Consider the following 228989-nt stretch of genomic DNA (forward strand, 5'->3'; position numbering starts at 1 on the left):
CAGCAAAACTATCATAATGATGGAGACACGATGGAGTTATTTCTGCAACAGGTCCTCAACGGACTGACGTTGGGCGGGGTGTATTGCCTGGTGGCGTTGGGGCTGACACTGGTCTACGGCATTCTGCAAGTGCCCAATTTCGCCCACGGCGCGTTTTATATGGCCGGTGCTTATGCATCGTTCTTCCTGATGGAGCGGCTGGGATTCAACTATTGGCTGGCGATGGCAGGCGCGGCCGCTGCGGTGGCGCTGATCTCGGTGCTGTCGGAACGGCTGGTGTTTCACCCGCTGCGCAAAGCGCCCTATTTGCACCACATGATCGCCTCGATCGGCATCCTGCTGTTTCTGGAAGCCGGCGTGCAGGCGATCTGGGGCGCGGACTTCCATCGCATGAGCAGCCCCTATCCGCAGATTCTCAGCTTTGGCGATGTCACGCTGCCGGCCCAGCGCTTGATGATTATTGTGGCCGCTTTCCTGCTGGTGGCGCTGTTGCAGCTGTTCCTGAAGAAGACCATCACCGGCGCCACCATCGTCGCCATGGCGCAGAACCGCGACGGCGCGGCATTGGTCGGCATCGATGCCAACCGCGTTGCGATGCTGACCTTTGCCATCGCCGGCGCACTGGCCGGGATGGCGGCGGTACTGTATGCGCCGATCAACCTGGTCTACAGCGGTATGGGCCATCTGGTGATTACCAAGGCGTTCGTGATTATCGTTTTGGGCGGCATGGGCAGCGTGCCGGGCGCGATTGCGGGCGGGCTGATTATCGGCTTTGCGGAATCGTTCGGCGCCTTCTATATCTCCACCGATTACAAGGACATCATTGCCTTCGCGCTGCTGGTGCTGATTCTGTCGCTGCGTCCGCAGGGTCTGTTCCAGAAAGGAGCGCACTAGCATGCGCAATACCGCACGCCTGGGCTGGAGCGCCCTGCTGCTGTTTGGCCTGGCCTTCCCCTTCATTGCCGGCAACGACTACCACCTGACCGTGATGTCGACCGCCTATATCTACGCCATCGCCACCGTTGGGCTCAACCTGATCACTGGCTACACCGGCCAGTTCAACCTGGCGCACAGCGGTTTCATGGCGGTCGGCGCTTACACGGTCGGCATTCTGACGGTCGATTACCAGATGCCGTTCTGGGCCGCGTTTGCGCTGTCAGGGCTGGTGGCGGCCGGCATCGGCTTCTTTGTCGGGCTGGTGTCGCTGCGATTGAAGACGCACTTCTTCTCGATCTTCACGCTGTGCGTGGGCTACATCATGTACTTGCTGATTGAGAAATGGGAGAGCCTGACGCATGGCACGGCTGGCATCGTCGGCATTCCGGCGCCGGAATCGATTGCGGGCCTGGACTTCTCCGAGCCGCGCACGCAGTACTATCTGGTGCTGCTGTTCCTGGTCATCAGCATGTGGCTCATGCATCGCATCGTGCATTCGCTGCTGGGGCATACCTTTATGGCGATCCGCAACAGCGATGAACTGGCGCAGGCGCTGGGCATCAACCTGATGCGCAACAAGCTGCTGGCCTTTATGCTGTCGGTGTTCTTCGCCGGACTGGCGGGCGGATTGTATGCCGGCTATGTGCGCTTTCTTGGCCCTGATCTGGGCCGCGTCGAGCATACCTTCGACATGACCATGTATATGCTGGTCGGCGGTATCGGCACGCTGGCGGGACCGCTGCTCGGCGCCATCACCGTACCGTGGGTGACGCAGCAACTGCAATTCCTGCAGGACTATCGCTTCGTGGTGTTCGGGCCGTTGCTGGTGCTACTGGTGATCTTCCTGCCGCACGGCATAGTCGGCACCTGGATCGCGCGCCGCAAGCGCAAGGCCGCACAACATGCCACGGCGGCGCTGCGCGTAGTGGCCAGCAAGGAGGTGCGCCGTGCTTGAGATGACTTCGATCAGCAAACGCTTTGGCGGCCTGGTGGCCGTCAACGATGTCAGTGTACGTTTTGAGCGTGGCACCATCAACGCCATCATCGGTCCAAATGGCGCTGGCAAGACCACTTTCTTCAACCTGGCCAGCGGCGCACTGCCGCCGACCTCGGGCCGCATCGTTCTGGATGGCGATGACCTCACTGGCCTGCGCGCCGATCAGGTGGCGCGCCGCGGCATCGCCCGCACCTTTCAAAGCACCACGCTGTTCGACAACGCCAGCGTGCTGGATAACCTGATCGTCGGCCATCGCCTGCGCACGCGCTCCAATTTGATCGATGTGCTGCTCGGCACACGCCGCCTGCGCGACGAGGAAGCAGCCAGCCGTGCCAAAGCGCGCGGGGCGCTGGACTTTGTCGGCCTGTCGCATCTGGAAGCGCGGCTGGCCGGTGATATCTCGCAGGAGCAACGCAAGCGCGTGGCCTTCGCACTGGCCCTGGCCACCGATCCCAAGCTGCTGTTGCTGGACGAACCGGCCGGCGGCGTCAATCCGGAAGAAACCGAAGGCCTGGCCGACCTGGTGCGCAAGATGAAGGCCATGGGCCTCACGGTCTGCCTGATCGAACACAAGATGGACATGATCATGAACCTGGCCGACAAGATCCTGGTGCTCAACTACGGCGAAAAAATCGCCGAGGGCACGCCGGCCGAAGTGCGCGCCAATCCGGTGGTGATCGAAGCCTATCTCGGGAGCGAACATGCTGAAGCTTGAAAAGGTATCGCTGGCTTATGGCGGCTTCCAGGCGCTACATGCGGTCGACATTCATGCCGCCGAGGGCGAACTGGTGGTGCTGCTGGGCGCGAACGGCGCTGGCAAGAGTTCAATCTTCCACACCATCAGCGGCCTGCGCCGCGCCAAGGGTGGCAGCATCCGCTTCGGCGACCGCGAGCTGGTCGGCCGCAAGCCTGCACAGATCGTCGCCGACGGCCTAGTGCATTGCCCGGAAGGACGGCAGCTGTTCCCCGGCATGTCGGTGCTGAAGAATCTGATGCTCGGCGCTTATGTGCATCGGCGCGATCCGCGCGGCAGCCAGCGCCTGCTTGAGGAAGTGTTCGGCCTGTTCCCGATCCTGCACGAGAAGAAGGATTGCCCGGCTGGCTCGCTGTCCGGCGGCCAGCAGCAGATGGTGGCTATCGGCCGCGCGCTGATGGGACGGCCGAAAGCGCTGCTGCTGGATGAGCCGTCGCTCGGCCTGGCGCCGCTGGTGGTCAGGCAGATGTTCGAGATCATCGCACGCATCAACAAGGCCGGCACCACGGTGCTGCTGGCGGAACAGAATGCCTACGCGGCGCTGAACATTGCGCACCGTGCCTACGTCATTGAGCAGGGAAAGATCGTACTGGAAGGAAGTCGGGAAGAACTGCTCGGCAACGAGCAAGTGCGTAAAGCCTATATCGGCGCTTAGTTGTATACCTATAAATAAGCTATAAATAAGGAGACAAACCATGCAAAAACGCTTCAATGCCGCCGCGCTCGCGCTGACTTTTGCTGTCAGCGGCGCCTACGCGCAGGAAACGATCAAGATCGGCTATTCAGGCCCGCTGAGCGGCGGCGCTGCGTTGTACGGCAAGAATGTCCTGAGCGGGATGCAAATGGCCGCCGAGGAAATCAACGCCAAGCCGGTCGAGATCGCTGGCAAGCGCTACAAGGTGGAAGTGGTTGCGCTGGATGATAAATACAATCCGAGCGAAACCGGCATCAACTTGCAGCGGCTGGTGCAGCAGCACAAAACGGCGGTGGTGCTGGTGCCGCATTCGGGCGGCGTGTTTGCGGCGCAGGCGGCCAATGAAAAGTTGAAGGTCTTGCTGCTGGCGTACACCAGCCTGCCTCAGGCGACCGAGCGCGGCAACAAGCTGACCGTGCGCATCCCCCCCGACTTCACGACTTATATTTCACCATTCGTCAAAACTGCGATGAGCAAGTACGGCAAGAACGTCGCGCTGGCACAGGCGGATCATGATTATGCCAAGGCCTGGTCGGCAGCGTTCAAGCCGGCCTGGGAAGCGGCTGGCGGCAAGGTGGTTGCCGATAATCCGATGTCATATAACAAGGCGGCGGATTTTTACAGTGGCGTCAGCCGCGTGATTCAGGCCAAGCCGGATGTGCTGTTCATTGGTGGCGCGTCGGAGCCGACTGCGCTGGTGGCCAAGCAGGCGCGCGAACTGGGCTTCAAGGGCGCCTTCATCGTGCTGGATCAGGCCAAGCTGGATGAGATGGCCAAAGTCACCGGCGGCTATGGGGCGCTGGAGGGCGCGGTCGGCGTGATGCCAATGAGCGGCGACGACCGTCCGGATGCCGCCGCCTTCACCGCCCGCTACCGCAAGGCCAATGAAGGACGCGACCCAAGCAGCGAAGTGGCGCTGAATTATTCGGCGGTGCACGCGACCATCGCGGCAATGAAGCTGGCCGGCACGACCAGCGACGCCACAGCGATTCGCGGGCAGATGGATAAAGCGTATCGTTCGCTGCCAGGCCAGTACAATCCGGCCAGCGTTGAGGGGCTGGACGCGAATGGCGGCGCCATCGTCAACGCCATCGTCGCGTCAGTGGAAAACGGCAAGCTGAAAGGCCAACTGCTGCGCGCAGCGGGTTCAGCCCAGTAAGCCCGCCCCGCCGTCATTCCCGCGAAAGCGGGAATGACGGCGGCGGTCGTGGCTAGATACCCTTGAACGCCACTGTCAGCATATGCTGCACAATATCTTCATCACTCATCTTGCTGAACTTCGCCAGGAACTCCACCGCCGGATCGCAAGTGCGGGCGTAATAGCTGAACAGGATCACATCACTCGGCAATTCCTTATTCAACAATCCCTCCTTCTGCCCCTGTTTCACCAGCGCCTCCAGTTGCCGGTTCAGCTTCATGACCCGCAGCATATACTTCACATTGCGCATCAACATGTCCCGCACATGCGGACTGGTCGACGGCAGAAACGGCAATCCACCGCGCAAGCGCACCCGTAGCGCCCACTCCAGCAGCGCCGATAGCTTCTGCACCGGCCCCAGCGCCGCATCCATCGCGGCAACCTGCTCAATCGCACCATCCAGCAGGCGGATCATCGCCTCGCCCACCAGTTCCTCCTTGGACTTGAAATGCTTGTACAAGCTTGGTTTGGAGATGCCAACCGCGCCAGCCACATCGTCCATGGTCATCAAGTCGTAACCCTTGCTGCTAAGCACGGTCGTCGTGGCGTCAAGAATCGCGCTCTCACGCAACTTGAACGCCTGATCCTTGAAGCTAAATTTCGAAAGAATACTCATTGATAAGTTTTGCTACTAATCAGTAGCGTTTCTGATTTGTTGGTAGTAATATTAGCATATCGGTAGCCTAACAGTTCCAAATCTATGCACAAACGCAAACGTATTGCCGTCATTGGCGCAGGCATTTCCGGCCTGGCAGCTGCCTACTTCCTGCAACGCCGCCACGACGTGGTGGTGTTTGAAGCCGGCAGCTACCTCGGCGGCCACGCCAATACCGTCGACATCCAGGTTGAAGGCAAGCCGTGTGCGGTGGATACCGGTTTTCTGGTCTACAACGAAAAAACCTATCCGAACCTGATCGCGCTGCTGGATGAACTGGGCGTGGAGAGCATCGCCAGCGATATGTCGTTTGGCGTGTCGATGGACGACGGCGCGCTGGAATGGGCTGGTACCAATCTCGACACCGTGTTCGCGCAACGCCGCCGCATCGCCTCGCCAGCCTTCCTTGGCATGCTGCGCGATATCCTGCATTTTAATCGCCGTGCCGAGGATTTTCTCGTGCAAAGCCAGGCCGATGGCGCCACGCTGGGCCAACTGCTCGCGCGCCACGGCTACGGCCGCATGTTCCGTGATGCCTATCTGCTGCCGATGGCGGCCGCCATCTGGTCCAGCTCGCCCAAGGACATACTGGGATTTCCTGCCGCGACCTTCCTGCGTTTCTGCCTGAATCACGCGCTGCTGCAAGTCAACGACCGGCCGCAGTGGCGCACCGTGCGCGGCGGCTCGCGCAACTACGTGCAAGCCATCGCCGCAACGCTGGCCGATTATCGGCTGAATACACCGGTGCGCTCGCTGCGCCGCGAGCATGGCAAGGTGCTGGTCGACACCGGCAAGCAAATTGAACAGTTCGACGACGTGGTGCTGGCCACCCACGCACCGGCCACGCTGGCGATGCTGGCCGACGCCAGCGTCGATGAGCGCACCATCCTCGGCGCGGTGCGCTACCAGCCCAACACCGCTTGGCTGCATACCGATGCGCGGCTGATGCCGCAACGGCGCAAGGTCTGGTCGGCGTGGAATTATTTATCGGCCAAACAGGCGGATGGCAGCCGGCCGGTATGCGTCAGCTACTGGTTGAACCAGCTGCAAAGCCTGCCATTCGACACGCCGGTGGTAGTGACGCTGAATCCGCCCTCACCGCCTGCGGCCGACAAGGTACTGGCGCGCTTCGAATATGACCATCCCATCATGGATCAGCCAGCAATCAACGCCCAGCAGGCCCTGGCGACGATACAGGGCAAGGGCGGCCTGTGGTACGCAGGCGCCTGGACTGGTTACGGCTTCCATGAAGACGGGCTCAAATCCGCCTTGCGCATCGCCGCCGCCTTCAACGCCGCGCCTGCATGGACTACGCTGCCATGAAACAAACGGCGCCAGCCCAACTGGTACACGCACGCGTGATGCATGCGCGGCTGAGGCCTTCATTGCACCGCTTCGTCTACCCGGTGTTCTATGTGCGCGTGAATCTGGCGCGGCTGGACGCTTGCCAGTCGGCCTGGTTCGGCATCGACCGCCGCCGCGCACTGTCCATCCGCACGCGCGACTATGGGCCGCGCGATGGTTCCAGTCTGGAGCAATGGATGCGCGCCTTGCTGGCATCGCACGGCATTCAGGCCGACGGCGAAATCTGGCTGCAGACCTTCCCGCGCGTGTTCGGCTACGTGTTTAATCCGGTGAGCTTCTGGCATTGCCATGACAGTCATGGCCGGCTGCGTGCCGTGCTGGCCGAGGTCAATAACACCTTTGGCGAAACGCACTGCTATTTGCTGCAACTGAGCGAAGGCGGCCACGGCGCCTGCCTCAAGCAGATGCATGTGTCGCCTTTTTGCGAGACCAGCGGCAGTTATCGCTTCCGCTTCCGGCTGCAAGACGCCCGGCAGCACGCGTCCATCGATTATCACGATCCGCAAGGCTTGCTGATCCGTACCACGCTATCTGGCCAGGCCCTGCCCATGAGCAATGCGACGGCAGCCGCCGCTTTACTGCGCTATCCGCTGCTCGGCCTCGGCATCGTTTTCCGCATTCACTGGCAGGCGTTGCGCCTGTGGTTGAAGGGTGTGCCCTTCTTCCGCAAGCCGCCGCGTTCCATTACTCACATCACCATCCATGAGGAGCCGCTCCAATGAGCCAAACGCTGTCGACCACTACACAGGCCGCCCCCGCCGCCGCGCGGGTGTTCCTGAATCTGCTGGGCCGCATTGGCATCGGCCATCTGGAACTGATCACGCCCGACCATACGCGCATGGTGTTTGGCAATGCGCATGCTGGTCCTGGCGCGACGCTTGAGGTGCACGATTGGCGCGCTTGCGGCCGTATTCTGCGTTCGGGGGATATCGGCCTAGCCGAAGCCTGGGCGGCTGGATGGGTCAGCAGCCCAGATCTCGTGGCCTTGCTGCGGCTGGCGATCCGCAACGAGGCGGCATTGGAGCCAGCGGTGTTTGGCGGCGTGCTGGCACGCTGCTGGTATCGCCTGCGTCATTGGTTGCGGCCGAATACGCGCAGTGGCAGCCGTCGCAATATTCACAGTCACTACGATATCGGCAATGCGTTTTATCGCTTGTGGCTGGACCCCAGCTGGACCTACTCCGCCGCCATCTTTGACGGTAACTACCAACAGCCGCTGGAACTGGCGCAGCACCGCAAGTATCAACGCATCATCGATACGCTTGGTCTGTGCGCGGGCGACCGTGTGCTGGAGATTGGCTGCGGCTGGGGTGGATTTGCCGAGCAGGCAGCGCGTCAAGGCATTCATGTGCATGGGCTCACGATTTCGCCATCGCAGCTGGAGATTGCCCGCCAGCGCATCGATGCCGCCGGACTGGGCGAACTTGCACAACTGGAGTTGCGCGATTATCGCGATGTCGACGGCACTTACGATGCCGTGGTGTCGATTGAGATGTTCGAAGCGGTTGGCGAGCGCTATTGGACGGAATACTTCGATACCGTGGCGGCGCGACTGAAACCGGGCGGCCAGGCGCTGGTGCAGTCGATCACGATCGATGAGCGTCATTTTGAGCGCTATCGCAGCACGGCGGACTTCATTCAGGAATACATCTTCCCCGGCGGGATGCTGCCTAGTGTAGACCGCTTCGAACGTGGTGCAGCGCGTGCCGGGCTGCGTTCGACGGAGCATTACGCCTTCGGCCGCGATTACGCTGAAACCTTGCGCCGCTGGCGGACGGCGTATCACGCAACCGCTGCGCAATCCAGCGCGCTTGGGTTGGACACGCATTTCATGCGGATCTGGGATATGTATTTTGCCTACTGCGAAGCAGCGTTTGATGAGGGGCGCACCGATGTTGTCCAGTTCCATCTGCACAAATCCTGAGCGCCGCCGCCTGCTCCGCGCCGCGACGCTGCTGGCCAGCCTGGGTGTGGGCATGGCAGCAGGCTCCTGCACGGCCGCAGGTGCGGGCCTGGCCACTGATGCCGCAGGCACCGATTGGCGCGCGCTGGTGCCGCAGGCGCAGGCCCTCGGCGGTGGCGACCTGACGTGGTTCGGCCTGCGCATTTACCGCGCGACCTTGTGGTCTGCCAGCCGGCCGTTCGATTCAACGCAGCCGTTTGCCTTGCAGCTTCATTACTATCGCTCCATTAGCCGCGAGCGACTGGTTGACACCAGCATGGACGAGATCCGCCGGCTCAACCGCGCGCCGCTACCTGCCGCCACGCGGTCGCGCTGGGAAGCGCTGTTAAGCTCGGCGTTCGTGGATGTCAGCGAGGGGGATGAGCTGATTGGCGTCTACCTGCCAGGCAGAGGCATGCGCTTATACAACCGCCAGCGTCTGCTCGCGGAGCTGGACGATCAGGTGCTGGCACGGGCTTTCTTCGATATCTGGCTGAATCCAGAGAGCCGCGATCAGAAACTGCGGCAGCGTTTAATGGGAACGCAGCCATGAGCAATGCCGCTTACGGACTGCTCGGTGCACCGTTAGCGATGGCGGCGCTGCCCTTATTTGTGCAGTTGCCGGCCTACTACGCGACGCATCTGGGCATGGCGCTGGGGCCTTTGGGGGTAGTGCTGTTCGTCGCGCGGGCAATCGACATGCTGCAAGATCCGCTGCTGGGCCATCTGCTTGACCGCACGCCGGCGCGGCATCGCCGCTGGATGACGCTGGGCGCTGGCGTGCTGGTACTGGCGTTTGCCGCACTTTGGCTGCCGCCTTCAACGGAATCCGGCGTCGGGCTAGGCATATGGCTCGCGTTAATGCTGGTGGTCGCATACGGCGCGCACAGCGTGGTCAACATCGCCTATCTGGCCTGGGGCGCACGGATGCCTGCAGTGCTGGCTGCCGCCGCGTGGCGCGAAGGACTCGGGCTAGCGGGCATGATCGTCGCCAGCCTGGTGCCAGCCGCCATTTTGGCAGGAGATCCGGCGCAGGTCCGCACGCGTCTCGCGGTCTACAGCATGATCTATGTATTACTGATGCTAGCAGCAATTCGCGCGCTGCTCCGCAGAGCGCCACCACCGCAGTCGCCTGCCCCGGCGACAGCGGGCGCGAACGAGGCGGCGGGAGCGCTGGCGATCAGCGGTGCCGATGGGGGATGGCGGGACACTTGGCGCGAGTTGGCGCGGAACAGGAAATTGCGGGCACTGTTGTTGCCTTATTTTTTGAACGCGCTGTCGGTGGCGATTCCGGCCACGCTGGCATTGTTCTTCATTGCCGACCAACTGGGCGCGCCGCAGTTGTCGGGCGCCTTCCTGGCCTGCTACTTCGGCGCGGCGGCTTGCGGTTTGCCGGCTTGGGCTGCGTTGGCGCGCAGATATGGGCCGCTGCGTTGCTGGCAGCTTGGCATGCTGCTGTCGGTGGCGGGATTTTGCGGTGCTGCGCTACTTGGCCACGGCGACTTGCTGCCTTACGCGGCAGTTTGCATCGCCGCGGGAGTCGCGCTGGGCGCTGATCTGGCACTGCCGCCCGTGCTGCTCGGCCAAGCGCTCGGTGAACGGCTTGGCGCCGGCTTCGGCCTGTTCACATTGCTGGGCAAGCTGTCGCTGGCGATTGCCGGACTCTCGCTACCGCTGCTCTCCTGGCTCGACTACCAACCCGGCCAAGGCGGTGGCCAAAGCCTGGTGCTGGCCTACGCCGTCCTGCCCTGCCTCATCAAACTACTGGCCATGGCGGCACTGCGCCGCTGCATCTCCCACTGGAGCACCACATGAAACGCATCATCACCGCCCTGCTGGCGATGCTCCTTGCCGCATGCGCCGGGCCGGACATCCAGCAATACAAGACAGCCACACCGCAACTCGACCCGGCCGAATACTTCACCGGCACCACCGACGCCTGGGGCATGTTCCAGAAACGCAGCGGCGAAGTCACCAAACGCTTCCACGTCGAAATCACCGGCACCCAGCAGGAAGGCGTGCTGACGCTGGACGAACGCTTCCGCTACGACGACGGCACGACAGAGCAACGCATCTGGCGCCTGACCCGCGATGGCGAAGGGCGCTGGCGCGGCACCGCCGGCGATGTCAAAGGCACAGCGCTAGGCGAAACCGCCGGCAACGCCCTGCGCTGGCAATACACATTGCTGCTGCCGGTCGACGGCACCACCTACGAAATGCAATTCGACGACTGGATGTTCCTGATCGACCGCTGCACCATGATCAACCGCGCCAGCATGCGCAAATTCGGCATCGAGCTGGGCCAAGTCACACTGACCTTCCGGAGGCGCGCATGTTCCCCTTGAACCCTCCCATCCACGACTGGGCCGGCCAGCGAGTCTGGGTCATCGGCGCATCCAGCGGCATCGGCGCTGCACTGGCGGTGGAAGCACTGCAAGCCGGCGCGCGCGTGGCGCTGTCCGCGCGCCGCGCCGAGCGCCTGCAAGCCGTCGCCGACGACCACCCGCACGCGCTGATCGCGCCATTCGACATCCTCGACAAGCAAGCCTGGAGCGAGCGCCACGACCACATCTGCCAGCACTTCGGCGGCGTCGATCTGATTGTCTTCTGCGCAGCCGACTACCACCCGGAGCGGGCTTGGGATATCGAGCCCGATCGCGCCGCGCACACGCTCGAAACCAACCTTGGCAGCGTCTACACCGGCCTTGCCACCGTGCTGCCGGCGATGCTGGCGCGCGGCAGCGGCGGCATCGCCATCGTCGCCAGCGTGGCCGGCTACTTCGGCCTGCCCAACGCCAGCGTCTATGGACCGAGCAAGGCCGCGCTCATCAACCTGGCCGAACTGCTCTACGTCGACCTGCGCCCACGCGGCCTCAGCGTCTACCTGATCAATCCCGGCTTTGTACAAACGCCACTGACGGCCAAGAACGAATTCGCCATGCCGGCGCTGCAAACACCGCAGGCGGCGGCGCGCGCCATCCGCAACGGCATCGCCTCGGGACGTTTCGAAATCCACTTCCCGCGCCGCTTCACACTGGCGCTCAAACTGGTGCGCTGGCTGCCCTACCGGCTGCGCTTCCCATTGATATCCCGGTTGGTAAGCACATGAGCAGCACACTCGAACCATTGCTGGCCTGGTACGCCAGCCTGACGCCCTACAGCGTCGCGCGCGCCGGCGAGTTCTACGCCGCCGGCGCGCAATTCCGCGATCCCTTCAACGATGTGCGCGGCGTGCCCGCAATAGAAGCCGTGCTGCGGCATATGTTCGCGCACAGCGACAACCCGCATTTCATCATCGGTGAACGCATCGTGCAGCACCAGCAGGCGTTCGTGACCTGGACCTTTGTCTGCACGTTACGCGGCAAAGTGTATGGGGTAGTCGGCGGCACGCACTTCCGCTTCGGTGCAGATGGCCTGGTGACGCTGCACCGGGATTACTGGGACGCCGCCGAAGAACTGCTGCAAAAGCTGCCGGTGGTCGGCGCACCGATCCGCTGGCTGCGCCGTCGCTTTGCCGTGAAGCTGAATTAACCCCAGCGGTTGGCAACCCACCAGCCGCCAGTGGCGGCCAGCGTCGTCATGAACGCGCCCCAGGCGATATCCACGACCGACAATCCCAGCGGCCACACCTTCAGAATCGCATAGTTGGTCAGATCATAGGTGCTGTAAGCGACCAGTCCCAACACCGCGCCGTGCAAGGCGGCGGTCTGCCAGCTGACTTCACGCAAGCCAGGACCAACAGCAAGAAACGCCACACCGGCCGCGTAAAGAAAATAGAACAAGGCCGCCGCAACAAAGCGCGGCTGCGCCAGCATCAAGTCGCCCAGCGCTGTCTTGTAGGCCGAAGCCATGTACAAACCTATCCACAAAGCGTCCAGCACCAGCAGCGACAACAGCACGCCGCCGTAAGCAAATAGCCACTGCTGCGCACTAAGTGCCTGAACCGGAGCGGAACTCAGCATGGAAATATCCTCGACGTGTATGGATGAATTGAACAAGCTTGATAATAGCCCAAATTATTTGTCCTCTTCCGTTTGGCAGTGCACATAGCAAAACCTTTGCCCTCCTGCAGCATTTCCGAGGATGCTTTACAATCGATCAGAAGTTACAAGCAGCGAGAAAAAAAATGACCGATCATCCTCAATACAGCGCTGAGGAAAAACGCAAACGCGTGTTTGCGATTATCAGCGCCTCCTCCGGCAATCTGGTGGAATGGTTCGACTTCTACGTCTACTCCTTCGCCTCGATTTACTTTGCCAGCCAATTTTTCCCCAGCGGGAACGCCACGGCGGAATTCCTCAAGTCCGCCGCCGTGTTTGCGGTGGGTTTCCTGATGCGTCCTGTCGGCGGCTGGCTATTCGGCCGCATCGCCGACCGTGTCGGCCGCAAGAAATCCATGCTGATCTCCGTGCTGATGATGTGCGCCGGCTCACTGGCGATTGCCGTGCTGCCGACCTACGCCAGCATCGGCGTGGCGGCGCCATTGCTGCTGCTGGTTATCCGCATGTTCCAAGGCCTGTCAGTCGGTGGCGAATACGGCACCACCGCAACCTATATGAGCGAGGTGGCGCTGCGCGGGCAGCGCGGCTTCTTCTCTTCCTTCCAGTACGTGACGCTGATTGGCGGCCAACTGCTGGCAGTGCTGACCATCGTCATCCTGGAGCAATTCCTGACCGAGCCGGAACTGAAAGCCTGGGGCTGGCGCATTCCTTTCGTGATCGGCGCCATTGCCGCGCTGGTGTCGCTGCTACTGCGCCGCACGCTGCATGAAACCAGCAAGGCCGCAGACATGCAGAACAAGGATGCGGGCACGCTGGCCGGCATCTTCAAAAATCACCGCGCCGCCTTCATCACCGTGATCGGCTACACCGCCGGCGGCTCGCTGATCTTCTACACCTTCACCACCTATATGCAGAAATACCTGGTCAACAGTGCCGGCATGCCGGCCAAGACCGCCAGCGTGGTGATGACCGGCTCGCTGTTCCTGTACATGTGCATGCAGCCTTTGTTCGGCATGCTGGCCGACCGTATCGGCCGCCGCCGTTCGATGATGCTGTTTGGCGCATTGGGTGCGATTGCCACCTATCCGATCCTGGCCATCCTGCGCGGTAACGATAATCCCTACTTCGCCTTTGTGCTGATTACCGTGGCGATGGCCATCGTCAGCCTGTACACCTCGATTGGCGGCCTGGTGAAGGCCGAGATGTTTCCGCCCGAAGTACGCGCGCTGGGTGTCGGCTTCTCCTACGCGATCGCCAATGCCATCTTCGGCGGCTCGGCGGAATTCGTCGGCCTGGCGTTCAAGAACATCGGGCATGAGAACTGGTTCTTTATCTATGTCTCACTGATGATGGTGGTCGCCTTCCTGTTCAGCACGCGCCTGCCGAAAACGCCTTCTTATCTGCACACCGACCACTGATGCGCCATCGATACCTGCTGCTGCCGGCCATGCTGATGCTGGCGGCGTCCACGCACGCCGAAGAAACGCGTTTTTCGGTGACGCTGCAAAACGATATCTTCGCCGGCAGCGACGGTGGCGGCTACACTAACGGTATCGCGCTCGCGAGTATGCGCAGCGCGTCGCCGGGCGAAACATCGATCGCGCCGCAATGGCTGCTGGCGCCAGTCACGTCCTGGTTCGGCCTTGGCCCGGCCACGTTGACCTTGTCGTCGTTGAACCAGATGATGATGACGCCTGCCGACCTCACCCGCAAAATTCCCGATCCCGCCGATTCGCCTTACATGGGCGCGCTGTGGTACCGCTCGGCGCAGGTGTCGGTGCAGGACGATATTGCCGATATGCTGGCTTTTAACCTCGGTATCATCGGCCCCGCATCGGGCGCACGGCAAACGCAAACCTTCATCCATAGCATCACCGGCTCCGACAAGCCGCAAGGCTGGGACTATCAGGTGCACAAACGCACCCTGCTCGGCATCGAGCGCTATCGCGCCATCCGCGTCACGCCCGAAGGCGACACGGCCGACAGGCCCGGCACCGATTTCATCGCACTGGGTGGCGCATCGCTCGGCAACTGGCAATCCTCGGCCGGCGTCACATTGATGCTGCGCTACGGCACTGGCTTGAAGCAAAGCTATCCGACCGTGATGCGGCTCGCGATGCGCAGCGGCGATCCGGGCGTGATCGGGCGCGGCTGGTTTGCCTATACCGGCCTGCATGCCGACCGCATGTTCTCGCAGATGGGTATCGGCAGCAACCAGCCGGTACAAGGCAGCACCGCCAAGCTGCGCGAGACGCAGGTGGTCGGATTGGTGGGATTCGCTTACGGCTGGGGCGACTCCGCGCTGTCCTTTTCGGCGCAGAACAGCAGCTCGCTGACCACCGTCACCGGCCGGCGCAAGGCCTACGGCTCGATCACCTATACCCGATTGCTTCCGTGATAAGATAGCCGCGCTCTCCCGTCCAGCCATATAGCCACGTACCAGGGAAGGCAGTTTCCATTGTTCCTACTGTGGCTGGAATGGCTGTGATCACGCACTATTACCGAGAGTTGTTGAATTTCTGCCTGCGCAAAGTCAGGGACCCGCACGCCGCCGCCGATCTGGCGCAGGAAAGCTATGTGCGCGTGCTGACCATGGAGCGCGCCGGCCAGCAGGTGCTGGAACCGCGCGCGCTGCTGAAGAAAGTGGCGCTGCACCTCAAAATCGATATGGACCGTCGTGCCGACATTCGCCGCCACGACGATATCGATGCGCTGGGCGAGGCAGAGACGCCTGCCGCGCCGGCACACCTGCAACCAGAACAGGCGTATGCGTCTTCGCAGGCGGCAGAAGCCTATATAAAAGCCATCGAACAACTGCCCGAGCGCTGCCGAGAGGCGTACAGCATGTATGTGTTTGACGATTTATCGAACAGGGAAATCGCCGAGCGCATGGGTATTTCTTTGAGCATGGTCAACCAGTATATCGGCCGTGGCAAGCTGGCGTGCGCCGCCTGCCGCACGGCCATGGAAGCAAGCCAATGAAGCAAGCCGCAGACCAGATCGCCATGCGTGAAGCCGACGCCTTCCTGCGCGCGCAATCGCCTGTAGATCTCGCCGCCGTGGAATGGCATACCCGCGCCGAGCAGGGTCTGAGCAACGAGGAAGATGCACAATTCCAGCAATGGCTGGCGGCCGACCCTGCACATGCGGCAGCGTTTGAACACCTCAACGCCAGCCTGCGCGACGTGCGCGCCCTGCCAGTCGAACGCATCGCCCATCTGCGCCGTGCGGCGCCATCACGCCAGCGCGTGCGGCAGGGATGGCGCGAACGCCTGTCCGCCAGAATGGCGCTGCGCCCGGCCGCGCTGGCGTTTGCCTGCGTCGCGCTACTGGCGGTTGGCGCCGGATGGAAACTGTGGCAGGCCATGCCCGCATTCAGCGCAAGCTACGCCTCGGAGCGCGGCCAGCGCCGCGACATCACCCTACCGGACGGCAGCCAGCTGACGCTGGACACCAGTACCCGCGTGGAGGTGGCGCTTTACCGCGACCGGCGCGAAGTGCGGCTGTCGCACGGCCAGGCCATGTTCAGCGTCGCGCACGACACCGCCAAGCCATTCAGCGTGCTGGCTGGCACGGCGCGCGTGACCGTGCTGGGCACGCGCTTCTCGGTGCGCTGCAACGCTTGCCAACAAGGCGCTACCGACGTCAATGTCGAAGTCGAGCAAGGCCACGTCCACGTCGCCGCCCCGCCCCGCGTGGCCGAGCTGCGCGCCGGCCAGGCAGTCCAGGTGTACGCTGCCGGAGGCCTGGGCGCGGTCGCATCGATCAACCCGGCCAGCATCGCGCCATGGCGCAAAGGCCTGATACGCTTCACCAGCACGCCGTTGGCCGAGGCGCTGCGGGAATTTGAGCGCTACGCGCCGGTCAAGCTGCTGATCCGCGACCCGGAGATAGCGGCCATGCCGATCGGCGGCAGCTACCAGGTGCTGCATCCGGCAGCGTTCGTGCAGGTGCTGCCGCACATCATGCCGGTACAGCTGATCCAGCGCCCGGACGGCCTGACCGAAGTGGTCCGAAAAAACTAATCACCGGGGGTGTACATTTTTCCGGCTGGTGCGTCTTAGATGATAGTGAGACTTTTTTAACTACCATTCAGGATCAGCACCCGATGCGTCACCCACTTTCTCTTGCCGTCGCGCTGGCCTTTGCCAGCCCCGCCCTGGTTCATGCCCAAAGCGCCGACAGCGCCATTACCTTTGCCATCGCCGCACAGCCGCTAGGCGCGGCGCTGAATGAATTATCGACTGCCACCGGGATTCCGCTAGCATTCTCGCCCGCCCTGGTCGCTGGCAAGATGGCGCCGGCGATCAGCGGTGTGCTGAGCACGCGCCAGGCGTTGGCGCAACTGCTGGCCGGCAGCGGCCTGACAGCGCAGCAGGAAGGCGGGACCATCATCATCCGCGCGGCTGCCCCACGCGCGGCGGAAACCACATTGCCATTGGTGAGCGTGGCGGCCGACGCCATTCCCGGCGAGCTGCCGCAGGCCTATGCAGGCGGCCAGGTCGCGCGCGGCAGCCGGCTTGGGATGCTGGGCAACCGCGACGTCAACGACGCGCCGTTCAGCGTCACCAGCTACACCTCGGAGCTGATCGCCAACCAGCAGGCGATTACCGTGGCCGACGTGATGGCCAACGATCCTTCGGTGCGCACCGTATCCTACGGGCTGACCAATGCGGCCGGCGCGGGCGACTCCTTCATGATACGCGGCTTCTACGTGCAAAACTCGGTCATGTTCGACGGTATCTACGGGATTGCGCCATCGCGCACCCTGCCGGTCGAAACCGCCGAACGCATCGAAGTGCTGAAAGGACCAAATGCCCTGCTGAACGGCATGGCCCCCTACGACGCATCGGGCGGCGCGATCAACATGGCGCCCAAGCGCGCCGATGACAAACCGCTGACGCGCCTCACGGCCAACTATGCGTCGGAAGGCGTGTTTGGCGGCCATCTGGACGTGGGCCGCCGCTTCGGCGAGCAGCATGAATGGGGCCTGCGTTTCAATGGCGTCTACCGCAACGGCAAGACCGCAACGGACGGCCAGAAGGTCGACATGCAAGCGGCCACGGTCGCCATCGACTATCGCGGCGAGCGCCTGCGCGCCTCGCTCGATGCCGGTCACCAGCGCCTGGACAACCAGGCGCCGCTGGGCGCGGGTGGCCTGGGCATCGCCGACGGCCTGTCCATTCCAGCTGCTCCTGATCCGCGCCGGCAAACCGCGCAGGACTGGGAGTTCGCCGACACCAAAAGCGACTACGCGCTGCTCAAGGCGGAATACGACATCGCACCGGCGTTGACGGTGTATGGCGCGGCGGGCGGCAGCAACAACCGCTTCGCCTATCTGTCCACCGATATCTTCGTCATAGACGCGGCAGGCAACGCCCAGGCGACTGTTTACTTTTGGCCCAACTACGACCGTCACCGCAGCGCACAAGCCGGCCTGCGAGGCAGCTTTCACAGCGGCGGCCTGAAACACCAGTGGAACCTCAACGCCTCGTCGCTGACACGCACCAATGGTTATTCGGCTGATTACTATGGCATCGCCAGCTTCGACACCAATATCTACCACCCGGTGTTTGTGCCCGCGCCGTCGCTGGCCGGCATCTCCTACACGCCACCGAAGACCGACAAGCTGGAACTCACCTCCTACGCGGTCGCCGACACCATTTCCACGGCCGGCGAACGCATCGCGGTCACGCTGGGCGCGCGTCATCAGCAGGTGAAGAATACCGCTTACAACACCAGCACCGGCCGAGGCGCAACCGTCTACGACCAGAGCGCCACCACGCCAATGCTGGCGGTGCTGTTCAAGCCGCAGACCGGGCTTGCACTCTATGGTAACTATATCGAAGGCCTGAGCCAGGGCGATACGGCGCCTATCGGCACCACCAACGCCGGCCAGGTGTTCGCGCCCAAAGAGACGAAACAGTATGAACTGGGCGCCAAATATGACTTCGGCCGTTTCAGCACCGCCGCCGCGCTGTTCCAGATCACCCGGCCAAGCGGGCTGGCAATATCCAACGGCGATGGCAGCGCCACCTACAAGGTCGATGGCGAACAACGCAACCGTGGCGTGGAACTGACTTTCTTTGGCGAACTTGCGCCAGGCGTGCGCGCATTGGGCGGCGTGGTCTACACCGACGCGCGCCTGACGCATACCGACCGCGGCCTGTACGACGACAACTTCGCGCCCAACGTCGCGCGCCGCCAGCTGAACATCGGCGCCGAGTACGATGTCGCCGCCCTTGCAGGGCTAACGCTGACGGCGCGCATGATCGCCACCAGCGCCCAGGTGGTCGATCCGGACAACACGCGCAGCATCCCCGGCACGACCCGCTGGGACGCCGGCGCGCGCTATGCCAGCACGGCCTGGGGCCGGCCGCTGATGTTGCGTGCCAGCATCACCAACCTGTTCGCGCGGGATTACTGGGCCAGCGGCTCCGGAGCATGGCTGTACCAGGGCCAGCCGCGCAGCGTGGCGCTATCGGCCACACTGGACTTTTAATCCAAGGCGTTTCCAATAAAGCAATATCGCTACGGTACACGCCGGTTCCTGTTGCGGTTACATCGTGTTCATTGCACAATGTTGGGATGAGCAACGCCGCCCGCCTCCGCCATGCAGTCCTGCTGGCCTGCACATTGGCCGCCGGGACCGCCGGCGCGGCCGGTGCTGGCGAGGCGTCGGCGCCGCAATCGTATGCGCCCGATTACTTCCGGCAGTTCCAGGCCAGCAGCGCCATGGACATGGCGACGCGGCTGCCGGGCTTTGTCTTTGACGGCGGTAATCCGTCGCGCGGCGCGGCCGGCAATGTGCTCATCAACGGCAAGCGCCCCACTTCCAAGACCGACTCGCTGAACGACGTGCTGGGCCGCATTCCGGCCGCTGCGGTCGAGCGCATCGACGTGATCAATGGCGGCGCCGGCGGCATCGACATGCAGGGCCATGCCACGGTGGCGAACTTCATCATCAAGCCGATAGACCTGGTGTCCTCTTCGCTGACCGTCTCCAATTTTGTGATGGCGGACGGCGGCTGGCAGCCTGCGCTGGACGGCAACTACAATCTGAAGCGCGGCGACAAGAGCATCAATCTGACGCTGGGCTGGCGCCGCTCGCCGGACACGGGCCAGGGACTCGGACAGCGCAACACGCAATATGCCGACCGCGAGCAGCCGGCGGAACTGTCGCTGGCCGGTTCCGGCATGACGGAGAATAAAAGCGTCAAGCTGAACTACGCACAAGAACTGCTGGACGGCGAAATCAGCTGGAATGGCGCCTACAATCCGTGGATCTACCAGTCGCAGTCGCGGCAGGAGGCGCAAACCATGGCGCTCGCCACCAACGACAACAGCGGCCGCACGGTGGAACAAGGCCTGGCCTACACCCGCGATTTGTGGCCTGGGGCCAGCATGGACCTGAAGGCGCTGTACCGGACCTCGGAATTCATCGGCGACTCGGCCTATGCCGCCGACGGCACGATTTCCCACTCCATCACCGAAAACGCCGCCAGCGAACAGATTCTGGCAGGCCAGTTGACCTGGCAGGCACTCGACGGCGTGGTGCTCCGTGGCGGCGTGGAGCGCGTCGTCAATGCCAACGACAGCGCCAGCAGCTGGCAGGCCAATGCGCAGGCGCCGGTGCAACCGGGCATGGGCGCGTGGGTACAGGAATCGCGCGTCGAAGGCCAGCTCTCTTCCGCATGGCAGGTCGACAGCTCGCTCAGCGCCGAAGCCGGCGTCAAGCTTGCCCACTCCAGCCTGAGCACCAGTGCCAGCCAGGGCGATGCGAAAGCCTACAACTATCCCAAGCCGCGCCTGCGACTGGCCTTGTCGCCGCTACCGGCGCTGCAATTGCGGCTGCGGCTGGAACGCGAAATCAGTCAGCTGAATTTCGGTGACAACGCCGCTTATTTCGGCATGGCCGACAAGACGCTGCGCGCCGACTATCCGGACCTGGTGCCGGCCAAGACCTGGCTATGCGAAGGCGCGCTGGAATACCGTTTCTGGGACCGTGGCGCGGCCATCCTCAGCTACACCCAGGCGCATATCAGCGATGCGATCGACCGCATGCCGATCCGCACCGCCTCGTCCACCTACGACGCCGCCGGCAATATCGGCGACGCCAGCGCCGACAGCGTCACCGGCATGCTGAACCTGCCGACCGATAACTGGGCGCTGCCGCAAGGCTTGCTCAAGCTGTCCACGACCTGGCGTTCATCGACGGTCACCGATCCCACCACGCAGACCGCGCGTCGCCTGTCGGGCGAGCAGCCGCTGTCGTGGCGGGTCGAATTTTCGCAGGACTTGCCGCAGCAACGCACGGTCTGGGGCTTTTCGGTCGATAACGGCTGGAGCAACGACAGCTGGCAGGTGGCCGAACGCGACACCAGCAGCGGCAGCGGTTGGGCACGCGCCTACGTCAACTACCGTCCAGCGTCGAATATGATGGTGACGCTGGAGCTGAACAACCTCGCCAGCCGCAGCATCACCTACGATCGCCTGCACTACGCCGGCGGCGACCGCTACGCCAGCAATGTCGACTTCTTCGAGCACAACATCACGCGTACCCAGCCCTACGCCATGCTCAAGCTGCGCCGCGACTGGTAAGTCAGAGATCGCCCTCGACCTTCAGCACGGCCTTGAGCGCCGCCACCACCATCGCGTGATCTTCCGGGCCGGGCAAGCCAGTGACGGTAATGGTGCCGATACGTCCTTGGCCTTTGACGAGCAGCGGGAATGAACCGCCGTGGGCGGCGTAGTCGCGCATGTCGAGTCCCGGCAGCGCTTCAAAATTGCCGCCGCTGTTTTTTACCTCGTTGTGCGTGTAGAACGAGCTGTGGCCGGTGCGGTTGACCAGATTGCTCTTGCGGCGTATCCAGTTGGCGTGGTCGGCGGTCATGCCTTCCATGCCGAAGTAGAACAGCATCAGGCCATCGCGGGTGACATTAACCGCCACCTTTTTGTTTGCGGTGCGCGCCAGTTCGACCACCTTGTTACCGAGCGCCAGCGCGGTGTCGGAGTTGAAGCTATCAAATTGCAGCACTTGCTCCTGCCGCGCCAGCGACGCCAGGTCAACCGTCTGCGCTTGCGCCAGGCTGGACAAGCATCCCACTAACAGTAACAGCCTGCAGGTTTTGATCACACGCGCTCCGTTTCTTATTGTGCCAGCAAATGCGGGCCGATTTCCTTGACTGATTTTACGCCAGTCAGCACCATATTGGTCCTGATATCCTTCTCCAGGATAGCCAGCAGTTTTTCGACGCCCGCCTGGCCGCCTACCGCCAGCGCGTAGACAAAGGCGCGGCCCAGCAGCACGCCGTCCGCGCCCAATGCCAGCAGGCGGAAGATATCGGTGCCGGTGCGTGCGCCGCCGTCGGCAAAGATGGTGAGCTTATCTTTCACCGCTTCGGCAATCGCCGGCAGCGCACGCGCGGTCGAGAGCGCACCATCCAGCTGGCGGCCGCCGTGATTGGACACCACGATGCCGTCGGCGCCGAACGCCAGCGCATCGCGCGCATCGTCCGCTTCGAGGATGCCCTTGATAACCATGGGCCCCTGCCATTCATCGCGTATCCACTGCAAGTCCTTCCAGCTGATGGCGGGATCGAAGTTGGCGCCCAGCCAGCCGATGTAGTCTTCCAGTTCGGTCGGGCTGCCGCGATAGGCGGAGATATTCCCGAGATCATGCGGACGGCCGAACAGGCCCACATCCCAAGCCCAGCGCGGATGGGTCAAGGCTTGCAGCATGCGCCGCTGCGCACCGTATGGCCCGCTCATGCCGCTGTGCGCATCGCGGTAGCGCGCGCCCGGCACCGGCATATCGACCGTGAATACCAGCGTGGTGGCGCCCAGCGCCCTGGCGCGTTGCAGGACGTCGCGCATAAAGCCACGATCCTTCAGCACATACAGCTGGAACCAGATAGGACGTTCGACGGCCTGCGTCACCTCCGCCAGCGGACAGACCGACACCGTCGACTGAATGAAGGGAATGCCGCGCCTGGTGGCCGCGCGCGCCGCCTGTACTTCGCCACGGCGGGCATACATGCCGGCCAGGCCCACCGGCGCCAACGCTATCGGCAACTCCTGACGCTGGCCAAACCATTCCGCCGACAGGTCCAGCTGCTCGGAACCTTGCAGCACCCGCTGGCGCAGCCGGACTTGCTGCAAGTCGTCCACGTTGGCGCGCAAGGTCTGCTCCGCGCCCGCGCCGCCATCAAGGTAGTGAAACAGGAACGGCGGTAGCTTGCGGCGCGCGGCTTCACGGAAATCGGTTGCGGAAGAAATGATCATTATCGAATGACATCGAAAACAGATAGACGCCTAGTCTATCACCGCGCTGGCGAATCGTTGAACATCCGGCCATACAATCAAATAATTGCGCAGTCCGCGCAGTTATGGACACGCATTGAGCGCCCAGTTGGGCGGCTGGCCGATGAAGGCCCGCAGCGCATCGAGGAATACGGTCACGCGCGCCGGCGGCTGCCTCAGCGCCCGCAAGGCGTGGATGCCAGTGCAAGCGCGCGGCTGCGCCGACCATTCGGGAAACAACTGCACCAGATGGCCGGCCTTGATGTCCGGTCCCACCACCCAGTCCGGCAAATAGGCGATCCCCATGCCCTCCTGCGCCGCCAGGCGCATCGCCTCGAAGTCATCACAGGCGAAGACGGCCTGGCAGCTGTTGGCGCGCGCAGGATGGCCCAGCACGTCGGTCCAGCACAGCAGGTCGGCGCCGTGCAGCTTGTCGATCAGCTGGTGCGAGAGCAGGCCGGCAAACGTGGCCGGTGTGCCGGCCTGCGCCAGATAGGCAGGGCTGGCGCACAACACGCGTGTCTGCGTGGCGATACGGCTGGCGATCAGCGTGCTGTCGGCCATGTCGCCTATGCGGATGACCAGGTCAAGCCGCTCGACCACCGGGTCGGCCAGCCGCTCGGTAAGATCCAGCTCCAGCCGCAAATCGGGATACTCGCGCACCAGCGCCGCCATCACCGGCAACACATAGCGCTTGCCGAAGGTCGGAAAACACGCTACCCGCAAAACGCCGGTCACGGCGCCCTTCATCGACGCCAGCTCGTGCTGGGCGTCGGTCAAGGCATCGAGAATCTGGCGGGCGCGCACCAGCAGGGCTTCGCCAGCATCGGTCAGCGTCAGCAGCCGCGTGGAGCGCAGGAACAGCGGTGTGTCCAGATGCTCTTCCAGTGTATCGATCTGACGGCCGATGGACGATGGGGTGCGGCCGCGCCGCCGGCCTGCGCCGGAAAAACTGCCCTCGCGCGCCACATCGACAAACACGCCCAAGAACTCCGCAAATTTTTCTGACTGCATCTGTGCATTCCTCGCATAGCCGTTGTTGGTGGAAACCGTCTTATCAGCGACGCCCTGCGGTTTTAAGCTTCTTCCATGCTAACAAACCCACCCGAGGAAAAACACTATGCCTAAGTATATCTATGACCCTCTGTACCTGTTCATCAACGGCGCCTGGCTGGAAGCCGGCGAGCGTGACACGGCGGCAGTCATCAATCCGGCCGATGGCGCCATTCTGGGCCGCTTGCCACTGGCCTCCGCCGCCGACCTGGACCTGGCCCTGAATACCGCCCGCGACAGCTTTCAGCTCTGGCGCCATACCGTGCCTGCGGAACGCGCCCGCATCCTGCGCAACGCCGCCACACTGATGCGCGACCGCGCCGAACACATCGCCACGCTGATGACGCTGGAAGAAGGCAAACCACTGACCGAAAGCCGCGATGAAGTGCTGCGTGCCGCCGACTACTTCGAATGGTTCGCCGAAGAGGCGCGCCGCATCGACGGCCGCGTCGTCCCTGCCAATCGGCCAGGGGTGCAGCAATTGGTCAAGAAGCAGGCGATCGGCCCGGTAGCGGCCTTCACGCCATGGAACTTCCCTGCGATTACACCGGCCCGCAAACTGTCGGCGGCACTGGCGGCCGGCTGCAGCGTGATCCTGAAACCAGGGGAAGAAAGCCCGGCCACCGCCCTGGCGCTGGCGCGCTGCCTGGATGACGCAGGCCTGCCGAAAGGCGTGCTGCAAATCGTTTTCGGTGTGCCGGACATGGTGTCGGCGCAGTTGATCGCCTCGCCGGTGATACGCAAGGTGGCTTTTACTGGCTCAATACCGGTGGGCCGCCTGCTGTCGGAGCGCGCTGCGGCCGGCGTCAAGCCGATCACGCTGGAACTGGGCGGTCACGGCCCGGTGCTGGTGTTTGAGGACGCCGATATCGAAGCGGCTGCCACCGGCGGCGCAGCCAACCGCTTCCGCGGCACCGGCCAGATTTGCATCTCATCGACGCGCTTCCTGATACAGCGCGGCGCCTACGACCGCTTCGTCGAACGCTTTGTCGAGGCGACCAAAAAACTGGTGGTGGGTAACGGCCTGGCGCCGGACACGCAAGTCGGCCCACTGGCCAACCCACGCCAACTGGCCAAGATGGAATCGCTGGTGGAGGACGCGATCGAACAAGGCGCCACGCTGCTGGCAGGCGGCAAGCGCATGGCCGGACCCGGCTACTTTTTCGAGCCGACAGTGCTGGCCAAGGTGCCGATGGGCGCCCGCATCATGCACGAAGAACCATTCGGCCCGATTGCCGTACTGCGCCCGTTCGACACAATGGCAGACGGCCTGGCCGAAGCCAACCGCCTGCCCTACGCCTTGTCCGCCTACGCGTTCACGCGCGACGCCCGCACCGCGCTGGACGTCGGCGATGGCCTGGAGGCCGGCATGATCGGCATCAACCAGTACCGCATCATCGCCACCGAACTGCCATTCGGCGGTATGAAGGAGAGCGGCCACGGCTCCGAAGGCGGCGCCGAGGGCATCGCCCACTACCTGACCAACAAATTCATCAGCCAGATCTAAAGGAGAGTCCCATGAAAGCCATTGATTTCACCAGCCCACGCGCTGCCGCCCGCCCTTTCACCCCAAAACTGAGCGAGTTCGTCGAGCAGCCGCTGTATTCGCAGGTATGGACCGATCCGGACCTGTCGCCGCGCGACCGCAGCTTGATCACCATCGCCTGTCTGGTAGCGCTGAACCACCCGAACGAGTTGCCGGCGCACCTGCGGCGGGGATTGGAGAATGGCCTGACCAAGACGGAACTCAGCGCGGTGATTACCCATCTGGCGTTCTATGCCGGCTTCCCGGCTGCCATCACGGCGTCGGCGTATGCCAACGCCACCTTCAGCGAAGAAGCCGGCGCCTGAGTTGCACAAAAGACGCGTAGCGGTCCATCACCATCAGGCAGTTACCACGCTGCCTGATCGTTGCTACGCTAAAAAAGATCACTTCAGAGAGGGGCGCCGCTTCGCAGCCAGGCTGACTTCACTCTCATCACATTTTAAGGACGCATCATGAAAGCCATCACCTTTGACCAATTTGGCGCCGCCGACGTACTGAAAATCGGTGACGTCGCGGAGCCTGTACTGCGCCCCGACGACCTGCTGGTGCGTACGCGCGCCGCCGGTGTCAACCGCGCCGATCTGACGCACCGCAAAGGCGGCTACGGCTGGCCGGATTTCGGCGACTCCACCATCATGGGCCTGGAAATCGCAGGCGACGTCATCGCCATCGGCGACAACGTGCAAGGCTTTGCGGTCGGAGACCGCGTGATGGGCATCGTCGGCGGCGGTGCTTACGCCGAGGTGTCGCGTATCGACTACCGCATGGCGATGCCAATTCCGGAGGGGCTCGATTACATCCAGGCGGCAGCGATCACTGAAGTTTTCGTCACCGCGCACGAGGCGCTGATCCATCTCGGCAGGCTGCAAGCCGGTGAAACAGTGCTGATCCACGCCGGCGCCGGTGGTGTCGGCGGCGCGGCGGTGCAACTGGCGCGTGCAATGGGCGCCACTGTCATCACTACCGCGCAACAGCCAGCCCATGCGCTGGTGCAGCGTATGGGCGCCCACCACGCCATCGATTATGTTGACGAGGATTTTGCCGAAGTGGTGGCGCGGCTGACAGAGAATCGCGGCGTCGACGTGATCCTCGACTTCATCGGCGCGCCCTATTTCGAACGCAACGTCAATTCGCTGGCCTTCGGCGGCCGCCTGGTGCAGATCGGCATCATGGGCGGCATCGAAAACGCAAAGATTCCGCTGGACCGCCTGCTGTACCGCCACCTGCAAATCATCGGTACGGTAATGAAGTCGCGTCCACAGGAAGTGAAGCACGCCATGTCGCGCCGCTTCAAGGAACGCTGGCTGGGTCATTTCGTCAAGGATGGCCTGACGCCGGTGATCGATAGCGTCTTCCCGCTGGCTGAAGCCGGCGCCGCGCAAAAGCGCATGGAGGACGGCCTGAATGTTGGAAAAATTGTTCTCACCATGTAAGGAGAAATATCATGACTGTCATTCGTACCGATCTGGTTTTATCGCAATCCGCTTTCAGCCACATCATCGATGTGCCGTTTGAAAAAGTCGACATTGCCAAATGGTTGTTCACGCTGCCGGACGCCGAATACCAGCGCTGTGCTCCGCCCGACCACATCGCCGCCGGCGCCACTTATACCGACGACGGCCGCCGCATGTCGATCAACGTCGAGATGATCGGCTCTGGCCTGGTGGTACAGCACTACGTCGGCGAAATCACGGAAGCCGCACATTGCCGCATGGTGTCGACCTCCGATGTATTCACGCCGAACGGCCGCACCAAGGTGCAGGTGATCTGGGACTTGAGCGTCAGAAAGCTGGACGATCAGCGCTGCGAATACACCAATGGCGTGATTTCACATCCGACCGAGGAGTTCCTGGCGTTCATCAAGGAAAACGGCGTGACGTGGGAAAAAGCTGCTGCCGACCGCCAGTCTGCCTCCGGTGATCATAATCGCCGCGAAACGCCGCTGTTCGCCGAAAGCATCGCCCGCGCCGCCCGCCGCGACAAACCATAAGGCGGGTGCCATCGACACGGCGTAGCAGCTCATCGGGCGCGGTCGTCCTGGCGGCAGGCGCTGGAGAAAATGCGCTCGACGATGGAACGCGGCACGTTGCGGAACAGCAGATAGGCGGCAGCGCTACGCTGGCCGTAGGTCTGGGCCCACTCCAGTCCCTGGCGCACAATCGAAGCCTGGCGCGCATCGGAGCGGGGAGTTATTTTTGTATCCATTCCCCACTATCTCACATTAGCCCAATCGCCATCGTGCGCTGACGTACACTGCGGAGCCATAAAAAAACCCCACCAGGCTGCTATCAACCTGGTGGGGCCTGGGCCGGCGCGATGGGCCGGCCGGTATTACACCTGAACCGTATCCGCCACGGTACGGAACTCTTCGATCTGGTCGAAGTTCATGTAGCGGTAGATGTCGGCAGCGTTCTTGTCGATCACGCCGATATGCGACATGTACTCTTCCTTGGTCGGGATGCGGCCCAGTGCCGAGCACACCGCCGCCAGCTCTGCGGAACCCAGGTAGACATTGGTCTCCAGGCCCAGACGGTTGGGGAAGTTACGGGTCGAAGTCGACATCACGGTGGCGCCCTTGCGGATCTGCGCCTGGTTACCCATGCACAGCGAGCAGCCCGGCATTTCCATGCGCGCGCCGGTGCGGCCCAGCGTGCCGTAGTGGCCTTCGGCGGTCAGCTGTTGCGCATCCATCTTGGTCGGTGGTGCGATCCACAGCCGAACCGGGATATCCGATTTGCCTTCCAGGACTTTCGATGCGGCGCGGAAGTGACCGATGTTGGTCATGCACGAACCAACAAACACGTCGTCGATCTTCGCGCCGGCCACGTCGGCCAGGGTCTTCACATCATCCGGATCGTTCGGGCAGGCGACGATAGGCTCATGGATGTCAGCCAGGTCGATTTCGATGACGGCAGCGTATTCGGCATCGGCATCCGGCGACAGCAGTTGCGGATCGGCCAGCCATGCTTCCATCGACTTGATACGGCGCTCCAGCGTGCGCTTGTCCAGGTAGCCATTGGCGATCATCCACTTCATCAGCGTGATGTTCGAGGTCATGTACTCGATGATCGGCGCTTTATCCAGGTGCACGGTGCAACCGGCGGCCGAACGTTCTGCCGAAGCGTCGGACAGTTCGAATGCTTGCTCAACCTTCAGGTCTGGCAGGCCTTCGATTTCCAGGATGCGGCCGGAGAAGATGTTCTTCTTGCCTTTTTTGTCCACGGTCAGCAGGCCCTGCTGGATCGCGTATAGCGGAATCGCGTTGACCAGATCGCGCAGGGTCACGCCTGGCTGCATCGTGCCTTTGAAGCGCACCAGCACCGATTCCGGCATATCCAGCGGCATCACGCCAGTGGCGGCGGCAAACGCCACCAGGCCCGAACCTGCCGGGAACGAGATACCGATCGGGAAACGGGTGTGCGAGTCGCCGCCGGTGCCGACGGTGTCCGGCATCAGCAGGCGGTTCAGCCACGAGTGGATCACGCCATCGCCCGGACGCAGCGCAACGCCGCCACGGTTTTCGATGAAGGTTGGCAGTTCGCGGTGCATCTTCACGTCCACCACTTTCGGATAGGCGGCGGTGTGGCAGAACGATTGCATCACCAGGTCAGCCGAGAAGCCCAGGCAAGCCAGGTCTTTCAGCTCGTCGCGGGTCATTGGGCCGGTGGTGTCCTGGGAGCCGACGGTGGTCATCTTCGGTTCGCAGTAGGTGCCTGGGCGAATGCCCTTGCCTTCTGGCAGACCGCAAGCACGGCCAACCATTTTCTGCGCCAGCGAGTAGCCCTTGCCGGTGTCGACCGGGTTTTGCGGCAGGCGGAACAGTTCCGATGCCGGCAGGCCCAGCGCTTCACGCGCCTTGGCAGTCAGGCCACGGCCGATGATCAGAGGAATACGGCCACCGGCACGCACTTCGTCAAACAGCACGTCCGACTTGACCTTGAATTCAGCGATGACGGCGCCGTTTTTCAGCGCCTTGCCATCGTAGGGACGCAGCTCGATCACGTCGCCCATTTCCATTTGCGTCACATCCAGCTCGATCGGCAGTGCGCCAGCGTCTTCCATGGTGTTGTAGAAGATCGGGGCGATCTTGGTACCCAGGCACACGCCGCCGAAACGCTTGTTCGGGATGAATGGAATGTCTTCGCCGGTGAACCACAGCACCGAGTTGGTGGCCGATTTACGCGAGGAGCCGGTGCCGACCACGTCGCCAACGTAGGCGACCAGATTGCCCTTGGCCTTCAGTGCTTCCAGCTGTTTCAGCGGGCCGACCTTGCCTGGCTCTTCCGGATTGATGCCTGGACGTGGATTTTTCAGCATCGCCAGCGCGTGCATCGGGATGTCCGGACGGGTGGTCGCGTCCGGTGCAGGCGACAGATCGTCGGTGTTGGTTTCGCCGGAGACCTTGAACACAGTCAGGGTCAGGCTTTCCGGTACGGCAGGACGCGAGGTGAACCACTCGGCGTCGGCCCACGATTGCAGCACGCCCTGAGCACGCACACTACCCTTGTCGGCCAGTTCCTTGACATCATGGAAGTAGTCGAACATCAGCAGGGTTTTCTTCAGGCCCTCGGCAGCCACGTCGCCAACAACGGCGTCGTCCAGCAGATCGATCATCGGCTTGATGTTGAAGCCGCCCAGCATGGTGCCCAGCAGCTTGGTTGCCAGTTCGCGCGATACCAGCGGCGAGCTTTCGCTGCCTTTGGCGACGGCGGTCAGGAAGGCCGACTTGACCTTGGCGGCATCATCAACGCCGGCTGGTACGCGGTTGGTGATCAGGTCGACCAGGAATTCTTCCTCGCCCGCTGGCGGGTTAATCAGGAGTTCAACAAGGTCGGCGGTCTGGGCTGCGGACAGCGGCAGCGGAGGGATACCAAGGGATGCACGTTCGGCAACGTGGGCGCGGTAAGCAGCTAGCATGAGAGTTCTCGTCAGGGTTAATTGCAGGGCAGGCAATGATGATCGTCAACCGCCTGTACTGGGTACTATTGTACACCAACAACTCTTATATAAGACATATAATAGGAGACGCAAGGTTTTTCTGCCACAAAGCCATTTACAAAGTTTTGCTCGAATTTGCTTGACCACTTACCTACCAGAAGGTAGGCTACCATCCATGAGCAAACTATCGACTACCTACGACGACATTCTGGCGTGCGCCCGCAAGCTGATTGCGAGCGGCGGCTATAACGGCTTCAGCTATGCCGATATTGCTGAGGTAGTTGGTGTCCGTAAAGCAAGCATACACCATCATTTCCCCAGCAAGGTCGATCTGGTGAAGGCTTTGCTGGTGCAGTACCGGCGCGAGGCAGAAGCAGGCGTCGGTAATATGCAACAGAGTATTCCCGAGCCGTTTGCGCAGCTGGACGCTTACATCGCCTATTGGAAAGCCTGCCTCGGCGACGCCAGCGCGCCCTTCTGCGTCTGCGCGCTGCTGGCAAGCGAAATGCCGATACTGCCGGAGGAAGTGGCGCTGGAAGTGCGCGCCTATTTCCGCTTTCTGTCAGGGTGGCTGAGTTCGGTGCTGAGCCAAGGCGCCCAGCAAGGTGCGATCGCGCTGCGCGACACGGCCCAGGTCGAGGCCGAAGCCTTCATGGCGACGGTACACGGCGCGATGCTGTCGGCGCGGGCTTATGGCGATGCTGGCATTTTCAGCACCATCATGATGCCGCAACTGGAGCGATTAACCCCATCAAGCTGAGCGATGAGTTCGGCGTTTTTTTAACCATATTCCCTACCAACTAGTAGGATGGAGATTGCAATGAAACAAACTAAGCTCAACACCAATGAACAATGGCTGAAAACCTATTACTATGCGCGCGCCGCCGTGTCGGGCGCGTGGATGCTGGCGGCCTTCAGCGTCGCCCAGCATTCGGCCGCCATCGCCGCCGCGCTGCTGGTGTTCTACCCGCTGTGGGACGCGCTCGCCAACCTGGTGGACGGCATGCGCAGCGGCGGCGTGATGCGCAACCGCACACAATTGCTGAACACTGTCGCCAGCCTGTTGGTGGCGGTGGCAATCTGGATCGCGCTGCCGGACATGCATCAGGTGCTGGCCGTGTTCGGCGTGTGGGCCATCCTGTCCGGACTGCTCCAGCTCGGCACGGCGCTGCGCCGCTGGAAACTGCATGGCGCGCAATGGGCGATGGTGCTGAGCGGCGGCCAGTCGGCGCTGGCCGGCAGCTTCTTCATTATCCAGGCCCAGGCGGCAGCCATGCCAACCATCGCCACCGTGGCCGGCTATGCGGGATTCGGCGCGTTCTACTTCCTGGTGTCGGCGCTGTCGCTGAGCATCAGCGGCTGGCGCCGCAAGAGCGCGTGACGCTCGCCCTACTCCACCATCACCCAGCGCTGATACTCCACGAACAGCGCAAAGCCGTCATCGAACTGTAGCAGTTCGATGATCTCGGCCAGCAGTTGCACCAGCAGCGACAGCGTAGCGGCGATGCTGATCAGCATCGCCTCATCTACCATGTCCAGTTCAAACGGCATATCGTCTAACCGCGTCATATCGCAACTCTCTTGTTGATCTGGCAGTCAGGATAAGCGCGGCGGGCCACGGCAACAATGCTAAACTTAGTCAAATGATTTAGCGATCTTGCCACCATGCCCGTTTTAAAAGAATTTCCCCGCCTGGACCTGCCCTTGCCTGCGGACTGGATCGACCCCGATACGGTGCCCCGGCCCGTCGTCACCGTCGGCATCAACGCCGAAAAGACGGGCAGCCTTGAGATAGAGCCGCACTCGCATATCAAGGCGCAGTTTTTCCTGTGCCTGCGTGGCGTGCTGACCTGCGAATCAGCCGGCGGCTTCTGGCTTGTGCCGCCGCAGAGCGCGTTGTGGATACCTGCGGATACAGAGCACGCGCTCAAGATGGAGGGCGTGGTGGAAGGCTATACAGCCTTCATCGATGCGGACGCCCTGCCCATGCTTCCTGAGACGTGCAGCGCCTACTCCGCTTCGCAACTGATGCGGGAGTTGATGCGGCGGTCGGCGAGCTTTCCGGCGCTGTATCCGGAGGGCGGGTTCGAGTCGCGGCTAATTGCCTTGCTGCTGGAAGAGATACAGCGCACACCGCGCGCCGACCTGCATCTGCCGATACCAAGCGACAAGCGGGCCCGCAGGATTGTCGACATGATGCTCGCCAATCCCGGCCAACGCGGTACCATCACCAGCTGGGCCAAGCTTGCAGGCCTCAGCGAACGCACGCTGTCACGCCTCATTGCCGAACAAACCGGCATGAGCTTCGGCCGATGGCGGCAGCAGATCACCATCATCCTCGCGGTGCAGCGGCTGGGCGCTGGCGCGTCGATCCAGCAAGTCGCGGCGGAGCTCGGTTACGAAAGCGCCAGCAGCTTCGTCACCATGTTCCGCAAGGCCGTGGGTGTCCCGCCCGGCCGCTACATGCACGGACGCAGCGTGGACTGATTAGTTTTATGAATGGAGTATGAACATCATTCATTGTACTAATCGGCAGCCATCCTCTACGCTTCAGCCTTTCTTTATGAGGGCGATATGGAAGCAGCCAAGGAAATTCATCAGATCACGCTGGAACAGACCAACGGCGATTACGCCGTATGCCGGCTGGCGCCCGATGCCGCACTACCGGCATGGGCCGACGGCGGCGGCTTCGTGACCATCAGCCGTTCAGCGCATGAGCTGTCCGTCGTCTGCCTGACCGAACGCGTGCCAGCCGATACCCAGCAAGAAAGCGGCTGGACCTGTTTGCGCTTTGTCGGCCCGTTCGCCTTTGGCGCGACCGGCATTGTGCTATCGGTAGTACGGCCGCTGTCGGAAGGTGGGCTTGGTGTGTTTGTAGTCTCGACTTTCGATGGCGATCATTTGCTGCTCAAGACCAGCGACATGGCCAAAGCGGCCGCGCTGCTGGAACGCGCCGGCCATGTGCTTGTAAAGACGCCTTGATCTCAGGACTTGGCTGCCGCCAGCGCCTGGGCGATCCAGCTATCAAATAGCTGCTGGTGGAACTTGATCCAGCCTGCCGCATGGCGGGCGATATCGGCCTGGGTGTTTTCGCCATCGCGCATGCGTTCGTTTTGCGCATTGATGTCGGCGATCGGCAGACGCATCACTTCAAACAGCTTGACCGCTGCCGGATTTTTCTCGGCCCAGGCGCGGTTCACCACGATGCGCGTGGTGTTGACGGCAAAACCGTAATCGCTGCCGTCGGCCAGGCGGGTGTTGGCTTGGTCCGGCGTGGACGAGAACGGCACTTGCAGCCATACCACGTCCTTGCCCGGCACCAGCACCCCGCTCACCCAGTACGGCGTCCAGGTGTAGTACAGGATCGATTCGCCGCGCTTGTAGCGGCTGATGGTGTCGGCCATCAGCGCGGAGTAGCTGCCCTGCACATGCTGCACCGTTGCGCGCAGCTTGTAGGCATCCATATGGTTTTCGATCATCGCCTCGCAGCCCCAGCCCGGATTGCAGCCAGTCAGGTCGGCCTTGCCGTCGCCATCGTGGTCGAACAGCTTGGCCAGGCCTGGATCACGCAATTGCTCTACATTGGTGATGTTGTATTTATCCGCCGTGGCCTTGTCAATCAGATAGCCCTGTGCGGCGGGGCCGGCGTATTCGCCGGTGCGCAGCAGCTTGGCGTCGCCGCCCGCGTTCTCGTAATAGCTTTGGTGCAGCGGGTCCCAGTGCACCGCCAGGAAGGTCGCATCGCCATTCGCGATGGCGATGTGCGCAGTCGGATATTCCACTTCCTTGACCGGCTCAGGCTCATAGCCCAGTTTCTCCAGCGCGCGCTCGACCAGCATGGTCTGGAAGGTTTCCTCGGCGAGCGAGCTTTGCAGCGCCTGCACCTTGATGCCCTTGCCGGGCAGGCTGGCATCCGGCGTTTGCGCCATCGCCACACCGGTGGTCAGGGCCAGCGCAGCGAGCGCCAGTGCGGAAATCCAGTGCCATTTGCGTTGCGTTTTATACGTCTTTTTAAATTGTTCAATACGTTGCATCGTCATCCTTTCTTTTTTATTGTGCGGTAGCGGTCTTGGCGGGAGCAGCCGCTTCAGAGCGGACTGCACTGCCTCGCACCAGGCGCAGCAACAGGCCTGCCGGGCCGGTTTGATACCAGTGGCGGGCGCCGCGGCGTGGCTGGCCCATGGCTTGCGTCAGGCGATCCAGCGCGATGGCCAGCAGCACGATACCCAAGCCACCGACCGTTGCCAGGCCCATGTCCAGGCGGCCAATACCGCGCAGCACCATCTGGCCCAGGCCACCCACCGCGATCATCGAAGCGATCACCACCATCGACAGCGACAGCATCAGCGACTGATTGATACCGGCCATAATCGACGGCATGGCCAGCGGCAGCTGCACGCGGGTCAGCAACTGCCAGGGCGAAGCGCCGTAGGCGCGCGCTGCTTCGATCAGGTCCGGACGCACCTGGCGGATACCCAGGTTGGTCAGGCGTACCAGCGGCGGCAAGGCAAAGATGATGGTCACAATCACGCCTGGCGCATTACCGATACCAAACAGCATCACCACCGGCACCAGATACACAAAGGCTGGCGTGGTTTGCATCGCGTCCAGCAGCGGGCGCAGGATGTTTTGCGCGCGGTCATTGCTGGCCAGGACAATCCCCAGCGGCAGGCCTATCAGCAGGCAGAAGGCCAGCGAGGTCAGCACCAGCGACAGCGTGACCATCGCCTCCGGCCACACGCCCAGCATCGACACCACCAGCAGCGCCACCACGGTGCCGATCGCCAGCGCGCGGCTGGTAAACTGCCACGCCAGCAGGCCGATGATGGCGATCATCGACAGCGACGGCACCGACGTCAGCACCTCGCCCACTCCGTTCAGCGTGGCGTCGATCGGCGCACGCACCGCCTGGAAGAACGGACGGAAGTGCTCCACCACCCAGCCCAGGCCCTGATTGATCCAGGACTCCAGCGGCAAGGCGCCGTCGAAAATTTGCGTCAGCTTGTGCAGGCCGTCGGCGTGTTCTGGCGCGGCTGCCGGCTTGGCGGCGTCCAGCCAGGCAGTATCAGTTGGCGGCGTTGGCAGCCATGGGTTGATCGGAGCTGCTTGCTCAACGACCGGTTCGATTGCGGTAACGTCATTCGGATTCATGCGTGTCCTTTCTGTGCGTGTTGCTCGGCGATCGGTGGTGTAGTCGGGTCCAGGAACTTCAGCAGCGTGGTACGGCTGATAGCGCCGTGGAAGCTGCCGTCATTCGCCACCACCGGCACGGCATAAGGCAGTTGCGCCACCTGGCCGAACAGGCCGGAAACCGGCTCATCCGCGTTAATCGATTGCACCTCGGGCAAGAAGGCGTGTGCCAGGCCCAGCGGACCTGCGTGGCCGTCCAGCGCGTCGCGCAGCGAGTCGGCCGACACCATGCCGAGGAATTTACGTTTCGGATCAACCACGTAGGCGTAGCTGCGATCCTGGTCTTCCAGCATGGTCAAGGCAGCGCGCGCACCACGGGCCGGCGATTCCGACACCACGATCTGACTCTTGCGGGCGATGTCGCTGGCCTTGAACACGGCCGCAGCATCCACGCCGCGCACGAAGCTACGCACATAATCGTTGGCCGGCTTGCGCAGGATTTCCTCCGGCGTGCCCACCTGCACCACATGGCCATCTTTCATGATGGCGATACGGTCGCCAATGCGCATGGCTTCATCCAGATCGTGCGAAATGAACACGATGGTGCGGCGTTTGATCTGTTGCAGGCGCAGGATTTCCGATTGCATTTCCGTGCGCATGATCGGGTCCAGCGCGGAGAAAGCCTCATCCATCAGCAGGATCGAGGGATCGCACGCCAGCGCACGCGCCAGGCCGACACGCTGCTGCATACCGCCGGACAATTCATCAGGATAGCTGCCGGCGTAAGCCGCCAGGCCGACCTGCTCCAAGGCCTGCTTCGCCAGCGCATGGCGCTCGGCTTTCGGCATGCCGGCCAGCTCCATGCCAAAGGCAGTGTTGTCGAGCACAGTCAACTGCGGCAGCAGCGCGAACGACTGGAACACCATGCTGATGTCCTTGCGGCGCAGCGCACGCAACTGCGCGTCCGGTAGCGTGTTGATGTCGTTGCCATCGATCAGAATGCGGCCGTCAGTCGGCTCGATCAGGCGGTTCAGCATGCGCACCAGAGTCGACTTGCCCGAACCGGACAGGCCCATGATGACGAACACTTCGCCGGCTTCAATGGTAAAGGTGGCGTCGAACACACCGATCGTGCATTCGGTCTTGGCGAGAATGTCTTGCTTGCTGGCGCCTTGGCGGACCAGCGCCAGCGCTTCTTCGGGCTGATCGCCGAATACTTTGAAGACATGGTCGATGATGATTTGTTTAGCCACGTTGTGGTTCTCCTTCGGTTAGACGAATGGAATGACACCCTGCTGGCCGTAGGCTGGCGATGGGAATCAGCGAACCTTGAGCCGTCGGCGATACCACGGCGCAGAGGCGCGCGCAGGCAACGGATCAAGGAGAGACACGGGGGAACCGACGAGCATGCGCCGGTAAGCCGGGGTGTCATGTGCGTGCTTTTGTGCGTGCTGAAGGAGGCTGGGCTACAGGACTTTCAGCCACGCTCAAGGGTGTGGGCGCAAGGCCCGGTGCAGAGATTACTGCGATATCTGTTGTAAATTGACGTCAATTATAATTCAAAAATACAACAAAGTCCAGTGGCTTTCCGAATTGAAATGTGCTAGCAATGTTAAGTGGTGCACAGACCGCCGAACGAAAAGACTGTTGCTCACGCACCGGCAAGCTCTTTCACGCAGCTTTGCCATTGACGTTTGAAGTCGGCGTCCCTGGGAAACACGGGGGTTACCAGCACCTTCGTCGTCGCTCCACCGTCGCCCACCTCAAGCATCAGATCGGCGCGTTGCGTTAGCGCGTCCAACACTGCGGTGACCGCGCCTTGCGGCAATTCCTTACGCCCGCCTGTGGGCAATTGAATACTCAGCAGCGGCGCGCTGTCCGGCACCAGCAGCCGGACCGTCCGGGCGTTCTCCGAACGGGCGCCCGCTGGCGTTTCCAGGTGAACGCTGCTCGGGCCATGTCCTTCCCGCTGCGCGATGATCAATAAGCGCGAACGAACGCCCGGCTGCAATTCGATCGGCGTCTCATAGCGGCACCAAGCCCATCCATGGTCGCCAGCCAGGAAGCTCACCCCGGGAGCCGGCGCGGCCGCGAACACAGGCGGCATCAATGTCAGCATGGCCATCAACATGACCGATTTCATTCCAGCCTGTGTCATTTCATCACTTTCAAAAATTACGAGGGCAGCTCCATCGCTTGCGTTGCACTTCATATTATCAAAAAATACTCCTTCCGAAATGCAGCCGCGCCAAATGGCGGCGCTAGTGCCCGGTAGAGAATGGGAAATTGCTGAAAGTGTCGCGCCAAGCGCTAAAATGAGCGCTGTTTTTTAATGAAGTAAAACTGATGAACCACAAAAAAGATGGCGCTCGCCCCCCTATCTTGTTCGCCGCAGCCGCGCTGGCGCTGATGCTTCATGCTGATATGTCATTCGCGCAGTCACCCGGCTCGGCCGAAGTCAGGCTGGAGACGCTTACGGTGCAGCGCGGCGACCTGCTGCAAACCGTCGACGCAACCGGGAAATTGCAATTCCACCGGTTTGCCGATGTGAATGCCCAAGTTGCTGGTCAGATAAAGGAGGTGCTGTATGCCGTCGGGGATGCCGTGCAGGATGGCCAGCTGGTGATGGAAATTTCACCCGCAATCCGCGCTCACCAGATGGAAGGCAACCGGGCTCAAATGGCACGGCTGCGCGCAGAACTGGCGGACCAACAGGCGCAGACCGACTTCGCCGAATTGCAGTTCAAGCGCCAGACCCAGCTCAAGGCCCAAAATGCCACCCGAGAAGAAAGCTTCGAGTCCAGCCGCATGAATTTGTCTTCGGCGCGCGCCCGAATGGACTCCATCAACGCGCAGGTCCGGCAATTGGAGGCAACGCTGAAATTCGATGAAGAAAGCAGCCTGCATAAACAAGTTCTGGCGCCGCTGTCAGGCACCGTGGTGGCAGTAAATGCGCGCGCCGGGCAAACGGTGGGCGTCGGCCAGGCGGGCTTGCCGCTGATGCGGATAGCGGATCTGTCGCAAATGACGGTCCAGGCACGTGTGGCGGAAGCAGATGTGACCCGCCTGAAGCGCGGCATGACGGCAAACTTCCAGACGCCCGGCTATCCCGGCCGCACCTGGTCCGGCAAACTGCGTCAGGTGATTCCCGTCCCCGCTGACGGGACAGGCGAGCAAGGCAAGCAAACCTTTTACAATGTTCTGTTCGAGGTCGCCAATCCGGAACAGGAACTCATGAGCGGCATGTCGACACAGGTGCAGTTCATCGTCGCGCAGGCCAGGGATGCGGTGCTGTTGCCAGCTGACTTGCTGGGCCAGCGCGACGCGGCGGGAACGTATCAGGTCCAGGTGGTGAACCGTGACCGGCAGATCGTGGCACGCAAATTGAAAATCGGCTTGCGCACTGCACAGCAGGTACAAGTGCTGTCCGGCCTGGCGGCGGGAGAGCAAGTACTGGTGGGTCCCGCGCCAGCGTCGGCGCTTCAGCCCCAGCAAGCCGAGCCGGTGGGAGCTCCATGAACCGGCGCATGAGAGGATGGACGGGATGCGTGGCCGGCGTGTTGCTGGCCGCGTGCTCGCACACCAAGCCCGTCATGGAACCGGCGCCGGCGATCGAATTGCCTGCGGGCTGGTCGCAGGCGGGGACGGCGGGCAGCCAGGCATGGCCGGACAGCCACTGGTGGCAACGCTTCGGCAGCGACGAGCTGAGCCAGCTGGTGCGCGAAGGCCAGGACAGCAATCTGGAACTGGCCGCAGCGATGTCGCGGGTGCGCCAGGCGGCCGCGCAGGCGCGGATCGCCGGCGTCGCCCTGCTGCCATCGGTCGACGCATCCGCCGGCGCCAGCCGGGATTTGCCGCTCGGCGGCAATCACAACGCCAATGTTTCGGCCAGCGGCGTGGTGCAGGTGTCGTACGAGCTCGATTTCTGGGGCAAGAACGCTGCCAGCGCCGCCGCAGCCGAGGCTGCGCTCAGGGCCAATTTCTACGATCGTCAAACCGTGGCCCTGACCGTGACCAGCGGCATTGTGTCGACTTATCTGCAACTGCTGTCGCTGCACGACCGTCTCGACGTGGCGCGCGAGAATGCCAAGACTGCGGAGCGTGTACTGTTGCTGGTTGAAGCCCAAAGCAGCGTCGGGGCCGCCACCTCGGTCGATCTGGCGCGTCAGCGCTCCGCTGTCGCCAGCCAGCGCGCCACTATTCCTGCCTTGCAGCAGCAAGAGCGCGAGGCGCAATCCGCGCTGGCGATCTTGCTCGGCCGGTCGCCGCAAACCTTCAGGATCAGCGATAGCGGACTCGACGCCATCCACCTGCCCGAAGTAACGGCCGGCATGCCGTCCGAACTGCTGTCGCGGCGTCCCGATATCAGCCGTTCGGAAGCAATCCTGGCAGCGGCCAGCGCGAACGTGGAAGCGGCGCGCGCAGCACTGTTCCCCAGCATTCGCCTGACCGGATCGACAGGCGCGCAGAGCAGTGCCCTGATGTCGCTGCTCAATGCCCAAAATTTGTTCGCCAATGTCGGCGCCTCGCTGGTGGCGCCGATTTTCGATGGCGGACGTTTGCGGACCGAACGTGACCTTGCCATCGAGCAGAAACAGGAGCTGGTGCAGACCTACCGCTCAACCGTCCTCGCGGCCTTGGCGGAGGTGGACACCGTGCTCGGCCAAATCAGCAGCCTTGACGAGCAGCGCCGCTTAAAAGAGGTAGAGCTGGAACAGTCACGCCTGGCATTCAATTTGTCGGAGATCCGCTACAAGGAAGGCGCGGAAGACTTGATGACCGTGCTGGATACCCAGCGCAGCCTGTCGGACGTGCAAAATGAACTGGGAATGCTGAAACTCAAACGCCTGCAGGCCACGGTATCGCTATACAAAGCGCTTGGTGGTGGCTGGCAGGCTGGCTGAGCGCGGCGTTGCGCAGCAAGAAGGCGGGCAGCACCATGTCTGCTGCCCTTTTTCAGTCAACGTCTTGGCTTATCACTCCCACTCAATGGTCGCAGGTGGCTTGCCGGAAATATCGTAAACGACACGGTTGATGCCGCGCACTTCGTTGATGATGCGGTTCGACACTTTACCCAGCAGCGCATGCGGCAGGTGCGCCCAGTGAGCGGTCATGAAGTCCTGCGTCTGCACGGCGCGCAGCGCCACCACGTATTCGTAGGTGCGGCCATCGCCCATCACGCCCACCGATTTCACCGGCAGGAACACGGCAAACGCCTGCGAGGTCGCGTCGTACCAGTTCTGCGGCGCAGCGTCCTGGTCGAAACCAGGCACGATGGTCGCCTCGTACGGCGTGTTGCGCAGTTCTTCGATGAAGATCGCGTCGGCCTGGCGCAGCAGGTCGGCGTATTCCTTCTTGACTTCGCCCAGAATGCGCACGCCCAGGCCAGGGCCCGGGAACGGATGACGGTAGACCATGTCATGCGGCAGGCCCAGCGCCACGCCCAGCTTGCGCACTTCGTCCTTGAACAGTTCGCGCAGCGGTTCCAGCAGCGACAGCTTCATGTGCTCCGGCAGGCCGCCAACATTGTGGTGCGACTTGATGGTCTGGCCTTTTTTGCCCTTGCCTGCCGACTCGATCACGTCCGGATAGATGGTGCCTTGCGCCAGCCACTTGGCGTTGACCAGCTTGCCCGATTCCTTGTCGAACACTTCGACAAATTCGCGGCCGATGATCTTGCGCTTTTGTTCTGGATCGCTAACGCCGGCCAGGTGGCCCATGAACTGGTCTTCCGCATCCACGCGGATGACTTTCACGCCCAGGTTGTTGGCGAACATATCCATGACCATCTTGCCTTCGTTCAGGCGCAGCAGGCCGTGATCGACGAACACGCAGGTCAGCTGGTCGCCAATGGCGCGATGGATCAGCGCAGCCGCCACCGACGAATCCACGCCGCCCGACAGGCCCAGGATCACTTCATCGGTGCCTACTTGCGCGCGGATTTTCTCGACTGCTTCCGAGATGTAGTCCGGCATATTCCAGTCCGATTTGCAGCCGCAGATTTCGTGCACGAAGCGGCTCAGCATGACCTTGCCCTGCACCGTATGGGTGACTTCCGGGTGCCATTGCACGCCGTAGAACGATTTCTCTTCGTTGGCCATGGCGGCGATCGGGCACGATGGCGTGTCGCCCATCAGCACGAAGCCTGGCGGCATGTCCAGCACCTTGTCGCCGTGGCTCATCCAGACCTTTTGCATGCCGTGGCCTTCGTCGGTAACGAAGTCGACAATGCCGTCCAGCAGCTTGGTGTGATTGCGCGCGCGCACTTCGGCGTAACCGAATTCACGCACTTTACCGTTCTCGACCTTGCCGCCCAGCTGTGCGGCCATGGTTTGCATGCCGTAGCAGATGCCCAGCACCGGCACGCCCAGTTCGAACACAGCGTCCGGCGCGCGCGGCGCGTCGCCTTCCAGCGTGGAACTGTGGCTGCCCGACAGGATCACGCCGGCGGCGCCGTAGCTGCGCACGAATTCGTCGCTGACGTCATACGGATACACTTCCGAGAACACGCCGGAATCGCGCACGCGGCGGGCGATCAGCTGGGTCACTTGGGAGCCGAAATCGAGAATGAGGATTTTAGAGTGCATGGAGTTTGAACCAGTTTGAATATAGAAAAACGCCGGCGTGGGCCGCCGGCGTTTGCAAGGTGCTTAGTCGCCGGAACGGTAGTTCGGCGCTTCCTTGGTGATTTGAACGTCGTGGACGTGCGATTCGCGCATGCCGGCCGAGGTGATCTCGACGAACTCGGCTTTGTTGCGCAGTTCTTCGATGGTGGCGCAGCCGCAGTAACCCATCGATTGGCGCACGCCGCCGACCAATTGGAAGATAATCGCCAGCACCGAGCCTTTGTAGGCAACGCGGCCTTCGATACCTTCCGGCACGAACTTGTCCTGCTTCATGGCCGCGTCCTGGAAGTAGCGGTCGGCCGAACCATCCGACATCGCGCCCAGCGAGCCCATGCCGCGATACGATTTGTACGAGCGGCCCTGATACAGGATCACTTCGCCTGGCGCTTCTTCAGTACCGGCAAACATCGAACCCATCATCACGGTCGAGGCGCCAGCTGCCAGCGCTTTCGAGATGTCGCCGGAGAAGCGAATGCCGCCGTCAGCGATACATGGCACGCCGGTGCCCTCCAGTGCTTCCGCCACATTCGAGATGGCGGTGATTTGCGGCACGCCCACGCCCGCCACGATACGGGTGGTGCAGATCGAGCCTGGGCCGATACCGACCTTGACCGCGTCCGCGCCATATTCCACCAGTGCTTTGGCGGCGGCTGCGGTGGCGATATTGCCGCCGATGACGTCCACGTGCGGGTACTTGGTCTTGATCCACTTTACGCGGTCCAGAATGCCTTGCGAGTGACCGTGGGCGGTGTCGACCACCAGCACGTCCACGCCAGCGGCGACCAGCAGGTCGATACGCTCTTCATCCTTGGCGCCAACGCCGACAGCAGCGCCGACCAGCAGCTTGCCCTGCGAGTCTTTCGACGCCAGTGGGTGCTCGGTGGATTTCTGGATGTCTTTGACGGTGATCAGACCCTTGAGTTCAAACGCTTCATTGACCACCAGCACGCGCTCCAGGCGGTGCTTGTTCATCAGGCGCTTGGCTTCGGTGGTGTCGGCGTCTTCGTTGACGTACACCAGCTTTTCGCGCGGGGTCATCTTGGCGCGTACTTCGGCGTCCAGCTCTTGCTCGAAACGCAGGTCGCGGTTGGTGATGATGCCGACGACTTCCTTGCCTTCAACCACAGGGAAACCGGAAATGCCATATTGCTCGGTCAACTGGATGACGTCGCGGATCTTCATGGTTGGCGGAATGGTGATCGGATCACGCAGCACGCCGGCCTCGAAGCGCTTGACGCGCGCCACTTCACGCGCCTGATCTTTCGGATTCAGGTTCTTGTGAATAATACCGATACCGCCCTCTTGCGCCATGGCGATTGCCAGGCGCGCCTCGGTGACCGTATCCATCGCTGCCGACAGCAGAGGAATGTTCAGGCTGATATTGCGAGTCAGACGGGTTTTGAGGGACGTATCCGCAGGAAGAACGTTGGAGTACGCTGGGACGAGCAGCACGTCATCGAATGTGAGTGCTTTTTGAAGTAGACGCATAGCATTTCCTATAGGCGCAAAGCGGCATTATACAGGAACAACAAAATTTTGTCTTGGACTTCCTCAGACCACGCCCGGCACAGGAGGAAAGCTAATATCTTCATCGTGTTTTTTTGTCTGGGTTTGTCAACCGTGTCAACAATTCCGCCACTTATTTCGCAAACTCAATGTGTACATAACGCCGATCGCTGTGCACTGCCGGACCTGTGTATTCGGGTATCTAGCAAGCGCTCGCGCTCAAACCCTTAACCACCCCGTATCAACGAGGTTTCGAGGCATGGCTAGGCGCCCCTTTAGCGAAGGGCGGAGACTTTGATTGCGAAGGTAATAGTTTCGTTCTATCATCATTGGCACCGTTCACCACTGGAGATGTAACGATGACCGAGTCGCAAAATCGACCGATACCTGAAGAGATGAAGGTTGCGCTTAACGAATGGGACCGCAAGGCGGCCAGGCTTAGCCGGCTGTATGCGCTGCTGGGCGCGCTGAGTGTTTCCTGCTCGTTGTTTGTCGCGACCTTTGTCGGCACGGATGAGGCGCTGACAGGATCGATACGCGTCGTGGCGTTTGTCGGCACGGCCTCACTGGCATGGATCGGCACCTTCAACATGGGCGGCAAAGCGCATGCATTGCGTAGCGCCTGGCGCATCCTGAATGCCGCGTGCATTCGATACAAGTACGAAGCTTCTTACACCTTCGAAGAACTGCATGCACAGTACGTCGCTGGCGAATCCCTGCTAGGCGTCATCACGATCCCCGAGCCTTCTCCCAAGCATTAACAAGCGCTCAGCATATCCGGCACGCGCCGCGCTCGACGCCGGCGCGGCCAGCAGCGCCCTTCCTTCCAGTCAATTCCTCACGCTCCCCATAGCGATTCCTCTTCGATAACTCTGTTATCAGTCTGAATTTAAATACTACCAATCAACAATTCCCATTGGCAATTGTTAAATATTGCTGCGCGGAATTGGTGTTGTTTTCTCGCCAATTTAAGAAAATTGTTATTGTTGCATCGCCTAACGGCAATCAACAGTCCGGCGGCTGATCTGCCGGTCACTATAACTTTATGTATTTAGGGGTTCTACAATGAAACAACTGAAGCTTATCGCTGCTGCTGCCCTGCTCTCCGCAACCGCTTTCTCCGCCAGCGCTGCCGATCAGGAAATCCTGATCGCACCTGACATCACCTTCGATTTCAAAGGTGTTGCCACCACCACCGACAGCCTGCTGTCGGGAAATACCGACGTACTGACCTTTACCGGCCTGAGCGCTGGCTGGTACCAGGTTGAACTGTCGGTCAGCGGCAACTATGTCAATCTGACTTCCGCGTCGATTAACGGCCAAACGCCATTCTCGCTGGTGAATGGCAGCAAAACCACCTCGGCGCTGTTTGAAATCACCTCGGCCTCGCCATTCAAACTGACCCTGAATGGTAGCGTGCTCAATTCGGACCTGGCCAAATACTCCGGTCACATCACCGTTTCGGCCGTACCTGAGCCTGCCACCTACGGCATGCTGCTGGGCGGTCTGGGCCTGATGGGCTTCGTCGCACGTCGTCGCAAGCAACAGCAGCAGTAATGTAGTCCGGCGCTCCAGTTGACAGTCGCCACGAATAGTGGCGAAATCTATGCAAGCGTTACTGGAGCGCCACCTCATGACCATCCGTGTAGGACTTACCCTCGCCGCCGCCCTGCTGGCAATTTCGCCGCTGGCGACCGCACAATATATCTGGATCGATGACAAGGGCTTCAAGCAACTGTCGGATCGCCCACCGCCACCCAGCGTTGCGGAAAACCGCATATTGAAATCGCCGGGCAAGCCTGTGTTTAACCCCTACGCGCCCGCCGAATCCGAGCCGGCCGCGATCAAGGCGCCGCCCACCATCGCAGAGCGCAACGCCGATTTCAACAAGCGCCAGGCAGCCACTGCCGAGGCCGCCCGCAGCGCCGCCAGCGAGGCGCAACACACAATTGACAAAGCCGCCAATTGTGACGCTGCCCGCAAGAACCAACTGGCGCTGGATCAGGGCTTAAGGCTGAGCACTTTCGATCAAAATGGCGAGCGCGGCTATATGAATGACGCCCAGCGCGAAGATTTGCGTAAAAACACGCAAAAAGTGTTGGTTGATTGCAAATAGAGGATGATACTTTGGGCGTAGCTGCCGTATGATATCGCTATCAATATCATTCCAGTCTCATCAATGACGAAGACTCAAGCGGGCAAGAGCCGCGCCAGTGGGCGCATCACCCTGGCGATGGTGGCCGAGAAAGCCGGCGTGGCCACCATGACCGCCTCCCGCGCCATCACCCAGCCGGAGATGGTATCGCAGGCGCTGCGTGACCGGGTGGACCAGGCTGTGGCCGAACTCGGCTATGTGCCCAACCGCGCCGCCCGCGCGCTGGCCTCGTCGCAGTCCAAGGTAATCGCGGTACTGGTGCCCTCGCTATCGAACGCGGTGTTCACCGAAGTGCTGGCCGGCATCCAGGACGCGCTGGACGCCGATGACTACCAGATCCTGATCGGCAATACCCGCTATTCCGACAAGGAAGAAGAAAAGCTGATCGCCACCTATCTGCAATCGGCCCCGGACGGCATGCTGCTGTCCGGCCTCACCCACAGCCCGCGCGTGCAGCAGATTCTGACCACCTCGCGCGTGCCGGTGGTGTCGATGATGGACATGTCCACCGATCCGGACCAATTGACTGTCGGCTTCTCGCAATTCCAGGCCGGCCACGCGATGACCCGCTACCTGCTCGACAAGGGCCACAAGCGCATCGGCTTCATCGGCGCGCAACTGGACGAGCGTACGCTGCGCCGCGCCGAAGGCTACCGCAAGGCGATGCAGGAAGCCGGCCTTGCCGATCCCAAGCTGGAAGTGATGGTCGGCGAGCCGTCCACCATCGCCCTCGGCGCAGAACTGGTGGGCCGCATGCTGGCGCAGGCGCCGGACTGCGACGCCATTTTCTGCTGCAACGATGACCTGGCCCACGGCGCCATCTATCAATGCCAGCGGCGCGGCATCGCGGTGCCGTCGCAGCTGGCCATCTGCGGCTTTAACGACCTGCCTGCCTCCGCCTGGATGAATCCCTCCCTGACCACCATCGGCACGCCGCGCTACCGCATCGGCTATGAAGCGGCTACCTTGCTGCGTTCGGTGATCAAGGGCGAAGCCCCGGCCAGCAAACAGATCGACCTCGGCTTCACGCTGATGGCGCGTGAGAGCGCCTAGGCCGGAAATACCACTGCTGCGTCGCAGCATCGATAGTTCTTTACAAATTTTTCAATCCGTCTAAACTCGCGCAAACTGTTAGCGCTATCATTGCTCTTGAAAACATATGCAAAAGAACACACAAACTCGTTGGGTCGTCATGGGTGTCAGCGGCTGCGGCAAAAGTTCGATCGGATTGCAATTGGCGGGCGCGCTGCAAGTGCCCTTCCTCGAAGGCGACACGTATCACTCCTACGCCAATGTGGCCAAGATGACTGCCGGCGTGCCGCTGACCGACGCCGACCGCGCTGACTGGCTGCTGGCGCTGCACAAGGAAATCCGCGACGCGCGCCTTAAGCAAACCGGGCTGGTACTGTCCTGCTCATCGCTGAAACGCCGCTACCGCGACCTGCTGCGCAGCGCCGATCCCGAGCTGCGTTTTGCCCACCTGGCCGGCCCGCGCGAACTGATCGCCGAACGCATGGCGGCACGCAAGGAGCACTATATGCCGACCACGCTGCTCGACAGCCAGCTGGCCACGCTGGAACCGCTGCAGGACGATGAAGCCGGCCTGGTGCTGGATATCGCCGAGCCGCCGGCCCAGCTGGTGCAGCAGATATTGAGAACATGAATTAAGACATGATAGTTACCGCTATCAGCAACCGGCTCTCCCCGGAACATCAGCAAGTTCCGTTCAGGCAGTGATACGCTGCCTGCTTTTACATGTAAGACGATCAAGGCGACCGTGAACAAACAACTGACCTGGCGCGAGAAAATCAGCTACGGCATTGCCGATATGGGCTTCAATTTTTATTGGACCAATGTCGCCACCTTCCTGCTGATTTACTACACCGACGTATTCGGCATTTCCGCCGCAGCCGCCGCCTCGATGATGTTCACGATCAAGATCATCAACGCCTTCACCGACCCGATGATCGGCGCCGCCGCCGACCGCACCGTCACCCGCTGGGGCAAATTCCGCCCTTACCTGATCTGGGTGCCGCTGCCGCTGGCCTGCGCCGCCTTTCTCACCTACACCACGCCGGACCTGTCGGAAGACGGCAAGATCATCTGGGCCTATGGCACTTACCTGGCGATGATGGTGTGCTACACCTGCATCAATATTCCCTACAACGCTTTGTCCGGCGTGCTGTCCTCCGATCCGCAGGAACGCTCCACCGTCAATGGCCTGCGCTTCATTTTTGCCTTCGCCGGCGGCACGCTGGTGACGGCCGCCACGCCGGGACTGGTCCAATGGCTTGGCGGCGGCAACGACGAGCTGGGCTGGCAGCTGACCATGCTGACCTGGAGCGTGTTTGCCTCGGTGCTGTTTGTGTTCACTTTCCTCAACACCCGCGAACGTGTCGCGCCGCCGGCTGAGCAAAAGACCAACGTCTGGCAGGACATCCGCGACCTGTCGCAAAACCGCCCGTGGGTGGCGCTGTTCTTCCTGGCGCTGATCATCATGATCACCATCACGCTGCGCACCAGCAGCGCTGCCTATTACTTCAAATACGTGGTCGAACGTCCCGACCTGATGGCCGGCTTTGTGCCGGCGTACATGATGGCCGCCGCCGCCGGCGCCTCGCTGACGCCGCTGATGACGCGCTTCGTCGACAAGAAAAAGCTGATGATGATATTGATGGCCATCACCGCCATCCTGTCGTCGGCCTTCTTCTTCGTGCCCAAGAATCAGATCTGGCTGATGTTCACGCTGCAGATCAGCATGGGCCTGGTGCTGGGCCCCAAGTCGCCATTGGCCTTCTCCATGTATGCCGACACCGCCGACTACAACGAATGGCGCACCGGCCGCCGCGCCACGGCAATGACCTTCGCCGCCGCCACCTTCTCGCAAAAGCTCGGCACCGCAGTCGCGGTCGCGGTGATCGGCGCCATCTTCACCAAGCTCGGTTATGTCGCCAACGCCGCGCAGACCGCAGGCTCGCAAGCGGGCATCGTTTGGCTGATGTCGTTTATCCCGGCCGTGTTCGCACTGCTCGCGGTGGCCGTGATGTTCATGTACAACCTCGATAACAACAAGCTGCTACAGATTCAAAAAGATCTGGAAGCGCGCAAATCCTGATGGAGATTTCTATGCTACGCCCGACCCACAACGGTGACCGCTACGAACTGACCAGCCCTACGGCCATGCCGCAGGCAGCGGGCTTCCTGTGGAATCAGAAGATGATGATACAGATCACCTGCCGCGGCTACGCCACCGCGCAGTACATGCAGCCGGAACCAGCCAAGTACGCGTATGCACCCAACCTGGAGGCCAAGACCTTCATGCAGCCGGAGCAGAACTACTACGCGCACCATCCCGGCCGCTTCTTCTACATCAAGGACGAGGAGACTGGCGAGATCTTTTCCGCACCATACGAGCCGGCGCGCGCCAAGGTGGAGCGCTTCGCCTTCTCGGTCGGCAAGAGCAATATCGCATGGACAGTCGAGCACCTGGACGTGCGCGTCGAGCTGACGCTCGGCCTGCCAACTGCCGATGTGGTGGAGCTGTGGTCGCTGCGCTTGACCAATCTGTCCGGCCGTGCGCGCAAGATCAGCGTCTATCCTTACTTCCCGATCGGCTATATGTCGTGGATGAACCAGTCCGGCGAATACCGCGCGGACCTGGGCGGCGTGGTGGCCAGCAGCGTCACGCCGTATCAAAAAGTGGCCGACTACTTCAAGCAGAAAGACTTCAAGGACAAGACCTACTTCCTGTGCGAACACGCGCCGGATGCGTGGGAGGTGCGCCAGTCCGCATTTGAAGGCGAAGGCGGCTTGCAGCATCCCTCAGCGATTCAGGCCGAACAACTGGGCGGCAGCGATGCGCGCTACGAAACCCCGACCGCTGCCGTGCAATACCGCCTGGCGCTGGCCGCTGGCGAGGCGCGCGACTACCGCTTCATTTTCGGCCCCGCATTCGATGATGCGGAAATCCGCGCCATGCGTACAAAATACCTGAGCGCGGCCGCCTTCGACAGCGCCGCACAGGAATACGCAGCCTACGTCGCCAGCGGCGATGGCTGCCTGCGCATCGAAACGCCGGACGCGGACCTGGATAACTTCGTCAACAACTGGCTGCCGCGCCAGGTGTTTTACCACGGCGACGTGAATCGCCTCAGCACCGACCCGCAGACGCGCAACTACCTGCAAGACAATATGGGCATGAGCTTCATCAAGCCCGGCGTGATGCGCGCCGCTTTCCTGCACGCGCTGTCGCAACAGGAAGCCAGCGGCGCCATGCCCGACGGTATCCTGCTGGCGGAAGGCGCGGAGCTCAAATACATCAACCAGGTGCCGCACACCGATCATTGCGTATGGCTGCCGGTCGCGCTTAAAGTCTACCTCGACGAAACCGGCGACTACGACATCCTCAACGAAGACGTGATCGGCAAGGAGAGCGGCGTCGCGCTCACCGTCTCCGAGCGCGTCAGCAGCGCCATGGACTGGCTGCTGCAGGCGCGCGACAAGCGTGGCCTGAGCTATATCGCGCAAGGCGACTGGTGCGACCCGATGAATATGGTCGGCTACAAGGGCCGTGGTGTCTCTGGCTGGCTGACCGTGGCCACCGCCTATGCGCTCAACCTGTGGGCCGAGATTTGCGAAACCACCGGCGCCAGTTCCTCGCTGGCGGAAAGCGCCAGGCACTTCCGCGCCGGTGCGCATGCCGTCAACCGCGCCGCCAACGAACACCTGTGGGATGGCGACTGGTTCGCGCGCGGCATCACCGACGACAACGTCACCTTTGGCATCCGCAAGGACAAGGAAGGCCGCATCTGGCTCAATCCGCAGGCCTGGGCGATCCTCAGCGGCGCCGCCAATGCCGGCCAGCGCGCATCGATGCTGGCCCAAGTCGATGAGCACCTGGTCACGCCATACGGCGTGCAGATGTTCGCGCCGCCGTTCAGCGCCATGCGCGACGACGTCGGACGCGTGACGCAGAAGCACCCTGGCTCGGCGGAGAACGGCGCGGTCTACAACCACGCCGCCGTGTTCTACATCTACAGCCTGTACACCGCCGGCGAAAGCGAGCGCGCCTACGACCTGCTGCGCCGCATGCTGCCCGGCCCGAGCGAGCAGGACTACCTGCAACGCGGCCAGCTGCCGGTGTTCATCCCGAATTACTATCGCGGTGCCTGGCGCGAGTACCCGCGCACCGCCGGCCGTTCCAGCCAGCTGTTCAACACCGGCACGGTGTCGTGGGTCTATCTGTGCTTTGTTGAAGGCCTGTGCGGCCTGAAAGGTACGGCCGATGGCCTGTCCATCAATCCGCAGCTGCCTGCACACTGGGACGGCATCAAAGTCGCGCGCAAGTTCCGTCATGCCAGTTTCGATGTATCGATAGAGCGCGCTGACGTCGAGCAGGTGCAAGTCTGGGACGGGGACAAGCGTTTGACTGAAAACGTTTTCACCGGTATCGTTGCAGGCGGAGCATATGCGCTGAAGGTTCTGATTCCGCGCTGAAGATCAACTTAAAATTATAAGGACACTGTAATCGTATGAAAAAGCGTCTCTGGCTGTCTCTGGCACTGGTTTATCCCTTCATGTTAACCGGCGCCGTACACGCCGCAGACGCAGACCGCCCCTGGCTGGACGCGAAGCAGTCGCCCGACGCGCGCGCCGACCAGCTGGTGAAAGCGATGACGCTGGATGAAAAAATCCAGACCGTGTTCGCCTACTTCTCGACCGAATTCACGCCGAAGAAGCATGAGCAGCCGAAGGAAGGCCGCCCTGATTCGGCCGGCTACGTGCCGGGCATCGAGCGCCTCGGCCTGCCGCCGCAATGGCAAACCGACGCCGGTGTCGGCGTCGCCACCCAGGCGGTGTCGAAAAAACCGTACCAGCGCACTTCCCTGCCGGCCGGTATCGCCACCGCCGCCACCTGGAACACCAAGCTGGCCTTCGCGGGCGGCGCGATGATCGGCGCCGAGGCGCGTGCTTCGGGCTTCAACGTGCAGCTGGCCGGCGGGGTCAACCTGCAACGCGAGCCGCGCAATGGCCGCAACTTCGAATATGGCGGCGAAGATCCGCTGCTGGCCGGCATCATGGTCGGCGAGCAGATCCGCGGCATCCAGTCCAACCACATCATTTCCACCGTCAAGCACTACGCTTTCAACGACCAGGAAACCAACCGCAATCACGTCAACGTCATTATCGACGACAAGAACGGCCGCATGTCGGACCTGCTGGCGCTGCAATTCGCCATCGAGCGTGGCGATCCGGGCTCGGTGATGTGCGCGTATAACCGCGTCAACGGCGACTATGCCTGCGAACACGAATACCTGCTGAACGAGGTGCTGAAGAAGGACTGGAAGTACACCGGCTACGTCATGTCCGACTGGGGCGCGACCCACTCGACCATTCCGGCTGCGCTGCGCGGCCTGGACCAGCAGTCCGGCTACCCGTTCGACAAATCGGATTACTTCAACGGCCCGCTGAAGGAAGCGGTGGTCAACCGCCACGTACCGCAATCGCGCCTGGATGATATGGTCAAGCGCATCACCCGCACCATGTTCGCACATGGCCTGGTCGAGCATCCGGTGTCCAAGCCGAAGTCCGACGACGCTGGCATCGACTTTGTCGCCCACGGCAAAATCAGCCAGGCCGATGCCGAAGAAGCCATCGTCCTGCTGAAGAACGATAACAGCCTGCTGCCACTGGCGGCCAATGTGCGCAGCGTCGCCGTGATCGGCGGCCATGCGGACAAGGGCGTGCTGTCGGGCGGCGGTTCGGCCCAGGTCTATCCGATCGGCCTGTCGCCGGTACCGAACGAAGGCCCGGCCCACTTCCCTGGCCCGATCGTGTTCCACCGCTCGTCGCCGATGGGCGAACTGGCCAGGCTGACCAAGGCCAAGCTGACCTACCACGACGGCAAGGATGTCGCCGCCGCCGCCAAGCTGGCAGCGGGCAGCGATGTGGTCATCGTCTTCGCCAACCAGTGGATGGCCGAGAGCTTCGACGCAGACGACCTGTCGCTGCCGCACAAGCAGGACGATCTGATCGCCGCCATCGCCAAGGCCAATCCGAAAACCGTGGTGGTGCTGCAAACCGGTAACCCGGTTGTTATGCCATGGCTGGACAAGGTTGGCGCGGTGCTGGAAGCCTGGTATCCGGGTACCAACGGCGGCGCGGCGATTGCGCGCGTGCTGAATGGCGATGTGAATCCATCCGGCCGCCTGCCAGCGACCTTCCCGGCCTCGCTGGACCAGCTGCCGCGTCCCAAGCTCGATGGCGACGGCAAGACCAAGGATGAGAACATCATCGAAAAGGTCACCACCAACTACAACATCGAAGGCGCTGCGGTCGGCTACAAATGGTTTGACCTGAAAGGCCTGAAGCCGCTGTTCCCATTCGGTTACGGCCTGTCGTACAGCAGCTTCTCGTATGAAGGCCTGAGCGCCAAACCGGCTGGCAATGGCATCGAAGTCAGCTTCAACATTCAGAACACCGGCAAACGCGATGGCAAGACGGTTGGCCAGGTGTATGTGTCGCCATTGGCCGGCGGCTGGGAAGCGCCGAAACGCCTGGCTGGCTGGGACAAGCTGGACCTGAAAGCCGGCGCCAGCGGCAAGGCCACGGTGAAGGTCGATCCGCGCCTGCTGGGCGTCTACGATAGCGCCAGCAAGACCTGGAAAATCGCCGCCGGTGAATACCTGGTGACGCTGGCCGATTCGGCCGGCGCCAAGCCAGCCGCCAGCGTCAAGGTCACGCTGGACGCCAAGACCGTGGACGTGAACGGTAAATAAGCAGCAAGCCAGCCTGCTTTAATCGACGGCCGACAAGGCCGTCATCAACGGCGCCTGCCCATTGCGGAAGGTGCGCTTGACGGTGGCGTCGTCAAAGTAGCGCGCATAAATCGCGCGCACGCTTTGTTCCGACGTCATCGCCTTTAATGCGGCAGCGTAGCGCTGGTGCAGCTGCGGCGATATGGTCTGCTTCGACAAGTAAATGCCGGTGAAGCGCGGGGCCGATTCCGGCAGCGGCACGATCGTCATCCGCAACTTGCTGTCCTTCAGATATTTACCGTAGATCGGCGGCGTGGCCAGCGTGCCAGCCGCGCGGCCCAGCGCCAGCTTGCCGAACACGGTTTCAAAATCATTCACCACTTCCAGCCGGCCATGCGAGGCCAGCGTCGCCAGTTGCGTCTCGATGCCAGCGTCGTAGGCGACACCGCGCGTGACGTTGAGACGGCCTTCACCGCGCGCCACGTAGTCGGCCAGGCTGGTGTACTGGCGGCCATCCTGCTGCGTCAGCAGCAAATCGTATTGCAGATAGGCGTAAGGCAGGTAACGGGCGTAGGCATCGCGTTCGGGCGTGCGCATCGAGCCCATGGTCATATCGATGCGGCCCGCTTCCAGTTCGATGAACAAGCGCTGGCGCGGATACCATTGGAACGCGAACTTGCAACCGGTGCGGCGCGCCATTTCATGGGCCACATCGATGGCGATGCCGGCTATCCGGCCCTGCTCGCGGTAGGAGGTATAGCCCAGGTCGCTGACGCCGACGCGTGTGACTACCGGACAGTCCGCGCCCGCGCGCGCCGCTGGACTCCAACAGCTCAAACTGGCAATCAGCAGCAAGTATTTGCGTCTCATCATGAACTCTTATCTGTTGGTAATGATGAGTTTATCTTAGGCTGCCGCGCAGGTGTGAGAAAGCGATGTTTCTGCAAAGCTTGCTTGCAATGATGCATAACCTGCGCGGCAGCTTACGGTACACTGGGCGGCATGCGGCTGACTCCCAATAAGCAAGCTGAACTGCACCGCGCCTTGCAGGATGCGATGGATGATCACGCCCTGCTGGCTGCCATGCCCGACCTGCAACCGCTGGCCGGTACACCTCCCCTGCCGGTCACGCTGATCGAAGACGAGGCACTGCATGTGGTGCGGCACAAGGATAGCGGCTGCGTGCAGTTGGTCTTTCCGGGTGAGAGTGTATCCGCACCGGCCGCGCTGTCTCCGGCGCCGGCTGCCTGGAACTGGATCGTACAAGCCTCGCTGCGCGCCGGCGAGCGCATGACCCAAGCGATGATCAACAAGATCGAAGCGCACAACAAGCCGGAACAGCTGCTGGCCTTGAACCGTGGACACGGCATGCCAGCAATGCCCGAAGACCTGGCTGCCGCGCGCGGCCGCAAAGTGCTATTGCTGGTGCATGGCGTATTCAGCTCGATCGAAGGCGGCTTCGGCGATTTGGACTTACAGCCCTTGCTGGAGCGCTATCAGGGACGCGTGTTCGGCTACGACCATTGGACCATCGCCAAAACGCCGCAACAGAACGCGCTGAACCTGCTACAGCGCCTGCCGGCCGACGCCGGCTGGGAAGTCGATATCCTGTGCCACAGCCGTGGCGGACTGCTGGTGCGCTCGCTGCTGACCGAGGGTATGGCCGATATCGCGCGGGCTCGCGCAGGACGCATCGCCAAAGTGGGCAAAGTGATGTTTGTGGCGGCCGCCAACCAGGGTTCGCCGCTGGCCTCGCCCGACGACATCAAGCAATTCCTCAACGTGGCGGCCATGCTGGCCTCCTTCAGCGGCGGCATGGCGCTGGACCTGGTGATCGGGCTGGCGCGGATGGTGGTGTCGCTGGGCTTCGGCCGTCCCAGCGTGCAGGCGCTGGCGACCGGCTCAGCGCTGATCGCGCAGCTGGACCGCTCCGGCTCGCTGCTCAATGCCGGCAACAGCTACTACGCCCGCGCCAACTACGCCTATGGCGACTCGCTGCTGGAACGCAGCGGCGCCCTGCTGAGCCACGCGCTGCTGGAAGGCGCAAACGACCTGGTCATCCCCTACGGCAACGTCCTGCTGCCGCAAGCCACGCCGGACGCCAGCCGCCTACTCAATTTCGGCAGCGCCGAACACAAACAAAACGAGGTCTGGCACACCGAATTTTTCCAGCATCCCGCTACCAGGGAATTCCTGCTCAACAATCTCGGTTAGCTGGCTTGGGGCGCCGCAGCACACGCCTTGCGTGAACGATGCAGTAGGCGCTGAAGGCCAGCACGAATATCGCCATCAGCCAAAAAAGAAAGTCATGCCATTTCAGGCCTTCGCGCACGATCGCTGCCCGTTCCGGCGCAGCCGGATCGTAGAAAATCCGGATGCTGGTGCCAGCCGGCCGAGCGGCCAGCCAGGCGGCGACCCTCGCCTTGTCGAGGTGGCAGCCCTGGTCTGAAATGATCGACGATGTCAGCTCGCGGCTTTTGTAGCTGCGGCCATCCACCAGATAAGCATAGCGGATACGGCCGCACCAGCTGTGGCTTCTTCCGCTTCGCTGGTACATATCGGTAGACACCACGCGCGCCTCCCCGGCCACCCAGTGATAGGCGCGCAGCTTGGGGACGCTATCCAAGGCAGCGATGCCAAGAATAAACAAGCCAAGTAGCAAGCTCAGCCAGCTGCTCAGCAAGGTTTCATGGGGCGCCTTGCCGATTTCTTCCAGCAGCTTCTCTTGCCACTTGAATTTCAATGTTCTGGCTCGACAGCCTGATCGGCCGGCGCGGGGGCCTTGCGGCGGCGCCGGGCGTTTTTCGGATCGGCGATCAGCGGACGGTAGAGTTCGACGCGGTCGTGGGCGCGCAAGATGGTGTCCAATGGTTTCTTCTTGGCGTAGATGCCGGTTTGCAGCTGGCTCAGATCCAGTCCCGGCAACTCGGTCAGCACGCCGCTCAGCGCAATGGCCTGCTCCAGCGTGGTGCCGGCTGGCACCTGCAGCTCACGCAGGAATTGCACTGCGTCGCTCGCATAGCACACCTGGATCGAAAAAGTCTCAGCCGCCATACACGGTTTCCGCCCGCTTGCAGAAGGAATCGACCATGCTGTTGGCAATCATGCCGAACACCGGGCCGATCAGCTTATCCAGCAGGCCGCTGGAAAATTCGTAGTGCAGGTCCAGCTCGATCTTGCAGGCGTCCTCGCGCAGCGGTTTAAAGGTCCACACGCCGTCCAGGCACTTGAAAGGACCGTCCACCAGCTTCATCTTGATCGACGTGGGCGCGGTGTTTTCATTCGACGTGGTAAAGCTTTGCTTGACGCCATGGTAGTTGATGCCAACGCTGGCCACCACCGTATTGCCGTTGCGCTCCCGGATCTCGACGCCACCGCACCACGGCAGAAATTTGGGATAGTCCTCGATCGCCGCCACCAGATCGAACATTTGCTGGGCGCTGTAACCGAGGAAAACTGATTTGTGCACTACTGCCATTGTCTAACCATTTGCTATGATGTTGAATTATTCGCGTCTGAAGGCGCGCAGCAGTAGTTTAACCGATACCACCACATGACCATAGCCGATAACAAAAAAGCCTTTTTTGACTATTTCATCGAAGACCGCTACGAAGCCGGCATCGTGCTCGAAGGCTGGGAAGTCAAGGCCATCCGCGACAACAAGGTGCAGATCAAGGAAGCCTACGTCACCATCAAGGGCGACGAGCTGTTCCTGTTCGGCGCCCACATCAGCGCGCTGCCGACCGCCTCCACCCACATCACGCCCGACATGGTGCGCACCCGCAAGCTGCTGCTGCACCGCGAGCAGATCGACAAGCTGATCAGCAAGGTCACGCGCGCCGGCTACACCCTGGTGCCGCTCAACCTGCACTTCAAGGGCGGTCGCGTGAAATGCGAGATCGGTCTGGCCAAAGGCAAGAAAATGCACGATAAGCGTGCCACCGAGAAAGATCGCGACGGCAAACGCGAAGTCGCGCAGGCGATGAAAGTTCACAAGCGCTAAATCTGTTGCGCACGCTGTACAAAACCCGGCCCCACGCCGGGTTTTTTATTGCGCGGAGAATTTCTAATTAGAAACATCCATGCTAAACTTGGCGGAGAGTGATTTCACATTCACGGACATCGTGTGCCTGTGATTTGGACAATTTTGACGACGAGGCAATCATGGCGCTGAAAACTGCAATGGCTCTGGTGGCTGGCATCTTGCTGGCGGGCTGCGCTTCGCGCTACACGCCAACGCCGCTGGCGGCCAACTTCCCCACCACCAAGCAGGCCAAGCTGCAAGCGGCGCATCACTGGGGCGTCATTTCCGACAATATCTCACGGCGGGTAGCGCTGGAGCTCCGCAAGAGCCCACCCCGCCCGGTGTATATCGCTGAGCCGAAAGACCCGAGCCCATTCCAGCGCGCGCTGGCGGCGCAGCTGACCACCTCGCTGGTCAACGACGGCTATGTAGTGTCGCGCAACGCGGCCGGCTCGCTGAAAGTCGAGCTGGACGTGCAGACCCTGACCTTCAGCGCCGACCGCCCGCAATACCGTTATTACGGCGAAAAAACCGTGCTGGCGGGCGGTATCGTCGTGCTAAGCGCGCTTGACGCCGGCTTTGCTTTCAATGCGGGCACGGCGCTCGCCGCCGTTGATGGCCATCAATGGCTGAATTCACAGTTTGCGCCTGGCGAGACGCCGAAGACCGAAATCATCGTCACCGTTTCCGTGTCCGACCAGTACCGCTATCTGGCGCGCAACACCTCGGCCTATTATGTGGCGGACACCGATCGCGTGCTGTATGGCATCATCGATCCCCAGCCCGAAGAACCTAAAATTACCCGTACCTTCCAGGTACGCGGAGATATCTGATGCACATGAAATCCCTGGCCCGCGTCTCCCTGCTGGCGCTGCCGCTGCTGCTGTCGGCCTGCTCGTCGACGCCGAAGAATGACGAAGGCAATTACGCCACCATTTCGCCCAACCAGTTCATCAACGCCAACTACAAGGCGGCCGATGTGCTGCTGTCGCAGCTGAATGGCAAGCTGCGCCAGGACAAGCCGCTGATCGTCGCCACGGTGGTGAATATCGATGCGCTGGAACAGACCACGACGCTGGGCCGGCTGATATCGGAGCAGCTGTCGACGCGCATGGCGCAAGGCGGCCTGAGCATGCTGGAAATGAAGTTGCGCAACAGCGTCTACCTGAAGCGCAACCAGGGCGAACTGATGCTGACACGTGAAATCGGCGAAGTGGCCACCACCCACAATGCGCAGGCGATTGTGGTCGGCTCCTACGCCGAAACCAGTGACATGGTGTTCATCAACATCAAGGTGATCCAGCCGAACACCAACTTCGTGCTGGCTGGCCACGACTACGTGCTGGCCAAGGAAGCCATCGTCCGCTCGATGCTGCAGCGGAATTAATTACACCAACAGCGGCAGCACATCGACTGCGGACGCTTCCACCTTCAAGCCGATCAAGTCATCCGCCCGGGTTTTGCCCAGGTTGATGGCAGCGATCGGCTTGTTCGTCTGCGCCGCCAGCTTGGCGAAGCGATAGCCGGAAAACACCATCAGCGATGAGCCGACCACCAGTACGGCGTCGGCCTCATCGGCCAGTTGCAGCGCATCGGCGGTGCGCTGGGCCGGGATATTATCGCCAAAGAAAATCACGTCCGGCTGCAAGGTTCCGCCGCAGACGCTGCAATAAGGCAGATGAAAATCCTGGAACTCGTCCAGCTCGACCTCCGCATCACCATCCGGCCGCGCTTCTGGCACCACCTCGCCCACCGGCCCGCCAGGCACCAGCGATGGATTCGCCTCCAGCAGCCAGTTCTGGATCCCGATACGCGGATGCACCATGCGGCAATCCAGGCACAACACACCATGAATATTGCCATGCAGCTCAATCAGCTTACGGCTACCCGCGCGCTGATGCAAGCCATCGACGTTCTGCGTAATGATGGCGTGAATGCGCCCCGCCGCCTCCAGCTCGGCCAGCGCACGATGGCCGGCATTGGGCGCCGCCCCGGCCAAAGTCGGATACCCGGCCATACTGCGCGCCCAATACCGCCGCCGCACTGCCTCCGACTTACGGAAATCCGGTCCCTGGATAGGATTGCGGCCACGCCGCACGCCATCCTTGTCACGGTAATCAGGAATGCCGGAAGCCGTACTCAGGCCAGCGCCGGTAAGCACCAGCACCCGCTGGTGCTGATGCAAAAACGTAAGCAGATGATCGGTTTGCTGATTCAGGTTCATCCCCGAATGTTACAGCAATCCGGGATCAGAGGCGGGAGCGGAGGTCTTCGACGGCGGCCAGCCAGTCCTTGTAATGTTCGCTTTCTTCCCAGAGCTGACGCAGTTCGCTGTCGGCGGAGAGGATGCGTTCCAGCGCGCGGACGGCTTTGTCGGCCAGGTCGGCGCGGTGTTTGGCTTTGGGCTTGCGCGCGGCGACCCATTCGTCAACCGGGGCGCTGTCTTGCGTGGACGGGCCGCCTTTGCCTTGCAGGCGCGCCAGTACTTCAATGGCCACCAGGGCTTCGGCGGCGAATGGCGCGTCCAGTTCGCCCGCCGCGTCCAAGGCGGTGTTGAGCGTGTCCTCCACCGCGTCCAGATTGCTGGTTTCGTGCAGGTCCTGTGCCCAGTCCTGCGCGTAGTCGTTGCCGAACGCGTCTACCGCCCACGTGCCCATAGTCTTACTCCTTGATGATTTTGCTTTGCGTCTTGACGACCTGCAGCGCGGTCGCGATCAGGCCGCTCATATCGCCCAGATTGGCCGGTATGATAATCGAATTATTGGTCTTGGCCAGTTGGCCGAAGGCGTTGACGTACTGCTCCGCCACTTTCAGGTTCATGGCTTCGTCGCCGCCCGGTTCGCGCAGCGCCGAGCCGACCTGGCGCAAGGCGCTGGCGTTCGCTTCCGCCAGCGCGACGATCGCCGCCGCCTGGCCTTGCGCGCGGTTGATCGCGGCCTGCTTGTCGCCCTCGGAACGGGCGATCTGCGCTTCACGCTCGCCACTGGCGATATTGATCTGCTCCTGCTTGCGGCCTTCCGAAGCGGCGATCAGCGCACGCTTTTCACGCTCGGCGGTGATCTGCGCCTGCATCGCGTGCAGGATTTCTTTCGGCGGCGTCAGATCCTTGATTTCGTAGCGCAGCACTTTCACGCCCCAGTTGGAGGCCGACTCGTCAATCGCGTTGACGATGGTGGTGTTGATGTGCTCGCGCTCTTCAAACGTTTTATCCAGCTCCATGCGGCCGATCACCGAACGCAGCGTGGTCTGCGCCAGCTGGGTGATCGCGGCGATGTAGTTCGACGAGCCATACGATGCGCGCATCGCGTCCGTCACCTGGAAGTACAGGATGCCGTCCACCTGCAACTGGGTGTTGTCGCGGGTGATGCAGACCTGCGGCGGCACGTCCAGCGGGATTTCTTTGAGCACATGCTTGTAGGCGATGCGGTCGACAAACGGGATCACGATATTGAGGCCCGGCCCCAGCGTCGCGTGGTATTTTCCCAGCCGCTCCACCACCCATGCATGCTGCTGCGGCACCACGTTGATCGTCTTGAAGACGAACACCAGCGCCAAGATAAACAGGATGAAGGTGACGTTACCGATACTGATGTCCATGTAGTTCTCCGTAGTTGATTTTATGCCGCCACAATCAGGCGGCTGCCGCGTACTTCGCGGATGGTGTAGGCGCCCGGCGCGGCGATAGCCCCCGGTGTCACGCCAATGTCCAATTCGACGTCCCACAGCGCGCCGCGATACATCACGCGCGCCACGTTATCCTGCCATGCCGGCACATGCACGGTCTGGCCAATGTCGAGATTGACGTTGGGATCGCGCTCGGCCTGCACGCGCTCCTGCGCGCGGCCATAGCGGCTGCGGCGCAGCGCCACGGTGGCGGCAACGCCAACCACGGCCGCCACCAGCAGCTGCAGCGCCGGCCCAAAGCCCAGCAGCGCCGCAGCACCGCCAGCCGCCAGGCCGATCGCGATCATCAATAAATAGAAGGTACCGACGAACAGCTCCAGTATCACCGTCGCGCCAGCCGCGGCCAGCCAATAGCTCCAGTCAGTCATCATCGTCTCCTGTCGAAAAACAAAAACCCCCGCATCCCATCATGGGATGCGAGGGTTCATTTATACCACGTTAGTCTGCGTCAATTACTTTTGCAGACTGGCGAGCTTTTGCCAGGTATCGATCACCGAGTCAGGATTCAGCGACATCGACTCGATGCCCTGCTCCATCAGCCACGCCGCGAAGTCCGGGTGGTCCGAAGGGCCCTGGCCGCAGATGCCGATGTACTTGCCCTGCTTGCGGCAAGCCTGGATCGCCTGCGACAGCAGTGCTTTCACAGCGTCATCACGCTCGTCGAAGTCGGCCGCCAGCAGTGCCATGCCGGAATCGCGGTCCAGGCCCAGGGTCAGCTGGGTCAGGTCGTTGGAACCGATCGAGAAGCCGTCGAAGTGCTCCAGGAAGCGCTCCGCCAGGATGGCATTGGATGGCACTTCGCACATCATGATCAGGCGCAGGCCATTCTCGCCGCGCACCAGGCCGTTTTTGCCCAGCAGGTTCACGACCTTCTCGGCCTGGCCCAGCGTACGCACGAACGGCACCATGATTTCGACGTTGGTCAGGCCCATGTCGTTACGCACGCGCTTCATCGCTGCGCATTCCATTTCGAATGCGCCGGCGAAGTCGTCGGCCAGGTAACGGGCGGCGCCACGGAAGCCCAGCATCGGATTTTCTTCATCCGGCTCGTAGCGCGAACCGCCGATCAGCTTCTTGTACTCGTTGGACTTGAAGTCCGACAGGCGCACGATCACTGGTTTCGGCCAGAACGCGGCAGCGATGGTGGCGATGCCTTCGGCCAGCTTGTCGACGTAGAACGCGCGTGGCGATGCGTGGCCGCGCGCCACCGACTCGACCGCCTTCTTCAGGTCCGCGTCGATGTTCGGATATTCCAGGATCGCTTTCGGGTGCACACCAATATTGTTATTGATGATGAACTCCAGGCGCGCCAGGCCCACGCCGCCATTCGGCACGGCCTGGAAGTCGAACGCCAGCTGCGGGTTACCCACGTTCAGCATGATCTTGGTCGGCAGCTTCGGCAGCTCGCCGCGCGAGACTTCCGAGATTTCGGTTTCCAGCAGGCCGTCGTAGATTTTGCCTTCGTCGCCTTCGGCGCAGGACACGGTCACGAAAGTGCCATCCTTCAGCACATCGGTCGCATCACCGCAGCCAACCACCGCCGGCACACCCAGCTCACGCGCGATAATCGCAGCGTGGCAGGTACGGCCACCACGGTTGGTGACGATGGCGGAGGCGCGCTTCATCACCGGTTCCCAGTTAGGATCGGTCATATCGGCCACCAGCACGTCGCCAGGCTGCACACGTTCCATTTCCGATGGGTCGTGGATCACGCGCACCGGACCGGCGCCGATCTTCTGGCCAATCGCACGGCCCGAAGCCAGCACGGTGCCGCTCGATTTCAGCTTGAAGCGCTGCTGCACGTCGGTGGCCTTCTGCTGCGACTTCACGGTTTCAGGACGCGCCTGCAGGATGTACAGCTTGCCGTCGCGGCCATCCTTGCCCCACTCGATGTCCATCGGACGGCCGTAGTGGTTTTCGATGATCACGGCGTACTTGGCCAGCTCCACCACTTCTTCGTCGTTCAGCGAGTAGCGGTTGCGCAGTTCCACCGGCACGTCCACAGTCTTGACCGAGCGGCCAGCCTTGGCTTCGCTGGTGAATTCCATCTTCAGCAGCTTGGAGCCGATGTTGCGGCGGATGACAGGCGATTTGCCTTTTTCCAGCATCGGTTTGTGGACGTAGAATTCGTCCGGATTCACCGCGCCCTGCACCACCGTCTCGCCCAGGCCATAGCTGGAGGTGACGAACACCACATCCTTGAAGCCGGACTCGGTATCAATGGTGAACATGACGCCGGCGGAGCCCAGGTCGGAACGCACCATGCGCTGCACGCCAGCCGACAGCGCCACTTCAGCGTGGGTGAAGCCTTTGTGCACGCGGTAGGAAATTGCGCGGTCGTTGTACAGCGAGGCGAACACGTGCTTCATCGCATCCAGCACGTTGTCGATGCCGACCACGTTCAGGAAGGTCTCTTGCTGGCCGGCGAACGAAGCGTCCGGCAAGTCTTCGGCGGTAGCCGACGAGCGCACGGCGAACGACATTTCGGTCGACGAATCGGCCACCAGTTTTTCGTAGAAGGTATGAATCTCCGCTTCCAGGCGTGGCTGGAATGGCGTGTCGATGATCCACTGACGGATCTCCGCGCCGGCTTGCGCCAGCGAGCGCACATCGTCGATGTTCAGATCGGCGAGGCGGTCAGCGATACGGTCGGCCAGCGATTTGCCGCCGTCGACGCTGTGCGACAGGAAGTCGCGGAATGCCTGCGCGGTGGTGGCAAAGCCGCCAGGCACGCGCACGCCGGCGCCTGCCAGCTGGCTGATCATCTCGCCGAGCGAGGCGTTCTTGCCGCCGACAGACTCCACATCCGTCATTCGTAAATTTTCAAACGAGGCAACGTAGACTGCTTCGTTGTTTTGCTCCTTCAATGCTGCGTTGGACATAAAAACACCTTTTTGATGATAGAAATCTTTCCGGCGGTGCGCAGACCCATGTTCTTGCTTATTCTGGTGGTCGTGCCGCACAATGCATCCTGTTGGCGCACATTCTACAGCCTGTGGCGCGAATTGACGATTCACAATAGGATACTTGCACTAAACATGACACAAGAACAACGCCCACCCTTGCCGTCCGCAGCGCGCACCGTATTTTTTGTTTCCGACGGCACCGGCATCACCGCTGAAACCTTCGGCCATTCGGTGCTGACCCAGTTCGAATTGCGCTTCCGCCAGGTGCGGCTGCCGTTCATCGATACCCTGGACAAGGCCTACGATGCGGTACGCAAGATCAATGAGGCGTTTGCCACCGACGGCCATCGCCCGATCATCTTTTCGACGCTGGTGCATACCGAGCTGTCTGATGTCATACGGCAATGCAAAGGCATGTATATGGACATGTTCCAGACCTTTGTTGCCCCGCTGGAACAAGAGTTGGGTGTGAAATCGACCCACACCATCGGCCGCTCGCACAATATCGTCGACAGTGAGGAATACAAGAACCGCATCGAGGCGATCAACTTCTCGCTGGCGCATGATGACGGCCAGTCGCACAAGAATCTGGCGTCGGCGGATGTCATTCTGGTGGGCGTGTCGCGCTCGGGCAAGACGCCAACCAGCTTGTACCTGGCGATGCAGTATGGGATCAAGGCGGCCAACTATCCGCTGATACCGGATGACTTCGAGCGCGGCCGGCTGCCGTCGTCGCTATATGAGTTCAAGTCCAAGATTTTTGGCTTGACGATTACGCCGGAGCGCTTGACCGAGATCCGTAACGAACGACGCGCGGGGAGCAAATACGCGTCGCTGGAGAATTGCCGTTACGAGGTCAACGAAGCGGAAGCGATGATGAAGCGCGAAGGCATACGCTGGCTGTCGTCGACCACCAAGTCGATTGAAGAAATCTCCACCACCATCCTGCAAGAGATCAAGCCGGACCGGCGCGAGTACTAAGGCTCACACGCGCGGCGGGTCGGTCTCGCGCGCGTGGACGCGGTGCTGGGCCAGCACGGAGGTGAAGCAGGCCAGTCCCTCTGCCACGTCGGCTGGCGTCACAATGATCACGCCCGGATCGGGCAGACCTTGCGGCAGCCGGCGTGGAATTTTGGCCGCCTTCAGCAACTCCACCGCCCCGCCCAGCGCCAGTATCGGCTTGCCATGCCGGTACTGTAGCTTGATGAACTCTATCGCCAGGGCACCCGCTCCCTGAATCGCGATAGCGCCATCCCACAGCACCGACGGCGCGCTCTCATAGCTGTCCGCCACGTCCAGTACGGCGCCATCGGCCGCTGCCGCCTGCCCGATGCGCGCGCCGATCAGGCATGGCACGGCGCCAGCCTCCTCCAGCGACGCGAACAGCTGCCCAATCAGCGCACCATCCGCACCCGGCGCCACCATCAGCGCCACACGGCGCGTGCGTATGCCAAGCTGCCCCGGCCGCGCAAACAGCGACAGTGACGGCGAGGGCATGTAGTCATACGGCGGCCGGTCGCTTGCCGGCGGCAACGGCGGCGGCACTTGCATGCCCAGCCCCTCGGCCACGGAGGCGACCAGCCGCGCATCGATATTTGCCAGCAGCGACAGGGTGCGACTGCGCACCGCCGGCGTGCGCACCCGGCTGAGTTCAAAGCGGAACGCCTGAATGATGTGATGCTGCTCGATCGCGCTCTGGCTCATCCAGAACAACTTTGCCTGCGCATAATGATCGGCAAACAGTTCCGGCTTGCCGCGCACCTCCCTGCCCTGCGACACTTCCGGCACGCTGACAAAACCGCGCGCACCGGCCTGGAACGGACAGCCGCCAGCCAGCGAATTCGGCTCGTAACTGACACGGCCGCGGTTGATCTGCTGCCGGTGAAAGCCGTCGCGCTGGTTGTTATGGATCTGCGCCAGCGGCGTATTGATCGGAATCTCATGGAAGTTGGGCCCGCCCAGTCGCGTGAGCTGCGTATCGATATACGAATGCAGGCGCCCTTGCAGCAGCGGATCGTTGGTGAAGTCGATGCCCGGCACCACATGCGCCGCGCAGAACGCCACCTGCTCGGTTTCGCTGAAGAAGTTATGCGGATTCCGGTCCAGGACCAGCTTGCCGATGGTACGCACCGCCACCATTTCCTCGGGTACGATTTTGGTCGGATCGAGAATATCGAAAGGAAAACGCCCAGCCTCCTCTTCGGTAAAGATTTGCAGGCCCAGCTCCCACGCGGGAAACTCGCCGGCCTCAATCGCTTCCCACAAATCACGGCGATGATAATCCGGGTCGGCGCCGGCCAGCCGCACTGCCTCGTCCCATACCAGCGCATGCGTGCCAGCCAGCGGCGACCAGTGGAACTTGCAGAACACCGACGCGCCTTCCGCGTTCACCAGCCGGAAGGTGTGCACGCCAAAGCCCTGCATCATGCGGTAGCTGCGCGGAATGGCGCGGTCCGAGGTATGCCACAGCAGCATGTGGGCGATTTCGGGACTGAGCGAGGCAAAATCCCAGAAAGTGTCATGCGCGCTGGCAGCCTGCGGTATGCCGTTATTCGGTTCAGGCTTGACCGCATGAATCAGGTCCGGGAACTTCATCGCATCCTGAATGAAGAACACCGGGATGTTGTTACCGACCAGGTCCCAGTTACCCTCTTCCGTGTAGAACTTGACCGCAAATCCGCGCACATCGCGCACGGTATCGGCCGAGCCGCGCTCACCGGCCACGGTCGAGAATCGCACAAACACCGGCGTGCGCTTGCCCACCGCCGCAAACGGCGCGGCGCGGGTAATGTCGCTGAGGTCCTGATAGCTCTCGAAATAGCCATGTGCGGCCGAACCACGCGCATGCACCACCCGCTCGGGTATGCGCTCATGATCGAAATGGGTGATTTTCTCGCGCAGGATAAAGTCTTCCATCAGCGTCGGCCCGCGCAGGCCGGCCTTCAGCGAGTTCTGATTGTCCGCCACCGGCACGCCCTGGTTGGTGCTCAGTTCATGGCAGACGGTGTCCGGCGGCGCCTGCGTCTCGCCAGCATGCGGCGTGTAGGCCGCTTCGCCATACTCCAGCGGCTTGGTGGCATTGAATGGCATGCCGGCGGCCAGCTGGTCGGCGCCGGTATTCGTGCATTTCCCCATATCGACCTCCTGTATTGGATGGAGGTCGAGTGTGCAGCGCCGGTCAGCAGGCGTGTTTGATCGATGTCAGAAGAAATGCTGCCAGTCGGCCAGCCACGTGGGGAATTCTTCGACCGGCATCGGCTTGGCGATGTAATAGCCTTGCGCATAAGTGCAGCCCAGGCCTTGCAGGAAATCCCAATCCTGCTTGGTTTCGACGCCAACCGCCACCGACTTACGATCCAGGCTGCGGGCCAGGCTGAGGCAGGAACGCAGCACAGTGCCGAGCGCCGAGCGCTTGGAGGCGCCATCGACAAAGCTGCGGTCGATCTTGAGTTCCGAGAACGGGATGCGCGCCAGCAGTTGCAGGTTGCTGCGGCCGGTGCCGTAGTCGTCGATGGCCAGGCCGAAGCCCGCCATCCGCAGCCGCAGCAGGCATTCAAGGAAATGCGGCTCGGTGCTGAGCACCGCTGATTCGGTCATTTCAAAGGTGATGTAGTCGGCCATGATGCGGTGCCGCGCGATACAGGCCGCGATCTGCTCCATGAACTGCGGATGCGCCAGCGTGCTCTGGTCGACATTGATCGAGACGGAAATCGGCACGCCCTGGTCATGCAGGCTGCGGCAGGCGGCCACCGACTTTTCAATCATGGTCCAGTCGAGGAAGTCTACGCGTTTGGCGGCTTCCAGCGCCGGCATGAAGGATGCCGGCCCCAGCACGCCATGCAGTGGATGACGCCAGCGCGCAAACATCTCCAGGCCTTTGACCTGGCCGCTTTCAAGTTCGATTTTCGGCTGGAAGAAGGGATCGAACTCGCGGTTCTGCAAGCCCTTGCCCACTTCGTCAAATGACAGCGCAAGAGCGGCCTCGCGCGCACCTTGGGCCGCGCCGGGCGGCAGGTAGTTCTGGATCAGCGCCACCAGCCGGCCGCCGATGACCGGCTTGCCGATCGCGCCCAGCACATTGACGCCGTAGGCTGCCGCCATCGTCTCCGCTGAGAACAGCACTGCATTGGATTGTGCACCGACGATGATCAGGCCCGCCTTGCAGCGGGCTTCGCCCAGCCGGCGTATCAGCTCCAGCGCGTCCATGCCCGGCAAGGCCAGGTCGATGATGGCAATGTCCACCGCTGGCGTGATGCCGGCGCTGAAGTGGCGCAGCGCGGTGTGGCCGTCGGGCGCCTGGGTGATATGGCCGACGCCTGTATGCACCAGGATGTCGGCCAGCGCACGCCGTTGTACCTGATCCCCTTCGGCTACCAGAAAGTGCAACTGCGCGATGTCCATGACCGCCTCCAGTGTGTGCTTTAGCTCTGATGCTGCTGATTTTGCCTCAGTTGTTCAAAAAAGCATACTGCCGCGCAGGCGGCGACATTCAGCGACTCCACTTGTCCCATGTGCGGAATGACCACCTTGTGGGTCGCTTGCGACAGCAGATCGTCCGCCACGCCCTGGCCTTCGTGGCCAAAGATCCAGGCCACCGGCTGGCGCAGGTCGATTTCGTACAGCTTTTGAGCAGCATAGCCGCTGGTGGCCAGTGTCGGCACGCGCGCCGCGCGCACCAGTTCCACCAGGTCGACATTCTCAAAAATATCCAGCACAAAGTGCGCGCCCATGGCGGCGCGCAGCACTTTCGGCGACCAGCAGAACGCCGTGCCGCCGCTGCAATATACTTGCTTGATGCCAGCTGCCGCCGCGCTGCGCAGGATGGAGCCGACATTGCCGGGATCCTGCACGCCGTCCAGCAGCACCGCAGAGACACTGACAGGCACCGTGACCGCAGGTTCCGGCGTGTCGATCAAGAACATCACACCGACGCCATGCTCGACCTGGCTGACGCCGTTGTACAGCGCATCCGGCAGGGCCAGCACATGCGCACGCTGCGCTTCCAGCCGGCCGACGATCTCCATCACTTCCGCGTTATGCAGCGCGCTTTCGCTGACCACGCACTGCTCCGGCATGCCGCGCAGCTGAAGGTAGGACTGGCACAGGTGCACGCCGTCCAGCAGCGTGCGGCCGGCCTTGCGGCGCGCCTGCTGGCTGCCGGCCAGCTTGACCAGTTCCTTGTATTGCGCGTTGTCGCGCGAGCTGATGGTCTTCACAGATTCACCTCCAGCAGTGCGCGCACCGGCGCAAACGAGCGGCGATGCACCGGCGATGGCCCGTGCTCACGCAGCCGCTCCAAGTGCAGCGCGGTGCCGTAGCCTTTGTGCTGGTCGAAGCAGTATTGCGGGTATTGGGCATGCAGCGTCACCAGCGCGGCGTCGCGTGCGGTCTTGGCCAGGATCGAGGCGGCCGAGATGGCGTCGACCTTGTCGTCGCCGCCGACAATGGCGATGCTCTGAATCTTCATCACCGGGCAGCGGTTGCCATCGATCAGCGCCAGCGTCGGCACGGTGCTCAGCGCTTCCACGGCGCGGCGCATTGCCAGCATCGAGGCTTGCAGGATGTTCAGCTTGTCGATTTCCTCTTCGGACGCCTCGGCGATGGCCCAGGCCAGCGCCTGCGCCTTGATCAGCGGCGCCAGCAGGTCGCGCCTGGCTTCGGTCAGCTTTTTTGAATCGCGCAAGCCTTCAATCGGACGGCTGGCGTCGAGGATGACGGCGGCCGCGAACACCGGGCCAGCCAGCGGCCCGCGCCCGGCTTCGTCCACGCCGCAGATGATTTCATCCGGCGATGCAGGCAGGTCGTCAAATAAGCTCAGGTTTTGGTTTTTCACGTTAGTTACTCTTCATTCCGTCGTTCCCGCGCAGGCGGGAACGACATTCAGGCGCCGATAACGCGCAGCACGGCGGCTGCGCTCTCCGCCGCGCTATCGCGCAGCAGGCTGTGATGCATGTCGGTGAAACGCTGGACCAGGCGCTGACGATGCAATGCGTCGCTCAGCTGCTTCCACATCGCTTCGGCCAGCGCTTCCGGGCTGGCTGCGTGTTGCAGCAGCTCGGGCACCAGGAATTCGCGTGCCAGGATATTCGGCAAACCGATCCACGGCTGGTAGCCGAAGTGGCGCAGTATCTGCCACTCCAGTTCCATCATCTTGTAGGCGATGACCATCGGCTTCTTGAACAGCGCTACTTCCAGCGACGCCGTGCCCGAAGCCACCATCACCGCGCTGGCCGCCGCGATCGCGGTGTGCGACTGGCCGTCCAGCAGTTGCAGCTGCACGTCCTGCAAGCCGGCTTGCGCGATCAGCTGCTGGAAGTAAGCGCGCTGGCGTTCGCCGGCCATCGGCACCACGAAACGCAGCGAACGGTCGCGGGCTTGCAGCAGCCTTGCCGCCTGTACGAAAGCCACCGTGTTGTACTTGATCTCCGAGATGCGGCTGCCCGGCATGATGGTGACCACGTTCGCATCCTCCGGCAAGCCGAGCTGACGCTTGGCCGCGCCTTCATCGGGCGCCAGCGGAATCAGCTCGGCCAGCGGATGGCCGACATAGCTGACCGGCACGCCGGCCTTCTGGTAAATCTCTTGCTCGAACGGGAACACTACCAGCATGTGCGACACCGCGCGCTGGATTTTCTTGATGCGGCCACCGCGCCAGGCCCAGATCTGCGGGCCGATATAATGCATGGTGGGGATGCCGGCCGCCTTCAGCTGCTCCTCCAGGCCCAGGTTGAAGCCGGGGAAGTCGGCGCCGATGAAGACCGAGGGACGCTCGGCCAGCAACTGGTCGCGCAGCGCGTTCTGAATGCCTTTCAGTTCGCGGTAGCGCATCAGCACCGGCAGCAGGCCGCGCACGGTCAGCTGGTCCATCGGCCAGTGCGATTCGAAGCCCTGCGCCATCATCTGCGGACCGCCGATGCCATGCAGGCGCGCCTCCGGCAGGTGCGGACGCAGGCCGGAAAGCAAACGAGCCGCCAGCATATCGCCGGACGGCTCGCCTGCCACCAGGGCCAGGGACAGCGGCCTGCCGGCCGCAGTGCCCCGCCCCGCCCGGCCTGCAGCTTGCGCGGCAGGCGGGGCGGCGTGTGGCGTCAGGTCAGCGGACAATGCCACGGCTTGCGGTATCGAGGAAGTCGCGCATGGCGCGCATGTGCAGCGCCACGTCGGCCGGCACCGCAGCCTCTTCGGCGACCAGCGCTGCCTTGGCTTCTTCCAGCGTCAGGCCGGAGCGGTAGATGATCTTGTACGCGGCGCGGATGCCGTTGATCTGCTCGCGGCTAAAGCCCCGGCGTTTCAGGCCTTCGATATTGACGCCATGCGCGGCAGCCGGATTACCGTTCAACAGCACAAACGGCGGCACGTCCTGCGTCAGCGAAGTGCTCATGCCGACAAACGCGTGCGCGCCGATCTTGCAGAACTGGTGCACATTGGCGAAGCCGCTCATAATCACGTAGTCGCCGATTTCAACGTGGCCGGCGATCTGCGCGTTGTTCGAGAAGATCGTGTTGCTGCCCACCACGCAGTCATGCGCCAGGTGGACGTAGGCCGAAATCCAGTTGTCGTTGCCCAGCGAAGTCACGCCCTTGTCCTGCACGGTGCCGGTGTTAAAGGTGCAGAACTCGCGGATGGTGTTGCGGTCGCCGATGGTCAGACGGGTCGGCTCGCCGTTCCACTTCTTGTCCTGCGGCGCGGCGCCGATCGACGAGAACTGGAAGAACTTGTTGTCGCTGCCGATGGTCGTGTGGCCTTCGATGACCACATGCGGGCCCACCACCGTGCCGGAGCCGATGCTCACGTTCGGGCCAATCACCGAATACGGGCCGATCTCCACGCTGTCGTGCAGCTCGGCCTTGCTGTCGACGATGGCGCTGGCGTGTATCTTGGCCATGATTACTGGCCTGCTGGCTGCGAAGCGTCAGCGGTGCTGCGGATGGTGCACATCAGTTCCGCCTCCACCGCGACCTGGCCGTCGACCGAGCCGACCGCCTTGTATTTCCAGATGCCGCGCGCGACGCGCAGGATCTCGATGTCCATCTTCAGCTGGTCGCCAGGACCGACCGGGCGCTTGAAGCGCGCGCCGTCGATGCCGACAAAGTACACCACCGAATTCTCGTCAGGCTTGATGCCCATGGTCTTGAACGACAGCAGCGCCGCCGTCTGCGCCATCGCTTCGATCATCAGCACGCCGGGCATGACTGGTTTGTGCGGGAAGTGGCCATTGAAGAATTCCTCGTTGACGGTCACGTTCTTGATGGCGGTGATGGACTTGTTTTCTTCGTACGAGAGCACGCGGTCCACCAGCAGCAGCGGATAGCGGTGCGGCAGGTAGGACTTGATCTCGCAGATGTCCATGGTCTTAGGGGTTTCAGCCTGGGTAGTGGTCATGATTCGTATTCTCAGTTTTGCTCAGTTTTGGTCTTGATAATTTTTTCCAGCGCGCGGATTTTATCGCGCATGGATGACAGATTGCGCACGATGACAGCCGATTTTTCCCACTCGGCGTTCTTCGCCAGCGGATAGAAACCGGTGTACTGGCCTGGCTCCAGGATAGAACGCGACACCATCGAGCCGGAGCCCACATGCACCTTGTCGACGATGCTCAGGTGGCCCAGCACCATCGCCGCGCCGCCAAAGGTGCAGTATTTGCCTATCCTGGCGCTGCCGGCCACGCCGACGCAGCCGGCCATGGCCGTGTGCGCGCCGATATGGCAGTTGTGGCCGATCTGGATCTGGTTATCCAGCTTCACGCCGTCTTCGATGATCGTATCCGCCAACGCGCCACGGTCGATAGTGGTGTTGGCGCCGATGTCCACATCGTCGCCGATCATCACCCGCCCGGTTTGCGGAATCTTGATATAGACGCCGCCCTCGTTGGCAAAGCCGAAACCGTCAGTGCCGATCACCGCGCCGGAGTGGATGATGCCGCGCTGGCCGATCTGGCAGTAGGCATGGAAGGTGACGTTGGCGAACAGCTGCGTGGCGTCGCCAATCACCGCCTCGCGGCCAATGAAGCAGCCGGCACCGATGACGGCGTGCTCGCCGATCACCGCACCGTCTTCAATCACCACCCGCGCGGCGATATGCGCCGAAGCGGCCACCTGCGCGGTCTGCGCCACCACGGCGGTCGGATGCACGCCAGCCGCCGGCACAATCGCCGTCAGCGAGGCGAAATACTGCGCCGCACGGGCGAAGTACACATACGGATTGGCGACGACGATGCGCGCACCGGTATACGCGGCGGCGATAAAAGCGTCATCGGCGGCCGACACGATGAGTGCCGCCGCCTGGCTCTGCTGCGCTTGTGCGCGCAGCTTGCTATTGCTGAGAAAGCTGATGTGCGAAACGCCGGCCTCCGCCAGTGGCGCGATCCCGGTGACTTCCAGGTTCGCGTCGCCCACCAGCTGTCCGCCCAAGCGTTCGACCAATGCTCCTAGTCGAGTGCCCATCGGGTGATCCAATCTTTGAGGTTGTTACTTGTCTTTGTCCAGCGCAGCCAGTACTTTGTCGGTGATGTCGATGCGCGGGCTGGCCCAGACGGCGTCCTGCAACACGATATCAAAGCCCTCTACATTGGCCAGCTGCTTGATGATCTTGGTGGCTTTTTCGGAAATCGCCTGGCGCTCCTCGTTGGTGCGCTGGCTCAGATCTTCGCGGAACTCGCGCTGGCGGCGCTGATATTCCTTGTCCAGCTCAAACACGTCACGCTGACGCTTGACACGGTCGGCCTCGCCCAGCGCCGGCACATCTTTCTCCAGTTTCTCCGACGCCGTTTTCAGGCGCAGCCCCATCTCGTTCATCGCCTTTTCGCGGCTCTTGAACTCTTCCTGCAGCTTCTCGCCAGCCAGCTTGGCCAGCTTGGATTCATTGTAGATGCGCTCCGGGCTGATCCACGCGATGCGCGAGGCCGAGGTCTGAGCCTGCACCGGCGCCAATGAACACCAGCCCAATGCAAGCACGGCAAGATATTTGGTCATGGTTGCGGATGCAGTCTTCAACTTATTTCTCCGAGGCAAAATTAATACTCTCTTTAACAAATGCGGCCTTAGAAGCCGGTGCCCATCTGGAACTGGAAGCGTTCCAGGCGGTCGCCGTATTTGGCGTTCAAAGGCTTAGCATAACTCAACTTGAGCGGACCAACCGGCGAAATCCAGCTGATGCCCAGACCCGAAGAATAGCGCAATTGCGAGAAGCGCATCTTTTCAGCTTCCTGATACACCTGGCCGCCGTCGAGGAAGGCGAACCAGCGCAGGCTGCGGTCCTGGCCGGAACCTGGGAATGGCATCTGCAGTTCGGCATTGCCGATCAGGCGCGAAGCGCCGCCCAGCGCATCGCCGTAGCGGGTGTCGACCGCGCCCAGCGACGAGCTGTAATAGCCGCGCACCGAGCCGATACCGCCGGCGTAGAAGTTCTTGAACACCGGGTAGCTGCTGTTGCCGAGGCCGCGGCCGTAGTCGATCTCGCCCTTCAACGCCAGCGTCACTTTGGAGAACAGCGGCTTGTACCACTGCTGCTCGTAGACGGCGCGGTAGTATTTCTGTTCGCCGATCACGTCCAGCTCCAGGTTGGCGCGCTGATAGCGGCCGATGGTTGGCGTGGTGGCCGAGTCGCGGCTGTCTCGCGCCCATGCCACGGTCAGCGGCACGGCGGTGGCGTTGGCCGTGCCGACGCCGCTGGCGATGCCGGTGATCGAACGCACGTAATCCTGGAAGCGGGTCGGCGAGGTTTCGTCGGTGGTGATCTTGGAACGTTCCAGACCGACGCCAAAGAATACGGTGTCGACTTCCGAGAACGGCACACCCCAGCTGACGCGGCCGCCCTGCTGTTTAATCGTGTACATACCGATGTTGACCGCCGGCGGTTTGGTGGTGCGCAGATACAGCTCGTAGCCGCGCGACACGCCGTCGTCGGTGTAGTAAGGGTCGGTCTGCGAGAACGAAATCGTGCGGCTGTACTTGGAGGTGTTCAGCTCCAGGCCGACGGTGGTGCCCGAGCCGGCGAAGTTGGCCTGCTGGATCGCCGCCTGGAACGAGAATTTCTCCGATTGCGAGAACGCGCCGCCGATCTGGAAGTTGCCGGTCGGGCGTTCGGTCACGGTCAGGTTGACGTCCACCTGGTCGGAAGTGCCCTGCGCTTCCGGCGTATCGACGGTCACGTCCTTGAAGTAGCCGAGGCGGTCGACGCGGTCGCGCGACAGCTTGATCTTGTTGGCGTCGTACCAGGACGATTCGAACTGGCGGAATTCGCGGCGTATGACTTCGTCGCGGGTCGAGGTATTGCCGGCGATATTCATGTGGCGCACGTAAGCGCGCTTGCCCGGATCGATGAAGAAGGTGAACGACACTTCGCGCTTCTCGACATCGATGTCCGGCGCGGCGTTGACGTTGGCGAACGCGTAGCCGAAGGTGCCCAGGCGGTCCGAAATCAGCTTGTTGGTGGCGGTCAGCAGCTCGCCCGAATAGGTCGCGCCTTTGCGCAGCAGCACCAGCTGGCGCAGTTCGTCTTCACGGCCGAAGGTCTCGCCTTCGAACTTGATGTTGTTGACCTTGTACTGCTCACCCTCGGTGATGTTGATGGTGATGTAGATATCCTTCTTGTCCGGCGTGATCGACACCTGGGTGGAGTCGATATTCATACTGATGTAGCCGCGGTTCAGATAGAAGGACTTGAGCGACTCGATGTCGCCGGTCAGCTTGGTCTTGGAATACTGGTTGGCCTTGGTGTACCAGCTGAACCAGCCGCCGGTGTTCAGCGCCAGGTTTTCCTTCAGCTCCTTGTCGGAGAACACCTTGTTGCCGACGATGTTGATTTCCTTGATCTTGGCGATCTCACCCTCGTCCACCACGAAATTGATGTTGACGCGGTTGCGCTCCAGCGGCGTGACGGTGGTTTCAACCTTGACGCCATACAGGCCGCGCGACAGGTATTGACGCTTCAGTTCCTGTTCGGCGCGGTCAACCGAGGCCTTGTCGAAAATCTTGGCTTCGCCGACGCCGATGTCTTTCAGCGCCTTGACCAGCATATCTTTTTCAAATTCCTTGGTGCCGGTGAAGTCCACCTTGGCGATGGCCGGACGTTCCTCGACCAGCACCACCAGCACCTGGCCGTCTTTTTCCAGCTTGACGTCCTTGAAGAAACCGGTCGCGTACAGCGCCTTGATGGCGGTGACCGACTTATCGTCGTTGAAGGTTTCGCCGACACGCACCGGCAGATAGCTGAATACCGTACCGGCTTCCGTACGCTGAATCCCCTCGACGCGGATGTCTTTGATGACGAAGGGATCGATGGCCATGGCGCTGCCGCTGCAGAGTGCCAGGACGGCGGCGCCAATCAGGCTGCGGCGCAAGGAAGTTGAAGTAATACGGTCAGAATATAATTTCATCGGGTTCAATGGCTCAATCAACGAGAACTACACATTACAGCTACAGCAGCCGGACAACGTCGTTAAACACCGCTAACAGCATCAGCGTCAGTAACAAACCAATGCCCAGGCGCTGCGCAATTTCACCAACGCGCTCTGGCACAGAACGCCCAGTTAAAACTTCCAGCGAATAATACAGCAAATGCCCCCCGTCTAGAACGGGAATTGGCAGCAAATTCATCACCCCAAGACTGATGCTGATGAAGGCAATGAAGCTCAAATAGTGCGCCGCGCCCATCCGCGCGGTCTGGCCGGCGTAGTCGGCAATCGTGATCGGCCCGGTGACATTCTTCAGCGAGGCTTCGCCAGTCAGCATTTTGCCTATCATTTTCAGCGTCATGGCACAAGTATCCCAGACCTTGTCCAGCGCCTTGCCGACCGCCGCCACCGGGGAAGATGGCACCTTGATCATATCCGGGCGCTGCGCGACGTAAGCGCCGATCTTACCGACTGTTACAGTTCCTTTGCTGCTTTTTGCCTGTTCCGCCTGCGGCACCACGCTGACGGTCAGCGGCTGGCCCAATCGCTGCAAAGTCACCAGCACGGTTTTGCCGGCAGCGCCGCGAATAATATCGATGAAGGCGATGCCGTCCGCCACCTGCACGCCATCGACGGAGGTCAACAGATCGCCCGCCTGCAAGCCGGCGCGTTCGGCCGGGCTGCCTGCCACCACCTGCTCGATCACCGGCGCCGGACGCGCCACGCCGATGCCCAGCAGGCCAGGCACGTCGCCGTCCAGGTCCAGCCCTTCCAGCGCCGCTGCCGGTACGGTGGCGGACACGCGGCCCTGCCCCGGACGTTCGACCGCCAGGCGGATCTCATGCTTGTCGATGGCCGACTGAATAAACTGCCAGCGCAGCTCCGACCAGACCTGCACCGGCTGCTCATTGATGGCGCTGACCACGTCGCCGCTGCGCAGGCCGGCCTGCCAGGCTGGCGCCTCGGTTTGTACGCTGATCTTGCTGCTTGGTTCTTCCACGCCGTGCATATACAGGCCGGCGAACAGCAGGATCGCCAGCAGGAAGTTGGCCAGCGGGCCGGCCGCCACGATGGCAATGCGCTTCCAGACGTTCTGGCGGGTGAATTCGCGTTTCAGGTCAGATTCCGGCAGGCCGGCCAGCTCGCCTTCGCGGGCGTCCAGCATCTTGACGTAGCCGCCCAGCGGCAGCGCGGAAATCGCCCATTCGGTCTGGTCCTTGCCGAAACGGCGCGACCACAGCACCGTGCCCATGCCGACCGAAAAACGCAGCACCTTGACCCCGCACCAGCGCGCCACCAGGTAGTGGCCCAGCTCGTGAAAAACGATCAGCGGGCCAAGGCAGAAGACAAACGCCAGCACGGTTTGCAGGAAGCTCATTTGCGCAGCCCGGCGATACAGGTTTCAGCGGCGGCACGGGCCGCGGCGTCCTGCGCCAGCACCGCTTCGATGCTATGCGCGTCGCCGTGCGGCAGCGTCTCCACCACGTGGGCGATCACCCGGTCGATCTGGCGGAAGCCGATCTTCAGGTCGAGGAAGGCTTGCACCGCCACTTCGTTGGCGGCGTTCAGCAGCGCCGGCGCGGTGCCGCCCGCGCGCAGCGCCTCAAAGGCCAGCGCCAGGCATGGGAAACGGTCGAAGTCAGGCTTCTGGAATTGCAGCGTGGCGATCTGCGTCAGGTCCAGCTGGGCCACGCCGGAAGCGATGCGCTCCGGGTAGGCCAGCGCGTGGGCGATCGGGGTGCGCATGTCCGGGTTGCCCAGCTGCGCCAGCACCGAGCCGTCGACATAGGACACCATCGAATGGATCACCGACTGCGGATGGATCAGCACTTCGATCTGCTCGGCTGGCGCGCCGAACAGCCAGTGCGCCTCGATCACTTCCAGGCCCTTGTTCATCATGGTGGCCGAGTCGACCGAAATCTTGCGCCCCATCGACCAGTTCGGGTGTTTGCACGCCTGGTCCGGCGTCACCGCGTCCAGCGTCGCGACATCGCGCGCCAGGAATGGGCCGCCAGAAGCGGTCAGCAGAATCTTGGCCACGCCGGCGGCGCTGTCGCGCACGGCCGGCAGCTTGCCGCCGAACTGCGGCATCGACTGGAAGATGGCGTTATGTTCGCTGTCAATAGGCAGCAGCACCGCGCCGGATTCGTGCACGGCGTCCATGAACAGCTGGCCGGACATCACCAGCGCTTCCTTGTTCGCCAGCAGGATTTTCTTGCCGGCGCGCGCTGCGGCCAGTGTCGGCGCCAGGCCGGCCGCGCCAACGATGGCGGCCATCACGCTGTCGACTTCGGCTGCGCTGGCAATGCTGCACAGCGCCTGTTCGCCCCACTCCACTTCGGTGTTGACGCCCGCTGCGCGCAAAAGTGCAGCCAACTGGGCGGCGGCGGCGGCAGTGCCGACCACGGCGCGCGCCGGACGGAACTGCACGCATTGCGCGGCCAGTTCTTCGACGCGGCTATGCGCCGACAGCGCGTAGACGGCATAACGCTGCGGATGGCGGGCGATCACGTCCAGCGTGGACACGCCGATCGAACCGGTGGCGCCTAATACGGTAATACGTTGCATGGGTATTCTTTCAGATCCAGGACGAGACCAGCGCCGCCATCGGCAGCACCGGGATCAGCGCGTCCACGCGGTCCAGCACGCCGCCGTGGCCAGGCAGCAGATTGCTGCTGTCCTTGATGCCGGCACGGCGCTTGAGCGCGGATTCAAACAGGTCGCCGATGACCGAAAACATCACCAGCACCAGCAGCACCAGCAAGGCCAGGCCCCAGCCGAAGCGGGCCTGCAGCTTGTAGGCGAAGGTGTCCTGCAGCCATGGCGCGGCGCCGCCGGCCAGCATCACTGAGATGACGGCCAGCACCAGCACGGCAAGCGCACCGCCAATCGCGCCTTCCCACGATTTGCCCGGCGAAATGGTCGGCGCCAGCTTGCGCTTGCCGAAGGCCTTGCCGGAGAAGTAGGCGCCGATATCGGCGACCCACACCAGCACCATCACCGACAGCAGGTACAGCGGCGATTTCAGGTACAGGCCGACCAGCGCGAAGAAGGCGACAAACACGGCAAAGCAGAAAGTGATGGCCAGCGACCAGTTGGCGGCGCCGCCCATTTGCGGCAAGCCCAGCCCCAGCGTTGGCGCGTAACGGATCAGCCACAGCAAGGCGGCCACGCCGTACAGCGCGTTGACCGCGCCCGGCTTGGCCGAGTACATCAGCGCGACAAACAGCGCGCCGCCGACAAAGCCGGCCACCCGCGCCCTGCCTTCGCCGAGGCCGAACAGGCGTGCGCCCTCCCACACGGCGGCAGCGACAAACAGCGTCACCACCAGGGCAAACGCAGGGAAATAGTTGAAGAACAGGACCGGCAGCAGCACCGCCAGCAATACCAGCGCGGTAATAATCCTCGTTTTCAGCATCAGTTTGTCTTTTCAGCCAGTTGCGCGCCGGTACGGCCAAAACGCCGCTCGCGGTGCTGGTAGGAGGCGATCGCCTCATCGAGACACTCGGCGGAAAAGTCCGGCCAGTAAGTGTCTGTGAAGAACAGCTCGGTATAAGCGAGCTGCCATAACAGGAAATTGGAGATGCGCTGCTCGCCGCCGGTGCGGATGAACAGGTCGGGCTCGGGCGCGTAGGCCATGGCCAGGTGCGGCGCCAGCTGCTCTTCGCTGAAGTCGCTTGCGCCCGGATGGGCTTTGACCATTTGCGCCACGGCTTGCATGATGTCCCAGCGGCCGCCGTAGTTGGCGCAGATGGTGACGGTCATGCGGGTGTTGGCGGCGGTCTTGCGCTCGGCGGAAGCGATCATGTTCTGCAGCTTCTCGTCGAAGCGGCTGAGGTCGCCCACCACCTTGAGGCGGATATTGTTGGCGTGCAGCTTTGAGACTTCGCGTTCCAGCGCCGTGACGAACAGGCGCATCAGCAGCGACACTTCCTCTTCCGGGCGGCGCCAGTTTTCGGAACTGAAGGCAAACAGGGTCAGGTATTCGACGCCGCGGCGGGCGCAGGACTCGACCACGGTGCGCACGGCTTCCACGCCCTTGACGTGGCCACCCACGCGCGGCAGGAAACGCTTGGTCGCCCAGCGGCCATTGCCGTCCATGATGATGGCCACGTGGCGCGGCACGGCAGGCGCGTCTGGAACCTCGGTAGTCGAACTCGTATATTTCATGAAAACGTCGGTGCCAAAGTGCAAAGTATTGCAGGTGTGAGACAAAAAGACAAGACGAGCTCCGTAGAAGCGTCATTCCCGCGAAAGCGGGAATCCATCAGCCGCGTGCACGCACGCTCAGCATGGATTCCCGCCGGCGCGGGAATGACGAACTTCTGGCGGCGCTTAAACCGTCAGAATTTCTTTTTCTTTCTCACCAACCATCTTATCGATGTCAACGATGAACTTGTCGGTCAGCTTCTGGATGTCGTCGGTGCCGCGGCGCTCGTCGTCTTCCGAGATGGCTTTATCCTTGACCAGCTTTTTCAAGCCTTCGTTGGCGTCGCGACGGATGTTACGGACCGCAACCTTGGCATCTTCCGCCTCGCCCTTGGCCAGTTTGACCATTTCCTTGCGGCGTTCTTCGGTCAGCGGCGGGGTCGGCACGCGGATCACGTCGCCCTGCGCAGCCGGGTTCAGGCCCAGGTCGGCGTCGCGGATGGCTTTCTCGATGGCGCCAGCCATCTTTTTCTCGAATGGCTGGACGCCGATGGTGCGGGCGTCGACCAGGGTCAGGTTGGCCACCTGGTTGATCGGGGTTGGATTACCGTAGTAATCCACGGTGACGTGGTCGAGGATGCCGGTGTGGGCGCGGCCGGTACGCACTTTGGCCAGATCGCCACGCAGGGTTTCCAGCGATTTGGTCATGCGGTCTTGCGCACTCTTTTTAACGTCAGCTACGGACATTGCTGCTCTCCTGTATATCTGAAATATCTAATTAAACGTGAACCAGTGTACCTTCATCCTCACCCATGATGACACGCATCAGCGCGCCTGGCTTGGTGATGGAGAACACCTTGATCGGCAGTTTCTGGTCGCGGCACAGCGCAAACGCGGTGGCGTCCATGACCTGCAAATGCTTGGCGATCGCTTCGTCGAAGCTGATCGAGCTGTACAGCGTGGCGTTCGGGTCCTTCTTCGGGTCGGCAGTATACACGCCGTCGACCTTGGTGGCCTTCAGCACGATTTCCGCGCTCACTTCCGAGCCGCGCAGCGCTGCTGCGGTGTCGGTGGTGAAGAACGGGTTGCCGGTGCCGGCCGCGAACACCACGACCTTGCCTTCTTCCAGGTATTGCAGCGCTTTCGGGCGCACATACGGCTCGACCACCTGCTCGATGCCGATCGCCGACATCACGCGCGCGGTGATGCCGGCATGGCGCATGGCATCAGCCAGGGCCAGCGCGTTCATCACGGTGGCCAGCATGCCCATGTAGTCGGCGGTGGCGCGGTCCATGCCTTGAGCGCCGGGCGCAACGCCACGGAAGATATTGCCGCCGCCAATGACGATCGCCAGTTCCACGCCCAGTTTCGCGACCTCGGCCACATCGGCCACCGTCCGTTCGATCGTGGCGCGATTGATGCCATATGGATCATCGCCCATCAGGGCTTCGCCGGACAATTTGAGGAGGACGCGCTTGTAGGCTGGTTTGGACATGAGACGGGGCTCCTATTGAGGGGGTTGTTCGGGGTTATGCTGCGGCGCCTATGATACCTTGCCCGGCGCCGCGTTCTGCTGCGGGCTTAAAAAAACGGGCCTCTCGGCCCGTTTTCTGTATTACGCTCCTTTGGAAGCGGCCACTTGAGCGGCCACTTCTGCTGCGAAGTCGTCTACCTTCTTCTCGATGCCCTCGCCGACCACGTACATCACGAACGATTTTACGGTGGTTGCTTTTTCTTTCAGCATCTGCTCGATCGATTGCTTGTCGTTTTTCACGAAAGCCTGGTTCAGCAGCGATACTTCTTTCAGGTACTTCTGTACCGAGCCTTCCAGACGCTTGGCGACGATGTCGGCAGGCTGAGCTGGTTTGCCAGCGGCAACAGCAGCAGCTGCATCTTCGTCAGCTTTCAGCTGAGCAACCGAGCGCTCTTTTTCGATCAGTTCGGCAGGAACCTGGTCAGCCGACAGCGACACTGGCTTCATTGCAGCGATGTGCATCGCCACGTCTTTACCGACTTGTTCGTCAGCGCCGTCGAATTCAACGATCACGCCGATACGGGTGCCGTGCAGGTACGACGCCAGCTTGGCGCTGGATTCGAAACGCTGGAAGCGGCGGATCGACATGTTTTCGCCGATTTTACCGATCAGGGCTGCACGGACTTCGTCCAGGGTTTTGCCTTCGTCGCCAGCTGGCAGGGCCAGCAGGGCAGCTACGTCGGCCGGGTTTTTCTCAGCGACCAGACGGGCTGCGGTGTTGGCCAGGTTCAGGAAATCGTCGTTTTTCGCAACGAAGTCGGTTTCCGAGTTCACTTCGACCAGGGCGCCAACGCCGCCGGCGATGTAAGCAGCGACCACGCCTTCAGCGGTGATGCGGCTTGCTGCTTTACCAGCTTTGCCGCCCAGCTTGACGCGCAGGATCTCTTCCGCACGTGCCATGTCGCCATCGGCTTCGGTCAGTGCTTTTTTGCATTCCATCATAGGCGCGTCGGTTTTCGCGCGCAGTTCGCCTACCATTGCTGCGGTAATAGCTGCCATGTGTTTCTCCTGTAATTCGGTATTCGGGGGTGGTTAGTTAAAAAAAAGGGGGAGCTGTTGGCCACCCCTTTTCTCATTACAGCCTGCCAGGAACGATTAAGCCTGTTCGCTGACTTCGACGAATTCGTCGCCGGCTGCTGCTTTAACCAGCTCAACAACTTCTGCGCCAGCTGCCGAACGGCCTTCCAGGATCGCATCTGCTACGCCGCGGGCGTACAGGGTGATGGCTTTCGACGAGTCGTCGTTGCCTGGAATGACGTACTGCACGCCTTCTGGCGAGTGGTTGGTATCGACCACGCCGATCACTGGGATGCCCAGTTTAGCGGCTTCGGTGATGGCGCCTTTATGGTAGCCAACGTCGACAACGAAGATAGCGTCAGGAACGCCGCCCATGTCTTTGATGCCGCCGATCGATTTTTGCAGCTTGACGATTTCGCGTTGGAACATCAGCGCTTCTTTTTTCGACATCTTCTCAGCCGAACCATCGGCCACAGCGGCTTCCATGTCTTTCAGGCGCTTGATCGAGGTTTTGATGGTTTTGAAGTTGGTCAGCATGCCGCCCAGCCAACGCTGGTCAACATAAGGAACGCCTGCGCGCTGGGCTTCTGCAGCGATGATATCGCGAGCTTGACGCTTGGTGCCCACCATCAGGATGGTGCCACGGGAAGCGGCTACTTGCTTAACATGCTTCATCGCTTCTTGATACATACCCATCGTCTTTTCCAGATTGATGATATGGATCTTGTTGCGGTGACCGAAGATGAACGGTGCCATCTTTGGGTTCCAGAAACGGGTTTGGTGACCGAAGTGGACACCGGCTTCCAGCATTTCGCGCATAGTTACGGACATAATATACTCCAGGGTTAGTTCTGGAATCCGATCAGTCACCCAAGCTCAGCCTGGGCACCCTTGTCAACCGGATTCGCGTGTTTAAATTAACGAAAATAACAACATTGCTCAAATCAAATCCAAGCAACCCGAGATTCTACCCTAAAAACAGCGACTTGCGCAAGTTTCCAAGCGCAAAAACAGGGTATTCACCGGCGCCGCGCCACAGCAGCGGACACAGGATAAAATTAATCCCAGGTAATTGATGCGGAGATACAGAAAATACAATATCATTGCGGACATAACAATTCCTTCCTATCAACCAAAGTTTCGCAACGCCTAATCCCTGCATAGCGAGCATACAGCCTGAAAGATCGCCTATGCCGTTACTCCTCGCCGTTACGCTGGCCGCCGCAGTGCAGCCAGTCTGCTCGTGGGACAATCCCGGACACAATCCTTACACTGGCGCCACCGCCGCCGCCATCGACCACTACACCGACATTCCCGAGAAAGTGCGCCTCACCCTCAAGCGCCGGCTCGAAGAGGGCCAGGCGGACGACCAGGTCAGCATCACCCGTCACGGCATCAGCGGCAAGCACCAGTACGACCCGGCCATCCGTGACATGCACTTCGGCAAGTCTTCGCTCTGCGCCAGCGTCACCCGCAGCAAATGGACGGAAAGCCGCAGCGAACCTGGCGCCGTGTATTGCGTCGACCAGCACTGCATTCTGGTGCCGCGCATTTGCGGCAACGTCAGCCGCATCAGCCGCAGCGGCAACGCCGCTGCGGCCGCCTCCGAGCAAGACGCCACCCATGCATCGGCAGAGCTGTTCGACGCCACCGCCGAACAGCAGTTCGCCGCATTCAGCGAGGTCGATCTGGGCCTGGACGACGCGCCGCTGCGCGACGACCTCTCGACCGCCTTCATGTCGCCGGAAGGCATCGAAGGCGCAATGCGCCGTGCCGCCGCCGAGCGCCGCTACCAGGCAATGACCGGCCTGCTGGGCGAGCTGTCGGCCGAAGAACTACTGGCCGCGATGGGCCAGGACGCCGATTCGCTGGCGCGCCGCCAGAGGCTGTCTGGTGGCGGCGGCATCAGCCTGCCAATCAGCGACGCGCCAGCCGCGCCGGTGCCGGAAGCCGACACCTGGGCCATGCTGGCCGCCGGCCTCGGCCTGGTCGGCTGGCAGGCACGCCGCCGCGCCCGCAAGGCTGCAGCGCAAGCCGCCCGCTAAGCCATCCCCGACGACGCCGCACGCGACCAGCCCGGCGTCGTTTATAATTTCGACATATTGCGCGCCCCGCGCCACCGCTGCCTGCGGCTGGCGCGGCGCACGCCCACCGCCTATTCCCAAGTTTTTAGCTGATTGCGATCCAATATGTCTATTTCCATCAAAACCGCCGAAGATATCGAAGGCATGCGCATTGCCGGCCGCCTCGGTTCCGAAGTGCTGGACTACATCACCCCCTTCGTCAAGCCGGGCGTCACCACCGGCGAGCTGGATCGCCTGTGCCACGAATACATGGTCAACGTGCAAGGCACCGTGCCGGCGCCGCTGAACTACTGCCCGCCAGGCTACACGCCCTACCCTAAAGCCATCTGCACCTCGGTCAACGACGTGATCTGCCACGGCATTCCGGGCGACAAGGTGCTGAAGAACGGCGACGTGGTCAACCTCGACATCACCGTCATCAAGGACGGCTACCACGGCGACAACAGCCGCATGTTCTTCATCGGCGAACCGTCGATCCTGGCCAAGCGCCTGTCGGACATCACCTATGAATGCATGTGGCTGGGCATCCAGCAAGTGAAACCGGGCGCCACGCTGGGCGACATCGGCCACGCCATCCAGCAGCATGCGGAAAAAGCCGGCTATAGCGTGGTGCGCGAATTCTGCGGCCACGGCATCGGCAAGGTCTTCCATGAAGAGCCGCAAGTGCTGCACTACGGTAAGCCAGGCACCGGCGTCAAGCTGGAAGCCGGCATGATCTTCACCATCGAGCCGATGATCAACGCCGGCCGCCGCGAAATCCGCGAGATGAACGATGGCTGGACCATCAAAACCAAGGACCGCAGCCTGTCGGCGCAGTGGGAACACATGCTGCTGGTGACCGACACCGGCTACGAAGTGCTGACGCTGTCGGCCGGCAGCCCACCGCCGCCCGCCTTCATCAGCGGCGCCGCTGTCAAGGCAGCGTAATCCCGTGAACGCGGCCGTGATGAAGAACCAACTACGCGAACAGCTCAAGCGCCAGCTGAAGGCCGACCGCCAGGTCGTCATTGCCGCCTTCAAGGAGGACAACAAGCCGGAAAAACTGCTGCGCAGCCTGCGCCAGAGCGTGGACGCGGTGCTGACCACGGCCTGGCACGCGGCCGGCCTGCCGGAAGACACGGCGCTGATCGGCGTCGGCGGCTACGGCCGCGGCGAGCTCTTCCCCTATTCCGACATCGACCTGCTGATCCTGCTGGCACAAGCGCCCGACGCCGCCACCACCGAAAAGCTGGAAGAACTGGTACAGCTGCTGTGGGACCTGGGCCTGGAGATCGGCCACAGCATCCGCACCGTGGACGAGTGCCTGAGCGAATCAGCGGCCGACATCACGGTGCAAACCAGCCTGCTGGAAGCACGCATCATCTGCGGCGACGAGCAGCTGTTTGCCGAACTGCAGGCGCGCTACGACGCCGCCATGGACCCGCGCGCCTTCTTCCACGCCAAGGTGCTGGAGATGAAGCAGCGCCACGCCAAATACGAAGACACCGCCTTCAGCCTGGAACCGAACTGCAAGGAAAGCCCGGGCGGCCTGCGCGACCTGCAGGTGATCCTGTGGCTGGTGAAAGCCGCCGGCCTGGCCAACTCGTGGCGTACGCTGGCCACCAGCGGCCTGATCACCCAGACCGAGGCGCGCCAGCTGATGGAAAAGGAACGCGCCTTCAAGGACATCCGCGTGCGCCTGCACCTGCACGCCGGCCGCCGCGAAGACCGGCTGGTGTTCGACGTGCAGACCGCCATCGCCGAGTCGCTGGGCCTGACCGCCACCGGCAGCGGCGTGCACATGCGCCGCGCCAGCGAATACCTGATGCAGCGCTACTACTGGGCCGCCAAGACCGTCACCCAGCTCAACACCATCCTGCTGCAAAATATCGAAGAACGGCTGTTCCCGCAGGACGGCGTGGCGGTGCCGATCAACGCCCGCTTCAATGACCTGAATGGCCTGATCGATATCGCCGACGACGATACCTTCGAGCAGAATCCGTCGGCCATGCTGGAAATTTTCCTGCTGATGACCGAGCGCCCGTCGATCAAGGGCATGACCGCGCGCGCCACCCGCGCGCTGTGGCACGAGCGCTTCCAGATCGACGCCGCCTTCCGCGCCGACCCGGCCAACCGTTCGCTGTTCCTGCAGATCATGCAGGCGCCGCGCGGCATTCTGCATGCGCTGCGCCGCATGAATGATCTGTCGATTCTGGGCCGCTACCTGCCCAACTTCCGCAAGATCGTCGGCCAGATGCAGCACGACCTGTTCCACGTCTACACGGTGGACCAGCACATCCTGATGGTGGTGCGCAATATGCGCCGCTTCACCATGGCCGAACATGCGCATGAATACCCGTTCTGCAGCCAGCTGATGGCCAACTTCCGCCGGCCGTGGGTGCTGTTCCTGGCCGCGCTGTTTCACGACATCGCCAAGGGCCGTGGCGGCGACCACTCCAAGCTGGGCATGGCCGACGCCGAGCAATTCTGCCGCGAGCACGGCATGAGCGACGAGGACACCGAGCTGGTGGTGTTCCTGGTCGAGAACCACCTGACCATGTCGCAGGTCGCGCAAAAGCAGGACTTGTCCGATCCGGACGTGATCCAGGCCTTCGCCAAAGTGGCCGGCGACGAACGCCACCTGACCGGCCTGTACCTGCTGACCGTGGCCGACATTCGCGGCACCAGCCCCAAGGTATGGAACGCATGGAAAGCCAAGCTGCTGGAAGACCTGTACAAAATCACGCTGCGGGTGCTGGGCGGCGAGCCGCACAGCGCCGACAACGAACTGCGCAACCGCCAGCAGGAAGCGCTGGCCACGCTGCGCCTGTACGGCCTGGCGCCGGACGCGCACGAAGCCTTCTGGAAGCAGCTGGACGTGGCCTACTTCCTGCGCCACGACGCTTCCGACATCGCCTGGCAGACGCGCGCCCTGTACGAACGCTTCGACAGCGAGCAGGCAGTAGTCAAGTGCCGCCTGGCGCCGATCGGCGAAGGCTTGCAGATCGCCGTCTACATCAAGGACCAGCCAGACCTGTTCGCGCGCATTTGCAGCTATTTCGACCGCAAGAATTTCTCCATCCTCGACGCCAAGATCCATACCACGCGCCATGGCTACGCGCTGGATACCTTCATGGTCACCGAGCAGAATTTCGCCAAGAACTACCGCGACATCATCAACCTGATCGAGCATGAGCTGTGCGCGCTGCTGACCAATCCGGAGCCGCTGCCGGCGCCGGGCAAGGGCCGGCTGTCGCGCCTGTCGCGCACCTTCCCGATCCAGCCGACGGTGGACTTGCGGCCGGACGAGCGCGGCCAGTACTACCTGCTGTCGGTGGCGGCCAACGACCGTACCGGCCTGCTGTACTCGATCGCCAATGTCCTGACCAAATACAAGATCAACCTGCACACGGCCAAGGTCATGACCCTGGGCGAGCGCGTGGAAGACGTCTTCCTGATCGATGGCGCAGTGCTGAGCAACGCCCGCAACCAGATCCTGCTGGAAACCGACCTGCTGGACGCCATCAAGGTTTAACCCGTTTTAAAGAGCATCACTATGTCTGAAGAATTACTCCGCCTGTCCAAACGCATGTCCGAACTGGGCTTGTGCTCGCGCCGCGAGGCTGATGAATGGATTGCGCGCGGCTGGGTCCGCGTTGACGGCCAGGTCGTGTCCGAACTGGGCACCAAGATTTACCCGAGCCAGAAAGTCACGGTCGAACGCCAGGCGGCTGCCGAGCAGTCCAAGCGCGTGACCGTGCTGATCAACAAGCCGATGGGCTATGTGTCCGGCCAGGCCGAGGACGGCTACCAGCCGGCGGTGGCGCTGATCAAGCCGGAAAACCGCTGGGCCGACGATCCCTCGCCGGAACAGTTCCACCCGACGCAGCTGCGCTCGCTGGTGCCGGCCGGGCGGCTGGACATCGACTCGGTCGGCCTGCTGGTGCTGACCCAGGACGGCCGCGTCGCCAAGCACCTGATCGGCGAAACCACCGACGTCGACAAGGAATACCTGGTGCGGGTCGAATACACCAAGCCGGGCAAGCTGCCCGACAGCGACCTGAAGAAACTCAATCACGGCTTGTGGATGGATGGCAAGCCACTGCTGCCGGCCAAGGTCCGCTGGCAAAACGACGACCAGCTCAGCTTCACGCTGCGCGAAGGCAAAAAGCGCCAGATCCGCCGCATGTGCGACATGGTGGGCTTGAAAGTTGTCGGTTTGAAACGAGTCCGCATCGGCAAAGTGAAACTGGGTGACCTCCCGGTCGGCCAATGGCGTTATTTGCGCCCCGACGAGCGCTTTTGAACCACAAGATACTAAAATTTCTTGCCATTTTGCAAGCCAAGATCATGAATCCGCTGTAAACTGCGCAGATCGACCTCGCATTGTGGAAGTCATTATCAAAGAGATATGCCGTCGTGAACGATCCTATACCAAATGAATTTCGCCGCGGGCCTCCCACCCTAAAAGACGCTGTGGAGCCAATCGCTGCGGGTTCGAAGCCCCACGACATGACCGATGAGCATGACATCGGTGATGCCCTGACAGCGCTTGCCGAAAGCGGCGAGCCGGTGTCTATCTATCCTTCCAGCGCCACCAATGTGGTGATGGCCAGGCTGAAATCGGTCGATCCGGAAAATCCCTACTTTGTGCTGGAACTGAACGAAGGTGAATTCCTGCCGCCAGGCGACGCCACCTTTGTCGCCTGGCTGCGTTCGGCCAAGATCCAGTTCACGCTGAGCTCCCCGGACTGGGCGTCCAAGCCGGATGAGCCGACGCTGCTTCCGCTGGAATTCCCGCTGAAGTGCATGGTGCTGAACCGCCGCGCCTCGGCACGCCTGGAAACCCCGCTGGGCGTGTACTACATGGCGTCCTTCGTCCTTAATGGCAAGCCGTACGAGCTGCAACTGTACGACTTTTCCGCCGGCGGCGTCGGCATGCGCGCCGCGCCGCGCGACGCGGTCGGCCTGCACGTCGGCCGCAAGCTGCAGCGCGTGCGGCTGGAGCTGGGCCCGGATTCGGTGATGATCGCCGACCTGGAAGTGCGCCTGTCGCGCACCTTCCGGTCCTTCCTGCTGGGCGAGCAGGTGCAGATCGGCTGCCAGTTCATCAACCTGTCGCCGCTCATGCAGGATGAACTGGCGCGCATGCTGAATCAGCTTAACAGCAGCAAATACCGCTAAGCTCAGCCGCGCGCCGGCGGCGCCATGCCATGTCATGCCATAATCGGCACATGAGCAAAGAACAAGAACTCCGCCGCTCCAAGCAGCTGGCGCTGGCCCTGCTGGCGGCAGCCGCAACGCTGTTCGTCATCACCTCGCTGCTGCCGCGCGGCTTCTGGGTCGATGGATTGCGCGCCATCTCGGAGGCGGCCATGGTGGGCGCGCTGGCCGACTGGTTTGCGGTGGTGGCGCTGTTCCGCAAAGTGCCCATCCCGTTTATCTCGCGCCACACCGCCATCATCCCGAATAATAAGCACCGCATCGCCGACAACCTGGCCGGCTTTGTCGACGAAAAATTCCTCAAGCCGGAATCATTGGCGGCAGTCATCCTCAAAACCGATCCCTCGACCCATGTCGCCGAATGGCTGCAGCAGCCGGCCAATCGCAGCTATCTGGCCGCACATCTGCTCAGGCTACTGCCGGAAATTCTCGCCACCATCGATGATGCGCGCATCCAGCAGCTGCTGCGCGATGCGCTCAACACCGCCATCGGCAAGCTGGATCTGTCACGCTCACTGGGCACGCTGCTGGCCGGGCTGACCAGGGATGGACGCCATCAGGAACTGCTGGACGACGGCATGGTAGCGCTGATTGGCCTGGTCAACCGCCCTGCCACGCGCGAGCTGATCGCCACGCAGATTGCGGCATGGCTGAAGCGCGAACACGCCACCATGGAGCTGATGCTGCCGACCGAATGGATCAGCGAAAGCGGCGCCTCGATGATCGCCAAGGCACTGCAAAATCTGATGGAGGACATCGCCGCCGACCGCGAACACAAGCTGCGCATCAAGTTCGACGGCGTGGTGCAGCGTTTCCTGCTGCGGCTGGAATCCGATCCGGCCTTTGCGGCCAAAGGCGAAGACTTCAAGCGCTACCTGCGCGACGGCGACACCTTCAACCATTACATCAGCGGCTTGTGGGGCAGCGTACGCGACTGGATCAAGGCCGATATCGCCCGTGGCGATTCACGCCTGAACGACGGCGTGATGCAGGCCGCCGGCTGGCTCAGCGAGGAACTGCTGCGGCATCCGGCCATGCGCGCCTCGCTGAACCAGCACCTGGCCGGCATGGCGCGCACGCTGGCGCCGGCCTTTTCCAGCTTCTTCACGCGGCATATCAGCGATACCGTCAAAGCCTGGGATAACCAGGACCTGTCGCGCCAGATCGAACTGAATATCGGCAAAGACCTGCAATTCATCCGCGTCAACGGCACACTGGTCGGCGGCATGATCGGGCTGTTGCTGTACATCGTTGCCCAGATCATGCAATGGGCAGGAAGTTATCTTCATCCTTGACTATCATGTTAGGATGGCTCGATGAAATTCTGGCCCATCCTGCTTATCTCGACGCTGTGCGCCGGCGCACAGGCGGCCGATATTCCCGTCACGATTTACGCCGACGCCGGCTATCCGCCCTATTCCTACGAGAAGAACGGCAAGCCGGCCGGCCTGTATTACGAGATCGTCAGCGCCGCTTTCAAGCGCATGCATGGCTACAAAATCGAGGTGCAGACCGTACCCTGGAAGCGCGGCATGGCGCTGCTGCGCACCGGCACCGGCTTCGCGCTGTATCCGCCATACATGAACACCAGGGACGAGCCGTGGACCTGGCCTTACTCGCTGCCGCTGTACGATGAGCGCGTGGTGGCGGTATGCCGCAAGGAGGTACTGGCGGCCAAGCCACGCAAGCGCTGGCCGGAAGACTTTTACGGCCTCACCATCGGCAACAACGCCGGTTTCATCGTCGGCGGGGAAGCGTTCGACCAGGCGGTGCGCGCCGGCCATCTGCGGCTGGAAGAAGCCAAGGACAGTGAAACCAATATCATCAAGCTGGGACTGGGGCGGATTGATTGCTACATCAACGACCGCGTGTCCATCCAGTGGACCCGCAACCAGCTCAAGGCGGCAGGCAAGTACGATGAAGGCGGCGCGCACGCGGTGCTGGCCGAAGCGGCGGTCATCGCGGTCAAGCAGGGCTATCTGGGCTACACCAACCGCGACAACGGCAAGTACGCTTACAAATCAGACTTTGTCCGGCAATTCGATAGCGCCATCGCGCATATGCGCAGCGTCGGCGAGATCGACGCCATCGTCCACAACTTCTTCAAGAACCACTGACCACGCGTAGCACCAGCGCCAGTGCCACTCCTTGCAGCGTGACGTAATGCCACACCAGCGCGCAGTTATCCAGCGTGGCACGGTTGACGGCGCTGAGCCGGCCGCGCCATGAGCGCAGCCACAGGTAAAGCGCCAGTATGGCCAGCAGCACTGCGTGCAGTCCCTGGTAGGCCAGCATCGCCGCCACGGTCGCGCCCCAGGCGCTCGCCACCGGGTCAAGCCCCGCCGTCAGCTGGCTGCCGATATCCATGCTCACAGCCGCCAGCATGCACACCAGCGCCGCCGTCAGCGCCAGCCGCTGCCAGCCATCGGCCGTGCGCCGCCGCGCGCATTCGATCAGCAGCGAACCCGCCGCCAGCGCGGCACACACCGCCCAGCTCCACCACAGTGGCGGCAGGCTGCTGCCGGGCGGCGGGCAAATTTCCAGCCGCATCGCCGTGTGGATGTGGGCGAACGCAAACGACGCGAACACGGTTGCATCCACCACCAGCATGATTACCGTCGCCCACAGCGAGTGCGAACGCAAGCCATGCGCGCCCACCGGCAGCACCACATCGTCCGCCACCCGCGCCTCGCGCTGCAGGGGCAAGCTGTCCGATTGCCACATCCACGCCAGCACCGCAGCCACAGCGATCACGCCGCATGCCCATGCGGCCAGCGTCAGCTTCACCGTCAGCAGCAGGAAGAAACCGGCCGTGCCCAGCGCTGCAGCGAACGGCCACCAGCTGTCGCCCGGCAGCACCTGCACATACAAAGGCTTCGCTTGCAGCACACTGGTGACGATGCTCTCGCGCCGGCCGGTCGCAGTGCCTGGCAGCCAGTGCGCGCCGGCCTCCACCTGCTGCGGCAAGTCTGGATCATCCCACAGCGGCTCGCGCGAGCGCACGTCCGGGATGCTGCGGGTGGCGTAGTCCTCGGCCGGTATCCATTCGAGCGTGGACGCCTGCCATGGATTACCATGCGCGCGCCTGGGCTTGCGCAGCGTACGCGCCATATCCACCATGAACAGCAGAATGCCCAGCGCCAGAATGAAGGCGCCGATGCTGGAGGCGAGGTTCAGTCCATCCCAGCCCATTTCGCTGGAATAGCTGTAGACGCGGCGCGGCATGCCCAGCAAGCCGCTGATATGCATGGGGAAGAACGTCAGGTTCATGCCGGTGAACATCAACCCGAACACCCAGCGCGCCAGGCGCTCGGACATACGATTTCCGTTCACCAGTGGCAGCCAGTAATACAGCGCGCCGAACATCGGGAACACCAGGCCGCCGATCAGCACGTAGTGCAGGTGGGCGACGATGAAATAGCTGTCGTGCGCCTGCCAGTCGAACGGCAGCACCGCCACCATCACGCCGGTCAGCCCGCCCAGCACGAAGATGAACAGGAAGCCCAGTACGAACAGCATCGGTGCATTGAGCCGCGCCTGCCCGCGCCACAGTGTTGCCAGCCAGGCGAATACCTGCAACGCGGTCGGCACCGCGACGATCATGCTGGCCGCCGACACCAGCGTCGAGGTCCACAGGCTAAGTCCGGCCGTGAACATATGATGGGCCCACAGCGCAAAGCTGATTACGCCCACCGCGCCGAGCGCGATCACCACCGGCCGGTGGCCGACCAGCGGCGCGCCCACCAGCGACGGCAGCATCATCGACACCATGCCAGCCGCCGGCAGGAAGATGATGTATACCTCCGGATGTCCGAAGAACCAGAACAGGTGCTGCCACAGCACCGGATCGCCGCCGCGCGCGGGGATGAAGAACGGCCAATCGTAGGCGCGCTCCAGTTCCAGCAACGCGGTGCCGGCGATAATCGCCGGGAAGGCGAACACGATCATCAGCGCGATCACCAGCATGGCCCAGGCGTAGACCGGCATACGAGCCAGCGTCATGCCCGGCGCGCGGGTGAACAGGATGCCGACGATCAGTTCGATCGCACCGGCGATGGCCGAGATTTCAATGAAGCCTATGCCGAGCAGCCAGAAGTCGGCATTGATGCCGGGTGAATGCTCCTTGCCGGTCAGCGGCGGATACATAAACCAGCCGCCATCCGGCGCCAGTCCGGCGAACAGGCTGACGAAGAATCCCAGGCCGCCCGCAGCGTAAGCCCAATAAGCGTAGGCGGACAGGCGCGGGAACGGCAGGTCGCGTGCGCCCAGCATGGCCGGCAGCAGAAACACTGAAATCGCCTCTACCACCGGAATCGCAAACAGGAACATCATCACCGTGCCATGCATGGTGAATACCTGGTTGTACAAGCCGGGACTGAGCAGCGTGCTGTCCGGGACCGCCAGCTGCGCGCGTATCATCAGCCCCAGCACGCCAGCCAGCACGAAAAACAGCAGCGCGGTGCCGATATACAATTGGCCGATGGTGGCGTTGTTGACGGTGGTGAGGAAGCGCAGCCCACGCGGCGTGCGCCAGACGCGCTCCAGTTCCTCGCGCTCGCCGTCGGGACGCGGCAGACTGCTCGGCAGGCGTTTGCCCGGTGTACTCATTTAAGCTGCTCCAGATAGCCGGCCAGCGCCTGCAAGGTTTCGCCGTCCATATCCGCGCTGGCGGGCATGCGCACGCCCGGCTTGAAGCCGTGCGGATTGGCAATCCAGGCAGCCAGCGCACCAGCGTCATTGCGCAGCGTCCCCGCACCGATATACAGCCGGCTGCCAATATGCGTCAAATCCGGCCCCAGCGCGCCCTCGCCGCCAGCCCAGGCGCGCGCCGCGCCGTCCTGGTCTGCGCCGCGCACGGTGTGGCAGGCGCTGCAGCGTTGCTGCGCAAACGCCTTGCGTCCCGCATCGAAGCGCGCGTCCGCCGTGGTGCGCGCCGGCGCGGCTTGTGCGGCCAGCCAGGCGTCGAACGCTTGCTGGCTCTGCGCCACCACATGCAGCGCCATGCGCGCGTGCTGCTCGCCGCAGTATTCAGCACACTGCGCGCGATACACGCCGGCGCGGTCGGCGCGTATCGTCATGCCATGCAAGCGGCCCGGCACCATGTCCACCTTGCCGGCCAACGCGGGCGCCCAGAAACTATGGATTACATCAGCGCTGCTCAGCCCAAGGTATACCGGCTGCCCAGCCGGCAGGCGAATCTCGTTGGCCAGCACAATATCCGGCCCACCAGCAGGGTCGGTATAACGCACCTCCCACCACCACAGCCGCGCGATCACCGCAATCTTCACCGCATGCTGCGACGACGGCATGCTCAGTTGCGTGCTGCGCAGTGTGGAAAACGCCAGCAGCGCAGACAACACCAGCAGCGGCAACACCACACCGCCACCCCACAGCCACCAGCGTATATGCACCACGCGGCGCTTGCGCAAGCCCAGCACGCACAACGCCATCACCCCGACAAACACCACTGCCGCGCCACCGGTCAGCACCCACGCCAGCTGCGCGATAATCTCCGCATCCGGACCTGCCGGGTGCAATGCCGATTGCTGCGCATACGTCATGGCAGCGAATACAGGTAAGCCGCCATATGGCGCGCATCGTCTTCCGACACACCCATGGCGGGCATGGTGGTCCCCGGCTTCAGCGCGGGAGGATCGATCAGCCAGTGGCGCAACAGGTCCGGCGTATTCGGCAGACTGCCTGCGATGTAGCTGCGCTGCCCGAAACTGTCCAGCGGCGGACCAAGCTGGCCACGCGCCGCCGCCACGCCCGCGATCTGATGACAAGCGCCGCACTGATACTGTGCCAGCAGCACCCTGCCCCGCGCAACGCTGCCGCCTTCCACGCGCGCGGGCGCGGGGCCGCCGCTGTCACAAGCAGCCAGCCATGCCAGCGGAAGGAGTAGGAGGATGCGCACGATTGGGAACCTGCTGAAGCCTGTCGTCCCGATATACTATAAGAATCACAATATTCTTGTCTTTTCAACAGGACGCAGTGAATGAGCATCGCGCGCCGCCGATTCCTAATCGCCACCATCATCGCCACGCTCGCGGTGCTGGCGTCACTCGCCGCTATGGGCGGCGCGCTGGTGCTGTATGGCGGCTTTTACAACGCCGGCGCTACGCGCTCGCACTTCCAATGGGTACACAGTCTGCTGGAAATCGCGCTGCACCGCTCGGTGCGCCAGCACGCGCGCGACATCACGCCGCCGGCTGAACTCAACAACAGTATGCTGGCGTTACGCGGCGCAGGACTGTATCGCGACAACTGCGTGGTCTGCCACGGCGCACCGGGTGTGGCGCAAGGCGACATCGGCAAAAGCATGCAGCCCATCCCCGGCCCGCTAGCAGATGCCGCCCGCCGCTGGCAGCCGAACGAGCTATACTGGATCACCCGTCACGGCATCAAAATGAGCGGCATGCCGGCATGGCAGTACCACCTGGCCGACCAGGACATCTGGGCGCTGGTGGCCTTCCTGACGGTGATGCCGGCGCTATCGCCACCGGCTTATGAGGCGCTGATCGCGCGGGCCGGCCATCCGCAGCGCGCAGCACGCCCGGCCCACGCGCTACCGGACGCGGAACGCGGCCGCCTGGCGCTGACCCAGTACGCCTGCAATGCCTGCCACCAGATCGATGGCGTCACCGGCCCCGCTACCATGGTCGGGCCACCGTTGGCCAAGCTGGCGAAACGCCAGTACATCGCCGGCCACCTGCCCAATAGCGCCGATAATCTCGCGCGCTGGATACAGGAGCCGCAACGCTACCAGCCGCAGAGCGCCATGCCGGCGATGGGCGTGAGCGAATCGGACGCGCGCGACATCGCCGCCTACCTGCTCCAACCTTGATTAACGCTTGCTAAGTTCCGCCAGCGCGCGCTCCAGCACCGGATCGCGTCCGGCGCGCAGCGCGACCACCGTCTGCCGCACCTCGATCGATGGCGTGACGCCAATGCCGACAAACTCGCGTCCATCCGGGAAGGTGTCGCGCTTGGCGCAGACGCGCGCCGCGCCACCGCCAGGCAAGGTAAAGTTGATCGCCTGTCCGGTACTGCCGCCGGTGGCCTCGCCTATCGTCAGCCCGCGCTGCATGATGGTGAAACTGAGGACGAAATCCTCGCCGGCCGAATAGGTCTGAGCCCCGGTCAGCACTGCCACCGGACCGTCATACACCTGCTCGCGCGTCAGCGCATATTGCCAGTCCGGCATGCGCTGCCAGTTCACCATGCTGCCGCTGGACGCGCGCATATAGCTGTCGGCGCCGCGCACGTAGCTGGTGGCGCCAATCAGCGGCTTGCGCGTCAGGTAACTCAGAATCTTGTAGCCGATGTCGCCATTGCCGCCGCCATTACGGCGCATATCGATCACCAGCGCGCGCGCTTTCAGGATCTGCGGCAGCGCAGCGTCGAATGCTTTGATACCGCTATCGTCGGTAAAGTGCTCGATGCGGATGTAGGCCACGCCGTTGTCCAGCATCCTGAACTCAGGCGCCTCCGGCCAGTGGTAGCCGGCGCTGCGGTCGATTTTCTCTTCGCGCTCTTTGCCATTGGCGGCGCGCAGGCGCAATGTCAGCGGTTCTTTCGCGGCGCCACGCAGCAAGCCGACCGTGTACGTCTGGAAGTCGCGGTCCTGTGGCGCACCGGCGCTGACCAGCGGCATGACGCGCAGCCGGGCATAATCGTGCACCGCCACGCCGTCGATGGCCAGCAGTTCGTCACCGACGCGCACGCGGCCGCGCAACGCCGCATCATCGACATGCGCCACCAATACGCGGCCTTCCACCAGCGCCGTGCGCAGTGGCGGCACCGCTTCAAATTCCGCATTCAACTCGCCCGGCGCCCAGATATTGGTGTGGCCGTCCTTCAGCAGCGGCGCCAGCTCACGCAGGACGGCGTAGTAGTCGCGGGTGGTCTGCGCCGCCATCACCTTCGGCAGATAATCCATATACACCTGATTCAAGTCCAGCTCCGGCACCTTGTCGAAGTAGACGAAGCTGTGGCGCGCCTCGGCCCAGAACTGCGTCAGCCCTGCGATGCGTTCCTCGACCGTCAACTTCTCCTTGTAGGACTGGTCGCTGGCCGGGCCTTTCCACAAGCGCTGCGGCACTTCCGACGCGGCCAGCACCGCTTGAAAGCGCGGTTCGTTGCGCAAGGCGTCAAAGTCGCTGTCATTGCGCAGCATCTGCGCGGCGGCCGGCAGCCAGAACACCATGCGCGCCTGATCCAGCGCATCCAGCGCCTGCTCCTTGCGCCGCTGGCGGCTGTAAAGCGCTGCCAGCGGCAGCAGCGTGTTGTAGCTTTCCTGGCGCAGCGCCGGATTACCACTGGCCTGCTCCACCTCCCTCAGTAAACGCAGCGCCTCTTCCAGCAGTTCCGTCGCGTTCTGCACGTCGGCGCTGGCTGCTTGCCGGCGCAAATCACGCGCTTGCGCCACCACATCACTGCCCGGCGGCGGCGCGGCGTGGGACAGAGGCGCGATCGCCGCCAACAACATCAAAGCGGACAAACGGCGCATGGCTTCCTTGCATAAAAAATAATGCGCCGCATTTTAATACAGGAGGCGCAGTCGTGGCACAATAACGGCTTGTTTTTTTGGAAGACCATCATGACTATCTTTGCCGCCCCCGTGTTCGACGCCACCGTCATCTATGATGGCCACGAACTATTCAAGGGACAAGGCGCAGCCAAAGGCTGGGCCGAAAAACTGGCCAAGGAACTGGAGTGCGACATCGGCGTCGAAAAAATCGGCACCGGCTGGGTGTTAACCGGCAGCGTCGACGGCGAAGCCTGCAAGTGGAGCATTGTCGGCCAGCGCCTGAAGCGCATGGACTAAACACTTCGTACGCTGGCGCACATCATGGCCTGGTGAGGCCGGGTACGATGCCTTGTAATCTGCCCATGTACTCTGCCCTCCAAGGAACACGATGAAGCGCGAAGACATCCCGGACGCCAGCCTGGCGCCAGTCGCCGCCAAGCTGGCGGGCCTGCGCTACGTTCACGACGACCAGCCAGGCATCACCCGCCAGCAGCGCGGCAAGCAGTTCCGTTATCTCGACAGCGACGGCAAGGCCGTCACCGGCGAGGACACGCTGGCGCGCATCAAAGCGCTGGTGATCCCGCCGGCATGGACCGATGTGTGGATCTGCAAGCATCCGCTCGGCCATCTGCAGTGCACCGGGCGCGATGCGCGCGGACGCAAGCAATACCGCTACCACGCCCGCTGGCGCAGCCACCGCGACGAAGCCAAGTACGAGCGCATGCTCAGCTTCGGCAAAGCGCTGCCGGCCATCCGCAAAGCCGTCGATGAAGCGCTGCGCAAGCCCGGCCTGCCGCGCGAGAAAGTGCTGGCCACCATTGTGCATCTGCTGGAAGCGACACTGATGCGTATCGGGAATGAGGAATACGCACGCGAGAACAAATCCTTCGGCCTGACCACGCTGCGCGACCGCCATGTGCGGCTCGACGGCGGCAAAGTGCAATTCAAGTTCCGCGGCAAGAGCGGCGTGCATCACGCGGTCGAGGTGCACGACCGGCGCCTGGCGCGCATCATCGCGCGCATCCGCGACCTGCCAGGGCAGGAGCTATTCCAGTACGAGGACGACGACGGCAGTCCGCACGCCATCGACTCATCCGACGTCAACGATTACCTGCAATCGATCACCGGCGCGGACTATACCGCCAAGGACTTCCGCACCTGGGCCGGCACCGTGCTGGCCGCCGTCGCGCTGTTGGAGTACGAGAAGTACGACTCGGAAGCGCAGGCCAAGAAAAACATCGTGCAGGCAATCGAGTCGGTCGCCAAGAAGCTCGGCAACACGCCGACGATCTGCCGCAAATGCTATGTGCATCCGGCAGTGATCGAATCCTACCTGGACGGCACCATGCTTGATACGCTGCGCCGCCGCGCGCGCCAGGAACTCAAGGAAGACCTGCACGCCCTGCGTCCCGAGGAAGCCGCCGTACTCGCCCTGCTGCAGCGCCGATTGGAGTAGAATCGACGGATTTTCCAGCTTGCTGCGCCGTCACGACCATGCCTTCAGCCCTGCCCTTCATGATCCGCAAAGAGTGCCCGCCCGGCGCGTGCGAGTGCCGGCAGCTTGAGCTATTGGCAGCGTGGGAGCACGACCAGCAGATTGATATCCGCGTGCTGCAGTTGACCCGTGAAGAGGAAAAAGCGCTGATTGCCCGCATCGAAACAGTCGACAGTTACGCGGCGCTGGGCCGCATCGAGCAGCGGATGCGGGAACTGCTGGGCATCCGGCTGAGCATTACCCCCAGCGCCAACGGCGTACGCACCGTCATGGGCCTGCAGATCAAGCTGGCGGAGCAACCGGGCCTGTGCCGGCGCACGCGGGAAAACATTCCTGCCGCGATCCGCCGCTGCCTGGGCCGGCACCCTGAAATCATCTACGCATTGCTGAATGCGCGCGACCTGCTGGGCGCCGAAGACAATTAGTCAGTATGGAATTCGCTGGCCGACGCAAACAGGTCCCAGACAGCCAGGAACATCGCGGCCACCACCGGGCCGATGACAAAGCCATTCAGGCCGAACAGCGCCATGCCGCCCACGGTTGACAGCAGCACCACGTAGTCTGGCATCTTGGTGTCCTGGCCAACCAGTACCGGGCGCAGAAAATTGTCCACCAGTCCGATCACGAACACGCCGAACACCGCCAGGCTGACGCCTTGCCATACCGCACCGGTGGCCAGAAAATATACGGCCACCGGCGCCCAGACGATGGCCGCGCCAATTGCCGGCAGCAGCGACAGGAAGGCCATCAGCACGCCCCACAATATCGGCGCACGCACGTCCAGGAACCAGAAGGCCAGACCGCCCAGCGCCCCTTGCACAATCGCGACCAGGATGTTGCCTTTGACCGTGGCGCGTATCACCGTGGTGAAGTTCTGGAACAGGCGCTGCTTGTATTTGCGGCTCAGCGGCACCGCCTCGCGGATACGCTTGGCCAGCTTGTCGCCATCGCGCAGCAGGAAGAACAGCAGATACAGCAAGATGCACAGGCTGGTCAGGAAATCAAAGGTGTACAGGCCGGCGTTGATGGCGCGCTTGGCCACCTCCTGGCTGACTTGCGAAGCGCCCTCGGTCAGCTTGTCCTGCAAGTACGAGAGACTGGTTAAATGGAAGCGGTCCAGCAGCGACACCAGCCAGTTCGGCAGCGCCGCCATGATCTTGTTGAAGAAGCCGGCCACGCTGATCTCGCCGGAACGCACCAGTTCCACCAGCGAGGCCGCCTGGTTGATGATCGACACCGAGACCAGAGTGAGCGGGAGGATGACCATCACCACAATCAGCAGTAGCGTCAGTATCGACGCCAGGGCGGCACGGTTACGGGTGCGCTGCAACAGCCAGCGGTAGACCGGCGCAAATACAATCGCCAGTATCACGCCCCAAAAAATCGCACCGCCATAAGGCACCAGTATCCATGCAAAGCCTATCGTGACCAGGGCCAGCAGGAGCAGGAATACTTTTTGTTGGAACGAGTATGGGGGCATAGTCAATCGTCGTCGTTGGGATCGAGGCCGGGGAACATCACCTCGGTGAAGCCGAATTTGGAAAAGTCCTTGATGCGCATCGGGTACAGTTTGCCAAGCAAATGGTCCACCTCATGCTGCACCACGCGGGCGTGGAAGCCGTCCACCTCGCGCAGGATCGGCTGCTGATGTTCATCCACGCCCGCGTAGCGCAGCTTGACGTAACGCGGCACGCTACCGCGCAGGCCAGGCACAGACAGGCAGCCTTCGAAGCCTTCTTCCATCTCGTCGGATAACGGCGTCAGCACGGGATTGATCAACACTGTTTCCGGCACCTGCGGCGCATCCGGATAACGCGGATTCTGTTTGAAACCAAAGATCACCAGTTGCAGGTTGACGCCGATTTGCGGCGCTGCCAGCCCGGCGCCATTGGCCGCGTGCATGGTGTCGAACATATCGGCGATCAGCTGCTTCATGGCGGGTGTGTCGAACTCGGTCACCGGCTCGGCGACGCGCAGCAAGCGTGGATCGCCCATCTTCAGGATTTCACGAACCGTCATTGCGTTCTCTCCTTGATATCACACAGGAACTGCCAGAAATCCTCGCCCGTCTCCTGGTGCTTGAGGCCCATGGCGGTGGTGGCCTTCAGGTAGCCCAGCTTGGAACCGCAATCATAGCGCGTGCCGTCATAGCGGTAGGCAAGCACGCGTTCATCCTTCATCAGCGCCGCAATGCCGTCGGTCAGCTGGATCTCGCCGCCCGCACCTTTGCCGATGTTTTCCAGGTAGCTGAAGATGCGGCCAGACAGCACATAGCGCCCCACCACGGCCAGCGTCGACGGTGCCACATCCGGCGCCGGCTTTTCGACGATGCCATGCACCAGCTCCAGCTTGGGCTGGTAGTTGCTGGAGCTGACAATACCATACTGGCGCGTCGACTCGCGCGGCACTTCCTGCACCGCCAGGATGTTGGAGCGCTCATAGGCATACAGTTCGGTCATCTGCGCCAGCACAGGCTTGACATTGTCGGCAGTGTCCATAAAGTCATCCGCCAGCAGCACGGCAAACGGTTCGTCGCCAACCACCGGACGCGCGCACAGTATCGCGTGGCCCAGACCCAGCGGCGCGTGCTGGCGGATGTAGATGCAGTTGATATGCTTGGGAATGACGTTCTGCACCAGTTCCAGCAGCTGCTGCTTGTTGGCCGCCTCCAGTTCCGCCTCCAGCTCATAGGCGGTGTCGAAATGGTCTTCAATGGCGCGCTTGTTGCGGCCGGTGATGAACACCATCTCGGTGATGCCGGCGGCCACCGCCTCTTCCACCGCATACTGGATCAGCGGCTTGTCGACGATGGGCAGCATCTCTTTCGGTTGCGCCTTGGTGGCAGGGAGGAAGCGGCTGCCCAAACCGGCAACCGGGAACACTGCTTTTTTAATTCTTGACATGGTTATTCTTGTGCGAGTAATGCCAGCAAGCCGGCTTCATCCAGGATGGCGACTTCAAGCTCTTGCGCCTTGGCCAGCTTGCTGCCAGCGTCTGCGCCGGCAACCAGATAGTGTGTTTTCTTCGATACCGAGCCGGACACTTTACCACCCTTCGCCTCGATCAGCGCACCCGCCTGGTCACGGCCCATGGTCGGCAGCGTGCCGGTCAGCACAAAGGTCTTGCCGGTCAGGTGGCCTTCAGCGGCGACGCTCTGCGGCAGCTGCGCCAGCAAGTCTTCGCGCAGCCGATGCAGGGCTTTTACCTGCTCGCGATTGCCTGGCTGGGCCATCCAGTTTTCCAGCGACTCCGTCACCGTGGCAGGCAAACCGAATACATTGAATACCTGGAGATAAGCCAGCGCTTCCAGCGTCACGCCTTGCTCCACCAGCTGCTTGCTGCGTGGCTCGGTCAGTTTGGGAATCGCCAGCGCGGCCAGCAGCTGCGCCGGGTCGAGCTTTTCGCGCAGCTTGGCGCTCGGCGCATGCTCGCCTTTTGGCGCCACGCCGGCGGCCAGCAGTGCATCAATGGCTTCCTGGTTCTTCGGTTCGGCAAAGAAATCGGCAATCGATTCGGCCACCGTGCCGCCGATATCCGGCAGCACGCGCAGCAGCGCAGCCGGCACGCGGCGCACCAGCTCGAAGCGGCCCAGCCACTCGGCCAGCGTCTTGGCGGTGGATTCTCCGACGTGGCGGATGCCCAGCGCGAACAGCAGCCGCTCCAGCGGCGGGTTCTTGCTGGCGGCAATCGCTTCCAGCAAATTGTCCGCCCACTTAGTGGCGATTTTCCCTTGTGCGACCGTCTCCGGCGTTGTGCCGTCACGTTCATCGGCCAGGCGCTTCATCTCCAGCAGGTCATCCAGCTTGAGCGAATACAAGTCCGCCACGCGCTGCACCTTGCCATGTTCGACCAGGTTGTCGATATAGCGGTCGCCCAGGCCTTCGATGTCCATCATGCGGCGGCCGGCGAAGTGACGTATCGCTTCCTTGCGCTGTGCAGAACAGAACAAGCCGCCCGAGCAGCGCGCAATCGCCTCGCCCTCTTCGCGCACCACATGCGAGCCGCACACCGGGCACTCCTTCGGCAGCTCGTAGGCCACCGTCGATTCAGGACGGCGCTCCAGCACCACCGCCAGCACTTCCGGAATCACGTCGCCGGCGCGGCGCACAATCACCGTATCGCCGACGCGCACATCCTTGCGGCGCACTTCGTCTTCGTTGTGCAGCGTGGCATTGGTGACATTGACGCCGCCGACAAACACCGACGCCAGGCGCGCTACCGGGGTGATCGCGCCAGTGCGGCCGACCTGCACCTCAATCGCCTGCACCACCGTCAACGCTTCTTCGGCCGGGAATTTGTGCGCCAGCGCGAAACGCGGTGCGCGCGAAACAAAGCCCAGCGTGCGCTGGTCTTCAAGGCGGTTGGCCTTGTACACCACACCGTCGATTTCGTAAGGCATGCCTGGGCGGGCGTCGCCGATTTGCTTGTAGTACGCCATCAGGCCGTCGTAGCCGCGCACCACCGAGGCTTCCTTCGCCACCGGCAGACCAAGCTGGCGATACCAGTCCAGCAGCCCGGAATGCGAGGACGGCATGTCGGCGCCTTCCAGCGCACCAACGCCGTAGGCAAAGAAGCTCAGCTTGCGCGACGCGGTGATGCGCGAATCCAGCTGGCGCAAGCTGCCCGCCGCCGCATTGCGCGGGTTGACGAACTCCTTCTGGCCTGCCTCGCGCTGGCGCGCGTTCATCGCTTCGAAATCCTTCTTGAACATCAGCACCTCGCCGCGTACATCAAGGATGGCGGGCGGATTGTCTGTCTTGAGGCGCAGCGGAATGCTGCGGATGGTACGGATATTGGCGGTGACATCCTCGCCGGTGTAGCCGTCGCCGCGCGTGGCGGCTTCGGTCAGCACGCCGTGAATGTAGCGCAGATTGATCGCCAGGCCGTCGTATTTGACTTCGGCCGCGTATTCGACCAGCGCTGCCGTATCCAGGCCTTCGCGCACGCGGCGGTCGAAGTTCTCGATATCCTCGTCGGTGAAGCCGTTATTCAGCGACAGCATCGGCACCGTGTGAGTGACCTGCTCGAACTGCGGCAGCGGCGCCGCGCCGACGCGCTTGGTCGGCGAGTCCGGCAGCGCCAGCTCGGGATGTAATTCTTCGAGCTTTTGCAGCGCGATAAACAGCTTGTCGTACTCCGCGTCCGGAATGGTCGGCGCGTCTTCCACATGATAGGCGTGCAAATGCCGGTTCAGCTCCGCGCTGAGTTGCTCGATGCGCGTTTTAAAATCTACTTCTGACATGAACTGGCTTTCTTAGCTGAACAGGCGCAGTGCACGGGTGGAGCCTGCCGGGATGTCAGCGTCGTTCATCTCGGCGTAGAAGTCCTGCACCTGGCCAGCGATTTCGGTCAGCGCGCCATCCGACAGCGGCTGGTTGTAATCGTCGACGATGGTGCCGTCCAGGCGTGCCATCAGGCTGCGGGCACAAGCGACCATGGCGCCGAAACCGTCACGCGCCGGCGCCACGCATGGCACGTCCAGCAGCAGCGTCAGGCGCGCGGTGGTTTCTTCGGCCGGTGTGACATTGGTCGACAGCGAGAACAGGAAACCGCCCTCGCCGTCCGGCATCACGAAGCGGCCGTCCGGACGCAGGTCGAAGCCCTGCTTCTCCAGTGCGCTGATCAGCGTGTTGATCGCCCATGGCGCACCATTCGTTTGCAGGTTGACGCCCAGCTGCGCGTCGTGTCCGGCGACGAAGCGGTGCAGATTGCGGGCTTCGGCCATCACTTCAATCATGTCGGGAATCGCCGGTTCGGCGCCGATTTCGTCGGCCATGGCGCGCAGGCGCGTCACCAGTTCCGAATATTCCAGTTCGTTCAGCGCGGTGCTGCGGCTGGCCAGCTGCACGCCGCCTTGCAGCTCGGTATAGACGCCGCCGTGGGCGATCGGTTCCCAGTCGCCGCTGACGGCCTTGCCGATGTAGTGCACCGGCTTGTTGCCGACCATGCGCAGCGTTTGCAGCACCGGCAGCAGCTTGTCGCCGCGCGCCGGGGCCTCCAGCGCCAGCGGCAGCAGGCAGTCGATCAGCGGATCGACCAGCGCCGTAGCCTGCTCGGCAGCCGCCGCCGAAGCAGCGTTGGCGCGCGCGGCCAATTCGTCTTCGCTGGCCGGACTGCCAGTGCCGTCGTCGGTGGTAAATTCCGCCGCGACCGCGCCCAATGCCGCAGCAGCAGCCGAAGCTTCGCCGCCTGCGATTCCAGGTGCGGCGCTGTCCAGCGAGAAGCTGGGCTCCTGGCGAACGTGTGGAGCATGAGGCGCGTGCGCAGCATCAGCGCCCGGCGCCAGTTGCGGCTCGTCGCCGGTGCGCATCAGCACATCGTCGTGGTCGGTCGAGAAAGCACGTTCGACGCTTTTCTTGGCCTTGTATTCCTGGATTTTGTTGTACGTGAAAACACCGGCGACAAACACGCCGGCGGCTGCGATTAAGCTAATTTGGAGATCTGTCATGCTGCTTGTGCCTCGGAAGCGAAGTTTGCGGCGGATTCCATATCCACCGCCACGATGCGCGATACACCCTGCTCTTGCATCGTCACACCGATCAGTTGATTGGCCATCTCCATCGCAATCTTGTTGTGCGAGATGAAGAGGAATTGTGTGTGTTCGGACATGCGCTTGACCATACGGCAGAAGCGCTCGGTATTGGCGTCGTCCAGCGGCGCGTCCACCTCGTCCAGCAGGCAGAATGGCGCGGGATTCAGCCGGAACATGGAGAACACCAGCGCGGTGGCGGTCAGCGCTTTCTCGCCACCGGACAGCAGGTGGATGGTGGCGTTCTTCTTGCCCGGCGGCTGGGCCATGACCTGCACACCGGAGTCCAGAATTTCGTCGCCGGTCATGATCAGCTTGGCCTGGCCACCGCCGAACAGGATCGGGAACAGCTCGGAGAAGTGGCCATTGACGCGGTCGAACGTATCTTGCAGCAGATCGCGGGTTTCCTTGTCGATCTTGGTGATGGCGTCTTCCAGTGTGGTGATCGCCTCCATCAGATCCGCGTTCTGCGCATCGAGGAAGTTCTTGCGTTCGGAGGCGGTGGCCAGTTCGTCCAGCGCCGCCAGGTTGACCGCGCCCAGCATCGATATGGCGTTGGTCAAACGCGTCACCTCGCCTTGCAGATAGGACGCTTTCATGTCCGGATGCAGCTTCTCGGCCAGCGCCGCCTCGTCGGCCTGCACTTCGGCCAACTGCGCGGCAAACTGTTCCTGGTTCAGGCGCGCGGCCTGTTCCTTCAGCTGCATTTCCATGATCTTGTCACGCTGCGGTTGCAACGCGCGCTCGGTCGACATGCGGCCTTCTTCGAACAGGCGCAGTTGCTGCGCGATCTGATCGAGTTCGTGGCGCGCGTCCGACAACGCTTTTTCCTGTTCGGTGCGGCGATCCAGCAGCGCCTGCAAGCCGTCGTTGGCGCTGCCCTGGTCCAGGCCCTCCAGCTCCATGCGGCCGGACTCCAGGCTTTCCGTCACTTGGGCCACCTGCGCCGTCGCCGTGGCGACATTGCGGCGCAATTCCTCGATCTTGCTGCGCTGGGTCTTTTCCGCGAACTGCACTTCCTGCGCCGCACGCTCCAGGTCGCGCAAGGCTTCGCGGGCGTCGGCAAGGCGCTGTTCTTTTTGCAGAAAGTCGGTCTGGCCATCCTCGTGCGTGCCTTGCAGCTCGCCGAGTTCCATGTCCAGCTGCTCGAACTTCTCTTCTGACTCCAGCTTGATCTGGGTTTGTTCTTCTTCCTGCGCGGTGATCTCGGCCAGGTCGGTTTCGATCTGCGTGCTGCGCTGGTTGAAGCGGGCTTCGATCTCGGACAGCTTGACCACTTCCAGTTGCAGCGTATGCACCGATTGCTGCAGGCTTTGCAGCTTGGCGCGGTATTCGGTCAGACGGCGCGTGAGATCCGACACGGCGGCGTCGGCGCGCACCGAGCGCGATCGCGCTTCGTCGGCCAGCATCTGCTGCGCGCGCAGCTGCTTGGTGATGTTGTCGATTTCCTGCTGGCGTCCGAGCATGCCGTCCTGCTCGGAGTCGGCGGCGTAAAAACGCACACTACCCTGCGTCACAATGTGGCCCTGGCGGGTGACGATGCTGCCGCCTGCCGGTAGCTTGACGCGGTCGGCAAACGCCTGGGTGGTGTCGTCGGCGATGTAGACGTTGTGCAGCCAGTCCTGCAACAGGCCGCGCAGGCCCGGATCGTTGATCTTCAGCAGATCCAGGAAAGGCTTCAGGCCGGCCACCTCGGTAGTCACCGGCGGCACGGCGGTGGATGGCGCATACAGCGCCAGCTTGGCCGGCGGCGCATCGTTGAAAAAGGCCTTGGCCCATTCGATATTCGACATCTGCAAGGCCGAGGTACGCTCGCGCAGCAGCGATTCCAGCGCCGGCTCCCAGCCTGCTTCGATGTTCAGTTTCTGCCACAGGCGCGGCAGCGACTCCAGCTCGTGCTTTTGCAGCCACGGCGTGACCTTGCCCTGCGTCTGCACGCGTTCCTGCAACTGGCGCAGCGCATTGAGACGCGCTTCCAGCTGCGCGTTGGCGGCGGTTTCGGCGTTGACCTGCTGCTGGGCTTCCTGGCGCTCCTGCTCCAGCTTGGGCTGCTGCTCCAGCGCCTCTTCCAGCACGAAGTTCTGCTCTTCCAGCGCCTGCTGCTTTTCTTCCAATTGCAAGCGCAGATTGGACAGGTGCGCGCTGTCCGGCAGGCTCAAGCCGCTTTTCTCCTGTTGCAGGCGCTCGCGCCGCACCGCCAGGCCGTTGAGGATGTTGTTGGCGTTGCGCTGGTGCGCCGATTCCAGCTCCAGCTGCTGCTGCGCCTGCATGATGCGCGAACGCGATTCGGTGCTGCGGGTCTGCGCTTCCTTCCAGGCCTGTTCCAGCATCGGCAGCGATTCGGCCTTTTGCTCGGCCATCATCTGCGCTTCCTCGACCTTGGCGCCCAGTTCTTCCAGCGAGAATTCCGCTTCTTCGATCTGTTCGCCGGCCTCGCTGGCCTGGCGCTGCCATTGATCGCGCTGCGCCGTCAATGCGGCCAGCTGCGCTTGCAGGCGGCCGCGCGATTCGACCACGAATTTGATCTGCGCTTCCAGGCTGCCGATTTCGGCATTGGTCTGGTACAGCGCGCCCTGCGCCGAATGCAGGCGGTCGCCGGCGGCAAAGTGCGACTGGCGCATCTGCTCCAGCGACAGCTCGACATTGCGCAGCTTGGCGGTTTGCTCTTCCAGATCGTTTTGCGCCTGCTCGACTTCGCGGAAGTATTTTTTCTGCTCGTTCTCGGCTTCGATCTTGCGCAGCAGCCAAAGCAGTTTTTGCTTCTCTTCCTGGTCGGCTTGCAACTGGTGGAACTTGGTTGCCACGGCGGCCTGGCCCTCCAGCTTTTCCAGGTTGGTGTTCAGTTCGCGCAGGATGTCTTCGACGCGCAGCAGGTTTTCGCGCGTGTCGTGCAGGCGGTTTTCGGTTTCCCGGCGGCGCTCCTTGTACTTGGAGACGCCGGCCGCCTCTTCCAGAAACACCCGCAGCTCTTCGGGGCGCGACTCGATAATCCGCGAGATCATGCCCTGGCCGATGATTGCGTAAGCGCGCGGACCAAGGCCGGTGCCGAGGAAAATATCCTGGATGTCGCGGCGCCGCACCGGCTGGCCGTTGATGTAGTAAGTGGAAGTGCCGTCGCGCGTCAGCGTGCGCTTGACGGCGATCTCGGCATACTGGCCCCACTGCCCGGCGGCCTTGCCGGCATGGTTGTCAAACACCAGCTCCACCGATGAGCGCCCGGCCGGCTTGCGGTGGGTGGAACCATTGAAAATCACGTCCTGCATGGACTCGCCGCGCAGCTCGGAAGCCTTGGATTCGCCCAGCACCCAGCGCACGGCGTCGATGATGTTCGACTTGCCGCAGCCGTTGGGACCCACCACGCCAACCAACTGACCCGGCACCTGGAAATTGGTGGGATCAACGAAAGACTTAAATCCCGACAATTTGATGGAGGATAGACGCACGTTGTTATCTAGGTGTTTGGGCTGGAAAATTCCACAATAATACCATTTTGTGCATCATATCAGGCCAAAAAGGCATTGCGCTACACCATTGCTCAACGCACCTGCGGACGCGGCTTATGCCAGTTGGCGCGGGTGTAGGGATGGTCGTGTCCGGCCAGGTAAAGCGCAGCCTTGGTGATCCACATTTCGGCCGGGATGGGCTTGAGCTGCGGCGCCACCAGCAGCACCGGCACGCACAGCGCCACCAGCACACGGCTCAGCGCCAGGTGGCGCTCCTCGTTGGCGCACCAGATGAAGCCGGCAGCCACGGCCAGGCCCAGCAGGCAGCCGGTCCAGGCTTCGGACGGCGAATGCGCCTCGACATAGATGCGCGACAGCGCGATCAGCACGGCCAGCAGCACACCGGCGGTACTGCCCAGCATCTGCGCCCATGGCGGCGACGAGCGCGTCGCCAGGAAACCGGCCACCGGATACACCGCCGCGGCGCGCATCGCATGGCCGCTGAAGCCGCCAAAGTCCACCGAGGCGACGCCTATGCCCCAGCCGATGAAGAGCATCTTGGTCAGCACCACCAGCGCCATGCCGCCGCCGAACAGCAGCACCCAGGCGCGCGTCAGCCGCCATGATTTGCCGGCCACCAGCCACACCACGATGGCGACGCTGATTGGTCCTGTCACCGCCAGACTGCCCACCACACTTAACCAGTGCCACCAGAACATCACGCTCTTCCTATTTCATCATATGGCAACATTTTAGCCTTCATTGCAGCGCAACAAAAGTGAGGTTCACCTTAAACCACACGAAAAGTCCAAGGTTCTCTCCTACAAGCCACTGGGAAGGACGCCGATACCGGTCCGAAGCGCGAGCACGCATCATGGCCTCACCGGAAACGCCTCAGCTACCACCATAGCCGGGACGAGTCTGGCGAGTACGTTCTTTTCACTTTTACAAAGGAATCAAAATGAACTCGAATCAAAAAGGCAGCAGCAACCAGGGCTCGAAACAAGGTTCCAGCCAAGGCAGCGGCAAGCAATCGGGCAGCGCAGGCTCGTCCAGCGGTTCGCGTGGCGCCAATCAAACCGGCACCCAGGGCGGCAGCCATGAGCAACATGTCGAAGCTGGCCGTCAAAGCCACAAAAACGACAAACAGTCCGGCAACCGCTAAGTAGGCAATCAGCGGTTCGTGCGGCGCCGCGCGCGCCGCATGCCGGCATCATCAGATATTGGCCACACGCTGGCCTTCGGGCGGCACAAAATCCTCCACCCCATTGATCAGCTTTACTTTCAGCGCTTCGGCCGCCGTCAGGTGCAGGTCGGAATACTCGTGCGTGCGCCAATGCTCGTCAGTCAATTCGACATGCTTGCGCAGGATCTGCTCGGTACGGGCGTCGTCTGCCTGCAGGCCTTCAACGATGATGCGCAATGCGTCCGGACGGGCGCCATGCGGCGCGCTGGCGTGCGACTTGTGCACCATGAAGCGCGCAGTGTCGCTGGCATAGCGCTCGGCGCCGGCCAGGAACAGGATCACCGCGATCGACGCCACCGCGCCGGCGTTGTAGGTGACGATCTTGATCGGCAGCTTGCTCAGGTAGTTGTACAGGCAGATGCCGTCGCTGACGTAGCCGCCATTGGACTGAATCAGGATGTGGGCGGTGGTGATGCGGTCTTCGGTCATATCGGCGACCGCATCGAACACGCGGCGCACCATATCGCTGTTGACATCCCCGGACAAGGTGAACCACGCGTGCCCGTCGTAATTGGTTTGGTCTTGGCGCATTTCTGGGCTCTCAAAATAATGTGATTTATTCTAGCAAATTGTTGCTTTTTCAGCTTCCCTGCCGTTCATTCGTGCGCGGCCGGGCAAGATTGACATTCAAGCCCTTCTGACATATATTTCCGAGTCTTGATCGGGAGAGGGCAAACTCGCGTTGCCGCCGAAGGGGCACTACCCAAAAACTCTCAGGCAAAAGGACCGGTCAAGGGGCCTCGCAGCTGTCACAGCGCAGGCTCAAACTCTGGAGAGAGGTTGCGGACGCAACCCACCGAAGGGGCGTGCGGAACCTGCTTCCGCTATCTCTCAGGTACCAAGGACAGAGGGGCGCAGCATGATGGAATCATTCATTTGACTCCCTGATTTTCTGTTAACCGCCTCTTTTCGTTCGGACCGTACCATGACGCTCAAAGCTACCCCCCTCAATAACGCACACCGCGCAGCCGGCGCCCGCATGGTCGATTTCGGCGGCTGGGACATGCCGGTCAACTACGGTTCGCAAATCGAAGAACACAACGCCGTGCGCACCGACGTCGGCATGTTCGACGTGGCGCATATGTGCGTGGTCGACATCAAGGGCGACAATGCGCGCGCCTTCCTGCGCAGCCTGCTGGCCAACAACGTCGACAAGCTGCAAGTATCGGGCAAGGCACTGTACTCCTGCATGCTGAATCCAGAAGGCACGGTCATCGACGACCTGATCGTCTACTTCATCAACGAAAGCTGGTTCCGCCTGGTGGTCAACGCCGGCACCGCCGAGAAGGACGTGGCGTGGATGCAGCAGCAGAACACCGCCGGCAACCACGGCCTGGCTATCACCCAGCGCCGCGATGGTGACAACGCCATGGCGCTGATCGCCGTGCAAGGCCCGAACGCCCGCACCAAGGTATGGGAAGTAATCCCGGAATCGCAACAAGCCACCGCCGAGATGAAGCCATTCAACGTGGCCTTCGCGCAAAGCGCCGCGTTTGGCGAGGCGATGATCGCCCGCACCGGCTATACCGGCGAAGACGGCTTTGAGATCGGCGTCGCCGCTGATCAAGCTGAAAAGCTGTGGAACGCGCTGGCCGCCGCTGGCGTCAAGCCGGCAGGCCTGGGCGCGCGCGATACGCTGCGCCTGGAAGCTGGCATGAACCTGTACGGCCAGGACATGGACGACACCGTCAACCCGCTGGACGCCGGCCTGGCATGGACCATCGATCTGGTGTCCGAGCGCGATTTCATCGGCAAGTCGGCGCTGCAAGCCAAGGGCCAAAACGCGCAATTCGTCGGTCTTATCCTGCGTGAAAAAGGCGGCGTGCTGCGCGCGCACCAGAAAGTCATCGTGGCCGGCACCGAAGCCACCGGCGAAATCACCAGCGGCACTTTCAGCCCGACCATGCAGCAGGCGATCGCGCTGGCGCGCGTGCCGAACGGCGTCAACATCGGCGACACCGTGCATGTGGAAATCCGCGACAAGAAACTGGCCGCGTCTGTGGTTAAATTGCCGTTCGTCCGCAACGGCAAAATCCTGGCCGTCTGAATTTAATACCCTCACCCTCTGGAGCATTACAACATGAACATTCCTGCAGACCTGAAGTACACCGAATCCCACGAGTGGGTACGCGCTGAAGCCGACGGCACCGTCACTGTAGGCATTACCGAATACGCACAGGATGCGCTGGGCGATATCGTTTTCGTTGAACTGCCAAAAGTCGGCACCAGCTACACCGCCGGCGACGACGCCGCCGTGGTGGAATCGGTGAAAGCCGCTTCCGACATCTACGCACCGGTATCGGGCGAAGTGGTGGCGGTCAATGACGACGTGGTCAACGCGCCTGAGTCGATCAACAGCGACGCTTACGCTGCCTGGCTGTTCAAGATCAAGCCAGCCGACGCCGCAGCCATCAACGGCCTGCTGGACGCTGCGGCCTACGCCAAAAATACCGGCGCCTGATTCCCGCCGCTCCCGCCCAGGCGGGAGCCGACAGAACGCCAGCTCAGCATGGGTTCCGGCTTGCGCCGGAACGACAGTCTTTCTCTCTCTGCCCTCGCCCACATCATGACCCGCACCAGCCTGACCCAACTCGAAGCACGCGACGCTTTCATCGCCCGTCACATCGGCCCGGATGCCGCCGAACAGCAGGACATGCTGTCGGTACTCGGCTACGCCACGCGCGCCGCCCTGATCGACGCCATCGTACCCGCCAACATCCGCAACAAGGCCGCCCTGCCGCTGGGCGCCTACACCCAGCCAATGCCGGAAAACGAAGCGCTGAACAAGCTGAAAAAAATCGCCTCAAAAAACAAGGTGCTGAAGTCGCTGATCGGCCAGGGCTACTACAACACGCTGACGCCGAACGTCGTCCTGCGCAACATCTTTGAAAACCCGGCCTGGTACACCGCCTATACGCCTTACCAGCCAGAGATTTCGCAAGGTCGCCTGGAAGCCATCCTGAACTTCCAGCAGACCATCACCGACCTGACCGGCATGGGCATCGCCAACGCGTCGATGCTGGACGAAGGCACGGCCGCTGCCGAAGCGATGACGCTGATCCAGCGCGTCAGCAAATCCAAATCGAATGTGTTCTACGTGGCCGACGACGTGCTGCCGCAAACGCTGGAAGTGGTGCAGACCCGCGCCAAGCCGCTGGACATCGAAGTCAAAACCTTCCACCCGGCCGGACTGGCAAGCGTGGGCGAATGCTTCGGCGTGCTGCTGCAATACCCAGGCGTTAACGGTAACGTGCGCGATTACAAGGCCGACGTGGAAGCCATCAAGGCCAAGGGTGCGATGGTAGTCGCCGCCGCAGATCTGCTGGCGCTTACCGTGCTGACGCCACCAGGCGAATGGGGCGCCGACGTGGTGGTCGGTAACTCGCAGCGCTTCGGCGTACCGCTGGGCTTCGGCGGCCCGCACGCCGGCTACATGGCCACCCGTGACGAATTCAAACGCTCGATGCCAGGCCGCCTGGTTGGCGTGACCATCGACGCGCAGGGCAACAAGGCTTACCGCCTGGCCCTGCAAACCCGCGAGCAGCACATCCGCCGCGAAAAAGCCACGTCCAACATCTGCACCGCGCAGGTACTGCTGGCAGTGATGGCGTCGATGTACGCCGTCTACCACGGCCCGCAAGGCCTGCAGCAGATCGCCAAGCGCGTGCACCGCCTGACCGGCGTGCTGGCGTCGAATCTGAAAACGCTGGGCTACACCGTCACCAACGACACCTGGTTCGACACCCTGACCGTCGCCGTCAACAACGCTGAACAGCTGCACGCCTCGGCCCACTCGCACGGCGTCAACCTGCGCGTGATCGACGCCACCCACGTCGGCGTATCGCTGGACGAAACCACCACCCGCGAAGACATTGCGCTGCTGTGGACCGTGTTCTCGCATCCGGTCGGCGGCCCGGCCCACGGCCCGGACTTCGACAGCGTGGAAGCCGCCGTTGGACGCGCCTTCCCCGAAGCGCTGGCGCGTACCTCGGCCTACCTGAGCCACCCGGTATTCAACCGCTATCACTCGGAAACCGAGATGCTGCGCTACCTGCGTTCGCTGGCCGACAAAGACCTGGCGCTGGACCGCACCATGATTCCGCTGGGCTCGTGCACCATGAAGCTGAACGCCACCAGCGAAATGATCCCTGTGACCTGGCCTGAATTCTCGACCATCCACCCGTTCGCGCCGGATGCACAGACCATCGGCTATCGCGAGATGATCGCCTCGCTGGAAGAAATGCTGTGCGCGGTGACCGGCTACGCCGCCATCTCGCTGCAGCCTAACGCCGGCTCGCAAGGCGAATACGCCGGCCTGCTGGTGATCCAGGCTTACCACCAGTCGCGTGGCGAAGGCCACCGCAACATCTGCCTGATTCCATCGTCGGCGCACGGCACCAATCCGGCATCGGCATCGATGGTCGGCATGCAGGTGGTGGTGACCGCCTGCGACGCCAACGGCAACGTCGACCTGGCCGACCTCAAAGCCAAGGCCGAGCAGCACTCGAACAACCTGGCCTGCGTGATGGTCACCTACCCGTCGACCCACGGCGTGTTTGAAGAAGGCATCCGCGAGCTGTGCGAGATCATCCACAGCCACGGCGGCCAGGTCTACGTGGACGGTGCCAACATGAATGCACTGGTGGGCGTGGCCGCACCGGGCGCGTTCGGCGGCGACGTGTCGCACCTGAACCTGCACAAAACCTTCTGCATCCCGCACGGCGGTGGCGGCCCAGGCGTCGGCCCGATCGGCGTCGGCGCGCACCTGGCCAAGTTCCTGCCTAACCAGCGCTCCAACGGCTATATCCGCGACAATGCCGGCATCGGTTCGGTGTCGGCCGCGCCATACGGCTCGGCGTCGATCCTGCCGATTTCGTGGATGTACATCGCCATGATGGGTGCGGAAGGCCTGACCGCCGCGACCGAAACCGCGATCCTCAACGCCAACTACATCGCGCGCCGCCTGTCGCCCCACTTCCCGGTGCTGTATGCAGGCCACGACGGCCTGGTGGCGCACGAGTGCATCATCGACCTGCGTCCGCTGCAGGACGCCACCGGCATCAGCAACGAAGACGTGGCCAAGCGCCTGATGGACTTCGGCTTCCACGCGCCGACCATGTCCTTCCCGGTGCCGGGCACGCTGATGATCGAGCCGACCGAATCGGAATCGAAAGCCGAAATGGACCGCTTCATCGACGCCATGATCGCCATCCGTGGCGAAATCGCCAAGGTGGAAAGCGGCGAATTCGACAAGCTGGACAACCCGCTGAAATTCGCGCCGCACACCGCCGAGGTGCTGACCGCCGATGTGTGGGAGCGCAAGTATTCGCGCGAAGTTGCAGCCTATCCGGTGCCGTCGCTGCGCAAGCAGAAATACTGGCCACCGGTCGGCCGCGCCGACAACGTCTACGGCGACCGCAACCTGTTCTGCGGCTGCGCGCCGATCAGCGACTACGAGTAAGCTAGTCCGCCTTCAACAATCCCGGCCGCGCGCCGGGATTTTTTTTGCTTGCATTCCTTACACCTGTCAGATATTCTTTACACATGAAATCAAAACATCTCACAGGCGATCAGCTGCTGGCGGCATTGGCGGCGCTGTCCAACCCGCACCGTTTGCGGGTGGTGGCGGCGCTGGCTTCCGGCGGACGCAATTATGTGAGCCAGCTGGCGCGTGACTTGAATATCAGCCGGCCCTTGCTGCATCTGCATTTGCAGAAGCTGGAGGAAGCCGGCCTGGTAAGCAGCCAGATGGAATTGTCGGAAGACGGCAAGGCGTTGAATTTTTTTGAAACCACGCCTTTCGCCATCGATCTGACACCCGCCATGATCGCGGCGGCAACGGCAACCCTGACACACAACCCTGAAAAATAGAGGCGCATATGTCTGAACCGGTTTACCTGACTACCCTGGCCATCTTATTCGGCACCATTTTCATGATCTTCCTGATACGCTCGCAGACCATCATCAAGAAGGCGCAGCTGCAAGCCGACGGCGAAGAGTCTTACCGCCTGATCGCCGAACGCGCCGTCGCCGCGCAGGAAGAAACGGCCGCCGCCCTGGCCGACCTGAAAACCCGCATCATCGCCATCGAAAAAGTATTGAAAGAAGTCGAATAACACTCACCGGGAGCATCGCCATGCCACACGTATCGCTGTTTCGCCTGTATTCGCTGAGAGCCGTCTATCTGATCATTGCGCTGGGACTGGCGCTGGCCGTGTGGCCGGGTGTGATCCACCACGCCGAACCATGGGGAATGGCCCAGGGCGTGGTGAAATGCATGCTGACCGCCTTCAGCCTGCTGTGCATCGTCGGCATCCGCTACCCATTGCAGATGCTGCCGGTGCTGCTGTGGGAAATGACGTGGAAGTCGCTATGGCTGCTGCTGGTCGCCCTGCCCGCGTGGCGCAGCGGCCAGATGGACGACGCCATCATCACCACCGCCTTCGAATGCTCGGTTGCCATCATCATCCCGCTGGCCATGCCGTGGCGCTATGTATTTGACCACTACATCCGGAAAACCGGAGACCGCTGGCGCACAGCATCCGCCCAGATGCTGTAATCTACGCGGACCAACCACGGGAGCGACCTTGAAAGCATCGTCACGCGCTGTACTGATATCCGCCTTGCTGTTTCCGGGCCTCGGCCACCTGGCGCTGCGGCCCCGGCGCGTTGCGCGCGGCATGCTGTTCCTGGTGCCGGCTGCGGTGGCCGTGCTGTACCTGCTCAGCACCATCCTGCAACTGACCAATCAGCTGCTGGATGAAATCAACAATGGCAGGCTGGCGCTGGATCCGGTGGTAGTGCTGGAGCGCGTCCATGCCTCGGGCGCCGACAACTTCGCCACCAACCTGGCGTCAGCGGTGGTGCTGCTGTGCTGGGTCAGTGCGGTGGTCGATGTGCTGTGGCTTAGCCGGCCTGCCAAGCTATCCTGATTGTAATGCTGACAGCGAGCAATTCGCTGCCACACGCTGTTACAATCCGCCGCAAACTATCCCCCTGCCTGTTTCCCACATGATGCTGCTAAATACCCTGAACCGGTCGCACCGCGCGATCGGTGCGGGCCTGCTGGCCTGCGCTTCCCTGCCCGCCCATGCCGGCCGTCCGATGACAGTGGACGATGCGGCCATCGTATCGCCTGGCCAATGCCAGCTGGAGAGCTACGTCCAGCGCGCCGGCGAGGTGCGGGAATTCTGGGCGACCCCGGCCTGCAACGTCGGCGGCGACTGGGAACTGGCGCTCGGCGGCGCCGTGGTGGAGGAAGGCGCCACCCACACCCACCTGGGCCGGCTGCAAGCCAAGACAGTGTTCAAGCCGCTTGAAGCGGACGGCTGGGGCGCGGGCCTGGTGCTGGCCAACCAGTTCAGCAGCGGGCGCGGGCTGGATGGCGATCTGTCGGTCAACGTGCCGCTCAGCTTTTCGCTGCGCGGCGACAGCGTACTGCTGCACCTCAACGCCGGCGCGATCCGCAGCCAGACGCGGCGCGTTACCGATCCCAGCTGGGGCATCGGCGCTGAGTTCAAGCTGGACGAGCGCAACTCGCTGACGGCGGAAAGCTTTGGACAGCGCCGCAGCCATGGGCGCTTGCAGCTCGGTTTCGCCCACGCGCTGATCCCGGATCGGGTGCAGATCGACGCCACGCTCGGCAAGCGGCTGGTGTCGATCGGCCTGGTGCTGCAAACGCCTTAAACCGCCAGCCGCCCCGCCGGCAGCACCGGCGGCAGCGCCAGCAGCTTGCGCCAGCGGCGGTACAGCTCCAGCAAACTCAGCACGGCAACCGCTCCGCCGAGCCAGAACCACGGCACCTCAAATCGCGCGCTGACTACCGACAGCAATACATTGCAAACGATCGCATACAGCACAAGCAATGTGCTCCACGAGGGACTGCTCACGGTTGCCATGACAAGATAATTGCGCAGCATCATGCAGGCCAGCGGCAGTATCAGTGTCGCCAGCATAAAAGTCACGCCGCGCAAGCCGGCCGCCCCGTGCACCAGCCAGTCGATGCCGGCCACACTCGCCAGCGTTGCCAGCCACACCGTGAAGAAGCCGCGCAGCATCGCGCCACCCAGCAGGCGGTTGATGCTGGCCTGCGCCGGGGCGCCGGCGCTGAGGAAAAATATCTCTTGCTCAGTTCGATAGCGTTGCGCGCCGTCCACCACGCTGGTGATATACATCAGCGCAGCCATCAGTATTGACCACTGCGCTATGATGCCCATCAACGCAAAGACACCGGGTTTGACGTGGCCATCGGCAAGCGCCAGTACGGCCAGCGCAATCAATGTATTGCCCGCTACGGAAGTGACATAGCCTGCCGGATGGGCGCCCGGCCCGAGCGCGTATATCATCATGCGTTGCGGCGTCCCGCCATTGCGGCTGTCCGCGCGCAGCTCCGCCTGGTAACGGCTGCTGCGCATGGCCTGCCACCATGCCCCCAAGCGCGTGAGCGGTACAAGCTGGCTTGGTGAACGCACCGCATCCTTGTTGCGCAAATGGCGTTTGAACCAGGCCCAGTGCGCATCGCCTCCCTGCGGGAATACCGTGCGCAATCCCCAGGCGCCCAGCGCCAGCAACAGCAGGCTGCCGAGTGCGGCGACAGCGGGCTCGCCCAAGCCATGATGCAGGGCTAGCGCAATCTTATCCGGCGAGTCGGTCTGGGTAAGGGGCAGGAAGATCGCGGCCGGGGAAAATGCCAGCCAGCCGTGGCGTGTGGTGAACAGAATATAGACGTTCATCATGCCGCCTACCAGCAAGGCATAGCCCCCATGGCCAAACAACAGCGCCGCCGACAGGCCGAGCAGCAGCGAGCTGGCGATGCACAACGCAGCGGTCAGCCTGATCAAACGCACGCGCAGCTGCGGCACCAGGCTGGCGTACTCTGGCCGGTTCTGCGCAATCGCCCCCTTCAGGAAGGCGCTACACCACATCTGCCCGTTGGCCCACAGGAACAAGGCCAACAGGCCCTTCCCCGCCAGCGGCTTGCCGAAGCACAGCGCCACAGCCACAATCAGCAATGCACCGGCCAGCAGTATGATGCTGACGCGCTTGAGCGTGCGGTAAGCGGCTTGGTCCCGCACCAGCTGCAACAGCAGTTGCCGGTATGCCGGCCAGCCGGTCGCGCTCATTTCGCCACCTCGAAGAACAGGTCTTCCAGGCTGAGGTTTCTGCCCTCCAGTAGCTCATCCAGTGCGCCTTGCAGCACGATTTTGCCGCCTTGCAGGAAGGCCACGTCCAGCGCCACCCGCTCCAGGTCGGACAGAATGTGGGTAGAGAAGATCACGGTGGTATCGCGTTCGATGACGCCGCCGATCAGCTCTTGCAGAAAATCGCGGCGGCCGATCGGGTCCAGGCTGGCGACCGGCTCGTCCAGCACCAGCAGCTTGGGATCATGGGCCAGCGCACGGATGATGGACAGGCGCTGCTTCTGGCCGCCGGAGAGCTTGACGATCTGTTTGTGCGCGGCCTCGCCATTAAAGCCCCAGCGCTGCATCAGGCCATCCACCTTGGCCTGATTCCAGCGCGGATACAGCGCCTTGAAATAGTCCAGGAGTTGCAAGGGAGTCAACCATTCAAAGATCTCGGACTTTTGCGGCACATAGCCGATGTCCGCCCGCACTGCATCGTTCAGCGCCAACGCTGGATGGCCAAATAGCGTGCTGCCGCCAGAGTCCGCTTCGCGCAAACCCAGCAGGCATTCCAGCAGCGTCGACTTGCCGGCGCCATTACGGCCAAGCAACCCGATCACCTTGCCCGGTTGAATAGTCCAATTAACTCCCTGCAACACCTGCTGTTTATCAAAGGCTTTATACAGGTTATTGATTTCAACGACTGACTTCATTTGGTTTCTCCAAGAATTTTGGTGAACAGCGCAATAACAGTTTCAGTGTCCAGTTCCAGCTGGCGCGCTTCGGCAGCGGCGCGTTCCAGTGTCGGGATTAAAAGATGTTCGCGGCCCGGAGATTTATTTCCTTTGGCGACCAGCATGCCCACTCCACGGGCGCGGCTTAATAAGCCCTCGGTTTCCAGCATGTTATATGCCTTGGAAACCGTCATCGGATTAACGGCCAAGGTCACAGCGACATCCCGCACCGACGGTAAAACATCGCCCGGTTTTAAAACACCGGCCGCAACCAGCCGCCGGACTTGCTCGATCAATTGCCGGTAAATGGGATCGGACGAGCCGGTGCTTATCGAGAACAGAGTGGAAGTGTGGCTAACCATGGTACTCGTATTTGTGTATTAGTTGATTAATACAGTATGTGAAAATTTTCATGATGTCAAGCGCTGTGTTGGCTGCACGCCAGCACTTGGCCTGATCGCGCCAATTACTGGCGTGCCCTGAGGGCGTTTGCGTGCGGCGGCGCACGGCCGCCCTGGGCTTTACGTGGCTATACTAAGGCCATGCGTATCGCCACCTTCAACGTCAATGGCATCGGCGCCCGCCTGCCCGCACTGCTGCAATGGCTGGAAGACACCCAGCCGGATGTGGTCTGCCTGCAAGAATTAAAAGCGCCACAAGAAAAATTCCCGGTCGATGCTATTCAGGCAGCAGGATATCAAGCTATTTGGCACGGGCAGAAAAGCTGGAATGGCGTCGCCATATTGGCGCGCGGACAGCTGCCAATAGAAACCGGCCGTGGCCTGCCGGACGATCCCGATAACAGTCAAAGCCGCTATATCGAAGCGGTAGTCGACGGCATATTGATTGGGGGTTTATATCTTCCGAATGGCAATCCCGCGCCAGGACCAAAATTTGATTACAAACTTAAATGGTTTGAGCAGCTGATTATTCATGCTGAAAAATTATTGGATAGCCCGGCTATATTGGCGGGTGATTTTAACGTCATGCCGACCGAGCTGGATGTATATAAACCGGAGCGCTGGCTGGACGACGCCTTATTCCGACCGGAAGTCCGCGACGCCTATCATCGCCTGCTGGCGCAAGGCTGGACCGACGCGCTGCGCAGCATGCATCCGGGCGAGAAAATCTACACCTTCTGGGATTACTTCCGCAACGCTTACGGCCGCGACGCCGGGCTGCGGATTGACCACCTGCTGCTCAGTCCATCGCTGGCGCCCGCGCTGAAAAACGCGCAAGTCGACCGCGATGTGCGCGGCCGCGAAAAGCCCAGCGACCACGCGCCGGTCTGGGTCGAGCTGGATATCAAAAGGATAAGCTGATGGAACAAAAATGGCCCCAGCAACTCTGGCTGGTACGGCACGGCCAAAGCGCCGGCAATGTCGCGCGCGAGGCGGCGGAAGCCGGAAAACAATTCCTGATTGACATCGCCGATCGCGATGTCGACGTGCCCCTGTCAGAACTGGGCCAGCGCCAGGCCGAGGCCATGAGCAGCTGGTTTCACGCGCTAGGGCCGGAAGGCCAGCCGACGGTGGTGCTGCATTCGCCCTATGTACGGGCGCGCGACACCGCCCAAGCCGTGCTGCAGCAACTGAACCGCGAGCAACTCACCGCCATCGCCTCCGACGAGCGCCTGCGCGAGAAAGAATTCGGCATCCTCGACCGATTGACGCCGCTGGGCATCCACGACAAATATCCGGAGCTGGCGGAACAGCGGGCCCACGTCGGCAAATTCTATTTCCGGCCGCCGGGCGGCGAAAGCTGGTGCGACGTCATCCTGCGGCTGCGCAGCGTCATCGACACCATCACCCGCGAATACCGGGGCGAACGGGTGCTGATCGTCGCCCACCAGGTGATTGTGAACTGCTTCCGCTACCTGCTGGAGCGGCTGGACGAAGACGCCATCCTGGCCATCGACCGCGCCGGCGACGTGCCCAATTGCGGCATCACCGAATACCGCTTCGATCCGGAGGCCGGCAAGCACGGCAAACTGGTGCTGTTGCAAGCCAACTTCGTCGCGCCATTGGAACAGACCGGCACCCCGGTCACGCACGAAAAAGACCAGCCTGCGGCGGCCAAATCATGAGCGAAGACATTACCGCCCGCCTGCTGCGCGACTGGCCACTGCCGATGCCGCAAGCCGAGGCGGACAAAGAGGCACGCGGCTATGTGCTGATCATCGCCGGATCAACCGAAATGCCCGGCGCGGTCCTGCTGGCCGCCACCGCAGCCCTGCGTGCCGGCGCGGGCAAACTGGTCATCGCCACAGCGTCCAGCGTCGCGCCACAAGTCGGCGTGGCTGTCCCCGAAGCCAGAGTGATCGGCCTGGCGGAAACGCCAGACGGCGGCCTGCTGGCCGACAATGCCGACCGCCTGCACCAAGCCTGCCAGCAAGCGAGCGCGGTCCTGATTGGGCCCGGCATGCAAGACCAAGCAGCCTGCTGCAAGCTGGTCCGTGCCATGCTACCGCACTGTGCCGACAAGCCATTAATACTGGACGCCGCCGGCATGAGCATCGCCAGCCGCGATGCCGACTGCGGCCCGGACGGCCCATTCCGCTTCCATACACCGGTAATGCTGACACCGCATGCAGGCGAACTCGCCAGCCTGACCGGCGCCGACAAGAACGACATCCGCTCCCAGCCCGACGCCGCCGCCCGACTGGCCGCCCAGCGCTGGCAAGCGACAGTCGTACTAAAAGGCGCGCTAACAATCATCGCCGACGCAAACACCCAGCAATGGCGCCACGAAGGCGGCAACACCGGCCTGGCGATATCGGGCTCGGGCGACGTACTGGCGGGCATCATCACCGGCCTGGCCGCGCGTGGCGCAACACTGGAACAAGCGGCCGCCTGGGGCGTAGCGCTACACGCAATGGCTGGCGAACAGCTGGCCCTCAAACATGGCCCGCTAGGCTACCTGGCCCGCGAAATCAGCAACGAAATCCCGGCCCTGCTGCGCACCCTCTCCACCAATTAATCCGGGGAATTTAGAGCTTGGCGGAGTGTTCGCGGGTGGCGTGGAATTGCAGCTTCGGCCAGCGCTCCTGCGTCAAACGCAGATTGACGCTCGACGTGGCCAGATAGGCCAGGTTGCCGGCGGCGTCGTAGGCGACGTTGTGGCCCAGCTGATCCTCAAAGTCCGACAACGCTTTTTTGTCGTCGCTGGATACCCAGCGCGCGCTGCTGATGCTGGTGCTTTCGAATACCGCGTCGACGCCGTATTCGTTCATCAGTCGGCTGGCGACCACTTCAAACTGCAGCACGCCGACCGCGCCCAGTACCAGCTCGCCGCCCTGCACCGGTTTGAAGACCTGCACCGCGCCCTCTTCACCCAGCTGTTGCAGGCCTTTATGCAGCTGCTTGATCTTCAGCGGGTTGCGGATGCGTACCTGGCGGAAGAAGTCCGGCGCGAAGAACGGGATGCCGGTAAAGGTCAGCAGTTCGCCTTCGGAGAACGAATCGCCGATCTGCATATTGCCGTGGTTAGGCAGGCCGATGATGTCGCCGGCGTACGCCTCTTCCACCTGCTCGCGGGTCGACGCCATGAACGTCACCACCGACGATACCTTGACCTCGCGCCCCAGGCGCAAGTGCTTGACCTTCATGCCGCGCTCGAAACGCCCCGAGCAGACGCGCAGGAAGGCGATGCGGTCACGGTGCGCCGGGTCCATATTCGCCTGGATCTTGAACACGAAACCGGTGAACGGTTCTTCTTTCGGATCGACCGCGCGCACGGTGGCGTCACGCTCGCGCGGCGCCGGCGCCCAGTCGACCAGCGCCGACAGGATCTCGCGCACGCCGAAGTTGTTGATCGCCGAACCGAAGAACACCGGCGTCTGCACGCCCGCCAGGAATTGCGCCAGATCGAAGGGGTGCGATGCGCCGCTGACCAGCTCCACTTCCATGCGCAGCTGATCCATCTCCAGCGGGAACATTTCCTGCAAACGCGGATTGTCGATGCCTTCGATCAGCTCGAACGCGCCGTCAGCCTTCTCTTCACCAGCCTTGAACAGCATGATGGTGTCGTTCAGCAGGTGGTACACACCGCGGAAGTTCTTGCCCATGCCGATCGGCCAGGTCACCGGCGCGCACTGGATTTTCAGCACCGATTCCAGCTCGTCCAGCAGTTCCAGTGGATCGCGGGTTTCGCGGTCCATCTTGTTCATGAAAGTGACGATCGGCGTATTGCGCATGCGGCACACGTCCAGCAGCTTGATGGTCTGCGCCTCCACACCCTTGGCGGCGTCGATCACCATCAGCGCCGAGTCGACCGCCGTCAGCACGCGGTAGGTATCTTCCGAGAAGTCCTGGTGGCCCGGCGTATCCAGCAGGTTGACCACGTGGTCGCGGAATTCAAACTGCATCACCGACGAGGCCACCGAAATGCCGCGCTGCTTCTCGATTTCCATCCAGTCGGAAGTCGCATGGCGGCCCGATTTACGCGCCTTGACCGTACCGGCCATCTGGATCGCGCCCGAGAACAGCAGCAGCTTTTCGGTCAGCGTGGTTTTACCCGCATCCGGGTGGGAGATGATGCCGAAGGTGCGGCGGCGCTGGACTTCACGCGCGATCAGGGCCGGCGTCTTGGCGCTGGTTGACTCGCCTGCGGCGTCGTTATTCTCGGGGATTGTGTTTTCGGTATCGTTGACCATGTGTGCGCGATCTGAGGCGGTTCTGCAAACCCTCGATTATACCGCCTCTTCCCCCACGCCAGAACTCTTTATTATTGCCCTTTGATGCGCCGCCAGCCCACCCGGTGCGCCTCGGCCGTGTCCAGCTCCTTGGCGGCGCTGGTGGCATTCGTGCCGTCGGCAAAGGTGGTGATCAGTTTCAGCTGCCCGCTCGGCAGCCGCACGATGATGAAGCCCACCGCCGCCGAGGTGTTCGACAAGGTCGCTCCGGCGGGATCGCCATTGACGCCCTGCCCGCTGCACACGTCCAGCTGGTACAGATTGCTGGTACCGCCCACCGAGCAGGCCGATGAGGACGACGGTATATTGGTGATCACATTCGCAACCCCGCTGACGATTTGCGGATCGAGATTCATGCGCTCGCCCAGATTCAGGTTCCAGTTCAGATACCAGCCGTCCTTTTGCGCCAGGTCGACCTGATTATTGGTGACCGCATAGGTCACCGAGTTGCTGGACGAGCCTTTCACGCTCAGCACCTGCTGCACCATATTCGACGTGGGCAGGCTGCCCAGCGCCGTGCCGCCATCTTTCAGCGCGTACAGGCTCTGTACGTCGGTGTTGGAGGTATCCGGCACATCCAGCAGACGCCCGCTGCCGAACAGCACCACCCGCGTCGCGGAGATCCGCGTGCTGGTGACCCCGTTGGCGTTGGTGCTGGTGACCGGCACGCCACACAAGGTCACGTCCGGCCGCGTGGTGATCGGCCTGGCGGCGCCCGCCGTGCCCATGCGCAGCACGGTGATCGGGCCGGTTTCGCTGCTCAGGTCGAAGCGCCACATCTGCCCCAGCACATCGCCGCCATAGATGTAGGTGACGGTCGGATCAGCCAGCGGGTCATTGCTGATGGCGGTGATCTTGGCCAGGCCGGACGGCGTGCCGGCGTCGCCGGAGGTGGTGGCCTTGGCCAGCACTTCGCCGGTCGCCACGTCCACCACAAACAGCGTGCCCACGCCGGAGCCGCCGGACACGCCGTCGGTGCCGGTCACGTTGTTATAGCCCGAGGTCAGGAACACCACCCACCTGCCACGCCATTTGCCGAATTGCGGATTGCCGAAGGTCAGGCCCAGGTCCGCATCATGATGCTGCGGGCATACCACCGGGTCGGCGCACAGTTCCCACAGCACCTTGGGATCGTCCGGCTGCGTGACATCCAGGGCATAGTAGCCGCGCCCGCCCGCGTTCAGACCGGCCACCAGCACGGTGCGCCAGGCGCCACCGATCTGCACGTCCGCCACTTCCGGCGAACCGTCAACGCTGAATTGGTGATTGGTGCCGTAAGTGATGCTGGCCAGCGCCGCCATCTTGTTCATGACGATGCGCGGCACATAGGCCCACCGCTCGGCGCCGGTCTTGCCATTGAAGGCATGCAGCATGCCGTCGTTGGCGCCGACAAACACCGTGCCCACCCGGCCCGCATAGTCGGTCTTGTACTGGGTGTAAGACTGGTCCGGATAACTGTTGTGCGGCTCGCGCACATAGGCCGGCTTGGACGAGGCGATGTCGCCGATGACGATCGGCACCGCATTGCCGTTGGCGTCGGTGGTCGTGGTATAGGCGCGGAAGATATTGTCGTCGGCATAGGTCTGCACGCCGCGCAGCCAGTTGACCAGGTGCGCGCCATTGTTGGCGATGGCCTTGTCCGCAGCCGACAGCAATGTGCATTGCGACAGGATGCTGCACTTGCTGGCAAACCAGCTCTTGGTGGTGGCGTCCATCAGCGCGTCGGTGAACAGGAAATCGACCGGGTCCGAGCCTGGCACCTGGTCGGGCTTCATCATCTTGATTTTGCGTGTCGCCAGCGCGCTGCCGACGGTGGTATTGGTGCTCCAGTCGGGCTGCGCGATAACCTGGCCGGTGCTGGTATCGATCTTGCGGTCGGTCAGCTCGCCGTACCAGTGCACGGTGGTGAAGGTGGCGGAGAAGATGTCGTTATCGGTCAGCGTGATATTCGGTGTCGAAGTCGCTGCCGCCGCCGCTGCACCGGTGCGCACCTGCATGTTCGACAGCGCTTCGCGCAGGCCGTTGACCACGTCTTTCGGGTCCTGCGCGCTGAAGTATTTGCCATGGCCGTTGATGGCCGCGTGCCACAGGTCGTCCACCCGCTCCTGCACGGTGCTGGCGGTATTGGTCACATCGGGATTCGGCCACACATAGGCGCCGCCGCCATTCCACGGACAGCCGCTGGGCGCCTGGGTGATCAGGTTGTAGAAGTCGCCGCCTGGCTTGGGCGCGGTGTCGTAGTTCGGCTCATAGGTCATGATGCCGTCCACGCCCAGTCCCAGCGTGTAGGTATTCATGTGCAGGTGGGTGTTTTCGCCGGCTGCAGCCGGCACCGAGCCAGGCTTGCTCATGTCCGGCTCCAGCGACGGCCGCAGCGACACGGTGCCGGTGCTGGAGCCGCCGTTATACCAGTGCAGCGCCACGTCAGCAATCGACGGCTGGCTTTGCGCGCGCTTGTCGACACAACCGGTGGCGATGGAACAGAAGCGCGACGGATTTTCCACGTTGTCGTTGTTGACCACATTGTTGGTGGTGCTGCCGTTCCAGTAGCCGTCGGTGGTCAGTATCAGGAAATTCGGCTGGCACGGGTACTGCACCACTTCCTGGTTGGATGCGTAGTTGTACGGACTCAGATTGGCAAACATGCGGCCGACATTGTCCATCGCCGTGCGGATCGGGGTCGAGCCGGAGGTGGTGGTGTTGTACAGCGTGCTGTACCAGGTGGTGCGCGCCGCGCCGGAGAACTCGGCCGGTTTCATGTCGATGGCGCTGCCCGCCCCCGCCGCCGACAGCTTGACGTAGCCGACTTTGTAGTTGGCGGTAATCGGCGAAAACGCGATGCCGACCGAGGTCTTCATCATTTGCAGCCGGCTCTTGTAGTACACATACCAGTTGGCGAAGTTGGTCATCTCCTCCGCATAGGTACAGGTGGCGCCGGGACAATCGACCCGGTCGGCGGTTTTCGGATAGGTCTGGCCGCTGACGATATTCACCCGCACAAACGGATTAGGCGCCGCCAGGCCGGGCGTAATGGCGCCGTAAGTCAGCGGGATGGTGTCGACCACGGCGTTGACGTTGTTCCAGCTCAGGCTGCCGGCATTGGCCACCGAGAGCGCAATCGTGCCGCCGCTCGACGTGCTGGTGGCGTCGATCAGGCACACGCCGGTGTTCCCCAGCGGCGCCGGGCAATTGCTGCTGCCGCCGATATAGGCGCGGGCAGAGGCATTCAGCGTGCCGATGCCACTCACCATCGACGCCGCCACTTGCGCCGCACTGCGGCCGTTGCCCAGGCTGGCGTTGCTGAGCAAGGTCGTGCCGTTGAAGCTGACAGTGAGCCGCGCCGAATTGCCGGTGGTGCCGCTGAACGTCACCGAGGCGGGCGACAACCGCAGTGCGCTGGAAGTGGCCGACAAGCCCCAGCCGGAACGCGTGCCATCGGTGTATGGCGTGCAGTTCAGCACGATGAACGATCCGGCGCAGCTCAGCACCGGCACCACCGCCACCACGTTATCGGCGCTCAGATTGATGCCGAAGGTGCTGCAAGCTGGCACGGTGGATTGGCCGGTCGGTGTACGCACACAGGCGTAGTACAGCCGCGTCGACGTCACATTGGCGTTGAAGGTGGCGGTCGAGGTGGCAATGATATTGGCAGCCAGCGCGCTGGCCATGGTCTGCTGCTTGATGGCGCTGTTGGTGCCGGTGCTGGCGGTGACCGTGCCGCTGCTGATCGTGGTCACATTGTTGCTGGTGTCAGTCACCTGCACATTGCTGATGCCGAGTGAGGTGGCGCTGCCGGACGCGCCAATCGCAATCGTGCCAAACGAGACGATGGCGCCGGTCGGCTGCGAATACGCCGGATACACATACGAACCCACGCGCTTGCCTTGGCACTGGGTCAGCGCGCGGTCGCTGCACCAGCGCACTTTGACCGGCACCGGATAACCGTCCGGCGCCGCCGCGCCCAGCGTGGTGGATTTGCAGGTCTTCATGGTGTCGTCGGTGCAGTACTGGCCAACGCCGATGGTGTAGTAATACGGCGCGGTGGTGATGTCCACCGCCGTGCGGTACAGCAGGTCCGGATAGGTATAGCTGGCGCTGTTGAAGGCGCACAGATTGAGCGCGCTGACCAGGCACCACTTCAGGTCGGGAAAGCCGCTCACCAGGTTGATGTTATTGCTGCCGGTATTGCCGAACAGGTCGGCGCGGCGCGCGCCAAAGCCGTCATTGCTGACCACCGTCCAGTTGCTGGTGTTGGCCGCGTTCTGTTCCGGATAGAAGCTGCCATCGGCCTTGATCGGCACCATGTAGCGGATGGCCGGGTTGTAGTACTGCTTGTTGAAGTCCGGGCTCATGAACGGCGGATGGCCGACATTGCAGGCCATGACACCGAGCGCCAGCGTCAGATTGCTGCGGCACAGATTGTCGTTGACGTAGTCCGGCGTGTAGGTCTGGTCCATCGAGCCGGAGTTATCGAACAGCAGCATCAGGTTGGGCTTGACGCTGCCGGTGCCGGTGATGTTCAGCAGCGGCACCTGGGCGATCTGCGTGGTCGCCGCCATCGCCGGTGCGCCGCCCGACAGCATCAACAGGAATAACAGCAGCTTCTTCATGATGATCTCCTCAAGGCCCTTTCATGATGACGGCCTGCGTCACCACATTGCCGCCGCGCGGACCGAACACGCGCGCTGTTACCACGTAATGAATCTGCGCCGCGCCAGCCAGGTTGGGCGCGTCCACGCGCAGCGTCTCGCCCAGCGCGCGCGGACCGGTGCTGCCCGGCCTTGGCGCCGTGGTCTGGCAGCGGTTGCTGCTGTCATACGAACCGGGAAAATCGCACATGCGATGGATCACATACTCGACGCGGTTGCCGTCCGCGTCGGCGGGCAAGGTAATCGATCCCAGCCAGAAGTTGGGATTGCCGGCGGTCCAGGTCTGCGACAGTGTCGCCACATAGCCGGCCGACGGCTGGTCGGCCAGCAGGTCGGCCTTGGTGGCCAGATTGCGCAGATAGGTAAAGCCGGCATGCAGGCCGGCGTCGGCGGCCTTGCTCATGGCGGCGTCATAGGCCAGGTTGCTGGTGGTGAGCGTGGTCGAGGTGCTGGACTTCAGCAGATAAATACTGCTGACCATCATCACCGCCAGCATGATCAGCATGATGGGCAAGGCAATACCGCGCTGGTAGGCAGGATGCTTCATGGCCGGTACTGGGAGTTGACAATGGGGACGATGTTTTCAAATACCCGGTAGCGGTAGCACTTCCAGCTCAGCGCGTCGCCCGCCACCGCCACGTTGACCTGCACCGGCAGCGGCGTCACACCGGACGGCACGCTGGTGGCGAACACAGTCGGCATCACCGTGGTGGCAGTGCACTCTCCGCCGGGGCGCGGCTTTTCCACGGTCTTGCTGCGCGCGACGACCGCGATACGCACGGCGGCAATGCGCTGGTAGTCGCCCAGGCCGCCGCTGGCGCCATCGCTGTCGGCATCGATCATGGCGCCGCTCCACGCGCCGATCTGCATGCCGCCGTTGGCGGTCGGCAGCAGCTGCTTGCCGTTGTTGCTCGGATTGGGATCGTAGTTGGCCAGCACCCGCGTGTCGAAACCGTATTGCGCCTTGACCGAGACGATGTTGTCGGCCACCGATACGCCGGCCGCGCTGGCGCCCGCCAGGTCAGTGGCGCGCAGCAGCAGCACGCCATTGCTGACCGACCAGGTATGGAAATGCAGCTGGTCCGGCTGGCCCAGGTTGTACAAAAAGGTGACATTCATGCGGTAACCCTGGACCATGCTGGCCGCCGCGTTGTAGCGGTACTGGCTGCCGCTTTGCAGCAGCATTTCAGCGCCGCGCCCGTTGGCCGGGTTGAAGCCGGCAATCTGCACCACCGTGCACGGCCGGTCCGGCACCTGCGGCGCCACCACCAGCACATCGCCGGCGTTGTAGCCGTATGGCCTGTTTTCCGCGCCGCTCAGAAACGACTCGCCCGCGTAATCGGCTTTCATCAGGGTCGAGCCGATGCCGGCGTTGGCGCTGCCGCTATTGAAGGAAATCACATCCGGATTGGCACCGTTGGACTGGATCACCACCGACGCCAGCGGCGTGATCGCAACGCCGTCGCGCTGCGCCGTCAGCAACTGGTAGCCGCGCTGGTCGCTGAAGGTGGTGGCGCAGCCGTTGACGGTGCGGTCGTTCAGGCCCCAGCCTGCGGTGGCGGCGTCGCCGCTCAACTGGAACATTGCCAGCATGCCGTTCTGCATGGAGTCGCCGCCACCGACGGCGGCGTCCTTGTTGGTTTCGCCGCTGATCACCAGCCGCGTGGCGAACAGCAGCGCCAGCATGCCAATCACCACGCTGACCATCAGCTCCACCAGTGAGAAACCGCGCGCGCGGCATGTCGTCAAGGCGTTCATGTCAGCGCGCGATGTAGGAAGTGACGCGGTGCCGGTTGACATCGCTGCGGGCCTTGCGCTGCCAGCGCACCGAGATATCCACCTGGTAGCGGTTCTGCGCCGGCTGGTCCGCCACCGTCACTGACAGCAAGGCGCCCGGTATCGCCGCCTTGGTTTCGCTGGCCCATGCGCCCAGCTGCGCATTCGGCGTGCCGTTCTCCGCCAGGTTGTACTGGCCGATATTCGGCAGGTCGGCGCTCATCACGCCGATCAGCTTTTCAGTGGCCAATGTGGCTTCGGCGCGCATACCGGCATCCGATAGCGCCGCATAGGCGCGCGCCTGCATTCCGACCGTGCCCAGCAGGCCAATGCCGAGGATGACGATGGCCAGCATCGCTTCCAGCAGGGCGATGCCGCCTTGCTGGCGATACTGGCGGGCGGTGCGCGTACTCATGGCGGACAGGCCCGGTTGTCGGGGCCGCTCAAGGTGGGATCGCATTTGCTCGCCATGCCGGCCAGCGTGATGTTCAGCGCCACCACTGGCACTTCATGCGCATACTTAGATGCCGGGTCCAGCCGCAGCCGCCTCAGGCGTTCGTCAAAGGTGGTGTTGACCCAGCCCAGCGCCGTGTAATACACCTGCGAGCTGCCCTCCGGCTGTATCGATGGCCGCAGCACCTCTGCCGATGGCAGCGCATCGGCAGAGCGGAATACCGACCTGTAACCAGCCTCGCCCAGCGGATCGTTCGCCGACGGGGTGCTGGTGGTGGACCAGCCATCCTGTCCCGGCAAGCATTGCGTGTCGGCGCCAACGTAGCAGAGATCAACCTGCCAATCCATCTGGCCGGTGTTGGCGTTGGGCGTCAGCGAAATCCGGCTGGCGGTGTTGTGGGCGACCGCCTCGCGCCGCGCCATGCCGAAGCCTTCGGCATAGAACTCGCTGACGCCGCGCGCCCGGTTGGCCAGCAGCCAGTTGCTGGCGTTGGGGATGCCGATCGCCAGCATGATGCCGAACACGGTGATGGTCACCAGCAGCTCGACCAGCGTGAATCCGGCGGCCCGGCTTACTCCGTACATGCGCCACCTTTGTGGTCAACCCAGCAACTGCTGCTGGTGCCCCAGCCGGTCGGGCCGGCGGTGGTGGCGCGTGCGCCGTTTTCGGTGATGGTGTAGGCGAAGCCGGATGCCTTGCTGCGGCCGGTGGCGGTGATGGTGTAAGTGGAGGTGGTGGCGTTGCTCAGCGCATAAGTGAAATTGGGCGTCGCCTGCGGGAAGCCGGCCGCGCCGTCAAAGCCGACGTAGCTACGGTTATTTGCCCAGAACTGTTCGGCGGCCGGCTGCGCACCGCCCAGCCCGGTGAACGCTTCATTCAGCCGGCCACGGGTCACGTAGTCGCTATAGGCCGGCACGGCGACCGCCAGCAGCGTGCCGACAATGGCGACGGTGATCAGCACTTCAATCAGTGTAAAACCCTGCTGGATGCGCTTCATCGACATGCTCCCCGTGCGTCGTCCGATGCAGTCCAGTGTACCCCCGCCAGCTTGCATTTTCCTGAGAGAAACCTGACAAAACGCTGAAAACTGCACAAAAATCAGCGAAATTTCACGCTAAACAGCGCGCCCTTGCTGCCGGCGCCTTCGGCCAGGCTGAGCGCGGCGCCATGCACCGTGGCGATGTCGCGCACGATGGCCAGGCCGAGGCCGCTGCCATGGGTTTTGTCGTCCAGCCGGACATAGCGGTTGAACACCTGCTCGCGCAGCGTGGGTGGGATGCCGGGGCCGTTGTCTTCTACCGCCAGCAGGCCTGGCCGCACGGTGACGGTGACCGCGCCGCCCGGTGGTGTGTAGCGGATCGCGTTGTCGATCAGGTTGTCGATCAGGTCGCGCAGCAGGAAGCGGTCGCCAGTCACGCTGGCCGGCTGCAGGTCGAAACCGATGTCGATGCTTTTCAGCGTGGCCTGGTCGACAAAGGATTGCACCGCTTCCGCCACCAGCGCATCCAGCGCCAGCGGCTCCAGCCTGGCCTTTTCGAAGTGCTGCGGCTCGGCGCGCGCCAGCGACAGCAGCTGATTGGTCTGCCGTATCATGCGCTCGGTGGCGGCCAGCATCAGCCGCACAGATTGCGCGCTGTCGGTACCGGCGTGGCGCGCACCCAGCCATTCGAGCTGGGTTTTCAAGCCGGCCAGCGGCGTGCGCAGCTGGTGCGCGACGTTCGCCAGGAAGTCCTGGCGGGCTTGCGTGCCCTCGCCCACCTTGGCCAGCAGGCCGTTGAAAGCACCCACCACCGGTTCCAGTTCATAGGGCATGTCGGCGACGGTGACCGGCGTCAGGTCATCGCCGTTGCGCTGGTTCAGGCGCGCGCGCAAGCGGTTCAAGGGACGCAGGCCATTGCTGACCGAGAACCAGATCAGCGCCACGCAGCCCAGCGCCAGCGCGATCTCCAGCAGCACCAGCGTACGCAGCACCGCTTCGCGCAACGGCGGCGGCGCCAGCGCGTAGGCCAGCGCGCCAGCCCCCAGATTCATCAGCAGGATGGGAGGGATCAGCCACTTGAGCAGCCGCAGGCGGATGCTGCTCATGCGGCCTGCTCCAGCATGTAGCCGAAGCCGCGGATGGTGCGGATGCTGACGCCAGCGTCGGCAAGCTTCAGCCGCAGGCGCGAGATATACACTTCCACCGCGTTCAAGCTAAGGTCGTCGCCCCATGGCAGGATGGCGTCGATGATCTGCTGCTTGGAGACGACGCGTGCTGCGTGCTGCAACAGGAATTCCAGCACCGCCCATTCGCGCACCGAGAGTTCGATGAGGTGGCCGCCGGCGCGTGCGCGCTTGGCGGCGAGGTCCAGCGTCAACCCGCCCAGCGTCAGCGCCGCCGGCTTGTGTGCATGGCGCCGCGCCAGCGCCTTGATACGCGCCACCAGCTCGGCGGTGGCAAACGGCTTGACCAGGTAGTCGTCAGCGCCCAGTTCCAGGCCGCGCACGCGATCCTCGATGGCGTCGCGCGCAGTCAGCAGCAGCACCGGCACGCTGGCTTCGCGCGCGCGTAGTCGGCGGACTACCTCAAAGCCATCGAGGCCAGGCAAGCCGATGTCAAGCACCACCACGTCCGCCACGCCGGCGCGTTGCAGCAGCTGGTCGGCCTGCGCGCCATTGCCGACCACCTCGACCTGCATGCCATGGCCGTCCAGTGCGCGGCGCAGCCCGTCGGCCAGCACCGCATCATCTTCCACTACGAGTATCTGCATAGTCGTGCGCCCTGTTATCGGGATGTATGCCATTATGCCGCTGCCCCTTCTGGAAAAACAGAGGCCACGTAGGATCAGGACTACAAGTCTGCCTGTTCCATGCCTACATTCGTGCGTCCGCTGCTCTTATGTTCGCCAATTAACATTCCTCATAAAGTTACACCAATACGTAACTAGCTTGTGAGGAACTCCATGAACAACACCCAAGTCAACGCAATCGCCAATAAAGTCTACAAGAATATTGCGCCCCGGACTGTGGTCAGCCCTGTCGTCACCTTCAGTGGCGCACAACAGAATGAGCTGCTCGGCGCGCTGCCGCGTGAGGTACTGGAGTCCCTGTTTGAACATCTGGAACTGGTACAGCTGCCGTTCGGTAAAGAAGTATTCGAATTCGGCAATGCGATGGAGTATGTACACTTCCCTACCACCGCCATCGTCTCGCTGCTGTATGTCATGGAAGATGGCGCCACCACCGAGATCGCTGTGGTCGGCCATGAAGGCGTGGTTGGCGTGTCGCTGTTTGAAGGCGAGCGCGCCATGTGCAGCGCTGTCGTGCAAGCCGCTGGCTACGGCTACCGCATGAAAGCCGAGCACCTGCGCGCCGCCTTCGCCAAAGGCGGCGCACTGCCTGCCCTGCTGATGCGCTACAACACCGCGCTGTTTGCGCAGATGGCGCAAAACGCCGTCGGCGGCCGTCACAGCTCGATCGAACAGAAACTGTGCCGCTGGCTGCTGGACCGCCTGGACCGCTCGCCATCCAACGCGCTGAAGGTGACGCAGGAAATGATCGCCATCATGCTGGGCGTGCGCCGAGAAAGCATCACCGCCGCCGCCGGCAAGCTGCAGGACGAAGGCCTGATCACCTACCGCCGCGGCAACATCACTGTGCTTGATCGCTCAGGCTTGGAGGCGTATGCGGGTGAGTGCTATAAGGTTGCGAAGACGGAGTTTGACCGTCTGCGCCTGGATGTAGCGCGCTGCTGATCACATCACTGATCGCCGGCGGCAGAATGGTCGGCGTCATATTTTGATTCACGGTCCTGCGCTCCTGCGCAGGCGGTTCGGAAGGCGGCGTAGCGGCGTCCGCACCGCGCAGCGGTATCGCCACTTCAATGCAGGTGCCGGTATCGTTGCGGCCACGGCGGATATTCATCATGCCGCCCAGTTGCAAAGCGCGCTCGCGCATGCCCAGCAAGCCATGCGACATTGGCTTGATGATGGTGTCCGGCGCGATACCAACGCCGTCATCGATAATCCGCAACATCAATCCCTCGGCATTGCGGCTCAGCGTGACGGTCACGCGGCTGGCCTGCGCATATTTACGGATATTGGTCAGCGATTCCTGCACGATGCGGAACAAGGCAATCGACAGGTCGCCGGAATGGCGGCTCAGGCCTTCAATCTCGGCTGCCACATTGCAGTCGCAACGTACCTGTGACAGGCGGCTGAATTCCTGGCAATAGCTTTCAATCGCCGCGCACAGGCCGAGATTATCCAGCAGGCTGGGGCGCAGGTTCTCCACAATGCGGCGCTTCATTTCCACCGTTTCCACCAGCGTGCCACGGGCGCGCTTCAGCTGCTCCGCCAGTTCCGGATGGGTATTGCGCAATTGCTGGGTGACAGCGGCGATGTCCATGCTGATCGAGGTCAGATTGGCGCCCAGCTCGTCGTGCAGCTCGCGCGACAGGCGTACCTTCTCTTCCTCGCTGACGCTGATCAGGCGGCGTGACAGCACAGACAGCTGCTCGGTACGCTGCTGCACCGTGGACTCCAGGTTCTCGTTGGCGCTTTGCAGCGCATACTCCACCGCCGCGCGGTGCGCAAAGCTGCGCCGCACCAGCTGGTAGAACATAATCAGCACCAGGATGGCCAGCGCATTGATGCTGACGCCCAGCCACACGGCTTTCTGGTATTCCTGATAGAACACGGCGCTGCGCGTGTTCAGCATCTCGTTCTGTTCCTGCTCCATGATCACCACCAGCAGGCGGATCTCATCCATGCTGGCGCGGTCGTCGCTGAGTTTGGCGATATTGACGATTTCCTGCAGTCCGCCGTCGCGATAGACTTCGATCGCCTGGTTCATGATGCTCAGGCGGCGGCGCACCAGCGTATGCAGCTGGGACAGGTTTTTCAGTTGCGAGGGATTATCGGCCAGCAGTTTTTCCAGCTCACGGAATTCGGTTTCGCTGTCGGCCAGCACGGTGCGGGTCGGTCCCAGGTAGGAATCACGGCCGGAAAGGAAATAGCTGCGCATGCTGCTCTCGGCATCCAGCACCAGCACGTTCAGATATTGCAGGCGATCGGCGACACGCGCTGTCTGGCTGAGCAGCACCTGGGCGCCGCGCAATGCTTGCAAATTATGGAACAGGCTGAAGCCGTTGACGATCAGCAGCAACGCGCAAGTCACGCACAAGACGGTCTTGTACAGCGGCATGCGATGGTGCGGCGCTGTTTCGACGGTGAAATACATCCATTTCCTTCACTATTGGGACTGGGCGAAGATACGCCAAGTTAAACCAATTATAGACTGGAAGAAAAATTGATGTGTCTGTGCGCACTTCAACAGTGCGCACATATTGCTAGTCGAGAAGATTATTCTTCATTGCGTAATACGTGAGGTCGGAGTTGGACTGCATGCCCATCTTCTCCATGATGCGGGTGCGGTAGGTGCTGACGGTCTTGATGCTCAGCGACAGCGCCACGCCGATGTCCGACACAGTGGCGCCGCGCGCCAGCCGCAGGAACACCTGGAACTCGCGGTCCGACAGTTCGGTATGCGGCGCCTTGTTAGGGTCGCGGTCAAAGCTTTGCGCCAGCAGTTCGCCCACTTGCGAACTGACGTAGCGGCGGCCCTGGAATACCGTACGTACTGCCGTGATCAGCTCGTCCGCCTCGCATTCCTTGTTCAGATAGCCGTTGGCGCCCATCTTGAACAGGTTGAGCGCGTACTGCTGCGCCGGATAGCCGGACAGAATCAGCACCGGCAGGTCAGGCTGTCCCTGACGGATGGTGCGCAAGGTATCGATACCGCTCTGATCAGGCATGGCGATATCGAGCAACAGCACGTCGCAAATTTCGCGGCGGGCGATGTCCAGCGCCTCGCGGCCGGTACCAGCTTCCGCCACTACCTCGAAATCATCCGAGGATGAAAAAATCTGTTTAAAGCCTGCTCTTACAATTTGATGGTCGTCACAAATGGCAACGCGTATCATTGTTTCCTCTCGTCGTCTCCGGCATAGACCCGGACTGTCCGCCACCGTGCATCAGTTTCATCACTGATAGTCGAATAATATTGAAAGTATAGCAGCAATCAACTGACTGTCGCGCTTTGCGCCAGCAGTGCGCGGGGTCCTCAGTCAGCTTTCAGCAAGTCGAGGATAGCCAGCAATTCGCTGCGTATCAGGTCACGGTCCAGCGGAGCAATAACGTCCGCCGGCGGCGCACCGTTGACAAGGCCGTCATCATACGCCGCTGCGGCGCTGCCGGCAGCACGGCTGTCGAGTTTATTGCGCGCCCCGCTGATGGTGAAGCCTTGTTCGTACAACAGCTCGCGGATGCGGCGTATCAGCAGCACCTCGTGATGCTGGTAATAACGGCGGTTGCCGCGCCGTTTGACTGGCTTGAGCTGGGTGAATTCCTGTTCCCAATAGCGCAGCACATGCGGCTTGACGCCGCACAGTTCGCTGACTTCGCCGATGGTGAAGTAGCGCTTGGCCGGGATAGGCGGCAGGACCACCAGCTCGGGCTTGGCGAGACGCTCGTTCATTGCGGCTCAGCTCCGGCTCAGGCGGCGCGCGCCATCGGATTGCTCTCTTCCACCATGCCCTTGAGTTTCTGGCTGGCGTGGAAGGTCACCACGCGGCGCGCGGTAATCGGGATTTCTTCGCCGGTTTTCGGGTTGCGGCCAGGGCGCTGCGGCTTGTCGCGCAACTGGAAGTTACCGAAACCAGACAGTTTGACGGCTTCGCCGCGCTCCAGCGCATTGCGGATCTCGTCAAAGAAGGTTTCGACCATGTCCTTGGCCTCACGCTTGTTCAGACCCACTTGCTCGAACAGCAGTTCGGCCAGTTCCGCCTTGGTCAGCGTCGGCAAATCTTTTTCCGCATCCTGGCGCACCTTGGCAACCTGCATGGCCCGGTGCAGATCGGCAGCCAATGCGGATTGGAGTACGGCGGAATCAACGTCGTTGTTATTAATTTTCCAGCCCTGCCTTATAGTAAAAATGAACAAGTCCGGCACAGGCCGGACTTCATAACTTCGTCATTCCGGCTTGCGCCCGAGCGACTCCTATGGCTGATTAACGCAAACGCGCACCGTGTTTTTGCTTGGCGGCGTCGCTGGCGGCGGCCATCACGGCTTCCACCACGTCGTCTTGCAGCGTGTTTTGAGTATCTTGCAAGCTAAAGCGGAAAGCAAGTGATTTCTCGTCTGCCTCCAAACCTTTGCCGCGATATTCATCAAACAAAACAATGGCTTGCACAATCTTACCTTGCGGAATCAGTTGCACAGCAGCATCAAATGCATCCAGCAGCGCTTGCGCTGGAACGTCTTGCTTGACGACCACGGCGAGGTCGCGGCTGGCGCCTGGGAACTTCGAGATCTCATCATACTTGGGCACTGGACGTTGCTGCAAGGCAAGCGCATCAAGTTCGAACACGATCGCAGCGTTTGGCAGCTCATATTTTTGCAGCCAGCGCGGGTGCAGCTCGCCGATAAAGCCGATCACCTTGCCATCCAGCAGCACATGCGCCGAGCGGCCTGGATGCAGCGCCGGGTGCTCGGCCTTGACGAAGCGCAGCTGCAGCGGCGCGAACAGGTGTTCCAGGTCGGCTTTGACGTCGAAGAAATCGACCGCGCGGCTGTCCTGGCCCCACTGCTCGTCGGCCACGCCGCCGTAGGCGATGCCGGCCACGCGCTTCGGCTGGTGATAGCCGGCCACGGTCAGTGCGCCGTCGGCCACGCTGTCGTCGCGCTGGTAGATGGCGCCGATTTCAAACGCGCGTACGCGGCTGGCCTTGCGGTTCAGGTTGTAGCGGACGTTGGCCACCAGGCTGCCGACCAGCGTCGAGCGCATCACGCTCATTTGGCTGGCGATCGGATTTTGCAGCTTGATCGGATGGTCGTTGCCGGCAAAGTCCTGTTCCCATGCCGCTTCAACGAAGCTCATGTTGACCACTTCCTGATAACCCAGGTCGGCCAGCTGGTGACGTACCGCGAACAGCGAGCGGGTGTTTTCCGGCGCGATGATCATGGTGTTGGCAGCCACCGGCGCGACGGTCGGGATGTTCTCGAAACCGTAGACGCGCGCTACTTCTTCGATCAGGTCTTCTTCAATCTCGATATCGAAGCGGTACGACGGCGAGGTCACCGAGAACACGCCGTTTTCGAGCGTGAACGGCAGCGCCAGGCGGGTGAAGATGTCGGCGATGACTTGGTCATCCAGCGCCACGCCGATGACTTTCTGCGCGCGCGCGGTGCGCATCTTGACTGGCTCGCGCTGTGGCAGGTTGACGCTCTGGTCATCGACCGGCCCCACTTGCGTGGTCGCCGTGCCGCAGATTTCGATCAGCAGCGAGGTGATGCGCTCGATGTGCTCGACGGTGGTGGCGTAATCGACGCCACGCTCGAAGCGGTGCGCCGCATCGGTCGAGAAATTGTACTTGCGGGCGCGGCCCTGGATGGCGTTCGGCCACCAGAATGCGGCTTCCAGGTAGATGTTTTCGGTGTCCAGCGAGACAGCGGTCGCGTCGCCGCCCATGATGCCGGCCAGCGATTCGATTTCCTGGTCGTCGGCGATCACGCCCACCCATTCGTCCACCGCCACAGTGTTACCGTTCAGCAGTTTCAGCGATTCGCCCTGACGGCCCCAGCGCACGTCCAGGCCGCCGTGGATCTTGTTCAGATCGAACACATGGGTAGGACGGCCCAGCTCCAGCATCACGTAGTTGGAGATGTCCACCAGCGCCGACACCGAACGCTGGCCGCTGCGCTCCAGGCGCTGCTTCATCCAGTCCGGCGTGGCGGCCTTGGCGTTCAGGCCACGGATCACGCGGCCCGAGAAACGTCCGCACAGGTCCGGCGCCGAGATTTTCACCGGCAGTTTTTCGTCCAGGTTGACCGCGACCGGGCGGAAGGCTGGCACATTCAGCGCCACACCGGTCAGCGCCGATACTTCGCGCGCCACACCCAGCACCGACAGGCAGTCCGCCTTGTTCGGGGTCAGCTTGATGGTGAATTTCAGATCGTTGAGCGCGTAATAATCGCGGAAGTTTTTGCCGATCGGCGCATCGTCCGGCAGTTCCAGCAGGCCGCTGCCCTCTTCCGACAGTTTCAGTTCCTTCGCCGAGCACAGCATGCCTTGCGACTCGACGCCGCGCAGCTGGCCTACCTTGATTTCAAACGGCTTGCCGTCGGCACCGGGCGGCAGTACAGCGCCAGCCATGGCGCAGACCACTTTCAGGCCGGGGCGCACATTCGGCGCGCCGCAGACGATGGTCAGCAAGGTGCCGGTGCCCACGTCGACCTGGCAGACGTTCAGGCGGTCGGCGTTCGGGTGCTTGGCCATCTCGCGCACGTGGCCAACCACCACATTGGAGAACGGTGGCGCGACCGCCTCGACTTCTTCCACTTCCAGGCCGGACATCGTCAGCAGATGGGCCAGTTCGTCCGAAGTCATCTTCGGATCGACCATGGTACGCAGCCAATTTTCAGAGAATTGCATATTCGTTCTTTCTAGTTGTCGCGTCGCTCCTGCGCAGGCAGAAGCCCATAGAACGCGAGCTCAGCATGGATTCCCGCTTTGCGCGGGAATGACGGTATTCTTTAGTTGAACTGCTTCAGGAAACGCAGGTCGCCTTCGTAGAACAGGCGCAGGTCGTTGATCCCGTAGCGCAGCATGGTCAGGCGCTCCAGGCCGGAGCCGAACGCGAAACCAATGTACTTCTCAGGGTCCAGGCCGAAATTGCGCACCACCGACGGGTGCACCTGGCCCGAGCCGGACACTTCCAGCCAGCGCCCCTTCAGCGGGCCGCTGCCGAAAGCAATATCGATCTCGGCCGACGGCTCGGTGAACGGGAAGTACGACGGACGGAAGCGCACTTGCAGGTCGTCGGTCTCGAAGAAGGCCTTGACGAAGTTCAGGTACACGCCCTTCAGATCGGCGAAGCTGATGTTCTCGGCGATCCACAGCCCTTCGACCTGGTGGAACATCGGCGAGTGGGTCGCGTCGCTGTCCACGCGGTAGGTACGGCCCGGCGCGATCACCTTGATCGGCGGCGTATGGCTGCGCGCGTAGCGCACCTGCATCGGCGAAGTGTGGGTGCGCAGCAGCAGCGGCTTGCCTTGCGTGTCATTGCCTTCGATGTAGAAGGTATCCTGCATAGAACGCGCAGGATGGTTTTCCGGGCTGTTCAGCGCGGTAAAGTTGGTCCAGTCGTTTTCGATTTCCGGGCCATCGGCCACGTCGAAACCGATGGAGCGGAAGATTTCTTCCACACGCTCCCAGGTGCGCATCACCGGGTGGATGCCACCGCCGGCGCGGCCGCGGCCTGGCAGCGAGACATCGATGGCCTCGGCGTTCAAACGGGCTTGCAGCTGGGCTTCGGCCAAGGCGTCACGGCGCGCGGTCAGCGCGGCTTCGATCTGCTGCTTGGCGGCGTTAATCAGCGCACCCTGCGCCTTCTTGGCGTCAGGATCGAGCTTGCCCAAGCCCTTCATCAATTCGGTAATCTGGCCGGTCTTGCCCAGGTATTTGGCTTTGGCGTTTTCCAGTGCGGCGGCGTCATCTTTGGCCGCGTCGAAATCCTGCACTGCAGAGGCGACGAGTTGTTCCAGGGAGTCCATGCGTTTTTCTTATCCTTGAATCAAAAACGGGGCACAGGTATGACCCTTGCCCCGTTCCTTGCGTAAATCAGTACTTAAAATTAAGCAGCGATTTTAGCTTTAACGACGTTGACAATCGCAGCGAACGCTGGCTTGTCCATCACTGCCATATCGGCCAGGACTTTACGGTCCAGTTCGATTGCAGCTTTCTTCAGACCGTTCATGAATACGCTGTAGGTAACGCCGTGCTCACGGGAAGCAGCGTTAATACGGGCGATCCACAGACGGCGGAAGACGCGCTTCTTGTTACGACGGTCACGGTATGCGTATTGACCAGCGCGCATCACTGCTTGCTTGGCGATACGGTATACCTTGCTACGACGACCGCGGTAGCCTTTGGCAAGATTCAGTACTTTTTTATGACGGGCACGCGCAGTAACCCCACGTTTTACTCGAGGCATATTAGCTCCTTAAATGAGTGTGAGATTAAGCGGTTGGCATCATTGCGTAGACGCGCTGGACGTCGGTCGCATCGATGTTACGGGTGCCGCGCAGTTGACGCTTGTTCTTCGTCGTCTTCTTGGTCAGGATGTGGCGTTTGAAAGCCATACCCGATTTAACGGTACCACCTGGGCGAACGCGAAAACGTTTTTTCGCGGAGCTCTTGGTTTTCATTTTTGGCATAGATATTCTGCCCTCTCGGACAGCTCCTATTAAACAGGATTACAGGTGGCAACACTACGTCGCTCTTAGATGCCTGCTCTCACTTGTTTGTGCAGCGGATGCGAGTCCACTACATTTACTACAGCCGACAATTATAGCCCAGAAAATGAAAAAGGGCACTATCCGTGCCCTTTTTATCTGCTGTTTATAGCAGGATTACTTCTTTTTCTTCGGCGCCAGCACCATGATCATCTGGCGGCCTTCCATTTTCGGGAACTGCTCGACCTGGCCATGCGGCTCCAGATCGGCTTTCAGACGTTCCAGCATGCGGAAGCCAATATCCTGGTGCGCCATCTCGCGGCCACGGAAGCGCAGGGTGATTTTGGTCTTGTCACCGTCTTCCAGGAACTTGATCAGGTTACGCAGCTTGATATTGTAATCGCCGTCATCCGTACCCGGACGGAATTTAACTTCCTTCACGGAGATGATTTTCTGCTTCAATTTCGCTTCGTGAGCCTTTTTCTGCTCCGAATACTTGAACTTGCCGTAGTCCATCAAACGGCAGACTGGCGGGACCGCGTTAGGCGCGATCTCGACCAGGTCGACGTTTGCCTCTTCCGCAAGACGGAAGGCCTCGGCCAGGCTCACGATACCGAGCGGCTCGTTATCGACCCCGGATAAACGCATTTCAGGGGCAGTGATTTCGCCATTGATGCGATGCGACGACTTGTCAGTAGCTATGGTGATTCCTTTTAAAATCTAATGAAATGCCAGTGCGATCAGGCCTTGGTGGCGACGTCTTGCTGAAGTCGCTCTATCAGGGCATCGACGGACATGACGCCCAGATCGACATTGCCCCGTGCCCGCACGGCGACGGTGTTGGCATCCCGTTCTTTGTCGCCCACCACGAGGATGTACGGCAGTTTTTGGACGGAATGTTCACGTATTTTATAGTTTATTTTCTCGTTGCGCAAATCGGTCTGTACGCGGAACCCGCAGCGGCGCAGCTTTTCAGCCACTTGTTGCACATATTCCGCCTGCGCATCAGAGATGTTCAGGACAGACACTTGCACCGGCGCCAGCCATGCCGGCAGCGCGCCCGCATAGTTTTCGATCAGGATGCCGATGAAACGCTCCATCGAACCGACGATCGCACGGTGCAGCATGACCGGCACCTGGCGACTATTGTCGGCCGCCACGTATTCGGCGCCCAGGCGCTCCGGCATGAAGAAGTCGACCTGCATGGTACCGACCTGCCATGGGCGGCCCAGCGAATCCTTCAGGTGGTACTCGATCTTCGGACCGTAGAACGCACCCTCGCCCGGCAGCTCGGTCCAGGTCACGCCGCAGGCGCGCAGGCCGGCGCGCAACGCTTCTTCGGCCTCATCCCAGATTGCATCGGTGCCGATGCGGTTGTCCGGACGCAGCGCCAGCTTGACGTCGATGTTGTGGAAATGGAAGTCTTTATACACTTCCATCGCTTGCGTGTGGAAAGCCACCACTTCCGGCTCGATCTGCTCATGGGTACAGAAGATGTGGCCATCATCCTGGGTAAAGCCGCGCACGCGCATGATGCCGTGCAGCGCACCCGAAGGCTCATTGCGGTGGCATTGACCGAACTCGCCGTAGCGCAGCGGCAGATCGCGGTACGAACGCATATTGCTGTTGAAGATCTGCACATGGCCTGGGCAGTTCATCGGCTTCAGCGCGTACGAGCGGTTTTCCGACTCGGTGACGAACATGTTTTCACGGTAGTTATCCCAGTGGCCGGTCTTGCCCCACAGGCTGGCATCCAGAATCTGCGGCGCCTTCACTTCCTGATAGCCGTTGACCTGGTATTTATTGCGCATGTACTGCTCGACCTGCTGCCAGATGGTCCAGCCTTTCGGATGCCAGAACACCAGGCCCGGCGCCTCATCCTGGAAGTGGAAGAAGTCCAGCTGCTTGCCCAGCTTGCGGTGATCGCGCTTTTCCGCCTCTTCCAATTGGAACAGGTACTGCTCCTGATCTTCCTTTTTGGTCCAGGCGGTGCCATAGACACGCTGCAGCATCTCATTCTTGCTGTCGCCGCGCCAGTAGGCGCCAGCCAGCTTCATCAGCTTGAAGACTTTCAGCTTGCCGGTCGACGGCACGTGCGGGCCACGGCACAGATCGGTGAAATTACCTTCGCTGTACAGCGACACATCCTGGTCGGCAGGAATCGACGCGATGATCTCGGCCTTGTAGGCTTCGCCGATCGACTTGAAGTACGCCACGGCTTCATCGCGCGGCAGCACCTTGCGGGTGACTGGCTCGTCTTTCTTCGCCAGTTCGGCCATTTTCTTTTCGATGGCGACCAGGTCATCCGGGGTGAATGGGCGCTTGTACGAGAAGTCGTAGTAGAAGCCGTTTTCAATGACCGGGCCGATGGTGACCTGCGCGTCCGGGAACAGCTCTTTGACCGCGTAAGCCAGCAAGTGGGCGGTCGAGTGACGAATCACGTCCAGACCTTCCGGATCTTTGTCGGTGACGATGGCCAGATCGACATTTTTCTCGATCAGATAGGAAGTATCGACGACTTTACCGTCGACTTTGCCAGCCAGTGCAGCCTTGCCCAGGCTGGTAGCAATGCTGGACGCCACTTGTGCAACGGTGACTGGGCCGTCAAATTCACGGGCAGAACCATCAGGAAGGCGAACTGAAATCATGGCTATCTCCAATGTTGGCGCGCGGGCCGGTAAAAAAATTGAGGTAAGAAAAATGCGGACGAAAAAAAACGCGGGCTAGCCGCGTTTTCTTTTTTTTCAAGCAAAAGAATCCCGTTGACTAGCGTCACTCCCAAAACTTGGTAGTAGTTCGCGGTGTCATAACCGTGATTGCCTTTCTCGCTCTTACAGATGTCTGGTGGGCGGTGAGGAATTCGAATCCCCGACCCCTTGGATGTCGACCAAGTATTCTAACCAGCTGAACTAACCGCCCGTGGGTAATGCTTTAAATTGTACCGCTTTACTGCGAATTCTGGTGGGCGGTGAGGAATTCGAATCCCCGACCCCTTGGATGTCGACCAAGTATTCTAACCAGCTGAACTAACCGCCCGAAGACCAGCATTATAGAGAGCGATCCGAAGAAAAACAAGGGTAATCATAGGAAACATTTCTATTTCCCCTATGAGGACCTAAAAGCGTGGTGTTCTGGCTTACATTACACTGTGCTTATTAATATTCAACATCACATTCATGCAAGCAGACACCACCTCGCCTTCCTCCCACCTGCACGAACACCGCGCCGGCGACGCCCGCTACAAGCACTACACCGTGCAGCGCAGCCAGTCGGTGCTGGCCTGGTCGCTGCTACTGACCTTGAGCTTTGCGGTGGTGGAAGTGGTGACCGGCTTCATGTCGAATTCGCTGGCACTGATTTCCGACGCCGGCCACATGGTGACCGACGCCGCCGCGCTGGGACTGGCCCTGCTGGCACAGCTGATTGCCAAGCGCCCTCCTTCGGCGCGCCACTCCTTTGGCTTCGGCCGCGCCGAGGCGCTGGCAGCCTTCGTCAACAGCCTGGTGCTGTTGCTGCTGGTGGGCTGGATTACGTATGAGGCACTAGCGCGTTTCTCCCATCCGCAGGAAGTGCATGGCGCCACCGTGTTCATCGTCGCGGCGCTGGGCCTGCTGATCAACCTGGTGCTGGCATGGCTGCTGTCGCGCGGCGACAGCAATATGAACACCCGCGCGGCGCTGGTGAATGTGCTGGGCGATCTGCTCGGCTCGGTGGCGGCGCTGGTGTCCGGCGCGGTCATCTACTACACCGGCTGGATGCAGATCGACCCGCTGCTGTCCTTGTTTGTCGCGCTGCTGATTTTGAAGTCCACAGCCGGCGTGCTGCGCGAGTCCTACCACTTCCTGATGGGCGGCGTGCCGGAAGCCATCAACTACCTCAATGTCGGCGCCGATCTGGAACAGATCGACGGCATCTGCTCGGTGCACGACCTGCATGTGTGGGACATGTCGCCCGGCCAGCCGGCGCTGATCGGCCACGTCGAAATCACCGAACTGGAACGCTGGCCGGGGATCCTGCACGCCATCAAAGCCATGCTGCTGGAAAAGCATGGCATCGACCACATCACGCTGCAAGCGGAAGTCGCGCCGCAGCCCAAGGCCACCCCGGCGCGCTGACCTCGCGGCGCGCCATCTTCGAGAAGGAATGCCATGAAATACTTTGTGTGCACACTTTTGATGGCCGCCCTGCCCGCGCTGGCGCAGCCGCTGGACGAGGTACTGGCGCGCTGGGACCGCGACGAACATCGCGACCTGCGCAGCGTGCTGGTAATGCGCAACGGCGCCATCGTCGCCGAGCGCTACTACAACGGCGAAACCGCCGACACCTTGCACGACATCCGCTCGGCCGGCAAAAGCATCACCGCCCTACTGGCCGGCGCCGCCGTCGATCGTGGCAAATTGCGCGCCGACCAGCCTATCGAGCGCTATTGGCCGCAAGCCAAAGGCACGGCGCTGCAAGCCGTCACACTGGACCAGGTACTGACCATGCGCTCCGGTCTGGCCGCCTTCGACGAAGACCCCGCCTCGCCAGGCAACGAAGACAACATGGACGAAGCCGCCGATCCGGTCGCCTTCACGCTGGCAACGCCGGCCGAAACCGCGCCCGGCACGCGCTACCGCTACAACTCCATGACCGCCTATCTCGCCGGTCTGCTGGTGGAAAAAGCCACTGACTCCGACCTGGAGGATTTCGCCCGCGAGGCGCTATTCAAGCCGCTCGGCATCCAGCAGTGGCAATGGCTGCGCGACGCCGCCAACCATCCCAAGGGCCAGGGCAACCTGTTCTTGCGCACGCGCGACGCAGCCAAAATCGGACAGATGGTGCTGGACCAGGGCATGTATAACGGCCGCCGGGTCCTCAGCGCCGGTTGGCTGCAAGCCGCGCTGGCGCCGCGCGTACCCATCGCCAAGGTGGACCGCTACGCGGATCATTACGGCTATTTCTGGTATCAGAAAACGCACCGGGTGGGCGGGAGCGACATCGCCGTCCACTTCGCCTCCGGCAATGGCGGCAACAAGATTTACGTGATACCGGCGCTGCGCGCAGTGGTCGTCATCACCTCCAGCGCATACGGCAAGGGCTACGGGCAAAGACGCTCTGCGGATCTCCTTTCGGCCATTCTCGCTATAATGCCGGGGCCATCCAAATGAACCTCCCCGTCTTATGCAGAATTTTGAAAAACGCCGCGACCGATACAATGCTTTTGCGTCGTTCGAAAACCCGCTGGTCAACCTGAGCTTTGCGCTGGAAGTGCCGGATTTCCGGCCTTACTGCAAGCAGCACGGCTTGCCGACCTTCCACTTCTTCCTTTACCACGTACTGCACGCGCTCAAGGGCATCGACAACTATATGTACCGGATCTACCAAGAGGAAGTGATCAAGATCGAGGATTTCTGGGCCTCGTACACGGTCATCAATCAGGATCAGAACCTGAACTTTGCCCGTTTTGAGATGAGCGACGATCTGAACGAATTCATCGCCCGCAGCGTCGCTTCGGCCAAGCAGGCGGAAGCCAGCACCAGGCTGGTCAACACCGCCGAAGAGCTGAGCGAATACGAACAGCGCCGCAACATCTACATCACCTGCATGCCGTGGCTGAAACTGTCATCGATCGAGCACCCGATCTACGAGCACAAAAGCTACGACATTCCCTCGCTGGCCTGGGGCCGCTACAGCGCGCCACGCGCTGACGGCAAGCTGACGATGACGATGGCAGTCCAGGCCCACCACGGCTTCGTCGACGGCTACCACGTCCATCTGCTAGCCGAAGCCATCGCCGAGCGCATCACCCGCACCATCAAATAATCCGCGGATTCAGCTGCGGCGGGCTTCCTGGACGCCGGTGACTTCAGCGATGGCGTTGAGGGCTTTTTGCAGCTGCGCCGTGGCGCCGATTTCGGCGGTGAAGGTCATCCGCGCAAAGCCTTTGGCCGATTGGGTGTTGACGCCGATGACGTTGATTTTCTCGCGTGAGAAGACCTCCGAGATGTCGCGCAGCAGGCCCTGGCGGTCGTTGGCCAGGATGAAGATGTCGACCGGGTAGACGGTGTCTGAACCGGCACGCCCCCATTCGGTCACAATCACCCGCTCGGGCGCCTTGGCGCGCATTTCAGCGAAGTTTTTGCAGGTGGCGCGGTGGATCGAGACGCCTTTGCCGCGCGTGACGAAGCCGATGATGCCATCCGGCGGCGCCGGCTTGCAGCATTTGGCCAGCTGGGTCATCAGCCCGTCCGTCCCCACCACCAGCACGCCCGACTTGGCGCCCTGCTCCACGCTCGACGCGCGGCTCTTGCCGAGGAAGACTTCGTCCACCGGTTCGGCCGGCTCGCCGCTGTCGTGCAAGGCTTGCTCGATATGGCGCAGGCTGAATTCGTCCTTGCCGACCGACAGGAACAAATCGTCCACCTTGGCGAAGCCCAGCTTGTTGGCCAGCGCTTCCAGGTTGACTGCGGTCTTGCCTTCGCGCTGCAGGGTTTTCTCGACCATGGCGCGGCCGTGCGACAGTGTTTCCTGCATGTCGATGGCGTGGAACCAGGCGCGGATTTTCGAGCGGGTGCGCGTCGCCACCGTGTATTCGTCGCTGAGCCAGTCGCGCGAAGGCCCTGCAGTACCAGGTGCACCCTTGGCGGTGATGATTTCGCAGGTCTGGCCATTTTTCAAAGGCGTGTTCAGCGGCACCATCACGCCATCCACCCGCGCGCCACGGCAGCGGTGGCCAACGTCGCTATGCAGGTGGTAGGCAAAATCGACCGGCGTGGCGCCGACCGGTAATTCGATCACGCGCGCCTGCGGCGTCAGCACGAAGATGCGGTCATCCAAGGCGGCCGCCTTGAGTTTTTCCACCCACTCGCGCTGCTGGTCTTCCTGCCCGACTACGGCGTCGGCAACGTCGGTTTTCCATGCCAGCAGCTGGCGCAGCCAGGCGATTTTCTCGTCGTATTTCTGGCCGGAGAAGTTGGAGCCGCCGCTTTCCTTGTAGCGCCAGTGCGCCGCCACGCCGTATTCGGCGAAGCTGTGCATGTCCTGGGTGCGGATCTGCACTTCCAGCGGACGGCCGTCATCGGCCGTCACGACCGTGTGCAGCGACTGGTAGCCATTCGGCTTGGGCCGCGAGATGTAGTCGTCGAATTCTTTCGGGATAGGCGTCCAGATGTTGTGCACCACCCCCAGCACGGTGTAGCAGGTTTTCACGTCAGCGACGATGACGCGGAAGGCGCGCACGTCGTACAGGTCGGTGAAGTCCAGCTCCTTGCCTTTCATCTTGCTCCAGATGGAGTAGATGTGCTTGGGCCGGCCAAACACGTCAGCCTGGATGCCGGCCGCCGCCATTTCCGATTGCAGCCGCGCGATCGCATTGGTGACGAAGCCTTCGCGCATCATGCGCTTCTCTTCCAGCATCTTGGCGATGCGCTTGTAGGTTTCCGGCTCGATGAAGCGGAACGACAGGTCTTCCAGTTCCCATTTCAGCTGCCAGATCCCCAGCCGGTTGGCCAGCGGCGCGTACAGGTCCAGCGTCTCGCGCCCATAGGCGCAAGTCATGTCGTTGAACAGTTTGATATCGGCAAAGTAGCGCAACGTGGTGACGCACGAGGCCAGCCGCACCAGCACCACGCGCATGTCCGACGCCATCGCCAGCAGCATTTTGCGCAGCGTTTCGACTTGCGCCACCGCCATTTGCTGGGCGTTGCGGCCACGGCCTGGCGCAGCGGTGCCGGTATTCTGGTGTTGCGTCAGTTCGCGCAGCCGTATCAGCTGGCGCACGCCCGACACCAGCTCATTGGTTTCCTCGCCGAAGCGCGGCTCGATCACAGCCGCCTGCTCGGTGTCGAGCAGCGTCAGTTCAAACAACAGGCCGGCAATGCGGGTTTCGACGTCGCTGCTGAGGAAGGACAGCGTGCTGGCCACGCCAACGGCAAAGTCCAGCGCCAGCTGGCCGCTGCTGCAATGTTTGTCGCCATAGGCGCTGCTGGCAAATTCCAGCGCGGCCAGCATGCGCACACTTTCATCAGGCGTGAGTCCCTGGACCAGTTGCTCCGAATTGGCACTGGTCAGCGCAGTCGTGGATACCATTGGTGCTCCTAGCGCTGTGCGGCGACGACGACGATCTCCACCAGCCATTTCGGATCGGCCAGCTTGGCTTCGACGGTGGCGCGCGGCGGCGTGTGGCCTTGGGGCACCCAGGCATCCCACTCTTCGTTCATGCCAGGGAAGTCGGCCAGGTCCTGGATATAGATCTGGCAGCTGAGGATGCAGGTTTTGTCGCTGCCGGCTTCAGCCAGCAGACGGTCGATATGGCCCAGCACTTCGCGCGTCTGGCCGCGGATGTCGGCCGAAGTGTCTTCCGCGATCTGGCCCGCCAGGTAGACGGTGCTGTTGTGGATCGCTACTTCGGACAGGCGTTTGCCTACATACAGTCGTTTGATTTCCATACTTTTTAACCTAACAGGAATTGCTTTGCTATGTGAATCTGATCGTCGTGGATGAAGGTCGGCGCGTGGCCGACGTTGGGTATCTCCACCAGTTGCGCTTTCGGGCCGCGCTCGCTCATCTGTTTGGCCGTCTCCGCCGACAACAGGTCGGAGTCGGCGCCGCGCACCAGCAGCGTCGGACAGGTGATCGCGTCGTAGGCGGCCCACAGCATGGCCTGGTCGGCCTCGGCCCGCTCCGGCGTGGCGGCGCGGAACGGCTGAGCCAGCCCCATATCGTAATGGCGCACCCACTTGCCGTCTTTGTCCTGGCGCAAAACATCGCTGGCCAGTTTGTGCCATTCCGCTTCGCTATGCTCGCCGAACGACTGCGACACGGCGCGCACGAATGCGGCGCCTTCGTCAAAACTATCAAAGCGCAGGTCCTGGCCGATGTAGTCGCCGATGCGCTGCATCGCCATCGGCGCCAGCACCGGGCCGATATCGTTCAGGATCAGTTTGCGGATCGGATTGCCCGGCAGCGAAGCCAGGCCCATACCGATCAGGCCGCCCATTGAGGTGCCGAACCAGTCGACACTCTGCCTTTCGCCGTCTGGCAGCACGCGCGCCAGCAGGGTTACGATATCGCTGACATACTGCGGGATGATGTATAGCTGCGGGTTCATCAGCCAATCGGAGCGGCCGCGGCCGACGATATCCGGTGCGATCACGCGGTAGTCGCTGGCCAGCGCACGCGCCATGTAGTCGAAGTCGTCGCCGACGCGGGTCACGCCATGTACGCACAGCAGCACCCTGGGATTGCTCTCGTCGCCCCACTCTTTATAGGACATGCGATGCAAGCCCGCCAGCGACAGGCATTGAACAGACTTTATTTTGGCTTCGGGCATGCGACTTCCTTGATGTTCAGAAATACCATTTTACCGCGTTGTGGTTAAAATCCCATTAAAGTGTAGCGCAGCGCGACCTCAATCATCAACTATCACCAACCCTGTAGAGGACAGTATGGCAAACAAGACTTTAAGCGGTAAAACCGCGTTGGTTACCGGTTCGACTTCCGGCATCGGTTTGGGCATTGCCCGCTCGCTGGCGGCAGAAGGCGCGAATGTGCTGTTGAACGGTTTTGGCGATGCCAGGGAGATCGAGCAATTGCAGGCCGATCTGGCCAAGGAATTCGGCGTGCAGGTCGCCTATCACAACGCCGATATGACCAAGCCGGCGCAAATCGAAGCGATGATCAGCTTCGCTGGCGAGAAATTCGGCGGCGTCGATGTGCTGGTGAATAACGCCGGCATCCAGTTTGTCGCCAATGTGGAAGATTTCCCGGCCGAGAAATGGGATGCCATCATCGCCATCAACCTGACCTCGGCCTTCCACACCTCGCGCCTGGTGCTGCCGCGCATGCGCGCCAATAACTGGGGCCGCATCATCAATCTGGCCTCGACCCACGGCCTGGTGGCGTCGGCCGGCAAGTCGGCCTATGTGGCCGCCAAGCACGGCCTGCTCGGCCTGACCAAGGCCAATGCACTGGAAACCGCCACCACCGGCGTCACCGTCAACGCCATCTGCCCCGGCTTCGTGCTGACGCCGCTGGTGCAGAAGCAGGTGGACGACCGCGCCGCCAAGGACGGCATCAGCAACGAGCAGGCCAAAAAAGCGCTGCTGGCCGACAAACAGCCGTCCGGCGAGTTCGTCACGCCGGAAGAACTGGGCGCGCTGGCGGTGTTCCTGTGCTCGGACGCGGCCAAGCAGGTGCGCGGCGTGGCGTGGAATATGGACGGCGGCTGGGTCGCACAATAAGCGGCACTAAGTAGTATCCCTTACCTCCGGCAGATATCACTGGCGCGAATTTGCGGTTTTCCACAATAGTGATATCTGCCGCGCTGGGCCATCATGCACTCCTCACACGAACCACGAGGAGACACCGTGAAAAAACCATTCTATAAAGTCCTGTACATACAGGTACTCTTCGCCATTGTCTGCGGCGTGCTGCTGGGCGTTTACCTGCCTTCCGACGCGGTCGCCATGAAACCGCTGGGCGACGGCTTCATCAAACTGATCAAAATGATCATCGCACCAGTGATCTTCTGCACCGTCGTGTCCGGCATTGCCGGTATGCAAGACGTGAAAAAAATCGGCCGCGTTGGCGGCAAGGCGCTGATCTACTTCGAGGTGGTATCGACCTTCGCGCTGGCCATCGGCCTGATCGTCGCCAATGTGCTGAAACCTGGCGCCGGCTTCAACGCCGACCCTGCGCACCTGGACACCAAGTCGATCGCGCAGTACACCCACGCGGAAGGCCTGACCACCACCGACTTCCTGATGAACATCATCCCGAAAACCTTCGTGGATGCATTCGCCAAGGGCGACATCCTGCAAGTGCTGCTGATCGCCATCCTGTTCGGCTTCTCGCTGTCGCTGCTGGGTGAGCGCGGCCGTCCGATCACCAAGTTCATCGACGAAATCTCGCACGTCATCTTTGGCGTGGTGAACATCATCATGAAAGCCGCTCCGATCGGCGCCTTCGGTGCGATGGCCTTCACCATCGGCAAATACGGCCTGGCGTCGCTGATCCCGCTGGCTAAACTGATGGGTTCGTTCTACCTGACCTGCTTCCTGTTCGTGTTTATCGTGCTGGGCATGATCGCCAAGTACACCGGCTTCTCGATCTTCAAGTTCATCAAATACATCAAGGAAGAACTGCTGATCGTGCTGGGCACCAGCTCGTCGGAATCGGCACTGCCTTCGCTGATGACCAAGCTGGAACGCCTGGGCTGCTCCAAGCCTGTGGTCGGCCTGGTGGTCCCAACCGGCTACTCGTTCAATCTGGACGGCACCAACATCTACATGACCATGGCCGCACTGTTCGTTGCCCAGGCAACCAACACCGAGCTGACCCTGTGGCAGGAACTGACCATTCTGGGCGTGGCGATGCTGACCTCCAAAGGCGCGTCGGGCATCACCGGCGCCGGCTTCATCACCCTGGCGGCAACGCTGGCTGTGGTGCCAACCATTCCAGTGGCCGGCATGGCGCTGATCCTGGGCATCGACCGCTTCATGAGCGAATGCCGCGCGCTGACCAACTTCGTCGGCAACGGCGTGGCCACGGTCGTCGTCTCCAGCTGGGAAAAAGAACTGGACCGCGACAAGCTGAATGCGGAACTGAACAATCCTGGTTCAACCGTCACCGCAGCTGAGCTGGAACCGATGGACCCAGCCGCCGCAGCCGCCCGCTAAACCGCAGCGGCTCCGACAGAAGCCCCGCGCAGCGATGCCGGGGCTTTTTTGTTCTTGTTTGTTCATAAGCGGACAGCAGCAGCGTTCATTTCCGCACACTTGCCGGCGATTCAGGCGCACCATGCCGATGGCACGGGACTTGCACTTCTTCTTGTATTTTTAAAATAAGGGGACAGCATGGCGGATCTGACATTGGGCGCGCGCGGCGATGAAGAGAGTATCGCCGTCGACATCAACGCACGCGGCCAGATGGCCGGCGTCATCCTCGAAGACAGCGGCCGCCAGCGCGCCGTGCTGTACGACCAGCGCTCCATTGAGCTGGGCACGCTGGGCGGCAGCGACAGCTACACCAAAGACCTCAACAACCATGGCGACGTGACCGGCTCGGCGCAAAACGCCGCTGGCTACTGGCGTGCCTTCGTGGTGGAGCGCGGCGGCGCCATGCGCGACCTCGGCACGCTAGGCGGCAACAGCAGCTACGGCGCCGCCATCAACGACCATGGCCAACTGGCCGGCTATGCCGACACCAGCGACGGCTACTACCGCGCCTTCAGCAGCGACGGCCGGCACGCGCCGCTTGACCTCGGCACGCTGGGCGGCAAGATCAGCTACGCGGCCGGCATCAACAACCGCGGCGACATCGTCGGCACCGCAGCCCTGCCCGATGGATACCGCCACGCCTTTCTGACGCTGGCGGGCGGGAATATGCAGGACCTGGGCACGCTGGGCGGCCGTATCAGCAGCGCCAGCGCGGTCAACGATCACGGCGTGGTGGTGGGCGCATCAGAAACCGCCGGGCGGCGCTGGCATGCGTTTGTGTGGGAGCGCGGCCGCATGACTGACCTGGGCGCGCTGATCGGCTACGGCGACAGCTTTGCCACGGCGGTCAACAACGCCGGCCATGTGGCCGGCAGCATCCGCGTCGGCGATGAGCGCCGCTCCTTTGTCTACCGCGACCGCAAGATGACCGTGCATCCCGGCGGCTATGGCCTGTACCTGGTGAACGCTATCAATAATCAGGAACTCGTGATCGGCGCGCGCTACGCCGGCAAGAAATTTTCCGCGTCAACCATGATTTCCAGCCAGCCGGCCGTGGTCACGCACGGCGGCCAGGATCTGCTGGCTGCCGCCGCAGTCGTCATCCTCGCTGCCACCGTTGCGGTATTGTATCGGCGCCGCTATCGCGGCATCGCAATCGCAGCGTGACATCTGGAGAGATTTTAGAAGATTACAAGGAATACTATAGCAATAGTCATTAGCCAATAGAAATTAGCATGCGCAATTTAAGTGAATTCATCAACGCGGTGATCGCTGGTTCTTACCAGACTGGCGGCCACGATGTGGAGTATCAGGAGACGTTTGCCGATGAAGGTGGACGCAAAGTTCAGTACATTATTGACGACCTTGATTTCCGAACGAAACAAGGAATACTCGCGCCGGAGAACCTTGCCTACTTCTGCATAGGCGGAGCGGACGGATCAGAGGTTGAGCATGTGCTGAACAACACCGGAATTTCACGCGCCGTCATGATTGAGTACAGCGATAGTGGCGCGAGCAAAGCGCGCGAACGCGCGGCATCCCTGGCACAGTGCGGCAAAGAGTTCGTTGTCATCCAAGGTGACTTCACCATGCGCTTTAACGATGCACTGGAGTTGCTCGAAAAATGGTTTAAAGAAAGCAAAATCGATGGCCTGGTGTGCTCGGCACAAGGCGTGTTACACGAACTGCCCATGCGTAGCCCGAACTACAAATTGACCGATTTCATCGGCAAACTGTTCCGTAACGATGGCTGGAAGGTGTGCGCATTCTACGCCAGGGAGCCGTCGGTCCCGCGCGGCTGGAGCGAGGAGGTCCGGATTCGCATAAAAGGCTTGTCATCGCAAGACCTGGCAAGAATGGCCAGTCACGTCAGAGACAGGCTGAGCATGAAAGGGCAAGTCGAAGCGCTGGCCGGAAACTGGGTAAGCTTGCCAGCGATTCTGGCGATTGAAACGCTGCACAAGCTGATCCGCGAAAACTCCCCAAAACGCACTGAATATGAACTGGGCGAACAACTGACCAGTTTCGATCCCCTGGCAATCAAGAAAGAGTTATGTTCCTTAATGGACGGTATGCGTGTAACTGTTCATACCATCACCACCAACGGCTTCAGACAGGCCATGCACGATTATCAGGTGGAGTATCTTAGCAGCACGTCCGAGCAATTGCCGATGCCCATGACGCATGCAGAAATTATCGGGTTCCTCTGCACTACGCCACCGATCCGCGCAGGGGTATCTGGCGCCGTTGCTGCCGACCAGCCGGCTTCTGCTGCACCATCGTTACCGCCATTACTCTTGGATGGCGCCATCAGTGACACCGCCATCCAGGATTGGCTGAACCAATTTGAAGATACTGAACGCGAACTAGTGTTTCGGCTGCTCCAGGCTTTTCAATACATCAGCTTTAGCCGCATGCAGGTAATGGCGGTTGAGCTGTATGAGCTGCTGAAAAAAGAACTGGGCGCTGCGATTGATAACGCGTGGTTTGTTCCCGTCGGGGGGGCCGGTAAGTCAGGCGGCCTGGTGGCTTATATATTCAGAAACCGCAATCGCATCTCAGCCGATCGTTTTCTTACATACGACAGCATCAAAGAATTTGTAAGTGACGGCGATCCCGTGATCATGCTGGACGATTTACTCGCCAGCGGCCATCAATGCGTAGAAGAATGGCAAGCACTGCAAGACAAGGCAGGTGCGCTACCACCAGGCTGTCCGAGCATCTGGGCAACGCTGGTCAGTTGCGAACCTGGTCGCGACTATATTCAGGAACGGACCATCCTGAAGTCGCTGGCCCCATTGGAACTGACCCGTAGAGACCAGCCATTGTCATCCGAGTCCACACTAATACCTGACTACGAAGACCGCGAACGGGTGCGTCAGATAATGATGCGATACGGTGACAAGCTGGGCGTTCCGCATGCCTTGGGCTATGCAGGTTCGGCACTGCTGCTGGCATTTGAGCACAGCACTCCCGATAACAGCCTACCGGTTTTCTGGGCAAAAAACCCGACCTGGAAGCCACTTTTAGCAAAAGGCACGCCGCCGAGAGGCAAGCCGCCCGCCTAAGCGAGCGGCATAGCAGCAACTACAATGCCGACAAGTCCAGTTTGACGCCGGTGGCGGCCTGGATCTGGTCCTTGCTGACACCCGGCGCCAGTTCGGTCACCTTCAGGCCGGCGCCGCTCACTTCCATCACGCCGAGGTCGGTGATGACCAGATCCACCACGCCCACGCCGGTCAGCGGCAGATCGCATTTCGGCAGCAGCTTGTGCGAGGTCGAGCCGTCCTTGGCAGTGGCCACGTGTTCCATCAGCACCACCACTTTCTTGACGCCGGCCACCAGGTCCATCGCGCCGCCCATGCCCTTCACCATTTTGCCGGGGATCATCCAGTTGGCCAGGTCGCCCTGCTCCGACACCTGCATCGCGCCGAGGATGGCCAGGTTGATCTTGCCACCACGGATCATGCCAAACGAATCCGCCGAACTGAAGTAGGCCGCGCCCGGCAGCGCCGTCACGGTCTGCTTGCCGGCGTTGATCAGGTCAGCGTCGATCTCCTCTTCGGTCGGGAACGGGCCGATGCCCAGCAAGCCATTCTCCGATTGCAGGAACACTTCTATGCCTTGCGGCACGTAGTTGGCCACCAGCGTCGGCAAGCCGATGCCGAGGTTGACGTAGTAGCCGTCCTGCAGCTCTTTTGCCGCGCGCGCGGCCATTTCATCACGAGTCCATGCCATATTCAGTATCTCCGTATGCTTTAGTTGGCGGCGCGGATGGTGCGCTGCTCGATGCGTTTTTCCGGCGTGGCGTTGACCACGATGCGATGCACGAAGATGCTCGGCAGGTGCACCTGGTCCGGATCGATCTCGCCGGTCTCGACCAGCTGTTCGACTTCGACGATACAGATCTTGCCGGCCATGGCGGCGTTCGGATTGAAATTGCGCGCGGTCTTGCGGAACACCAGATTGCCGGCCTTGTCGGCCTTCCACGCCTTGACCAGCGCCACATCGGCCACCAGGCTGCGCTCCATCACGTATTGCTCGCCATCGAACTCGCGGATTTCCTTGCCGTCCGCGACGATGGTGCCAACGCCAGTCTTGGTGAAGAAGGCCGGAATGCCAGCGCCGCCGGCGCGCAGTTTTTCCGCCAGCGTGCCCTGCGGCGTGAATTCCAGTTCCAGTTCGCCGGCCAGGTACTGGCGGGCGAACTCCTTGTTCTCGCCAACGTAAGAGGCAATCATCTTTTTGATCTGGCGGGTTTCCAGCAATTGGCCGAGGCCGAAGCCGTCGACGCCGGCGTTGTTGGAGATGGCAGTCAGGCCGGTGACGCCGGAATCGCGCAGCGCGCCGATCAGCGCCTCGGGGATGCCGCACAGGCCAAAGCCGCCTACAGCAATGGTCTGGCCGTTTTGCACGACGTCGGCCAGGGCGGTGGTGGCGTCCGGATAAATCTTGTTCATGGATGTCCCTTTATGAATTATGTTGCGTGTGCATAGCCAACGTTGTTAAATACGTAGCCATGCGGCGATCCAGCATAGAATACGCGCAGCAAAAGTTCAATACCGTAGAAATACCTGCACTCATGCACGCTCAGCCGATTATTGATTACGAATCGATTTTCCTCCATGCACCAGTTGGCATGTGCATCTCGGAAAACCGCACCATCCAGACTTGCAATGAGGCGCTGGCGGCCATGTTCGGCTACAGCCGCGCGCAGCTGGACGGCCTGTCCTTCCAGGCGCTCTACCCAACGATGGATGAGTTCCTGCGCACCGGCGACCGCATCATTCCCATCATGAACGCCAAGGGCCGCTATTCCGATGAACGCATCATGCGCCGCGCCGATGGCGAGCTGTTCTGGTGCCATGTGACCGGCCACGCCATGCAATCCAGCCTGCCGCTTGGTCCAGGTATCTGGACCTTTGAAGATGTCAGCGAAAAGCGCCCGGTGACCGCCGAGCTGACGCCGCGCGAGCGCGAAATCGCCGCGCTGCTGGTCGAAGGCAAGACCAGCAAAAGCATCGCGCGCCAGGTCGACCTCAGCCCGCGCACGGTGGAAATGCACCGCGCCCGGCTGATGCGCAAATTCTCCGCCGCCACCTCGTCCGAGCTGGTGCACAAGCTGGTCGGCGCGCAGCTCTAGCCGGCGCTACATCGCGGTCATGCCATCATCGGCCGAGATGATGGCGCCATTGATGAAGTTCGAATCCTCGCCGGCCAGCAGCAGCAGCAGGCCATCCAGGTCTTCCGGCTTGCCGGGACGCTTGCGCGGCAGCATCTGGATCAGCTTCTGGCCCTGCTCAGTGCCGAAGTAGTCCTCGTTGATCTCGGTCGAGATATAGCCGGGGCAAATCGCGTTGGTGTTGATGCCGTACTTGCCCCACTCCACCGCCATCGCCTTGGTCATCTGCACCACGCCGGCCTTGCTCATGCAGTACACGCCAATCTGCGGCAGCACACGCAAGCCGGCCACCGACGCGATATTGATAATCCGGTGCTGCTTGCCCGGATCACCCTTGGCGCGCGCGATCATGCGCTTGGCGCTTTCCTGCGCGACAAAAAAAGCACCGCGCAGATTGGTGTCCATCACGAAGTTATAGTCTTCCGGCGTCACATCGACCAGCCGCTGGGTGGTCGACACGCCGGAGTTGTTGACCAGGATGTCGATCGGCCCGGCCTCGGTCTCCGCGTGGGCAATCGCCGACTTGATGCTGGCGTAGTCGGTCACGTCCAGGCTGACCACATGCGCCGCGCCGCCGTCGGCCTCGATCTCGGCACGCAGCTCCTTCAGGCGCTCGCTGCGGCGCGACGCCAGCACCACTTGCGCGCCGGCCTGCGCCAGCACCTTGGCAAACCGCGCGCCGAGGCCGCTGGAAGCGCCGGTGACCAGCGCGATCTTTCCTTCAAAATTGACTTCTATGCCCACGGATTGCTCCCTGTGTTACGGATTGAGGTGTCTAAACATAATGATTACACAAATCTCCAGTATTAGATTGCGGTGTCTAATAATGTCGAAGACAATGGCGCCACAATTGCATTCCAGACGAAAAAGAAGCACACTCGTGCTAAAATTTTCTCATTCACCAAAATCACTATAACAATAGACCATGACACAGCCTCAAAATCTAGTAGAACAGTACGGCCCGCGCGATGCGATGGAGTATGACGTCGTCATCGTCGGCGGCGGCCCGGCAGGCTTGTCGGCAGCCATCAAGATCAAGCAGCTGGCGGCGGAAAAAGGCCAGGAAGTGTCGGTTGTCGTGCTGGAAAAAGGCGGCGAACTCGGTGCGCATATCCTGTCCGGCGCCGTGATGGACCCGCAGGCGCTGACCGAACTGATCCCTGACTGGAAAGAAAAAGGCGCGCCGCTGAACACCCCGGTCACCGAAGACCGTGTGCTGTTCCTGACCGAAACCGGCGCCATCAAAACCCCTAACCTGCTGCTGCCGAAGTGCTTCGAAAACCACGGCAACTACGTGATCTCGCTGGGCAATGTGGTGCGCTGGCTGGGCCAGCAAGCCGAAGCGCTGGGCGTGGAAATCTTCCCTGGCTTCGCCGCAGCGGAAATTCTCTACACCGACGACGGCCAGGTCAAAGGCGTTGCTACCGGCAATATGGGCGTCAAGCGCGACGGCGAAGCCGGTCCGGAATTCCAGCTGGGCATGGAATTGCACGGCAAATACACGCTGTTCGCCGAAGGCGCGCGCGGCCACCTCGGCAAGCAACTGATGGCCAAGTTCGACCTGAACAAGGGCAAGGACCCGCAATCCTACGGCATCGGTATTAAAGAGCTGTGGGAAATCGATCCTGCCAAGCACCAGCCCGGCCTGGTGATCCACACCACCGGCTGGCCGCTGGACAGCAAAACCTACGGCGGCTCCTTCCTGTACCACCTGGAAAACAACCAGGTGATGGTCGGCTATGTGGTGGGCCTGAATTACGAAAATCCGTATCTCTCGCCTTATGAGGAATTCCAGCGCTACAAGACCCACCCGGAAATCCGTCAATTCCTGGAAGGCGGCAAGCGCATTTCCTACGGCGCGCGCGCGATCACCGCTGGCGGCTTGCAATCGCTGCCGAAGCTGGTATTCCCGGGCGGCGCGCTGATCGGCTGCGACGCCGGTTTCCTGAACATGAGCCGCATCAAGGGTTCGCACGCCGCGATCAAGTCCGGCATGCTGGCTGCCGAATCGGCGTTCGAGGCGCTGTCCACCGGCCGCCAGGGCGATGAGCTGGCCTCCTACCCTGTCGCGTTCGAGCAGTCGTGGCTGCACGAGGAACTGCATGTGGCGCGCAACGTCAAGCCATGGCTGAACAAGGGCCTGTACCTGGGCTCGCTGATGGTCGGCATCGACCAGATCGTGTTCCGTGGCAAAGCGCCGTGGACACTGCGCCATTCGCATGCCGATCACGAGTGCCTGAAGCCGGCCTCGCAGTTCGCGCCGATTAATTACCCTAAACCGGATGGCAAGCTGACCTTCGACCGCCTGTCGTCGGTATTCATCTCGAATACCAACCACGCGGAAGACCAGCCTATCCACCTGACCTTGAAGAATCCGAGCGTGCCGGTGGATGTCAACCTGGCGCAGTACGCCGGCCCGGAAGCACGCTACTGTCCGGCCGGCGTGTATGAATTCGTCAAGAACGACGACGGCGCCGACCGCCTGCAGATCAACGCACAGAACTGTGTGCACTGCAAGACCTGCGATATCAAGGACCCGACCCAGAATATCGTCTGGGTCACGCCGGAAGGTGGCGGCGGGCCGAATTACCCAAACATGTAATTAAAGCAACAACCAAGACAGCGCGGCCCGCCAGCCGCGCTGTTTTTATTTGATCCCCGGCAGTAATCGGCTCATAATCAGCAGGCGGGAAACGTCGGTAAACTGCGGCTTCCAGGGATAAATGAAAATATTTTGAGAAATTTCCTTAAAGCATTTAATGTCCTTCCAGATACGGTCGTCTTGTACTTGGGAGAGCGAAATAGATTCGTTGCTCCGAACTGAATCCACCTACCAGGAGTTATTTCATGCTGAGCCTTCACACCAATTCCGCGGCCCTTTCCGCACAAAGCTCGATCTCGCGCACCCAGTCGAATCTGTCGACCTCGCAAACCCGCCTGAGCACCGGCTATCGTGTTAATTCGGCAATGGACGACGCTGCAGGCCTGCAGATCGCAACCCGCCTGAAAGCACAAACCAGCGGCATGGCCATGGCGATGCGCAACACCCAGAACTCGATCTCGATGCTGCAAACCGGCGAAGGCGCACTGGACGAAACCACCACCATCCTGGTCCGCATGAAGGATCTGGCGACCCAGTCGGCTGACGCATCGTCGACCGATGATGACCGTGTCGCAATGCAAGCTGAATTCGACGCACTGTCGAACGAACTGAGCAACATCGTCGGCAACACCTCGTTCGGCGGCACCGCGCTGTTCAAGGACACCGACGGTACTTTCACCGCAGCCCTGAACTTCCAGATCGGTGCTGGCACGGAAGAAAAAATGAGTGTCGACCTGAGCACCTCGGTGTCGGACATGAATGACAAGATCGTGTTGGCAGCCACCAAGTTCGTATCGACCGGCGCCGCCGGCGACGCGGGCGTAGTTGCTGGCGGCGCTGCTGGCACCGAAATCGATAAAGACACCGCCAACGCCACCATCGACCTTCTGAAAGACGCGATTGACGCCGTCGGCACCCTGCGCTCGGCACTGGGCGCGGTTGCAAACCGCCTGGACCACGTCTACAACAACTTGCAAAACATCTCCAGCAACACCACTGCCGCTACCGGCCGTATCATGGACACCGACTTCGCTGCTGAGTCGTCGAACATGACTTCGTCGCAGATGCTGCTGCAAGCTGGCACCGCGATGCTGAAGCAGTCGAACAGCACCTCGTCGCTGGTTATGTCCCTGCTGCAGTAATCGTAGTAAGATCCGGATATGCCAGCATATCCGGATGCTACCAAGGGCCAACCGGAGATTTTCGGTTGGCTTTTTTTCTATTCGTAACGTGAGAAAGCGAGTCTGATGGCTGTAGATCGTATCGGAGCGGCACCACGCGCACTGAGCGTCCCGGACCGGCCGCTGGCGCAGCCAGGCCAGGTCACGCGCGTGCCCGGCAGCGAAGGCTCGCTTGATATCGATTTCCCGGTCGGCCCGCTCGCCCCTGGAGGCGCCAACGGCACCGGCGGCCCGAATGCGGTCGGCGCCATCCTCGACGGCCCCGACGCCCGCCAATTGCCGCCCGGCGCGGCCGAAGCACTGGCCAGCGCACTGGCCGACGTGCCGGACGGCGCCGATCCGGCCGCCATGCGTCCCAACCAGGTATTCCTGTCGCGTCAGCTGGTCTGGCAGCCCCCCGACACCAATCTGATGGCCGCTTCCTGGCAGGTGATGATACGCACCTACGCAGAACAGCGCGCCGCCTGGCTGGAACAGGCAAGCGGCCGGCACCTGCCATCGAGCCTGTTCATGGCCGATCACACGCCGCGCGACAGCCGTCCCGGCATGCCGCTGGTAACCGAAATGGAACCATGGCGCTTTGCCGTGTTCGCCTGGGGCGCTGAGCGCCTGGTGCTGAGGGTGGTGGTCAAGGATGATGAAGAATATGAACGCAATCGCCGTCGCCGTTCGCGCGTAGCGCTGCGGCTGGAGCTGATGCTGCCCGGCATAGGCCGGGTGGTGATTCAGATGGAACCGGCCAGCAGCAATGGCGTGGTAATGGAAATCGGCGCGACGCAAACTGCGGCGATGCAGCACATGCGCGACCTCCTGCCGCAACTGGCGGCCGTGGTCAGCCGTTCCGGCCTGACGATATTGCGCTTCCGCCTGCGCCGCGAGCTGCCGGCCCCGGCGGGCGAACACAGCCATCCGACCCGTCTGCATACCGCCGCGCTGACCTTGGCGCTGTTCAAGGCGATGGCCGAAGTGGCGACACTGCTGTCCCAGCCAGTCCTTGCCGACGAGCTCCAATAAACCCTGCTGCACAGCCTCACAGCATGCCGACCCAACACCAGTCCACACCGGCCAGCGTTGCCTGCCCGGTCTGCGCCGTCGCGACCGTGATCCATGACGTCGTGGATTTCAACAAGAGCTGCGAGGAAGCGCGCCAGCACTTCCTGCCGCTATCGGGGCGGCCGATCTATTACCACCGCTGCACCGGCTGCGGATTCGTGCTGGCGCCGGAATTCAGCAGCTGGAGCGAGCAGGAATTCCAGCAGCATATCTATAACGAGCGCTATATCGAGATCGATCCGGACTACGTCAGCAGGCGGCCATTGGCCAATGCGGAATTCGTGCGCCAGCTGTTTGGCGACAGCCGTCAGTTGATCCGTCATCTGGACTACGGCGGCGGCGCGGGTGTGCTGTCGGAGGCCTTGCGCGGCCAAGGCTGGGACTCGACCAGCTATGATCCGTTCCCGCGCAGCGAGCAGAAAATCGCGGCGCTCGGCAAGTTCAACCTGATCACCGCCTTTGAGGTTTTCGAGCACGTACCGGATGTGACCGAGCTGATGAACAATCTCGGCACGCTGATGGAAAACGAGTGCATGGTGATCTTCTCGACCCTGCTATCGGACGGGCATATCCAGCCCAACACCCGCCTGACCTGGTGGTATGCCTCGCCACGCAACGGCCACATCAGTCTGTTCTCCAACAGAAGCTTGGTGCTGCTGGCCGAACAGCGCGGCCTGCAATTCGGCAGCTTCAACGGCGGCACCCACTGCCTGTTCAACCGCCTGCCCGCCTGGGCGCAAAAGCTGCACGGCTAGCCGACGGTGCCGATGATGCTGACTTCGCGGTTTTCCGGGATTTCGTTGTAGGAGAGGACGTGCAGGCCGGGGGCGAACAGGCGCGCGTAACGCGCCAGCAGCGGCCGGATCTGCGGCAGCACCAGCAGCAACGGCGGCGTCGCCTGCTGTTTCATCTGCTCGCGCGCTACTGGCATGTTGACCTGCAATTGCGACAGCAGGTGCGGGTCGATCGGGTAGTTGTCCAGCACGACTTTGCCGCTCTGGCGCGCCTGGTTCAGGGAACCCAGCAGCATATTCTCCAGGTCGCCGCCCAGATTGAACGCCTGCATTTCGGTTTTCTGGCCGAACAGCGCGGTGACGATCTGGCGCCGTAACGCGCAGCGCACTTCCGCCGCCAGCAGGATCGGGTCTTTGGTGGTTTCCGAGCTGTCCACCAGCGTGGTGGCGATCGGCACGATGTCTTTCAGTGATACATTTTCCGCCAGCAGCACGCGGAACACGCGCAGCAGCTGGGTGTGGGTCAGCGACTTGTCCAGCGCCGCCGCCAGCTTGGGCGCGATCGCGGTCAGGCGCTCCAACAGCGCCGGCACGTCTTCATGGCGGAACAGTTCCGGCAGGTATTCGCGGATCAGCTTGGACAAGTGGGTGGCGATCGCGCTCGGCGTCTCCACCACCTGGTAGCCCAGCCCCAGCGCATTGGCTTTCTCGCTGGTTTCGATCCAGGTCACCGGCATGCCATAGGCCGGTTCGATGCCGGGGATGCCGTCGATCTGGCCATACACATTCGGCGACGGGATCGCCATCAGGCGGTCGGCAAACACTTCCGCCTGCGACACCACGCTGCCCGACAGGATCACCGAATACTGTGTCGGTTTCAGGCCCAGGTCGTCACGCACGGTGATGCTCGGCAGCAGCAGTCCCATCGCTTCGGAGATGCTCTGGCGCACGCCCTTGACGCGCTTGGTCAGCGGCTCGCCATGCGCCTTGTCGATCAAGGTCACCAGCTTGTAGCCGACCGCCACTTGCAGCGGCTGCACCGCTGGCAGGCTGTGCCAGTCGAGATCCGGCTGGCGGTCGTCGCGCAGCGCGGCTTCAATCGCATCGGTGTTGCTGATGTCGGGCTTCTGCACCCGGTTCAATAGCTTCCAGCCGACATAGGCCAGCACCAGTGCGAACGGCGCGAACATCTGCCATGGCATGCCCGGCACCATGGCCAGGATCATCATCATGCCGGCCGCGCTGAACATCACTTGCGGCGAGGTCAGCACCTGGCTGCCCACCTGCTGCTCGAAGTCGCCCGAGTCCGAGATACGGGTCACCAGGATCGCGGCCGCAGCCGACAGCAGCAGCGCCGGGATCTGCGCCACCAGGCCGTCACCGATGGTCAGCAATGCGTATTGCTTGAAGGCGTCGCCGAACGACATGTCCTGCATCAGCGCGCCAATCGCCACGCCGCCGACCATATTGATGATCAGAATCAGGATCGACGCCACGGCGTCGCCGCGCACGAATTTCGACGCACCGTCCATGGCGCCGTAGAAGTCGGCTTCCGAGGCCACTTCCATACGGCGCAGCTGGGCTTTTTCCTGGTTGATCAGGCCGGCATTCAGGTCGGCGTCAATCGCCATCTGCTTGCCTGGCAAGGCGTCCAGCGTAAAGCGCGCCGACACCTCGGAAATCCGCTCCGCGCCTTTAGTCACCACCATGAAGTTGATGATCATCAGGATCACGAACACCACGATACCGACCACGTAGTTACCACCGACCACCACATTGCCGAAGGCCTCGATCACATGACCGGCCGCGGCCGTGCCCTCATGGCCGTGCAGCAGCACCACCCGCGTCGACGCGACGTTCAGCGTCAGCCGCAGCATGGTGGTGGCCAGGATCACTGTCGGGAACACCGAGAAGTCCAGCGGCCGCTTGGCCGAGACCGACACCAGGATGACGATCAGCGCCACCACGATATTGAACGTGAACATCACGTCCAGCAATATCGGCGGCAACGGCAGGATGATCATCGCCAGGATGATCAGCAGGAATGCCGGCGTGGCAAACTTGTGGCGACGTGCCTCTGCAATCAGCGTCTTGAGAAAATTCACTGCTTAACCTCGCTCATGGATGTGGGCACAACAACTTCATGTTCATTTGGACGCAGCGGCTCGGCGTTGCGCCGGCCGGCGCGGAAAGCCTGCAATTGCAGCACATAGTTCAGCACCTGCGACACCGCCTGGTACAGCTGCACCGGGATCTGCTGGTTGACCTGGCTGGTGTTGTAGATGGCCCGCGCCAGCGGCGGCAGTTCCATCACTTCAATCTTGAATTCGGCCGCCAGCATCTTGATGTACAGCGCGATTTCATCCACGCCCTTGGCCACCACATACGGCGCGGCCGCCTTGTCCAGATCGTATTTCAGCGCCACCGCATAGTGCTCCGGGTTGACGATCACCACGTCGGCGGTCGGCACGCTCTTGCGCGCGCTGCGCCGCGCCATGGCGCGCTGCAACTGGCGGATGCGGCCCTTGACTTCGGGCCGGCCCTCGGTGGTCTTGTGTTCTTCCTTCAGGTCCTGCTTGGACATCCGCTGGTTCTTGGCAAAAAACCAGGCCTGCGCCGGCACGTCGATCAGCGCGAAGATGATAAACACCGCCACCAGCGACATCAGGCCGTCCAGCATCAGGTTCGAACCGGACAGCAGCGCCTGCCCCAGCGGCATCATCTGCAGCTGGGTGTAGTCCGGCACCATGCTGCGCGCCACATGGATCAGCACGGCGATCAGCACGCCCGCCTTGCCGATCGAGATCAGCAGCTCAAACGCGTGCTTGCCGCTGAACAGCCGGCCGATATTGGCGACCGGACTCATACGCGACAGCTTGGGCTCCCAGTTCTTCATCGAGATCACCCAGCCGCCTGGCACCATCGCGCCCAGCACGATAAACAGCGGCACCACGAACAGCGGCAGCAGCATCTTGATCAGCAGCCACATCGAACTGCTGAACACATTCGACATGGCGTTATCGATCGCGCCTTCACTGTCCAGCGGCGCAAAGCTCTGGTGGAACACCTCATTCATTTCCGTCATATACGCCGGCAGCATGTAGACAAACAGCTTCAGGCTGACCAGGATGCCGATCGCGGTCGACAGGTCGCGCGAGCGGACCACCTGCCCTTCCTGGCGGGATTTCTTCAGCTTCTGCTGTGAAGCCTTTTCTGTTTTATCGCCAGTGCTGTCGTCAGCCATGCGCCACCTGCATTTGCTGACGTATCATCTCCAGCACCATATTGGTCATGCGGACATAATGTTCGGGGATGAAACGCACCACCTGGGCCAGCATCATCAGGCCAAAGATGGTAATCACGGAAAAGCCCAGCGCGAACAGGTTCAGGCTGGGCGCCACACGGTTCAGGAAGCCGAAGCCGATCTGCACCACCATGGTTGAAAACACCACCGGCAGCGCCAGCAGCATCGCCGCCGAGAAGATCCAGGCGACGTTGTAGGCCACCGCCTCCAGCAGGTGGTTGCCGAAGCCCTGCCCCAGCGGCCAGGCCTTGAAGCTCTGGCCGATGACGTTGGCGATCACCAGGTGGCCGTCGATGGCGAAGAACACGATGATGGCCAGCGTCGACAGCAGCGCCGAGGTGACGTCCGACGACTGGCCGTTGAGCGGGTCGTTCATCACCGCCATCGACAGGCCCATCTGCGACGACACCATGAAGCCGAGCACGCCGATCACCGACATCGCAAAGTGGAACGCCAGTCCCAGCACGAAGCCGATCAGCGCCTGCTCGATGGTGGCCACCACGCCGTGCAGCGAAAACGGATTGATCGCCGCCGGCCCCCAGTCCATGCCGCTGGTCAGCGGCAGCATCAGGATCGCCAGCACCAGCGCGATCAGGATGCGGATGGTGGTCGGCGTGACCGCCTCGCCCAGCACCGGCGCACCGATAAACATCGCCAGGATGCGGCAGAACGGCCACCAGATGGCGGTCAGCAGCGGCAGCAACTGGGAGAGTATCGGTTCCATGGGGGCAGACGCGGCTGGCTAGCCGACCAGGGTGGCGGCGCGGGTAAAGATGGACACGCAGAAATCCATCAGGTAGGTCGACATCCAGCGCCCGGCCAGGATGACAGCCAGCAGCGTCACCAGCAGCCTGGGTAGAAAGCTCAGCGTCTGCTCGTTGATCTGGGTGGCGGCCTGGAACAGCGCCACCAGCAGGCCGACGATCAGGCCGGGCACCACCAGCACCACCACCAGCAGCATGACGATGTGCAGCGACTCGACCACCAGATCGACGGCTATTTCAGGAGTCAACATAAGGCTCGCCTCTTCAGTACGCCTGTATGCTCGTCACGAGCGTGTTCACGGTCAGCGTCCAGCCGTCGACCAGCACGAATAGCAGCAGCTTGAACGGCAGCGAAATCACCAGCGGCGACAGCATCATCATACCCATCGCCATCAGCACCGACGACACCACCAGGTCAATCACCAGGAAGGGGATGAACAGCATGCAGCCGATCTGGAACGCAGTCTTCAGCTCGGACAGCACAAACGCCGCCAGCTTGACGGTGAACGCGTGCTGGGTCGGATCGGTGATCTTGTCCTCGCCGGCCAGGTGGGCGATCTGCTGCAGCGCGGCCTTGCTGGTTTGCGCCAGCATGAAACGCGACACCGGCTTCTCGGCGATCTGCAAGGCAGTTTCCAGGCCGATCTTGTCCTGGTCGTAGGGGACGAAGGCTTGCGTCCAGATCTCATTGCCGATCGGCCGCATCACCAGCAGCGTCAGGATCAGCGCCACCCCGGTGATGACACGATTGGGCAAACCCTGCTGCAAGCCGAGCGCCTGGCGCAGCAGCGACAGCACGATCACAAAACGGGTAAAGCTGGTCATCATCATGACCATCACCGGGAGCAAGCCCAGCAAGGTCATGATGATCAGGATCTGCATCTTGACCGTCAGTTCGGTCTTGGCTCCCGGCACCACATTGGCCAGCAAATCGACAGCCTGGGCCGGCATGCTGGTCAGGCCCAGGCCCAGCAAGGCGGCCAGCGGCGCGAGCGCCAGCAGGCGCCGCCGCCAGTGCGCGTTCATGCTCCAGGTCATGGAGTCATCATGTCCAGATTCAGGCCGTCCAGGTCGATCACTTTGAGACCATAGTTCTCGCCCGCCACCACCACTTCGGCGCGGCCGATGGCGGTGCCGTTAACCTTGATCACCAGCGGCTCGCCGGCCAGCACATCCAGTTCCACCACGCTGTCGGCGCCGATGTTCATCAGCTCTTCCAGCGAAATGCGGGCCGAACCAACTTCCAGCGTCAGCGTCACCGGGATCTTGCGCATCATGGCGGGCAGGTCGCGGCGTGGCGCAACGGCTGGCAGGTCGGTCAGCTCGGCGCCTGGCTGATCGATGATCATCTCTTCCGACAGGTCTTCCAGCAGGGCGTCGCTAGGATTGGCTACGTTCATGTTCATCATTATTCTGCATCTTCAAAAGAGGTTAAACAGAGTTTGCCTTTGTGCTCGGTGACGGCCGCCGTGAACAGGCGCGAATCTTCGAGCAGGACGTCCGCCCTGGCCAGGCTGACCGGGATCACGTCGCCAACCTGTAAATCGTACAAGCTGCCCAGCGACACTTCCTTGCTGGCCAGGCGGCCAATCAGGCCCACTTGCAGGCGCTGCGCCAGTGGCGCGGCGGCCTTGGATTTCTTGCCGCTGTCGCGGTCGCGCAGCAGGCCGCGCAGCACGCTGGCCATCAGTTGCTTGTCGAGCGCAAACCAGTACTGGCCGGTGGCGCCGCTGCTGACATCGGCGACGGTCACGGTGATGATCCAGGTGCCCTTGGGCGGATGCGATCCGGGCGCCGGCTTGAACTCGGCGTCGGCGCTGTCCTGCCCTTCGGCCGGGACCGGCTTGTCAGTGGCGGGAAGATTGAGTTCGATGCGGCCAGCCAGCGTACCAGCCAACTGTTGCCCCAGTACCACAGCCAGCCGTTCTTCGGTGGCAGTCACACGCACCGCATTCTCATCCACCGACGCGGCGGTGTCGGCCTTGGCGTCGGCTTTGGCGCCGCTGCCATAACGGTAATTCAGCACGCTGAGCAGCACTTTGCGTTCCATCGCAAAGGCGATCTGGCCGGCCGGCGCGGCAAAGCTGAGCCAGCGGCTGCGGATCTCCTTGCCTTCCAGGCGGCTGAATGCGACATCCTCCACCTGGAAGCCGCCCCAGTAACGGCGGTTCATATTCAGGCGCATGGACTGCGCCAGATCGTCGCGCAACTGCGCCGCAAAGATATGCAGCAAATGTACCGGACGGCCCAGCAGGCACGGGTCCAGCACTTGATGTTGCGTCTGTTTTGTCGTTGTCATGTATTGGCCATGGCGGTTAATTCTTCCCTACTCCTCCATCATCGCACTATCCAGCTAATAACTGGTTACTTCCGGCGCAATTTTTTCTCAAAGTAGGACGATCTTGGTAGCAGCATACCTGAAAATTCACATTATTGCTAATCAACAATATTTGGCCAAAAAATTTCCTCCAAGACAAATATCGCTTTACAAGAATGTTGCTAGCCGGTAAGCTAACTTCGACTTGTGGGTATATTTCGCTGCTCCGCAACATACATGAACACATGGCGCTTAGTGAATGATTTATAACGAGATTTGCTTCAAGATAACGGTTTTAACCACCGCCTTACGGCGCGATGCGGAGATTTGACATACGACAATTCAGCCACCGCAGCCGCAGCGGCGCCACGGGACCCGAATCCCGCCACGCGTCCGATTTAGTCCGACATCCGTACACTATCTTTCTTACAAGACTGTGACATGCACAACGGATGTGTGGCAGCTTAGCTATAGAACGTCACATAATCTACCAATAGACTTGCTGCTTTTCGGCAATCTCGCTATGGTAGTCATCTGGATTCAAAGCGGTAAAAAAATACCGCAAAAACGGGGGTAGCAAGATGAGCAATGGATTCTCCAGCCTGATACAGGCCGACCTGGCGTCGCTGACCAATGCGGCGCACAACCTGGCGAACAGCAGCACCAATATCGCTGCGGCCAACCAGTTCGCCGGGCAGGACGCGCAGCCCGCCTTCTCGTTTGCCCAGTCGATGCAAAACGCCATCGACAAGGTCAACGGCCAGGATGTCGAGGCCGGCCAGAAGATGGCCGATGTCGATTCCGGCAAAAGCGATGACCTGGTCGGCGCCATGCTGTCCAGCCAGGAAGCCAGCCTGTCCTTCTCGATGTTGATGCAAGTGCGCAACAAAGTCATGGGCGGCCTCGACGAACTGATCAAATTACCGCTGTAAGCCTCCGCGAAAGCAATCAACGTGATTAACACCTTCAAGTCCGCCTTCGACCGCTGGCGCGCGAACCCGTCTGCGCCGTCGTTGTCCCCCGCCCTGCTGAAAACCCTGTATCCGCTGCTGATGCTGGCCATCGGCCTGACCGCGCTGGTGCTGATGTATATGTGGAGCAACCAGTCCAGCTACAAGCCGGTGTTTGGCGCGCGCGAACGCGTTTCGGCGCCGGACATGATGACGGTGCTGGATACCGAACACATCCCTTACCGCATCCACCCGGAAAGCGGCCAGGTGCTGGTGCCGGATTCGATGCTGGGCAAGGTGCGCATGCTGCTGGCCGCCCGCGGCGTTACCGCGCAGCTGCCGGCCGGCCTGGAGCTGATGGATAAAAACGACCCGCTGGGCGTGTCGCAATTCGTGCAGGACGTGCGCTTCCGCCGCGGCCTGGAAGGCGAACTGGCGCAATCGATCATGACACTGGACGCGATCTCGCATGCGCGCGTGCACCTGTCGATCGCCAAGTCGACCTCCTTCGTGTCGTCGGATGGCGAGAAATCCTCGGCCTCGGTGGTAGTGCAGCTGAAACCCGGCGCCACGCTGACGCCGGAAGCCATCGCTGCCGTGGTCAACATGGTGTCTGGCAGCGTCGCCAGCCTGGCGCCAGCCCGTGTCAGCCTGGTGGACCAGGCCGGCAATCTGCTGTCGGCGCACATCGACCTGGCCGACGGCTTTGATACCGGCACCAGCAGCAACGACGCCGCCAAGCGCTACCAGGACCAGGTCAAATCGAACATCAAGGGCATCCTGGGTCCGGTCATCGGCGAAGACAACTACCGCATGTCGGTGGCGGCCGATGTCGATAACGACCGCGTCGAAGAAACCGTGGAAAAATACGGCGCCGATCCGCGCGTGACCAGCGAAGCCATGCGCGAAGAGCAGGACCGCAACCGGCTGGTGATGGGCGTGCCGGGCACGCTGTCCAACCGGCCGCCGCCAGCCAACGCCAACCCGGCCGCCGCTGCCCAGCAGGCCGCCGGCGGCGCCAACGATCCGAACGCGCAGCAGCCGGACGGCAGCGCGCGCAAGAACGCCACCACCCGCCAGTACGCCTACGACCGCAGCATCATCCAGACCAAGCGCAGCCGTGGCCGCCTGGAGAAACTCAGTGTGGCCGTGGTGCTGGCGCAAGCCGCCGCGCCGACCCCGAAAACCGGCTGGAGCGCCGCCGAAATCGCCAATATCGACAAGATCCTGCGCAACGGCCTGGGCATCAACGCCGCGCGCGGCGACCAGCTGGTGGTGTCGGCGATGAACTTCCCGGCCAGGACCGCGCCCGCCGCCTGGTGGGAAGAACGCGACAATATCGTCGACATGAGCAAGTACGCGATCTACGCGATCGCCGCCCTGCTCGGCTACCTGCTGTTGCTGCGCCCGATCATGCGCCTGGTGACCGTGCGCCTCACGCCAGATCCGAAAGAAACGGCACGCGTCGCCGCCGAGCGCCGTGCCGCCGAGCAGGCTGCCGTGGCCGCTGCCAGGGAAGCCAAGGAAGCCGCCGCCAAGGACCAGGCGGCACTGGCCGACGGCGCCGCGCCTGGCCTGGCACTGGGCGGCAGCACTGGCCAGCCAGGCATGCCGGTGGTGCCACTGCTGGAAAACTACGATCTGCCACCGCCGGGCTCGGCTGTAGACGTGATGGTCGATCACCTGAAAGTACTGGCCGCGAAAGAACCGGAACGCGTCGCCGAAGTCGTCAAACAATGGATGCAGAAAAATGGCCGAACTCAATAACATGGATGATGACGGCGGCGAATACGCCATGCCGACCAAGCTGACGCCGGTGGAGCAAGCCGCCATCGTGCTGCTGAGTATCGGCGAGGAGCCGGCCGCCGCCGTGCTGCGCTGCCTGTCGCGCGAGGAATTGCTGGAAGTGACCCAGGTGATGTCGCGCATGAGCGGCATCAAGGTGGAATCGGTCAAGCTCGCCATGCAGAAGTTCTTCGACGACTACCGCGAGCAGTCCGGCGTGCATGGCGCGTCGCGCTCCTACCTGAAGCGCTCGCTCGACCTGGCGCTGGGCGGCGACCTGGCCAACACCGTACTGAACAATATCTACGGCGACGAACTGCGGCCGAAAATGGCGCGCCTGCAGTGGGCCTCGCCGAAATGGCTGGCCGAATACATCTCCAATGAACACGTGCAGATGCAGGCGGTATTCCTGGCCTTCCTGCCCGCCGCGCTGGCCGGCCAGATCATCGACGGCCTGCCGCAGGACACGCGCGACCTGGTGCTGCTGAATCTGGCGCGCATGGAAGAAGTCGATGCCGACCTGCTGCAGGAGCTGGACGAACTGGTCGACCGCTGCCTCAGCTCGTTCGACTCGCAAGGCACCAGCGTGGAAGGCATCCGCCAGACCGCAGAAATTCTGAACCGCCTGCCAAGCAACCGCGCGCAGATGGTGGAGCTGCTGCGCGCCCACGATCCGGACGTGGTATCAAAGATCGAACTGTCGATGTACGACTTCTTCATCCTCGGCAACCAGACCGAACAGGCGATTACCCGCATCCTGGAAGACGTGCCGCTGGAACAATGGGCGATCGCGCTCAAGGGCGCCGATATTTCGGTGCGCGACGCGATCCTGAAAACCATGCCGAAACGCCAGGCGCAGGCCTTCGAGGACATGATGCGCCGCGCCGGTCCGGTACCGATGTCGCGGATCGAACAGACGCGCCAGGAAATCATGGCCTCCGTCAAGGCGCTGGCCGACGCCGGCGAAGTCGAGATTCAACTGTTCGCGGAACAGGTGATTGAATGAAGCAATTCCGTCCTTACCGCTTCCCGCCGCTGGCGCAGTTCACCACCCAGCGTGCTGCTGCTGCGGCCGCGCAGGGCCATGCTCACGGCCATGGCGGCGACGGTGGCGCGCAGTGGGCTGCCTCGGTCAGCGAGGGCTTTGAACAGGGCCAGCGCGACGGCTACGAAATCGGCCTGGCGCGTGGCCAGGAAGACGGCTTTGAAACTGGCCGCCAGTCCGGCCAGGAACAGGGCCGCGAGGAAGGCCGCCACGAAACGCTGGTGGCCTATGACCAGATGGCGCGCCCGGTCGACGCCATGCTGAAAAGCCTGAAAAAACTGCGTTCCGATTACCGCGCCGCGCAGCGCAAGGAAGTGGTCGATCTGGTGGCGAAAGTCGCGCGCCAGGTGATCCGCGCCGAACTGGCCTTGCAGCCGGTGCAGCTGATGGCGCTGGTGGAGGAAACGCTGGCCTCGATGCCGCCTACCCGCGACGAAATCGATGTCTTCCTGAATCCGGAAGAGCTGAAGCGTATTGCCGAGCTGGACCCGAAACGTTCCAAGCGCTGGAATCTGATCCCCGACGCCCGTCTTGAGGTCGGTGAATGCCGTATCAAGGCTGGCGATAATGAAGTCGATGCCGGCTGCCATCAACGTCTTGCGGCGGTCATGGAACAGGTCGATAATCAGCTGCAGATCGCCGACAGCGGCGATGAACCGGAGACCGAAGAGTGATCGCAGATGCCTTACGCAATCTGGAACTGGGTTCGGTACCCATGGCGACCCCTACCGGTCGCCTGGTGGGCGCATCCGGTTTGTTGCTTGAGGCCGTGGGTTGCCCGCTGCATACCGGCCAGCGTTGCCAGATAGAGACAGTCGGCGGCGAATGGCTGGACGCGCAAGTGGTCGGTTTCCGCGAAAAACTGTCGTATCTGATGCCATTTAAAAAAGCCATCGGCCTGACCACCGGCGCGCGCGTGCTGCCCTCCCCTGAAAAAGTCAGCCTGCAAATTGGCTCCGGCTGGCTGGGACGCATGGTCAATGGCTTGGGCGAACCCATCGACGGCCTCGGCAAGCTGAGCGGCGACTTCCCGCTTGAAACCCAGCCGCCGCGCGTCCATCCGCTGCGCAAGAAACCGGTGACCGAGCCGCTGGACGTCGGCGTGCGCGCCATCAACTCCATGCTCACGCTAGGCAAGGGCCAGCGGGTCGGCCTGATGGCCGGTTCCGGCGTCGGCAAATCCGTGCTGCTGGGCCTGATGACGCGCCAGACCGTTGCCGATGTGGTGGTGGTCGGCCTGATCGGCGAACGCTCGCGCGAGGTGCGCGAATTTGTCGATATGTCGCTGGGCAAGGAAGGCTTGCAAAAAGCCGTGCTGGTGATCGCGCCGGCCGACGAAAGCCCGCTGATGCGGGTCATGGCTACCGAACTGTGCCACTCGATCGCCGCGCACTACCGCGATCAGGGCAAGAATGTGCTGCTGCTGGTCGACTCGCTGACCCGCTATGCGATGGCGCTGCGCGAAGTGGCGCTGGCGCTCGGCGAGCCGCCGGCCACCAAGGGCTATCCGCCATCGGTGTTCTCCAATCTGCCGCAGCTGATCGAATCGGCCGGCAATGGCGAAAACCAGACCGGCAGCATGAGCGCCATCTATACCGTGCTGGCCGAAGGCGATGACCAGCAGGACCCGGTGGTCGACACCGCCCGCGCCATCCTCGACGGCCACATCGTGCTGACCCGCGAACTGGCCGAGCGCGGCCACTACCCGGCGATCGATATCGCCGCCTCGATTAGCCGTTGCATGATGCAAGTGATCGACCATGAACACCAGATGGCGGCGCGTGCGCTGAAAGCCAGCATGGCGCGCCACGACCGCGTGCGCGACCTTATCCCGCTCGGCGCCTATGTGCCGGGCGCCGATCCGGTCACCGACAAGGCAGTACAGCTCCACCCCAAGGTTGAAGATTTTCTGTGTCAGGGCACCAAGGAAGAAGCCCCGATCGCCCAGTGCATAGCGCAACTTGAAAAGCTGATGACGACATGAGCCAACAAAAAATCCGTAACCTGACCACGCTGGTGGCCCTGCGCAACACGGAAGTGGAGCGTCTGCAGACCGAGATGGCGGAAAAAACCCATCTGCGTGACCGTTACCAGAAAAATCTGGAACGCCTGACCAGCTTGTACACCAATAGCGGCGCCAGCGGCAACTTGCACCCCGCCCTGGCTGGCAATTGTGGCAATTACAAGCAGGCGGTGATGGTCATGGCCGACAGCCACCGCCTCGACCTGCACATGCACGAGGCCGATATGGCGGTTTCGCAACAGGCGCTGAACGCCGCCTGGGCCCGGCGCGAAGTATTGGGCAAGGTGCTGGACAAGACGCAAAAGGTGGTCAACCGCGAGCAAAACGTCAAGGAGCGCAAGCAGCAGGACGAATTAGCCACCCAATTGTGGCTGCGCGGCCAAAAATAAGCGCAGTTACAAAAAATTGTTAGAAATATTTTCATACGGAAACGATTAAGGTCGCCCTATAACAGGGTACACTTCATTCATCCTTTCCAGGAGCTCGAACATGGCAGTTATCACCGCCCCAACTTATGATCCACAAACTACCGCCGAGGGTCTGGCGAATAGCTATGTGGCGTCGGCCAAGGCCATCCTCGACAAGCAGAGCAGCGATGCCACCGCCAAGGCGACCGGACTGACCAAGCTGGGCTCGGCGCTGAGCGCTTTCCAGACGGCGCTGGCAGGTATGTCCAACAGCACGACCACGGTGACCTCGACCAAGGCGGCTTTCAGCAACACCGCGATCGGCAGTGGCACCGCCACCGCTAGCGCACAGGCGGGCAGCTATGCGTTCTACGTCCAGCAACTGGCCACCGCTGGCCAGGTCGGCTACACCATTCCCGACAATATTGGCGCCAGCGCCGGCAGCATGAAGATCGCGCTGGGTCCGGCCGGCCCGGACCAGCAGTTCATTGACGTCGACCTGAGCAGCGCCAATACCGACGGCAACAGCGTGCTGAGCGCCAAGGAACTGGCGGCCGCCATCAATGCCTCCAGCGACAACAATGGGCAGCTCACCGCCTCGGTGATGACCCTCAACGGCGACACCCGTCTGGTGCTGACCTCCACCCAGACTGGCAAAGCCAACGCGGTCACCGCGATCGACACCAGCGGCCTCGTCAACAGCGACCTGGAAGACGCGCTGGCAGCCGGCCGGCAAAAAACCATGACCGAGGCCAATAACGCCATCGTGCTGGCGGGCGGCAAGAACAGTGGCACGCCAATCGAGCAGGCCTCGAATACCTTCAGCATCATCGACGGCGTCAAGTTCACTATCACCCAGGCGCAAGGCGCCAATGACGCCGATGTCAACCTGACGGTCGGCGCCGACAACGCCGGCACCGCCGCCAACGTGCAGAAATTCGTCGACGCCTACAACACCCTACAGGGCGTGATCAAAACCCTGACCGCAGCCGGCGATCACACGCTGACCTCGGCCACCGGCAGCGCCACCACCTCGCCAGACGCGGCGTTCTACAACGACTCCGGCCTGCTGAGCCTGCGCGACCGCCTGAACGGCATTCTGCGCGATGCTTCCGGCGGCCAGTCGCTGATCAGCTATGGCATCAGCGCTACCAAGGACGGCACGCTGAAGCTGGACTCTGCCCGCCTGAACAAGGCGATCGCCGCCAATCCGGAAGGTCTGGACAAGCTGTTCGGCCGCACCGGCATCGGCGTCGATAGCGGTGTGCTCGGTGCGATGAACAAGCTAACCACGCTGTGGACCAGCAGCGCTGGCGGCCTGATCACCCAACGCCGGGATCAAAACACCAAGCTGCAAAGCGACCTGACGACCCGCCAGGCCACTGTGCAGACTCAGTTCGACAACGCCTACAAGCGCTACCTGGCGCAGTTCACCGCGCTACAGCAACTGCAATCCAGCATGACCAGCACCTCGAATATGTTCACGGCGATGTTCTCGTCGAACAGCGACAGCTGAAGCCTTAACCAGTAATTTTTTGACCGTACGGTGATTTATGATGAACCACGAAGCTTATAGCAGTTACCACGCCACCAATCTCGACGCACAGGTCACCCGCGCGTCGCCGATTGAGCTGGTGCTGGTGCTCACCGACGGCCTGCTTGAAGAGCTGGCGCGCGCGCGCGGCCACATCGAAGGCAAGCGCTATGAGCTGAAGGCCAAAAGCCTGAACAAATGTACCGATATCATCAACGGTCTGTCGAGTTCGCTCGACTTCGACAACGGCGGCGAGGTGGTGGCAAACCTCGGCCGCCTGTATGATTATTGCGCCGGGCGCCTGTACACGGCCGGCGTCAGCCTGGACCCGGCCATCATTGACGAGGTCACCAGCCTGTTGACCACCATTAAAAAAGGATGGCTGGGCGTGCAGGCGAAAACCAATGGATAGGCAGCGCACCCTGCTGCAAATGGCGCAGAAAATGAGCGCCGCCATCGCTTCCCAGGACTGGAAGACGCTGGCGGCGATTAATACGTTAATGGGTACCGCGCTGCCGCAGATGGCGGCCCAGGGTAAATGGAGCAGCGCCGAGCTGGCCGCCCTGTCAGCGCTGCGCCAGATGCATAATGAAGCAGTCAAGCGCTGCAACCAGGCGACCGATGAACTCGGCCGCAAGCTGCACGAGATACAGGCCAACAGAGAGGGCTTTGTCGCTTACGCCCTCGAAAGTGAAACAGCAGAAAACGGAATCCAAGCATGACCATGACACTCTCCAGCGCAACCGCAGCGGCCAAGGCCGCGCAAGCCGAACTGACCGCCCCGGTGGCCGCCAATGCCAATACCGCCACCACGCCGGCCACCGCCAGCGGTGCCAGGAACACGTCCGCCAACAGCAAGCCGTCCGGCGGCAACGGCAACAGCGCTAACAGTGCAAACACTGCCGGCAAGACCGCCGCCGGCGCCCAGCCTGGCCAGAAGCCAGCTGGCCAAAAACAAGCTGCCAACGGCGCAAGCCAGCCAGCCGAGCGCGCCAGTACCGCTGCAACTGCGGCCGCCGCGCAAGCCACACAGAGCGCCGCCACTAGCGCACCGGCCGCGGCCGCCCCGCTGTTCGCCCAGTTGCTGAACCTGGCGGATGTGGCCGCTCCCGCCAGCGACGACAGCAGCACCGACAGCCAGGCCGGCAGCGATGACGCCACCGGTTCCGGCAGCGCCGCCGCCAGCGACGTGCTGCCTGCCATGATTACCTCGATGCTGAACGTGGCGCCGCCAGCGCCGGCAGCGCCAGCCGCCGAAGGTGAAGCCGCGCGCACCGACGCTGTCAGTGCCGTCTCCAGCCTGAACGCCAGCGCCACCCGCCTCAACCTCGCCGCCGTCGGCGTGGCTGTCAATCCGGCCGCCCAGGCAGCCGACGATGCCGCCAACGCTGCTGCTTCCGCCGCCGCCAAACTGAACGCCACGCAGGTAAGCGCGCCGCAAACCGTGGCCGCCAACAGCGCCGCGCTGGCCGCAGTCGCCACCCGCCAGAGCGAAACCGAGACGCCAGTAGCTGCACCTGCGCCTGCCGCCGATAGCGAGATTACCCTGCCGACGCAGTTCAGCGTGGCGCAAAAGCCGCAGCCAACGCCTGACGCCGCAGCCAACACCGCCCAAACTGCAGCAACCGTCCGCAGCGCGCTGCCAAGCGCCGCGCAGACGGCCGCCGGCAACACCGCCGACGACGGCAACAGCCTGACCACCACCGCTCCGCTGGCCACGGTCAGCGTCGCGCAGACCGCCGCACCTGCCAGCGGCCAGGCCGCCGCCACCGTCAAGCTGGCCGGCACGCCGGAGCAATGGCAGCAGCCGCTGCGCGAAGCGTTGGGCGATCGTCTGCAGCTGCAGCTGCAACGCAATAACGATCACGCGGTCATCCGCCTGGAACCGCCGAATATGGGCGCGATCGAAATCTCGATCCGCCACAGCGCCGGCTCGCTGCAGGTCAATCTGTCGGCCAGCAATAGCGAAGTGGTGCGCCAGCTCAACACCATCAGCGACGGCGTGCGCCAGGACCTGTCCAGCCGCCAGTTCGCCGATGTTTCCGTCAGCGTCTCCTCGTCGCGCGCTCAGGCCCAGGCCGACCAGGGCCAGGGTGGCCAGGGTCGCCCCGGCCAGCAGCGCGGCCAGGATGACGGCCGTACGCCAGGCCGCGCGCTGTCGGAAGACGACAGCGCCGCCACCTTTGCCATGACCGGGGAGTAATCTGTTAAATGAAGAATATGAAAGTCATCATTGCCTTTGTGCTGGTCGCCGTGGTCGGTGCCGCAGTCGCCGGGGGAGCGGTCTGGTATATGTCCAAGGGCGGCGAGGAGCACGCCGAGGAAAGCAAGGACAGCAAGAAAAAGCCGAAAAAAGAAGAGAAGAAATCCGAGCTGCCGCCTAAGTACCTGACCGTGGACAAGGTGGTGGTGATGCTCAAGCATCAGCCGGAAGAGAATGTCACGCACTATCTGTCGGCCGACCTGGTGGTCGCCACCGATGCCAAGCGCGAGAAGGAAACCAAGGAAAACCTGCCGATGCTGCGCAGTGTCGCCGTGAAAACCTTGTCCAACCTGCCGATGGCCAGCGCGCGCGTGATGACCATCGACCAGTTTGCCGCAGAACTGAACAAGGCCTTCGACCATGCATTCGAACAGGAAGGCCGCGAAAAGCCGTTTGACGAAGTCATGATAGGCAAACTCATCGTCGAGTAGGCCAAGGCAGCATGAACAAAAGTGGAGCGGGCATGGGATACGTAGAAGAATTCGCAGACACTTATGCCGAGAGCTACGGTGAGCACGGCGCTGTGCCGGCCATGCACAGCGTGGCCGACGAGCAAAAGCATCTGCTGGCGTATGCGCCGCTGGTCAAGCGCATCGTGCGCCAGCTCAATTCGCAGATCGCCGGCGCCATCGACCGCGACGACATGGAACAGATCGGCCTGATGGGCCTGCTGGAAGCGCTGCGCCGCTACGGCGAGCCGGACAACGCCTTCGGCAGCTATGCCAGCCTGCGCATCCGCGGCGCCATCCTCGACGAGCTGCGCCGCCAGGACTGGCGTCCGCGCGCGGTGCGCCAGCAAAGCCACAAGCTGCGCGATGCGGTGCGCGCCCTCACCCGCAAGCTGGGCCATGAACCGAGCGAACAGGAAATCATGAGCGGCCTGCAACTGACGCCGGAAGCTTACCAGGCTTATTTGATGGATGAGAACGCCGAGCTGATCGCCAGTTTCGACGACATCCTGCAGGAAAGTGTCAGCAACGACAGCGCACCCAGCCCGGAAGATCAGCTGGTGGTGCGGCGTAGCCTGGAACAGGCGCTGCGCGGGCTGGACGAGCGCGAACAGCGGGTGGTGCAGATGTATTACGAGTTCGAGCTGAGCTACAAGGAAATCGCCGCCGTGCTGGACCTGACTGACGCCCGTGTCTGTCAGCTCAACAAGGCAGCGCTGAACAAAATGAAAGCAGTACTGCAAAACGCCTGAGCCAAAACAGGCGCGTGGCACCCAGGGAATAGAAAAATGACGCGGAAAGGCGAATCATCATGCAGCAAATAGTCGGTCTTCTCATAGTTTTAGGTAGCGTCTTCGGCGGCTTCTTCATGATGGGCGGCGCATTCCATCAGATCTGGCAGCCGATCGAGCTGATCGTCATTGCCGGCGCCGGCCTGGGCGCGCTGGTCATCGGCAACCCAAGCCATGTGCTGAAGGAGATGATGACGCAGATTAAAAAGATCATCACCAAGAAGAAATACGACTCCGAATTCCAGCGTCAGCTGCTGCTGCTGATGTATGAACTGCTGCAACTGGCGGCCGGCGGCCTGAAGGCGCTGGACGCCCACGTCGAAGCGCCGAAGGACAGCCCGCTGTTCCAGCGCTATCCGCGCGTGCTGGAAGAGCCGAAACTGCTGGCCTTCATCGTCGACAATTTCCGCCTGATGGCGATGGGCAAGATCAACGCGCACGAGCTGGAAGGCGTGCTGGAGCAGGAACTGGAAGCCATCCACACCGAGCTGGAACAGCCGGCCAAGTCGCTCGGCAAGATCGGCGAGGCGATGCCGGGCTTCGGCATTCTGGCCGCCGTGCTGGGCATCGTGATCACCATGAATACCGTGAACGAAGGCGCGACCTCGGGCGAGATCGCCGAGCACGTCGGCGCGGCCATGGTCGGTACGTTTATCGGTATTTTCTTCTGCTACGGCCTGATCGACCCGCTGTGCAATATGATGAAACAGCTCATCAATTCGGAAGCCTCGAACAAGGAAACCGTCAAGGTGGTGCTGGTCACGCACGTGGCCGGCAAACCGCCGCTGCTGGCAATCGACGCCGGCCGCCGCCTGGTGGCGCTGAACATCAAGCCAAGCTTCGCCCAGCTGGAACGCTGGATCAATGACCTGGAAGGCCGCGACAGCGCGCCAGCCGATGACTCGCGTCGTGGAGGCCGTGGTGCTAAAGCCGCATGACAAGGCGCATGACCAGACCATCGTCAAGCGCGGTGGCGGCAAGCACAAGCACGATGACCACGGCGGCGCCTGGAAGGTAGCCTTCGCCGATTTCTGTCTCGCGCTGATGTGTTTGTTCCTGGTGCTGTGGCTGATGGCGGCGCGTAACACCGAATCGCTGGAACAGATCCTGACCGAGGCCGACGGCGCCAAGACCGACCAGGGCAAGGGCGTGATGCCCGAGCAGGTCGGCGGCCCGCGCGGCAGCCTGATCGACCGCTTCCCGATGCCGCACTTCGGCAATACCGAAGCCGAAGGCAAGCAGAAATCCAAGGCGGAAACCACGGACGAAGCGACCAAGGAAGCGGCCGAGGAAACGCCGACCGCGCCTGCCGCCAAGGTCAAATACGACAGCCCGGCCGACCTGGAAGCGCTGTCGCGCGCACTGACGCGGATGAGCGCCGAATTCGGCCTGACCTCCAATCTGGAAGCGGTAATTACCCCTTACGGCCTGCGCGTGATGATGCACGACACCGACCGTCAGGGCATGTTCGTGCGCGGTAGCGCCGTGCCGACCGACAAGTTCCGCGCGCTGCTGCGCAAGATGGGCCCGCTGTTCAAGCAGATGGAAAACCAGATGCTGATCGTCGGCCACACCGATTCGCTGCAATACGCCGACACCAGCTACGCCGCCTTCTCCAACTGGACGCTGTCGGCCAACCGCGCCATGTCGGCCCGCTCGCAATTGCTGGCCGGTTCGATGAATCCGGAATCGGTGCTGCAAGTGGTGGGCATGGCCGACCGCGCGCCGCTGGACGTGAAGCGCGCCGACGCCGGCATCAACCGCCGCATCGAACTGCTGATACTGACCACCGCGCAAGCCAAGACCATCGCCGCGATGTTCGGCATGCCGGAAAACAGCACTGCGCTGATCCACGATGTGGACACCGCATTGCCGGACGCGACACTGCTGCAAAAACTGCGCAACCAGCTCAACGGCCAGGCTGAGACCCCGTTACGCGACCCGCGCCGCAACAAATAAGACTGACGTATGGAAACCAAGCCAACAAGAGGTAGCCGCATGAGAATCCCGACATCGACCCCGGACGGTCTGGCCGTCCAGCGCGTGGCCGACAGCGCCCCGGTGGACGCTCCTGACGCCATCGTCGCGCCAACGCCGGCGCCGCTGCAATCGGCGGTGATGCAGCCAGCGCTGCAAGCCATGCGCGACATGCCGGAAATCGACCAGGAAAAAGTCGACCAGCTGCGCGACGCGCTGGCCAAGGGCGAGCTGCCCTTCGATCCTGCCAAGCTGGCCGGTCTGATCCAGCGTTTCCACGGGAGTGAGCAGTGAATATCAGCAGCATGAGCCGACAGGACGCGATGCGTCTGCTGCTGGCTGGCATCGCCGCCGACCTGCAAGCCTATGCGCAGCTACAGCAGGCGCTGCAACAGCAATTTGAAGCGGCGCTGCGCCACAAATCCAGCGAACTGGCCGCTGCCGCCGACGCTATCAGCGCGCTAGTTGACGCAATGGAGCAACGCCGCGCCGAGCGCGTGGCGCTGGTACAACGTTTAGTTGGTGAAACTGGCAATATGGCACAAGCATTCGCCTTGCTGAAAAATACTGCGCGAGAGAAAATGGAAGCGGACTGGTCATTGCTGGAGCAAGCAGTGACCGAGTGCAAGCGCCTCAGCAAGCGCAATGGCGATTTACTGGCTGAGCAATACACCATCATGCAGCGCGTGCTGCATGGCGAGGAGCAAATTTATGCGCCAGCTTAGCGGCATGCAAGCGACCGCACCCACTGCCGCCACTGTTTCCAATATCACCGCCAGCCGCCCTACCGCGGCCACTGGCGGTTTTGCGCCTGCGGGCGCCTTCAACAGCGCATTCCAGCAGGTACAGGCCGACGTGGCCAGCTATATCAGCCACGGCGATGGCGGCTTCCGCCAGGACGCCGTGCCCTCTTCCCAGGCCATGAGCTTGCAGGCGATGGCGCTGCGCAACCGCGCCGCCGGCAGCATCGCTGAAGAAGGCAGCGGTGCAGACAGCGACACCCAGCAGCAATTCCTGGCCGCGATCAAACCCTGGGCGCAGGAAACTGCGGACAAGCTGGGTATTTCGCCAGCGCTGGTGGCGGCGCACGCCGCGCTGGAATCCGGCTGGGGCAAGCAGCCACTGAAGAACGGCGCCGCCAACGCCAACAACCTGTTCGGCATCAAGGCCGGCAGCGGCTGGCAGGGCGATGTGGCCGTCGCCAGCACCACCGAATATGAACATGGCGCCATGCTGAGGAAGACCGAGCGCTTCCGCAGCTATCCCGACACCGCCAGCGCCTTCCGCGACTATGCCGATCTGCTGACCAGCAATCCGCGCTACGCGGCGGCCCTCAACACCGGCAGCGATGCCCGCGCCTTCGCCAGCGGACTGGCCAGGGCAGGCTATGCCACAGATCCAAATTATGCAGACAAGCTGAGCAAGGTAGCCGCGCAACTGCAGCGCAGCCTCAGCCCTACTCCCGCGGAGAAATAGCAGTGACCGGCAGCGTGACAGGTTCCACCGTCGCCGCGCCTGTCACCCTGGCGCGTATCACCGTACCATTCGAATTACGCACCCGCACCGTATCGCCACGGCCGCCCGCATCCAATGCATCGCCCGCCATGGTCACCTCGATCTGCTCATGGCGCGCGACGATGCGCACCGGCTCGCCGCGCTTGACCAGCGTCGGCGACATCAGCAAATTCTTGCGCAGTATCTCGCCGGCGCGCAATGTGCGCTTACCGCTCATGCCAACCGCGTCCTGCGGATCGGCAATACTGTCGCTGATCGACGAGATATCGTGGCGCTCCAGCAACAGATCTTCGTCTGCCAGAACTTTCCCTGCCGCCAAGTCACTTGCCATTACCGCAATCCGTGCCGATACTTGCGCGCGCACGATGAACTCATATCGCCAGCCATTGTTGCCGGCGCAAACGGCGACGAAACGCATGCGGCTCGGCAGCCGCGTATCCGCGCCCTGCGCCGTGACTGGCCCGCTGCAAGCCGTCAACGGCCGGGCTCCCGGCACCACGCTGATGGAAAATTGCGGCTCGCTGAGGCCGGCGCCAGCGACCCAGCGCTCGACGTGCTTGCGCGCCGCAGCCTCGACAATCGACGGCACCTGCTCGGCCGCGACTGGCGCACCAGCAGAAAATGCCGAAGAAAATGGAATGCAACATAGCAACATTCCGGCCGAAACAGTTACAATAGATTTGTTGAACATGAGCAATACCTCTACTATGATGCCGGAGATGGTCGCGCGGGAAGCGCTCGGCCGTCATTCTACATGGCAGGTAGCTGTTGTAGCTGATGAAAACGTGTTTTACTGCAACGTCCACACAGGGGAAGATTATGGGCATTAACTTCAAAGATGCGGCAGGGCTACACGGTGACGCGCTGGCGTTACGCGCTGAACGCACGCGCATCCTGGCGGCCAACATCGCCAACGAAAATACGCCCGGCTTCCAGGCGCAGGATATGGACTTCAGTGCCGCGATGGCAAACCAGCAGGCGCTGGACCAGGGCGACCTGGGCGATGGCGGCGACAGCGCGCGCATGTACCGCGTGCCCTTCCACCCTACCCGCGACGGTAACACCGTCGAGATCGGCGTCGAACAGGCAGCCTTCTCGCAAAACGCCACCGACTTCCAGACCAGCCTGACCTTCGCCAATATGAAGTTCAAAGGCCTGGCCAAAGCCATTGCCGGCCAATAAGCCGCCGACAGGAGCGTAGTTTATGTCCTTTAAGAATATTTCCGAGATCGCCGGTTCGGCCATGGCTGCCCAGACCGTGCGTCTCAACACCATCGCCAGTAACCTGGCCAATGCCGACTCGGTGGCCGCCACCGAGGGCGACACCTACCGCGCGCGCAAGCCGGTGTTCGCCACCGTGATGAGCGACAGCCCACAGGGCATGAACAGCGCCGGCGGCAAGGTGCAGGTGCTGGACGTGGTCGAGTCGGCCGAGCCGCTGCGCCAGGTCTACGAGCCAGGCAACCCGATGGCGAATGCCGAAGGCATGGTGTTCTACCCCAACGTCAACCAGGTGGCCGAGATGACCGACATGATGGCCGCTTCGCGCGCCTTCGAAACCAATGTCGAAGTCCTCGGCCGCATCCGCGGAATGCAACAATCCCTCCTCAAACTCGGCGAAGGCTAAGTCATGGCAGTCAGTCTCCTCAACAACGGCAACACCAATACGGCGGCCACCAGCGGCACCAGCATCACCGGCAATAGCGCCAGTGAAGCGTCGGATATGTTCACCAAACTGCTGGTGGCGCAGATCCGCAACCAGGACCCGCTGTCGCCAACCGATCCGGCACAATTCGTCCAGCAGCTGACCCAGCTGTCGCAAACGGAAACGCTGCAGAACCTGTCCAACCTGACCAGCGCCAATTCCAGCATCCTGCAAAGCATGCAGGTGCTGTCGCTGGGCCAGCAGGTCGGCTCGAACGTCATGGCGGAAACCGAGACCGTCAAGCTGGACGGCAAAACCGCCGTCGAGGGCCAGATCACGCTGGAAGCCTCCAGCAGCGCCACCAAGCTGGTGCTGACCGGCGCCGACGGCGTCGAGCACAGCATCAACCTGGGCGTGCAAGCACCGGGCACGGTGCCGTTCACCATCGACCCGGCCAAGCTGGGCCTGGAAGAAGGCAGCTATACGATGAAGGTGACCACCAGCAGCGGCACCACGCCGACCATCGATATCCAGGGCCGCCTGAACAGCGTGCGCCTGAGCGCCACCGGCAGCGTGGTGCTGAACGTTGCCAACGTCGGCGAGACCTCCACCGCCGCTATTACCGCATTCAACGGTCCTGCGACCGCCACGCAATCTACTCTTTAAGGAAGATCCATCATGAGTTTTGATATCGCATTGTCGGGCATCCAGGCCATCAACGAATCGCTGGACGTTACCAGCCACAACATCGCCAACGCCGGTACCTATGGCTACAAGGCCAACCGCGCCAACTTCGCCACGCTGGTGGCAGGCAACCAGATGAACGGCGTGCAAGTCGGTTCGGTCACCCAGAACATCGGCCTGTCGGGCGGCATCCTGAACACCGGCCGCTCGCTGGACGCGTCGATCAGCGGCCGCGGCTTCTTCGTCACCCGCGCCAGCGACAACTCGCTGCAATACACCCGCGTCGGCATCTTCGACACCTCGCTTGACGGCTACCTGGTGGACGCTTCCGGCCGCAAAGTGCAAGGCCGCGCGATGACGCCGCCAAGCACCGAACTGGGCGCCGAGGGCGACCTGAAAATCCCGAACGGCGCGATTCCTGCCCAGGTGACCACCGCCGCCAGCTACATCGGCAACCTGTCGTCCGACTGGAAGGTCGTCGCCGGTTTCCCTGGTGCCGCACCGATCACCCCGGACACCCCGCCAGATGCTGACACCTACAATATGTCCAAGGTCACCAATCTGTACGACACGCTGGGCAAGCAGCACTCGCTGACCCAGTACTTCAGCCTGACCGCACCAGGCGTGGTCACCGTCAACTACGCGCTGGACGGCAATGCGGTTGGCGATCCGAAGGTACTGAACTTCGACACCAGCACCGGCCAGCTGATCCCGGACGATCCTGCCGTTCCAAAGATCACCACCCTGATCGACCTGGCAGCTGTGGACACCACCGACCCTAATGCATGGCCGAACTTCGTCAGCGGCTCCAAAATGGCGGCCGTGACGCTGGACTACACCGGCACCACCTTCTTCTCGGGTGAGCCATCGACCGCCACCAACACCCCGACCGACGGCTATTCGGCTGGCACCTTCTCTGGCGTTTCGCTGGGCAATGACGGTTCGGTGATCGCCAAGTACAGCAACGGCCTGACCCAAACGGTCGGCAAAGTGGTGCTGGCGACCTTCGCCAACGAAGGCGGCCTGACCCAGGTCAGCGACACCAGCTGGATCGCCTCCAACGAATCGGGCGTGGCCAATACCGACGTGGCCGGCGTCGGCATCAACGGCAAGATCAATGTCAGCACGCTGGAACAGTCCAACGTCGACATCACCTCGGAACTGGTCGGCCTGATGACCTCGCAGCGCAACTACCAGGCCAACTCGAAGGTCATCCAGACCGAGAGCACCATGTTGCAATCGCTGATGCAGGCTATTTAATATCGAAGGCTGACACATGGATGCGCTGATTTTCACCGCTATGAGCGGGGCCGAACGGGCCCTGCGTGGCCAGCAGGTACACGCCAACAACCTGGCCAACGCCGACACCAATGGCTTCCGCGCCAATATGGAGCAGTCGTCGGCGCAGGCGGTCAACGGCTACGGCTACGACGACCGCCACCTGTCGCAAATGCAGGCCAACAGCGTCTCGACCAAGCCGGGCGTAATGAAAGGCACCGGCCGCGACCTGGACGTAGCGGTCGCCGGCAACGGCTTCCTGACGGTGCAGACCGCCGCCGGCGGCGAAGCCTACACCCGCGCCGGCGCCATGGTGCTGGATGAAAACGGCACGCTGCGCGTCAACGGCAATGTGGTGCTGGGCGAAGGCGGTCCGATCACGCTGCCCGAGTACACCCGCATCGAAATCGGCAACGACGGCACCATCTCGATCCAGGCGCCAGGCACCACCACCATGCAGACCATCGACAAGCTGCGCCTGGTGAAAGCCGAAGCCTCCGAGCTGACCAAGAACGAAGCCGGGCTGATCGTCGCCCGCGACGGCAATCCGCTGCCGACCGACCCGACCGTGGTGCTGCGCGCCGGCCATTTGGAAGGCAGCAATGTCTCGGCGGTCGAGGAAATGGTCGCGGTGATGAGTCTCAACCGTACTTTTGAAATCCAGATGAAGCTGTTCTCGTCGACTGACTCGATGGTTCAAGCCGGCAACCGCCTCGTCAGCGGTAACTAACCTAGCGTACCTCATTCCACCAGGGAGAAATCATGAATCCAGCAATGTGGATCAGCAAGACCGGCGTGCAGGCGCAGGACCAGAAACTGCAAACCATCGCCAACAACCTCGCCAATGCCAACACCGTCGGCTTCAAACGCGACCGCGTGGTGTTCGAAGACCTGTTCTACTCGGTGGAAGCGCAGCCGGGCGCGCAGCGCGCCGACAACAACACCCTGGCGCCGTCCGGCGTGCAGCTGGGTAACGGCGTGCACATGGTCGGCACCCAGAAGGTGTTCACCCAGGGCATCCTGCAAACCACCAGCCGCGAGCTGGACATCTCGGTGATGGGCAACGGCTTCCTGTCGGTGCGCCAGCCTGACGGCACCACCGCCTACACCCGCGCCGGCCAGTTGCAGGTCGACGCCAATGGCATCCTGGTCAACGCCGGCGGCCTGCCGCTGATCCCGCAGATCACCGTGCCGGCCAACGCCACCGCGCTGTCGATCGGCGAAGATGGCACCGTCTCCGCCAAGGTGGCCGACAACGTCGCGCCGCAGCAGCTGGGCCAGCTGACGCTGACCTCCTTCATCAATCCGACCGGCCTGCTGGCCCTGGGCGAAAACCTGTTTGCCGAAACCCCGTCGAGCGGCACCCCGACCGAAGGCCAGCCAGGCACCGCGCAATGGGGCAAGATCAAGCAAGGCACGCTGGAAGGCTCGAACGTGCAAGTGGTGGAAGAAATGGTCGACATGATCGCCGCCCAGCGCACCTACGAGATGAACACCAAGGTGCTGTCGGCAGCCGACAATATGCTGCAATACCTGTCGCAGGCAGCACGCTGATGAAAAAAGCCGTCACCGCCCTGCTCGCGACCGTGTCGCTGGCCGGCTGCTCCGTATTGCAGCCGCCGGCGGTGCGTCCCGGCCCGTCCGACGAACCGCCGGCCGTCAACCGCACTGCCCAGCCGCGCGGCGTCTCGGGCGGCGTGTTCAGCCCGGACCTGGGGCTGTCGCTGACCTCGGACAGCCGCGCCTTCCGCGTCGGCGACATCGTTACCATCATCCTGCAGGAAACCACGCAGGCCAGCAAGAAAGCCGGCACCAGCTTCTCGAAAGAATCGGCCGATAATATCAACGCGCCTAACCTGCTCGGCAAGACTTTCCCGAAAGCCAGCCTGGGCCTGGGCGCATCCAACACCTTCACCGGCGACTCCACCAGCACCCAGCAAAACGCACTGAGCGGCGCGATTACCGTGATCGTGCAGGAAGTGCTGCCGAACGGCCTGCTGCGCGTCTCCGGCGAGAAGACCCTGACACTGAACAACGGCGAAGAATTCGTGCGCCTGCGCGGCTACCTGCGCGCGGCCGATATCGACGCCGACAATCAGGTGTCATCGCAACGCATCGCCAATGCGCGCATCGCCTATTCGGCGCAAGGCACGCTGGCCGACGTACAACAGCCAGGCTGGCTGACGCGTTTCTTCGCCGGCCCGCTGATGCCGTTCTGAGTTTTACTTGAAAGACGGGTGACCCCATGAAATTCCGCAAGCTTATCGCCTTGTCGCTGACCCTGAGCCTCACCGTGGGCGCCACGCTGCCAGTGCAAGCCGCGCAGGCGCTGCGCAACCTGGTTGCCATCGAAGGCGTGCGCGACAATCCGCTGGTCGGCTACGGCCTGGTGGTCGGCCTGAACGGCAGCGGCGACTCGACCCAGGTCAAGTTCTCCAGCCAGTCGGTAATTAATATGCTGAAGCAGTTTGGCGTCAAGGTGCCGGACGGCACGGACGCCAAATCCAAGAACGTCGCCACCGTGATGGTGTCGGCGGTGTTCCCGCCCGGCTACCGCAAAGGCCAGTCGATCGACGTGGTGGTTTCGTCCATGGGCGACGCCAAGAGCTTGCGCGGCGGCGCCCTGCTGCTGACTCCGCTGCGCGCGGCCGACGGCGAAACCTACGCACTGGCGCAAGGCAATGTGGTGGTGGGCGGTTACAGCGCCCAAGGCAAGTCCGGCTCGTCGATTACCGTCAACACGCCTACCTCCGGCCGTATTCCAAGCGGCGCGAATATCGAACGCGAAATCCCGACCGACTTCAACAGCAAGCCGACGGTGCGTCTGTCGCTGCGCCATCCGCACTTCCAGACCGCGATCAATATCGTCGACTCGATCAACAAGCGCTTTGGCGACATCGCCACCGCCAGCGACGCTACCAGCGTCGATGTGGTCGCGCCGAACAATCCGACCCAGCGCGTGGCCTTCATGGCCAAGCTGGAATCGATGAGCGTGGATGTCGGCGAAGACGCGCCGAAAGTGGTGTTCAACTCGCGCACCGGCACCGTGGTGATTGCTGAAGGCCTGCGCGTGCGCGCCGCCGCCGTCACCCACGGCTCGCTGAAGGTGGTGATTTCCGAATCGACCAAGGTCAGCCAGCCAAACGCGCTGGCCGGCGGCTCGACGGTCGCCTCGCCGCAATCCCAGGTCAGTGCCGACCAGGGGCCGGCGCAGATGTTCAACTGGCCGGCCGGCGCCAAGCTGCAAACCATCATTGACGTGGTCAACAGCCTGGGCGCGACGCCCGACGACATCATGGCCATCCTGCAAGCCCTCGACCAGGCCGGCGCCATCGAAGGCGAACTGGTCGTTATTTGAGGAATCCCATGAGCTACGACAACGCCCAGTTTTCCACCGCCCGCCTGCTTGCCAACGGCACCGCCGGCCAACTGAGTCCGAACGCAGTGGCGCCACTGCCGGCACAGGCCGGCGACACGGTTGATCCAGCCTACCGCGCCAAAGCCACCGAGGCGGCAGTCAAGTTTGAAAGTTTCTTCATCGGCAAGATGCTCCACCAGATGCGCGACGGCACCCGCGCCTTCGCCGCCGACGACAGCCCGAACAAGAGCCGCATCAACGACGATATGCTGGACATGGCCGACAACCTGGTGGCCGACCAGCTGGCCAATCGCCGCGCGTTTGGCGTGGCCGATGCGATCCTGCGCCAGTTGCTACCACAGCCGTCGCAGCAAGCATTGCCGCAAGCACAAGCTGCGCCGACAGGCAATGTTGCCGACTCGCAAAATTTAAACAGCAAAACGCTTAATCAGCAGCAATAAATGGTCGCCCATTACTGATATCGGACCGGTGGGCGCCAGCCCTGTCGCAGCGCACCACGGGCCCTTCGGACTTCACCAGGAAAGACCCGCACCATGACCATTTCGTACAACGCACTGTCTGGCGCCCTGGCCGCCCAGGCTGCCCTGAACACCGTCAGTCAAAATATTGCCAACGTGCAGACCAAGGGCTACACCCGCCAGGGTGCACTGCTGCAGGCCGTGGCCACTGACGCCGGCAATCTGTCGCCGGGCAATGGCGTGCAAGTGGGCTCCCTGCTGCGTTTCAGCGATTCCTACAAGCTGCAACAGATGTGGCGCTCGAATTCGGAAATGGGCTACCGCGAGCAGGTGCAGCCTTATCTGACGCAAATGGAAACCGTGATGAGCGGCAGCAAGTCCAGCATCAGTTATGGCATCGACAACTTCTTCAAGGCGCTCAACGCGGCCGGCGTCGACCCGACCTCCAGCCCGTTGCGCCAACAGGTGATCACCGCCGCCGACTCGATGGCGCAGCAGTTCAACTCGATTTATAGCGTCACCGCCAATCAGGTGATCTCGGTACAGCAACAGCAGACCGCGATCCTGCCGTCGCTGAATGAATCGCTGGCCAGCATTGCCTCGCTGAACAAGCAAATCGTCTCGGTCGGTTCCAGCGGCACCAACACCTCGGCGCTGATGGACCAGCGCGAGCAGCTGATCGACACCGTCTCGCGCCAGGTCGGCGTGGAAGTGGTCAGCAATCCCGACGGCAGCGTCAATGTCTCCTTGAAGAGCGGCCAGCCGCTGGTGGTCGGCTTTGGCTCATCGACGCTGAACTTCGCCAACAAGAGCGTGCCGAATCCGGATGATCCAGCCGGCGACCCGATCACCGTGCCGGTGCTGATGCTGAACTATCAGAACACCAAGTTCCCGCTGGACGAGACCGCCGTCGGCGGCCAGCTGGGCGGCCTGGGCAACTACAAGACCAACACCCTGCTGCCGCTGCAGACCTCGATCCGCGAGATCGCCCAGCAGATGACCGAAAAGATCAATACCGTGCTGGGCAACGGGAGCAAGAGCGATGGCTCGCCGGGCGAGGACCTGCTGGTGTTCACCCCGACCAGCGCCACCGGCCTGCTGGGTATCAAGGAAGGCTTCAAGACCACCGACCTGGCCTTCTCCAGCGATGGCACGCCGGGCGACAGTGGCAATCTGCAAGACCTGGTGGCGATCAAGGGCCAGAAAATCACCCTGACTTCGCTGGGCGAGGTGCTGCTGGGCGATGCCGACACCCAGCTGGTCGGCAAGCTGGGCATCGACAGCCAGCAAAACAAGGCACAGCTGGCGACCGCTACCACCATCCGCTCGCAAGCCGAGGATGACTGGAAGTCGACCAGCGCCGTCAACGGGGACGAAGAAGCCATCAATCTGATGGAGTTCCAGAATATGTACCAAGCGAACATGAAGGTCATCGCCGTGGCCAACACGCTGTTCGACGCCACGCTGTCCATGTTCGGTTAAGGAGTAGAAAAGATGCGTATCGCCACCAGCCAATTCCAGGCCACCATGACCCGCAGCCTGTCGCTCAATCAGGACGCGCTGGCGTCGCTGACCGCGCGCATGGCCAGCGGCAACAAAATTCAGGTGCCTTCGGACGATCCGGTCACTTCTGTGCGCCTGTCGCGCCTGGACCGCGAGGAAGCGATTGTCGGCCAGTACCGCGACAATATCGCCGCCATCAAGATCCGCCTGGCCAGCAACGAGACCTATATGCAAAGTATGGTCAACGACATCACCCAGAGCCACGACCTGCTGGTCTGGGCCTCCGACGCCAGCAATACGCCGGACGACTTGAAGTCGATGGTGACCAGCATGACTTCGCTGCGCGACAGCCTGTTCTACTCGGCCAACCAGAAGGACCAGGAAGGCCGCTACATCTTTTCCGGCACGCTGACCGACACCCCTGCCATTAAATTCGATGAGAACGGCGATCCGCGCTACACTTTCGAGGGCAACACCAATGAGCAGAAATCGGTGGTCGGCAACGGCATCACGCAAACCGTCAACGTTGACGTGAAAGGCCTGGAAGACCTGCTGAACATGATGGACCGCACCATTAACGCGCTGTCCAACCAGGGGGCGCCGGGCATCGATTTGCAAGCCACGCTGAAAGAAAACATGGAAGGCGCCATGGCCACGCTGGACCTGATGGCCGGCAAGATCGCCAGCTTCGGCGGCGCACAAAATGTCATGGCCACGCTGGACGGCAATCACGCCAGCGTCAGCCTGTCGAACAAGACCGCGATCATCGATCTGGGCTCGCTGGACATGGCCGAGGCCGCGACCGAACTGAGCGGCTACAATAACGCACTGCAGGCTTCGTACAAGGCTTACGCGAAGATCAGCAATCTGTCCCTGTTCAACGTCCTGTAATTATTTAGTCCGGTCAGCGTATGCAAATCACGTCCACCTCCACGCCGCAAGTCATTGTTCCTGGCTCACAGGCCGGCAATGCGGGCAATGCCGCTGCCGTGGACGGCACCTCGCTGGGCCTGAACGGCGAAAACGCCGCCACCGCCACGCCGGTCACGCCGACGCACAATGCAGCCGCCCCGCTGCGCCGTGGACTGAGCAACTGGGACCAGCCGCTGCAGGGCGATATTTCCGGTGCCCAGCAAGCGCTCGACTTCCTCGAACAAAGCGCGGCCCAGCTACGCAATCTGAAGGCTGACCTGAGCAGCCGCCTGGCCAACCGCCAGCGCGCCGACGGCGCGCTGGAAGCGCGCGTGCGCCAGTTCAGCAACAGCTGGCGCAACCGCAGCGGCGCCTCCGGCGGCACGCTGGACGCGCAGCTGCAATACAACGCCAAGGGCAGCAACACCACCTTCACCGTGCGCGGCATGAACCTGGCCAATCTGCGCAGCGGCGCGCGCGAAGTGGTGGCGGTGTCGGTCGGCGGCGGACAGAATGTGCGCTCGGTGGTGCTGGAACCCGGCCTGAGCGACGCCCAGATCGCACAACGCTTCGACGAGGCGCTGTCGCCGGCTGGCGTGCGCACCCGCATCAATGACGATGGCCAGCTGGAGTTTTCCACGCCGGAGTCGCAATGGACCAATGTACGCGACACCATCGCCGTGCAAGGCGGCGGCATCCGCTTCCCTACCGGCCAGCTGAACCGCGTCAAGGCTGAGGCAGCAAGCGCACAAGTGGAACCAGACACCTGGCAAGTCACTGACGCGGAATCGATCCGTTCCACGCTGGCCCAGGTGGTTGGTGCGCTGGCCAAGGTGGAACAGTCGATTGCTTCGGTGCGCCAGGCGCTGGCGCAGGTGGCGGCGCGCGTGCAAAACGCGGCGCCGGCCGAAAGCGGTGGTGGCATGGCGCAAGTGGCGCAGAATTTTGTCAGCACCACCAAGCAGCCCGGCTACCAGTCGCTGCTGTCGATCACGTCGGCGCTGGCCGGCATCAGCCGCGACCGCGTGCTGTCGCTGCTCAGCCTGCGTTAACTCCCTTCAATGCAGCAGTTGCAGGCCGCGCCGCGCCAGCGCGCCGAACTCGTCTGCCGGTAGCGCACCGGCAAACACATAGCCCTGGGCGTAGTCGCAGTCCATCATCACCAGCAAGCCGCTTTGGGTGGCTGTTTCCACGCCCTCGGCCACCACCCGCAACCCCAGCTTGTGCGCCATCACGATCAGCGCCTCGCAGATCGCCAGGTCGCCGCTGTCCGACGCCAGATGCTGAATCAGGCTATGATCCAGCTTGAGCTGGTCAATGCCGCAATGCTTGAGGTGCGACAGCGAGGCATAGCCAGCGCCGAAATTGTCCAACGCCACCTGCAACCCCATCTCGCGCAGCTCCCGCAAGCGCTCGGTGGTGCGGGCGGCGCCGTCCAGCAAGGCGCTTTCGCTAATTTCCAGCATGATGCTACGTGGTGGCAGCCCCAGGCTGGCTGCATGCCGCAGCCACTCGACATACATCGCGGTATCGCCGCGCAGTTGCGCCAGCGACTGGTTGACGCTGACCTGAAAACCGGCGCCCAATTCGTCTTGCCAGTGCCTGGCCTGGGCCGAAGCCTGGCGGAACACCCAGTCGCCGATCTCCAGCATCAGGCCGCCGGATTCCGCATAGGGCAGGAACGCGGCCGGCGCCAGCAAGCCGCGCTGTGGATGGCGCCAGCGCAACAGCGCCTCGGCCCGCTCGATCTTGCCGCTGCGCAGGTTGACGATGGGCTGATAGTGCAGCTCGAACTGGCGCTGCTGCAGCGCGCAACGCAAGTCCAGCGTCATCTGCTGGCGCAGCTGTGCCGCCAGTTGCAGGTCGTCGGTGAAATAGCTGTAGCGGTTGCCACCGCCCTGCCTGGCGGCGTGCATCGCCTGGCCAGCATTGCCCAGCAAGGCGTCCGCGTCTGCTGCGTCGTCCGGATACAACGCGATACCGATGCTGGCCGACATTGCCGCCTGTGCCGTCCCCAGCGTAAATGGACGGTTCAGCATCGCCAGCAAATTCTGCACGATGCGGTCGATGCTGCTCACCTGCTCCAGCCCGCACAGAATCACGCAGAACGCATCCCCGTCCAGCCGCGCCACGGCGTCCGAAGTACGCACGCACAAGCCAATCCGGCGCGCCGCCTCCACCAATAGCGCGTCGCCCTGCTGGCGCCCGAGCGTGTCGCTGACTTCCCTGACCCCATCCAGGCCGATGCACAGCAGCGCCAGCGGCGCCTCCTCGCGGCGACTCCTCTTCATTTCCTGGGCCACCCGCTCCAGCAGCATGTGGCGGTTGGGCAGCGTGGTCAGCGCATCGAAATTGGCCTGCTGCCAGATCAGCTTCTCGGTGGCGCGGCTGGTAGTGATGTCGCTGACCAGCGCCAGCGCACCGCGATAGGCGCCGCTGGCGTCGAAGAGCGGATTGATGGCCAGTGTCGCCCACAGTCCGCTGCCGTCCTTGCGCAAAAACTTGAATTCGTGGCGCTCAGCCTGGCCCTGCTGATGGCGTGCGATATTGCGTTCGAGGATGGCGCGGCCCTCCTCGTCCATGAAGGCCACCAGCGGCTGCCCCAGCATTTCCTCGATGGCGTAGCCGAGCATCTGCGCCATCCGCGGATTGACAAAGCTGGTGCGGGCAGTGGCGTCAATTTCCCAAACGCCCTCGGCGGCGTTATGGACGATGTGGCGAAAGCGCTCCTCACTGCGTTCCAGCGCGGCCAGCTTGCCCTCAGCCGGCTCCAGCAGCACACGCACGGCCTGCCCACTGCTATCGAGGCTGGCACACAGCGACACCGGCACGCCTTGCGGGCCAAGACCGCGCGGCGCCAGCAGTTGCAGATTGCAATGCTCGGGCTGGCCGCTGCTGATGGCACGGCGCAGGAAGCGGTCGAAATCCCCGTGGAAGCGCGGCGCGATAAACTCGCGCAAGGCAGCGCGTTCGGGATTGGCGCGCGGCAGGGCCAGCAGGTCGGCACCCACCACATTCATCTGCAAGATGGTGGCATCGAAGGACAGGACGAAATAGCCAACCGGCGCCAACAGGTAGAGCGCGTTGAAATACGCTGGCGCAGGCTCGCCATCCAGGGTGGCATATGGCGCCGCGTGCCCGGCAAAGGCTGGCAAACCTGGCAATTCGGGAACTATCGTATCCATACTCCCCTCTTTTGATGTTTTTATAATAACACCTGAAAAAGGGGATGTCGAGTACGGCAGCTAGCGTGGATGGTGGGCGCGATTCAACCGTTGTTCCGCGCGCCGTTGCAAGGCTTCAAACAGCAGACTGAGCAGCCAGTAGATGGCGGCGGCCGCCAGGTACAGCGGCAAAGGCTGGAAGGTGGTGGCGATGACTTCCTTGGTCGACAGCATCAACTCGGTCAAGGTAATAACCGACACCAGCGAGGTATCTTTGATCAGGCTGATCAGCGTATTGCTCATCGCTGGCACCGCTACCCGCAGCGCCTGTGGCAGCACCACGTAGTACAGCGTGTTCCAATAGCCCAGGCCCAGGCTATAGCTGGCAGCCCACTGTCCCTTGCTGACCGCGCCGATCGCACCGCGCAGGCTTTCCGACAAAAAAGCGCCGGAGTTCAGGCTCAGCGCCAGGATGCCGGCCGTCACCGGCGAGAATTCAATGCCTACGCTGGGCAGGCCATAATAAATGACGAACATCTGCACCAGCAGCGGCGTGCCGCGCATCAGGCTGACATACACATGGGCCGGCCACGCCAGCAGCCGGTACGGCAGCATGCGCAGCACCGCCACCGGGAAGCCGATCAGCAAGCCGCCCAGCATGGCCGCCAGCGCAAACAGCACCGTATAGCCGGCGCCGCGCAGCATCACCGGCGCGGCCTCGTGCAACAGCTGCAGCCATTCCATCGCTTACGGCGCCTTGCTGACGTCGACGCCAAACCACTTCAGCGAAATCGCCTTCAGGCTGCCGTCGGCGGCAGCCTCGGCCAGCGCCTGGTTGAGCGCCTGCTTGAAGGCCGGATTGCCCTTCTTGAACGGAATCCCCATGCGCTCGACCGCGCCAACGCGGGCGCCGGCCTTGATCGGCAGTTTGGAAATCTTCAGCAGATAGGCCGACATCAGGCTATCGTTGAGCGCCGCGTCGATACGGCCGGCTGCCAGGTCAGCCATGGTTTCCGGCGCCGCCGCATAGCTGCGTATCCCGACGCCCGGCACGGCTTTGGCCTGCTGCTCATACACGCTGCCCTGCCCCACGCCCAGCCTCTTGCCTTTCAGGTCGGCCAGCGTTGTGTAGACGGCGCTGTCGTTGTTGCGCACAATCAGCTGCGGCATCGAATAGATATACGGCTGGGAAAAGTCGAACGCCTGCTCACGCTTGGGATTGATGCCCACCTGCGAAATGATCACATCGTATTTGTTGGCGGCCAGCCCGGCCAGGATGCTGGCCCACTCGCTGCTGACGAACTCCACTTTGACGCCCAGCCGGGTAGCCAGCAGTTTGGCGACATCGACATCGTAGCCGGCCAACTCGCCATTCTTTTCCTTGTAATTGAAGGGCGGATAAGTGCCTTCCAGCGCCACCTTCAGCGTACCGCGCGCCTTGACCGTGGTAAGCAGATCGGCGGCGGCCGCCGGCGCGGCAGCAGTGACCAGGCAGCATGCGGCCAGCGCCAGCATAAATTCACGTTTGAACATGGAATTCCTTTAATGGCGGGCGCTTACCAGGCGCCCATGCGACGACGCAAGCCAAAGTGATGGCCCACGACCAGGATGGAACTGGCGATCAGGCCGCTCAGTCCTATCATCAACTGTACCAGCTTATCATCCGGCAGCACCCACATGCGCCCCGGCGGCGCTTCGTTCACGCGCGCGGCCGCCATGATCAGCGGCGCCACCCATTCCGCCTCTTCGGTCACATCGAGCACCAGATGGCCGTCCTGCGTGGTCTGCAGATAAATCTCGCCGCCCTCGGCCAGCGTGAAGCAGACGCCGTAGCCGGTTTCGTGCTTACCGATATGCTGTTGCAGCGCCTGGTTATATTCCTCGATCCACAGCTCGACATCGGCCGGCGTTTCCAAATGGCTCCAAGGCACCGGCCGAAAGCGTGGCGGCTCGTTATTGTCTTGCATATTATTCCTGAAGCGTTAGCAAGCCGCCAGTGTAGCCGATCCGGGGTCAACCCTTCCAGGTGCGCTGCAAGCCGGTGTCGGCGTGTATCCAGCCGCCCTTCGGTCCGGAGCGGTAATAGAAACCGACACCGCCCTGGCGGAAGCTCTTGACCAGTCCGCCCAGAACTTCGGCATTCAGGTTGGCGAGGCGGATATCCGCCGCCCGCCCCACCATGTGCAGCGACTGCCGCGCCGCCGGCACGCCCGCCTCGCGCAACTTGGCGTTGGACGCCGGAGTGCGGTAACCGGACAGGATTTCCACCGGCGAGTCGATGCCGTAACGCTGTACAAACGCCTGCGTGCCCCACAGCGTTTCAAATAGCTTGGGGTCGATATTGCGGGTTTCGTTGCCGCCGTTGACGTCGCGCATCAGATGACACAAGTCCTGGTAGGCCGAATCGATGATCTCGCCATCACGCCAGTACAGCAGCTTGGCGCGTTCCTTGCTGGCCGGGCGTATCACTTCGATGGTACGCGGGCGCAGCCAGAACTCCAGGTCCAGCGCCTGGGCGTCGAAAATATCGGGCGGCGGTTCCATCATGCTACTGCCGGATGGCGCCGACTGCTCCGACGCACGCGCCATCTGCTTGACGGGCTTGGGCGTGGACGTGGTGATATTGCTATGCCGCACCGGCGCACTGGAAGCGCAGCCGATCAGTGGCACAGACAAGAAACTGGCGGCGGTCAGTCCGACGCCCCGCTGAATGAAATCTCTGCGCGATGCCATAGGCTATCCATGAAAAGCAATGTTGACACTATAGCCCATGCAGAGGGAAGTACAAACAGGCTTAACTTACGCTTAAGAAATGATACAGCTGCGTGAGTGACTCAAATATTGCGTATCAGAAACTAAAGATGCCACATAGTTATACGAATTATTGATGGCTGGCATTCGAACAATAAAGTAGGCATATATGGTGCGTCGCAGTATAGTTCAGCTGTACCCAATAAGTTGTCCCGTCGAACTAATTAACTGGAGCCTACCATGATCACCATTATCCGTTCTGTTATCGCCCTCGGCCTGATCGCCCTGTCGACCATCAACCCAGCCAGCGCAGCTGCCGCTGACACCCGTCTGGCTAGCGGCGAGTGCGATGCCCCATCGTACCGCAACACCTGGCAAGACGACGAACTGCAAGGCAATGTCAAACTGGCCGTGCTGGTTGACGCCAAAGGCAATGTGCAAGAAACCAAAGTCATCTCGTCGAGCGGCCACATCGCCCTGGACAAAGCATCGCTGCGCGCCAGCACCGCTTGCAAATTCCAGCCAGCCGCCAATGGCGCAGAGCCAGTCTGGGCCCAAGTGCAATACAAATGGGTTCTGAACTAAGTGCGTGTCATGCTGCCCACCGCGCCGGCGCCTGTAGCAAAGCCGAGCGCGGTTCGTCCAGCAGATAACCTTGCACCAGCAACGATACACCTGCGGCCGCGCCCAGTTCGCGCAGAGCCGCTAGGTGTTGCTCTGTCTCTACCCGCTTGAATACCAACGCCACCTTGGCGGCAGCGCAACGCTGCAGCAACTGATCCAGCCCTTCCCTGTCCTGCAATTCGCGCGCGTCCAGCTTGAACACATCCGGCCGCAGACGATCCAGCACGCCCAGCGCATCGCGCGGACTATGCACATTCACCGCAAACCGGAAACCGTTGCGGCGATAGTTATCCGATACATAATTCAACAGCCAGCCCTGCTGCGGCGTCGCCGTCGGCAATTGCAGCACCACCCTGCTCAGCGGCAGCTCCAGCGCATCCAGTATCCGCCGGAACGCGTGGCCGTGATTGCTGCTGACCGCGCTGAGCAGCCGGTCATGCACATTCAGATACAAATCAGCCTGTGAGTCCGCCGCCTGGCGGAAGAAATTAATGGAGTGCAGCATGCGGCACAGACGGTCCAGCTCGATCGATTCATCGTCGCTGGCCGCATGGTCGAGCAGCTTCCACAGCGACAGGCCCTGGTCCTGCGCCGACACGCTGCGCGCCAGGCCTTCGTAGGCCAGCACCTCACCGCTGTCCAGTTGGCGGATAGGCTGGAACGCGCTGCTCATGGTGCAATTGAAAAACCGCCCTTGCGCCTTGCCCTCGTGATCGAGCCAGATGCTGGAAGCGGCGCCGGTGGCGTCGGATAGACGCGCCAGGTACTTCTGCAGGATGGGGAATGACATGGAACTCCTCTACGGGCACTAAGAATGTCGACAGCGTATGCCCGTGCGCGGCAAAGCAGAACGAATGCTTTCGCCTATGGATATGCCAAAACATTCCTTCCTACACTGGGGTGCGCGCTTTATCGTGAGGTCATCGTTTAACTGTCGCCGTCCACCATGTGCCAACTTCTCGCGATGAGCAGCCATAAACCCGCTGCGGTAGATTTTTCCTTTGCCGGCTTTGCCGAACGCGGCGGCCGCACCAGCGACCACAAGGACGGCTGGGGCATCGCCCTGCACACGCCGACCGGCTGCCGCCTGTACACCGATTACCTGCCGTCGATCCACTCGCCGCTGGCCGCGCAGTTCAAGCAAAGCCCGATCAAGGCGCGCAGCGTGATCGCGCATATCCGCAAGGCGACGCAAGGCCGCGTCTCGCTGGAAAACAGCCATCCGTTCACGCGCGAACTGTGGGGCCAGACCTGGTCCTTCGCCCACAACGGCGATCTGAAATTATTCGATCCGAATCCCAGCCTGTACGCGCCGTGGGGCGACACGGACAGCGAGCGCGCCTTCTGCCACCTGCTGTCCGGCCTGGCGCTGCGTTTTTCCAGCCAGCCGGAACGCCACCACCTGTACGCAGCACTGGAAACGCTGGCCGGCGAGATTGCCGGCCACGGCAGCTTCAATTTCATCCTGTCCAACGGCGACCTGCTGTTCGCCCATTGCAGCACCGACCTGCATGTGGTGGTGCGCGAATATCCGTTCTCGGTGGCGCACCTGATCGACTGCGACCTCAGCATCGATTTCAGCCGCCACAACCACCTGGACGACCGCATCGCCGTGATCGCCACCCAGCCGCTGACCTCCAACGAACAATGGACGCAGTTCAAGGCTGGCGAACTGAAGCTGTTCGCCGGTGGCGTGGAAGTGGGAGCGGCGCCGGAGCAGCGCCAGGAGAATTTGCGGGTGGCTTACTAGGCAGTATTACAGTTGCAGAATTTCTTGCGCTTGGGCGCATTGGGGCAGGTGGCGTCATCATCCAGCTGCTTCCAGAAGAATACCGTCTCCACGCCATACGGCGAGCGCACCAGGCCGGCGTCGATATAGCCGCGCTGGGCGAAAAATTCCTTGCCGGTCGCCGTACTATGCAGTTGCAGGGCTTTCACGCCCCAGCTACAGGCCTGCTCCTCCACCCGCTTCAGCAAGGCCTTGCCAACACCGTGACCACGCGCTTCCGGCAGCAGATAACACAGGGCCAGCTTGCCGGCGCCAGTCAGCAAGGCGACGCCGACGACGGCGCCTTCACTGATCGCAACCAGCGAAAAATTGGTTGGCGAACTGAACCAGTTAGCCACCATCTGCGGAGTTTTATTGCCTAGCCAGGCATCAAGGATGGCGGGATCGTTCTGATGATCCAGTTCGCAGCATTCCTTGATCGAACGGCGCAATACCGTGCACGCTGCCTCCGCATCTGTTGAAGCAGCAATACGAATTTCAAGACTCATGTAGGCTCACAAACATTACTTTTAGTGCTGGTAACGACTATACACCAAGCTGAGTTAGGCCGTCGGATGCTGCCAGACTAGAGGGTGGCCCCGCATTTGCCCACGAATGTTTTCGCAAAACCATATACGTTTTATACGTCTACATCTAAGCATATAACGAAAAATTCGTATCTTTTCCGGGCGAAATTTTACACCATGGATGTCTCGTTATTACGAAAGCTCATGATGACCACCAAAAATACGACGCGCCGCCTGGTACTCTCCTCCTTCCTGGCCGCTTCGGCCACCCTGTTCGGCCTGCCACAGGCGCATGCTGCCGACACCGTGCTGCTGAACGCCGCCTACGATGTCACACGCGAACTGTTCAAGGAAATCAACCCGGCCTTCAGCGCCCAGTGGAAGAAAACCACCGGCGAAACGGTCAACGTCAACCAGTCGCACGGCGGCTCGTCCAAGCAGGCGCGTTCGGTCGCCGACGGCCTGGAAGCCTCGGTGGTCACCATGAATCAGGCCAACGACATCGACATCCTGGTCGAGCGCGGCGCCGTTACGGCCGACTGGGCCAAGAAATTCCCGAACAACGCATCGCCGTTCTACTCGACCATGGTTTACCTGGTGCGCAAAGGCAATCCGAAACAGATCAAGGACTGGAGCGATCTGGCCAAGCCCGACGTCAAGGTCATCATCCCGCATCCGAAAACCTCAGGCAACGGCCGCTACACCTATCTGGCCGCCTGGGGCGCCGTGATCAAGAAAGGCGGCAACGAAGCCCAGGCGCGCGAGCTGGTCGGCAAGATCTTCAAGAACGTGCCCGTGCTGGACGCGGGTGGCCGTGGCGCCACCACCACCTTTACCCAGCGTGAAATCGGCGACGTGCTGGTCACCTTCGAAAACGAAGTGAACCTGGTGCGCGAAGAGTTCGGCGACAAGTTCGACGTGGTCTACCCTTCGATCTCTATCCTGGCCGAATCGCCAGTGGCGGTGGTTGACCGGGTGGTCGACAAGCGCAACCTGCGCAAGCAGGCCACCGGCTACATCAACTTCCTGTACAGCGAAGAAGGCCAGGAAATCATCGCCAAGCATTCGCTGCGCCCACGCTCGGAGAAGGCCTTCAAGAAGTACAACGCCAACTTCAAGCAGGTCAGCCTGTTCACCATCGATGACGTGTTCGGTGGCTGGAAAGCAGCCCAGGCCAAGCACTTTGCCGATGGCGGCGAGTTCGACAAGATTTATAACAAATAACAATATACGCAGAGATTCGTTCTCAAATGGCCAGCGCGCCCGTAATCTGGAGGCGTAGTAATTAACCAGATAAAGGAAGCGCGATGGCCATCTCTGAAATTAATGTACGTAATCAATTCCGTGGCAAGATCAAAGAAATCATCTTTGGCCCGGTGGTCTCGGAAGTCGATGTGGAAACCCAGCATGGCATCGTCACTTCGGTGATCACCTCGCGCTCGATTCAGGACCTGGACCTGAAGGTCGGCAGCGAAGTCATCGCGCTGGTGAAATCCACCGAAGTTTCCATCGCCAAAATCGGCAACTAGTAAAGAACCCGTCCCGGCTGCCGCCGCGGCCGGTCTACGGAAAAAAGCCCTGAGGACTCCCGTCTCAGGGCTTTTTTGCTTAAGCTGGGCTTAGGCTGAGTTAACTGCCAAAAAAAATATAAGAATCCGGGACTTACACACAATAGACGAGAAGCCACTTTAATGTTATTGTCTATCCCCTAGAGAATATTGCCGTATAGCCAGATTTTTTACGCGCGCCGCGTCGCCCAGACGTGTCCGATAGACTCCTTATTCCCTCATCACATACCATGCTCAAGAAAATAGTTGCTGTATTACTGAGTTCGTTTACTGCGGTGAGCTTCGCCGCCGTACCACTCGGTTCGCAGTCGGTGCTGGTGGTCGAAGACGCCACCGGCAAAGTGCTGCTCGAAAAGAATGCCAATGACCAGGTGCCTATCGCCTCGCTGACCAAGCTGATGACCGCGATGGTGGTGCTGGACGCCAAACTGGACATGAACGAAAAGATCGAAATCGACCGCACCGACGTCGATACGCTGAAGCACAGCGCGTCGCGCGTGCCGGTCGGCGCCAAGCTGTCGCGCGGCGACGTGCTGCAACTGGCGCTGATGTCCTCGGATAACCGCGCGGCCGCATCGCTGGCGCGCACCTATCCGGGCGGCGCACCGGCATTCCGCATGGCGGTGCGCAACAAGATCCGCACGCTGGGACTGACCCAGACCGTGATCGAGGAGCCAACCGGCCTGTCGCCGCACAATATGTCCACCGCGACCGACCTGGTCAAGATGGCATCGGCTGCGTCGGCCTACCCGGAAATCCGCCGCATCACCACCGACAAGAAAGACATCATCAACATCAAGGGCCGCAAGGTTGAGTATCACAACACCAACCGCCTGGTCGGCGCCAAGGGCTGGGACGTAGGCCTTTCCAAGACCGGTTATACCGAAGAAGCTGGCCGCTGCCTGATCATGCGCTTCAAGTCCGGCGGCAAGAACAACACCCTGGTACTGCTGAACGCCGGCGCCAACTCGGTGCGCCAGATGGACGCAGTCAAGATCCGCCGCCTGATCGCGGGTCCGGATGAAAAGGCTGAAAAACCGAAGGTCATGAAAGCTTCGGCCAAGACCAAGAAGAAAGCGGTCAAACAGACCAAGCGTGTACGCCGCGCAATGTAAGCAAAAGCCGGACTTGATGTCCGGCTTTTTTAATGGCTGAGCAGATTGCGTAGGCCGCTGGCACGCTGGGTGCGCTGGCCAATAGCATCCAGCAGCACCTGGCCATTCGGCGTGAGCAGCGTGAAGTAATCGCGGGCGCGGGTAATCCCGGTATACACCAGCTCCCTGGCCAGCATGCCGCCGCCATCCTTCTGCAGCACCATCGCCGTATGCGCAAACTCGGAGCCCTGCGATTTGTGCACCGTCATCGCAAACGCCGTTTCCACATTCCGCAAACGCGTGGCCAGCACGCTGCGCACCGTCTCGCCTTCCGAGAAGTAGACCCGCAACGCGCCCGGACGTGCCGGATCGGCCAGGGTCAGGCCGATATCGCCGTTGAAGACGCCGGTGGCGTAATCGTTGCGCGTGACCATGACCGGCCGGCCCACATACCATTCACCGCTGCGCTTCAGCAGACCGGCCGCCTGCAAGCGCTGCTCGATGGCGTCGTTGAGGCCAGATACGCCCCACTCGCCCTCGCGCACCGCGCACAGAATCCGGAAGCTTTCAAACGCCTTCAGCACCGACTTTACCCAGGCCAGTTGCGTCAGCTCATCCGCCTCGGACGGTGCGGCTTTTACCAGCGCCAGATAGCGCCGATAGCCACCCTCCGCACCCGGACGGCCACTCAGCGCCAGTTGCAGCAGGTCGGCGGATTGCGCCAGATCAGTCCAGGCCACCTTGCCTTCCTGCGCCTCGCGCAAGACCTTGACCGCCGCCGCCGCATCGCCGGCATTGACCGCCAGCGCCAGCGCGCCTATCGGTCCGCCGAAACGCCGGCTCTCGCGCAGCATCACGGTCTGCTGGGCGATGGGACCACCCTGCCCGGCAAAGTGTTCCGGTATCTGCTGGCCGGTGCTGGCATGCACATACGACAGCGTCTCGGGCAGATAGGCGCCTGCCTCGGCGTTGTGGCACAAATCGCCCAGCACCGCGCCAGCCTCCACCGACGCCAGTTGGTCCTTGTCGCCCAGCAGGATCAGCGTGGCGGTATCCGGTAAGGCGGCCAGCAGCGCCGACATCATCTCCAGGTGGATCATCGACGCTTCGTCGACAATCAACACATCCACGTCCAGCTGCTTGCCGGCGTTGTACTGGAAAGCGCGGGTGTCGGGCCGCGCGCCGAGCAGGCTATGCAGCGTGCGCGCGGCGCCCATGCGGGCAGCCAGTTCGCGCAAAGGCAGTTCCTCGCCGACCTTGTCCGCCAGCTCATCCAGCGCCGTATCGATCGATTGCTTCAGCCGCGCGGCAGCCTTGCCGGTCGGCGCCGCCAGCGCGACGCGCAAGCCGGATTGCCTCGCGCCCGCCGTGGCAAACAGCAGCGCCAGCAAACGCGCCACCGTGTAAGTCTTGCCGGTGCCGGGGCCGCCGGTGATGATGCCCAGCTTGCCGCGCATGGCCACCGCGCAGGCGACTTTTTGCCAGTCCACGCCACCGCCACGCACCGCATGCGGGAACAGGATATCCAGCCAGCGGCGAATCTCGCCGGTCTGCTGATCGTCATCCGCCGCCAGCACGCCGCCCAAGGCGCGGCCGCGCACTGCCTTGGCGACGTGCGTCTCGTCCTGCCAATAGCGGCGCAGGTACAGCCGCTCGCCATCCAGCACCAGCGGCTGATGATCGTCCACGCTATGCGCGGCCCAGACTTGACCGCAACGCAGCAGCAGTTGGCACCACGCGGCGCTGCTCTCCGGCCAGTCGCCGACGGTGGCGCGCAGATCACGCCACTCGTCGCCACTCCAGCCCAGCAGCGCGGCCGGGTCGGCGTTCAGCTCATCCAGCATCAAACAACTATGGCCGCGCCCCTCCAGCTCGGACAACAGCACGCAGGCCGCCATCAATTGCGGCGAACTGTCGCCCACCGAGGCGATGAACCGGGCAAAGGCGCCGCTCAATCGGCGCAATTGCCCGGCCTCGGTGAGCAGATCGACTTGCGCGAAAAATTCTTTATTCATTGCTTGCACCCAGCAGGCTATCCAGCCCATCCAGTAATTCCGGATCCGGCGCGATCCAGTAGCAGCCGCGTGTTTGCGTATTGCCTATGCCGCGCAGGAACATGAAAATCGCCCCGCCCAGCTGCGTGGCCGGATCGTAGGCGTCGCCCAGGCGGCTGTGCAGCAGCCGATGCAGCGCCAGCATGTAAATCGCGCCTTGAATATCGTAGCGATGCTCGGCCATCGCCGTGATCAGCGAAGGTTCGTGGTAAGCCGCATCGTTGCCACCCAGCGCATTCGACTTATAGTCCAGTATCCAGTAGCGGCCCTCGTGCTCGAACACCAGATCGCAGAAGCCTTTCAGCATGCCGTGCAGTTCCCGCTCCGGCAACGCCGGCCGCGCAGCGCCGCCCAGCAGGTGCTGCGCGCACAGCCGGTCCAGCGCACCGGTGGCCAGCCGCTCGCTGGGGAACCAGAACTCCATTTCCGGCAATGGTGCGGCGATGGCGCTCAGCGGCGCATTCAAGTGGGGCAGCGGCGTGCTGGCGATTTCGCGCAGCCAGGCCAGCGTGTCGTCCAGCCGATTGGCCCAGCCGGCGCGCTCCACGCGGCGGGTCAGGCGCGAGGCAAAGTTCTCATGATCGACCATCGCAAAGCCCTCTTGCCCCATCCACTCCAGCTGTTCGTGCAGGAAGTTACCTGGCACCGAGCCGCGCGGGAAGCGGTGCCATGGCGTGTCTTCCACCCGCGCCGGCATGGCGTTGACTGGCTGGCCATCGTCCTCCAGCAGCTTCTCCTGCAAGGCGTCGCGCGGCACAGGACCGGCCGCGCTGATGGTCCCGGTCGGGCCGGTGCGGCGCGCCAGCGAGCTGAAACTGCCGACCGACCAGTCGCGCTCGAAATGGCCGGTGTAATGCTGCGGCTCGCGCAACGGCGGACGATGTTCGGTGCGGCTCAGGCGCGTGAGCTGCTGCGGGTTCATCTCCAGCGTCGTGATGCGGATATCGCCACAATCCTGGCAAGCGTGCTGCCAGCGCTCCAGCATCAGGTCCGACGGCAGCGCCGCGCCGCCGGTCAGCAGGTAGCCTAGCGCGGATTCATGCAGCGTGTTGTCGCCCGCCTTGCGCGCCGATAGCGCGGTCACGCCCAGCCACAGGAAATGACGCGCGCGCGTCAGCGCCACATACATCAGCCGCAAGTCTTCCTGCAAGCGCGCCCGCTCGACCAGATCCATCGCGGCATCGGTCAGTGCCATATCGATCTGGCGCACGCCATCATCGTCGCTGTATTCGAAGAAGCTGCGGTTACGGCGTTCCACCTTGCGTGCAGTGACGGCGAACGGCAGGTACACCAGCGGGTATTCCAGGCCTTTGGACTTATGGACCGTGACTACCTTGACCAGCTCCGCGTCGCTCTCCAGACGCAGCACGCGCTCGTCGCCCGCGCCTTCGCCGCCTTCGATCTGCTCGGCCAGCCAGCGTATCAGTGCCTGTTCGCCATCCAGCTGGCGGCTGGCCGATTGCAGCAGCTCGGCCAGGTGCAGCAGATTGGTCAGACGGCGCTCACCGCCCACCTGTTGCAGCAGCGCCGCCGGCAATTGCAGCTCGTGGATGAAGCGGCGCAGCATGGCCAGCACGCCTTGCCGTTGCCAGATCAGGTGCAGTGCCTTCAGCTGCTCGACGCGCTCCTCCCACGCCAGTTCATCCGATGACAGGCGCGCCAGCTCGGCCAGCGGCAGGCCGGTGGTACGTGTCGCGAACGCCGCCCGCGCCAGCGCGCCATCGAGCGGATTGGCGACGGCGGACAGCCAGCGCAGCACATCGGCCGCCTCTTCGCTGTCGGTGACGGAATCCTTGTCGGACAGGTAGACGCTCGGCACGCCGCGCCGTTGCAGCGCGCGACGGATAGCGGCGGCCTCCTTGCGGTCGCGCACCAGTACCGCAATATCGGCCGGCTTGAGCCGCTCGAAGGCGTCGCCCGCAAAGCCGGTGCGCTCATCGTTGAGCCGCGCCACGATGTCTTCAGCGCAGTAGTACGCAAAGAATTCGCGGTAACTGTCGGCCTTGAGGTCTTGCGTGGCGCTGCATGCCAACACCAGTGCCGGCACGTCGCCGCTGGCATCAACCATCCGCTCCTTGCGGCCTTGCGCACCAACCGCCTCAAATGGCAGCGGATTCTCGCGCGTTTTCGGATCGCGGAAGCGGAAGGCGCCACGCGCAAAGCCTTCGCCGGGAACACGCCCCTCGGCGTTGAGGAACAGATGATTGACCGCGTCCACCACCGGCTTGGTCGAGCGGTAATTGGTGCCCAGCTGGTAGTGGCGGCCAGTCGTGGCGCGACGCGCCGATAAGTAGCTGTGAATGTCCGCGCCACGGAAGCCGTAGATCGACTGTTTCGGATCGCCGATCAGGAACAGGCCGGTTTCCGTATCGTTGTCAGCCACGCGATACAGCGCATTGAAGATCTGGTACTGGTTGGGCGCTGTATCCTGGAATTCATCGACCAGCGCCACCGGATACTGGTCGGTGATGCGCTTGCGCAGCGCGGCGCCGTTTTCGCCTTGCAGCGCGGCGTTCAGCCGGTCCAGCATGTCGGCAAAGCCGAACTGGCGGCTGCGTTTCTTCAGTTCAGCCATGCGCGCGGCGACTGCGGCGGCGGCGTGACGGTACAAGGCATGCGACAGCGGTTCGATCTCGGCCAGCGCATTCTTCAAGGGCTGAGTGGCATCGAAGTCTTCCGGCGCAACGGCACTGAAATGCTTGGCCGATGCATCTTCCAGCCCCTCTGGCGTCAGACGGTTCCAGGCGGTGTCCGAGATATCCGGCCGGAACATGGCCGGATTCTGCGCCCACTCGCGCAGCCCGTTGAACCAGTTGAGCAGCGAATCCGGCCGCATCTTGTTACCGTTGAAGCACTTCGGATCGACGGCGCGATGCTGAGCGATCCATTGCTCCATGCGGTTGGCGCGGTCGTACCAACCGGCCTTGAGTTCAGCCAGCTGCGCCTGTTGCTCGCGCTGCACCTCGGCGATCAGCACGCCCAGCGATCCACTGCCGGACTCGCCGATGATATCGGCGCGCTTCACCAGTTCGCGGATCGATCGTTTGAGTGCGCCCACATCGCCCCAGCAGGACAGCAGCGCTTCCAGCGAAACGGCGTTCAGCGGATAGACCTGCTGACGCCAGTAGTCATGGGCGGCGTCTTCAAACAGCGCCTGTTCGTCGCTGACCAGTTCTTCGTCAAACAGGCTGCCGCTATCGAACGCGTGCTCGCGCAGCATGCGCTGGCACCAGGCGTCGATGGTGAAGATGGCCGCTTCGTCCATGGTTTCCGCCGCGAGTTGCAAACGGTGCGCGGCCTGCTGCTGGGCGCTGTGGTCGGGATAGGACTCCAGAATCTGGTCCAGATACGCATCCGGCTTCTGGTGTGGCGCCGGTTCGCGGAAATACGCCGCCGCCTCCACCAGCCGCTCGCGCACACGGTTGGACAGCTCGCGCGTGGCCGCGCGGGTAAAAGTCATCACCAGGATATCGGCCGGCAGCAGCGGACGTTTGTAGCCGTTTTCGCCGCCATGCCCCAGCACCAGCCGCACGTACAGTGCGGCGATGGTCCAGGTTTTGCCGGTGCCGGCGCTGGCTTCGATCAGGCGCGAGCCATGCAGCGGGAAGGTCAGCGGCGCGAGTTGATTGGCGATGTTGCTCATGCCGCATCCTCGCCTTCGATCTGGGCCACTGTGATAGATTGATCCATCCAGTCTGCCAGTGGCCCATACAGGGCCTGCGACACATCATGGAAATCCGGCTCGGCGTTCAGCGTCGAAAAGTCCGGCCACATGCGCCTGAGGCACAAGTCCTCATTTTCGCCATGCGTATCGAAGCCGCCGTCATACACCGCGCGCGGATCGCCTTCGCGCACCAGCGCCAGCGCGGTCTTGCAGGCAGTCGGCAATGGCCGGTTCATGCCGTCACGCCACAGGCAGACCAGCTCGCGCAAGGCTTCCTGCGCCTGCTCCGGGTCCAGCGGCTGCATGGTAACGATGGCGTCGCGCGCAACCAGATGGCCGGTGACCTGCATGCCGGTGGCGGATATCGCAAGTTGCCGCAACCATGCGGCAATCAGCTTGTCGCCGCGCGGCTTGCCCTGCTTGTCGGCGACGCGCGAGGACATCTGCGCCAGCCAGACGGTGTCGTTGCCGTTGCTGCGCAACTGGTCGATCCAGTCATCCAGCGGCACGCCCGCCAGGACCAGGTTCAGCGCCACTTTCGGTGCCGGCAGGCTGTAATGCTGGCGCAGCGTGAGCCAGGCGCAGCGCACCGGCACCAGCGCGTCTACCAGCTTGTCCTGGTACTGCTGGCCGATCAGTCCAATCGGCAGACGGCCTTCGCGCGCCAGCCGCTCGGCGCGCTGGGTCAGCTTGTCGTAGACTTCTTCGATCAGTTCTGGCGTTTCGTCGTCGTCCAGCAGCGTATCTTCCAGCACGTAGCGCTGTAGCGCGTCCAGCGAGAACGGTTCCTCGTCTTCGCCGACCAGCGCGGCCTCGCCAAACATCACCCCCAATCGCTGGCGGAAAAAGAAACGCACCGGCTGACGGACAAAGTTGTGCAAGCTACCCAGCTTGAGGCGGAACTTATCGTCGATGTCGAACGGCGGCAGTGCGGCCGCCTCCATCGCGCCTCCCTCTTCGCCGTGCGCTTCGCGCCACTCGCGCGCATAGGTCAGCAGGCCGCCATCTTCAAAATAGCGGCGGCTGAACGGCTGCAAGGCGTGTTCGGTAGTGCGCGCGTGCAGGTCCAGTTGCCAGCCGCCAGCCAGATAATCGCGCAGCTGCGACACCAGCACCGACGGCGGCTGCTCGCTGTTGTCGCGCACATTGCGGCCGACCCAGCTGATATACAGCTTGTCGCGCGCGGCCAGCACCGCTTCCAGCATCAGATAGCGGTCGTCATCGCGGCGCGAGCGGTCGCCCGGCCGCGCCATGCCCGGCTGCGCCAGCAGGTCGAAGTCGGCTTTCGGCGCGCGGCGCGGGAAGTCGCCGTCATTCATGCCCAGCAGGCAGACCACGCGGAACGGCACGGCGCGCATCGGCATCAGCGTGCAGAAGGTGACGCCGCCGGACACAAACTGGTGGTTCAGCGTCGGCTCTGCCATCAGGCCCAGCCAGGCTTCGCGCAGCACCGCCAGCGGCACCGCCTCGTCATAGCCAGCACCTTCGCAAGTGTCCAGCCATTTATTCAATGCGCTATCCAGCTCGCTCAGCGTGAGTCGGTCGCCCTCTTCGTTCGGTTTGAAGAACGCCGCCAGCAGTGCACGCGCCTGCACGCCCCATTCGGCCGGCGAGCGCGATTCGGCCAGCACCGCGCGCCAATGCAGCAACGCTTCCACCAGCTGCGCCAGCGAACCGGCCAGCGCCGCATCCAGTCCGCCAACTTCGCCATACGGCTCGATGCCGGCGAAGCTGCCGCCGCTTTCGCCGCCATTGCCGCTTGCATAGCCAAGCAGCATGCGGCGCACGCCGAAGATCCAGGCATTCTGTTCACCGGCCGGGCCTAGTCCCAGGCCGCTGCGGTGCTGCTGGTCCAGCCCCCAGCGCACACCCGAACCTTCGATCCAGCGGCCCAGCGTCGGCAAATCTTCTTCATGCAGGCCGAAACGGTTGGCCAGCGCGGGCACGTCCAGCAGATCGCGCACTTCGCTCTGGCGGCAGCGCTGCTGCGGCAGGCGCAGCAGCCATTCCAGCGCCACCAGCAGCGGATTGACACTGCGGTCGTTGACATCGCCGATTTCAAACGGGATGTAGCGCGCGTCGTTGCGGCGGTGCTGCGCAAACACGGCGTGAATCGCCGCGGAGAAGGTGTCGATGTCCGGTACCATCACCACCACATCGCGCGGACGCAGCGGGCGGCCGTCACGCTCGGCGTCGGCAAACATCTTCAGCAATTGGTCGTGCAGTACTTCCACTTCGCGCTGCACGCTGTGGGTGACGTGGAATTCGATCGAGCGGTCGCTGTCCGCTGGCGCAATGCCCGGATGCTCGGACAGCGGCAGCAGCTCGCGCACGGCGGCTTGCACCTGCGTCAGCAGGGTGTCGCCGTCGCCTTCGCTGAACAGGTCCACGCGCAGCAGCGCCACGTCGTCGTTCTCGGCGGCGTGGGCTTGCGCGGCCTCGTCGAATTCATCCAGCATGCGCACAAAGTCGCGGCCTTGCCGCCCCCAACCCGCCAGCAGCGGATGGCTGTGGGCGTGCAGCTCCTCCAGTGGAATCTGGCCCAGGTCCTGGCCGTTGCGCAGCTGCTGGCGGCGGTGCGCGCTGCGCAGCAGGTCGCGGCCTTCGATGATGTCGCCCCAATAGTATTGGCAAGGGTTGGGCACGGCCAGCAGCACCTGCGTGTAGCGGGCGATGGACGCCAGCGCTTGCAAGGTCTGAAACGGCAGCGCCGACACGCCGAAGATCACCACCCGGCGCGGCAGCCAGCCCTGCGGCTGTTCGCCGGCGGCGCTGGCGCGCACGAATTCGGTATGTACGGTGGCGCGTCCCAGCTCGCGCTCATGCGGCTCGACGTCGGCAATCACGGCGCGCCACAACTGGCCCTGCCAGCGCTGGTCTTCCGGCAGCGGCGTCACGTCGCCGCGCGCGTTGCGCAGCTGGTCGCGGCCTGCGGCCCAGTCATCCAGCCAGTCGGCCCGGTACACCTGATATTGGTCGAACAAGTCGGCCAGACGCTCCGCCAGTTGCAGCCGGCGCTCCGCCTCGCCATCGGCCAGGAAGTGGCGCAGCGGCGCGAATACCGGCTCGGCCAGCAGCGTTGGCAACAGCCGCATCAAACGCCAGGTCAGCGGTCCTTTGTCGAATGCGGAAACGGGCGGCACGCGATCGCGTCCGAGCATGCCGCGATAGGCGTCCCACAGGAAGCGCGCCGGCAGCGCCACGCGCGAGGCGGCGCAGATGCCGATTTCCTCGGCCAGCGCGATTTTCAGCCATTCAGCCACGCCGTTGGACTGCACCAGGAAGATTTCCGGCTCCAGCGCCCCGAGCGGATGATTGCGCAGCCATTGGAATACGGCGGCGCGCAACTGTTCCATCTGATTGCCGTGCAAAATCAGCAGGCCGGGGGTGATGCCAGGGTGCATAGGACTCTTTGCTGTGATCGAAGCCGTATTATCGCTCTACCCCGGATCGTATGCCAGCAGTTCCTGTTCTATATATTGATCCAGCACAGCCAGCATCGCATGCAGCTCGCGGATGATGGCTTCGGCCTTGCTGGTGTCGGCGTCGTTGCGCACCTGCTCCAGCGCGTAGCACAGGTTCCCGAACTGCATGGCGCCGACCGCGCGCGCGGCGGATTTGGTGCGATGGCCCAGCTCCGCCAGGTGCGCCAGATCCTCCATCGCCAGCGCCTCGTCCATTTCCGCCAGTCCGTCCCGGGCGGAGCTCAGGAACAGCAGCGCGTACTTGCGCATCTTGTCCTGCTTGCCGCCGAAAGTGGTGGCCAGCGCTTCCACATCGAACAGTTGTGCCGGCACTTCCGGCTCTGGCGACGGCGCAGATGCCTGCGGCACGGCGAACACCGGCGGCATCGGCAGCACGGCGGTCCCTTCCGGCATCGAAAAATATGGCGGCGGCTTGGGCGGCGGGTTGCTGGCCGCCCTGGCCCGCTGGCTCATCCACTTGGACAGCATGTCGAACAGCAGCTTGGGCGCGATCGGCTTGGTCACGAATTCGTCCATGCCGGCGTCCAGACAGCGCTGCTGGTCGCCGCGCCCGGCATTGGCGGTCATGGCGATAATCAGCGTGGCCGACAGCTGTGGATGGGCGCGGATCAGCCGGGTCGCCTCGTAGCCGTCCATGACCGGCATCTGCACGTCCATCAGCACGCAATCGAAACGCTCTTTGAGCAGCAGGTCGAGGCCTTCCCGGCCGTTATTCGCCACGCACACGGTGGCGCCGGCGTCCTCCAGCAACTCGCGGCCGACCTGCTGGCTGAAGATATTGTCCTCCACCAGCAGGATCGACGCGCCGCGTATGCTGTCCAGCACATCCGGCTGCACCGATGCGCTGTCGGCCGCCAGCGGACACGCGCCCTTGGCCAGCCGCGCGGTGAACCAGAAGGTGCTGCCGCCCCCCAGCTTGCTGTCGACGCCCACGCCGCCGCCCATCAGTTCCGCCAGCTGCTTGCTGATCACCAGACCCAAGCCGGTGCCGCCGTAGCTGCGCGTGGTCGAGGTATCGGCCTGATGGAAAGACTGGAACAGCTGCGCCATCTGTTCCCGCGTCATGCCGATGCCATGGTCCTGCACCTCGAATTTGACCATGATATGGCTGTCCCGCTCCTCCACCGGACGGGCGCGGATGGTGACCTGGCCATTTTCCGAGAACTTGATCGCATTGCCGACAAAGTTCAGCAAGACCTGCTCCAGCCGCAACGGATCGCCGCGCAGCTGATGCGACAGGCCCGGCCAGATTTCATACACCAACGCCAGCCCGCGCGCTTCGGCGCTTTCGCCGAGCTGGCTGGAGATATTGGCCAGCAGCGCATCCAGCGTAAAGTCCAGCACCTCCAGGTCCATCTTGCCCGCCTCGATCTTGGAGAAGTCGAGAATATCGTTGATGATGCCCAGCAGGTGCTGGCCAGAGTGATAAATCTTCTGCAGGTAATCGCGCTGCTTGGGATGGGTGACCGACTTCAGCGCCAGATGCGCCATGCCGATGATGGAATTCATCGGGGTGCGGATCTCATGGCTCATATTGGACAGGAAATCGCTCTTGGCCTGGTTGGCGGCGTCGGCCTCCTCCTTCAGCTGGTGCAGCGCCGTGACATCGGTCGCCAGGCCGATCACCGCCGTCGACGAGCGCCCCAGCTCGACCGGCACCTTGACCGTCCACAAGTGCTGAGTCACGCCGTCGCGGCCGATAAACTGCGTCTCGCCCGAGCGCTTCAGGCCATCGGCAAACACCGGCCGCTCCAGCGCCCAGGCGGCGTCCGCCTCGTTGGGCGGCATCAGCTCGCGATCCAGCTTGCCGATGATGTCCTGCACCGGCCGCCCCATGCACTCGGCCATGCGGGCATTCACGTACAGAAAGCGGCGATACTGGTCCTTCATATAAACGTGGGCGTCGACGTTGTTCAGCACCGTATCCAGCAGCACCCCCTGCTTGAGCGCGCGGCGGCGCGACGCATACAACACGAACACATAGCTGTACAACAGCAGCATGCCGGCAAAGCCGGTCAGCGCCGCCACCCACGGGAAGTAATGATCGAAGCCGGTCAGCATCAGGTCGCGGCGCACCTGGAACTGCGCTTTCCACAAGCTGCCATTGAAATCAATCGGCAGCACGGTTTCCAGATACTCGGCGCGCTGCCCTGGCGGCAGCGGCGTGACGGTCATCGCGCCGTTATCGTTGAATAGCAGCTGGTCGCTATCTTCGATCACCAGCCGGCGGCGTTCGGCATCGGCACTACCGTCCGCATACAACAGCAGATGCACCTGGCGCACCGCCATGTCATCGATCGCGGCTTGCACCAGCCTGGGAATGCTGAAACCCGCGCCAACCGAGCCAAGGTAGGCGGCGCGGCGCTCCGTCACCGTGGTCAGCGGCATGCCGCGCCGGTACACCGGCAGACGCACGCCCATCCCATAGTGGGGCTTGGGATGCTGGAACACAATCGGCTGGCCGGAGGCGGCCACCGCGCCGGTATCGCGCGCGAGTTCCAGCGCCTTGGCGATAGCCGGATTGGCGGCAAGGTCGACGCCATGGCGCGTATCCATCATGGCCGGTTCCAGATAGGTCAGCACCGCGTACTGGTCGCGGCGGCCAGGCGGTGTGATGTCGAACTCCGGATAGCCCTCGGCGCGCACGCCTGCGACAAAGGCGTCGCGCTCGGCGTCGCTGATCATCGGCGCCCAGGTCAGCGCCTCGATGGCAGGGAAATAGCGCGGCATGTCCAGGCTGGCCACATACTGGTGAAATTGCGCGCGCGAGATATGGTCCGCAGTCTGGAACAAGGCGGCCAGGCCGCGCGTCAGGTCGGCGTAGGATTTGATGCGCGCGGAAATGCTGTATTGGGTGCTGCGCGCCAGATTCTCGAAGCGCTGCGCGGCATCGTCATGGACAGTGCGGGCTGCCGCACTATACAACGACGCGCCAACACCGGCTGCCAGCAGCCAGCCTACGCCCCACAATAGCAGGCGCGACCCGTTTACCGCATTGCTGCTATCAGCCGATTTGAGCATGCATCCTCACGCTGGGGGGTTTTGCGTCACAGCAGCATACTATATAAAAATGCTGCACGGTAAGCAACGGCGAAGCCAATTGTGCGCTGGGGAAAATTTATTTCCGATAATATTTTTATGGCTAGAAAAGCTGGAAATTTGGTTGTAAAAATAATAAAATAAGCGCCGCTAATAGCTTGTCGCACCGCACAATTTTGCTTGACTCCCTAACCCACAAGAGTATCTTTTACCTTCCAAACTGCTACCTTTGCCAGCCGCCGTGCAGATTCCCAAAGTTCTTCTTGTCAACGACGACCAGGCCAGCCTGTACGCCCTGGAAAGCCTGCTGCTTGATGCGGCGGATCAGCATTTGTATGAGCTGGCGACCGCCGCTTCCGGCAAGGAGGCGCTGCGCCAGGTGCTGCTGCATGAATTCGCCGTCATCCTGCTGGATGTCAGCATGCCCGGAATGGACGGTTTCGAGACGGCGGAAGCCATCCATTCCCATCCGCGTTCGGCCGGTACGCCTATCATTTTCATCACCGCTTATCAGACCGATGAGCTAAACCACCTCAAGGGCTACCAGAAAGGCGCGGCCGACTACCTGTTCACGCCGGTGATACCGCAAATCCTGCAAGCCAAAGTGGCGGTATTCGTCGAACTGGCGGCCAAGAATCTGCAACTGCGCATCAAGAGCGAGCAGTTGGCGCGGCTCAACCAGGACCTGCGCGCGCAGCGCTTGCAGGATCTGGAACGCATCAACGCCGAGCTGGAACAGGAGATCAAGGAACGCAAACAGGCGGAGCAGCGCGCCCATGACTTGGCGACGCGCGACGCGTTGACCAATCTGATCAACCGGCGCGCGCTGATACAGCAGCTGGAACATGCCGTTGCCAGCAGTGATCGCAGCGGCGTCGGCTTCGCGCTGCTATTCCTCGACCTGGACAAATTCAAGCTGATCAACGATGCTCACGGCCACGAAGCTGGCGACGAACTGCTGCGCCAGGTGGCGGCGCGGCTGATGGCAGCGGTGCGCGTGGCCGATATCGTCGCACGCCTGGGCGGCGATGAATTCGTGGTGCTCATCGAAGGTAAATCCGCTTCGGCCAACGCCGCGCGCGTCGGGCGCAAGATCGAAATGGCCTGCGCCCTGCCCTTCGATGTCAACGGTCTGCGGCTGAAGACTGCCGCCAGCATCGGCATCGCCCTGTATCCGGAGGACGGCGCCAACGCACAGGCGCTGCTGAAAAACGCCGATACGGCGATGTACCACGCCAAGCAGACCACAGCCGCGCCGGTGCAGTTCTTTCACGAAGAACTCAATGTGCGCGAGCGTGAGCGCGACCAATGGACGCTGGAACTGCGCAAGGCGCTGGCGGCTAACCAGCTGGAACTGCGCTATCAGCCGCAGCAGGACCTGAATACCGGCGACGTGATCGGCGCCGAAGCGCTGCTGTACTGGCGCCATCCGCTGAAGGGCCTGCTGGCGGCGGCGCAGTTCCTGCCGCATGTGCAGGAACGCGCACTGCTGGACAAGATCGACGCCTGGGTCATCGCGCAGAGCTGCGCGCACGCCTCGCTGTGGCAAAGCCTGCACGCTTCCCTGTCCGCCACGCTATGCGTCTGGATCAACCTGGCCACGCCGCAGCTGCACACGGATGTGCTGCAAGTGCTGCTGCTGAACATGCGCAAGCACGGACTGGCGCCATGCAGCATCGGCGTCGAGCTGAATGAAAAGCTGCTGCTGGCCCCTTCCGATCAACTGGAGCAGCTGCTGGCGCAGATGCAAAACGCCGGCGTGCGCATCGCGCTCGACGACTTTGGCAGTGTGCGCTCGTCGCTGGCCGCCTGCCAGCGCTGGCGGCTCAACGCGCTGAAGATAGACAGCAGCTTTGTGCGCGGCATCGGCAACAACGAAGGCGGCACCGACATTGTGGCCGCCGTCATCCACCTGGCCAAAGCGCTGTCCATGCGCGTCATCGCGCTGGGCGTCGCAACCCGGCTGCAGCTGGAAGTGTTGCAGGAACTGGGCTGCCATGCCTGCCAGGGTGAACTGTTTTATCCGCCGCTGCCGGCGGCCGGGCTACTCGAACAAACCGGCGACACCAATATCAACGCAATCCACTCAACCCCACCTTCCCTCCTAAGCAACGAGGAATAAGCTATGAATAATATGACCGACTTAGGCGAACAGCTGGATGCCAAGACGCTGCTATCGACGCTGATGGCGCTGAAAAAAGGAGACTTTTCAGTGCGCATGCCGTCCGACTGGACCGGCATGGCCGGCAAGATCGCCGATACGCTGAACGATATCATCGACACCAAGGCGCGCATGGTGCGCGAAGTGACGGAAGTCAGCCGCGTGGTGGGCCGCGAAGGCCGGCTGACGCAGCGCGCAGAAACCACCAATACCACGGGCGGCTGGGCCACCATCATCAGTTCGGTCAATACCCTGATCGATGACCTGGTGCGGCCAACCACGGAAATGGCGCGCGTGATCGGCGCTGTGGCAAAAGGCGATCTGTCGCAGACCATGGCGCTGGAAGTCGATGGCCATCCGCTGAAAGGCCAGTACCTGCGCGCGGCAATGACCGCCAACACCATGGTGGAACAGCTGTCGTCGTTCTCGTCCGAGGTGACGCGGGTGGCGCGCGAGGTCGGCACCGAGGGCAAGCTGGGCGGCCAGGCGCAAGTGAAAGGCGTGGCCGGCACATGGAAGGACTTGACCGACTCGGTGAACTCGATGGCGGGTAACCTGACCTCGCAGGTGCGTAACATCGCCGAGGTGACCACCGCAGTGGCCAATGGCGACTTGTCGAAGAAAATCACGGTGGACGTACGCGGCGAGATCCTGCAATTGAAAGACACCATCAACGTGATGGTGGACCAGCTGCGCTCCTTTGCTTCCGAGGTGACCCGCGTGGCGCGCGAGGTCGGCACCGAGGGCAAGCTGGGCGGCCAGGCCTATGTGCCGGGCGTCGGCGGCACCTGGAAAGACTTGACCGATAACGTGAACTTCATGGCGTCCAATCTGACCGGCCAGGTGCGTAACATCGCGGCGGTGACGACAGCGGTGGCGAATGGCGACCTGTCGAAGAAAATCACGGTGGACGTGAAGGGTGAGATTCTGGAACTGAAGAACACCATCAACGTGATGGTGGACCAGTTATCCTCCTTCGCTTCCGAAGTGACCCGCGTCGCGCGTGAGGTGGGCACCGAGGGCAAGCTCGGTGGCCAGGCGCAGGTGAAAGGCGTGGCCGGCACATGGAAGGACTTGACCGACTCGGTGAACTCGATGGCGGGCAACCTGACCGGCCAGGTGCGTAACATCGCCGACGTGACCACTGCCGTGGCCAACGGCGACTTGTCGAAAAAGATCACGGTGGACGTGAAAGGCGAAATTCTGGAACTGAAAAACACCATCAACGTGATGGTGGACCAGCTGAATTCCTTCGCTTCCGAGGTAACCCGCGTGGCGCGGGAAGTAGGTACGGAAGGTAAGCTGGGCGGCCAGGCCAACGTGCCCGGCGTGGCCGGCACCTGGAAAGACTTGACCGACGGCGTGAACTCGATGGCGGGCAATCTGACCGGCCAGGTACGTAACATCGCTGATGTGACCACCGCCGTGGCCAATGGCGACCTGTCCAAGAAAATCACGGTGGACGTCAAAGGCGAGATTCTGGAACTGAAAAACACCATCAACGTGATGGTGGACCAGCTGTCATCGTTCGCTTCCGAGGTGACCCGCGTGGCGCGAGAAGTGGGTACGGAAGGTAAGCTGGGTGGCCAGGCCTACGTACCGGGCGTCGGCGGCACCTGGAAGGACTTGACCGACAACGTGAACTTCATGGCGTCCAATCTGACCGGCCAGGTGCGTAACATCGCGGCGGTGACCACGGCGGTGGCGCGCGGCGACCTGTCGAAGAAAATCACGGTGGACGTGAAAGGCGAGATTCTGGAACTGAAAGACACCATCAACGTGATGGTGGACCAGCTGTCCTCCTTCGCTTCCGAGGTGACCCGCGTGGCGCGTGAGGTGGGTACGGAAGGTAAGCTGGGCGGCCAGGCCAACGTGTCCGGCGTGGCCGGCACCTGGAAAGACTTGACCGAAAACGTCAACCAGCTGGCCGCCAACCTGACCAACCAGGTGCGCGCGATTGCCGAGGTGGCGACCGCCGTGACGCGCGGTGACTTATCACGCTCCATTCAGGTGGAAGCGCGCGGCGAGGTGTCCTACCTGAAGGACAACATCAATGAGATGATCCGTAATCTGAAGGATACGACGCTGAAAAATGCGCAGCAGGATTGGCTGAAGACCAACTTGGCGCGCTTCACCCGCCTGCTGCAAGGCCAGCGCGACTTGCAGGCCGTGACCAAGCTGATTCTGTCCGAGCTGGCGCCGCTGGTGTCGGCCCACCACGGCGTGTTTTACATGATGGATTCGCAGGAGTCCGACGCCCGCCTGCGCATGATCGCCAGCTACGGCTACCGTTCCAGCCGCAAGCTGCCAACCTCCTTCCTGCCGGGCGAAGGCCTGGTGGGCCAATGCGCGCTGGAGAAAGTGCGCATCTGGCTGACCGATGTGCCGCGCGATTACATCGTGGTGTCCTCAGGGCTGGGCGCGGCGCCGCCAAACAATATTGTGGTGCTGCCGATTCTGTTCGAGCAGCAGGTGAAAGCCGTGATTGAAATCGCCTCGCTGGACCGCTTCACCGAAACCCACCTGTCCTTCCTCGACCAGCTGATGGAATCGATCGGCGTGGTGCTGAACACCATCGAGGCAAACAGCCGCACCGAATCGCTGCTGACGCAATCGCAGTCGCTGGCGCAGGAACTGCAACAGACTAACCAGGAGCTGGCGGAGAAAGCGCGTCTGCTGTCCGAACAGAATATCGAGGTGGAACGCAAGAACCGCGAGGTGGAGCAAGCCAAGCTGGCGCTGGAAGAGAAAGCCACCCAGTTGGCGCTGTCGTCCAAGTACAAGTCCGAATTCCTGGCAAATATGTCGCACGAGCTGCGCACGCCGTTGAATTCGCTGCTGATCCTGGCGCAGCAGCTTGGCGACAACCCGGACGGCAACCTGTCCGGCAAGCAGGTGGAATTCGCCAAGACCATCCACGGTTCGGGCTCTGACCTGCTCACGCTGATTAACGACATTCTCGACCTGTCGAAGATCGAATCCGGCACGGTCACGCTGGACGTGTCCGAATACCGCTTCCAGAACCTGCGCAACTATGTGGACCGCACCTTCCGCCACATGGCCGAAGCCAAACACCTTGGCTTCTCGGTGGAGCTGAAAGACAGCCTGCCGACGGCAATGATGACCGACACCACGCGCTTGCAGCAGGTGCTGAAAAACCTGCTGTCGAACGCCTTCAAGTTCACCACCAACGGCCAGGTATCGCTGGTCATCAGCATGGTCAGCAGCGGCTTTAGCAGCGACAACCCCAATCTGCTGCATGCAGATGCGGTGCTGGCGTTCGCGGTCAGCGATACCGGCGTCGGCATCGCAGCGGACAAGCTGCAACTGATTTTCGAAGCCTTCCAGCAGGCCGATGGCTCCACCGCGCGCAAATACGGGGGCACCGGCCTGGGGCTGTCGATCTCGCGCGAGCTGGCCCGCCTGCTGGGCGGCGAGATCCGTGTCGAGTCGGTGGTCGGCAATGGCTCGACCTTCACCCTGTTCCTGCCGTATAACCGCGCCGGCTTCATCAACTACGACATGGTGCGCGCACCGCAAGTGCGCCTGCCGCTGCCATCGCCGCAAGTGCTGTATACGCCGCCAGCGCAGGCAGAGCAGATTTCCTCCGATCACAGCGCCATCGCCGAACTGGAGGCAGACCTCGACGAATACAGCGGCAGCGACGACCGCGGTCTGATAGCGCCGGGCGATCCCTCGGTACTGATCATCGAGGACGACGAGCGCTTCTCGCAGGTCGTGCTGGGCTTCGCGCGCGAGAAGAATTTCAAGGGCATCGTCACCATGCACGGCGATTCGGCACTAAGCCTGGCGCGCGACTATCTGCCATCGGCGATCCTGCTGGACCTGGACCTGCCGGACATCGACGGCTTCACCGTACTGGACCGCCTGAAGCGCGACCCGAGCACGCGGCATATTCCGGTGCATGTGATGTCGTCGCTGCGCGAACGCGAACGTGCGCTGCGCCTTGGCGCCATCTCCTACCTGAACAAGCCAGTCAGCAAGCAAGCCTTGCAGGAAGAGTTTTCGCGCATCCAGAAGTTCCTGCTGGGCGGGAAACGCAGCCTGCTGGTGGTGGATGACGAACCCGCACAACGCGACTCCATCCTCGCGCTGATCGGCAATGTGGATGTGCATATCGTCGCTGTGGATACCGGCCAGGCCGCGCTGGAGGCCTTGCGCGAACAGCGCTTCGACTGCATGGTGCTCGACCTGACGCTGCCTGACATCAGCGGCTTCGACCTGCTGGACACCATCGGCAAGGATGAATCGCTGCGTGACCTGCCGGTGGTGATCAACACCGCCAAGGACTTGAACCGCAAGGAAGTCGCCAAACTGAAGCGCTACGCCAAGACCATCGTCATCAAGGATGCACGTTCACCGGAGCGCCTGCTGGACGAGACGGCGCTATTCCTGCATCGCTCGCAAGCCAGCCTGCCGGAAGCGCAGCGGCGCATGCTGGAAGAAATCCACGCGGCCGAAAGCGGCTTGGCCGGACGCAAAGTGCTGATCGTCGACGATGACTTGCGCAACATCTTCGCGCTGTCGTCGCTGCTGGAGCGCCAGCAGATGCAGGTATCGTTCGCCGAAAACGGCCGCGACGGCATCGAGGTACTGGAGCGCGATCCGACCATCGAGATCGTCCTGATGGACATCATGATGCCGGAAATGGACGGCTACGACACCATGCGTGCCATCCGCCGCATCCCTAAATTCAAGTCGCTGCCGATCATCACGCTGACGGCGAAGGCGATGAAGGGCGACCGCGACAAATGCATCGCAGCCGGCGCGTCGGACTACATCACCAAACCGGTGGATGTGGCGCAGCTGCTGTCGCTGATGCGCGTCTGGCTGCACTGATGCCAGCCCTGCTCTCTTCCCAGCCCATGCGCCGGCCGCCTCCGCCAGCGGTGGAGGCGCTTGAACTGGAGCTGCTGCTGGAAGCACTGCGGCAGCGCCATGGCTACGATTTCAGCGGTTACGAGCGCAGCCTGATCGCGCGTAAAGTGGAGACACTGTGCGCGCAACTCGGCCTGTCCACCATCTCCGCGCTGCAAGCGCGCGTGCTGCACGACGAAGATAGCTATCACATCCTGCTGCGTGCGCTGTACGTGGCGCCAGCACAGCTATTCGACGATCCGCTGGAAGCATCGATGCTGC

The 228989-nt window shown here is 62.2% G+C and carries 215 protein-coding genes, 2 tRNA genes and 2 riboswitches (1 of these 219 cut by a window edge); of the genes, 115 read left to right on the forward strand and 102 right to left on the reverse strand.

Annotation, left to right across the window (positions count from 1 at the left end):
- Window positions 1–30: 30 nt before the first annotated feature.
- The 5 genes from KW842_RS04135 to KW842_RS04155 are packed head-to-tail and all read left to right on the forward strand — an operon-like array spanning window position 31 to window position 4540.
- Window positions 31–894 (forward strand): branched-chain amino acid ABC transporter permease, encoded by an 864-nt coding sequence (locus tag KW842_RS04135; protein WP_218302792.1) that lies wholly within the window; start codon window positions 31–33, stop codon window positions 892–894.
- A gap of 1 nt (window position 895) precedes the next feature.
- Complete coding sequence (locus KW842_RS04140; protein ID WP_218302793.1) at window positions 896–1891, forward strand: branched-chain amino acid ABC transporter permease; 996 nt, start codon at window positions 896–898, stop codon at window positions 1889–1891.
- Between the two features lies 1 nt (window position 1892).
- Window positions 1893–2648: an ABC transporter ATP-binding protein gene (locus tag KW842_RS04145; RefSeq protein ID WP_229223515.1), complete on the forward strand. Its 756-nt coding sequence runs from the start codon at window positions 1893–1895 to the stop codon at window positions 2646–2648.
- Window positions 2635–3342 (forward strand): ABC transporter ATP-binding protein, encoded by a 708-nt coding sequence (locus tag KW842_RS04150; RefSeq protein ID WP_218302795.1) that lies wholly within the window; start codon window positions 2635–2637, stop codon window positions 3340–3342. Before KW842_RS04145 ends, KW842_RS04150 begins: the two co-directional genes overlap by 14 nt.
- A gap of 40 nt (window positions 3343–3382) precedes the next feature.
- The gene (locus tag KW842_RS04155; protein WP_218302796.1) at window positions 3383–4540 is read left to right on the forward strand and encodes an ABC transporter substrate-binding protein; all 1158 of its coding nucleotides are present in this window, start codon (window positions 3383–3385) and stop codon (window positions 4538–4540) included.
- Window positions 4541–4592: 52 nt separating this feature from the next.
- Here KW842_RS04155 and KW842_RS04160 read toward each other — a convergent pair whose 3' ends face one another.
- A complete protein-coding gene (locus KW842_RS04160) occupies window positions 4593–5195 on the reverse strand; it encodes a TetR/AcrR family transcriptional regulator (protein ID WP_218302797.1) in 603 nt (200 codons plus the stop codon).
- Between the two features lie 84 nt (window positions 5196–5279).
- Between KW842_RS04160 and KW842_RS04165 the strand changes: the two genes are divergently transcribed.
- Genes KW842_RS04165 through KW842_RS04200 form a run of 8 tightly spaced genes read left to right on the forward strand, consistent with a single transcriptional unit; the run spans window position 5280 to window position 12072 of the window.
- Window positions 5280–6557, forward strand: coding sequence for an NAD(P)/FAD-dependent oxidoreductase (locus KW842_RS04165; RefSeq protein WP_218302798.1), 1278 nt, complete (start codon window positions 5280–5282; stop codon window positions 6555–6557).
- A complete protein-coding gene (locus tag KW842_RS04170) occupies window positions 6554–7321 on the forward strand; it encodes a DUF1365 domain-containing protein (RefSeq protein ID WP_218302799.1) in 768 nt (255 codons plus the stop codon). Before KW842_RS04165 ends, KW842_RS04170 begins: the two co-directional genes overlap by 4 nt.
- Window positions 7318–8523: a cyclopropane-fatty-acyl-phospholipid synthase family protein gene (locus KW842_RS04175; RefSeq protein WP_218302800.1), complete on the forward strand. Its 1206-nt coding sequence runs from the start codon at window positions 7318–7320 to the stop codon at window positions 8521–8523. Before KW842_RS04170 ends, KW842_RS04175 begins: the two co-directional genes overlap by 4 nt.
- Window positions 8492–9094 carry a chalcone isomerase family protein gene (locus tag KW842_RS04180; protein ID WP_229223471.1) on the forward strand — a complete coding sequence of 201 codons (603 nt, stop codon included), beginning with the start codon at window positions 8492–8494 and terminating at the stop codon, window positions 9092–9094. Before KW842_RS04175 ends, KW842_RS04180 begins: the two co-directional genes overlap by 32 nt.
- Window positions 9091–10356: an MFS transporter gene (locus tag KW842_RS04185; protein ID WP_218302801.1), complete on the forward strand. Its 1266-nt coding sequence runs from the start codon at window positions 9091–9093 to the stop codon at window positions 10354–10356. The genes KW842_RS04180 and KW842_RS04185 overlap by 4 nt, the downstream gene beginning before the upstream one ends.
- Complete coding sequence (locus KW842_RS04190; protein ID WP_218302802.1) at window positions 10353–10886, forward strand: DUF3833 domain-containing protein; 534 nt, start codon at window positions 10353–10355, stop codon at window positions 10884–10886. Before KW842_RS04185 ends, KW842_RS04190 begins: the two co-directional genes overlap by 4 nt.
- Window positions 10874–11650 (forward strand): SDR family NAD(P)-dependent oxidoreductase, encoded by a 777-nt coding sequence (locus tag KW842_RS04195; RefSeq protein WP_218302803.1) that lies wholly within the window; start codon window positions 10874–10876, stop codon window positions 11648–11650. The genes KW842_RS04190 and KW842_RS04195 overlap by 13 nt, the downstream gene beginning before the upstream one ends.
- Window positions 11647–12072 (forward strand): nuclear transport factor 2 family protein, encoded by a 426-nt coding sequence (locus KW842_RS04200; protein WP_218302804.1) that lies wholly within the window; start codon window positions 11647–11649, stop codon window positions 12070–12072. The genes KW842_RS04195 and KW842_RS04200 overlap by 4 nt, the downstream gene beginning before the upstream one ends.
- Here KW842_RS04200 and KW842_RS04205 read toward each other — a convergent pair.
- On the reverse strand, window positions 12069–12503 hold the full coding sequence (locus KW842_RS04205) for a DUF2177 family protein (RefSeq protein WP_218302805.1): 435 nt from the start codon (window positions 12501–12503) through the stop codon (window positions 12069–12071). The genes KW842_RS04200 and KW842_RS04205 overlap by 4 nt on opposite strands.
- A gap of 164 nt (window positions 12504–12667) precedes the next feature.
- Between KW842_RS04205 and KW842_RS04210 the strand changes: the two genes are divergently transcribed.
- The 6 genes from KW842_RS04210 (at window position 12668) to KW842_RS04235 (ending at window position 21143) form a co-directional block, all read left to right on the forward strand.
- On the forward strand, window positions 12668–13960 hold the full coding sequence (locus KW842_RS04210) for an MFS family transporter (protein ID WP_218302806.1): 1293 nt from the start codon (window positions 12668–12670) through the stop codon (window positions 13958–13960).
- Window positions 13960–14940: a lipid A deacylase LpxR family protein gene (locus KW842_RS04215; protein ID WP_218302807.1), complete on the forward strand. Its 981-nt coding sequence runs from the start codon at window positions 13960–13962 to the stop codon at window positions 14938–14940. Before KW842_RS04210 ends, KW842_RS04215 begins: the two co-directional genes overlap by 1 nt.
- Before the next feature lie 80 nt (window positions 14941–15020).
- Window positions 15021–15524 carry an RNA polymerase sigma factor gene (locus KW842_RS04220; protein ID WP_218302808.1) on the forward strand — a complete coding sequence of 168 codons (504 nt, stop codon included), beginning with the start codon at window positions 15021–15023 and terminating at the stop codon, window positions 15522–15524.
- The gene (locus KW842_RS04225; protein WP_218302809.1) at window positions 15521–16567 is read left to right on the forward strand and encodes a FecR family protein; all 1047 of its coding nucleotides are present in this window, start codon (window positions 15521–15523) and stop codon (window positions 16565–16567) included. Before KW842_RS04220 ends, KW842_RS04225 begins: the two co-directional genes overlap by 4 nt.
- An 83-nt stretch (window positions 16568–16650) precedes the next feature.
- Entirely contained in the window at window positions 16651–19044 is a 2394-nt protein-coding gene (locus tag KW842_RS04230) for a TonB-dependent receptor (protein ID WP_218302810.1), read from the forward strand.
- Between the two features lie 86 nt (window positions 19045–19130).
- Complete coding sequence (locus KW842_RS04235) at window positions 19131–21143, forward strand: TonB-dependent siderophore receptor (RefSeq protein ID WP_218302811.1); 2013 nt, start codon at window positions 19131–19133, stop codon at window positions 21141–21143.
- Window position 21144: 1 nt separating this feature from the next.
- On the opposite strand, the gene KW842_RS04240 is transcribed toward KW842_RS04235, so the two are convergent.
- From KW842_RS04240 to KW842_RS04250, 3 genes are all read right to left on the reverse strand, one after another.
- Window positions 21145–21648, reverse strand: a complete 504-nt coding sequence (locus tag KW842_RS04240) for a heme-degrading domain-containing protein (protein WP_373925126.1) — start codon at window positions 21646–21648, stop codon at window positions 21145–21147.
- A 44-nt stretch (window positions 21649–21692) separates the two neighbouring features.
- Window positions 21693–22826, reverse strand: coding sequence for an FMN-dependent L-lactate dehydrogenase LldD (lldD, locus tag KW842_RS04245; RefSeq protein WP_218302812.1), 1134 nt, complete (start codon window positions 22824–22826; stop codon window positions 21693–21695).
- Window positions 22827–22928: 102 nt separating this feature from the next.
- Window positions 22929–23858 carry a LysR family transcriptional regulator gene (locus tag KW842_RS04250; protein WP_218302813.1) on the reverse strand — a complete coding sequence of 310 codons (930 nt, stop codon included), beginning with the start codon at window positions 23856–23858 and terminating at the stop codon, window positions 22929–22931.
- A gap of 106 nt (window positions 23859–23964) precedes the next feature.
- Here KW842_RS04250 and KW842_RS04255 point away from each other — a divergent pair, with 106 nt between their 5' ends.
- The 4 genes from KW842_RS04255 (at window position 23965) to KW842_RS04270 (ending at window position 27433) form a co-directional block, all read left to right on the forward strand.
- Window positions 23965–25404, forward strand: coding sequence for an NAD-dependent succinate-semialdehyde dehydrogenase (locus tag KW842_RS04255; RefSeq protein ID WP_218302814.1), 1440 nt, complete (start codon window positions 23965–23967; stop codon window positions 25402–25404).
- Between the two features lie 11 nt (window positions 25405–25415).
- Window positions 25416–25748 carry a carboxymuconolactone decarboxylase family protein gene (locus tag KW842_RS04260; RefSeq protein WP_218302815.1) on the forward strand — a complete coding sequence of 111 codons (333 nt, stop codon included), beginning with the start codon at window positions 25416–25418 and terminating at the stop codon, window positions 25746–25748.
- A 147-nt stretch (window positions 25749–25895) separates the two neighbouring features.
- Window positions 25896–26876 carry an NAD(P)H-quinone oxidoreductase gene (locus KW842_RS04265; RefSeq protein ID WP_218302816.1) on the forward strand — a complete coding sequence of 327 codons (981 nt, stop codon included), beginning with the start codon at window positions 25896–25898 and terminating at the stop codon, window positions 26874–26876.
- An 11-nt stretch (window positions 26877–26887) separates the two neighbouring features.
- Complete coding sequence (locus tag KW842_RS04270; protein WP_218302817.1) at window positions 26888–27433, forward strand: hypothetical protein; 546 nt, start codon at window positions 26888–26890, stop codon at window positions 27431–27433.
- A gap of 29 nt (window positions 27434–27462) precedes the next feature.
- Here KW842_RS04270 and KW842_RS04275 read toward each other — a convergent pair whose 3' ends face one another.
- Together KW842_RS04275 and KW842_RS04280 are read right to left on the reverse strand one after the other, a co-directional pair.
- The gene (locus KW842_RS04275; RefSeq protein ID WP_218302818.1) at window positions 27463–27648 is read right to left on the reverse strand and encodes a hypothetical protein; all 186 of its coding nucleotides are present in this window, start codon (window positions 27646–27648) and stop codon (window positions 27463–27465) included.
- Window positions 27649–27774: 126 nt separating this feature from the next.
- Window positions 27775–30360 carry a bifunctional aconitate hydratase 2/2-methylisocitrate dehydratase gene (locus KW842_RS04280; RefSeq protein WP_218302819.1) on the reverse strand — a complete coding sequence of 862 codons (2586 nt, stop codon included), beginning with the start codon at window positions 30358–30360 and terminating at the stop codon, window positions 27775–27777.
- Between the two features lie 196 nt (window positions 30361–30556).
- On the opposite strand from KW842_RS04280, the gene KW842_RS04285 reads away from it, so the two are divergent.
- Together KW842_RS04285 and KW842_RS04290 are read left to right on the forward strand one after the other, a co-directional pair.
- The gene (locus KW842_RS04285) at window positions 30557–31141 is read left to right on the forward strand and encodes a TetR/AcrR family transcriptional regulator (RefSeq protein ID WP_218302820.1); all 585 of its coding nucleotides are present in this window, start codon (window positions 30557–30559) and stop codon (window positions 31139–31141) included.
- 60 nt (window positions 31142–31201) lie between these two features.
- Window positions 31202–31762 (forward strand): DUF308 domain-containing protein, encoded by a 561-nt coding sequence (locus KW842_RS04290; protein ID WP_218302821.1) that lies wholly within the window; start codon window positions 31202–31204, stop codon window positions 31760–31762.
- A gap of 8 nt (window positions 31763–31770) precedes the next feature.
- On the opposite strand, the gene KW842_RS04295 is transcribed toward KW842_RS04290, so the two are convergent.
- The gene (locus KW842_RS04295; protein WP_218302822.1) at window positions 31771–31950 is read right to left on the reverse strand and encodes a hypothetical protein; all 180 of its coding nucleotides are present in this window, start codon (window positions 31948–31950) and stop codon (window positions 31771–31773) included.
- A gap of 96 nt (window positions 31951–32046) precedes the next feature.
- On the opposite strand from KW842_RS04295, the gene KW842_RS04300 reads away from it, so the two are divergent.
- Window positions 32047–32868, forward strand: a complete 822-nt coding sequence (locus KW842_RS04300) for a helix-turn-helix domain-containing protein (protein WP_218302823.1) — start codon at window positions 32047–32049, stop codon at window positions 32866–32868.
- Between the two features lie 87 nt (window positions 32869–32955).
- Window positions 32956–33363, forward strand: coding sequence for an ACT domain-containing protein (locus KW842_RS04305; RefSeq protein ID WP_218302824.1), 408 nt, complete (start codon window positions 32956–32958; stop codon window positions 33361–33363).
- Between the two features lie 2 nt (window positions 33364–33365).
- Here KW842_RS04305 and proX read toward each other — a convergent pair whose 3' ends face one another.
- The 4 genes from proX to KW842_RS04325 all read right to left on the reverse strand — a co-directional run bounded on the left by proX (window position 33366) and on the right by KW842_RS04325 (window position 37723).
- On the reverse strand, window positions 33366–34415 hold the full coding sequence (gene proX / locus KW842_RS04310; protein ID WP_218302825.1) for a glycine betaine/L-proline ABC transporter substrate-binding protein ProX: 1050 nt from the start codon (window positions 34413–34415) through the stop codon (window positions 33366–33368).
- 16 nt (window positions 34416–34431) lie between these two features.
- Window positions 34432–35532, reverse strand: coding sequence for a glycine betaine/L-proline ABC transporter permease ProW (proW, locus tag KW842_RS04315; RefSeq protein ID WP_218302826.1), 1101 nt, complete (start codon window positions 35530–35532; stop codon window positions 34432–34434).
- Window positions 35529–36764, reverse strand: a complete 1236-nt coding sequence (gene proV, locus KW842_RS04320) for a glycine betaine/L-proline ABC transporter ATP-binding protein ProV (RefSeq protein WP_218302827.1) — start codon at window positions 36762–36764, stop codon at window positions 35529–35531. The genes proW and proV overlap by 4 nt, the downstream gene beginning before the upstream one ends.
- 398 nt (window positions 36765–37162) lie before the next feature.
- Window positions 37163–37723, reverse strand: a complete 561-nt coding sequence (locus tag KW842_RS04325) for a hypothetical protein (protein ID WP_218302828.1) — start codon at window positions 37721–37723, stop codon at window positions 37163–37165.
- Between the two features lie 134 nt (window positions 37724–37857).
- Here KW842_RS04325 and KW842_RS04330 point away from each other — a divergent pair, with 134 nt between their 5' ends.
- Both KW842_RS04330 and KW842_RS04335 read left to right on the forward strand, forming a co-directional pair.
- On the forward strand, window positions 37858–39030 hold the full coding sequence (locus KW842_RS04330) for an efflux RND transporter periplasmic adaptor subunit (protein WP_229223472.1): 1173 nt from the start codon (window positions 37858–37860) through the stop codon (window positions 39028–39030).
- Window positions 39031–39038: 8 nt separating this feature from the next.
- Window positions 39039–40415, forward strand: coding sequence for an efflux transporter outer membrane subunit (locus KW842_RS04335; RefSeq protein WP_218302829.1), 1377 nt, complete (start codon window positions 39039–39041; stop codon window positions 40413–40415).
- A gap of 72 nt (window positions 40416–40487) precedes the next feature.
- Here KW842_RS04335 and guaA read toward each other — a convergent pair whose 3' ends face one another.
- Together guaA and guaB are read right to left on the reverse strand one after the other, a co-directional pair.
- Window positions 40488–42098 carry a glutamine-hydrolyzing GMP synthase gene (guaA, locus tag KW842_RS04340; RefSeq protein ID WP_218302830.1) on the reverse strand — a complete coding sequence of 537 codons (1611 nt, stop codon included), beginning with the start codon at window positions 42096–42098 and terminating at the stop codon, window positions 40488–40490.
- Between the two features lie 63 nt (window positions 42099–42161).
- A complete protein-coding gene (gene guaB / locus KW842_RS04345; RefSeq protein ID WP_218302831.1) occupies window positions 42162–43625 on the reverse strand; it encodes an IMP dehydrogenase in 1464 nt (487 codons plus the stop codon).
- Between the two features lie 377 nt (window positions 43626–44002).
- Between guaB and KW842_RS04350 the strand changes: the two genes are divergently transcribed.
- The 8 genes from KW842_RS04350 to KW842_RS04385 all read left to right on the forward strand — a co-directional run bounded on the left by KW842_RS04350 (window position 44003) and on the right by KW842_RS04385 (window position 53576).
- Window positions 44003–44404 carry a hypothetical protein gene (locus tag KW842_RS04350; protein ID WP_218302832.1) on the forward strand — a complete coding sequence of 134 codons (402 nt, stop codon included), beginning with the start codon at window positions 44003–44005 and terminating at the stop codon, window positions 44402–44404.
- Window positions 44405–44708: 304 nt separating this feature from the next.
- Window positions 44709–45200 carry an FxDxF family PEP-CTERM protein gene (locus KW842_RS04355; protein ID WP_218302833.1) on the forward strand — a complete coding sequence of 164 codons (492 nt, stop codon included), beginning with the start codon at window positions 44709–44711 and terminating at the stop codon, window positions 45198–45200.
- Between the two features lie 76 nt (window positions 45201–45276).
- Window positions 45277–45759, forward strand: coding sequence for a DUF4124 domain-containing protein (locus tag KW842_RS04360; protein ID WP_218302834.1), 483 nt, complete (start codon window positions 45277–45279; stop codon window positions 45757–45759).
- A gap of 63 nt (window positions 45760–45822) precedes the next feature.
- Complete coding sequence (locus KW842_RS04365; RefSeq protein WP_218302835.1) at window positions 45823–46851, forward strand: LacI family DNA-binding transcriptional regulator; 1029 nt, start codon at window positions 45823–45825, stop codon at window positions 46849–46851.
- Window positions 46852–46957: 106 nt separating this feature from the next.
- Complete coding sequence (locus tag KW842_RS04370; RefSeq protein WP_229223473.1) at window positions 46958–47461, forward strand: gluconokinase; 504 nt, start codon at window positions 46958–46960, stop codon at window positions 47459–47461.
- 114 nt (window positions 47462–47575) lie between these two features.
- A complete protein-coding gene (locus KW842_RS04375) occupies window positions 47576–48913 on the forward strand; it encodes an MFS transporter (RefSeq protein ID WP_218302836.1) in 1338 nt (445 codons plus the stop codon).
- Window positions 48914–48924: 11 nt separating this feature from the next.
- Entirely contained in the window at window positions 48925–51294 is a 2370-nt protein-coding gene (locus tag KW842_RS04380; RefSeq protein WP_218302837.1) for a GH36-type glycosyl hydrolase domain-containing protein, read from the forward strand.
- A gap of 35 nt (window positions 51295–51329) precedes the next feature.
- Complete coding sequence (locus KW842_RS04385; protein ID WP_218302838.1) at window positions 51330–53576, forward strand: beta-glucosidase; 2247 nt, start codon at window positions 51330–51332, stop codon at window positions 53574–53576.
- Window positions 53577–53594: 18 nt separating this feature from the next.
- On the opposite strand, the gene KW842_RS04390 is transcribed toward KW842_RS04385, so the two are convergent.
- Entirely contained in the window at window positions 53595–54428 is an 834-nt protein-coding gene (locus tag KW842_RS04390) for an ABC transporter substrate-binding protein (RefSeq protein WP_218302839.1), read from the reverse strand.
- 129 nt (window positions 54429–54557) lie between these two features.
- On the opposite strand from KW842_RS04390, the gene KW842_RS04395 reads away from it, so the two are divergent.
- Window positions 54558–55769, forward strand: a complete 1212-nt coding sequence (locus tag KW842_RS04395; RefSeq protein ID WP_218302840.1) for a triacylglycerol lipase — start codon at window positions 54558–54560, stop codon at window positions 55767–55769.
- On the opposite strand, the gene KW842_RS04400 is transcribed toward KW842_RS04395, so the two are convergent.
- From KW842_RS04400 to KW842_RS04410, 3 genes are read right to left on the reverse strand one after another with little or no spacing between them, the layout of a single operon-like run.
- On the reverse strand, window positions 55753–56298 hold the full coding sequence (locus KW842_RS04400; protein WP_218302841.1) for a DUF3592 domain-containing protein: 546 nt from the start codon (window positions 56296–56298) through the stop codon (window positions 55753–55755). The genes KW842_RS04395 and KW842_RS04400 overlap by 17 nt on opposite strands.
- A complete protein-coding gene (locus KW842_RS04405; RefSeq protein WP_218302842.1) occupies window positions 56295–56609 on the reverse strand; it encodes an RnfH family protein in 315 nt (104 codons plus the stop codon). The genes KW842_RS04400 and KW842_RS04405 overlap by 4 nt, the downstream gene beginning before the upstream one ends.
- Window positions 56599–57033, reverse strand: coding sequence for a type II toxin-antitoxin system RatA family toxin (locus tag KW842_RS04410; protein WP_218302843.1), 435 nt, complete (start codon window positions 57031–57033; stop codon window positions 56599–56601). Before KW842_RS04410 ends, KW842_RS04405 begins: the two co-directional genes overlap by 11 nt.
- 75 nt (window positions 57034–57108) lie before the next feature.
- Here KW842_RS04410 and smpB point away from each other — a divergent pair, with 75 nt between their 5' ends.
- The 3 genes from smpB to KW842_RS04425 all read left to right on the forward strand — a co-directional run bounded on the left by smpB (window position 57109) and on the right by KW842_RS04425 (window position 58966).
- Window positions 57109–57558: an SsrA-binding protein SmpB gene (gene smpB / locus KW842_RS04415; protein WP_218302844.1), complete on the forward strand. Its 450-nt coding sequence runs from the start codon at window positions 57109–57111 to the stop codon at window positions 57556–57558.
- A gap of 161 nt (window positions 57559–57719) precedes the next feature.
- Window positions 57720–58412, forward strand: coding sequence for a hypothetical protein (locus tag KW842_RS04420; RefSeq protein WP_218302845.1), 693 nt, complete (start codon window positions 57720–57722; stop codon window positions 58410–58412).
- On the forward strand, window positions 58412–58966 hold the full coding sequence (locus KW842_RS04425; protein ID WP_218302846.1) for a FlgO family outer membrane protein: 555 nt from the start codon (window positions 58412–58414) through the stop codon (window positions 58964–58966). Before KW842_RS04420 ends, KW842_RS04425 begins: the two co-directional genes overlap by 1 nt.
- On the opposite strand, the gene KW842_RS04430 is transcribed toward KW842_RS04425, so the two are convergent.
- From KW842_RS04430 to ppsA, 5 genes are all read right to left on the reverse strand, one after another.
- Entirely contained in the window at window positions 58967–59803 is an 837-nt protein-coding gene (locus tag KW842_RS04430) for an NAD-dependent protein deacetylase (RefSeq protein WP_218302847.1), read from the reverse strand.
- Window positions 59804–59828: 25 nt separating this feature from the next.
- On the reverse strand, window positions 59829–60236 hold the full coding sequence (locus tag KW842_RS04435) for a DUF4259 domain-containing protein (RefSeq protein WP_218302848.1): 408 nt from the start codon (window positions 60234–60236) through the stop codon (window positions 59829–59831).
- 4 nt (window positions 60237–60240) lie between these two features.
- On the reverse strand, window positions 60241–61176 hold the full coding sequence (locus KW842_RS04440) for an SPFH domain-containing protein (protein ID WP_218302849.1): 936 nt from the start codon (window positions 61174–61176) through the stop codon (window positions 60241–60243).
- 20 nt (window positions 61177–61196) lie between these two features.
- Window positions 61197–61631, reverse strand: a complete 435-nt coding sequence (locus KW842_RS04445; RefSeq protein ID WP_218303107.1) for an NfeD family protein — start codon at window positions 61629–61631, stop codon at window positions 61197–61199.
- Window positions 61632–61715: 84 nt separating this feature from the next.
- Entirely contained in the window at window positions 61716–64145 is a 2430-nt protein-coding gene (gene ppsA / locus KW842_RS04450) for a phosphoenolpyruvate synthase (RefSeq protein ID WP_218302850.1), read from the reverse strand.
- A gap of 156 nt (window positions 64146–64301) precedes the next feature.
- Here ppsA and KW842_RS04455 point away from each other — a divergent pair, with 156 nt between their 5' ends.
- Window positions 64302–65150, forward strand: coding sequence for a pyruvate, water dikinase regulatory protein (locus tag KW842_RS04455; RefSeq protein WP_218302851.1), 849 nt, complete (start codon window positions 64302–64304; stop codon window positions 65148–65150).
- A gap of 3 nt (window positions 65151–65153) precedes the next feature.
- Here the strand turns inward: KW842_RS04455 and KW842_RS04460 are convergent, their stop codons facing one another.
- The 18 genes from KW842_RS04460 to rpsB all read right to left on the reverse strand — a co-directional run bounded on the left by KW842_RS04460 (window position 65154) and on the right by rpsB (window position 84094).
- Window positions 65154–67304 (reverse strand): catalase, encoded by a 2151-nt coding sequence (locus tag KW842_RS04460; protein WP_218302852.1) that lies wholly within the window; start codon window positions 67302–67304, stop codon window positions 65154–65156.
- Window positions 67305–67370: 66 nt separating this feature from the next.
- Entirely contained in the window at window positions 67371–68570 is a 1200-nt protein-coding gene (locus KW842_RS04465) for an EAL domain-containing protein (RefSeq protein WP_218302853.1), read from the reverse strand.
- 20 nt (window positions 68571–68590) lie between these two features.
- Window positions 68591–69385 carry an RNA methyltransferase gene (locus KW842_RS04470; protein WP_218302854.1) on the reverse strand — a complete coding sequence of 265 codons (795 nt, stop codon included), beginning with the start codon at window positions 69383–69385 and terminating at the stop codon, window positions 68591–68593.
- Window positions 69382–70002, reverse strand: coding sequence for a ribonuclease HII (rnhB, locus tag KW842_RS04475; RefSeq protein ID WP_218302855.1), 621 nt, complete (start codon window positions 70000–70002; stop codon window positions 69382–69384). Before rnhB ends, KW842_RS04470 begins: the two co-directional genes overlap by 4 nt.
- A 47-nt stretch (window positions 70003–70049) precedes the next feature.
- Entirely contained in the window at window positions 70050–71186 is a 1137-nt protein-coding gene (gene lpxB, locus KW842_RS04480) for a lipid-A-disaccharide synthase (RefSeq protein WP_255583485.1), read from the reverse strand.
- A 76-nt stretch (window positions 71187–71262) separates the two neighbouring features.
- Window positions 71263–72054, reverse strand: coding sequence for an acyl-ACP--UDP-N-acetylglucosamine O-acyltransferase (lpxA, locus tag KW842_RS04485; RefSeq protein WP_218302856.1), 792 nt, complete (start codon window positions 72052–72054; stop codon window positions 71263–71265).
- 2 nt (window positions 72055–72056) lie between these two features.
- The gene (gene fabZ / locus KW842_RS04490) at window positions 72057–72551 is read right to left on the reverse strand and encodes a 3-hydroxyacyl-ACP dehydratase FabZ (RefSeq protein ID WP_218302857.1); all 495 of its coding nucleotides are present in this window, start codon (window positions 72549–72551) and stop codon (window positions 72057–72059) included.
- 11 nt (window positions 72552–72562) lie between these two features.
- Entirely contained in the window at window positions 72563–73612 is a 1050-nt protein-coding gene (gene lpxD, locus KW842_RS04495; protein ID WP_218302858.1) for a UDP-3-O-(3-hydroxymyristoyl)glucosamine N-acyltransferase, read from the reverse strand.
- A 24-nt stretch (window positions 73613–73636) separates the two neighbouring features.
- Complete coding sequence (locus KW842_RS04500; RefSeq protein WP_218302859.1) at window positions 73637–74140, reverse strand: OmpH family outer membrane protein; 504 nt, start codon at window positions 74138–74140, stop codon at window positions 73637–73639.
- A 68-nt stretch (window positions 74141–74208) separates the two neighbouring features.
- Window positions 74209–76545 carry an outer membrane protein assembly factor BamA gene (bamA, locus tag KW842_RS04505; RefSeq protein WP_218302860.1) on the reverse strand — a complete coding sequence of 779 codons (2337 nt, stop codon included), beginning with the start codon at window positions 76543–76545 and terminating at the stop codon, window positions 74209–74211.
- Window positions 76546–76585: 40 nt separating this feature from the next.
- Entirely contained in the window at window positions 76586–77941 is a 1356-nt protein-coding gene (rseP, locus tag KW842_RS04510) for an RIP metalloprotease RseP (RefSeq protein WP_218302861.1), read from the reverse strand.
- Window positions 77938–79131, reverse strand: coding sequence for a 1-deoxy-D-xylulose-5-phosphate reductoisomerase (ispC, locus tag KW842_RS04515; RefSeq protein WP_218302862.1), 1194 nt, complete (start codon window positions 79129–79131; stop codon window positions 77938–77940). The genes rseP and ispC overlap by 4 nt, the downstream gene beginning before the upstream one ends.
- A 10-nt stretch (window positions 79132–79141) precedes the next feature.
- On the reverse strand, window positions 79142–79981 hold the full coding sequence (locus KW842_RS04520) for a phosphatidate cytidylyltransferase (RefSeq protein ID WP_218302863.1): 840 nt from the start codon (window positions 79979–79981) through the stop codon (window positions 79142–79144).
- Window positions 79981–80733 carry a polyprenyl diphosphate synthase gene (gene uppS / locus KW842_RS04525; protein ID WP_218302864.1) on the reverse strand — a complete coding sequence of 251 codons (753 nt, stop codon included), beginning with the start codon at window positions 80731–80733 and terminating at the stop codon, window positions 79981–79983. The genes KW842_RS04520 and uppS overlap by 1 nt, the downstream gene beginning before the upstream one ends.
- Before the next feature lie 165 nt (window positions 80734–80898).
- A complete protein-coding gene (gene frr, locus KW842_RS04530; RefSeq protein WP_218302865.1) occupies window positions 80899–81459 on the reverse strand; it encodes a ribosome recycling factor in 561 nt (186 codons plus the stop codon).
- A 31-nt stretch (window positions 81460–81490) separates the two neighbouring features.
- Window positions 81491–82207: a UMP kinase gene (gene pyrH, locus KW842_RS04535; RefSeq protein WP_218302866.1), complete on the reverse strand. Its 717-nt coding sequence runs from the start codon at window positions 82205–82207 to the stop codon at window positions 81491–81493.
- Window positions 82208–82327: 120 nt separating this feature from the next.
- Window positions 82328–83245, reverse strand: coding sequence for a translation elongation factor Ts (gene tsf, locus KW842_RS04540; protein WP_218302867.1), 918 nt, complete (start codon window positions 83243–83245; stop codon window positions 82328–82330).
- 96 nt (window positions 83246–83341) lie between these two features.
- Window positions 83342–84094 (reverse strand): 30S ribosomal protein S2, encoded by a 753-nt coding sequence (gene rpsB, locus KW842_RS04545; RefSeq protein WP_218302868.1) that lies wholly within the window; start codon window positions 84092–84094, stop codon window positions 83342–83344.
- 359 nt (window positions 84095–84453) lie between these two features.
- Between rpsB and KW842_RS04550 the strand changes: the two genes are divergently transcribed.
- From KW842_RS04550 to KW842_RS04580, 7 genes are all read left to right on the forward strand, one after another.
- On the forward strand, window positions 84454–85308 hold the full coding sequence (locus KW842_RS04550) for an MHFG family PEP-CTERM protein (RefSeq protein WP_218302869.1): 855 nt from the start codon (window positions 84454–84456) through the stop codon (window positions 85306–85308).
- 144 nt (window positions 85309–85452) lie between these two features.
- On the forward strand, window positions 85453–86274 hold the full coding sequence (gene map, locus KW842_RS04555) for a type I methionyl aminopeptidase (protein WP_218302870.1): 822 nt from the start codon (window positions 85453–85455) through the stop codon (window positions 86272–86274).
- Window positions 86275–86293: 19 nt separating this feature from the next.
- Window positions 86294–88861, forward strand: a complete 2568-nt coding sequence (locus tag KW842_RS04560) for a [protein-PII] uridylyltransferase (protein ID WP_218302871.1) — start codon at window positions 86294–86296, stop codon at window positions 88859–88861.
- A gap of 21 nt (window positions 88862–88882) precedes the next feature.
- Entirely contained in the window at window positions 88883–89632 is a 750-nt protein-coding gene (locus tag KW842_RS04565; RefSeq protein ID WP_218302872.1) for a pseudouridine synthase, read from the forward strand.
- A 206-nt stretch (window positions 89633–89838) separates the two neighbouring features.
- Window positions 89839–90510, forward strand: a complete 672-nt coding sequence (locus tag KW842_RS04570; RefSeq protein WP_218302873.1) for a flagellar brake protein — start codon at window positions 89839–89841, stop codon at window positions 90508–90510.
- 50 nt (window positions 90511–90560) lie between these two features.
- Window positions 90561–91844 carry a DUF445 domain-containing protein gene (locus KW842_RS04575; protein WP_218302874.1) on the forward strand — a complete coding sequence of 428 codons (1284 nt, stop codon included), beginning with the start codon at window positions 90561–90563 and terminating at the stop codon, window positions 91842–91844.
- Window positions 91845–91865: 21 nt separating this feature from the next.
- The gene (locus tag KW842_RS04580; protein ID WP_218302875.1) at window positions 91866–92666 is read left to right on the forward strand and encodes an ABC transporter substrate-binding protein; all 801 of its coding nucleotides are present in this window, start codon (window positions 91866–91868) and stop codon (window positions 92664–92666) included.
- Here the strand turns inward: KW842_RS04580 and ctaD are convergent.
- The 3 genes from ctaD to KW842_RS04595 are packed head-to-tail and all read right to left on the reverse strand — an operon-like array spanning window position 92653 to window position 96466.
- Entirely contained in the window at window positions 92653–95157 is a 2505-nt protein-coding gene (gene ctaD / locus KW842_RS04585; RefSeq protein ID WP_218302876.1) for a cytochrome c oxidase subunit I, read from the reverse strand. The genes KW842_RS04580 and ctaD overlap by 14 nt on opposite strands.
- Entirely contained in the window at window positions 95154–96110 is a 957-nt protein-coding gene (locus KW842_RS04590; RefSeq protein WP_218302877.1) for a c-type cytochrome, read from the reverse strand. Before KW842_RS04590 ends, ctaD begins: the two co-directional genes overlap by 4 nt.
- The gene (locus KW842_RS04595; protein ID WP_373925127.1) at window positions 96107–96466 is read right to left on the reverse strand and encodes a cytochrome c family protein; all 360 of its coding nucleotides are present in this window, start codon (window positions 96464–96466) and stop codon (window positions 96107–96109) included. Before KW842_RS04595 ends, KW842_RS04590 begins: the two co-directional genes overlap by 4 nt.
- Before the next feature lie 81 nt (window positions 96467–96547).
- On the opposite strand from KW842_RS04595, the gene KW842_RS04600 reads away from it, so the two are divergent.
- Window positions 96548–97396: a c-type cytochrome gene (locus tag KW842_RS04600; protein ID WP_218302878.1), complete on the forward strand. Its 849-nt coding sequence runs from the start codon at window positions 96548–96550 to the stop codon at window positions 97394–97396.
- Here the strand turns inward: KW842_RS04600 and KW842_RS04605 are convergent, their stop codons facing one another.
- Window positions 97397–99061, reverse strand: a complete 1665-nt coding sequence (locus KW842_RS04605) for a S41 family peptidase (protein WP_218302879.1) — start codon at window positions 99059–99061, stop codon at window positions 97397–97399.
- A gap of 90 nt (window positions 99062–99151) precedes the next feature.
- Here KW842_RS04605 and KW842_RS04610 point away from each other — a divergent pair, with 90 nt between their 5' ends.
- The 3 genes from KW842_RS04610 to KW842_RS04620 all read left to right on the forward strand — a co-directional run bounded on the left by KW842_RS04610 (window position 99152) and on the right by KW842_RS04620 (window position 101002).
- The gene (locus KW842_RS04610; protein WP_218302880.1) at window positions 99152–99379 is read left to right on the forward strand and encodes a hypothetical protein; all 228 of its coding nucleotides are present in this window, start codon (window positions 99152–99154) and stop codon (window positions 99377–99379) included.
- A 91-nt stretch (window positions 99380–99470) separates the two neighbouring features.
- Entirely contained in the window at window positions 99471–100538 is a 1068-nt protein-coding gene (locus KW842_RS04615) for a DNA topoisomerase IB (RefSeq protein ID WP_218302881.1), read from the forward strand.
- 38 nt (window positions 100539–100576) lie between these two features.
- Window positions 100577–101002, forward strand: a complete 426-nt coding sequence (locus KW842_RS04620) for a hypothetical protein (protein ID WP_218302882.1) — start codon at window positions 100577–100579, stop codon at window positions 101000–101002.
- Here the strand turns inward: KW842_RS04620 and KW842_RS04625 are convergent.
- From KW842_RS04625 to KW842_RS04655, 7 genes are all read right to left on the reverse strand, one after another.
- Complete coding sequence (locus tag KW842_RS04625) at window positions 100999–102057, reverse strand: AI-2E family transporter (RefSeq protein ID WP_218302883.1); 1059 nt, start codon at window positions 102055–102057, stop codon at window positions 100999–101001. The genes KW842_RS04620 and KW842_RS04625 overlap by 4 nt on opposite strands.
- Window positions 102058–102059: 2 nt before the next feature.
- Window positions 102060–102596, reverse strand: a complete 537-nt coding sequence (gene def / locus KW842_RS04630) for a peptide deformylase (RefSeq protein ID WP_218302884.1) — start codon at window positions 102594–102596, stop codon at window positions 102060–102062.
- Entirely contained in the window at window positions 102593–103480 is an 888-nt protein-coding gene (galU, locus tag KW842_RS04635; RefSeq protein ID WP_218302885.1) for a UTP--glucose-1-phosphate uridylyltransferase GalU, read from the reverse strand. The genes def and galU overlap by 4 nt, the downstream gene beginning before the upstream one ends.
- A 2-nt stretch (window positions 103481–103482) precedes the next feature.
- Complete coding sequence (ligA, locus tag KW842_RS04640; RefSeq protein ID WP_218302886.1) at window positions 103483–105819, reverse strand: NAD-dependent DNA ligase LigA; 2337 nt, start codon at window positions 105817–105819, stop codon at window positions 103483–103485.
- Window positions 105820–105831: 12 nt separating this feature from the next.
- Window positions 105832–107025, reverse strand: a complete 1194-nt coding sequence (locus tag KW842_RS04645) for a cell division protein ZipA C-terminal FtsZ-binding domain-containing protein (RefSeq protein ID WP_218302887.1) — start codon at window positions 107023–107025, stop codon at window positions 105832–105834.
- Window positions 107022–110549 carry a chromosome segregation protein SMC gene (smc, locus tag KW842_RS04650; protein WP_218302888.1) on the reverse strand — a complete coding sequence of 1176 codons (3528 nt, stop codon included), beginning with the start codon at window positions 110547–110549 and terminating at the stop codon, window positions 107022–107024. Before smc ends, KW842_RS04645 begins: the two co-directional genes overlap by 4 nt.
- A 92-nt stretch (window positions 110550–110641) precedes the next feature.
- Complete coding sequence (locus tag KW842_RS04655; RefSeq protein ID WP_229223523.1) at window positions 110642–111268, reverse strand: phosphatase PAP2 family protein; 627 nt, start codon at window positions 111266–111268, stop codon at window positions 110642–110644.
- A gap of 242 nt (window positions 111269–111510) precedes the next feature.
- On the opposite strand from KW842_RS04655, the gene KW842_RS04660 reads away from it, so the two are divergent.
- Window positions 111511–111714: a hypothetical protein gene (locus tag KW842_RS04660; protein WP_218302890.1), complete on the forward strand. Its 204-nt coding sequence runs from the start codon at window positions 111511–111513 to the stop codon at window positions 111712–111714.
- Window positions 111715–111765: 51 nt separating this feature from the next.
- Here KW842_RS04660 and KW842_RS04665 read toward each other — a convergent pair whose 3' ends face one another.
- Window positions 111766–112326 (reverse strand): ATP-dependent Clp protease proteolytic subunit, encoded by a 561-nt coding sequence (locus tag KW842_RS04665; RefSeq protein WP_218302891.1) that lies wholly within the window; start codon window positions 112324–112326, stop codon window positions 111766–111768.
- Window positions 112327–112447: 121 nt separating this feature from the next.
- Window positions 112448–112534: riboswitch (glycine riboswitch) on the forward strand.
- Window positions 112535–112554: 20 nt separating this feature from the next.
- A riboswitch (glycine riboswitch) is annotated at window positions 112555–112653 on the forward strand.
- Window positions 112654–112720: 67 nt separating this feature from the next.
- Between KW842_RS04665 and gcvT the strand changes: the two genes are divergently transcribed.
- From gcvT to KW842_RS04705, 8 genes are all read left to right on the forward strand, one after another.
- Complete coding sequence (gene gcvT, locus KW842_RS04670; protein ID WP_218302892.1) at window positions 112721–113842, forward strand: glycine cleavage system aminomethyltransferase GcvT; 1122 nt, start codon at window positions 112721–112723, stop codon at window positions 113840–113842.
- A 33-nt stretch (window positions 113843–113875) separates the two neighbouring features.
- A complete protein-coding gene (gene gcvH / locus KW842_RS04675) occupies window positions 113876–114256 on the forward strand; it encodes a glycine cleavage system protein GcvH (protein WP_218302893.1) in 381 nt (126 codons plus the stop codon).
- Between the two features lie 105 nt (window positions 114257–114361).
- Window positions 114362–117256, forward strand: coding sequence for an aminomethyl-transferring glycine dehydrogenase (gene gcvP / locus KW842_RS04680; RefSeq protein ID WP_218302894.1), 2895 nt, complete (start codon window positions 114362–114364; stop codon window positions 117254–117256).
- A gap of 83 nt (window positions 117257–117339) precedes the next feature.
- Window positions 117340–117666 carry a winged helix-turn-helix domain-containing protein gene (locus tag KW842_RS04685; RefSeq protein ID WP_218302895.1) on the forward strand — a complete coding sequence of 109 codons (327 nt, stop codon included), beginning with the start codon at window positions 117340–117342 and terminating at the stop codon, window positions 117664–117666.
- Between the two features lie 8 nt (window positions 117667–117674).
- Window positions 117675–117911, forward strand: a complete 237-nt coding sequence (locus tag KW842_RS04690) for a hypothetical protein (RefSeq protein ID WP_218302896.1) — start codon at window positions 117675–117677, stop codon at window positions 117909–117911.
- A 20-nt stretch (window positions 117912–117931) separates the two neighbouring features.
- Window positions 117932–118354, forward strand: coding sequence for a hypothetical protein (locus KW842_RS04695; protein ID WP_218302897.1), 423 nt, complete (start codon window positions 117932–117934; stop codon window positions 118352–118354).
- 28 nt (window positions 118355–118382) lie between these two features.
- Window positions 118383–118727 (forward strand): hypothetical protein, encoded by a 345-nt coding sequence (locus KW842_RS04700; protein WP_218302898.1) that lies wholly within the window; start codon window positions 118383–118385, stop codon window positions 118725–118727.
- 79 nt (window positions 118728–118806) lie between these two features.
- Window positions 118807–119481: a hypothetical protein gene (locus KW842_RS04705; protein ID WP_218302899.1), complete on the forward strand. Its 675-nt coding sequence runs from the start codon at window positions 118807–118809 to the stop codon at window positions 119479–119481.
- On the opposite strand, the gene KW842_RS04710 is transcribed toward KW842_RS04705, so the two are convergent.
- The 3 genes from KW842_RS04710 to KW842_RS04720 are packed head-to-tail and all read right to left on the reverse strand — an operon-like array spanning window position 119478 to window position 122013.
- Entirely contained in the window at window positions 119478–120917 is a 1440-nt protein-coding gene (locus KW842_RS04710; RefSeq protein ID WP_218302900.1) for a hypothetical protein, read from the reverse strand. The two genes, KW842_RS04705 and KW842_RS04710, sit on opposite strands and share 4 nt — an antisense overlap.
- Window positions 120914–121630 (reverse strand): ABC transporter ATP-binding protein, encoded by a 717-nt coding sequence (locus tag KW842_RS04715; protein ID WP_218302901.1) that lies wholly within the window; start codon window positions 121628–121630, stop codon window positions 120914–120916. The genes KW842_RS04710 and KW842_RS04715 overlap by 4 nt, the downstream gene beginning before the upstream one ends.
- Complete coding sequence (locus KW842_RS04720; RefSeq protein WP_218302902.1) at window positions 121627–122013, reverse strand: GntR family transcriptional regulator; 387 nt, start codon at window positions 122011–122013, stop codon at window positions 121627–121629. Before KW842_RS04720 ends, KW842_RS04715 begins: the two co-directional genes overlap by 4 nt.
- 180 nt (window positions 122014–122193) lie before the next feature.
- Here KW842_RS04720 and xth point away from each other — a divergent pair, with 180 nt between their 5' ends.
- From xth to KW842_RS04735, 3 genes are read left to right on the forward strand one after another with little or no spacing between them, the layout of a single operon-like run.
- Window positions 122194–122973: an exodeoxyribonuclease III gene (xth, locus tag KW842_RS04725; RefSeq protein ID WP_218302903.1), complete on the forward strand. Its 780-nt coding sequence runs from the start codon at window positions 122194–122196 to the stop codon at window positions 122971–122973.
- Window positions 122973–123737, forward strand: coding sequence for a histidine phosphatase family protein (locus tag KW842_RS04730; protein ID WP_218302904.1), 765 nt, complete (start codon window positions 122973–122975; stop codon window positions 123735–123737). Before xth ends, KW842_RS04730 begins: the two co-directional genes overlap by 1 nt.
- A complete protein-coding gene (locus KW842_RS04735; RefSeq protein WP_218302905.1) occupies window positions 123734–124630 on the forward strand; it encodes an NAD(P)H-hydrate dehydratase in 897 nt (298 codons plus the stop codon). Before KW842_RS04730 ends, KW842_RS04735 begins: the two co-directional genes overlap by 4 nt.
- A gap of 10 nt (window positions 124631–124640) precedes the next feature.
- Here the strand turns inward: KW842_RS04735 and KW842_RS04740 are convergent, their stop codons facing one another.
- The 9 genes from KW842_RS04740 to KW842_RS04780 all read right to left on the reverse strand — a co-directional run bounded on the left by KW842_RS04740 (window position 124641) and on the right by KW842_RS04780 (window position 135973).
- A complete protein-coding gene (locus KW842_RS04740; RefSeq protein WP_218302906.1) occupies window positions 124641–126305 on the reverse strand; it encodes a peptide chain release factor 3 in 1665 nt (554 codons plus the stop codon).
- A 71-nt stretch (window positions 126306–126376) separates the two neighbouring features.
- On the reverse strand, window positions 126377–130954 hold the full coding sequence (locus KW842_RS04745; RefSeq protein WP_218302907.1) for a pilus assembly protein: 4578 nt from the start codon (window positions 130952–130954) through the stop codon (window positions 126377–126379).
- Between the two features lie 10 nt (window positions 130955–130964).
- On the reverse strand, window positions 130965–131540 hold the full coding sequence (locus tag KW842_RS04750) for a hypothetical protein (protein ID WP_218302908.1): 576 nt from the start codon (window positions 131538–131540) through the stop codon (window positions 130965–130967).
- Window positions 131537–132751: a PilW family protein gene (locus tag KW842_RS04755; RefSeq protein ID WP_218302909.1), complete on the reverse strand. Its 1215-nt coding sequence runs from the start codon at window positions 132749–132751 to the stop codon at window positions 131537–131539. Before KW842_RS04755 ends, KW842_RS04750 begins: the two co-directional genes overlap by 4 nt.
- Window position 132752: 1 nt before the next feature.
- A complete protein-coding gene (locus tag KW842_RS04760) occupies window positions 132753–133184 on the reverse strand; it encodes a hypothetical protein (RefSeq protein ID WP_218302910.1) in 432 nt (143 codons plus the stop codon).
- On the reverse strand, window positions 133181–133807 hold the full coding sequence (locus KW842_RS04765; RefSeq protein ID WP_218302911.1) for a Tfp pilus assembly protein FimT/FimU: 627 nt from the start codon (window positions 133805–133807) through the stop codon (window positions 133181–133183). The genes KW842_RS04760 and KW842_RS04765 overlap by 4 nt, the downstream gene beginning before the upstream one ends.
- A complete protein-coding gene (locus KW842_RS04770; RefSeq protein WP_218302912.1) occupies window positions 133795–134220 on the reverse strand; it encodes a type IV pilin protein in 426 nt (141 codons plus the stop codon). Before KW842_RS04770 ends, KW842_RS04765 begins: the two co-directional genes overlap by 13 nt.
- 101 nt (window positions 134221–134321) lie before the next feature.
- Complete coding sequence (locus KW842_RS04775) at window positions 134322–135308, reverse strand: HAMP domain-containing sensor histidine kinase (protein ID WP_218302913.1); 987 nt, start codon at window positions 135306–135308, stop codon at window positions 134322–134324.
- The gene (locus KW842_RS04780; protein WP_218302914.1) at window positions 135305–135973 is read right to left on the reverse strand and encodes a response regulator transcription factor; all 669 of its coding nucleotides are present in this window, start codon (window positions 135971–135973) and stop codon (window positions 135305–135307) included. The genes KW842_RS04775 and KW842_RS04780 overlap by 4 nt, the downstream gene beginning before the upstream one ends.
- Window positions 135974–136165: 192 nt before the next feature.
- On the opposite strand from KW842_RS04780, the gene KW842_RS04785 reads away from it, so the two are divergent.
- Entirely contained in the window at window positions 136166–136957 is a 792-nt protein-coding gene (locus tag KW842_RS04785) for a Crp/Fnr family transcriptional regulator (RefSeq protein ID WP_229223474.1), read from the forward strand.
- On the opposite strand, the gene KW842_RS04790 is transcribed toward KW842_RS04785, so the two are convergent.
- The 12 genes from KW842_RS04790 to KW842_RS04845 all read right to left on the reverse strand — a co-directional run bounded on the left by KW842_RS04790 (window position 136854) and on the right by KW842_RS04845 (window position 147532).
- The gene (locus tag KW842_RS04790; RefSeq protein ID WP_218302915.1) at window positions 136854–138443 is read right to left on the reverse strand and encodes a CHASE3 domain-containing protein; all 1590 of its coding nucleotides are present in this window, start codon (window positions 138441–138443) and stop codon (window positions 136854–136856) included. The genes KW842_RS04785 and KW842_RS04790 overlap by 104 nt on opposite strands.
- Before the next feature lie 109 nt (window positions 138444–138552).
- A complete protein-coding gene (locus KW842_RS04795) occupies window positions 138553–139185 on the reverse strand; it encodes a response regulator transcription factor (RefSeq protein ID WP_090179127.1) in 633 nt (210 codons plus the stop codon).
- Window positions 139186–139325: 140 nt separating this feature from the next.
- Entirely contained in the window at window positions 139326–139739 is a 414-nt protein-coding gene (locus KW842_RS04800; RefSeq protein WP_218302916.1) for a MerR family transcriptional regulator, read from the reverse strand.
- A 17-nt stretch (window positions 139740–139756) separates the two neighbouring features.
- On the reverse strand, window positions 139757–140104 hold the full coding sequence (locus tag KW842_RS04805) for an integration host factor subunit alpha (protein WP_019919772.1): 348 nt from the start codon (window positions 140102–140104) through the stop codon (window positions 139757–139759).
- Between the two features lie 166 nt (window positions 140105–140270).
- Complete coding sequence (gene pheT / locus KW842_RS04810) at window positions 140271–142694, reverse strand: phenylalanine--tRNA ligase subunit beta (RefSeq protein WP_218302917.1); 2424 nt, start codon at window positions 142692–142694, stop codon at window positions 140271–140273.
- Between the two features lie 101 nt (window positions 142695–142795).
- Window positions 142796–143815, reverse strand: coding sequence for a phenylalanine--tRNA ligase subunit alpha (gene pheS / locus KW842_RS04815; protein WP_218302918.1), 1020 nt, complete (start codon window positions 143813–143815; stop codon window positions 142796–142798).
- 80 nt (window positions 143816–143895) lie between these two features.
- Window positions 143896–144255, reverse strand: coding sequence for a 50S ribosomal protein L20 (rplT, locus tag KW842_RS04820; protein ID WP_056156032.1), 360 nt, complete (start codon window positions 144253–144255; stop codon window positions 143896–143898).
- 25 nt (window positions 144256–144280) lie between these two features.
- Complete coding sequence (gene rpmI / locus KW842_RS04825) at window positions 144281–144478, reverse strand: 50S ribosomal protein L35 (RefSeq protein ID WP_218302919.1); 198 nt, start codon at window positions 144476–144478, stop codon at window positions 144281–144283.
- Between the two features lie 195 nt (window positions 144479–144673).
- Window positions 144674–145216 carry a translation initiation factor IF-3 gene (gene infC, locus KW842_RS04830; protein ID WP_373925136.1) on the reverse strand — a complete coding sequence of 181 codons (543 nt, stop codon included), beginning with the start codon at window positions 145214–145216 and terminating at the stop codon, window positions 144674–144676.
- A gap of 20 nt (window positions 145217–145236) precedes the next feature.
- Window positions 145237–147144 carry a threonine--tRNA ligase gene (gene thrS, locus KW842_RS04835; protein ID WP_218302920.1) on the reverse strand — a complete coding sequence of 636 codons (1908 nt, stop codon included), beginning with the start codon at window positions 147142–147144 and terminating at the stop codon, window positions 145237–145239.
- A gap of 194 nt (window positions 147145–147338) precedes the next feature.
- A tRNA-Val gene (locus KW842_RS04840) sits at window positions 147339–147415 on the reverse strand.
- Window positions 147416–147455: 40 nt separating this feature from the next.
- Window positions 147456–147532 (reverse strand) — tRNA-Val (locus KW842_RS04845).
- Between the two features lie 140 nt (window positions 147533–147672).
- Here KW842_RS04845 and KW842_RS04850 point away from each other — a divergent pair.
- Genes KW842_RS04850 through KW842_RS04860 form a run of 3 tightly spaced genes read left to right on the forward strand, consistent with a single transcriptional unit; the run spans window position 147673 to window position 150301 of the window.
- Entirely contained in the window at window positions 147673–148611 is a 939-nt protein-coding gene (locus KW842_RS04850; RefSeq protein ID WP_218302921.1) for a cation diffusion facilitator family transporter, read from the forward strand.
- A gap of 33 nt (window positions 148612–148644) precedes the next feature.
- Complete coding sequence (locus tag KW842_RS04855; protein WP_218302922.1) at window positions 148645–149646, forward strand: serine hydrolase; 1002 nt, start codon at window positions 148645–148647, stop codon at window positions 149644–149646.
- Window positions 149647–149659: 13 nt separating this feature from the next.
- Entirely contained in the window at window positions 149660–150301 is a 642-nt protein-coding gene (locus KW842_RS04860) for a CatA-like O-acetyltransferase (protein ID WP_218302923.1), read from the forward strand.
- Window positions 150302–150310: 9 nt separating this feature from the next.
- Here KW842_RS04860 and KW842_RS04865 read toward each other — a convergent pair whose 3' ends face one another.
- From KW842_RS04865 to KW842_RS04875, 3 genes are read right to left on the reverse strand one after another with little or no spacing between them, the layout of a single operon-like run.
- Window positions 150311–152566 (reverse strand): bifunctional (p)ppGpp synthetase/guanosine-3',5'-bis(diphosphate) 3'-pyrophosphohydrolase, encoded by a 2256-nt coding sequence (locus tag KW842_RS04865; protein WP_218302924.1) that lies wholly within the window; start codon window positions 152564–152566, stop codon window positions 150311–150313.
- A gap of 8 nt (window positions 152567–152574) precedes the next feature.
- Window positions 152575–152925: a RidA family protein gene (locus KW842_RS04870; RefSeq protein ID WP_218302925.1), complete on the reverse strand. Its 351-nt coding sequence runs from the start codon at window positions 152923–152925 to the stop codon at window positions 152575–152577.
- Between the two features lie 5 nt (window positions 152926–152930).
- Window positions 152931–153809 carry an alpha/beta fold hydrolase gene (locus KW842_RS04875; protein ID WP_218302926.1) on the reverse strand — a complete coding sequence of 293 codons (879 nt, stop codon included), beginning with the start codon at window positions 153807–153809 and terminating at the stop codon, window positions 152931–152933.
- 115 nt (window positions 153810–153924) lie between these two features.
- Here KW842_RS04875 and KW842_RS04880 point away from each other — a divergent pair, with 115 nt between their 5' ends.
- From KW842_RS04880 to KW842_RS04895, 4 genes are all read left to right on the forward strand, one after another.
- Entirely contained in the window at window positions 153925–154719 is a 795-nt protein-coding gene (locus KW842_RS04880) for a 3-hydroxybutyrate dehydrogenase (RefSeq protein ID WP_218302927.1), read from the forward strand.
- Window positions 154720–154812: 93 nt separating this feature from the next.
- Complete coding sequence (locus KW842_RS04885; RefSeq protein WP_373925128.1) at window positions 154813–156156, forward strand: dicarboxylate/amino acid:cation symporter; 1344 nt, start codon at window positions 154813–154815, stop codon at window positions 156154–156156.
- 177 nt (window positions 156157–156333) lie between these two features.
- Window positions 156334–157362 (forward strand): HAF repeat-containing protein, encoded by a 1029-nt coding sequence (locus tag KW842_RS04890; RefSeq protein ID WP_218302929.1) that lies wholly within the window; start codon window positions 156334–156336, stop codon window positions 157360–157362.
- A 68-nt stretch (window positions 157363–157430) separates the two neighbouring features.
- Window positions 157431–159263 carry a hypothetical protein gene (locus KW842_RS04895; protein WP_218302930.1) on the forward strand — a complete coding sequence of 611 codons (1833 nt, stop codon included), beginning with the start codon at window positions 157431–157433 and terminating at the stop codon, window positions 159261–159263.
- Window positions 159264–159282: 19 nt separating this feature from the next.
- On the opposite strand, the gene KW842_RS04900 is transcribed toward KW842_RS04895, so the two are convergent.
- Window positions 159283–159933, reverse strand: a complete 651-nt coding sequence (locus KW842_RS04900; RefSeq protein WP_218302931.1) for a CoA transferase subunit B — start codon at window positions 159931–159933, stop codon at window positions 159283–159285.
- A 20-nt stretch (window positions 159934–159953) separates the two neighbouring features.
- Window positions 159954–160655, reverse strand: coding sequence for a CoA transferase subunit A (locus tag KW842_RS04905; RefSeq protein WP_218302932.1), 702 nt, complete (start codon window positions 160653–160655; stop codon window positions 159954–159956).
- 122 nt (window positions 160656–160777) lie between these two features.
- Here KW842_RS04905 and KW842_RS04910 point away from each other — a divergent pair, with 122 nt between their 5' ends.
- Window positions 160778–161338, forward strand: coding sequence for a PAS and helix-turn-helix domain-containing protein (locus tag KW842_RS04910; protein WP_218302933.1), 561 nt, complete (start codon window positions 160778–160780; stop codon window positions 161336–161338).
- 6 nt (window positions 161339–161344) lie between these two features.
- Here the strand turns inward: KW842_RS04910 and KW842_RS04915 are convergent, their stop codons facing one another.
- Complete coding sequence (locus tag KW842_RS04915; protein WP_218302934.1) at window positions 161345–162121, reverse strand: SDR family oxidoreductase; 777 nt, start codon at window positions 162119–162121, stop codon at window positions 161345–161347.
- Between the two features lie 181 nt (window positions 162122–162302).
- Between KW842_RS04915 and KW842_RS04920 the strand changes: the two genes are divergently transcribed.
- The 4 genes from KW842_RS04920 to KW842_RS04935 all read left to right on the forward strand — a co-directional run bounded on the left by KW842_RS04920 (window position 162303) and on the right by KW842_RS04935 (window position 166968).
- Window positions 162303–163979, forward strand: a complete 1677-nt coding sequence (locus tag KW842_RS04920; protein WP_218302935.1) for an electron transfer flavoprotein-ubiquinone oxidoreductase — start codon at window positions 162303–162305, stop codon at window positions 163977–163979.
- A 245-nt stretch (window positions 163980–164224) separates the two neighbouring features.
- Entirely contained in the window at window positions 164225–165121 is an 897-nt protein-coding gene (locus KW842_RS04925; protein WP_218302936.1) for a flagellin, read from the forward strand.
- Window positions 165122–165226: 105 nt separating this feature from the next.
- Window positions 165227–166174 carry a hypothetical protein gene (locus KW842_RS04930; protein WP_218302937.1) on the forward strand — a complete coding sequence of 316 codons (948 nt, stop codon included), beginning with the start codon at window positions 165227–165229 and terminating at the stop codon, window positions 166172–166174.
- A gap of 23 nt (window positions 166175–166197) precedes the next feature.
- Window positions 166198–166968, forward strand: a complete 771-nt coding sequence (locus tag KW842_RS04935) for a class I SAM-dependent methyltransferase (protein WP_218302938.1) — start codon at window positions 166198–166200, stop codon at window positions 166966–166968.
- Here KW842_RS04935 and KW842_RS04940 read toward each other — a convergent pair.
- Genes KW842_RS04940 through KW842_RS04970 form a run of 7 tightly spaced genes read right to left on the reverse strand, consistent with a single transcriptional unit; the run spans window position 166965 to window position 173314 of the window.
- On the reverse strand, window positions 166965–169052 hold the full coding sequence (locus KW842_RS04940) for a flagellar biosynthesis protein FlhA (protein WP_218302939.1): 2088 nt from the start codon (window positions 169050–169052) through the stop codon (window positions 166965–166967). The two genes, KW842_RS04935 and KW842_RS04940, sit on opposite strands and share 4 nt — an antisense overlap.
- The gene (locus KW842_RS04945) at window positions 169049–170191 is read right to left on the reverse strand and encodes a flagellar biosynthesis protein FlhB (protein WP_218302940.1); all 1143 of its coding nucleotides are present in this window, start codon (window positions 170189–170191) and stop codon (window positions 169049–169051) included. The genes KW842_RS04940 and KW842_RS04945 overlap by 4 nt, the downstream gene beginning before the upstream one ends.
- Window positions 170184–170975, reverse strand: a complete 792-nt coding sequence (locus tag KW842_RS04950) for a flagellar biosynthetic protein FliR (protein WP_218302941.1) — start codon at window positions 170973–170975, stop codon at window positions 170184–170186. The genes KW842_RS04945 and KW842_RS04950 overlap by 8 nt, the downstream gene beginning before the upstream one ends.
- Before the next feature lie 18 nt (window positions 170976–170993).
- On the reverse strand, window positions 170994–171266 hold the full coding sequence (gene fliQ / locus KW842_RS04955; RefSeq protein ID WP_090179020.1) for a flagellar biosynthesis protein FliQ: 273 nt from the start codon (window positions 171264–171266) through the stop codon (window positions 170994–170996).
- A 13-nt stretch (window positions 171267–171279) separates the two neighbouring features.
- Window positions 171280–172053, reverse strand: a complete 774-nt coding sequence (gene fliP, locus KW842_RS04960) for a flagellar type III secretion system pore protein FliP (protein ID WP_218302942.1) — start codon at window positions 172051–172053, stop codon at window positions 171280–171282.
- Window positions 172050–172421, reverse strand: coding sequence for a FliM/FliN family flagellar motor switch protein (locus KW842_RS04965; RefSeq protein WP_218303112.1), 372 nt, complete (start codon window positions 172419–172421; stop codon window positions 172050–172052). The genes fliP and KW842_RS04965 overlap by 4 nt, the downstream gene beginning before the upstream one ends.
- Before the next feature lie 2 nt (window positions 172422–172423).
- Window positions 172424–173314 (reverse strand): FliM/FliN family flagellar motor switch protein, encoded by an 891-nt coding sequence (locus KW842_RS04970; RefSeq protein WP_218302943.1) that lies wholly within the window; start codon window positions 173312–173314, stop codon window positions 172424–172426.
- A gap of 599 nt (window positions 173315–173913) precedes the next feature.
- Between KW842_RS04970 and KW842_RS04975 the strand changes: the two genes are divergently transcribed.
- The 17 genes from KW842_RS04975 to KW842_RS05055 all read left to right on the forward strand — a co-directional run bounded on the left by KW842_RS04975 (window position 173914) and on the right by KW842_RS05055 (window position 188032).
- On the forward strand, window positions 173914–174264 hold the full coding sequence (locus tag KW842_RS04975) for a flagellar hook-basal body complex protein FliE (protein ID WP_218302944.1): 351 nt from the start codon (window positions 173914–173916) through the stop codon (window positions 174262–174264).
- 21 nt (window positions 174265–174285) lie between these two features.
- Window positions 174286–176049 carry a flagellar basal-body MS-ring/collar protein FliF gene (gene fliF / locus KW842_RS04980; RefSeq protein ID WP_218302945.1) on the forward strand — a complete coding sequence of 588 codons (1764 nt, stop codon included), beginning with the start codon at window positions 174286–174288 and terminating at the stop codon, window positions 176047–176049.
- Window positions 176033–177073: a flagellar motor switch protein FliG gene (locus KW842_RS04985; protein WP_218302946.1), complete on the forward strand. Its 1041-nt coding sequence runs from the start codon at window positions 176033–176035 to the stop codon at window positions 177071–177073. The genes fliF and KW842_RS04985 overlap by 17 nt, the downstream gene beginning before the upstream one ends.
- Window positions 177070–177786: a flagellar assembly protein FliH gene (gene fliH, locus KW842_RS04990; protein ID WP_218302947.1), complete on the forward strand. Its 717-nt coding sequence runs from the start codon at window positions 177070–177072 to the stop codon at window positions 177784–177786. Before KW842_RS04985 ends, fliH begins: the two co-directional genes overlap by 4 nt.
- Window positions 177783–179096: a flagellar protein export ATPase FliI gene (gene fliI / locus KW842_RS04995; RefSeq protein ID WP_218302948.1), complete on the forward strand. Its 1314-nt coding sequence runs from the start codon at window positions 177783–177785 to the stop codon at window positions 179094–179096. The genes fliH and fliI overlap by 4 nt, the downstream gene beginning before the upstream one ends.
- A complete protein-coding gene (fliJ, locus tag KW842_RS05000; protein ID WP_218302949.1) occupies window positions 179093–179524 on the forward strand; it encodes a flagellar export protein FliJ in 432 nt (143 codons plus the stop codon). Before fliI ends, fliJ begins: the two co-directional genes overlap by 4 nt.
- A 100-nt stretch (window positions 179525–179624) precedes the next feature.
- Complete coding sequence (fliD, locus tag KW842_RS05005; protein ID WP_218302950.1) at window positions 179625–181058, forward strand: flagellar filament capping protein FliD; 1434 nt, start codon at window positions 179625–179627, stop codon at window positions 181056–181058.
- Window positions 181059–181095: 37 nt separating this feature from the next.
- Window positions 181096–181488, forward strand: coding sequence for a flagellar export chaperone FliS (fliS, locus tag KW842_RS05010; RefSeq protein WP_218302951.1), 393 nt, complete (start codon window positions 181096–181098; stop codon window positions 181486–181488).
- 31 nt (window positions 181489–181519) lie between these two features.
- Entirely contained in the window at window positions 181520–181798 is a 279-nt protein-coding gene (locus KW842_RS05015; protein ID WP_229223476.1) for a hypothetical protein, read from the forward strand.
- Complete coding sequence (locus tag KW842_RS05020) at window positions 181795–183279, forward strand: flagellar hook-length control protein FliK (RefSeq protein WP_218302953.1); 1485 nt, start codon at window positions 181795–181797, stop codon at window positions 183277–183279. Before KW842_RS05015 ends, KW842_RS05020 begins: the two co-directional genes overlap by 4 nt.
- Before the next feature lie 8 nt (window positions 183280–183287).
- Entirely contained in the window at window positions 183288–183770 is a 483-nt protein-coding gene (locus KW842_RS05025) for a flagellar basal body-associated FliL family protein (RefSeq protein ID WP_218302954.1), read from the forward strand.
- Window positions 183771–183802: 32 nt separating this feature from the next.
- A complete protein-coding gene (fliA, locus tag KW842_RS05030; protein ID WP_218302955.1) occupies window positions 183803–184540 on the forward strand; it encodes an RNA polymerase sigma factor FliA in 738 nt (245 codons plus the stop codon).
- 59 nt (window positions 184541–184599) lie between these two features.
- Complete coding sequence (motA, locus tag KW842_RS05035) at window positions 184600–185517, forward strand: flagellar motor stator protein MotA (RefSeq protein WP_090178974.1); 918 nt, start codon at window positions 184600–184602, stop codon at window positions 185515–185517.
- A complete protein-coding gene (locus tag KW842_RS05040) occupies window positions 185444–186538 on the forward strand; it encodes a flagellar motor protein MotB (protein WP_229223477.1) in 1095 nt (364 codons plus the stop codon). The genes motA and KW842_RS05040 overlap by 74 nt, the downstream gene beginning before the upstream one ends.
- Before the next feature lie 39 nt (window positions 186539–186577).
- Window positions 186578–186850, forward strand: coding sequence for a flagellar biosynthesis anti-sigma factor FlgM (gene flgM / locus KW842_RS05045; protein WP_218302956.1), 273 nt, complete (start codon window positions 186578–186580; stop codon window positions 186848–186850).
- Window positions 186847–187281, forward strand: a complete 435-nt coding sequence (gene flgN, locus KW842_RS05050) for a flagellar export chaperone FlgN (RefSeq protein ID WP_373925129.1) — start codon at window positions 186847–186849, stop codon at window positions 187279–187281. Before flgM ends, flgN begins: the two co-directional genes overlap by 4 nt.
- Window positions 187268–188032, forward strand: coding sequence for a glucosaminidase domain-containing protein (locus KW842_RS05055; RefSeq protein WP_218302957.1), 765 nt, complete (start codon window positions 187268–187270; stop codon window positions 188030–188032). Before flgN ends, KW842_RS05055 begins: the two co-directional genes overlap by 14 nt.
- Here KW842_RS05055 and flgA read toward each other — a convergent pair.
- The gene (gene flgA, locus KW842_RS05060; protein WP_373925130.1) at window positions 188013–188660 is read right to left on the reverse strand and encodes a flagellar basal body P-ring formation chaperone FlgA; all 648 of its coding nucleotides are present in this window, start codon (window positions 188658–188660) and stop codon (window positions 188013–188015) included. The two genes, KW842_RS05055 and flgA, sit on opposite strands and share 20 nt — an antisense overlap.
- 230 nt (window positions 188661–188890) lie before the next feature.
- Here flgA and flgB point away from each other — a divergent pair, with 230 nt between their 5' ends.
- The 12 genes from flgB to KW842_RS05120 all read left to right on the forward strand — a co-directional run bounded on the left by flgB (window position 188891) and on the right by KW842_RS05120 (window position 198982).
- Complete coding sequence (gene flgB / locus KW842_RS05065) at window positions 188891–189253, forward strand: flagellar basal body rod protein FlgB (protein ID WP_218302959.1); 363 nt, start codon at window positions 188891–188893, stop codon at window positions 189251–189253.
- Between the two features lie 22 nt (window positions 189254–189275).
- Window positions 189276–189698: a flagellar basal body rod protein FlgC gene (flgC, locus tag KW842_RS05070; RefSeq protein WP_218302960.1), complete on the forward strand. Its 423-nt coding sequence runs from the start codon at window positions 189276–189278 to the stop codon at window positions 189696–189698.
- 3 nt (window positions 189699–189701) lie between these two features.
- A complete protein-coding gene (locus KW842_RS05075; protein ID WP_218302961.1) occupies window positions 189702–190382 on the forward strand; it encodes a flagellar hook capping FlgD N-terminal domain-containing protein in 681 nt (226 codons plus the stop codon).
- 12 nt (window positions 190383–190394) lie between these two features.
- On the forward strand, window positions 190395–191660 hold the full coding sequence (locus tag KW842_RS05080) for a flagellar hook protein FlgE (RefSeq protein ID WP_218302962.1): 1266 nt from the start codon (window positions 190395–190397) through the stop codon (window positions 191658–191660).
- Between the two features lie 16 nt (window positions 191661–191676).
- On the forward strand, window positions 191677–192408 hold the full coding sequence (locus KW842_RS05085; protein WP_218302963.1) for a flagellar basal body rod protein FlgF: 732 nt from the start codon (window positions 191677–191679) through the stop codon (window positions 192406–192408).
- Window positions 192409–192440: 32 nt separating this feature from the next.
- Window positions 192441–193232, forward strand: coding sequence for a flagellar basal-body rod protein FlgG (gene flgG, locus KW842_RS05090; RefSeq protein WP_218302964.1), 792 nt, complete (start codon window positions 192441–192443; stop codon window positions 193230–193232).
- Window positions 193232–193897: a flagellar basal body L-ring protein FlgH gene (flgH, locus tag KW842_RS05095; RefSeq protein WP_218302965.1), complete on the forward strand. Its 666-nt coding sequence runs from the start codon at window positions 193232–193234 to the stop codon at window positions 193895–193897. Before flgG ends, flgH begins: the two co-directional genes overlap by 1 nt.
- A 26-nt stretch (window positions 193898–193923) precedes the next feature.
- Window positions 193924–195036 carry a flagellar basal body P-ring protein FlgI gene (locus KW842_RS05100; protein ID WP_218302966.1) on the forward strand — a complete coding sequence of 371 codons (1113 nt, stop codon included), beginning with the start codon at window positions 193924–193926 and terminating at the stop codon, window positions 195034–195036.
- A gap of 8 nt (window positions 195037–195044) precedes the next feature.
- Window positions 195045–195497, forward strand: coding sequence for a rod-binding protein (locus KW842_RS05105; protein WP_218302967.1), 453 nt, complete (start codon window positions 195045–195047; stop codon window positions 195495–195497).
- 93 nt (window positions 195498–195590) lie between these two features.
- Complete coding sequence (flgK, locus tag KW842_RS05110; RefSeq protein WP_218302968.1) at window positions 195591–196997, forward strand: flagellar hook-associated protein FlgK; 1407 nt, start codon at window positions 195591–195593, stop codon at window positions 196995–196997.
- A gap of 12 nt (window positions 196998–197009) precedes the next feature.
- On the forward strand, window positions 197010–197909 hold the full coding sequence (gene flgL, locus KW842_RS05115; protein WP_218302969.1) for a flagellar hook-associated protein FlgL: 900 nt from the start codon (window positions 197010–197012) through the stop codon (window positions 197907–197909).
- A 20-nt stretch (window positions 197910–197929) separates the two neighbouring features.
- Window positions 197930–198982 (forward strand): hypothetical protein, encoded by a 1053-nt coding sequence (locus KW842_RS05120; protein ID WP_218302970.1) that lies wholly within the window; start codon window positions 197930–197932, stop codon window positions 198980–198982.
- A 6-nt stretch (window positions 198983–198988) separates the two neighbouring features.
- On the opposite strand, the gene KW842_RS05125 is transcribed toward KW842_RS05120, so the two are convergent.
- From KW842_RS05125 to KW842_RS05145, 5 genes are read right to left on the reverse strand one after another with little or no spacing between them, the layout of a single operon-like run.
- Window positions 198989–201115, reverse strand: coding sequence for a bifunctional diguanylate cyclase/phosphodiesterase (locus KW842_RS05125; protein WP_218302971.1), 2127 nt, complete (start codon window positions 201113–201115; stop codon window positions 198989–198991).
- Window positions 201116–201175: 60 nt separating this feature from the next.
- Window positions 201176–201838, reverse strand: a complete 663-nt coding sequence (locus tag KW842_RS05130; protein WP_218302972.1) for an amino acid ABC transporter permease — start codon at window positions 201836–201838, stop codon at window positions 201176–201178.
- A gap of 3 nt (window positions 201839–201841) precedes the next feature.
- On the reverse strand, window positions 201842–202627 hold the full coding sequence (locus KW842_RS05135; protein ID WP_218302973.1) for a transporter substrate-binding domain-containing protein: 786 nt from the start codon (window positions 202625–202627) through the stop codon (window positions 201842–201844).
- Between the two features lie 23 nt (window positions 202628–202650).
- Window positions 202651–203061, reverse strand: coding sequence for a hypothetical protein (locus tag KW842_RS05140; RefSeq protein WP_218302974.1), 411 nt, complete (start codon window positions 203059–203061; stop codon window positions 202651–202653).
- Window positions 203062–203107: 46 nt separating this feature from the next.
- A complete protein-coding gene (locus tag KW842_RS05145) occupies window positions 203108–203827 on the reverse strand; it encodes a DUF882 domain-containing protein (protein WP_229223478.1) in 720 nt (239 codons plus the stop codon).
- A 258-nt stretch (window positions 203828–204085) separates the two neighbouring features.
- Between KW842_RS05145 and KW842_RS05150 the strand changes: the two genes are divergently transcribed.
- On the forward strand, window positions 204086–204430 hold the full coding sequence (locus tag KW842_RS05150) for an energy transducer TonB (protein ID WP_218302975.1): 345 nt from the start codon (window positions 204086–204088) through the stop codon (window positions 204428–204430).
- Window positions 204431–204437: 7 nt separating this feature from the next.
- Here the strand turns inward: KW842_RS05150 and KW842_RS05155 are convergent, their stop codons facing one another.
- Window positions 204438–205259, reverse strand: coding sequence for an EAL domain-containing protein (locus KW842_RS05155; protein ID WP_218302976.1), 822 nt, complete (start codon window positions 205257–205259; stop codon window positions 204438–204440).
- Between the two features lie 156 nt (window positions 205260–205415).
- On the opposite strand from KW842_RS05155, the gene KW842_RS05160 reads away from it, so the two are divergent.
- Complete coding sequence (locus KW842_RS05160; RefSeq protein ID WP_218302977.1) at window positions 205416–206219, forward strand: class II glutamine amidotransferase; 804 nt, start codon at window positions 205416–205418, stop codon at window positions 206217–206219.
- On the opposite strand, the gene KW842_RS05165 is transcribed toward KW842_RS05160, so the two are convergent.
- Window positions 206216–206746, reverse strand: coding sequence for a GNAT family N-acetyltransferase (locus KW842_RS05165; protein ID WP_218302978.1), 531 nt, complete (start codon window positions 206744–206746; stop codon window positions 206216–206218). The two genes, KW842_RS05160 and KW842_RS05165, sit on opposite strands and share 4 nt — an antisense overlap.
- 222 nt (window positions 206747–206968) lie before the next feature.
- Here KW842_RS05165 and KW842_RS05170 point away from each other — a divergent pair, with 222 nt between their 5' ends.
- From KW842_RS05170 to KW842_RS05180, 3 genes are all read left to right on the forward strand, one after another.
- Window positions 206969–207988, forward strand: coding sequence for a sulfate ABC transporter substrate-binding protein (locus tag KW842_RS05170; protein WP_218302979.1), 1020 nt, complete (start codon window positions 206969–206971; stop codon window positions 207986–207988).
- 83 nt (window positions 207989–208071) lie between these two features.
- The gene (locus KW842_RS05175; RefSeq protein WP_090178885.1) at window positions 208072–208293 is read left to right on the forward strand and encodes a molybdopterin-binding protein; all 222 of its coding nucleotides are present in this window, start codon (window positions 208072–208074) and stop codon (window positions 208291–208293) included.
- Between the two features lie 269 nt (window positions 208294–208562).
- Window positions 208563–209447 carry a serine hydrolase gene (locus tag KW842_RS05180; protein ID WP_218302980.1) on the forward strand — a complete coding sequence of 295 codons (885 nt, stop codon included), beginning with the start codon at window positions 208563–208565 and terminating at the stop codon, window positions 209445–209447.
- 29 nt (window positions 209448–209476) lie between these two features.
- Here the strand turns inward: KW842_RS05180 and recD are convergent, their stop codons facing one another.
- The 4 genes from recD to KW842_RS05200 are packed head-to-tail and all read right to left on the reverse strand — an operon-like array spanning window position 209477 to window position 221650.
- Window positions 209477–211441 (reverse strand): exodeoxyribonuclease V subunit alpha, encoded by a 1965-nt coding sequence (gene recD / locus KW842_RS05185; protein ID WP_218302981.1) that lies wholly within the window; start codon window positions 211439–211441, stop codon window positions 209477–209479.
- Entirely contained in the window at window positions 211434–215123 is a 3690-nt protein-coding gene (gene recB / locus KW842_RS05190) for an exodeoxyribonuclease V subunit beta (protein ID WP_218302982.1), read from the reverse strand. The genes recD and recB overlap by 8 nt, the downstream gene beginning before the upstream one ends.
- Window positions 215120–218548, reverse strand: coding sequence for an exodeoxyribonuclease V subunit gamma (gene recC, locus KW842_RS05195; RefSeq protein ID WP_218302983.1), 3429 nt, complete (start codon window positions 218546–218548; stop codon window positions 215120–215122). The genes recB and recC overlap by 4 nt, the downstream gene beginning before the upstream one ends.
- A 36-nt stretch (window positions 218549–218584) precedes the next feature.
- The gene (locus KW842_RS05200) at window positions 218585–221650 is read right to left on the reverse strand and encodes a CHASE domain-containing protein (protein WP_218302984.1); all 3066 of its coding nucleotides are present in this window, start codon (window positions 221648–221650) and stop codon (window positions 218585–218587) included.
- 259 nt (window positions 221651–221909) lie between these two features.
- Between KW842_RS05200 and KW842_RS05205 the strand changes: the two genes are divergently transcribed.
- The 3 genes in view from KW842_RS05205 to KW842_RS05215 are tightly spaced (at most 3 nt apart) and all read left to right on the forward strand, a layout consistent with a single transcriptional unit that may run on beyond the window.
- Entirely contained in the window at window positions 221910–223790 is a 1881-nt protein-coding gene (locus KW842_RS05205) for an EAL domain-containing protein (protein ID WP_218302985.1), read from the forward strand.
- Between the two features lie 3 nt (window positions 223791–223793).
- The gene (locus KW842_RS05210; protein WP_218302986.1) at window positions 223794–228689 is read left to right on the forward strand and encodes a HAMP domain-containing protein; all 4896 of its coding nucleotides are present in this window, start codon (window positions 223794–223796) and stop codon (window positions 228687–228689) included.
- On the forward strand, window positions 228689–228989 hold the 5' portion of the coding sequence (locus KW842_RS05215) for a CheR family methyltransferase (protein ID WP_229223480.1). It continues 557 nt past the right edge of the window; the window shows 301 of its 858 coding nt (coding positions 1–301); its start codon is at window positions 228689–228691; its stop codon lies beyond the right edge, outside the window. Before KW842_RS05210 ends, KW842_RS05215 begins: the two co-directional genes overlap by 1 nt.

Origin of the sequence: Duganella sp. sic0402, from assembly GCF_019219065.1 — a bacterium.
Classification (GTDB): domain Bacteria; phylum Pseudomonadota; class Gammaproteobacteria; order Burkholderiales; family Burkholderiaceae_D; genus Rugamonas.

Bases quoted from the DNA above. Each gene is read 5' to 3' on its own strand.
- KW842_RS04135 (WP_218302792.1), top strand. From the start codon at position 31: ATGGAGTTATTTCTGCAACAGGTCCTCAACGGACTGACGTTGGGCGGG.
- KW842_RS04140 (WP_218302793.1), top strand. From the start codon at position 896: ATGCGCAATACCGCACGCCTGGGCTGGAGCGCCCTGCTGCTGTTTGGC.
- KW842_RS04145 (WP_229223515.1), top strand. From the start codon at position 1,893: ATGACTTCGATCAGCAAACGCTTTGGCGGCCTGGTGGCCGTCAACGAT.
- KW842_RS04150 (WP_218302795.1), top strand. From the start codon at position 2,635: ATGCTGAAGCTTGAAAAGGTATCGCTGGCTTATGGCGGCTTCCAGGCG.
- KW842_RS04155 (WP_218302796.1), top strand. From the start codon at position 3,383: ATGCAAAAACGCTTCAATGCCGCCGCGCTCGCGCTGACTTTTGCTGTC.
- KW842_RS04160 (WP_218302797.1), bottom strand. From the start codon at position 5,195: ATGAGTATTCTTTCGAAATTTAGCTTCAAGGATCAGGCGTTCAAGTTG.
- KW842_RS04165 (WP_218302798.1), top strand. From the start codon at position 5,280: ATGCACAAACGCAAACGTATTGCCGTCATTGGCGCAGGCATTTCCGGC.
- KW842_RS04170 (WP_218302799.1), top strand. From the start codon at position 6,554: ATGAAACAAACGGCGCCAGCCCAACTGGTACACGCACGCGTGATGCAT.
- KW842_RS04175 (WP_218302800.1), top strand. From the start codon at position 7,318: ATGAGCCAAACGCTGTCGACCACTACACAGGCCGCCCCCGCCGCCGCG.
- KW842_RS04180 (WP_229223471.1), top strand. From the start codon at position 8,492: ATGTTGTCCAGTTCCATCTGCACAAATCCTGAGCGCCGCCGCCTGCTC.
- KW842_RS04185 (WP_218302801.1), top strand. From the start codon at position 9,091: ATGAGCAATGCCGCTTACGGACTGCTCGGTGCACCGTTAGCGATGGCG.
- KW842_RS04190 (WP_218302802.1), top strand. From the start codon at position 10,353: ATGAAACGCATCATCACCGCCCTGCTGGCGATGCTCCTTGCCGCATGC.
- KW842_RS04195 (WP_218302803.1), top strand. From the start codon at position 10,874: ATGTTCCCCTTGAACCCTCCCATCCACGACTGGGCCGGCCAGCGAGTC.
- KW842_RS04200 (WP_218302804.1), top strand. From the start codon at position 11,647: ATGAGCAGCACACTCGAACCATTGCTGGCCTGGTACGCCAGCCTGACG.
- KW842_RS04205 (WP_218302805.1), bottom strand. From the start codon at position 12,503: ATGCTGAGTTCCGCTCCGGTTCAGGCACTTAGTGCGCAGCAGTGGCTA.
- KW842_RS04210 (WP_218302806.1), top strand. From the start codon at position 12,668: ATGACCGATCATCCTCAATACAGCGCTGAGGAAAAACGCAAACGCGTG.
- KW842_RS04215 (WP_218302807.1), top strand. From the start codon at position 13,960: ATGCGCCATCGATACCTGCTGCTGCCGGCCATGCTGATGCTGGCGGCG.
- KW842_RS04220 (WP_218302808.1), top strand. From the start codon at position 15,021: ATGGCTGTGATCACGCACTATTACCGAGAGTTGTTGAATTTCTGCCTG.
- KW842_RS04225 (WP_218302809.1), top strand. From the start codon at position 15,521: ATGAAGCAAGCCGCAGACCAGATCGCCATGCGTGAAGCCGACGCCTTC.
- KW842_RS04230 (WP_218302810.1), top strand. From the start codon at position 16,651: ATGCGTCACCCACTTTCTCTTGCCGTCGCGCTGGCCTTTGCCAGCCCC.
- KW842_RS04235 (WP_218302811.1), top strand. From the start codon at position 19,131: ATGAGCAACGCCGCCCGCCTCCGCCATGCAGTCCTGCTGGCCTGCACA.
- lldD (WP_218302812.1), bottom strand. From the start codon at position 22,826: ATGATCATTTCTTCCGCAACCGATTTCCGTGAAGCCGCGCGCCGCAAG.
- KW842_RS04250 (WP_218302813.1), bottom strand. From the start codon at position 23,858: ATGCAGTCAGAAAAATTTGCGGAGTTCTTGGGCGTGTTTGTCGATGTG.
- KW842_RS04255 (WP_218302814.1), top strand. From the start codon at position 23,965: ATGCCTAAGTATATCTATGACCCTCTGTACCTGTTCATCAACGGCGCC.
- KW842_RS04260 (WP_218302815.1), top strand. From the start codon at position 25,416: ATGAAAGCCATTGATTTCACCAGCCCACGCGCTGCCGCCCGCCCTTTC.
- KW842_RS04265 (WP_218302816.1), top strand. From the start codon at position 25,896: ATGAAAGCCATCACCTTTGACCAATTTGGCGCCGCCGACGTACTGAAA.
- KW842_RS04270 (WP_218302817.1), top strand. From the start codon at position 26,888: ATGACTGTCATTCGTACCGATCTGGTTTTATCGCAATCCGCTTTCAGC.
- KW842_RS04275 (WP_218302818.1), bottom strand. From the start codon at position 27,648: ATGGATACAAAAATAACTCCCCGCTCCGATGCGCGCCAGGCTTCGATT.
- KW842_RS04280 (WP_218302819.1), bottom strand. From the start codon at position 30,360: ATGCTAGCTGCTTACCGCGCCCACGTTGCCGAACGTGCATCCCTTGGT.
- KW842_RS04285 (WP_218302820.1), top strand. From the start codon at position 30,557: ATGAGCAAACTATCGACTACCTACGACGACATTCTGGCGTGCGCCCGC.
- KW842_RS04290 (WP_218302821.1), top strand. From the start codon at position 31,202: ATGAAACAAACTAAGCTCAACACCAATGAACAATGGCTGAAAACCTAT.
- KW842_RS04295 (WP_218302822.1), bottom strand. From the start codon at position 31,950: ATGACGCGGTTAGACGATATGCCGTTTGAACTGGACATGGTAGATGAG.
- KW842_RS04300 (WP_218302823.1), top strand. From the start codon at position 32,047: ATGCCCGTTTTAAAAGAATTTCCCCGCCTGGACCTGCCCTTGCCTGCG.
- KW842_RS04305 (WP_218302824.1), top strand. From the start codon at position 32,956: ATGGAAGCAGCCAAGGAAATTCATCAGATCACGCTGGAACAGACCAAC.
- proX (WP_218302825.1), bottom strand. From the start codon at position 34,415: ATGCAACGTATTGAACAATTTAAAAAGACGTATAAAACGCAACGCAAA.
- proW (WP_218302826.1), bottom strand. From the start codon at position 35,532: ATGAATCCGAATGACGTTACCGCAATCGAACCGGTCGTTGAGCAAGCA.
- KW842_RS04325 (WP_218302828.1), bottom strand. From the start codon at position 37,723: ATGAAGTGCAACGCAAGCGATGGAGCTGCCCTCGTAATTTTTGAAAGT.
- KW842_RS04330 (WP_229223472.1), top strand. From the start codon at position 37,858: ATGAACCACAAAAAAGATGGCGCTCGCCCCCCTATCTTGTTCGCCGCA.
- KW842_RS04335 (WP_218302829.1), top strand. From the start codon at position 39,039: ATGAGAGGATGGACGGGATGCGTGGCCGGCGTGTTGCTGGCCGCGTGC.
- guaA (WP_218302830.1), bottom strand. From the start codon at position 42,098: ATGCACTCTAAAATCCTCATTCTCGATTTCGGCTCCCAAGTGACCCAG.
- guaB (WP_218302831.1), bottom strand. From the start codon at position 43,625: ATGCGTCTACTTCAAAAAGCACTCACATTCGATGACGTGCTGCTCGTC.
- KW842_RS04350 (WP_218302832.1), top strand. From the start codon at position 44,003: ATGACCGAGTCGCAAAATCGACCGATACCTGAAGAGATGAAGGTTGCG.
- KW842_RS04355 (WP_218302833.1), top strand. From the start codon at position 44,709: ATGAAACAACTGAAGCTTATCGCTGCTGCTGCCCTGCTCTCCGCAACC.
- KW842_RS04360 (WP_218302834.1), top strand. From the start codon at position 45,277: ATGACCATCCGTGTAGGACTTACCCTCGCCGCCGCCCTGCTGGCAATT.
- KW842_RS04365 (WP_218302835.1), top strand. From the start codon at position 45,823: ATGACGAAGACTCAAGCGGGCAAGAGCCGCGCCAGTGGGCGCATCACC.
- KW842_RS04370 (WP_229223473.1), top strand. From the start codon at position 46,958: ATGCAAAAGAACACACAAACTCGTTGGGTCGTCATGGGTGTCAGCGGC.
- KW842_RS04380 (WP_218302837.1), top strand. From the start codon at position 48,925: ATGCTACGCCCGACCCACAACGGTGACCGCTACGAACTGACCAGCCCT.
- KW842_RS04385 (WP_218302838.1), top strand. From the start codon at position 51,330: ATGAAAAAGCGTCTCTGGCTGTCTCTGGCACTGGTTTATCCCTTCATG.
- KW842_RS04390 (WP_218302839.1), bottom strand. From the start codon at position 54,428: ATGATGAGACGCAAATACTTGCTGCTGATTGCCAGTTTGAGCTGTTGG.
- KW842_RS04395 (WP_218302840.1), top strand. From the start codon at position 54,558: ATGCGGCTGACTCCCAATAAGCAAGCTGAACTGCACCGCGCCTTGCAG.
- KW842_RS04405 (WP_218302842.1), bottom strand. From the start codon at position 56,609: ATGGCGGCTGAGACTTTTTCGATCCAGGTGTGCTATGCGAGCGACGCA.
- KW842_RS04410 (WP_218302843.1), bottom strand. From the start codon at position 57,033: ATGGCAGTAGTGCACAAATCAGTTTTCCTCGGTTACAGCGCCCAGCAA.
- smpB (WP_218302844.1), top strand. From the start codon at position 57,109: ATGACCATAGCCGATAACAAAAAAGCCTTTTTTGACTATTTCATCGAA.
- KW842_RS04420 (WP_218302845.1), top strand. From the start codon at position 57,720: ATGGCGCTGAAAACTGCAATGGCTCTGGTGGCTGGCATCTTGCTGGCG.
- KW842_RS04425 (WP_218302846.1), top strand. From the start codon at position 58,412: ATGCACATGAAATCCCTGGCCCGCGTCTCCCTGCTGGCGCTGCCGCTG.
- KW842_RS04430 (WP_218302847.1), bottom strand. From the start codon at position 59,803: ATGAACCTGAATCAGCAAACCGATCATCTGCTTACGTTTTTGCATCAG.
- KW842_RS04435 (WP_218302848.1), bottom strand. From the start codon at position 60,236: ATGGGCACGTGGGCGGTAGACGCGTTCGGCAACGACTACGCGCAGGAC.
- KW842_RS04440 (WP_218302849.1), bottom strand. From the start codon at position 61,176: ATGGACATCAGTATCGGTAACGTCACCTTCATCCTGTTTATCTTGGCG.
- KW842_RS04445 (WP_218303107.1), bottom strand. From the start codon at position 61,631: ATGACTGACTGGAGCTATTGGCTGGCCGCGGCTGGCGCGACGGTGATA.
- ppsA (WP_218302850.1), bottom strand. From the start codon at position 64,145: ATGTCCAACGCAGCATTGAAGGAGCAAAACAACGAAGCAGTCTACGTT.
- KW842_RS04455 (WP_218302851.1), top strand. From the start codon at position 64,302: ATGACACAAGAACAACGCCCACCCTTGCCGTCCGCAGCGCGCACCGTA.
- KW842_RS04460 (WP_218302852.1), bottom strand. From the start codon at position 67,304: ATGGGGAAATGCACGAATACCGGCGCCGACCAGCTGGCCGCCGGCATG.
- KW842_RS04465 (WP_218302853.1), bottom strand. From the start codon at position 68,570: ATGGACATCGCGCAGTTGCACTTTCTGGTAGCCGAAGGGGATCAGGTA.
- lpxA (WP_218302856.1), bottom strand. From the start codon at position 72,054: ATGGCCAAGATACACGCCAGCGCCATCGTCGACAGCAAGGCCGAGCTG.
- fabZ (WP_218302857.1), bottom strand. From the start codon at position 72,551: ATGACCACTACCCAGGCTGAAACCCCTAAGACCATGGACATCTGCGAG.
- lpxD (WP_218302858.1), bottom strand. From the start codon at position 73,612: ATGGGCACTCGACTAGGAGCATTGGTCGAACGCTTGGGCGGACAGCTG.
- KW842_RS04500 (WP_218302859.1), bottom strand. From the start codon at position 74,140: ATGACCAAATATCTTGCCGTGCTTGCATTGGGCTGGTGTTCATTGGCG.
- bamA (WP_218302860.1), bottom strand. From the start codon at position 76,545: ATGAAATTATATTCTGACCGTATTACTTCAACTTCCTTGCGCCGCAGC.
- rseP (WP_218302861.1), bottom strand. From the start codon at position 77,941: ATGAGCTTCCTGCAAACCGTGCTGGCGTTTGTCTTCTGCCTTGGCCCG.
- ispC (WP_218302862.1), bottom strand. From the start codon at position 79,131: ATGCAACGTATTACCGTATTAGGCGCCACCGGTTCGATCGGCGTGTCC.
- KW842_RS04520 (WP_218302863.1), bottom strand. From the start codon at position 79,981: ATGCTGAAAACGAGGATTATTACCGCGCTGGTATTGCTGGCGGTGCTG.
- uppS (WP_218302864.1), bottom strand. From the start codon at position 80,733: ATGAAATATACGAGTTCGACTACCGAGGTTCCAGACGCGCCTGCCGTG.
- frr (WP_218302865.1), bottom strand. From the start codon at position 81,459: ATGTCCGTAGCTGACGTTAAAAAGAGTGCGCAAGACCGCATGACCAAA.
- pyrH (WP_218302866.1), bottom strand. From the start codon at position 82,207: ATGTCCAAACCAGCCTACAAGCGCGTCCTCCTCAAATTGTCCGGCGAA.
- tsf (WP_218302867.1), bottom strand. From the start codon at position 83,245: ATGGCAGCTATTACCGCAGCAATGGTAGGCGAACTGCGCGCGAAAACC.
- rpsB (WP_218302868.1), bottom strand. From the start codon at position 84,094: ATGTCCGTAACTATGCGCGAAATGCTGGAAGCCGGTGTCCACTTCGGT.
- KW842_RS04550 (WP_218302869.1), top strand. From the start codon at position 84,454: ATGCCGTTACTCCTCGCCGTTACGCTGGCCGCCGCAGTGCAGCCAGTC.
- map (WP_218302870.1), top strand. From the start codon at position 85,453: ATGTCTATTTCCATCAAAACCGCCGAAGATATCGAAGGCATGCGCATT.
- KW842_RS04560 (WP_218302871.1), top strand. From the start codon at position 86,294: ATGAAGAACCAACTACGCGAACAGCTCAAGCGCCAGCTGAAGGCCGAC.
- KW842_RS04565 (WP_218302872.1), top strand. From the start codon at position 88,883: ATGTCTGAAGAATTACTCCGCCTGTCCAAACGCATGTCCGAACTGGGC.
- KW842_RS04570 (WP_218302873.1), top strand. From the start codon at position 89,839: ATGACCGATGAGCATGACATCGGTGATGCCCTGACAGCGCTTGCCGAA.
- KW842_RS04575 (WP_218302874.1), top strand. From the start codon at position 90,561: ATGAGCAAAGAACAAGAACTCCGCCGCTCCAAGCAGCTGGCGCTGGCC.
- KW842_RS04580 (WP_218302875.1), top strand. From the start codon at position 91,866: ATGAAATTCTGGCCCATCCTGCTTATCTCGACGCTGTGCGCCGGCGCA.
- ctaD (WP_218302876.1), bottom strand. From the start codon at position 95,157: ATGAGTACACCGGGCAAACGCCTGCCGAGCAGTCTGCCGCGTCCCGAC.
- KW842_RS04590 (WP_218302877.1), bottom strand. From the start codon at position 96,110: ATGACGTATGCGCAGCAATCGGCATTGCACCCGGCAGGTCCGGATGCG.
- KW842_RS04600 (WP_218302878.1), top strand. From the start codon at position 96,548: ATGAGCATCGCGCGCCGCCGATTCCTAATCGCCACCATCATCGCCACG.
- KW842_RS04605 (WP_218302879.1), bottom strand. From the start codon at position 99,061: ATGCGCCGTTTGTCCGCTTTGATGTTGTTGGCGGCGATCGCGCCTCTG.
- KW842_RS04610 (WP_218302880.1), top strand. From the start codon at position 99,152: ATGACTATCTTTGCCGCCCCCGTGTTCGACGCCACCGTCATCTATGAT.
- KW842_RS04615 (WP_218302881.1), top strand. From the start codon at position 99,471: ATGAAGCGCGAAGACATCCCGGACGCCAGCCTGGCGCCAGTCGCCGCC.
- KW842_RS04620 (WP_218302882.1), top strand. From the start codon at position 100,577: ATGCCTTCAGCCCTGCCCTTCATGATCCGCAAAGAGTGCCCGCCCGGC.
- KW842_RS04625 (WP_218302883.1), bottom strand. From the start codon at position 102,057: ATGCCCCCATACTCGTTCCAACAAAAAGTATTCCTGCTCCTGCTGGCC.
- def (WP_218302884.1), bottom strand. From the start codon at position 102,596: ATGACGGTTCGTGAAATCCTGAAGATGGGCGATCCACGCTTGCTGCGC.
- galU (WP_218302885.1), bottom strand. From the start codon at position 103,480: ATGTCAAGAATTAAAAAAGCAGTGTTCCCGGTTGCCGGTTTGGGCAGC.
- ligA (WP_218302886.1), bottom strand. From the start codon at position 105,819: ATGTCAGAAGTAGATTTTAAAACGCGCATCGAGCAACTCAGCGCGGAG.
- KW842_RS04645 (WP_218302887.1), bottom strand. From the start codon at position 107,025: ATGACAGATCTCCAAATTAGCTTAATCGCAGCCGCCGGCGTGTTTGTC.
- KW842_RS04655 (WP_229223523.1), bottom strand. From the start codon at position 111,268: ATGTTCTGGTGGCACTGGTTAAGTGTGGTGGGCAGTCTGGCGGTGACA.
- KW842_RS04660 (WP_218302890.1), top strand. From the start codon at position 111,511: ATGAACTCGAATCAAAAAGGCAGCAGCAACCAGGGCTCGAAACAAGGT.
- KW842_RS04665 (WP_218302891.1), bottom strand. From the start codon at position 112,326: ATGCGCCAAGACCAAACCAATTACGACGGGCACGCGTGGTTCACCTTG.
- gcvT (WP_218302892.1), top strand. From the start codon at position 112,721: ATGACGCTCAAAGCTACCCCCCTCAATAACGCACACCGCGCAGCCGGC.
- gcvH (WP_218302893.1), top strand. From the start codon at position 113,876: ATGAACATTCCTGCAGACCTGAAGTACACCGAATCCCACGAGTGGGTA.
- gcvP (WP_218302894.1), top strand. From the start codon at position 114,362: ATGACCCGCACCAGCCTGACCCAACTCGAAGCACGCGACGCTTTCATC.
- KW842_RS04685 (WP_218302895.1), top strand. From the start codon at position 117,340: ATGAAATCAAAACATCTCACAGGCGATCAGCTGCTGGCGGCATTGGCG.
- KW842_RS04690 (WP_218302896.1), top strand. From the start codon at position 117,675: ATGTCTGAACCGGTTTACCTGACTACCCTGGCCATCTTATTCGGCACC.
- KW842_RS04695 (WP_218302897.1), top strand. From the start codon at position 117,932: ATGCCACACGTATCGCTGTTTCGCCTGTATTCGCTGAGAGCCGTCTAT.
- KW842_RS04705 (WP_218302899.1), top strand. From the start codon at position 118,807: ATGATGCTGCTAAATACCCTGAACCGGTCGCACCGCGCGATCGGTGCG.
- KW842_RS04710 (WP_218302900.1), bottom strand. From the start codon at position 120,917: ATGAGCGCGACCGGCTGGCCGGCATACCGGCAACTGCTGTTGCAGCTG.
- KW842_RS04715 (WP_218302901.1), bottom strand. From the start codon at position 121,630: ATGAAGTCAGTCGTTGAAATCAATAACCTGTATAAAGCCTTTGATAAA.
- KW842_RS04720 (WP_218302902.1), bottom strand. From the start codon at position 122,013: ATGGTTAGCCACACTTCCACTCTGTTCTCGATAAGCACCGGCTCGTCC.
- xth (WP_218302903.1), top strand. From the start codon at position 122,194: ATGCGTATCGCCACCTTCAACGTCAATGGCATCGGCGCCCGCCTGCCC.
- KW842_RS04730 (WP_218302904.1), top strand. From the start codon at position 122,973: ATGGAACAAAAATGGCCCCAGCAACTCTGGCTGGTACGGCACGGCCAA.
- KW842_RS04735 (WP_218302905.1), top strand. From the start codon at position 123,734: ATGAGCGAAGACATTACCGCCCGCCTGCTGCGCGACTGGCCACTGCCG.
- KW842_RS04740 (WP_218302906.1), bottom strand. From the start codon at position 126,305: ATGGTCAACGATACCGAAAACACAATCCCCGAGAATAACGACGCCGCA.
- KW842_RS04745 (WP_218302907.1), bottom strand. From the start codon at position 130,954: ATGAAGAAGCTGCTGTTATTCCTGTTGATGCTGTCGGGCGGCGCACCG.
- KW842_RS04750 (WP_218302908.1), bottom strand. From the start codon at position 131,540: ATGAAGCATCCTGCCTACCAGCGCGGTATTGCCTTGCCCATCATGCTG.
- KW842_RS04755 (WP_218302909.1), bottom strand. From the start codon at position 132,751: ATGAACGCCTTGACGACATGCCGCGCGCGCGGTTTCTCACTGGTGGAG.
- KW842_RS04760 (WP_218302910.1), bottom strand. From the start codon at position 133,184: ATGAGTACGCGCACCGCCCGCCAGTATCGCCAGCAAGGCGGCATCGCC.
- KW842_RS04765 (WP_218302911.1), bottom strand. From the start codon at position 133,807: ATGTACGGAGTAAGCCGGGCCGCCGGATTCACGCTGGTCGAGCTGCTG.
- KW842_RS04770 (WP_218302912.1), bottom strand. From the start codon at position 134,220: ATGAAGCGCATCCAGCAGGGTTTTACACTGATTGAAGTGCTGATCACC.
- KW842_RS04775 (WP_218302913.1), bottom strand. From the start codon at position 135,308: ATGAGCAGCATCCGCCTGCGGCTGCTCAAGTGGCTGATCCCTCCCATC.
- KW842_RS04780 (WP_218302914.1), bottom strand. From the start codon at position 135,973: ATGCAGATACTCGTAGTGGAAGATGATGCGGTGCTGGCCGACGGGCTG.
- KW842_RS04785 (WP_229223474.1), top strand. From the start codon at position 136,166: ATGAACAACACCCAAGTCAACGCAATCGCCAATAAAGTCTACAAGAAT.
- KW842_RS04790 (WP_218302915.1), bottom strand. From the start codon at position 138,443: ATGTATTTCACCGTCGAAACAGCGCCGCACCATCGCATGCCGCTGTAC.
- KW842_RS04795 (WP_090179127.1), bottom strand. From the start codon at position 139,185: ATGATACGCGTTGCCATTTGTGACGACCATCAAATTGTAAGAGCAGGC.
- KW842_RS04800 (WP_218302916.1), bottom strand. From the start codon at position 139,739: ATGAACGAGCGTCTCGCCAAGCCCGAGCTGGTGGTCCTGCCGCCTATC.
- KW842_RS04805 (WP_019919772.1), bottom strand. From the start codon at position 140,104: ATGCAGGTTGCCAAGGTGCGCCAGGATGCGGAAAAAGATTTGCCGACG.
- pheT (WP_218302917.1), bottom strand. From the start codon at position 142,694: ATGCAATTCTCTGAAAATTGGCTGCGTACCATGGTCGATCCGAAGATG.
- pheS (WP_218302918.1), bottom strand. From the start codon at position 143,815: ATGGACTCCCTGGAACAACTCGTCGCCTCTGCAGTGCAGGATTTCGAC.
- rplT (WP_056156032.1), bottom strand. From the start codon at position 144,255: ATGCCTCGAGTAAAACGTGGGGTTACTGCGCGTGCCCGTCATAAAAAA.
- rpmI (WP_218302919.1), bottom strand. From the start codon at position 144,478: ATGCCAAAAATGAAAACCAAGAGCTCCGCGAAAAAACGTTTTCGCGTT.
- thrS (WP_218302920.1), bottom strand. From the start codon at position 147,144: ATGATTTCAGTTCGCCTTCCTGATGGTTCTGCCCGTGAATTTGACGGC.
- KW842_RS04850 (WP_218302921.1), top strand. From the start codon at position 147,673: ATGCAAGCAGACACCACCTCGCCTTCCTCCCACCTGCACGAACACCGC.
- KW842_RS04855 (WP_218302922.1), top strand. From the start codon at position 148,645: ATGAAATACTTTGTGTGCACACTTTTGATGGCCGCCCTGCCCGCGCTG.
- KW842_RS04860 (WP_218302923.1), top strand. From the start codon at position 149,660: ATGCAGAATTTTGAAAAACGCCGCGACCGATACAATGCTTTTGCGTCG.
- KW842_RS04865 (WP_218302924.1), bottom strand. From the start codon at position 152,566: ATGGTATCCACGACTGCGCTGACCAGTGCCAATTCGGAGCAACTGGTC.
- KW842_RS04870 (WP_218302925.1), bottom strand. From the start codon at position 152,925: ATGGAAATCAAACGACTGTATGTAGGCAAACGCCTGTCCGAAGTAGCG.
- KW842_RS04875 (WP_218302926.1), bottom strand. From the start codon at position 153,809: ATGCCCGAAGCCAAAATAAAGTCTGTTCAATGCCTGTCGCTGGCGGGC.
- KW842_RS04880 (WP_218302927.1), top strand. From the start codon at position 153,925: ATGGCAAACAAGACTTTAAGCGGTAAAACCGCGTTGGTTACCGGTTCG.
- KW842_RS04885 (WP_373925128.1), top strand. From the start codon at position 154,813: ATGCACTCCTCACACGAACCACGAGGAGACACCGTGAAAAAACCATTC.
- KW842_RS04890 (WP_218302929.1), top strand. From the start codon at position 156,334: ATGGCGGATCTGACATTGGGCGCGCGCGGCGATGAAGAGAGTATCGCC.
- KW842_RS04895 (WP_218302930.1), top strand. From the start codon at position 157,431: ATGCGCAATTTAAGTGAATTCATCAACGCGGTGATCGCTGGTTCTTAC.
- KW842_RS04900 (WP_218302931.1), bottom strand. From the start codon at position 159,933: ATGGCATGGACTCGTGATGAAATGGCCGCGCGCGCGGCAAAAGAGCTG.
- KW842_RS04905 (WP_218302932.1), bottom strand. From the start codon at position 160,655: ATGAACAAGATTTATCCGGACGCCACCACCGCCCTGGCCGACGTCGTG.
- KW842_RS04910 (WP_218302933.1), top strand. From the start codon at position 160,778: ATGCACGCTCAGCCGATTATTGATTACGAATCGATTTTCCTCCATGCA.
- KW842_RS04920 (WP_218302935.1), top strand. From the start codon at position 162,303: ATGACACAGCCTCAAAATCTAGTAGAACAGTACGGCCCGCGCGATGCG.
- KW842_RS04925 (WP_218302936.1), top strand. From the start codon at position 164,225: ATGCTGAGCCTTCACACCAATTCCGCGGCCCTTTCCGCACAAAGCTCG.
- KW842_RS04930 (WP_218302937.1), top strand. From the start codon at position 165,227: ATGGCTGTAGATCGTATCGGAGCGGCACCACGCGCACTGAGCGTCCCG.
- KW842_RS04935 (WP_218302938.1), top strand. From the start codon at position 166,198: ATGCCGACCCAACACCAGTCCACACCGGCCAGCGTTGCCTGCCCGGTC.
- KW842_RS04945 (WP_218302940.1), bottom strand. From the start codon at position 170,191: ATGGCTGACGACAGCACTGGCGATAAAACAGAAAAGGCTTCACAGCAG.
- KW842_RS04950 (WP_218302941.1), bottom strand. From the start codon at position 170,975: ATGGAACCGATACTCTCCCAGTTGCTGCCGCTGCTGACCGCCATCTGG.
- fliQ (WP_090179020.1), bottom strand. From the start codon at position 171,266: ATGTTGACTCCTGAAATAGCCGTCGATCTGGTGGTCGAGTCGCTGCAC.
- fliP (WP_218302942.1), bottom strand. From the start codon at position 172,053: ATGACCTGGAGCATGAACGCGCACTGGCGGCGGCGCCTGCTGGCGCTC.
- KW842_RS04965 (WP_218303112.1), bottom strand. From the start codon at position 172,421: ATGAACATGAACGTAGCCAATCCTAGCGACGCCCTGCTGGAAGACCTG.
- KW842_RS04970 (WP_218302943.1), bottom strand. From the start codon at position 173,314: ATGACAACGACAAAACAGACGCAACATCAAGTGCTGGACCCGTGCCTG.
- KW842_RS04975 (WP_218302944.1), top strand. From the start codon at position 173,914: ATGAGCAATGGATTCTCCAGCCTGATACAGGCCGACCTGGCGTCGCTG.
- KW842_RS04985 (WP_218302946.1), top strand. From the start codon at position 176,033: ATGGCCGAACTCAATAACATGGATGATGACGGCGGCGAATACGCCATG.
- fliH (WP_218302947.1), top strand. From the start codon at position 177,070: ATGAAGCAATTCCGTCCTTACCGCTTCCCGCCGCTGGCGCAGTTCACC.
- fliJ (WP_218302949.1), top strand. From the start codon at position 179,093: ATGAGCCAACAAAAAATCCGTAACCTGACCACGCTGGTGGCCCTGCGC.
- fliD (WP_218302950.1), top strand. From the start codon at position 179,625: ATGGCAGTTATCACCGCCCCAACTTATGATCCACAAACTACCGCCGAG.
- fliS (WP_218302951.1), top strand. From the start codon at position 181,096: ATGATGAACCACGAAGCTTATAGCAGTTACCACGCCACCAATCTCGAC.
- KW842_RS05015 (WP_229223476.1), top strand. From the start codon at position 181,520: ATGAGCGCCGCCATCGCTTCCCAGGACTGGAAGACGCTGGCGGCGATT.
- KW842_RS05020 (WP_218302953.1), top strand. From the start codon at position 181,795: ATGACCATGACACTCTCCAGCGCAACCGCAGCGGCCAAGGCCGCGCAA.
- KW842_RS05025 (WP_218302954.1), top strand. From the start codon at position 183,288: ATGAAGAATATGAAAGTCATCATTGCCTTTGTGCTGGTCGCCGTGGTC.
- fliA (WP_218302955.1), top strand. From the start codon at position 183,803: ATGGGATACGTAGAAGAATTCGCAGACACTTATGCCGAGAGCTACGGT.
- motA (WP_090178974.1), top strand. From the start codon at position 184,600: ATGCAGCAAATAGTCGGTCTTCTCATAGTTTTAGGTAGCGTCTTCGGC.
- KW842_RS05040 (WP_229223477.1), top strand. From the start codon at position 185,444: ATGACCTGGAAGGCCGCGACAGCGCGCCAGCCGATGACTCGCGTCGTG.
- flgM (WP_218302956.1), top strand. From the start codon at position 186,578: ATGAGAATCCCGACATCGACCCCGGACGGTCTGGCCGTCCAGCGCGTG.
- KW842_RS05055 (WP_218302957.1), top strand. From the start codon at position 187,268: ATGCGCCAGCTTAGCGGCATGCAAGCGACCGCACCCACTGCCGCCACT.
- flgB (WP_218302959.1), top strand. From the start codon at position 188,891: ATGGGCATTAACTTCAAAGATGCGGCAGGGCTACACGGTGACGCGCTG.
- flgC (WP_218302960.1), top strand. From the start codon at position 189,276: ATGTCCTTTAAGAATATTTCCGAGATCGCCGGTTCGGCCATGGCTGCC.
- KW842_RS05075 (WP_218302961.1), top strand. From the start codon at position 189,702: ATGGCAGTCAGTCTCCTCAACAACGGCAACACCAATACGGCGGCCACC.
- KW842_RS05080 (WP_218302962.1), top strand. From the start codon at position 190,395: ATGAGTTTTGATATCGCATTGTCGGGCATCCAGGCCATCAACGAATCG.
- KW842_RS05085 (WP_218302963.1), top strand. From the start codon at position 191,677: ATGGATGCGCTGATTTTCACCGCTATGAGCGGGGCCGAACGGGCCCTG.
- flgG (WP_218302964.1), top strand. From the start codon at position 192,441: ATGAATCCAGCAATGTGGATCAGCAAGACCGGCGTGCAGGCGCAGGAC.
- flgH (WP_218302965.1), top strand. From the start codon at position 193,232: ATGAAAAAAGCCGTCACCGCCCTGCTCGCGACCGTGTCGCTGGCCGGC.
- KW842_RS05100 (WP_218302966.1), top strand. From the start codon at position 193,924: ATGAAATTCCGCAAGCTTATCGCCTTGTCGCTGACCCTGAGCCTCACC.
- KW842_RS05105 (WP_218302967.1), top strand. From the start codon at position 195,045: ATGAGCTACGACAACGCCCAGTTTTCCACCGCCCGCCTGCTTGCCAAC.
- flgK (WP_218302968.1), top strand. From the start codon at position 195,591: ATGACCATTTCGTACAACGCACTGTCTGGCGCCCTGGCCGCCCAGGCT.
- flgL (WP_218302969.1), top strand. From the start codon at position 197,010: ATGCGTATCGCCACCAGCCAATTCCAGGCCACCATGACCCGCAGCCTG.
- KW842_RS05120 (WP_218302970.1), top strand. From the start codon at position 197,930: ATGCAAATCACGTCCACCTCCACGCCGCAAGTCATTGTTCCTGGCTCA.
- KW842_RS05125 (WP_218302971.1), bottom strand. From the start codon at position 201,115: ATGGATACGATAGTTCCCGAATTGCCAGGTTTGCCAGCCTTTGCCGGG.
- KW842_RS05130 (WP_218302972.1), bottom strand. From the start codon at position 201,838: ATGGAATGGCTGCAGCTGTTGCACGAGGCCGCGCCGGTGATGCTGCGC.
- KW842_RS05135 (WP_218302973.1), bottom strand. From the start codon at position 202,627: ATGTTCAAACGTGAATTTATGCTGGCGCTGGCCGCATGCTGCCTGGTC.
- KW842_RS05140 (WP_218302974.1), bottom strand. From the start codon at position 203,061: ATGCAAGACAATAACGAGCCGCCACGCTTTCGGCCGGTGCCTTGGAGC.
- KW842_RS05145 (WP_229223478.1), bottom strand. From the start codon at position 203,827: ATGGCATCGCGCAGAGATTTCATTCAGCGGGGCGTCGGACTGACCGCC.
- KW842_RS05150 (WP_218302975.1), top strand. From the start codon at position 204,086: ATGATCACCATTATCCGTTCTGTTATCGCCCTCGGCCTGATCGCCCTG.
- KW842_RS05155 (WP_218302976.1), bottom strand. From the start codon at position 205,259: ATGTCATTCCCCATCCTGCAGAAGTACCTGGCGCGTCTATCCGACGCC.
- KW842_RS05160 (WP_218302977.1), top strand. From the start codon at position 205,416: ATGTGCCAACTTCTCGCGATGAGCAGCCATAAACCCGCTGCGGTAGAT.
- KW842_RS05165 (WP_218302978.1), bottom strand. From the start codon at position 206,746: ATGAGTCTTGAAATTCGTATTGCTGCTTCAACAGATGCGGAGGCAGCG.
- KW842_RS05170 (WP_218302979.1), top strand. From the start codon at position 206,969: ATGATGACCACCAAAAATACGACGCGCCGCCTGGTACTCTCCTCCTTC.
- KW842_RS05175 (WP_090178885.1), top strand. From the start codon at position 208,072: ATGGCCATCTCTGAAATTAATGTACGTAATCAATTCCGTGGCAAGATC.
- KW842_RS05180 (WP_218302980.1), top strand. From the start codon at position 208,563: ATGCTCAAGAAAATAGTTGCTGTATTACTGAGTTCGTTTACTGCGGTG.
- recD (WP_218302981.1), bottom strand. From the start codon at position 211,441: ATGAATAAAGAATTTTTCGCGCAAGTCGATCTGCTCACCGAGGCCGGG.
- recB (WP_218302982.1), bottom strand. From the start codon at position 215,123: ATGAGCAACATCGCCAATCAACTCGCGCCGCTGACCTTCCCGCTGCAT.
- recC (WP_218302983.1), bottom strand. From the start codon at position 218,548: ATGCACCCTGGCATCACCCCCGGCCTGCTGATTTTGCACGGCAATCAG.
- KW842_RS05200 (WP_218302984.1), bottom strand. From the start codon at position 221,650: ATGCTCAAATCGGCTGATAGCAGCAATGCGGTAAACGGGTCGCGCCTG.
- KW842_RS05210 (WP_218302986.1), top strand. From the start codon at position 223,794: ATGAATAATATGACCGACTTAGGCGAACAGCTGGATGCCAAGACGCTG.